At 70.1% G+C, this 230686-nt stretch carries 185 protein-coding genes, 1 tRNA gene and 6 pseudogenes; 119 read left to right on the top strand and 73 right to left on the bottom strand.

Annotation, left to right across the window (positions count from 1 at the left end; all coding sequences use genetic code 11):
- Positions 1 to 135: 135 nt before the first annotated feature.
- On the bottom strand, positions 136 to 1347 hold the full coding sequence (locus ABH926_RS15865; RefSeq protein WP_370366342.1) for an acetyl-CoA carboxylase biotin carboxylase subunit family protein: 1212 nt from the start codon (positions 1345 to 1347) through the stop codon (positions 136 to 138).
- A 215-nt stretch (positions 1348 to 1562) separates the two neighbouring features.
- On the opposite strand from ABH926_RS15865, the gene ABH926_RS15870 reads away from it, so the two are divergent.
- From ABH926_RS15870 to ABH926_RS15925, 12 genes are all read left to right on the top strand, one after another.
- A complete protein-coding gene (locus ABH926_RS15870; protein ID WP_370366343.1) occupies positions 1563 to 2039 on the top strand; it encodes a hypothetical protein in 477 nt (158 codons plus the stop codon).
- A complete protein-coding gene (locus ABH926_RS15875; protein WP_370366344.1) occupies positions 2036 to 3052 on the top strand; it encodes an aminotransferase class I/II-fold pyridoxal phosphate-dependent enzyme in 1017 nt (338 codons plus the stop codon). The genes ABH926_RS15870 and ABH926_RS15875 overlap by 4 nt, the downstream gene beginning before the upstream one ends.
- Positions 3049 to 6789 (top strand): ABC transporter ATP-binding protein, encoded by a 3741-nt coding sequence (locus tag ABH926_RS15880; RefSeq protein WP_370366345.1) that lies wholly within the window; start codon positions 3049 to 3051, stop codon positions 6787 to 6789. Before ABH926_RS15875 ends, ABH926_RS15880 begins: the two co-directional genes overlap by 4 nt.
- A gap of 38 nt (positions 6790 to 6827) precedes the next feature.
- Positions 6828 to 7715 carry a phytanoyl-CoA dioxygenase family protein gene (locus ABH926_RS15885; protein WP_370366346.1) on the top strand — a complete coding sequence of 296 codons (888 nt, stop codon included), beginning with the start codon at positions 6828 to 6830 and terminating at the stop codon, positions 7713 to 7715.
- A complete protein-coding gene (locus ABH926_RS15890) occupies positions 7712 to 8431 on the top strand; it encodes a hypothetical protein (protein ID WP_370366348.1) in 720 nt (239 codons plus the stop codon). The genes ABH926_RS15885 and ABH926_RS15890 overlap by 4 nt, the downstream gene beginning before the upstream one ends.
- Position 8432: 1 nt before the next feature.
- Positions 8433 to 9086, top strand: a complete 654-nt coding sequence (locus tag ABH926_RS15895; RefSeq protein WP_370366349.1) for a hypothetical protein — start codon at positions 8433 to 8435, stop codon at positions 9084 to 9086.
- A gap of 16 nt (positions 9087 to 9102) precedes the next feature.
- Complete coding sequence (locus tag ABH926_RS15900; RefSeq protein ID WP_370366350.1) at positions 9103 to 10080, top strand: aldo/keto reductase; 978 nt, start codon at positions 9103 to 9105, stop codon at positions 10078 to 10080.
- Between the two features lie 71 nt (positions 10081 to 10151).
- Positions 10152 to 11609 (top strand): hypothetical protein, encoded by a 1458-nt coding sequence (locus tag ABH926_RS15905; RefSeq protein WP_370366351.1) that lies wholly within the window; start codon positions 10152 to 10154, stop codon positions 11607 to 11609.
- A complete protein-coding gene (locus tag ABH926_RS15910) occupies positions 11606 to 12532 on the top strand; it encodes a class I SAM-dependent methyltransferase (RefSeq protein WP_370366352.1) in 927 nt (308 codons plus the stop codon). Before ABH926_RS15905 ends, ABH926_RS15910 begins: the two co-directional genes overlap by 4 nt.
- A gap of 51 nt (positions 12533 to 12583) precedes the next feature.
- Positions 12584 to 13852, top strand: a complete 1269-nt coding sequence (locus tag ABH926_RS15915) for an acetyl-CoA carboxylase biotin carboxylase subunit family protein (protein ID WP_370366353.1) — start codon at positions 12584 to 12586, stop codon at positions 13850 to 13852.
- 41 nt (positions 13853 to 13893) lie between these two features.
- A complete protein-coding gene (gene hutH, locus ABH926_RS15920; protein ID WP_370366354.1) occupies positions 13894 to 15453 on the top strand; it encodes a histidine ammonia-lyase in 1560 nt (519 codons plus the stop codon).
- 402 nt (positions 15454 to 15855) lie between these two features.
- On the top strand, positions 15856 to 15996 hold the full coding sequence (locus ABH926_RS15925; protein ID WP_370366355.1) for a hypothetical protein: 141 nt from the start codon (positions 15856 to 15858) through the stop codon (positions 15994 to 15996).
- 457 nt (positions 15997 to 16453) lie between these two features.
- Here the strand turns inward: ABH926_RS15925 and ABH926_RS15930 are convergent, their stop codons facing one another.
- Entirely contained in the window at positions 16454 to 16630 is a 177-nt protein-coding gene (locus ABH926_RS15930; RefSeq protein WP_370366356.1) for an integrase, read from the bottom strand.
- A gap of 143 nt (positions 16631 to 16773) precedes the next feature.
- Between ABH926_RS15930 and ABH926_RS15935 the strand changes: the two genes are divergently transcribed.
- From ABH926_RS15935 to ABH926_RS16005, 15 genes and pseudogenes are all read left to right on the top strand, one after another.
- Positions 16774 to 17919: a transposase gene (locus tag ABH926_RS15935; protein WP_370366357.1), complete on the top strand. Its 1146-nt coding sequence runs from the start codon at positions 16774 to 16776 to the stop codon at positions 17917 to 17919.
- Between the two features lie 153 nt (positions 17920 to 18072).
- A complete protein-coding gene (locus tag ABH926_RS15940) occupies positions 18073 to 18744 on the top strand; it encodes a hypothetical protein (RefSeq protein WP_370366358.1) in 672 nt (223 codons plus the stop codon).
- A 1111-nt stretch (positions 18745 to 19855) separates the two neighbouring features.
- Positions 19856 to 20032 carry a hypothetical protein gene (locus tag ABH926_RS15945; RefSeq protein ID WP_370366360.1) on the top strand — a complete coding sequence of 59 codons (177 nt, stop codon included), beginning with the start codon at positions 19856 to 19858 and terminating at the stop codon, positions 20030 to 20032.
- A gap of 834 nt (positions 20033 to 20866) precedes the next feature.
- Positions 20867 to 21610 (top strand): IPT/TIG domain-containing protein, encoded by a 744-nt coding sequence (locus tag ABH926_RS15950; RefSeq protein WP_370366361.1) that lies wholly within the window; start codon positions 20867 to 20869, stop codon positions 21608 to 21610.
- A 641-nt stretch (positions 21611 to 22251) separates the two neighbouring features.
- Positions 22252 to 23427, top strand: a complete 1176-nt coding sequence (locus tag ABH926_RS15955) for a low temperature requirement protein A (RefSeq protein WP_370366362.1) — start codon at positions 22252 to 22254, stop codon at positions 23425 to 23427.
- 24 nt (positions 23428 to 23451) lie between these two features.
- A complete protein-coding gene (locus tag ABH926_RS15960; protein ID WP_370366363.1) occupies positions 23452 to 26259 on the top strand; it encodes an AAA family ATPase in 2808 nt (935 codons plus the stop codon).
- 233 nt (positions 26260 to 26492) lie between these two features.
- Entirely contained in the window at positions 26493 to 28448 is a 1956-nt protein-coding gene (locus ABH926_RS15965; RefSeq protein WP_370366365.1) for an AMP-binding protein, read from the top strand.
- 105 nt (positions 28449 to 28553) lie between these two features.
- A complete protein-coding gene (locus ABH926_RS15970) occupies positions 28554 to 28880 on the top strand; it encodes a PadR family transcriptional regulator (protein WP_370366367.1) in 327 nt (108 codons plus the stop codon).
- A complete protein-coding gene (locus ABH926_RS15975) occupies positions 28877 to 29236 on the top strand; it encodes a DUF1048 domain-containing protein (protein WP_370366369.1) in 360 nt (119 codons plus the stop codon). The genes ABH926_RS15970 and ABH926_RS15975 overlap by 4 nt, the downstream gene beginning before the upstream one ends.
- A 1-nt stretch (position 29237) precedes the next feature.
- A complete protein-coding gene (locus ABH926_RS15980; protein WP_370366370.1) occupies positions 29238 to 29546 on the top strand; it encodes a DUF1048 domain-containing protein in 309 nt (102 codons plus the stop codon).
- Between the two features lie 224 nt (positions 29547 to 29770).
- Positions 29771 to 30646 carry an ABC transporter ATP-binding protein gene (locus ABH926_RS15985; RefSeq protein ID WP_370366371.1) on the top strand — a complete coding sequence of 292 codons (876 nt, stop codon included), beginning with the start codon at positions 29771 to 29773 and terminating at the stop codon, positions 30644 to 30646.
- The gene (locus ABH926_RS15990; RefSeq protein ID WP_370366373.1) at positions 30643 to 31407 is read left to right on the top strand and encodes an ABC transporter permease; all 765 of its coding nucleotides are present in this window, start codon (positions 30643 to 30645) and stop codon (positions 31405 to 31407) included. The genes ABH926_RS15985 and ABH926_RS15990 overlap by 4 nt, the downstream gene beginning before the upstream one ends.
- A 260-nt stretch (positions 31408 to 31667) precedes the next feature.
- Positions 31668 to 31883 carry an MbtH family protein gene (locus ABH926_RS15995; protein WP_370366374.1) on the top strand — a complete coding sequence of 72 codons (216 nt, stop codon included), beginning with the start codon at positions 31668 to 31670 and terminating at the stop codon, positions 31881 to 31883.
- A gap of 49 nt (positions 31884 to 31932) precedes the next feature.
- Positions 31933 to 33795 (top strand): amino acid adenylation domain-containing protein, encoded by a 1863-nt coding sequence (locus tag ABH926_RS16000; RefSeq protein WP_370366375.1) that lies wholly within the window; start codon positions 31933 to 31935, stop codon positions 33793 to 33795.
- Between the two features lie 9 nt (positions 33796 to 33804).
- Positions 33805 to 34203, top strand: a pseudogene (locus ABH926_RS16005) (FAD-dependent oxidoreductase); the annotation flags it as partial.
- Between the two features lie 364 nt (positions 34204 to 34567).
- Here ABH926_RS16005 and ABH926_RS16010 read toward each other — a convergent pair.
- Together ABH926_RS16010 and ABH926_RS16015 are read right to left on the bottom strand one after the other, a co-directional pair.
- Positions 34568 to 35035: a hypothetical protein gene (locus ABH926_RS16010; RefSeq protein WP_370366376.1), complete on the bottom strand. Its 468-nt coding sequence runs from the start codon at positions 35033 to 35035 to the stop codon at positions 34568 to 34570.
- Positions 35036 to 35804: 769 nt separating this feature from the next.
- Positions 35805 to 35969: a hypothetical protein gene (locus tag ABH926_RS16015; protein WP_370366377.1), complete on the bottom strand. Its 165-nt coding sequence runs from the start codon at positions 35967 to 35969 to the stop codon at positions 35805 to 35807.
- Positions 35970 to 36115: 146 nt separating this feature from the next.
- On the opposite strand from ABH926_RS16015, the gene ABH926_RS16020 reads away from it, so the two are divergent.
- Complete coding sequence (locus ABH926_RS16020; RefSeq protein WP_370366378.1) at positions 36116 to 37531, top strand: Wadjet anti-phage system protein JetD domain-containing protein; 1416 nt, start codon at positions 36116 to 36118, stop codon at positions 37529 to 37531.
- Here ABH926_RS16020 and ABH926_RS16025 read toward each other — a convergent pair.
- From ABH926_RS16025 to ABH926_RS16040, 4 genes are read right to left on the bottom strand one after another with little or no spacing between them, the layout of a single operon-like run.
- Positions 37491 to 40583 (bottom strand): hypothetical protein, encoded by a 3093-nt coding sequence (locus ABH926_RS16025; protein WP_370366380.1) that lies wholly within the window; start codon positions 40581 to 40583, stop codon positions 37491 to 37493. The two genes, ABH926_RS16020 and ABH926_RS16025, sit on opposite strands and share 41 nt — an antisense overlap.
- Positions 40580 to 41206, bottom strand: coding sequence for a hypothetical protein (locus ABH926_RS16030; RefSeq protein ID WP_370366381.1), 627 nt, complete (start codon positions 41204 to 41206; stop codon positions 40580 to 40582). The genes ABH926_RS16025 and ABH926_RS16030 overlap by 4 nt, the downstream gene beginning before the upstream one ends.
- A complete protein-coding gene (locus ABH926_RS16035; RefSeq protein WP_370366382.1) occupies positions 41203 to 41739 on the bottom strand; it encodes a hypothetical protein in 537 nt (178 codons plus the stop codon). Before ABH926_RS16035 ends, ABH926_RS16030 begins: the two co-directional genes overlap by 4 nt.
- Positions 41732 to 42955 (bottom strand): hypothetical protein, encoded by a 1224-nt coding sequence (locus ABH926_RS16040; protein ID WP_370366383.1) that lies wholly within the window; start codon positions 42953 to 42955, stop codon positions 41732 to 41734. The genes ABH926_RS16035 and ABH926_RS16040 overlap by 8 nt, the downstream gene beginning before the upstream one ends.
- 1486 nt (positions 42956 to 44441) lie before the next feature.
- Between ABH926_RS16040 and ABH926_RS16045 the strand changes: the two genes are divergently transcribed.
- From ABH926_RS16045 to ABH926_RS16070, 6 genes are all read left to right on the top strand, one after another.
- The gene (locus ABH926_RS16045; RefSeq protein WP_370366384.1) at positions 44442 to 44957 is read left to right on the top strand and encodes a flavoprotein; all 516 of its coding nucleotides are present in this window, start codon (positions 44442 to 44444) and stop codon (positions 44955 to 44957) included.
- A gap of 155 nt (positions 44958 to 45112) precedes the next feature.
- Complete coding sequence (locus tag ABH926_RS16050) at positions 45113 to 47986, top strand: DEAD/DEAH box helicase family protein (RefSeq protein ID WP_370366385.1); 2874 nt, start codon at positions 45113 to 45115, stop codon at positions 47984 to 47986.
- Positions 47983 to 49332, top strand: coding sequence for a hypothetical protein (locus ABH926_RS16055; RefSeq protein ID WP_370366386.1), 1350 nt, complete (start codon positions 47983 to 47985; stop codon positions 49330 to 49332). The genes ABH926_RS16050 and ABH926_RS16055 overlap by 4 nt, the downstream gene beginning before the upstream one ends.
- Positions 49329 to 50819: an N-6 DNA methylase gene (locus tag ABH926_RS16060; RefSeq protein ID WP_370366387.1), complete on the top strand. Its 1491-nt coding sequence runs from the start codon at positions 49329 to 49331 to the stop codon at positions 50817 to 50819. Before ABH926_RS16055 ends, ABH926_RS16060 begins: the two co-directional genes overlap by 4 nt.
- Before the next feature lie 39 nt (positions 50820 to 50858).
- Positions 50859 to 52487, top strand: coding sequence for an AAA family ATPase (locus ABH926_RS16065; RefSeq protein WP_370366388.1), 1629 nt, complete (start codon positions 50859 to 50861; stop codon positions 52485 to 52487).
- Positions 52488 to 52491: 4 nt separating this feature from the next.
- Positions 52492 to 53625 (top strand): HNH endonuclease, encoded by a 1134-nt coding sequence (locus ABH926_RS16070; RefSeq protein WP_370366389.1) that lies wholly within the window; start codon positions 52492 to 52494, stop codon positions 53623 to 53625.
- 197 nt (positions 53626 to 53822) lie between these two features.
- Here ABH926_RS16070 and ABH926_RS16075 read toward each other — a convergent pair whose 3' ends face one another.
- Complete coding sequence (locus tag ABH926_RS16075; protein ID WP_370366390.1) at positions 53823 to 54104, bottom strand: hypothetical protein; 282 nt, start codon at positions 54102 to 54104, stop codon at positions 53823 to 53825.
- A gap of 405 nt (positions 54105 to 54509) precedes the next feature.
- Here ABH926_RS16075 and ABH926_RS16080 point away from each other — a divergent pair, with 405 nt between their 5' ends.
- Entirely contained in the window at positions 54510 to 54953 is a 444-nt protein-coding gene (locus tag ABH926_RS16080; RefSeq protein WP_370366391.1) for a hypothetical protein, read from the top strand.
- 19 nt (positions 54954 to 54972) lie between these two features.
- Here the strand turns inward: ABH926_RS16080 and ABH926_RS16085 are convergent, their stop codons facing one another.
- The 5 genes from ABH926_RS16085 to ABH926_RS16105 all read right to left on the bottom strand — a co-directional run bounded on the left by ABH926_RS16085 (position 54973) and on the right by ABH926_RS16105 (position 61920).
- A complete protein-coding gene (locus ABH926_RS16085; RefSeq protein WP_370366392.1) occupies positions 54973 to 55578 on the bottom strand; it encodes a transposase in 606 nt (201 codons plus the stop codon).
- Positions 55551 to 55991: a winged helix-turn-helix domain-containing protein gene (locus ABH926_RS16090; protein WP_370366393.1), complete on the bottom strand. Its 441-nt coding sequence runs from the start codon at positions 55989 to 55991 to the stop codon at positions 55551 to 55553. Before ABH926_RS16090 ends, ABH926_RS16085 begins: the two co-directional genes overlap by 28 nt.
- A 225-nt stretch (positions 55992 to 56216) precedes the next feature.
- Positions 56217 to 58991: a GDSL-type esterase/lipase family protein gene (locus ABH926_RS16095; RefSeq protein ID WP_370366394.1), complete on the bottom strand. Its 2775-nt coding sequence runs from the start codon at positions 58989 to 58991 to the stop codon at positions 56217 to 56219.
- Positions 58991 to 61006: an FAD-dependent oxidoreductase gene (locus ABH926_RS16100; protein WP_370366395.1), complete on the bottom strand. Its 2016-nt coding sequence runs from the start codon at positions 61004 to 61006 to the stop codon at positions 58991 to 58993. The genes ABH926_RS16095 and ABH926_RS16100 overlap by 1 nt, the downstream gene beginning before the upstream one ends.
- Positions 60994 to 61920: a polyprenyl synthetase family protein gene (locus ABH926_RS16105; RefSeq protein ID WP_370366396.1), complete on the bottom strand. Its 927-nt coding sequence runs from the start codon at positions 61918 to 61920 to the stop codon at positions 60994 to 60996. The genes ABH926_RS16100 and ABH926_RS16105 overlap by 13 nt, the downstream gene beginning before the upstream one ends.
- A gap of 267 nt (positions 61921 to 62187) precedes the next feature.
- Between ABH926_RS16105 and ABH926_RS16110 the strand changes: the two genes are divergently transcribed.
- The 6 genes and pseudogenes from ABH926_RS16110 to ABH926_RS16135 form a co-directional block, all read left to right on the top strand.
- On the top strand, positions 62188 to 62805 hold the full coding sequence (locus ABH926_RS16110) for a hypothetical protein (protein WP_370366397.1): 618 nt from the start codon (positions 62188 to 62190) through the stop codon (positions 62803 to 62805).
- The gene (locus ABH926_RS16115) at positions 62802 to 64442 is read left to right on the top strand and encodes a hypothetical protein (RefSeq protein ID WP_370366398.1); all 1641 of its coding nucleotides are present in this window, start codon (positions 62802 to 62804) and stop codon (positions 64440 to 64442) included. The genes ABH926_RS16110 and ABH926_RS16115 overlap by 4 nt, the downstream gene beginning before the upstream one ends.
- A 596-nt stretch (positions 64443 to 65038) precedes the next feature.
- Complete coding sequence (locus tag ABH926_RS16120) at positions 65039 to 65314, top strand: hypothetical protein (RefSeq protein ID WP_370366399.1); 276 nt, start codon at positions 65039 to 65041, stop codon at positions 65312 to 65314.
- 247 nt (positions 65315 to 65561) lie between these two features.
- Positions 65562 to 65756 (top strand): hypothetical protein, encoded by a 195-nt coding sequence (locus ABH926_RS16125; protein ID WP_370366400.1) that lies wholly within the window; start codon positions 65562 to 65564, stop codon positions 65754 to 65756.
- A gap of 133 nt (positions 65757 to 65889) precedes the next feature.
- The gene (locus ABH926_RS16130; protein ID WP_370366401.1) at positions 65890 to 66267 is read left to right on the top strand and encodes a hypothetical protein; all 378 of its coding nucleotides are present in this window, start codon (positions 65890 to 65892) and stop codon (positions 66265 to 66267) included.
- 267 nt (positions 66268 to 66534) lie between these two features.
- Positions 66535 to 67004 (top strand): annotated as a pseudogene (locus tag ABH926_RS16135) (macro domain-containing protein); the annotation flags it as partial.
- A gap of 14 nt (positions 67005 to 67018) precedes the next feature.
- Here ABH926_RS16135 and ABH926_RS16140 read toward each other — a convergent pair.
- Positions 67019 to 67504 carry a hypothetical protein gene (locus ABH926_RS16140; RefSeq protein WP_370366402.1) on the bottom strand — a complete coding sequence of 162 codons (486 nt, stop codon included), beginning with the start codon at positions 67502 to 67504 and terminating at the stop codon, positions 67019 to 67021.
- A 43-nt stretch (positions 67505 to 67547) separates the two neighbouring features.
- Here ABH926_RS16140 and ABH926_RS16145 point away from each other — a divergent pair, with 43 nt between their 5' ends.
- The 13 genes and pseudogenes from ABH926_RS16145 (at position 67548) to ABH926_RS16205 (ending at position 78039) form a co-directional block, all read left to right on the top strand.
- On the top strand, positions 67548 to 67790 hold the full coding sequence (locus ABH926_RS16145) for a hypothetical protein (RefSeq protein WP_370366403.1): 243 nt from the start codon (positions 67548 to 67550) through the stop codon (positions 67788 to 67790).
- Positions 67791 to 68105: 315 nt separating this feature from the next.
- Positions 68106 to 69272 carry a DNA gyrase subunit B gene (locus ABH926_RS16150; RefSeq protein ID WP_370366404.1) on the top strand — a complete coding sequence of 389 codons (1167 nt, stop codon included), beginning with the start codon at positions 68106 to 68108 and terminating at the stop codon, positions 69270 to 69272.
- Positions 69273 to 69373: 101 nt separating this feature from the next.
- Positions 69374 to 69838, top strand: coding sequence for a DUF6228 family protein (locus tag ABH926_RS16155; protein ID WP_370366405.1), 465 nt, complete (start codon positions 69374 to 69376; stop codon positions 69836 to 69838).
- Positions 69831 to 69998, top strand: coding sequence for a hypothetical protein (locus ABH926_RS16160; protein ID WP_370366406.1), 168 nt, complete (start codon positions 69831 to 69833; stop codon positions 69996 to 69998). Before ABH926_RS16155 ends, ABH926_RS16160 begins: the two co-directional genes overlap by 8 nt.
- Entirely contained in the window at positions 69991 to 70533 is a 543-nt protein-coding gene (locus ABH926_RS16165; RefSeq protein ID WP_370366407.1) for a hypothetical protein, read from the top strand. The genes ABH926_RS16160 and ABH926_RS16165 overlap by 8 nt, the downstream gene beginning before the upstream one ends.
- Positions 70534 to 70809: 276 nt before the next feature.
- Positions 70810 to 71610: a hypothetical protein gene (locus ABH926_RS16170; RefSeq protein WP_370366408.1), complete on the top strand. Its 801-nt coding sequence runs from the start codon at positions 70810 to 70812 to the stop codon at positions 71608 to 71610.
- A gap of 178 nt (positions 71611 to 71788) precedes the next feature.
- Positions 71789 to 72253 carry a hypothetical protein gene (locus ABH926_RS16175; RefSeq protein WP_370366409.1) on the top strand — a complete coding sequence of 155 codons (465 nt, stop codon included), beginning with the start codon at positions 71789 to 71791 and terminating at the stop codon, positions 72251 to 72253.
- A gap of 296 nt (positions 72254 to 72549) precedes the next feature.
- Entirely contained in the window at positions 72550 to 72825 is a 276-nt protein-coding gene (locus ABH926_RS16180) for a hypothetical protein (RefSeq protein ID WP_370366410.1), read from the top strand.
- A gap of 121 nt (positions 72826 to 72946) precedes the next feature.
- Complete coding sequence (locus ABH926_RS16185) at positions 72947 to 73213, top strand: hypothetical protein (RefSeq protein ID WP_370366411.1); 267 nt, start codon at positions 72947 to 72949, stop codon at positions 73211 to 73213.
- Positions 73214 to 73703: 490 nt separating this feature from the next.
- Positions 73704 to 73937, top strand: a pseudogene (locus tag ABH926_RS16190) (transposase family protein); the annotation flags it as partial.
- A gap of 82 nt (positions 73938 to 74019) precedes the next feature.
- Entirely contained in the window at positions 74020 to 74277 is a 258-nt protein-coding gene (locus ABH926_RS16195) for a transposase family protein (protein ID WP_370366716.1), read from the top strand.
- A 723-nt stretch (positions 74278 to 75000) separates the two neighbouring features.
- Positions 75001 to 76443 (top strand): hypothetical protein, encoded by a 1443-nt coding sequence (locus ABH926_RS16200; protein WP_370366412.1) that lies wholly within the window; start codon positions 75001 to 75003, stop codon positions 76441 to 76443.
- 138 nt (positions 76444 to 76581) lie between these two features.
- Positions 76582 to 78039: a recombinase family protein gene (locus ABH926_RS16205; RefSeq protein WP_370366413.1), complete on the top strand. Its 1458-nt coding sequence runs from the start codon at positions 76582 to 76584 to the stop codon at positions 78037 to 78039.
- Positions 78040 to 78633: 594 nt separating this feature from the next.
- Here ABH926_RS16205 and ABH926_RS16210 read toward each other — a convergent pair.
- On the bottom strand, positions 78634 to 82119 hold the full coding sequence (locus ABH926_RS16210) for an AAA family ATPase (protein WP_370366414.1): 3486 nt from the start codon (positions 82117 to 82119) through the stop codon (positions 78634 to 78636).
- Positions 82120 to 82360: 241 nt separating this feature from the next.
- Here ABH926_RS16210 and ABH926_RS16215 point away from each other — a divergent pair, with 241 nt between their 5' ends.
- From ABH926_RS16215 to ABH926_RS16225, 3 genes are all read left to right on the top strand, one after another.
- Positions 82361 to 86242 carry a ricin-type beta-trefoil lectin domain protein gene (locus ABH926_RS16215; RefSeq protein WP_370366415.1) on the top strand — a complete coding sequence of 1294 codons (3882 nt, stop codon included), beginning with the start codon at positions 82361 to 82363 and terminating at the stop codon, positions 86240 to 86242.
- Positions 86243 to 86367: 125 nt separating this feature from the next.
- Positions 86368 to 86499 (top strand): hypothetical protein, encoded by a 132-nt coding sequence (locus ABH926_RS16220; protein ID WP_370366416.1) that lies wholly within the window; start codon positions 86368 to 86370, stop codon positions 86497 to 86499.
- Positions 86500 to 87325: 826 nt separating this feature from the next.
- The gene (locus ABH926_RS16225) at positions 87326 to 88687 is read left to right on the top strand and encodes a recombinase family protein (RefSeq protein WP_370366418.1); all 1362 of its coding nucleotides are present in this window, start codon (positions 87326 to 87328) and stop codon (positions 88685 to 88687) included.
- Positions 88688 to 88882: 195 nt separating this feature from the next.
- Here the strand turns inward: ABH926_RS16225 and ABH926_RS16230 are convergent.
- Positions 88883 to 88966: transfer RNA gene (locus tag ABH926_RS16230), tRNA-Leu, on the bottom strand.
- A gap of 532 nt (positions 88967 to 89498) precedes the next feature.
- Between ABH926_RS16230 and ABH926_RS16235 the strand changes: the two genes are divergently transcribed.
- Positions 89499 to 92546: a SpoIIE family protein phosphatase gene (locus ABH926_RS16235; protein WP_370366419.1), complete on the top strand. Its 3048-nt coding sequence runs from the start codon at positions 89499 to 89501 to the stop codon at positions 92544 to 92546.
- Between the two features lie 32 nt (positions 92547 to 92578).
- On the opposite strand, the gene ABH926_RS16240 is transcribed toward ABH926_RS16235, so the two are convergent.
- Both ABH926_RS16240 and ABH926_RS16245 read right to left on the bottom strand, forming a co-directional pair.
- On the bottom strand, positions 92579 to 93283 hold the full coding sequence (locus ABH926_RS16240) for a Clp protease N-terminal domain-containing protein (RefSeq protein WP_370366421.1): 705 nt from the start codon (positions 93281 to 93283) through the stop codon (positions 92579 to 92581).
- A 7-nt stretch (positions 93284 to 93290) separates the two neighbouring features.
- Complete coding sequence (locus ABH926_RS16245; protein WP_370366422.1) at positions 93291 to 93512, bottom strand: helix-turn-helix domain-containing protein; 222 nt, start codon at positions 93510 to 93512, stop codon at positions 93291 to 93293.
- Between the two features lie 241 nt (positions 93513 to 93753).
- Between ABH926_RS16245 and ABH926_RS16250 the strand changes: the two genes are divergently transcribed.
- Positions 93754 to 96963, top strand: coding sequence for a ricin-type beta-trefoil lectin domain protein (locus tag ABH926_RS16250; RefSeq protein ID WP_370366423.1), 3210 nt, complete (start codon positions 93754 to 93756; stop codon positions 96961 to 96963).
- 150 nt (positions 96964 to 97113) lie between these two features.
- Here the strand turns inward: ABH926_RS16250 and ABH926_RS16255 are convergent, their stop codons facing one another.
- Positions 97114 to 97524, bottom strand: a complete 411-nt coding sequence (locus tag ABH926_RS16255; protein ID WP_370366717.1) for a winged helix-turn-helix transcriptional regulator — start codon at positions 97522 to 97524, stop codon at positions 97114 to 97116.
- 126 nt (positions 97525 to 97650) lie between these two features.
- Here ABH926_RS16255 and ABH926_RS16260 point away from each other — a divergent pair, with 126 nt between their 5' ends.
- The 9 genes from ABH926_RS16260 (at position 97651) to ABH926_RS16300 (ending at position 108278) form a co-directional block, all read left to right on the top strand.
- Positions 97651 to 98508: an NmrA family NAD(P)-binding protein gene (locus ABH926_RS16260; RefSeq protein ID WP_370366424.1), complete on the top strand. Its 858-nt coding sequence runs from the start codon at positions 97651 to 97653 to the stop codon at positions 98506 to 98508.
- A 144-nt stretch (positions 98509 to 98652) separates the two neighbouring features.
- A complete protein-coding gene (locus tag ABH926_RS16265; RefSeq protein ID WP_370366425.1) occupies positions 98653 to 99168 on the top strand; it encodes a SigE family RNA polymerase sigma factor in 516 nt (171 codons plus the stop codon).
- Positions 99165 to 100664, top strand: coding sequence for a hypothetical protein (locus tag ABH926_RS16270; protein ID WP_370366426.1), 1500 nt, complete (start codon positions 99165 to 99167; stop codon positions 100662 to 100664). The genes ABH926_RS16265 and ABH926_RS16270 overlap by 4 nt, the downstream gene beginning before the upstream one ends.
- Positions 100665 to 100865: 201 nt before the next feature.
- Positions 100866 to 102437, top strand: coding sequence for an NAD(P)-binding domain-containing protein (locus ABH926_RS16275; RefSeq protein ID WP_370366718.1), 1572 nt, complete (start codon positions 100866 to 100868; stop codon positions 102435 to 102437).
- A 125-nt stretch (positions 102438 to 102562) separates the two neighbouring features.
- The gene (locus tag ABH926_RS16280; protein WP_370366719.1) at positions 102563 to 103603 is read left to right on the top strand and encodes an alpha-hydroxy acid oxidase; all 1041 of its coding nucleotides are present in this window, start codon (positions 102563 to 102565) and stop codon (positions 103601 to 103603) included.
- Positions 103600 to 104997, top strand: a complete 1398-nt coding sequence (locus tag ABH926_RS16285; RefSeq protein WP_370366427.1) for a cytochrome P450 — start codon at positions 103600 to 103602, stop codon at positions 104995 to 104997. Before ABH926_RS16280 ends, ABH926_RS16285 begins: the two co-directional genes overlap by 4 nt.
- The gene (locus ABH926_RS16290; RefSeq protein WP_370366428.1) at positions 104994 to 106271 is read left to right on the top strand and encodes a cation:proton antiporter; all 1278 of its coding nucleotides are present in this window, start codon (positions 104994 to 104996) and stop codon (positions 106269 to 106271) included. The genes ABH926_RS16285 and ABH926_RS16290 overlap by 4 nt, the downstream gene beginning before the upstream one ends.
- A 118-nt stretch (positions 106272 to 106389) precedes the next feature.
- Positions 106390 to 107037, top strand: coding sequence for a response regulator transcription factor (locus tag ABH926_RS16295; RefSeq protein WP_370366721.1), 648 nt, complete (start codon positions 106390 to 106392; stop codon positions 107035 to 107037).
- Positions 107037 to 108278, top strand: coding sequence for a sensor histidine kinase (locus ABH926_RS16300; protein WP_370366429.1), 1242 nt, complete (start codon positions 107037 to 107039; stop codon positions 108276 to 108278). The genes ABH926_RS16295 and ABH926_RS16300 overlap by 1 nt, the downstream gene beginning before the upstream one ends.
- Positions 108279 to 108284: 6 nt before the next feature.
- Here the strand turns inward: ABH926_RS16300 and ABH926_RS16305 are convergent, their stop codons facing one another.
- The 3 genes from ABH926_RS16305 to ABH926_RS16315 form a co-directional block, all read right to left on the bottom strand.
- A complete protein-coding gene (locus ABH926_RS16305) occupies positions 108285 to 109142 on the bottom strand; it encodes a hypothetical protein (RefSeq protein WP_370366430.1) in 858 nt (285 codons plus the stop codon).
- 118 nt (positions 109143 to 109260) lie between these two features.
- Positions 109261 to 109905, bottom strand: a complete 645-nt coding sequence (locus tag ABH926_RS16310; RefSeq protein ID WP_370366723.1) for a response regulator — start codon at positions 109903 to 109905, stop codon at positions 109261 to 109263.
- Positions 109906 to 109958: 53 nt separating this feature from the next.
- Positions 109959 to 111152 carry a sensor histidine kinase gene (locus ABH926_RS16315; RefSeq protein WP_370366431.1) on the bottom strand — a complete coding sequence of 398 codons (1194 nt, stop codon included), beginning with the start codon at positions 111150 to 111152 and terminating at the stop codon, positions 109959 to 109961.
- Between the two features lie 284 nt (positions 111153 to 111436).
- Between ABH926_RS16315 and ABH926_RS16320 the strand changes: the two genes are divergently transcribed.
- From ABH926_RS16320 to ABH926_RS16335, 4 genes are read left to right on the top strand one after another with little or no spacing between them, the layout of a single operon-like run.
- Complete coding sequence (locus tag ABH926_RS16320) at positions 111437 to 112612, top strand: HoxN/HupN/NixA family nickel/cobalt transporter (protein ID WP_370366432.1); 1176 nt, start codon at positions 111437 to 111439, stop codon at positions 112610 to 112612.
- 27 nt (positions 112613 to 112639) lie between these two features.
- Positions 112640 to 113689: a 3-oxoacyl-[acyl-carrier-protein] synthase III C-terminal domain-containing protein gene (locus tag ABH926_RS16325; protein WP_370366433.1), complete on the top strand. Its 1050-nt coding sequence runs from the start codon at positions 112640 to 112642 to the stop codon at positions 113687 to 113689.
- Positions 113689 to 114918 (top strand): MFS transporter, encoded by a 1230-nt coding sequence (locus ABH926_RS16330; RefSeq protein WP_370366434.1) that lies wholly within the window; start codon positions 113689 to 113691, stop codon positions 114916 to 114918. Before ABH926_RS16325 ends, ABH926_RS16330 begins: the two co-directional genes overlap by 1 nt.
- A complete protein-coding gene (locus ABH926_RS16335; RefSeq protein WP_370366435.1) occupies positions 114900 to 115193 on the top strand; it encodes a muconolactone Delta-isomerase family protein in 294 nt (97 codons plus the stop codon). Before ABH926_RS16330 ends, ABH926_RS16335 begins: the two co-directional genes overlap by 19 nt.
- On the opposite strand, the gene ABH926_RS16340 is transcribed toward ABH926_RS16335, so the two are convergent.
- Genes ABH926_RS16340 through ABH926_RS16355 form a run of 4 tightly spaced genes read right to left on the bottom strand, consistent with a single transcriptional unit; the run spans position 115174 to position 118342 of the window.
- Positions 115174 to 115425 (bottom strand): acyl carrier protein, encoded by a 252-nt coding sequence (locus ABH926_RS16340; RefSeq protein ID WP_370366436.1) that lies wholly within the window; start codon positions 115423 to 115425, stop codon positions 115174 to 115176. The two genes, ABH926_RS16335 and ABH926_RS16340, sit on opposite strands and share 20 nt — an antisense overlap.
- On the bottom strand, positions 115425 to 116279 hold the full coding sequence (locus tag ABH926_RS16345; RefSeq protein WP_370366437.1) for a hypothetical protein: 855 nt from the start codon (positions 116277 to 116279) through the stop codon (positions 115425 to 115427). Before ABH926_RS16345 ends, ABH926_RS16340 begins: the two co-directional genes overlap by 1 nt.
- A complete protein-coding gene (locus ABH926_RS16350; RefSeq protein WP_370366438.1) occupies positions 116276 to 117262 on the bottom strand; it encodes an FAD-dependent oxidoreductase in 987 nt (328 codons plus the stop codon). The genes ABH926_RS16345 and ABH926_RS16350 overlap by 4 nt, the downstream gene beginning before the upstream one ends.
- Positions 117263 to 117301: 39 nt before the next feature.
- Positions 117302 to 118342, bottom strand: coding sequence for a 3-oxoacyl-[acyl-carrier-protein] synthase III C-terminal domain-containing protein (locus ABH926_RS16355; RefSeq protein WP_370366439.1), 1041 nt, complete (start codon positions 118340 to 118342; stop codon positions 117302 to 117304).
- A gap of 78 nt (positions 118343 to 118420) precedes the next feature.
- Between ABH926_RS16355 and tsaA the strand changes: the two genes are divergently transcribed.
- Positions 118421 to 118924: a tRNA (N6-threonylcarbamoyladenosine(37)-N6)-methyltransferase TrmO gene (gene tsaA, locus ABH926_RS16360; RefSeq protein ID WP_370366441.1), complete on the top strand. Its 504-nt coding sequence runs from the start codon at positions 118421 to 118423 to the stop codon at positions 118922 to 118924.
- Here the strand turns inward: tsaA and ABH926_RS16365 are convergent.
- Positions 118921 to 119382, bottom strand: a complete 462-nt coding sequence (locus tag ABH926_RS16365) for a MarR family winged helix-turn-helix transcriptional regulator (protein WP_370366442.1) — start codon at positions 119380 to 119382, stop codon at positions 118921 to 118923. The genes tsaA and ABH926_RS16365 overlap by 4 nt on opposite strands.
- A 102-nt stretch (positions 119383 to 119484) precedes the next feature.
- Here ABH926_RS16365 and ABH926_RS16370 point away from each other — a divergent pair, with 102 nt between their 5' ends.
- The 10 genes and pseudogenes from ABH926_RS16370 to ABH926_RS16415 all read left to right on the top strand — a co-directional run bounded on the left by ABH926_RS16370 (position 119485) and on the right by ABH926_RS16415 (position 128552).
- A complete protein-coding gene (locus tag ABH926_RS16370; RefSeq protein ID WP_370366443.1) occupies positions 119485 to 120567 on the top strand; it encodes a phenazine biosynthesis protein in 1083 nt (360 codons plus the stop codon).
- The gene (locus tag ABH926_RS16375) at positions 120567 to 121943 is read left to right on the top strand and encodes an aldehyde dehydrogenase family protein (protein WP_370366444.1); all 1377 of its coding nucleotides are present in this window, start codon (positions 120567 to 120569) and stop codon (positions 121941 to 121943) included. The genes ABH926_RS16370 and ABH926_RS16375 overlap by 1 nt, the downstream gene beginning before the upstream one ends.
- Positions 121944 to 121980: 37 nt before the next feature.
- Complete coding sequence (locus ABH926_RS16380) at positions 121981 to 122706, top strand: SDR family NAD(P)-dependent oxidoreductase (protein WP_370366445.1); 726 nt, start codon at positions 121981 to 121983, stop codon at positions 122704 to 122706.
- Between the two features lie 136 nt (positions 122707 to 122842).
- A pseudogene (locus ABH926_RS16385) lies at positions 122843 to 123925 on the top strand (Glu/Leu/Phe/Val dehydrogenase dimerization domain-containing protein); the annotation flags it as partial.
- 231 nt (positions 123926 to 124156) lie between these two features.
- A pseudogene (locus tag ABH926_RS16390) lies at positions 124157 to 125539 on the top strand (adenylosuccinate lyase family protein); the annotation flags it as partial.
- A 92-nt stretch (positions 125540 to 125631) separates the two neighbouring features.
- On the top strand, positions 125632 to 126222 hold the full coding sequence (locus ABH926_RS16395; RefSeq protein ID WP_370366447.1) for a hypothetical protein: 591 nt from the start codon (positions 125632 to 125634) through the stop codon (positions 126220 to 126222).
- 6 nt (positions 126223 to 126228) lie between these two features.
- Positions 126229 to 126960, top strand: coding sequence for an FmdE family protein (locus ABH926_RS16400; RefSeq protein WP_370366448.1), 732 nt, complete (start codon positions 126229 to 126231; stop codon positions 126958 to 126960).
- A gap of 300 nt (positions 126961 to 127260) precedes the next feature.
- Entirely contained in the window at positions 127261 to 127452 is a 192-nt protein-coding gene (locus ABH926_RS16405) for a hypothetical protein (RefSeq protein ID WP_370366449.1), read from the top strand.
- Entirely contained in the window at positions 127449 to 127760 is a 312-nt protein-coding gene (locus tag ABH926_RS16410) for a DUF6059 family protein (protein ID WP_370366450.1), read from the top strand. Before ABH926_RS16405 ends, ABH926_RS16410 begins: the two co-directional genes overlap by 4 nt.
- A gap of 126 nt (positions 127761 to 127886) precedes the next feature.
- The gene (locus ABH926_RS16415; RefSeq protein ID WP_370366451.1) at positions 127887 to 128552 is read left to right on the top strand and encodes a hypothetical protein; all 666 of its coding nucleotides are present in this window, start codon (positions 127887 to 127889) and stop codon (positions 128550 to 128552) included.
- Positions 128553 to 128570: 18 nt separating this feature from the next.
- Here ABH926_RS16415 and ABH926_RS16420 read toward each other — a convergent pair whose 3' ends face one another.
- Positions 128571 to 130304: an MDR family MFS transporter gene (locus tag ABH926_RS16420; RefSeq protein WP_370366452.1), complete on the bottom strand. Its 1734-nt coding sequence runs from the start codon at positions 130302 to 130304 to the stop codon at positions 128571 to 128573.
- Between the two features lie 160 nt (positions 130305 to 130464).
- Between ABH926_RS16420 and ABH926_RS16425 the strand changes: the two genes are divergently transcribed.
- Positions 130465 to 131364, top strand: coding sequence for a trans-aconitate 2-methyltransferase (locus tag ABH926_RS16425; RefSeq protein ID WP_370366453.1), 900 nt, complete (start codon positions 130465 to 130467; stop codon positions 131362 to 131364).
- A complete protein-coding gene (locus ABH926_RS16430; protein WP_370366454.1) occupies positions 131361 to 131816 on the top strand; it encodes a hypothetical protein in 456 nt (151 codons plus the stop codon). Before ABH926_RS16425 ends, ABH926_RS16430 begins: the two co-directional genes overlap by 4 nt.
- Before the next feature lie 110 nt (positions 131817 to 131926).
- Here the strand turns inward: ABH926_RS16430 and ABH926_RS16435 are convergent, their stop codons facing one another.
- Together ABH926_RS16435 and ABH926_RS16440 are read right to left on the bottom strand one after the other, a co-directional pair.
- Entirely contained in the window at positions 131927 to 133111 is a 1185-nt protein-coding gene (locus ABH926_RS16435; protein ID WP_370366455.1) for a cytochrome P450, read from the bottom strand.
- 83 nt (positions 133112 to 133194) lie between these two features.
- Positions 133195 to 134490: a hypothetical protein gene (locus ABH926_RS16440; RefSeq protein WP_370366456.1), complete on the bottom strand. Its 1296-nt coding sequence runs from the start codon at positions 134488 to 134490 to the stop codon at positions 133195 to 133197.
- A 164-nt stretch (positions 134491 to 134654) separates the two neighbouring features.
- Between ABH926_RS16440 and ABH926_RS16445 the strand changes: the two genes are divergently transcribed.
- The gene (locus ABH926_RS16445; RefSeq protein ID WP_370366457.1) at positions 134655 to 135047 is read left to right on the top strand and encodes a VOC family protein; all 393 of its coding nucleotides are present in this window, start codon (positions 134655 to 134657) and stop codon (positions 135045 to 135047) included.
- A gap of 128 nt (positions 135048 to 135175) precedes the next feature.
- On the opposite strand, the gene ABH926_RS16450 is transcribed toward ABH926_RS16445, so the two are convergent.
- The 6 genes from ABH926_RS16450 to ABH926_RS16475 form a co-directional block, all read right to left on the bottom strand.
- Entirely contained in the window at positions 135176 to 135466 is a 291-nt protein-coding gene (locus ABH926_RS16450) for a MoaD/ThiS family protein (protein ID WP_370366458.1), read from the bottom strand.
- 20 nt (positions 135467 to 135486) lie between these two features.
- Positions 135487 to 136947, bottom strand: a complete 1461-nt coding sequence (locus ABH926_RS16455) for an SUMF1/EgtB/PvdO family nonheme iron enzyme (protein ID WP_370366459.1) — start codon at positions 136945 to 136947, stop codon at positions 135487 to 135489.
- Complete coding sequence (locus ABH926_RS16460) at positions 136944 to 138494, bottom strand: class I adenylate-forming enzyme family protein (RefSeq protein WP_370366460.1); 1551 nt, start codon at positions 138492 to 138494, stop codon at positions 136944 to 136946. Before ABH926_RS16460 ends, ABH926_RS16455 begins: the two co-directional genes overlap by 4 nt.
- Before the next feature lie 234 nt (positions 138495 to 138728).
- Entirely contained in the window at positions 138729 to 139874 is a 1146-nt protein-coding gene (locus tag ABH926_RS16465; protein WP_370366461.1) for a phosphotransferase, read from the bottom strand.
- The gene (locus ABH926_RS16470; protein WP_370366462.1) at positions 139871 to 141142 is read right to left on the bottom strand and encodes a cytochrome P450; all 1272 of its coding nucleotides are present in this window, start codon (positions 141140 to 141142) and stop codon (positions 139871 to 139873) included. The genes ABH926_RS16465 and ABH926_RS16470 overlap by 4 nt, the downstream gene beginning before the upstream one ends.
- A gap of 51 nt (positions 141143 to 141193) precedes the next feature.
- Entirely contained in the window at positions 141194 to 142870 is a 1677-nt protein-coding gene (locus ABH926_RS16475; RefSeq protein WP_370366463.1) for an AMP-binding protein, read from the bottom strand.
- A 136-nt stretch (positions 142871 to 143006) separates the two neighbouring features.
- On the opposite strand from ABH926_RS16475, the gene ABH926_RS16480 reads away from it, so the two are divergent.
- Complete coding sequence (locus ABH926_RS16480; RefSeq protein ID WP_370366464.1) at positions 143007 to 143291, top strand: acyl carrier protein; 285 nt, start codon at positions 143007 to 143009, stop codon at positions 143289 to 143291.
- A gap of 52 nt (positions 143292 to 143343) precedes the next feature.
- Here the strand turns inward: ABH926_RS16480 and ABH926_RS16485 are convergent, their stop codons facing one another.
- Both ABH926_RS16485 and ABH926_RS16490 read right to left on the bottom strand, forming a co-directional pair.
- The gene (locus tag ABH926_RS16485) at positions 143344 to 144621 is read right to left on the bottom strand and encodes a condensation domain-containing protein (protein WP_370366465.1); all 1278 of its coding nucleotides are present in this window, start codon (positions 144619 to 144621) and stop codon (positions 143344 to 143346) included.
- On the bottom strand, positions 144609 to 145856 hold the full coding sequence (locus ABH926_RS16490) for a cytochrome P450 (protein ID WP_370366466.1): 1248 nt from the start codon (positions 145854 to 145856) through the stop codon (positions 144609 to 144611). The genes ABH926_RS16485 and ABH926_RS16490 overlap by 13 nt, the downstream gene beginning before the upstream one ends.
- Positions 145857 to 145948: 92 nt before the next feature.
- On the opposite strand from ABH926_RS16490, the gene ABH926_RS16495 reads away from it, so the two are divergent.
- Together ABH926_RS16495 and ABH926_RS16500 are read left to right on the top strand one after the other, a co-directional pair.
- Positions 145949 to 147157, top strand: coding sequence for a pyridoxal phosphate-dependent aminotransferase (locus ABH926_RS16495; protein WP_370366467.1), 1209 nt, complete (start codon positions 145949 to 145951; stop codon positions 147155 to 147157).
- A 5-nt stretch (positions 147158 to 147162) separates the two neighbouring features.
- Positions 147163 to 147897 carry a tryptophan 2,3-dioxygenase family protein gene (locus tag ABH926_RS16500; protein ID WP_370366469.1) on the top strand — a complete coding sequence of 245 codons (735 nt, stop codon included), beginning with the start codon at positions 147163 to 147165 and terminating at the stop codon, positions 147895 to 147897.
- Between the two features lie 755 nt (positions 147898 to 148652).
- Here the strand turns inward: ABH926_RS16500 and ABH926_RS16505 are convergent.
- The 3 genes from ABH926_RS16505 to ABH926_RS16515 all read right to left on the bottom strand — a co-directional run bounded on the left by ABH926_RS16505 (position 148653) and on the right by ABH926_RS16515 (position 151877).
- Positions 148653 to 149651 carry a methyltransferase gene (locus ABH926_RS16505; protein WP_370366470.1) on the bottom strand — a complete coding sequence of 333 codons (999 nt, stop codon included), beginning with the start codon at positions 149649 to 149651 and terminating at the stop codon, positions 148653 to 148655.
- Positions 149648 to 150682, bottom strand: a complete 1035-nt coding sequence (locus tag ABH926_RS16510) for a methyltransferase (RefSeq protein WP_370366471.1) — start codon at positions 150680 to 150682, stop codon at positions 149648 to 149650. The genes ABH926_RS16505 and ABH926_RS16510 overlap by 4 nt, the downstream gene beginning before the upstream one ends.
- Before the next feature lie 61 nt (positions 150683 to 150743).
- Positions 150744 to 151877: a methyltransferase domain-containing protein gene (locus ABH926_RS16515; RefSeq protein ID WP_370366472.1), complete on the bottom strand. Its 1134-nt coding sequence runs from the start codon at positions 151875 to 151877 to the stop codon at positions 150744 to 150746.
- A 102-nt stretch (positions 151878 to 151979) separates the two neighbouring features.
- On the opposite strand from ABH926_RS16515, the gene ABH926_RS16520 reads away from it, so the two are divergent.
- On the top strand, positions 151980 to 152816 hold the full coding sequence (locus ABH926_RS16520; protein WP_370366473.1) for a thioesterase family protein: 837 nt from the start codon (positions 151980 to 151982) through the stop codon (positions 152814 to 152816).
- A gap of 15 nt (positions 152817 to 152831) precedes the next feature.
- On the opposite strand, the gene ABH926_RS16525 is transcribed toward ABH926_RS16520, so the two are convergent.
- A complete protein-coding gene (locus ABH926_RS16525; protein ID WP_370366474.1) occupies positions 152832 to 154346 on the bottom strand; it encodes a GMC family oxidoreductase in 1515 nt (504 codons plus the stop codon).
- 12 nt (positions 154347 to 154358) lie between these two features.
- Complete coding sequence (locus tag ABH926_RS16530; protein WP_370366476.1) at positions 154359 to 155777, bottom strand: aspartate aminotransferase family protein; 1419 nt, start codon at positions 155775 to 155777, stop codon at positions 154359 to 154361.
- 88 nt (positions 155778 to 155865) lie between these two features.
- Between ABH926_RS16530 and ABH926_RS16535 the strand changes: the two genes are divergently transcribed.
- Positions 155866 to 156942, top strand: coding sequence for an N-acetyltransferase family protein (locus ABH926_RS16535; RefSeq protein WP_370366477.1), 1077 nt, complete (start codon positions 155866 to 155868; stop codon positions 156940 to 156942).
- A 77-nt stretch (positions 156943 to 157019) separates the two neighbouring features.
- Here the strand turns inward: ABH926_RS16535 and ABH926_RS16540 are convergent, their stop codons facing one another.
- From ABH926_RS16540 to ABH926_RS16550, 3 genes are all read right to left on the bottom strand, one after another.
- Entirely contained in the window at positions 157020 to 157937 is a 918-nt protein-coding gene (locus ABH926_RS16540; RefSeq protein ID WP_370366478.1) for a thioesterase family protein, read from the bottom strand.
- Between the two features lie 229 nt (positions 157938 to 158166).
- On the bottom strand, positions 158167 to 159240 hold the full coding sequence (locus ABH926_RS16545; protein ID WP_370366479.1) for an LLM class flavin-dependent oxidoreductase: 1074 nt from the start codon (positions 159238 to 159240) through the stop codon (positions 158167 to 158169).
- 1 nt (position 159241) lies between these two features.
- Positions 159242 to 160066, bottom strand: coding sequence for an SDR family NAD(P)-dependent oxidoreductase (locus ABH926_RS16550; RefSeq protein ID WP_370366480.1), 825 nt, complete (start codon positions 160064 to 160066; stop codon positions 159242 to 159244).
- A gap of 82 nt (positions 160067 to 160148) precedes the next feature.
- On the opposite strand from ABH926_RS16550, the gene ABH926_RS16555 reads away from it, so the two are divergent.
- From ABH926_RS16555 to ABH926_RS16590, 8 genes are all read left to right on the top strand, one after another.
- Complete coding sequence (locus tag ABH926_RS16555; protein WP_370366481.1) at positions 160149 to 160973, top strand: hypothetical protein; 825 nt, start codon at positions 160149 to 160151, stop codon at positions 160971 to 160973.
- Between the two features lie 69 nt (positions 160974 to 161042).
- On the top strand, positions 161043 to 164654 hold the full coding sequence (locus tag ABH926_RS16560) for an amino acid adenylation domain-containing protein (protein WP_370366482.1): 3612 nt from the start codon (positions 161043 to 161045) through the stop codon (positions 164652 to 164654).
- Complete coding sequence (locus ABH926_RS16565) at positions 164651 to 169339, top strand: amino acid adenylation domain-containing protein (RefSeq protein ID WP_370366483.1); 4689 nt, start codon at positions 164651 to 164653, stop codon at positions 169337 to 169339. The genes ABH926_RS16560 and ABH926_RS16565 overlap by 4 nt, the downstream gene beginning before the upstream one ends.
- Positions 169336 to 170400 (top strand): saccharopine dehydrogenase NADP-binding domain-containing protein, encoded by a 1065-nt coding sequence (locus tag ABH926_RS16570; protein WP_370366484.1) that lies wholly within the window; start codon positions 169336 to 169338, stop codon positions 170398 to 170400. Before ABH926_RS16565 ends, ABH926_RS16570 begins: the two co-directional genes overlap by 4 nt.
- Positions 170397 to 171200: a thioesterase II family protein gene (locus ABH926_RS16575; protein ID WP_370366485.1), complete on the top strand. Its 804-nt coding sequence runs from the start codon at positions 170397 to 170399 to the stop codon at positions 171198 to 171200. Before ABH926_RS16570 ends, ABH926_RS16575 begins: the two co-directional genes overlap by 4 nt.
- Before the next feature lie 23 nt (positions 171201 to 171223).
- A complete protein-coding gene (locus ABH926_RS16580; RefSeq protein WP_370366486.1) occupies positions 171224 to 172435 on the top strand; it encodes a cytochrome P450 in 1212 nt (403 codons plus the stop codon).
- A gap of 11 nt (positions 172436 to 172446) precedes the next feature.
- Positions 172447 to 173655, top strand: coding sequence for a cytochrome P450 (locus ABH926_RS16585; protein WP_370366487.1), 1209 nt, complete (start codon positions 172447 to 172449; stop codon positions 173653 to 173655).
- Between the two features lie 33 nt (positions 173656 to 173688).
- Complete coding sequence (locus ABH926_RS16590) at positions 173689 to 175332, top strand: (2,3-dihydroxybenzoyl)adenylate synthase (protein WP_370366724.1); 1644 nt, start codon at positions 173689 to 173691, stop codon at positions 175330 to 175332.
- 91 nt (positions 175333 to 175423) lie between these two features.
- Here ABH926_RS16590 and ABH926_RS16595 read toward each other — a convergent pair whose 3' ends face one another.
- Positions 175424 to 176677, bottom strand: a complete 1254-nt coding sequence (locus ABH926_RS16595) for a ParB/RepB/Spo0J family partition protein (protein ID WP_370366488.1) — start codon at positions 176675 to 176677, stop codon at positions 175424 to 175426.
- Positions 176678 to 176978: 301 nt separating this feature from the next.
- On the opposite strand from ABH926_RS16595, the gene ABH926_RS16600 reads away from it, so the two are divergent.
- On the top strand, positions 176979 to 179336 hold the full coding sequence (locus tag ABH926_RS16600) for a lantibiotic dehydratase (protein ID WP_370366489.1): 2358 nt from the start codon (positions 176979 to 176981) through the stop codon (positions 179334 to 179336).
- Positions 179337 to 179400: 64 nt separating this feature from the next.
- Here the strand turns inward: ABH926_RS16600 and ABH926_RS16605 are convergent, their stop codons facing one another.
- Positions 179401 to 180426, bottom strand: coding sequence for a methyltransferase (locus ABH926_RS16605; protein WP_370366490.1), 1026 nt, complete (start codon positions 180424 to 180426; stop codon positions 179401 to 179403).
- A 99-nt stretch (positions 180427 to 180525) separates the two neighbouring features.
- The gene (locus ABH926_RS16610) at positions 180526 to 181581 is read right to left on the bottom strand and encodes a hypothetical protein (protein ID WP_370366491.1); all 1056 of its coding nucleotides are present in this window, start codon (positions 181579 to 181581) and stop codon (positions 180526 to 180528) included.
- A 255-nt stretch (positions 181582 to 181836) separates the two neighbouring features.
- On the opposite strand from ABH926_RS16610, the gene ABH926_RS16615 reads away from it, so the two are divergent.
- A complete protein-coding gene (locus ABH926_RS16615) occupies positions 181837 to 184302 on the top strand; it encodes a discoidin domain-containing protein (RefSeq protein WP_370366492.1) in 2466 nt (821 codons plus the stop codon).
- Positions 184303 to 184546: 244 nt separating this feature from the next.
- On the opposite strand, the gene ABH926_RS16620 is transcribed toward ABH926_RS16615, so the two are convergent.
- Positions 184547 to 185836 (bottom strand): PP2C family protein-serine/threonine phosphatase, encoded by a 1290-nt coding sequence (locus ABH926_RS16620; protein ID WP_370366493.1) that lies wholly within the window; start codon positions 185834 to 185836, stop codon positions 184547 to 184549.
- A 63-nt stretch (positions 185837 to 185899) separates the two neighbouring features.
- Between ABH926_RS16620 and ABH926_RS16625 the strand changes: the two genes are divergently transcribed.
- The 4 genes from ABH926_RS16625 to ABH926_RS16640 all read left to right on the top strand — a co-directional run bounded on the left by ABH926_RS16625 (position 185900) and on the right by ABH926_RS16640 (position 194239).
- Positions 185900 to 186391, top strand: a complete 492-nt coding sequence (locus ABH926_RS16625) for a MarR family winged helix-turn-helix transcriptional regulator (protein ID WP_370366494.1) — start codon at positions 185900 to 185902, stop codon at positions 186389 to 186391.
- 237 nt (positions 186392 to 186628) lie between these two features.
- The gene (locus ABH926_RS16630) at positions 186629 to 186964 is read left to right on the top strand and encodes an STAS domain-containing protein (protein ID WP_370366495.1); all 336 of its coding nucleotides are present in this window, start codon (positions 186629 to 186631) and stop codon (positions 186962 to 186964) included.
- A gap of 157 nt (positions 186965 to 187121) precedes the next feature.
- Entirely contained in the window at positions 187122 to 191693 is a 4572-nt protein-coding gene (locus ABH926_RS16635) for a HAMP domain-containing protein (RefSeq protein WP_370366725.1), read from the top strand.
- 92 nt (positions 191694 to 191785) lie between these two features.
- Complete coding sequence (locus ABH926_RS16640) at positions 191786 to 194239, top strand: SpoIIE family protein phosphatase (protein ID WP_370366496.1); 2454 nt, start codon at positions 191786 to 191788, stop codon at positions 194237 to 194239.
- A gap of 9 nt (positions 194240 to 194248) precedes the next feature.
- Here the strand turns inward: ABH926_RS16640 and ABH926_RS16645 are convergent, their stop codons facing one another.
- From ABH926_RS16645 to ABH926_RS16690, 10 genes are all read right to left on the bottom strand, one after another.
- Positions 194249 to 195268 (bottom strand): ABC transporter permease, encoded by a 1020-nt coding sequence (locus tag ABH926_RS16645; protein ID WP_370366497.1) that lies wholly within the window; start codon positions 195266 to 195268, stop codon positions 194249 to 194251.
- A complete protein-coding gene (locus ABH926_RS16650) occupies positions 195265 to 196185 on the bottom strand; it encodes an ABC transporter ATP-binding protein (RefSeq protein ID WP_370366726.1) in 921 nt (306 codons plus the stop codon). The genes ABH926_RS16645 and ABH926_RS16650 overlap by 4 nt, the downstream gene beginning before the upstream one ends.
- A 5-nt stretch (positions 196186 to 196190) precedes the next feature.
- Entirely contained in the window at positions 196191 to 196670 is a 480-nt protein-coding gene (locus tag ABH926_RS16655) for a GntR family transcriptional regulator (protein ID WP_370366498.1), read from the bottom strand.
- 156 nt (positions 196671 to 196826) lie between these two features.
- Positions 196827 to 199133, bottom strand: coding sequence for a phospholipase (locus ABH926_RS16660; RefSeq protein ID WP_370366499.1), 2307 nt, complete (start codon positions 199131 to 199133; stop codon positions 196827 to 196829).
- A 14-nt stretch (positions 199134 to 199147) separates the two neighbouring features.
- Positions 199148 to 200284, bottom strand: coding sequence for a Tat pathway signal protein (locus tag ABH926_RS16665; protein ID WP_370366500.1), 1137 nt, complete (start codon positions 200282 to 200284; stop codon positions 199148 to 199150).
- Positions 200285 to 200567: 283 nt separating this feature from the next.
- Positions 200568 to 201983, bottom strand: coding sequence for an MFS transporter (locus ABH926_RS16670; RefSeq protein ID WP_370366501.1), 1416 nt, complete (start codon positions 201981 to 201983; stop codon positions 200568 to 200570).
- 125 nt (positions 201984 to 202108) lie between these two features.
- Complete coding sequence (locus ABH926_RS16675) at positions 202109 to 202498, bottom strand: roadblock/LC7 domain-containing protein (protein ID WP_370366502.1); 390 nt, start codon at positions 202496 to 202498, stop codon at positions 202109 to 202111.
- 101 nt (positions 202499 to 202599) lie between these two features.
- A complete protein-coding gene (locus ABH926_RS16680) occupies positions 202600 to 202776 on the bottom strand; it encodes a hypothetical protein (RefSeq protein ID WP_370366503.1) in 177 nt (58 codons plus the stop codon).
- Positions 202773 to 203621 (bottom strand): hypothetical protein, encoded by an 849-nt coding sequence (locus ABH926_RS16685; RefSeq protein WP_370366504.1) that lies wholly within the window; start codon positions 203619 to 203621, stop codon positions 202773 to 202775. Before ABH926_RS16685 ends, ABH926_RS16680 begins: the two co-directional genes overlap by 4 nt.
- Positions 203618 to 203917 (bottom strand): hypothetical protein, encoded by a 300-nt coding sequence (locus ABH926_RS16690; RefSeq protein WP_370366505.1) that lies wholly within the window; start codon positions 203915 to 203917, stop codon positions 203618 to 203620. Before ABH926_RS16690 ends, ABH926_RS16685 begins: the two co-directional genes overlap by 4 nt.
- Positions 203918 to 204116: 199 nt before the next feature.
- Between ABH926_RS16690 and ABH926_RS16695 the strand changes: the two genes are divergently transcribed.
- A complete protein-coding gene (locus ABH926_RS16695) occupies positions 204117 to 204482 on the top strand; it encodes a hypothetical protein (protein WP_370366506.1) in 366 nt (121 codons plus the stop codon).
- Positions 204483 to 204723: 241 nt separating this feature from the next.
- Here ABH926_RS16695 and ABH926_RS16700 read toward each other — a convergent pair whose 3' ends face one another.
- On the bottom strand, positions 204724 to 206397 hold the full coding sequence (locus ABH926_RS16700) for a phosphodiester glycosidase family protein (RefSeq protein ID WP_370366507.1): 1674 nt from the start codon (positions 206395 to 206397) through the stop codon (positions 204724 to 204726).
- Between the two features lie 193 nt (positions 206398 to 206590).
- Between ABH926_RS16700 and ABH926_RS16705 the strand changes: the two genes are divergently transcribed.
- Entirely contained in the window at positions 206591 to 209485 is a 2895-nt protein-coding gene (locus ABH926_RS16705) for a BTAD domain-containing putative transcriptional regulator (protein ID WP_370366508.1), read from the top strand.
- A 30-nt stretch (positions 209486 to 209515) separates the two neighbouring features.
- A complete protein-coding gene (locus tag ABH926_RS16710; RefSeq protein WP_370366509.1) occupies positions 209516 to 210070 on the top strand; it encodes a TetR/AcrR family transcriptional regulator in 555 nt (184 codons plus the stop codon).
- Positions 210071 to 210101: 31 nt separating this feature from the next.
- Here the strand turns inward: ABH926_RS16710 and ABH926_RS16715 are convergent, their stop codons facing one another.
- Positions 210102 to 211010 carry a DapH/DapD/GlmU-related protein gene (locus tag ABH926_RS16715; RefSeq protein WP_370366510.1) on the bottom strand — a complete coding sequence of 303 codons (909 nt, stop codon included), beginning with the start codon at positions 211008 to 211010 and terminating at the stop codon, positions 210102 to 210104.
- Positions 211011 to 211093: 83 nt separating this feature from the next.
- Here ABH926_RS16715 and ABH926_RS16720 point away from each other — a divergent pair, with 83 nt between their 5' ends.
- Positions 211094 to 211963, top strand: coding sequence for an alpha/beta fold hydrolase (locus ABH926_RS16720; RefSeq protein ID WP_370366511.1), 870 nt, complete (start codon positions 211094 to 211096; stop codon positions 211961 to 211963).
- Between the two features lie 95 nt (positions 211964 to 212058).
- Positions 212059 to 212874 (top strand): alpha/beta fold hydrolase, encoded by an 816-nt coding sequence (locus ABH926_RS16725; protein WP_370366512.1) that lies wholly within the window; start codon positions 212059 to 212061, stop codon positions 212872 to 212874.
- Positions 212875 to 212886: 12 nt separating this feature from the next.
- On the opposite strand, the gene ABH926_RS16730 is transcribed toward ABH926_RS16725, so the two are convergent.
- From ABH926_RS16730 to ABH926_RS16740, 3 genes are all read right to left on the bottom strand, one after another.
- Complete coding sequence (locus tag ABH926_RS16730) at positions 212887 to 214344, bottom strand: MFS transporter (protein WP_370366513.1); 1458 nt, start codon at positions 214342 to 214344, stop codon at positions 212887 to 212889.
- A 117-nt stretch (positions 214345 to 214461) separates the two neighbouring features.
- Positions 214462 to 215181, bottom strand: a complete 720-nt coding sequence (locus ABH926_RS16735; protein WP_370366514.1) for a TetR/AcrR family transcriptional regulator — start codon at positions 215179 to 215181, stop codon at positions 214462 to 214464.
- A gap of 57 nt (positions 215182 to 215238) precedes the next feature.
- Positions 215239 to 215880, bottom strand: coding sequence for a TetR/AcrR family transcriptional regulator (locus ABH926_RS16740; RefSeq protein WP_370366515.1), 642 nt, complete (start codon positions 215878 to 215880; stop codon positions 215239 to 215241).
- 78 nt (positions 215881 to 215958) lie between these two features.
- Here ABH926_RS16740 and ABH926_RS16745 point away from each other — a divergent pair.
- Positions 215959 to 216189: pseudogene (locus tag ABH926_RS16745) on the top strand (acyl-CoA dehydrogenase family protein); the annotation flags it as partial.
- Here ABH926_RS16745 and ABH926_RS16750 read toward each other — a convergent pair.
- Both ABH926_RS16750 and ABH926_RS16755 read right to left on the bottom strand, forming a co-directional pair.
- Positions 216152 to 216637, bottom strand: a complete 486-nt coding sequence (locus ABH926_RS16750) for a hypothetical protein (RefSeq protein ID WP_370366517.1) — start codon at positions 216635 to 216637, stop codon at positions 216152 to 216154. The pseudogene ABH926_RS16745 and the gene ABH926_RS16750 overlap by 38 nt on opposite strands.
- Positions 216638 to 216643: 6 nt before the next feature.
- A complete protein-coding gene (locus ABH926_RS16755; RefSeq protein ID WP_370366518.1) occupies positions 216644 to 217072 on the bottom strand; it encodes an uL11 family ribosomal protein in 429 nt (142 codons plus the stop codon).
- 21 nt (positions 217073 to 217093) lie between these two features.
- Between ABH926_RS16755 and ABH926_RS16760 the strand changes: the two genes are divergently transcribed.
- The 5 genes from ABH926_RS16760 to ABH926_RS16780 all read left to right on the top strand — a co-directional run bounded on the left by ABH926_RS16760 (position 217094) and on the right by ABH926_RS16780 (position 222212).
- Positions 217094 to 217528 (top strand): hypothetical protein, encoded by a 435-nt coding sequence (locus ABH926_RS16760; protein WP_370366519.1) that lies wholly within the window; start codon positions 217094 to 217096, stop codon positions 217526 to 217528.
- Between the two features lie 160 nt (positions 217529 to 217688).
- Entirely contained in the window at positions 217689 to 218228 is a 540-nt protein-coding gene (locus ABH926_RS16765) for a hypothetical protein (RefSeq protein WP_370366520.1), read from the top strand.
- A gap of 56 nt (positions 218229 to 218284) precedes the next feature.
- Positions 218285 to 218674 (top strand): hypothetical protein, encoded by a 390-nt coding sequence (locus ABH926_RS16770; RefSeq protein ID WP_370366521.1) that lies wholly within the window; start codon positions 218285 to 218287, stop codon positions 218672 to 218674.
- Positions 218671 to 220788, top strand: coding sequence for an FxSxx-COOH system tetratricopeptide repeat protein (gene fxsT, locus ABH926_RS16775; protein ID WP_370366522.1), 2118 nt, complete (start codon positions 218671 to 218673; stop codon positions 220786 to 220788). Before ABH926_RS16770 ends, fxsT begins: the two co-directional genes overlap by 4 nt.
- Positions 220785 to 222212 carry a WGR domain-containing protein gene (locus ABH926_RS16780; protein WP_370366523.1) on the top strand — a complete coding sequence of 476 codons (1428 nt, stop codon included), beginning with the start codon at positions 220785 to 220787 and terminating at the stop codon, positions 222210 to 222212. Before fxsT ends, ABH926_RS16780 begins: the two co-directional genes overlap by 4 nt.
- A gap of 60 nt (positions 222213 to 222272) precedes the next feature.
- Here ABH926_RS16780 and ABH926_RS16785 read toward each other — a convergent pair whose 3' ends face one another.
- Together ABH926_RS16785 and ABH926_RS16790 are read right to left on the bottom strand one after the other, a co-directional pair.
- Entirely contained in the window at positions 222273 to 223901 is a 1629-nt protein-coding gene (locus tag ABH926_RS16785; protein WP_370366524.1) for a lectin, read from the bottom strand.
- Positions 223902 to 224178: 277 nt separating this feature from the next.
- Complete coding sequence (locus ABH926_RS16790; protein ID WP_370366525.1) at positions 224179 to 225675, bottom strand: FAD-dependent monooxygenase; 1497 nt, start codon at positions 225673 to 225675, stop codon at positions 224179 to 224181.
- 104 nt (positions 225676 to 225779) lie between these two features.
- Between ABH926_RS16790 and ABH926_RS16795 the strand changes: the two genes are divergently transcribed.
- Positions 225780 to 226412 (top strand): TetR/AcrR family transcriptional regulator C-terminal domain-containing protein, encoded by a 633-nt coding sequence (locus tag ABH926_RS16795; RefSeq protein WP_370366526.1) that lies wholly within the window; start codon positions 225780 to 225782, stop codon positions 226410 to 226412.
- Positions 226413 to 226419: 7 nt separating this feature from the next.
- On the opposite strand, the gene ABH926_RS16800 is transcribed toward ABH926_RS16795, so the two are convergent.
- A complete protein-coding gene (locus ABH926_RS16800) occupies positions 226420 to 227394 on the bottom strand; it encodes a helix-turn-helix domain-containing protein (protein WP_370366527.1) in 975 nt (324 codons plus the stop codon).
- 58 nt (positions 227395 to 227452) lie between these two features.
- On the opposite strand from ABH926_RS16800, the gene ABH926_RS16805 reads away from it, so the two are divergent.
- Positions 227453 to 228721, top strand: a complete 1269-nt coding sequence (locus ABH926_RS16805; protein WP_370366528.1) for an MFS transporter — start codon at positions 227453 to 227455, stop codon at positions 228719 to 228721.
- Here the strand turns inward: ABH926_RS16805 and ABH926_RS16810 are convergent.
- The gene (locus ABH926_RS16810; RefSeq protein WP_370366529.1) at positions 228691 to 229467 is read right to left on the bottom strand and encodes an aminotransferase class IV; all 777 of its coding nucleotides are present in this window, start codon (positions 229465 to 229467) and stop codon (positions 228691 to 228693) included. The two genes, ABH926_RS16805 and ABH926_RS16810, sit on opposite strands and share 31 nt — an antisense overlap.
- A gap of 65 nt (positions 229468 to 229532) precedes the next feature.
- Positions 229533 to 229949: a hypothetical protein gene (locus ABH926_RS16815; RefSeq protein ID WP_370366530.1), complete on the bottom strand. Its 417-nt coding sequence runs from the start codon at positions 229947 to 229949 to the stop codon at positions 229533 to 229535.
- A 110-nt stretch (positions 229950 to 230059) separates the two neighbouring features.
- Here ABH926_RS16815 and ABH926_RS16820 point away from each other — a divergent pair, with 110 nt between their 5' ends.
- A complete protein-coding gene (locus tag ABH926_RS16820; RefSeq protein WP_370366531.1) occupies positions 230060 to 230614 on the top strand; it encodes a TetR/AcrR family transcriptional regulator in 555 nt (184 codons plus the stop codon).
- Positions 230615 to 230686 lie beyond the last annotated feature (72 nt).

Consider the following 230686-nt stretch of genomic DNA (forward strand, 5'->3'; position numbering starts at 1 on the left):
GGGCTGGGGGGGGGCGGCCGCGTTGTTGTGCGGGGGGGCGGGGGGGGGGGGGGTGCTCCGGCGCGGGGGGGGGGGCCCGGGGGGGGGGGCCGCGGGGGGGGGGGGCCCCCCCCCCCGCCCGGCGCCTTTTCGGCCTCACACGTCCGCCATCGTCGCGGTGACCTGACGCCCGACGGCGTTCAGCCGGTCGATCACGGTGGCCGAGTCGGGCCCGCAGACGATCGCCACCGCCATGCCGCCCGCCGTCGTCGCCAGCTTCTCCATCACGTCCCCGACCCGTCGCAGGATCCTGACGTCCACGACCCAGTCGTCGTCCGGCGGCGCGCCGAACGCGGCGAACCGGCCGGCCGAGGGCGGGAAGAGGATCGACCACCCGGTCGCCCCGCGCTCCGCCGGCTGCACCGGCCGGCACTCGGGCACCTCCAGGCCGATCTGGGGCAGGATCGACGCGAAGGGCAGATAGACGCCGTGGCTGTGGCGCAGCGACCGGATGATCCCGCCGCCGCCGGGCCGGCCGGCTATCTCGCACAGGACGGCGTCGCCGTCGCGGTCCAGGAAGACCTCCAGGTGGGTGACGCCGCTGAACCAGCTCATGGCGGCCAGCACCCGCCGGTTGAACGCGAGCAGCGCCTCGCGCTCCGGCCCGGGGTCGACCGTGGCCGACCTGATCTGCCCGCCCCAGGCGAACTGCCGGTCGAGGTAGTGCGAGGCCACGGCGGTGACCGGGACGCCGTCGCGGACCAGGCTGTCGACGTGGAACTGGCGGCCCTCGACGAACTCCTCGGCTTCGTAGCGTCCGGGCACCGGCAGGCCGCGTGCCTGCAGCTCGTCCAGGTCGCGCGCACTGTGGACGATCTCGATGCCCTCGGAACCGGAGGCGCCGACCGGCTTCAGGACGATGGACCCGTACTTCGCCAGCAGGCCGCGGGCGTCGGCAGGCTGCCGGATCCCGATGTGGTCCGGGACCCTGATGCCCTGCGCCGCGAAGTGTTCCTTCATCAGGACTTTGTCACGCAGGATCGTCATCTGGGCCTCGGTGAAGCCGGGGACGCCGAACGTGTCGCGGATCCGGGCGGCCGGCACCATCATCCGCTCGGAGTGCGCGGCGACTGCGTCGATCCGCGGTCCGGCGGCCAGGTCGGGGATCAGCGCCAGGATCGACTCCTCGTCGCGGACGTCCGCCGCCAGCTTGCGCAGCACCTGCCCGGGCGGGATCCGCCGGAGGTGCTCGGGACCGCCGACGAAGGTGATGTCGAAACGCTCCGGATCGAAGATCAGCTCTCCGCGCTCGTCGAAGTAGCTCTCGTATCCCACGTGGCTCAACAGCACGACGTGTTTGCGCGGCAATGTCCCCAGCTCCTGTCGGTCCCGGAACGGCGAGTCGATCACACGCTACCGGCCGCCCGGAGTGAATCAGAACCCTTTACAAGCCGCCACGCCCCGGATAGCGTACCCAGGAGTTGTTGCAGGGTACTGACAACGGGACGTCATCGGTGCGCATGGCCGGCGAAGGTCCCCATCGGTCGGGTTCACGGGGAACCCAGCAGCGCGAGGAGCGACGCGTGGACGTCACGATTTCGGACTATCTTCCTGCCCACTACGTCCAGGCGGTTCGCGAGAACCTCGCCGACCGCGATCCGCACGACCTCGACATCCAGATCGAGGAGTGCCTCAAGTACCTGCTGATCATGTCCGAGCGCCCCGGCGGGTTCATCCCGCTCACCGGCCCGGGCGACGAGGTGTGGCACGAGCTCATCCTCCAGACGCCCGACTACGCCGCGCTCTGCGAGGCGCTGCCGGGCCGCAGGTTCATCCACCACCGCAGTCTGAGCTTCCGCGAGTACACGCAGATGCGGAGCCAGGAGGAGATCGTCGACGAGTTCCTGGGGTGGATCCCGGAGTACGTCGGCAGGTTCGGCCCCTTCACCGCCGAGCGCGCCCAGTACTGGTCCTTCTGCGAGTTCCTCATGACCGCGCGCGGGATCACCCTCGACCAGATCAACCACATCGGCGCCTTGGGATCCGCGAGCAGCCGATGACCCGTGCCGCCGCGATCCCTCCCGAACAGCCGCCGCCGGGAGTGGATCTCACTGAAGCACCCTTCGATCTCCCCGAGGCCTTCAAGGACGCGGTGCTGGAACGGTTGTCGGCGAGCTCTTGGCGGCGCTATCCGTCCAGGAACCAGCGGGCGATCGTCGCCAAGGCCGCCGACCGGCTCCGCGTGGCAGCCGAGGCGGTCTTCCCGACGCGGGGGTGCAGCGAAGCGCTGCGCATCGCGTTCCTGCGCGAGGCGCTCGAGGAGCGGACCCTTCTCTTCCCGAGCCCGAGCTGGTTCGGCTTCCGGGTCATCGCCGCCGGCCTGCGGATCCCGTTCTCCTACTACGACGTCGGCGACGAGCTCGCCGCCGTGAACAGTACGGCGGCTGCGGCGGCCGGCGCGCGCGGGGCGGCGACCCTCGTCATGTGCTCGCCGAACAATCCCACCGGCCACGTCGTGGAACCGGACGTGGTGAAGGCGGCCTGCGCCGACGGCGACCGGGGCTGCATTATCGACCTCACCTATGACCTGTTCGAGGACGAGCCGCTGCTGCCCCGCCTGGCCGAGCTGTCCGACGGCCCGCGGCCGACCGCCTGCCTGAGCTTGTCGAAGGTGTTCGGACTGGCCGGGGCGCGGCTGGGGCTGCTGGTCGGCGATCCGTCGCGGATGTCGGGCTTCAAGTCGCTGTCGGAGCCGTACGCGCTGGACTACTTCCAGCTCGCGGTGCTCGACGTCCTGTTCGATCAGGAGTGGGCCGCGACGCGTGGATCGATCGCGGCCTCGGTGCGTGACTGGCGTGTCGAGGTGGCGCGTCTGGCCGCCGAGCGCTTGCCCGCGGCGCGGGTGCTGGCCCCGGCCGGCAATTTCGTGACCTTCAGCCTTCCCGTGTCCGAGCGGGATGCGGAGGCGAACCGGATCATCGATGCGGCGGCGGCGAAGGTCTTCCCGGACTCGGACCTGGTCCGCCTCACCGTGAACGAGCAGACGCTGAACGCGCTGCGAGGAGAGACGTGAGCACCAGAAATGGCGATGACTGGATCCGACGGCTCGCCGGATACTGCTGGCAGTACAAACGCAGTGTCCTGATCGGCACCGCCGGCGCGCTGACGGCGGTGGCCCTGTCGCTCGTCGTCCCGCTGTTCGAACGGGCGACGGTCAACGGGCTGACGTCCGGCGGCTCGGTCGTCCCGTGGCTGGTGGCGCTGGCGCTGGCCGCCCCGATCAATTACGGTGCCTCGTTCCTGCGGGTCTACCACGGCGGCCGGTTCTCGCTGGGCGCTCAGTACTCGATGCGCACCGAGATGCACCGCAAACTCCTGCGCACCGACGGCGGCAAGCACGACGAGGTGGTCCTCGGACAGGCGTTCAGCCGCGCCACCTCCGATCTGACGCTGGTTCAGCAGCAGCTCGCGCTGATGCCCCGGACGGCGGGCTGCGTCATCCTGCTCGTCGGGACCATGGTCGCCTGTGTGCTGCTCTCGCCGCTGCTGAGCCTGGTGGTGCTGGTCGTCATCGCCGTCTTCCTGGTGGCCGGCGGCACCGCGCGCCGCAGGATCTACCCCGCGACCTGGGAGGCGCAGCAGGCCGCCGGCGAGCTCGCGGGCGTCGTCGACGAGTACGTGGCCGGCGTGCGGGTCATCAAGGGCCTGGGGCAGGACGGCCGCTCGTCGGGGCGGTTCGATTCCGCGGCCCGTCGTCTGTTCGCGACGCGGATGCGTACCGTGCGGATGAACAGCCAGGTCACCCCGGCGCTCAGCGCCCTGCCCGCCGTGGGCCAGATCGCGGTGCTGGCGGTCGGCGGATGGCTGGCTGTGCACGGCCAGATCAGCCTGGGCACGCTGCTGGCCTTCTTCACGTACCTCGCGCAGGTCTCCTCGCCGGTGTCGGTGTTGGCGCAGTTGGCGGTGAACGGGCCGCAGGCGCGTGCGGCGATGCACCGGATCTTCGATCTCCTGGATCTGCAGCCCGACGTGGTCCAGAGCCCGACTGCCTCGGAGCTTCCCGCCGTGGGGGCCGCGGAGTCCGCCGGCGCCGAGATCGAGTTCGCGGACGTCGATTTCTCCTACACCCCGGCTCGGCCGGTCCTGGACGGGTTCTCGCTCAGTGTCGCCGCCGGCGAGACCGTGGCGCTGGTCGGCAAAGTGGGGTCCGGGAAGTCGACGGCCGCTTTGCTGTTGCTGCGGTTGTTCGAGGTGCAGGGCGGCGGGGTCCGGGTCCGGGGCCGAGATGTCAGGGAGCTGACGTTCGACTCGCTCAGGGCGGCGATCGGGTTCGTCCCCGAGGAGAGCATGCTGTTCTCCGACACGGTCCGGGCCAACATCGCCTTCGGCCGTACCGACGCCACCGACGAGGAGGTGCTGGCCGCCGCGAAGGCGGCCGGCGTCGACGGTTTCGCCTCGGCGCTGCCCGAGGGGTACGACACCCTCGTCGGCGAGGGCGGCCTGGCCCTGTCCGGCGGCCAGCGCCAGCGGATCGCGATCGCCCGGGCGATCATCAAGGCGCCGGACATCCTGGTGCTGGACGACGCCACGTCGGCCGTCGACGCCGCGACCGAGGACGAGATCCACGAAGCGCTGTCGGTGGCCAGCGGCGGACGGACCACGCTGCTGATCGCGCACCGCCGCTCGACGCTGCGCCTGGCCGACCGGATCGCGGTCATCGACGAGGGCCGCGTCGTGGACGTCGGCGTCCACGAGGACCTGCTCGCCCGCTGTGCGCTCTACCGGCTGCTGATCTCCGGGCCCGGCGGCGACGCCGAGGGCATCGAGGCCGGCGAGGTGATGATGCTCGCCGGGCAGGAGGACGCCTCGCCGTGGGAGCGCGCGCCGGTCGCCGCGCCGGCCGCGAAGAAGCCCGAGCGCGCCGCTGCCCTGGCGGACATGGCCCGGCGAGTCGCCGAGTTGCCGCAGGCCCTGGACGGTCCGGCGCTCAGCGACGAGGATCCGGACGCGGCCGGTCTGACGTCGCCGTTGCGGATGCGCGGCATGCTCGCGCCGTTCCGTTGGCGGATGGCTCTGCTGGTCGGCATCATCGTCGTCGACGCCTTGGCGGCGCTGGCATTCCCGCTGCTGGTGCGCAACGGGCTCGATCACGGGGTGGCCGCCGACCGGGTCGGGACGCTGATGGTGTTCGCCGGTGTCGCGCTGGTCGCCGCGGTGCTCGGGTGGTTGACCGACATCGGCACCGCGCGGGTCGCCGGCCGTCTGGCCGAGCGGCTGCTGTTCCGTCTCAGGTGTTCGACGTTCGCGCATGTGCAGCGGCTGGGTCTGGACTTCCACGAACGTGAGGGCACCGGCCGCATCCTGACCCGGATGACGATGGACCTGGACGCGGTGGCGACCTATGCCCAGACCGGTGTCGCGCCGTCCATCGTCAGTGCCCTGACTGTGGTGGGCGTGTTCACCGCCGCGGCCGTCATCTCGCCGGTGCTGAGCATCCCGCTGTTCGTCGCTGTTCCGGTGCTGGCCGTGGCTACCCGGCTCTACCGGCGTGCGGCGGCGCGCGTCTACTCAGATGCGCGGAACAAGGCCGCGGAGGTCAACGCCGATCTGCACGAGAGTGTGCGGGGCGCGCGGGTCACGCAGGCCTTCCACCGCGTCCAGCAGCGCAGCGACCGTTTCGCAAAGCTCAGTGAGGCTTACCGCCACTCGCAGTCGACCGCGCAGTGGTTGGGTGCCCTGTACTTCCCGTTCATCGTGCTCGTGTTCGACGGTTGTGCGGTCGCGGTCCTGTGGCTCAGCCAGGGCCGGGTGCACCACGCGGGGCTGACCGTCGGCGGCGTCATCGCCTTCCTGATCTACCTCGACCTGCTCTACGCGCCGACCCAGCAGCTGGCCATCGCGATCGGCACGTACCAGAAGTCGCGGGTCGGCCTGCGCAAACTCAGTGAGCTGATCATCGCCGCCGGACCGGTCCGCCCCGCGGGCCTGCCCGCCTCGGAGCACTTCGGCGAGGTCGTCGCGGAGGGCGTCTCGTTCAGCTATCCGGGGCAGGACCGGCTGGCGCTGGCCGACATCGACCTGGCCATCGCCGACGGCGAGACGATCGCGCTGGTCGGAGCATCGGGCGCGGGCAAGTCCTCGCTGGTCAAGCTGATCGCCAGGTACTACGAGCCCTCCAGCGGGACGATCCGCGTCAACGGACGCGACGCGCGCGAGTACGACCTCGGATCCTTCCGGAGCAGGCTGGTCGCCGTGGCCCAGGAGCCGTTCCTGTTCGCCGGCACGGTGCGCGACAGCATCGCCTTCTGCCGCCCGGAGATCACGGACGAGCAGGTGCAGCAGGCCGCCGAGGCCGTCGGCGCGCACGCCATGATCTCCTCGCTGGCCGGCGGGTACCGGCACCCCGTGGCCTCCGGCGGCGGGAACCTGTCCGCCGGCCAGCGCCAGCTCGTCGCCCTGGCGCGGGCCTACGTCGCGGCCCCGGACGTGCTCCTGCTGGACGAGGCGACCGCGTCGCTGGACCTGGTCAGCGAGGCGGCGGTGGCCGCCGGTCTGGCGGCGGTGACGCGCCGTCAGACCACGGTGATCGTGGCCCACCGGCTGGCCACGGCGGCGCGTGCCGATCGGATCGTCGTCGTGGAGGCGGGCCGGATCGTGCAGGTCGGCGCGCATGAGGAGTTGATGGGGGCTGACGGCCCGTATCGCTTGATGTATGAGGCTTCCACGGGTTCGGAGGGCTCGCCCGTGCAGGGGGCTGACGATCCGTGGCTCCGGTCGCCTGAACACTCCGGGAGCATCGCGACCGCCTAGCAGTCGGGGGACTGTCGTGCTAGCAGAGGGGGACTGTTGTGTTTGAGACTGATCTGGCCGTCGCCACCGAGACCGAATTGCACGCCGCGGCGGACAGTCTGCGCCGAGACGGGTTGGTGGTGGCGCGCAATGCCGTGCCTCCGGAGTCCATCGACGAGTTCCGGCGGCAGTTGTGCGCGCGAATGGATCCGGACGCGGACGCGGGCGCGGGCGCCGCAGCCGCAGCGGCTGAGCTGACGTGGACGCGGCTTCGCGAGCAGATGTCGTCGCAGGTCCTGTTGCGGATGCGGCGGGAGGCCTATGAGTGCCCGCAGTACGCGGGCGTGTTCCGGTCGCCGCGGCTGCTGGGGTTTCTACGGATCGTCCTGGACACCGAGGAGCCGTTCCTGCATCCGCGCAGGTGGATCCGGACCAATGCGGCCGGCCGGGACGCCGGTGCGCAGCCGATGCATCAGGACTATTGGTTCGTCCACGGCGACCCCGACGTATATACAGTGTGGGTCCCGCTGCACGACTGCACCGAGGGCGGTGTCGTGCTGGTCGAGGGATCGCACCGGGACGGTACGCTCGCCGTGGACGACAAGGCCGCCGGCAAGGGCGCGGTGGCGCAGGTCGACCGGGACCGGATGGTCGAGCCCCGGCTCGCGCTGGGCGATGTGGTGGTCTTCCACAGCCTGACGGTCCACGGGACCGCTCCTGACGCACCGGCCCTGGCCCGGATCTCGATCGACGGCCGGTTCCAGAACCCGACTTCACCGATCGCGATGGACCAGCTGTTCCCGGCCATGGCGACCGAGGACGGCAAGCCGATCGCGCGCGCCGGCGCGTCGGGCGACGACGTGGGCGAGTGGTCTGGCGACCCGGATCTGCGCGTCGATCCCGCGATGCCGATCGTGACGCCGCGCGGCACGGTGGTGCGCGGATGAGCGTCTCCGAGGCGGACGTGCTGGATCCGCGGTTCCTGCAGGGCGAACGCGCGCGGCTGTTCGCGATCGCGTGGACCCGGGCCACGCGGGCGATGGCCGACATCCGTGCGCTTCCGGCGCCGGACGACCCCGAGACGGAGTGTCTGCGGGCGATGGCCGGGCACCTCGCGCCGTATTCGTCGGTCCCCGTCCCGATCCTGCGCACGCCGGAGTGGGCGTCGGAGTCGGTGATGGAGGTGCTGGCGGCGAACGCGGCGCGGATCGCCGAGCAGTCGGCCTACCAGGCGGAGCAGAAGCGGAACTCGCCGGTCAGCAAGAGGGTCGAGATGCTCCTGGACCGGCTGGGGGTCGTGGAGTATGTGGAGAAGGAGTGCGGCCTGCGCCTGGTCCGGGTCCCCGGCGAGATGCGCTACACCTCCTACATCTTCTACGACGCTCCGGGCTCGTTCCTGCAATGGCACCTGGACGCCAGGCACATCGTCGATGTCAGCCTCCTGCTGTGCATCGACCGCCTGGACGACCGGGACGCCGACGAGGCCAGCGCCACCTACGCGGTCACGCCGACAGGGGTCGAGCGGTTCCACTTCCAGCCGGGCCAGGCCCTCATCTTCGACGGCGCGTTCACCCTGCACGGCCGGTCGCCGGTCGCCGAGGGCGAGAACGTGACCATCCTGCGGATCGGGTTCCGGCTCGCCGACGCCGTCGCGGAGGTGTGACGTGCTGAATCCCGGAGTGCTCGACGGCGAGGCGGCGAGCCTGTTCGCGGACGGATGGACCCGCAGTCTGCGCAGCCTGACCGATATCAGCCTGCTTCCGGAGGACGGCACAGAGAAGGCGAACCTGCTGGCGGTGATCGCCGAACAGCTGGAACGGTACTCGCTGCTTCCGGTGCCCTCGGCGTGCCGGCCGGAGTTCGCCGATCCGGCGGTGCTGGCGGCGCTCGCGACAGAGGCCCGCGACGCCGCGGATCCGACGGATGCGGGACCTGCGGGCCAGGCGTTCCTCGATAGCAGTGCTCTGCGAGAGATGCTGGCGAAGGAATACGGCCTGGAGATCTCGTCGGAGCCGCAAGGGTACGTCAACGCGTCCTATCTCGTCTTCGACAGCGAGAGCCCAGGCTTGGAGTTCCAGCTGGTTCCGCGCAGCGAAGAGGACATCAGCATCCTGCTATGCCTGGACCGCGTGGACAGCCGCCCGCCGGAGGAGGCGAGCGCGAGCGTCGTCGCCACGCCGAGCGGACTGCGCCGTTTCCGGACGGAGCCCGGCGAGTGCCTGGTCCTGGACCCGGGATTCACCGTGCACGGCCACACCCCGGTCGTGGACGGCGAGCGCGTCGTGTGTCTGCGGGCCGGTTTCCGGATCGCGCGATAGGCCGGAGGGGATTCGTATGCGTTATCGGAAGCTGGGCTCCTCCACCTTGGAGGTGTCGGTCCTCGGGCTGGGTTGCAGCAACTTCGGCCGGTCGGTGGACGAGGAGGGGACCCGCTCTGTCGTGGCCGCCGCGCTGGAGTGCGGCGTCACCTACTTCGACACCGCGGACTGCTACGGCAAGCACTTCTCCAGCCGCCGCGACGCAGGCGACGAAGGCACCTCGGAGACACTGCTGGGCCGTACGCTGCGCGCCGAGCGCGTCGAGCGTTCCCAGGTGGTCATCGGGACCAAGTTCGGCGCGCCGCGGCACGACATGGGATTCGGGCCGGAGGCCGGGGCCAAGGGCAGCCGGGCCTACATCCGCCGGGCTGTGGAGAGCTCCCTCAGGCGCCTGCAGACCGACTACATCGACCTGTACCAGATCCACTTCCCCGACCCCGAGACGCCGATCGGCCAGACGCTGTCGGCGTTGTCCGAACTGCGGGAGGAAGGCAAGGTCAGGCACTTCGGGAACTCCAACTTCTCCGCCGGCCAGATCCGCGACGCGCAGCACGCCGCGGCCGCCGCCGGCCACGAGGGGTTCGTGTCCGCGCAGTACCCGTGGTCGCTGGTGGACCGGTCCGGCGAGCCGGATCCGATCGGCGTCGCCCACGCCGAGGGACTCTCGGTCATCGCCTATTTCCCGCTGGCCCAGGGACTGCTGACCGGGAAGATCCGGCTGGGTGAGGAACCGCCGCCGGGCAGCCGGATCGCCAAGGCCCGGCATCTGATCGATCCCTCGCGGGTGCGCGCGATGGAGGCGGTGCGCACGTGGGCCGACGCCCACGGCCGCAGCCTGCTGGAGGTCGCGCTCGGCTGGCTGGCCGCGCAGCCGGCGTGCGCGATGGTGATCCCCGGCGCGAGCTCGCCCGCCCAGCTGCGGGCGAACGCCGACGCCATCGGATACCAGCCGAGCGAGCAGGAGCAGCGGGAGATCGAGGATCTGGCGCGGTGACGGTCGATTCGGTTCCAGCCGAGCGAGCAGGAGCGGCGGGAGCGGCGGGAGATCATCGAGGACCTCACCTCGTGGCCGCCGACCCGGCCCAGGGCTGCCGCGAGGAGGCCGAGAGCCTGCGCGATCTCGCGCTCGGCGCCTGCGACGAGCCGGAGTTCCGGCGGATCGCGGACGCGGCGCGGGCCGTCGCCGCCCGGCCCGACCTCGGCTCGGTGGCCGCCGAACGCGAGTTGGACCGGTTGTCCCTCGCGCTGCGGGGCGCCCTGATCGACCGCGGCCACCGCTACGCCGACCCGCACTTCCGCTCGCCGGAGTTCGGTGCGGACCGGCCGCTGCCCTCCGGCGGCGGCGTCGGCTTCATCTACGAACGGGGCGCCACCGCGGTCGGGCTCGAGGACCGTCTCGCCGCCGCGACCCCGGCACCGCCCGGCTGGCACGCCGACCACGTGATCTTCAACAGCGGCATGGCGGCGATCTCCTGCGCGCTCCAGGGGTATCGCAGTATCGTGCGACCCTCGGCCGCGGCGCCGCTGCGCGTCGGGGTGTGGGCGAGCTACTACGAGACCGACATCCTGTTCGGCCTCACCAAAACCGAGGCGTTCCGGCTCGAACGGCTGTCCGACCCGGTCCAGGCGGTCGCGGCCGGCGGCCTGGACGTGCTGTACCTCGAGCCGGTGCGCTACGACTGGGACCTGACGCCGATGGACGTCGACGGCTTCACCCGCGCCTGGCGGACCGGCGCCGAGGACCGGCCCCGGGTCATCGTCCTGGACACGACGCTCTCGTCGTGCTCCTGGCCGACGGCCGAGTTCCTGCGGGCCGTCGGCGGCGACGGCCCGACCCTGGTCGTGGAACTGCGGTCGGCGCTCAAACTCGACCAGCAGGGCCTGGAGTTGGCGAACGCCGGCGTCGCCTCGATCTACAGCCGCGACGCGGACCCCGAGACCGGGGTCCCCGACGCCCGGCTGTACGGGCAGTTCCTCCGCGTGACCCGGTCGGTCACCGGCACGGCGCTGTCCATGGACGCCATGGCGGTGCTCGACCACGGCTTCGTGTTCGACCCGGAGTGGACCCGGCGCCACGCGGGCCGCGTCTTCGGCAACAACCGCCGCCTCGCCGCGGCGACCGCCGGTCTGGACGGGATCTTCGCCCGGGTCGGACACCCGAGCCTGGCCCCGGCCGGGGCCCTGCGCGACGCGCCGTTCGTCATGTTCCAGCTGGCCGAGGACACCAGGGACAACCACGCCTTCCTCTTGGGCCTGATCGGCGCCGAGGTCGCCGGCCGGGGGCTGCCGATGGCATGGGGGGCCAGCTTCGGGTTCCGGGCGCACCGCTGGGAGACGATCTTCCCGCAGGGCAGTCGCAAAGGCCTGTTCAAAGTGGCGATGGGCGCGCGCTCGGGACCGTCGGCCGACGCGGCCGTCGCCCTGCTCCACCGGCTGGCCGGATACCCGGACTTCGACAGGCTGCGCCGCGACCACCCGGACGTGAAACCGGTCGCGCTGACACCGGACGGACGGCCCGCGTGACCGGCCTGGCTGCGGCGGACGGCCCGGCTCCGGCGCACAACCCGGCCCCGGCGGACGACCCGGCTCGGGCGGACGGCCCCGCCCCGGGGGACAACCCAGCCGCGGCCTTCGACGCCGAGCAGCGCCGCACCTGGGCCCGGCAGGCCGAGGACTACGCCAGGACCTTCGCCCTGCTGTGCGCCGGTCCCGTCCCCGACGTCCTGGACGCGATCGGCGCCGGACCCGGCCTGCGGATCCTGGACGCCGGCACCGGCCCGGGCACCCTGGCCGCCGCGTGCCTGGCCCGCGGCGCCACGGCCACCGCCTTCGACGCCGACCCGACCATGGCCGCCCTGGCCCGGACCGCGGCCCCGGACGCCGGAGTGCTCGTCGCGGCCATCCCCGACCTGCCCTTCGGCGACAGCCGTTTCGACGCGTGCGCGGCCAACTTCCTGCTCGACCACGTCGGGGCCCCCGGCGCGGCCCTCACCGAACTCGCGCGCGTCACCAAGCCCGGCGGCCGGATCGCCGTGACCGCGTGGAGCGCCGTCCCGCCGATGGCCACCGCGCTGTTCGGACTCGCCCTGAAAGGCGCCGGGGCGGTCCGGCCCCCGGCCCGGCGCGGACGCCCGACGCGCCACGACTTCGAACACACCGAGGCCGGCCTGGCGACCCTGATGAGGGACTCCGGTCTGGACGGCGTCGAGTGCCGCGCGGTCGCCTGGACGCTGGTCGTGGAACGCGACGTGTGGTGGTCCGGGCCGGTGTCCGGGGTGGCCGGAGCGGGCTACTTCCACACCAGCCAGACGCCGGAGGTCCGGGCTGAGGCAGAGCGCCGCTTCACCCGCCTGGCAGCCGTGTTCGAACGCGAAGACGGCTTGCTCGCGCTTCCCGCCGCCGCGCTGCTCGGTGTCGGCACGGTTCCGGGGGCTGATCGGGGCTGATCGGGGCTGATCGAGGCGGCACGTCGGATTGAACCGGAGGGGAGAACTGCGATGCGGGTCGTCATGCTGGGGGTTCACGCCGAAGCCCTTGAACCGCTCGTCGCCCGCGGCCACGAGGTCACGGTGCTGTTCGAGCCGGCGGAGCGGGACCGCGTGAGCGCGGTGCGGGAGAAGTCGGCACAGGTACACCAGGTCGAGTCGTACACGGACGTCGACGGACTGCTCGCCGCCCTCGAGGAGATCGGTGCCAGAGCGCGAGGCGTCGAGGCGGTCGTCACCCTGAAGGAGTTCGCGGTCGTCCCGGCGGCGCTGCTCGGCGCCGTGCTCGGGGCCCGCGCCCTGAACCCGAAGGTCGCCCTGCGCTGCCGGGACAAGGCGCTGCAGAAGACCGCGTGGCGTCAGGCCGGGCTGGCGACGGCGAAGTGGGTCGTGGTCCCGGCCGGGGCGGCGCGTGCGGAAGAGGCCGTCGCGGTGGTGCGCGCACAGGGGTTGAGGGCTCCGTTCATCGTGAAGCCGATCGCGTCCGCGGGCACCGTCGGGGTGCGGGCCGCGGCGGACGAGGCCGGCCTGGTGACGGCGGTGCGCGAGATCGAGGGGGAGCGCCCGTCCGGCGGCCGGCTCCTGGTCGAGGAACGCAACGAGGGGGAGGAGTGGCACTTCGACGGGTTCGTCCGAGACGGCCGGGTGGACGAGGACGCCGTCCTGGTGTCCCGGTATCTCACACCGCTGATCGAGACGAGGAACGGCAGTCCCACGGCCAGCGCCTCGTTCCACCCGGCTGCGGAGCCGGACCTGTACAAGGAGGCCGCGGCGCTCGCGACCGAGGCATCCAGGGCGCTGGGTCTGGACAACGGGGCGTTTCACTTCGAGGTGTTCGGCGAACCGGGGAGCTTCGTCGCGGGGGAGCTCGCGGCCCGGCCCGGCGGCGGATGGGTGCGCAGAGCGGTCAAGGCGGGGATCGGCGTGGACCTGGCGGCCGCGGCGGTGGGGGCGGTGACCGGCGACCGCGTCGAGGTCGGCGAGGTCAGCGACGACGTGTTCGGGTGGGCGTATCTGCAGACCGTCGCGGGCTCGACGAACCACGTCCGGCCCGAGGACGTCCTGGAGGTCCCCGGGGTGGCCGCCGTGGAGATGTCCGTCGTGCCCGGCGCGCCCATGCCCGACATGCGGACGAGCTCGACGACGGGAATCGGGATCGTCCTGGCGCGGGGCGAAGACCACGCGGCCTGCGCGGCGGTCCTGCGCGCGGCGAACGACGCCGTCGTGCGCATCAACGGGGTGCCGGGCGGCGACGTCCAGCCGGATTCCGGCCGCCGTTGAACGGCGCGCCGCCGGTCATCAGAGAAACGGAGAATCCCGTCGTGAATCCCGTCGTGCCGACACCAGTCATCCTCGGCGCCGCAGGGCTGACCCCCGCGGACGTGATCGCGGTGGCGCGCGCCGGGGCGCGGGTCGAAGTGTCCCCGGACGCGCTCGTGGCGCTCGGGCGGGGCCGGGCCGTCGTGGACAAGCTGGCCGGGTCCGGCACCGCGACCTACGGGGTGTCCACCGGCTTCGGGGCGCTGGGCAGCGAGTACATCGCCCCGGAGCTTCGCGGCCGGCTGCAGCACGCGCTCGTCCGCTCGCACGCCGCCGGGATGGGCCCGCCGGTCGAGGCCGAGGTCGTCCGGGCACTGATGCTGCTGCGACTCAGGACCCTGACGACAGGCTGCACCGGGGTGCGGCCGATCGTCGCCGAGACCCTGGCCGCCCTGCTCAACGCGGGAATCGTCCCGGCCGTGCGCGAGCACGGATCGCTGGGCTGCTCGGGGGACCTGTCCCCGCTCGCCCACGTCGCCCTGGTGCTGCTGGGCGAGGGCGAGGTGATCGGCCCCGACGGGCACCTGACGGACAGCGGCCCGGTCCTTGCCGCGCACGGCATCCGTCCCCTCGACCTCGAACCGAAGGAGGGCTTGGCACTGATCAACGGCACCGACGGCATGCTGGGGATGCTGATCCTGGCCACCGCCGACTTCGGCCGGCTCCTCAAGAACGCCGACATAGCGGCCGCGATGAGCATCGAGGCACTGCGCGGCACCGGCCGCGTCTTCGACCCGCAGCTGCACGCGCTGCGGCCGCACCCCGGCCAGGCCGCGTCCGCCGCGAACCTGGCCCTGCTCCTGGCCGGCTCCGGCATCACCACGCCGCAGGCGGGAGCGGACCGCGAGCAGGTCCAGGACGCGTACTCGCTCCGCTGCGCACCCCAGGTGGCCGGCGCCGCCCGGGACACGCTGGCCCACGCCCTGACGGTCGCCGAGCGCGAACTCGCCTCCGCCATCGACAACCCGGTCGTCCTCGTGGCCCAGGACCGGATCGAGTCCAACGGCAACTTCCACGGCGCCCCACTGGCATTCGTCCTGGACTTCCTGGCCATCGCCGCCGCCGAGACAGGCTCGATCGCCGAACGCCGCACCGACCGCATACTCGACCCCGCCCGCTCCCAAGGCCTGCCCCCCTTCCTGGCCGCCGAACCCGGCCTCGACTCAGGCCTCATGATCGCCCAGTACACCCAAGCGGCCCTCCTCGCGGACACCAAGCGCCTGGCCACCCCGGCCAGCGTGGACTCGATCCCCACCTCCGCGATGCAGGAGGACCACGTGTCGATGGGCTGGTCCGCAGCCCGCAAACTGCGCACCGCACTGAACAACCTGACCGGCATCCTGAGCATCGAAATGCTGACCGCCGCCCGCGCCCTCGACCTGCGCAGCCCCCTCAAGCCCGCCCCGGCCACCGCCGCAGCCGTCACGGCCCTGAGGGCCGCCGGCGTGGGCGGCCCGGGCGCCGACCGGTACCTGTCGCCGGAGCTGCGCGCGGCGGAGGCGGCTGTGCGTTCGGGTGCTGTGCTGGATGCTGTCGAGGAGTCGGTCGGGGCTTTGCGCTGAAGGCTGACGGCACGTGGCACGTGGCAGCATCCTCAGCTTTTCCGGGTCGACCTCGGGCAGATCCGAGGCCTTGGCGACTTCACCGATTCGGCGTGCCAGGTTATAGATATAACGGCTCTGTATTCATCGGAATAGTACGGCGGGCCTGGCTCCGAGTATTGATATTACCCGGTCCGGCGACGTGTTCGAAGACGACATCTGCCCTGGTCCACGCCATCCGAAAAGGGGATTACATTACCGGCAATAGAGTGCTGAGTCAAATAGCCCCCCCACTGGGTGACGCAGTGCCTTAATGCCTCGAGAAGCCCGTGGCGTTGGCTACAGTGCCCTACGGGTGTCGGCGATCCGGTCGAAGGCCCAGGTGGATCCAATAATCACAACTGAAGAAAGGCGGCACCACCCGTGCGCGAAATCATGCCGGCTCGCGAGCACCGCGTGCGGTGGTGGCAGAACCCCGACTTCCCGAGCGAGCGGACGACGCGGATGTTCATCATCCTCGGCTCCGTCGCGACCGTCATCACCCTCCTGGTGATGATGGTCTGACTCGGCGGTCGGGTCCTCGGCCACCTGACGGCGGCCGAGGACCACCACCGGCGGCGTCCCGTTCAAGAGCTGTGAGAGGCTCGGGGCGCCGCCTTTTCGCGCCTGCGAACAGCCGCGAATCCTTGTGTTCCTCCCCTGTCTGAGGATAACCCCAGTAGCCCGATTGGGTGATGGTCGGTGCGGTACGTGTCAGAGCAAACCACGGACGAAGTCGCTTTCAGGCGAGAAACGCCAACCGGTTCCACCATATGGCTTAGTGGCAGCTGGGGTGGCTGAAGAATAGAGACGACAATTCACCCGAGCCTTCTGAGAAATTCTCATATTACCTATCGTTGGGCGGCTACGCTCAGGGCTGCCGAGGTACGTAAGGAAGCTGAAATAGCCGGCCGCGTGGCTGCCCTATGAGCAACTGCTCGCCCGGTGGTTGCGCGGGCAGCAGGCTGAGAATGCCGAAGACCTATGCGACCTGCTCGTATTCGTGGATCACGCCTCCGGCTCGATCTCGTCGCCGGACACGTAGCGTGTCGAGGTCGATCACGTTGTCCGGCAGCGGCTGCTGTGGTGCGGCATGGCGGAGTGCGCGGTGCGGGCGGTGCGTGTTGTAGTGCTGCTCGTACTCGCGGAGCAGGCGCATCAGGGCTCTTCGAGCTTGCCCGTGCTTGGGGTGTAGCGCGTCTGCTGGTCGTGAATCAGAGTTTTGCTGGAAACGAAGCGCCCGTGGCGCTCTGTGATCATTCGAGTTGCTGAGACAAGAGTGATCGCGAGGGAGCCACGGGCTTGGTCAACGATACGACACTGCTACTAGGACTGGACGGCGTGGAGGTCGCCGGTGTCGAGCTCGACCCGGAGCGCAATCCGGTGATAGCGCTGGTGACTGCCGCTGGCCAGGGGCGGTGCGACCCAGGGTGCGGGCAGCGGTCGCAGCATCCGTATTCGTGGGTGCGCACCCGGCCGAGGGATCTGCCGGTGGCCGGTCGGGCGAGCACACTAACCTGGACCAAGCGGCGCTGGCGCTGTGGCAACAGCGCCTGTCCGCGCCGGACGTTCACCGAGTCGGTCCCGCAAATCCCGCCCCGTGCACGGCTGACCGGACGGCTTCGCGCCTCGATCGGGGCGGAGGTGGCCGATCGAGGCCGCACGGTGATCCAGGCCGCCCGCGATCACGAGGTGTCCTGGCTCATCGCGAACGCGGCGGTCTCGGCGTGGCTCGAGGCGCAAAGCCCGCAATGGCGTGCAGGGGTTCAGGTCGTGGCGATCGACATGTGCACCGTGTTCAAGGCCGCGATCCGCACCAGCCTGCCGCACGCGACGCTGGTGGTCGACCGGTTCCACGTCGCGCAACTGGTGAATACGGCGCTGACGGAGGTGCGCCGCCGCGTTACCGTCCAGCAGCGCGGACGCCGGGGACGCAAGGGCAACCGCGAGTGGGAGTTGAGGAACAGGCTTACTTGTTCCGGGGCCAGGATGCACGCCGAGCACCTGGATCCGATGATCGACGACCTCCAGGCGCTGCCGGCGAAGATCGGCGCACCGATCCTGAAGGCCTGGAACGCGAAGGAAGACCTGATGGACCTGCTCACGCTGCACGGCGCGCACCGGGACCGGACGCAGATCAGCGCCCTGCTGATCCGATTCTACGAGAACGCCGCGACCAGCGGCCTGCCGGAGATGCAGCGGCTTGCGGGCACGGTCTCGACCTGGTGGCCGGAGATCCTCGCCGCGATCACCACGGGCGTGACGAACGCAGGATCCGAGGGCGCCAACCGCGTGATCAAGACCGACGCCCGTTGCGCCTTCGGCTACCGAAACCCCGTCAACCAGCGCCTACGCGCCCGCGCCGCCACCACCCGACGTGCCCCCGGACACCTCACGACCCGAACCGGTGGCCGCCATGCCCAACCCAGACGACGCTCAGAGAGCTGACAGCGAGTCAAGTTCCATGAGCCGCCATCGATCGCTGCTGCCCTGTCTTGGTAATACGCGCGACCGCTACACCCGGTTCCCTATTCGGACTGTGATATTCCTCCAAGCTATCGAGACTTCCGACCCGTGGTCGACCTGGGCATACTCCCAGCCGTGACTGATTCCGCGGATTTCGAATGGGACCCCTTCGGCACCCTGCACGCCGCACTGTGGATCGGCGGAGCGCAGTGGGCCGGCAAGTCCACCGTCTCCAACATCCTCGCCGCCCGACACGGCCTGACGGCATACCACTACGACTACCACGACGCTCGAGGCCACCTGGAGCGCCGAGCCGCGCGCCGAGCCCGCGCCGGTTCGCCCTACGGCGAATATCCCGGCCCTGATTGGGTGGGCTCGACGCCGGGCGCCCTGGCCGAGGAGTGCCTTGCCATCTTCGACGATCGAATCGAATTCGTATTCGACGACCTGCGCGCGCTCGTGAGCCCGCATCCGGTGCTGGCCGAGGGCTTCGGCCTGCGCCCCGACGTGCTCGCACCCATGCTCGACACACCCGACCGCATGATCGTCATGGTGCCGACCGAGGAGTTCCGGCAACACCAGATCCGCACTCTGCCACGCGCCAGCGCGTTGAACGTCGAGGTGGGCGACCCTACGCTCGCCCAGGCGAACCGCGTCGCGCGCGACCGGCTACTCGCCGAACACGCCGTACGCGCGGCACGGGAACACGGCGTGCATGTCCTGGAGATCGACGGCTCCCGCGACGCCGAGGCAGTAGCCGACGACGTCGCGAGACACTTCGCCGCCCATCTCACACCACGCACCTGAACGCACGGCCAAGTTCCAAGAGCCCGCATCAGGTGGGGCAGGTTCCAGATGAGGGTGCGGTCGGTGAGCTCCACGCGAAGGCTTCGGAACCACCGCTCCATAATCGAGTTCTGGCGCGGTGCCCGGACCCCAGTCCGGATGACCCCGATGCCGGCGGCGTTGAACACCGCGTCGAACAGCGCGCCGAAGGACGCGTCCCGGTCGTGGAGCAGGAACTTCGCCTGCAACCCGGCGTCCTCCAGATCCATCACCGCGTTCCGGGCTTGCTGCACCACCCAGTCGGAGGTGGGGTGCAAGGTGGCACCCAGAACGCGTATCCGCCGGGTGGCGTGCTCGATCACCGCCAGGACATATGCCTTCGACCCGTCGAGCAGGTCAACCACCACGAAGTCGCACGCCAGGATCGCCTCGGCCTGGGAACGCAGGAAGGATGCCCAGGTCGGGCCGGTATCACGAGACGGGGCCGGATCAACGCCCGCAGCCTTCAGCATCTCCCACACCGTCGACGGCGCGACGCGGATGCCGAGGCCAGCCAGCTCGCCGTGGATCCGCCGGTAGCCCCACTCGGAATTATCTCTGGCCAGCCGTAACACCAGGGCCTTGATGTTTCGGTGTGTCGGCGGACGTCCCGGCCCTCGCCGCGAACGTCGCGCCCAGCGGCGCCGCAACAGGTCCCGGTGCCAGCCCAACACCGTGCCAGGGGTAGCGATCAGCCGGATCCGCGACAGCCGGGAGGCCGGGAGCAGCCCGGCCAGCAACGCCAGCCACGCCCGGTCCGCCCAGGTGAGCTTCCGCGCAAGCCGGCGATCCCGACGCTGCGCGACCGACAGCTGATGCCGCAACATCAGGATCTCGACGTCCCTGGCCGTCGAATCACTCACGGACAGACGCATCCAGGCGAACAACCGGCTCGCGACCAGGTACACCAGCTTTTAACCCCACGAACCGACATCATCCCAGCTCAGGTTGTCGGCACCCTCAGGAGCTTTACGTACTGCCTGCTACGAGCCGTCCAAGACCCGCGCCACCCGGGAAATGGCACGGATCGCGGATTGATCACAGTGACATGGGCCGCGGACACGCAAGATGTCGCAGCTCACGAGGTTGGCGTGTGACACCGAAACGCGGAACCTACACGCCGGCGCTGCTGGCGTTGAAGGATTTCGACCCGGAGAACGATCCGATGCCGACCGAGTTCGGGCGGCACTCCACGGTCCACAGGGCGCACCCGCCGCACTACACGATCGCCAACACCGTGATCGCCGTGATGGTTGCAGGAGCGCGATAAGGAAGGCCCGGTCCCCGGGGGTAAACCTGGCCCGGACTGGACCGAGTTGCCGCTGCAGGACCGCGAGCTGATGGCGCAGGGGCAAGATCTCCGCATCCTTGTCCCGGTCGTTCGTTGGCAGCAGCCGCAGCGCCGCGAAGGCGTTGGTCACGGCCAGATAGGTCAAACGCAGCAGCGCAACCGGCCATCATGCCCGAGAGTTCGCCAGGACCACAGCACGAGCTTCGATGCCGTGTCGACAGCCTCCAAAACCAAGTCCGCACCTGCTGCTGACCTTTACAGATGAAATATTCGACAGGAGGCAGCCTCCCGCGCGACGCCAGCCCTCACGCCCAGGCGACCTCTGTCCGGACACCGCGCAGTCCGAAAATGCTGCGCACGCAACCTCAACGCCACTGTAGCGAAACCCAGCGAAACGTAGCGTTTCAGCCTCAATAGTGTTGTATCGGGTATTCGCACAGAGGAGCCATATATCAGCCGGTATTCGGAGCCGACTGCTACGAGTGACTCGCACTGCGTTTCGGGGGTGTCATGTGAACGATTCACATGCTCCCGGCTCTACGGGGTCTCCATCCTTAACGCAGAATTCGATGCCGTACCGACCATCTGACTCCCTGTCCGCGCAACAGGGGATGCAGAGCCGGCGGGACTGTCATCGCGCGATATCGCCATCACCTGAACACCCCGATCTGCGCCGCCTGCGGCACTTGACCGAGGACACGTCCAGGTACCCGGAAACCGGCAGGGCCCTGCCAGCCTCCGGCGAGCACAACCAGGGGCAGCACACATCGCCCGCACCCGATCTCAACCATCCAGAGCACCAGGAGCAATCGCATGCCCATCTCTCCGAACCAGGGACCCACGGGCGGCGGGAACACCGTCACCATCACCGGCACCAACCTCAGTGGCGCGACCGCTGTGAAGTTCGGTACCAAGTCCGGCACCATCACCGCCAACACGCCCACCTCGGTCACCGTCACCGCCCCGTCCGGGGCCGGTGAGGTGGGCGTGACCGTGACCACCGGAGGAGGGACCAGCAACCCGCTGGCGTACTTCTACGTGGGGGCACCGTTCAAGGCTTCCCTCAGCGGGGTCTCCGGGCCGACTGCCGGCGGCAACACCGTCACCCTGTCCGGCGCCGGTCTGGCCACCGCATCCAGCGTGACCTTCGGCGCCAACAGCGCGACACCGACCGTGATATCCGACAGCGAGATCAGCATCACGGTGCCCGCCGGCGCCGCGGCCGGAACTGTCGGCTTCACCGTCACCACCGCCGGCGGCGCCAGCAACGGCCTGACCTACACGTACGTCGACGCCCCCACCGTCACCTCCGCCACCCCCGGTTCTGGTCCGACCACGGGTGGCACCGCAACGACGCTCGCCGGCACCAACCTGACCACCACCACGTCGGTCACCATCGGTGGCGCCGTCGCGTCGTTCTCGGGCGTCAACGACACCGAACTGGTCGTCGTCACCCCGCCCGGGACCGCCGGGGCGGCCGACATCGTGGTCGGCACCGCAGGCGGATCCGCCACACTCACCGGCGGCTTCACCTACGTGGCCGGCCCCGGCATCTGATGTGCGCGCCGTAGTCCGGTAGTCCAACGGGTCGCGGCCCACGTACCCCTGCGGGGCGGAGGCCGAATCGCCTCCGCCCCGCAGGGCTGTTGCCGGGTAGCCCGGAGCATCGCACCTCCGGGCTCCACTGTTTACGAAGATCTTGCCAGAACCCGGTTTTGGTGTAGGACAGGCGACAGGTTCTCAGGTGCCTTCAGAGGAGCAACTATGGCAATCACCACCGAAGCTGATCCAGAGGCTGCCGGACGCGACGAGTGGCACTATTCGCCGACCGTCGGAGTCGGGCCACTACGGTTCGGCATGACACTCGATTGAGCGATCTTCATGGACCAGATTCCAGAGTGACGAGCTGCCACGTCTCTCACCTGTTTATGTGATGTCGCGCAGGCGCCGGTGCACGAAGAATCAAGGAAACTCGAAAACGTCGAGAGGTCTTAGTCAGTGGCGACACGCATCGGTGGTGGCTGCGCGGCCGAAGGAACCGGCAGTTGAGCGTTCGGGTCTCGCGCAGCAGGCAGACGGCCGGGCGGCCTCATGGCCGCAGCGGTGTGATCGGGTTGCCGCATGGTGCGCCGCTGAGCAACGTCCACAATGCGGCCGTTGCCTCGCCGTCCCGGGCATCAACCGCTCTGGTACAGCCCATGCTTCAGCGGGATCCCGACGAGGAGAACCGCACCTCCACCAACCTCGAGTTGTTCTTCGATCTGGTCTTCGTCGTCTCGATCAGCGCGGTCGCACAGCAGTGGCGCCTGGCTATTTCCGGGGGCCGGCTCGCATCCGGCCTGCTCCATTTCGTCCTGGCGATGTTCGCGGTCTGGTGGGCGTGGATGGGCTTCACCTGGTTCGCGAACTTCTTCGATGTGGATGACGTCCCGTACCGACTGACCGTCCTGGTGCAGCTGCTCGGCTCGCTGGGCCTGGCGGCCGGCGTGGCGCCCATGTTCAAGAGCTACGACATTCGCATCATCGTCGGGTCCTACGTGGTCATCCGGATCGCGATGGCGGCCCAGTGGCTGCGGGCGGCGCGGGCGAACCCGCAGCTGGCGGTGTTCTGCCGCCGCTGGGCGAGTGGAATCCTGCTTGCCGAGGCATGGTGGGTCGTCGTCGGGTTCACTTCGTTGCCCCACTTTGCAACCGTGCCGTTGTTCCTGGTCGGAGCCGCCGCGGAAGTGTTCGTACCGCTGTGGGCGACCCGGGTGCCGATCGATAGCCGGCCCACCACGCACGGAGAACACGTCCAAGAACGCTACGGCCTGTTCACGCTCATCGTGCTCGGCGAGACCGTGCTGACCGCGTCGACCGCGTTCAACACCGGACTGCGTGCGCCGGGACGGCAGAACGGCCATGTTGGAGTCCTGATCCTCGGAGCGCTGAGCGCCGCGGTGTTGGCCTTCGCGTTGTGGTGGCTCTACTTCGGGTTCCTCGGCACCTACAACCTGCAAGACCGACGGATCAGCTTCATCTGGGGGTACGGGCACTACGTAGTGTTCGGTATCCTCACCGCACTCGGAGGATCGCTCGCAGCGATGATCGCTGACCTGGCCGCCGGCCAGAGCTCGCTTCCCGAATGGGAAGAGGCGATGACGCTGTCGGTGCCGGTGGCGTTGTTCCTCACCTCGATCGCGATGCTGCGCCGGGTCAGCGCATCCGCATCCTGCAACCGCTGGTTCCAGGGCGGGGCGGCGGTGGTGACGATCGGAACGCTCGGCGGCCTTTTCGGCACGATCTGGGCGCTGGTCAGCGTCTGCATCACGACCACCGTGTTCTTGGCACTGGCCGTCGCCAGGTCCAGCAAGCAAGTCGCCTCGCAGTGGTGAGCGATTCGTCGAAGGAGGCTGCCTATGGACCGGCAAGGGTGGTGGCCTTGTGCCCTGCGTGGCCGAGCAGACGAACTTGACCTCATCAAGGACGAGCTACGGCGCGTCGCCGCCGGGAGCGGCACCGCAGTCGTTCTCACCGGCGGAGCCGGTATCGGCAAGAGCAGGCTTCTTGCGGAGACTAGGGCCGCGGCCGAGGAACTGGGAATCCGGACCGGTAGTGCGACCGCCGACCCGAACGATGCCGCGGTCGAGATGTCGACCCTTCTGTCAGCGCTGCTCGACGGACGCGAACCGCTTCTGTCCCGATCGGACCTTCCGGCGCCGCCGCAGCCGGACCAGCGGTTCTGGCTGCTGCGGGACATCGAGGCGTTGCTTGAGGCGAAGGCCCTCCAGTCGCCGCTGGCCGTGTGCGTCGACGATGCGCACTGGGCCGACGCGGGTACTGCGGCGGCGCTGCGCGAACTGCCGCTGCGGCTTCGTGACGTGCCCATCGCCTGGATCATCGCCGCGCGGCCGACCCCGGAGGCGACGCCGATCGCCAGAGCCCTGAGTTATCTGGAGAGCCGAGACCTGTCCAAGGTCGGTCTCGGACCGCTCACGAGCGACGCGGCCGTCGAGATCGCGACGGAGATCCTCAGCGCTGTGCCGGGACAAAACGTCTTGTCGCTCGTCGACCAAGCGGCTGGTAATCCCTTCCTCCTTGTGGAGACGCTTCTGGGGCTCCAGGAGGAGAAGCGGGTCGAGATCGCCGACGGGATCGCGGACGTGACCCATGCCGGCCTGCCCCGCCGTGTCGCTCATCGAATGCGCGAACGTCTGGCGTTCCTGTCCCTTCCGGCGCGCGAAACGGTGACCGTCGCGGCGTCTTTGGGCCGGCGTTTCTCGTTTACGGACATTGCGCAGATGCTGGACTGCTCGACCTCGGAATTGCTGGCGCCGGTGAGCGAACTGCTGGACGCCGACTTGTTCGTCGAGCGCGGCGCCAAGCTGGCGTTCTGGCACGACATCACGCGAGAAGCGGTAAGGGACAGCCTGCCGGCCAGTGCGCGCGCCGCCCTGGACCGCCAAGCAGCTGCCCTGCTTTTGGAGCGGGGCGCGCTGCCGATCGAGGTGGCCCACCAACTGGCCGCGACGGCCGAACCGGGCGACGAACTGGCCATCACCACCTTGCTGCGCGCCGCCAAGGCGGTCGCGGCCAGTGACGCGCATGCGGCGGCCGACTTCGGTCGCCGTGCGCTCGGTCTCGTCCCACCGAACCACGCACAACGAGGCGAGATCGTCGGCGTCACCGCCGTGGCCCTGCACGCGAGCGGGAACTGGACTGAAGCTGTCGCCTTTGCCGATGCGGCCTTGCGCAAGGCCTTGTCGGCTGAGCAGGAAGCCCAGGTACGACTCAGCATCGCCAACATGTTCGCCGTCTCGGCCGACGTCCGCGTGGCGACTGTTCGCCGAGCGCTGAGTCTCCCGGGGCTTTCGGCGCCGCTGAGGACCGCGCATCACGCGTCGCTGACCTACAACCTGTTGGTCTCCGGCCGGTATGACGAGGCACGCGAGGCGATCAGCAAGACACGTGAGGCTGTGGCAGCCACCGGTGACGCGCGTGCATCGTTCGTTCTGAGCCTTACCGAGGCTGGCATCGCCTATGCGGACGAGCGATTCCCCGAATCGTACGAGCTGTTCGAGCAGACGGCTCGCATAGGCGTGGCCGCGGGGGAGGACACCGCGGTCCGGATGATCGAGATGTATCTCGGCGAGATACTGTCCTATCGCGACCATGAGGAACAGGCCTTCACCATCGCCTCCGAAGGGCTCGCCGCCGCACGCCGCGACCGGCAGGGGTTCATCTACGAGATGTACGAGACTTGGCAGGCGCGCCTGTGCTTGCGATTCGGCCGGATCTCCGAAGCCGCCGCGATCCTCGAAGGCCGTTTCGAACTCGAAGACGGTACTCGCGCGGTCGCGGCTCTGGACGGAGCTGGACTGTGCGCTATGGCGCGGGCGGCTATGCACATGGGCGACACGCGACAGCTGCGCCGCGCCGCCGAGATAGCCAAGGTGATTCTCGAGGCCGGGCCGCCGGTGAACCGGCAGCACGCCGCCTGGATGCTGGCCCTGACCGCGCTCGGCGACGGGGACGTGGCCGCGGCCCGCGACTGGTTGGCCAGTCCCGCCGACCTGCCCGCACTGCCGCGTTTCCCGCTGGACGTCACCGACGAGATGGTGCTGGTCAGGATCGCAACGGCGACCGCGGACGACGCGCTCACACAAGTGGCGTTGGGCAACGTGCGGCGGCGGACGGAACTGAACCCGGGTTCGCGGGTGATCGCGGTGACCCGCGCCTACGTCGAGGGCCTCGTAGTGAAGGACGACAGCAAGCTACGAGCCGCCCTGAAAGGGTTCGATGACTGTCGACGCCCGCTGGAGGCCGCCATGGCCGCTGAAGACCTCGGTACCTGTCAGCTGGAGTCCGATCAGCAGGCTGGTGTGGCCACACTCGGCGATGCCTTGGCCCGCTATACGGAGATCGGCGCAGTGTGGGATGCCCGGCGCGTTCGGGGCCAGCTCCGCGACCTCGGAATCCGGCGTCGCTTGGTGGTCAAGGAACCAGCCACCACGGGGTGGGCGGCGATGACGGGTGCCGAGGAGTCGGTGGCCAAGCTCGTGGCCGAAGGACTGACCAACCGCGAAGTCGCAGAGCGGCTGTATCTGTCGCCGCATACGGTGAACAGTCACCTGCGCCACGTCTTCGCCAAGCTCGGGATCAAGTCCAGGGTCGAGCTGGCCCGCCTCGGCAGGTTCGACGACGCCGCTCCTCACCCTTTCACGTGATGGTCAGGTAAAACGCGCGGATCTCTAATGGTGGGCAGTCGTGAATCAACGGGGTCTTCAACGAGCTCTCATTCAGCGTCGGCACCGACGGCAGCCCCGGCAGCGACCTGTACTTCCGGCTCGACGCCCCGGAGGGCCTGTACTCGCGCGCCGAGCTCGGCGTCATCGGTGGTGAGCTGATCGCTGTCATCAGGGCACTGATCGCCGCCGATCCGGGGCGGCCGGTCGGTGCCGTGGACATCCTGGACGCCCTCGGCGGTGCCGAGCGGGACCGGGTGCTGACGGCGCCGAACGACACCGTCGTGCCGCTGCCGGAGCTGACCGTCCCGGAGCTGTTCGCGATCCAGGCGCAGCGCATCCCCGAGGCCGACGCGCTGGTGTCCTGGGCCTCGGCGGTCTCCTACCGGGAGCTGGACGAGCGGTCCACCCGGCTGGCCGGGGCGCTGCGGCGCCGGGGCGTCGGTGCGGAGGCAGTCGTGGCGGTGGCGCTGCCGCGGTCGGCGGACCTGGCGGTCGCGTTGCTGGCGGTGCTGAAGGCGGGCGGCGCCTACCTGCCGATCGACCCGGCGCATCCTGCGGACGCGATCAAGGCGGTGGCCGGCGACTGTGTGGTGCAGGTGCTGCTGACCGACGCGGCGACCGCGCAGGAGCTCGCTCCCGAGCTGGGAGTTCCGTCGATCGTGAGCAGTCAGGTTTCGGCGCGGGATCCCGATGAGTCCGCTGGTATCGGCGACGACGGCGGCTCACAGGTCCCGACTTCATCGCACCCGGACAACCTGATGGCTGTGATGTACGCCGGGGCCGGAGCTGTAGCCGTGACGCATCGCAATATGCTGCGTCTAACCCGGGACCATCGCTGGCGCGAAGGCGACGACACCGCTGTGCTGTGGCACTCGCCGCACACCTGCGACGGGCTCGCCCTCGAACTGTGGACCCCGTTGCTGACCGGCGGCCGGGTGGTCGTGGCGCCGCCCGGCGAGCTGGACCCCGACGACCTGGCGGAGGACCGGACACCGGATGACGTCTCCGCGCTGTGGCTGTCCGCCGGGCAGTTCTGCGTGGTCGCGGCAGACCGTCCGGAACGCCTGGCCGCGGTGCGCGAGGTGTGGACCGGCGGCGACCGCGTGCCGGCTGCCGCGCTGCGGCGGGTGCGTGCGGCCTGCCCCGACCTGACGGTCGTCGCCGGGTACGGGCCGACCGAGGCGGCCGTGCTCGCCGCGTCCCACCGCGTGCCCGCCGTCGGGCCGGCGACTGCGGGCATGATCGGCGGGCCGTTGGACAACACCGCCGCCTACGTGCTGGGCCCCGGGTTGGCGCCGGTCCCGGTCGGCGTGACCGGGGAGTTGTACGTCGCGGGGCCCGGCGTGGCGCGCGGCTACCTCGGACAGGCCGCGCACACCGCGGAGCGTTTCGTGCCCTGTCCCTTCGGTCCGGCCGGCGCGCGCATGTACCGGACCGGAGACCGGGTGCGATGGGTCGGCGAACCGGCGCGGCTGGAGTACGTCGGCAGAGTCGGATCTCCTCTGGAAGTGCGCGGGCACGCGGTCGAGGTGGCAGAGGCCGAAGAAGCGCTGTCCGCGCATCCGGCGCTGGCCCAGGCGTTGGTGGCCGCTGTCCGCGACCCCTCCGGTCGGCAGTGCCTTGCAGCCTACGTGGTCCCGGCGGCAGGCCGGAGCAACCAGATCGGCAGCGCCGCCGATGCGGCCGAGAGCGTCGGCACCGCACGCGCCGGCGCGGACCATGCCGTGCCGTCGAGCCAGGACCTGCGCCACTTCGCCGCCGAGCGGCTGCCGGAGTACCTGGTCCCGTCAGTCTTCGTCGTCCTGGACGCGCTCCCGCTGACCCCCGGCGGCCGGCTGGACCCGGCCGCGCTGCCCGAGCCGGAGTTCGGCGGCCCGGCCTACCGGGCGCCGCGCAACGACACCGAGCGGATCCTGGCCGAGGTCTTCGCCGAGGCGTTGGAAGTGGAGCGGGTGGGCATCGACGAGGACTTCTTCGACCTCGGCGGCAACTCGCTGCGGGCGATCCGGCTGGTCGGGCTGATCCGCTCGGAGCTGAACCAGGAGCTGTCCATCCGCACGCTGTTCGCGGTCCGGACCGTCACCGGCCTGGCGGAGATGTTGAGCAGCCTGGCCCAGTCCACCAGGCCCGCTCTGCGCAGGCGGACGAAGGACGGCGAAGTCCTGTAACGCGAGGTCGGCGGGAGGAGCGCGCCGCCGGCTTCCACTGCCCACTACTCCGTGATACTTTGTAGTGGTACTCAGCGCTACTCAGTACCGGGAGGAGGGCTCGCGGTGGACGATCTGACAGAGATGCTGAAGGGCACACTCGAGGGCTGTGTTCTCCAGATCATCGGCAACGAGGAGACGTACGGCTACGCCATCACTCGTCGGCTGAACGACCTCGGTTTTCCCGATGTCGTCGAGGGGACGACCTACACGATCCTGGTCCGCCTGGAGAAGAACGGGCTTGTGGACGTGACGAAACGGCCGTCGACGCAGGGCCCGCCGCGGAAGTTCTTCGCGCTTAACGAGGCCGGACGCGAAGAGCTGGCGAGGTTCTGGGCGAAGTGGGAGTACCTCTCTTCACGCATCAACGATCTGAAGGAGGGCAGCCGATGACGTTCTGGGAGAACATCACGGGCAGCGACCTGACAAAGGAATGGAAGGGTTTCGAGGCCCGGGCCGCGGTGCTGCCGGCCGAATACCGGGCGGCGTGGGAGCGGATCAGGACGGACCTGCTGCCCTCGGCGGACTTCTCGGGCCGCAACCTGATGCCAATCCTTGACGGCGTCCTGGGCCTGCTCGAGGAGTCGGCCGCGGAAGGGCTGGGCATCGCGGAGGTGCTCGGCGAGGACATCGACGGTTTCGCCGCGGCCCTGGTGGACGGCGGGGAGCAGGCCCGGAGCTACCGCGACAAGTGGCGCGAGCAGCTGAACCGGGACGTCGCCAAGAAGCTGGGCCGGCTGGGAGGCTGAGATGGGCATCCAGGACATCATCGCGGGCAAGAAGCAGTGGCGGGAGCACGTGGCCCGGGTCGAGGCACTGCCGCCGGACTACCGCTTCGTCTACAAGGAGATGCAGAAGTACCTCTTCAAGGTGGGGCCCGTCGATCTGGAGGGGGGGAACCTGCTCGCCCGGATCGTGGACTTCTTCGAGGAGGGGGTCGCCGAGGGCAAGAGAGTCCTCGAACTCACCGGCACCGACGTCGCGGCCTTCGCCGACGGCCTGATCAAGGACTCGGCGACCAACGCCGACGTCTACCGCGAGTCGCGGGGCGGCCGGTAACACCCGCCGACCAGATCTCGGGTCTGCGCGCTGCTCGTGGGAACCGGGCAGCGCGGCCTCGGCGTGCCACAGAGTTCTGCGGGACCTGGAGCCCCCTGCCAGAACACGGGTCGAACGCTCCGACGAGGAGGGGTCCACGACATGGCCACAGGACGTGGACAGAACAAACCATACCTGATGACCGGCACCGGTGAAAGCACCGGCAGCGTGGAGGGGACCGACCGATGACGACAGAGCAAGTCCTGCCGATCCGCGTCCAGGGCGTGGAGAAGTCGTACAAGAACCTGAAGGTCCTGCGCGGCGTGGACTTCGAGGTGCAGCCGGGCAGCATCTTCGCCCTGCTGGGCTCGAACGGCGCCGGCAAGACCACCCTGGTGAAGGTCCTGTCCACGCTGCTGCGGCCGGACGCCGGGACCGCCAGCGTCAACGGCTTCGACGTGGTCGGCCAGGCCGGGCAGGTACGCGAGTCCATCAGTCTCACCGGCCAGTTCACAGCCGTGGACGACGTCCTCACCGGGCGGGAGAACCTGGTCCTGGTCGCCAAGCTGCGGCACCTGCCGCACCCCGGGCGGGTCGCGGACGAGATGCTCGAGCGGTTCGCGCTGACCGAGGCCGGCGCGCGGCGCGCGATGACCTACTCCGGCGGCATGCGCCGCCGCCTCGACGTGGCCATGAGCCTGATCGGCAGCCCGGCGGTAATCTTCCTCGACGAGCCGACCACCGGGCTGGACCCCGAGGGCCGCCAGGAGGTGTGGTCGACCGTCAAGGAGCTGGCCGGGCGCGGGACCACGGTGCTGCTCACCACGCAGTACCTGGACGAGGCCGAACAGCTCGCCGACCGGATCGCCATCCTGCACGAGGGGCGCATCATCGTGAACGGCACGCTGGCCGAGCTCCAGGAACTGCTCGGACCGCCGAAGGTCGAGTACGTGGAGAAGAAGCCGACCCTGGAGGACGTCTACTTCGCCGTCGTCGGCCGGACCGGCAAGGACGGCGCGGACGGCGCGGACGGCGCCGACAGCCCGGCCGTTCCGGGCCAGGGCGCCGCGGGCCGTGCCGTGGACAACCAGACCGCCCAGACCCTGAGTAAGGAGCAGTGATGAGCCGTTTCCTGCGCGACAGCTCCGTGATGATGGGCCGCGCCATGCGCCACATCATGCGCAGCCCGGACACCATCATCACCACCGCGATCACGCCGATCGCGATGATGCTGCTGTTCCTTTACGTGCTCGGTGGCGCGGTCGACCCCGGCGGCCGGGCGGCGTACGTGAAGTACATCCTGCCCGGCATCCTGCTCATCACCATCGCCTCGGGCATCTCCTACACCAACCTGCGGTTGTTCACCGACCGGCGCAGCGGTATCTTCGAGCGCTTCCACTCCATGCCGATCGCCCGCTCCAGCGTGCTGTGGGCGCATGTGCTGACCGCGCTGGTCGCCAATGCGATCTCGCTGGTGATCGTGGTGGCCGTGGCCCTGCTCGTCGGGTTCCGCTCCGGCGCCGGGGTGGTCTCCTGGGTGGGCATCGCCGGCATCCTGGCGCTATTCACCGTGGCGCTGAGCTGGATCGCGGTGCTGGCCGCGCTGGCCGCCAAGACGGCCGAGGGCGCCGGCGCGTTCGCCTACCCGCTGATCTTCCTGCCGTTCCTGAGCTCGGCGATGGTGCCCACCAAGACCATGCCCGGGCCGCTGCAGGCCTTTGCGAACAACCAGCCGGTGACCCCGGTGGTGAACTCCATCAGGGCCCTGATCAACGAGCAGTCGGTGGGCAGCCAGGCCTGGCTCGCCGCGGCCTGGTGCGTCGGCGTCCTGGTGGTCGCCTACCTGCTGTCGATGGTCGCCTACCGCCGGCAGATCGCCTGAGCGCACTGTTCGCAGCCGCCGCCGCGACGCCGAGTCCGCACCCGGGACTCGGCGTCGCGGCTTTTCCTTGCGGCGACGACGGGCGGGATCTAGCGTTCCCCACAGTGAGGTCGGCGTTTTCGCCGAAGTGCGGATGGGCGGGTGTCCCGTCGACAAGACAAGGCCGGTCGCTGCACTTGTCTGTCCGGGCCGTCGCCAATTCCCGAGTCACTTCGTTTTCTCTTTCTCCAGTCGCTCTGTGTCTGTTAAGGACGGTGGCAGTGAGCACGAATCCCTTCGACGACGAGAACGGCAGCTTCTACGTCGTTGTCAATGACGAGGACCAGCACTCCCTGTGGCCGGTGTTCGCCGAGGTGCCGGCCGGCTGGCGGGTGGCCTTCGGCGAGGCGAACCGGGCCGACTGCCTGGGCTACGTCGAGCAGAACTGGACCGATCTGCGGCCCCGGAGCCTGCGGGAGGCCATGGCGGCGGACTGACCGAGCCGGCCGTGCCCCCTCTTGCGCCGCGACGTATCGGAGTTCTCTGATGATCCTGCGGGGAAAGCGGGTCGCCCTGCCCCCGGCCCCCGTCGTCCACCGGCGGTTCGAGGCCCACGCCCGGCAGACCCCGGATGCCGTCGCGGTCAGCTGCGCCGGGGAGCAGGTGACCTACGCCGAACTGGACGCCGCCGCCAACCGGTTCGCGCACCTGCTCATCGGGTGCGACCACGGCCGCGGCGCCAAGGTCGGCATCTGTCTGGACTACTCGGTCGACCTGCTGGTCGCACTGCTCGGCACGCTCAAGGCCGGGGCGGCTTACGTGCCCTTCGACCCGGCCTACCCGGCGGCCCGGCTCGACCTGCTCCAGCAGCAGACCCCTGATCTGGCCCTGATCGTCGCCTCCCCGGCCACCGCCCCGCGGTTGGGATCTGCGGCGGTCGAGGTGCTCGCCCCCGACCGGCTCACCGACCGCCTGCGGGACCTGCCGGCCACCGACCCGGATGTCCCGGTCGTCGGGGACGACCTGTGTTACGCGGTCTTCACCTCCGGATCCACCGGCACGCCGAAACTCACCGGAGTGCGGCACAAGGGCTGGTACAACCTGCTCAACTGGCTGCGGCTCGAATACGGCCTGGACTCCGGATCCAGCAACCTGGTGGTCAGCGTCTTCGGGTTCGACCTGTCCCAGCGCAGCCTGATGGCGCCGCTGTTCTGCGGCGCCACCCAGTACCTGACCGAGAGCAGGAGCTTCGACGCCGCGCTGGTCTACCGGCTGCTCGCCGAGCATCGGATCCGCACCGTGCACTGCGCCACCAGCACCCTGTATCTGCTGGTGGACTGGGAGAGCGCGTGCGGCGGCGAGGCGCTGGGTCGGCTCGACTACGTGCTGTTCGGCGGAGAGCCGCTGCACGTCGAGCGGCTCCAGGAGTGGGCCCGGCGAAGGGGCACCACCTGCACGCTGCCGCACCAGTACGGCGTCGCCGAGTGCACGGACGTCGCCACGTCCTACGACCTCGCCGGCTTCCGGCCCGCCGGCCACGAGAACGCCCCGGTGGGCCGGCCGGCGTACAACACCGAGATCCACATCCTCGACGAGCGCGCCGACGGCGTCGCGCCGGGGGAGTACGGCGAGATCTGCATCTCCGGGATCGGCGTCGGCGCGGGCTACCTCAACGGCGCCGGACCGGAGTCCCAGCGCTTCACGACGGTCCTGGTGGACGGCGAGCCGCGCCGCCTGTACCGCACCGGCGACCTGGGCTGCGTCACCGCCGCCGGCGACCTGGTCGTGGCCGGCCGGATCGACGCACAGGTCAAGGTGCGCGGCATGCGCGTGGACCCGACCGACGTCGAGCGCGCGCTGGTCCGGCTGCCCGGCGTCCGGCAGGCGGCCGTGGTCCCGGTGGCCGGCCGGGCCGGGCAGACCGAGCTGGTCGCGTTCGTCGTGCGGGACGACCGGGACGACAGCGGCGGGGACTCCGACACGAACCCCGGCCGCTTCCGCGCGGGCCTGCTGGCGACGCTGCCGCGCTCGATGGTGCCGGCCGGCTTCGTCGACGTCCCGTGGATCCCCTTGAGCCCGCACGGGAAAGTGGACCGCGCCGCGCTGGTCGCGGATTTCCAGAACCGCGCCGCCGATATCGCTGATCGACCATTGATGGCCTCCGGCGGGACTGCGATGATTGCCGACGGAGTCCAGGCCATTTGGTGCCGGGAGCTCGACCGCGACGACATATCGACCGAAGACGACTTCTTCGTCCTCGGCGGCCAGTCGGTCATCATGGCGAAAATCCAAAGGGCTCTCGTCGAGGAACTGGGCGCCGAAGTCCCCACGGACCAGATGTTCCTGAATCCGACGGTGGCTTCGATTTCCGCCTACATCGAATCCCAGGGTGCGGTAACTCAACAGTGAGCGAGGGCCATGTACGACGTAGTTGTCATAGGCGCCCGTTGCGCGGGTTCGCCGACGGCGATGCTGTTCGCCCGGCGGGGATATCGCGTACTGCTCCTGGAGAAGGCGCGCTTCCCGCAGGACACCCTGTCCTCGCACTACATCCACCAGCCGGGCGTGGCGCTGCTCGACCGCTGGGGGCTGCTCGACGGCCTGCGCCGGGCCGGGTGCCGGCCGATCGACCATCAGAGCTATGAGGCGCCGGGCGTCCGCCTCGACGGCTTCTCGCTGCCGGTCCAGGGCCACCGGATCACCTACGCGCCGCGGCGCTACGTCCTGGACCCGGTGCTCGCCGCCGGCGCCGTCGCGGCCGGCGTGGACTTGCAGGAGTCCTGCCTGGTCAACGATCTGATCCAGGAGGACAGTCAGCGCGCGCCGTGTCGAAGGCTTGCGGCGCGGAAGCGGCAGCAGAGCTGCCGGGTTGTGCCGGTGATCGATCCAGCCGTCCTGCTCGGCCATTCTGAACAGGGTCCGCATAGCCCGTACGGTGCGCTCGCCGGCGTACCGTCCATCCCGACTGGAAGCGCGGTGTGCGGCTCGGGAGATATCGGCTTGCTGAAGAATGCGGATGTCGAGGGTTGTGACTTGGTCCAGCAGCGTTGAACCCAGCCGTTCGCAAGCGCGACGCCAGACCGGAGCGTATGCCGACTTCTGACCTGGCGTACATGCGTTTGTTGCGCGGGCCTGGAACTGCTCGAATGTGGGCGTGGCGCGGCTATTTGTTTCGTGGGATTCAAGCATCGAGCACCTCGATCAAGCTGGCGATGTGGGCGCGAATCCAGCCCGAGGCAACGGACATGGGGTAGACGAGCCCGACGCCTCGGGCGGGATGGGCTGCGAAGACCACGCGTTCGCCGGGCTTGATTCCCAGCATCATCCGGCAGCCTGCGGGTAGGGCGATTTGGTCGCGTCCGTCGACGCGTATGCAACCCTCTCGGGCGGCGCGTAGGATCGCGACGTCTCGGATGATGCGCATGTCCAGCGTCTCCCCAGGGCCCCATGCCAGAGCTGCTAGCACAGTGCGTTCGCGCACCCGGCCTGATCCGTCGATCGCGGCAACCCCGACGATGATCGGACCGGATTCGGTATCAGAGGGCTGGGCCTGGGCAGGAAGCGCGAGTGGAGCGGCGGGGAGTCGTGCGCCGCGAGGAAGCGGCGGCAGTTCGGGAGGGATCAGTAACGGGACGGGCGCTTCGGACACGGAGGCCTCCGCTGGTGCGATAACACCGATGAGCGTGGGGACCGCGCCAACAACAACACGCTGAGAGGCCTGTTGCGGTGGGAGCTCAGAGGGGTGATACCCACTGGAAGAGTCATCCGAACCCAAAACGGCTACGCAGGGTAACCATGACGGCTACCCTGCGTCGGGATGAATAGTGCGAAAGCACCGATTCTGGTGTCCGAGGGGGGTTCAGTACCATAACCCCGCCAAATCCCTGGCTAATCTGTGACCATCTGCACCTGGCATATTCCACATCGTGACGTCCCTGGTGGGAGCGCCGTTGGCCTAGGTCACTCAGTCACCCATCGGACATTTAGAGCATCTCGCATCAGAGTCTCGTCGTCAAGCGCATTCGGCGCTTCGATGAGAGATCCTTCCGGGCGTCAGGTGCAACTCGCCGTGGTTCAGAAGGGAGGTATCTGTCGCCTCAAATGACGTACCTTGAAGTCTTATTTATGTATTTCTGATGTCTCGTGCTACCCCTGGAAATGGATCGCGTCCTTCAGCCATTTAAGTGCGTGAAGGTCTCGGGCGAGCCACTCGTAGGCGAGGTTCGTCGAGGGTCGCGCACTGCCGAGCGGGGTGATCCCGTCTTCGAGCATGGGGATGTGGTACGCGGTTCGTGATGCCGTACGCGGGCCCTGAGGCGTGTGCCAGTACGGCCCGCGACCGGGCTCGCTCGCGGCTCTCAGTTCGACGGGTGTCGGGGCGTGGGGATCGAGGGCCGGGTCTGGGATCCAGGCGAAGTTCAGGCGCGGCAGATCTTCGCCGGGGCCTCGGAGTACGTGATCGTGCCTTCGATACGCGCTGGCAGGAGGCTGTAGAGCCCGAGGGCTGGTCCGAACGCGGGGAGGTTGATCTCCACCAGGTCGCGGTAGCCCGCCACCGCTTCGGCAAGGATCCCAGCAGTCATCGAGACCGCGATGTCCAGCGAGTATCCCTCCCAGCGCTTCCGCGGCGCGCGGGACGATCTCGACGGCCGGCGCACCTCCTGTCGATAAACTTCCGCGTGTCTGTCCTCAGAGCACCGCATCGGTGCCGGATCAGCCCGGAGTCAGAGTGAATGACGAGCCCGAACCGCTTCTCATCCGCGAACGGATCAGCGTCTCGGAGCTCCCGCCCTCGCTGGAGGCGTACTCGGTGTATCCGGCCGGCAAACGGCCTGTCGACAGAAAGGGCCGTCTACGGCCCCGCGCAGTCGAAATCAACGGGCTTGGGACATTCGAACGCTTCGAGCCTCCGGTCACGATCGCCAAAGACGAACTCGCCTGGTTCCTGAAGGAGCCAGAGCGCCGGTGGAAAGGAATCGAAACGAGATGGGGGGCACGTGCCAAGCCGCTGGTCTACGCGCTGGCGGCTTGCGGCGGGTTGACGGTTTACGCTGAACTCGACGAACGTTACCTGATCAAGGCGCACAAGAAGATCCGCCTGACTCCCTACTGGGCTGAAGTTGCCCCGGGCAAGCTCGTGGAGCTCACCGGGAAGCTACGGCCCGAACAAGCGCGCGCGGAGCTGCTCCGGAGCATCGCCGGTATTCCCGAACTGGCCTGTGAGCACGCGCGACTCGCCATCCAACCTCTCGACGCGCCGCTGGTCCCGCCGCCCGGTTCCAAGGCAAAGGCAAACGCATGGTCGCCCTACGAATTCGCGCTCCGGGTGGCAGCGTGGTGGTACCAACGGCCGGATTCGTCCCGCACGCCCACCCTCGACGAGGTCGCAGCCTGCGCCCTGCCCGAACGCAAGGCATCCAAGGAGGAGTGGACGCAACCTCGGAGACAGGCGGTGGAAAACATCCTCGGCGGTCGGCTGAGTATTCTGATGAAGACCCCCGACTACGAGATCCGTGTCCGTGGTCCGTTACGGTGGCGAATCGGCTCGGTCGCAGCGGACGCGGGCGTCGCCCGCCCTTGGACCGGGCTCCCCTCGAATGGCGCGCGCCTCATCGGCGACATCGAGTTCGAGTCGGCCAAAGGCGTCTTCGTCGTGGAGAACCAAAGCACGTTCCAGGAGGCGTGCGGCATCGATGAGATCGTCGACGACTGGATCGTCCTGTGGGGCAAGGGGTATGCAACCCACGGACTCGTCGACCTCATCAAAATCCTGGCTCCACTTCCCATCGCGATCTGGGGCGATCTCGACGCGGACGGGATCGGCATCATCCTGGACATGCAGGAGCGAGTCGGCAGACCGTTCCACCCGGTTGGCATGGACGCCGACTACTGGTCTCAGGGCCCGCACCGGGGGATGACCGCCGGGCAACGGGACCGTTCGGCGGCGATGGCGACGCAGCTCGCGTTGAACGGTCCCGACCTCTACCGTGACCTGGCGACCCGGATCGCGCAGGACCCGAACCTCCAAGGTGCCAGCCGGGAGCAGCAGACGCTGCACGACACGGTACTTCCGCTGCTGCCCGGCCTCCTGTCCGCGGTGCTCGTCAGTCCCCGGTCCGCCCCTCCCGCAGCCACGAAGCCGTGAGCTCGACCCGTTCGCGCCCGGGATCGAATCCCCAGGATCTGGTCGGACGGTTGTAGGGTTCGGTCGCCGACGTGTGGGAGAACCACAGGATCTGCCCGCACACGCCGGCCGCGTCGAGGATGACGCTGTCCTGGCAGGTGCCCAGGATGGTCACCCCCTGCTGTTCGGCGACACGGTGCAGGGCCGAGAGAACGTCTTTCCGGTTGGCGTCGCCGAGGCTGTTGCCCAGTTCGTCGAGGACGAGCAGCCTGCCGGGCACGCTCTCGTCCGCCAGCAGCGCGGCCAGAACCAGTTGGATGGCGAAGACCTTCACCTGGGCCCCGTTGGCGACCTCCTTGTAGGAGACGAGACCTCCGGACGGGGACCGCCGCCACTTCGGCGTCACCCGCCACTCCCACGCGGCTTCCGGACCGACGGGACGAACGATCTCGATGTCGAGCTCGGCTCCGTAACCACCTTCCCGATCTTGGTCCAGCCGGTCGAGCCGACGGCTGATGGCACGTAACGCAGTCTCGACGGAGTTCTCCACCATGTCCTGCACCGAATTCAGCTCGCCCACCAACTTTTCGAGTTCGCCGCGTGCCTCGGTGATGTCTCGCTCGCGGACCTGTTGGCTGGTGATGATGCGGTCGTGGAGGACCGCATCGTGCTCTGCCGTCGCGTCGAGGCGATCACGCACGGGGCGAATCAGAGTCGCGAACACGGCGCGATCCGGCGGGCTCGAAGCCAGGCGGCCCTCGACTCCGTCAATGTCGTCGACGAGCTCTCCGATACCCGGCGCCAGCTGGTCGACATCGTCCGCGATGCGCCTGAGCGCATCGCGGAAAGCACTCGCGGTGCGGTTAAGCCACCAAGTCGCCGACCTTACCGACCCGCCGGCGCCCGCTGCTTGAACGAGCTGCGCGGCAAGCGTCGGCGTGTCGGCCCAGGCAACTCTCCAACCGACCAGGTTGATCCGCTCCAGCGCCTCGGTCGCCTTCTTGTGCTCCCGCTTGCGCGAACCGCGCTGCGTCTCCTTCTGTTCCAGATCACTCGCTAGACCTCTGACAACTGCCGTGTGGTTGTCGCGGGCACTCGCGGCCTGGCTGTGTACCCGGTCGGCCTCGATCCACTGCTGCTGGAGTCCGTCGCGGTGCTTGTTCTCCAAGCCGATCTTCTTCTCGAGCTCCCCTATCCGACCGCGCACCTCGTTCAGCTCCACGACGGCCGTGGCAGCGGAAAGCAGTGCCCGATGCCGCTGTAGATCAACGTTCGCAATGTGCAGAACGTCGACGAGCCGGGTGACCTCCGCCCACGCTGCGATCTTTTCGGCCAGGGCAAGGGCGATCCTCGCCGAGCGTCCGGTGAAAGGTTCCTTGAAGCCTCCGAGGATCGCCTCGCCCAGGTTTCGGTCCCGAACGCGATCAGGCACTGCCTCGAAGCCCTGGCGTTCCGCCAATGCTCCCAGAAAGCCGCTGAGTGGAGCCGTGCTGGTGACCCCGGCTGGATGCGGGGACGCCGGTGACGTCTCGAGCGCCCCGTCTGCGAGTACGACAACCGCGCCGGGCATCAAGCTCAGGGCCTGGAGAGCGGCGTCCTCGTCATCAGGTGCCACGACCACCGCGTCCTGGTAGCGCGACAGGCGCGGTTCCCACGACACGCGAACGGTCTCGTCCAAGGTGACGACGTCGACGAGGCTGACAGCGGGGACGACTTCGTCCAACAGCGCGAGGGCCTCGCCGACACGTCCACCGCGCCCTGCCTTGGCAGCCTCGTGGCGGGCCTTCGCCCGATCGTGTTCTCCGGTTGCACGCTCAAGCGCGTTCTTCGCTTCGCCTGCCGCCTCTTCGGCGCTCTCGGTTTCCTCCCGATGGATCTCCACGGGACGGCCGTCGTCGCCTTCGGCTTCGACCACCAAATCCGACCTGCGCTTAAGTGCGGTCTCAAGTTCTGCGCCGAGCCTGCCCGACTGTATTTGCGACGCCGCGATCAGGTCGGTGACCGTCTGGCGGCTTTCGCTGGCTCGATCGACGGCTTCCTGAAGATCAGTACGGCCTCGCGCCTTCTCTAGGACTATCTTGGCGGACGCGACGGCTTCTTCGGCTTCGTCCACCAGGCCCTTGATCTCGGTGACGACAGACTCCTGGGTGGCGTGCTCGGCCTCCTTCTCCAGTAGCCCTTGAGCCAGGTACAGCTCCCAGCGGCGCTGCGACTCTGCAAGTTCACCACGTGCGAGATCCCGACGTGTGAGTTCCGCCAGCCGGACCGTCTCGGTCAGCCGCTCCCGTTGGTCGTTCTGTTCGCGTTCGGCGAGTTCGTCCAGTTGGTCGGCGTGCCTACGGCGTTCCCGCGACTCGTTGGCGAGCAGGTGCTCTCGGCCGGTGAGCGCGATGAGCGCCTCGCCGATCCGCGTCGGCGACATCGCGGTCATCTGCTGCGAAAGCAGTGACGGGACCGACGGCCTGATCGACGTGTCCAGGTAGGCCAGGCAACGCGGAGCAGCCCCATACAAGGCCCGCGCCATCTGCCGCGAACCGCATTCGGACTTCGGCGGCAGGCTTTCCCAGACCGAGTCCGCCGAGTCCGCTTGCTCCTGCTCGGTCGCCCTGTGCACGACTACCAAGCCGGGGCTCCACCGCATCTGCACGAACGGCGGCGTGCGCGAGATCCGTACCCAGACCGTCACGAAGTCCTGCTCGTCAGTCAGGTCAGCTGCGGCGAACACCCCGACGACGTATCCGCGCGGCGCACGGCCCGACGCGGCGTCGAGACCCGCGGCATCCGGTTGGAAAAGCAGCCCGTTGGCATGACGGCCGTCGATGTCGAGCCGCCACTGTGGATCACACAGCAGCAGGGAAACGGCACTGAGGAACGTCGTCTTCCCTGAACCGTTCGAATCGCCCTTCGGCCCTTCTCCGGTGACCGCGACGAAGCAGCCCGGAACGATGGGAACCGGATGAGTCGTCAGCCGGGCGATCTCGAAGGTCTGGACCGCGACCAGCCTCCGCCCTCCGATCACCCCGTCGCCGCCCACGGAACCTTGGGACGATCCGATGGCGTACGGGTCGATCACTCTTGACTCCCGGTTCGTTTGAAATTCTCGCGCTGACGGCGACGTCTGATCACATCGGCCATGACGCCGTCCGGCTCGGCCAGCAACACCAGGTCCTCCCACAGCCCTGCCGCGGCGTCCGGTGTGAGCCGGGCGAGCTGTGGACCCGGACCGACCAGGCGGCGCTGACCGTGGAGGGCGACGAGCCCGCGATCCGCTAGTCGGCGCAGTGCGTCGTGCACCACGCCGTCCGGCACCTTGCTGTTGAGGATCTCAGACCGGTGGACAGGTTCGCCCGGCCACCACCCTTTGGCCACGACCCGGCCTTTCGCCTTCGGGATCGCGACACAGTGCAGCAGGACCAGAACGAGGACCGCGCGATCGTCGGCGTCGAGCAGACCGATACCCTCGTCGGCCAGAACCACGGCGACGTCGGCGGCGTAGCCCGACGTGAAACCCACGTCCGTCTTCAGCAGGACCCGGCCGGCCTCGTGGAGACAGCGCTGAACGACGGCCCGGAGCTCGGGCTCGCTCAGCCCGGGAAACTCAGCCTCGCGAACGGGGACCTCGGTGGTCTCGACCGCGACAACGGCTTCCATGACCTGGGCTTGCTGCACCGGACTCAGATCGGACAGATGTGTCACTGGTCGTCCTCGATCCTGCGGGGATCTCGCGGAAGGCGGCGGTACACCTCGCGGATCACGTCCACCTGTGAGTCGGACCATGCCGCCACGCGTGGGCCCAGCCTGATCGCCCTCGACTCCGGATCGAGCCACAGCGATTCGCGCAGGGTCGTCAAGGCACTGCGAATCCTGCCGAGCGCAGCAGCGTCGCTGTTCATACCGCGCGCAGCATCGAGTGCCGCCACGATCTCATCCTCACCGGCAACACGCCCCGGCCAGGGGTGGACGGCCCTGTCCTGCCAGCACGCACCGAGGCAGGCAGCGAGAACATGCACGGTGAGCGGCGTGGCCCGCGAGGCTGATTCCGTCTGGGCCACGGGTTCGAAGCCCGGCAGCCAACCGAGGGTCTGGGCCTCGTTGCCGCCGACGCTCGCAGACACCACGATCCGGCCGGCACGTGCTGCGGCCGCATCGATTCCGGTGACAGGCATGGCGAAGCCCTGCGCGCGCAGACGTGCCAGAGCGACCCGGGAGACCTGTAACGGGTCATTCACCAGGCGCTCCCCGCCATGGCTGCCGCCGGCGCAGGAGCACGGGGGTCAAATAGGTCACCGCCGCATCGGATTCGACGCGAAACTCGTCTCGAAACTCGACGTCGAAGTCATCCTCCGAGCCGGACGCGTGCAGCGCCGAGAGGAGAAGTCTTGCGGCACCCGGCCAGCCGGCTGCGGCCAGTTCATCGGTGAGGTCGGCCTCGTCCGTACCCGCCAACAGCACCTCGGCAAGGGCCCGTGCCAAATCCGATCGCTTGCGCTCGCGGTCGATCAGCGATTGGAACGGATCAGTATCCGGGGGTGGGTTATGAGGCCGCGGCGGTCGCGGGGTCTCGGATTCCTTGGGGCGAAGCTGCTCGACCTGGGCGACGATCGCCGCGGGGTTCGGCATCGGATCCGGCGGATCGACCACGACGCGCGCCAGCGGCTCACTCAACTGCACGACGGTGGACTCACGCGCAGCGGTGAGGTATTTCTCGTGGTGAAGAACGCCGAAGTTCTCGGCGCGCGCGCCCTCTTCCAACAGCCGCTCGACGAAATCGGCCCTGGCGGCAAGGTACCGCTGCACCTCGACGACGACCAAGTAGGCGAACCGGTCCAGCTCCGGAAAACGCAGACTGACCTGGCCGGTCACCGCACGTACATCGGTGAGCAGCGACGGATGTTCGTGTTGGTGCCGTTCGGCGATCATGATGTCGAGCGACCGAGTCCGCACCAGGGTCAGCAGATAGTCGGCTGCGACGACCAGCATGCCCCGTGCCCGCGCGAGAGCGCCACGCACCTGGTCAACCGTGGCGGTGCCGCGGTGGATCGCCGCACGGGTCCGGTCGAGAAGAGTCATCATCTCGTCGACACCGCCCTCGGTGACGACCCGGTCGAAGACGAGGATGCCGGCCGCGCCGTAGGGGTTGAACAGGTACCTGTCCTCGTGCTTCTTCGAAATGGCGGGGATGAGCAGATTCAGGGATTTGAAGACGTCGAACCTCTGGTTAAACTGCTGCTCGTCACAGATCGCGCTGCACGCGTCGAACAGGTCACGCTTGGTCAGCCCGCCGGTGGACGACTTGTTCGCGAACGCATCGAACACGGCTTCGGCGACTCTGAACAGTTCCGGGTCCTGGACTACAGCCTCGCCGCCTTTGGCGATCGGGGCGACGAAGGCTTCCCAACCTTGGAGCCTGAGCCTCTGCCACGGGGCACGGTCCGACTCGAACATGTCCGACTGCGTCAATGTTTACCCCCGACGACGAACCACGACGCGACAAGCAGCCTGGCTGGTTGCCCGCCGACGCCGACGGGCAATGTGTATCAGCTCAGAAGAATAGAGCGATACGTCCATGCACCGCAGCCCGCTGAAATCATCCCTCCCCGATGCGCCTGTTCAAAACGATACGGACGGCGAGCTGTGGGCGCTGTTCCCGCCCGCGCCTACAACACGGGCAACCACGGTGATGAACTCTAGGCGTAGCGGGCAGCGGAGAAGCAGTCCGGCCCGGAAGCCACGCGCATCCTGGGGAAGACGTGCCGCATCGCCTCATCCACACTGCTCAAGCTGGGAGCGAATCAGACGACGTGGCTTGCCGCCGGTCGCGGGATGCCGGCCGCGCACTATTCAGATGATCTGCATTGTCTGGGCCGGGCTACTCGCTCACTCGCGCACGCCATGTCGTCGCTCGGCCGCACCAAGGCCGCTCTTGATGCCCTGCTGGCGATGGCCGCGCACATGGAACCCAAGGTCGAGGCCCCGTCCGTCGAGATCGCGCCTTGTACTGGGTTGTGCTGCTGACCGCTGAGATCGCTGCCGCCGAGTAGGGCGACGCCCACACCGCACAGACGATGCACAACGAGGCGCGTGCAGTCGCCACCTGGAGGTTCGGTGACGGCAGCACAGACAGGGAAACCGCGTTCAGCTTAGTGAACGTGGACTTGCACTGGGTGTCTTCGCTGGTGCGGCTGCGCCAGGCGGGTGAAGCCATACAGTACGCCGCTGGCATTGACCGCTCCGCCTTGACACTGATGCCGCGGGAACGGCGTGGAACGCTCGGATTCGACCTGGCGCGGCCCACTTCCAGCAGGGTCGGTACTCCGACGCCGAGCAGGTGCTGCCGACGACTGGGCGGATCGCGCCAGAGGAGGCGTGGTGCCGCCCAGGCAGCAAGGCCCTCAGCGTTAACCTGATCAACGTACCGGATCGCAGGCCGAGCCCCGGACCGCGATCGCTCGCCCGCCGTGCCGGAGTGCAAGTGCAAGCGTGGCTCAAACCCTGTACGTGGTGAAGTGCGCCGCGGGCCCAGCGCCGTTCGTGGACCAGCTGGTGAAGCCGGGACACGACCGCCGCTGGGACGTTGTCGACCGTCGTGCAATTCCCCACCCAGGGTGTCTTCGTCCCCAGATCGTCTACTGACCGGCCAGGCATCATGCTCCGGGCCGCCCGACTCCGAAGTGTCCGCGCCGACCCCGGCCCTCAAGGACACCTTCTGCGCCGCTGACGCGGTGAGCTGCGCTCATCCTTGACCGCCGCGGCCGTCGCTACAGATCCGGCAGCTGTCGAGCGGCCCGGAGAAGACCGTCGTCCCCATGGTCCCGACGGACAAGCGTCGTCGTCCCCCTGGCCAGGTCCGTGACGCAACAGGCGGGGAATTGGACGACGGTTCACAGACGTGTGGCTGGCACCGACGCCGTCAGCAATAGGCTTCCCGGACATGCCCGCCCTGGAGTCGCTGACATGGCACCCAGTGCTGGCACGGTATCGGCGTCCGGGCGAGGCGGGGAAGTCGCCGTCGGCGGACGCGGTGATCGTGGCCCCGGCGACCTACATACGATCAATACACGGGCAGCGGAGATCGCGGACGCACACGCTGGGGCTGCTTGCCGAGCTGATATCATCAGGGGTTCCGATTACGGTGTCGCAGTTCGTGAATACGTCGCCGGCGGCAAGCCGGGTATTCGGCCGGCTGGTGCAGGTGCTGCGCAAGGAGAGCGTGAAATTCCTGCTCGGCGAGGGCAGATTCGTACCGCATCTGGCTGAGACGGGCGAAGGTCGGCCGGAGACGTTCCCATGGGAGTCAGCTCTCAACGCCGTCGAGTGGGAGCCTTCACCGCCAGCTTCGTCGCAGTCGATCTGTTCAACGGTACGACCATCTGAACATCCCATGCATCGGAATCCAAATCCTCGGCCGGGCCCCGAGGTACGCGTCGAGCAGGGTTCCACCGATTAGGCTCAAGACGACGCGAACCGACAGGATGAGATACCGGACCGGTACGCCCGAACGCTGATACGGGTGGCGAACGATAAAGTGATACGTCGGCTCAGCTGCGGCCGCGCTATCGCGACGCCATGGCTGGAAGCGCTAACCAGTACGGGAGGGTTTGGATGGCTCAGGGGTCGGCCGAGCTCGAGGGTCGGCTTGCAGACCTGGCCGCTGCGTCTGCCAACTTCGGGTTTCTCCTGCCTCACGAACCGTTGCTCCTGTTCTATGGCGCAGCGGCTGAAACCAGAGAGTCCATTGACCCCTCAGCCTCCTTGACGGCAGCGCACGAGTTCGGAGAAGTCTTCACAGTCACGCTTGGTCGGCTTTTCGGTGTAACCGTTTCGCAGGAGGATCCGCAGGCGTATCTACACCGCCTACACGCTTCCGGACCGGTCACCGGACGTGTGCTAGCGGCACTCGAGGAGCTCAACGCGCTTCCGTACGACCCGGTCGGATCGCAGGGCAACTCGATCGCCGCGTATTTCGTCGCACGGTGCTTCGAGCTGGCTGTGTGGCTCTTTCGGTTCCGTACCGGCGACCGTGAGCCCATTCCATACGTCCCTGCCGATTCAGCAAAGCTACACACCCTGCGGGAGCGAGTCGCGGCGGTGAAGAAAGCGTTACCGCAACTCCGGCGCGACTTCGAGTCGCGCACTCCGGGCCGGTCTCAGGCCGCGGCGGCGGTCGAGGGCCTTCTCGCAGCAGCAGGTTGGACGTTCCCGGAGTCGAACCGCGACGCGAAGGCTCACCACTCGCTCGGCACCGTTGCGAATCTGCGTTCGACCAACGAACATCGCCTCGACTACCTGCTTCTGGTCGGTGGCCAAGCTGCCGGGTTGGTTGTTTGTCTCGAGGATGGTTCCAACCCCGATGCCGCCATGCAGCAGGCTGAAGAGCGAGCCAAGAGGTTCTCCGACGCGCCATTCTTCCCAACCGGGCGCGCCCCGTTTCCGTACCGCTATATGAGCGATGGCCGGCAGCTGCACTTCCGTAACGAAAACGATCCCGAGCCGCGCTCACGGACGGTCAGCGGGTTCCATCAGCCATCCACACTGGCGCGATGGTCGCGTGAGGCTGAAGCGGATCCGAATGCGCCGACCTACTCGGCAAGGCTTGCTCACAGGCTCCCCGAGCTGGAGCAACCCGCCAAAGGATCAGCTGCGAAAGCTCTCAAAGCACCACAGGCCGCAGCGATCGGGGCGATTGAGAAAGCCATGGCTTCGGGCCGCCGCCGAGCCATGGTCCAGATGGTAATCGGCTCGGGTAAGACCTACACCGAGATCCTCACGGCCTTTCGCCAACTCGAGTACGCCAAGGCGCATCGCATCCTGTTCGTCGTCGATCGGGCTGTCCTCGCGATGCAGTTGATCGACGGACTGCACCAGTTCCACATCCCCGGCCAGGTGCGGAGCTTTACCGAGCTGTACAGCGTCCAAAGACTCACCACGCCCGCAGCCCTGTCGCCATCGGCAAGGGTTGTCGTGACGACTGTGCACACACTTCGCAGTATTCTTCGACAGTCTGAAACCTCGTCCTCCGAGGTCGACCACAACCCGGATCTTCCGCCCGACGCGTTCGATCTGATCATCGTGGACGACTGCCGCAGATCGTTCTACGACGCGGACCGCGCCCGTCTGGAGTATTTCGACGCGCGCCTGCTGGGCTTCACCAGCCTGCCGGACTCCTGGACAATCAGGTTCTTCGAGGGCCATCCGGTCAGTGAGTACACGCTGAACCAGGCGGTGGCTGACGGGTCGGCACTGGATTACTCGCTCTTCCAAGCGCGCCTCGATTCCCCTGAGCGAGCGGTACTCGTGCCGTTGGACGGCGACGCCGCACACCCTGACCGTGGAGCAGACCGGCCGGGGTCCATGGCCGGCCGCGTCGTCGAACCGCCTGCGCTCACGGCAGTTCTTCATACCTTCAGGGACAGTCTCGCCACACTCTTCCCGGGCAGGGGAGATCTTCCCGGTGCCGTCCCCAAGACGCTTGTCCTGGCACACGACGATCACCACGCCGAACAGGTCGCCAAGGCGATTCGCGCCGTTTTCGCCGCGGGTCCGGGTTTCGTTCGGCATATCGACGGCACAGCGGCCGAGCCGCTCCGGCGATTGAGAGAGTTTACGACGGCACCAGAGTTCCGGATCGCCGTCATAAGGACCTCGATGGCCACTGGATTCGACGTACCAGCGCTCGAATGCATGCTGATTCTGAGCGATGTGCGGTCAGCAGCCGAGTACGTGCAGCTCCTGGGTCGGGGAACGCGGCCGATCTCGGCCGCCGCACTGCGCGCGGTCAGCCCGGGAGCGATCGCCAAAACACACTTCGTGGTGATCGACGCAGTCGGAGCCTCGCGGCACGAACCCCGGGGTCGCGTCAATGTGGTGGATCCCCCCGGTGCGGCGAGCACGACCGCGCTGTCACACCTGCTCGACATCGCCGCGCAGGAAAGCCTGACGCAGGACGATCGTACCGAGCTCGGCCTACGGCTTGCCCGCCTCGTTCCGCTGCTGACCGATGGCGACGACGCCGCTTTTCGGAGCCTGGCCGGCATCCGGCTGGAGGATCTGGTCCAACAGCTCGTGGAGATCCCCGAGCCAGGCAATCCAACAGTTGAGCGCCGGAAAGCACCAGGTTTGGCTGATGCGCTGTCCCGACTGCCCGCCCTACGGGAAACACTGCTCGATCTCCAGGACCGCATGGCCGGGCCGGATTTACAGTCCTCTGCCCACAGCACCCCGACAGCGAGGCCCTCTGAGGCATCCGCAGATCGCCTTGCAGGCGCTCTGGAGAACCGGCTGGGCAGGCTCACCGCGGCCCAGACATGGTGGATCGGGCACATCGCCGACTCGGCGGTGGCCAGCGCCCAGTTCGATCCGACAGACCTGGAGGGTCTGCCTTTCTCCGGCCGCGGGGGCACCGACGGCTTCCTGCGGGAATTCGGGAACGAAGGCGCCCTGGACCTTCTGCGTGAGCTTGACCAGGAACTCGGGTGAGCACCGGGCTTCCGCCAGGTTGGCAGACCGTCCGACTGGCCGAGGTGCTGGCCGAGCCGTTGGCCGGCGGTCGCCCTGTGCACAGCGGCAAGGGTGGCGTCCCCGTGCTCCGGCCGACAGCTCTTCGGACAGGCGCGGTGGATTTCGACGACGTCAGGAGCACACGGTCGGCGCCCGAAGCGGACACGGACACTAGTGGGCTCATCCACCCCGGCGACCTCCTGATCAGCCGGGTGAGCGGCACGCTTTCCCAGGTCGGCGAAGGTGCGTTGGCCGCGAAGCACAGCAGGCCCGTGGCCTTTCCAGACTTCATGACGCGAGTCCGAGCACTTTCTTCCGCAGTCGATCTCCAGTACCTCGTGGGCCTGTGGAACTCACCGATCGTCCGCACGCAGCTCGAGGACCGCGCCCGGCTGATCGCCGGTCGTACGTACCAACTCACCCAAGCTGACCTGGAAGAGATCCGACTCCCCCTTCCGTCCACGGCCGAGCAACGCCGGATCCTGACTCTGCTGGCCGCGTGCCACGCCCACATCGACAAGGCCGTCATCCGCACCCGGGCCGCCGTCGGTCAGGCCACCGAGCTCAGCGGTCTGATCATGGCAAGAGCCGGAGTGATCACCGGCAGGGCTCTCCTGCCCGCAGACCTTCCTCCCGACATCGTGGACGACGGGTTCCTGCCGTCACTCCCAGAGGGCTGGCGATGGACACGGCTGGGAAGCATCGCGGATGTCGCCCGAGGTGTCGCGGTGGGGAACGCGAGGAAATCGGATGGCGCCGATGTGGAGGTTCCTTTTCTCCGCGTATCGAACGTGCAGAGAGGCAGGTTGGCACTGGATGACGTCACCACGACCCGACTGCCGCGGGAGCGGGCGTCCGCATTCCGGCTTCGACCCGCCGACGTCCTGCTGACCGCGACCGGGGACCGCACGAACCTGGGCCGGGGATGGATCTGGGAAGGGCAGCTGGCCGACTGCGTCCATCAGAATCATGTCTTCCGGATCCGGATCCGCGACCAACGGCTTCACCCGAAGCTGCTCGCCTGGCACGCCAACAGCTTCGGCCAGGGCTGGTGCGAGCGCAACGCGCGACAGAGCACCGGCCCCGCCTCCATCAGCCTTGGCACCATCCGGCTGATGCCGGTACCGGTCGGTCCTCCCGCGGAGCAGGACCGGGCGGTCCGCCTCGTCGAGGAGCGGACGGCACGGATCGACAGTGCCGTCATGTCGGCCGAGCGGGCCCTGACGATGGCTGACCAGCTGCGCCGCACTGTACAGCGCAGAGCTTTCACCGGTGGTCTGGCGAACTACGGTGGAGCGTTCGAGCACGAGGAGATGCTTCCGTGACCCCATCAACCCCGCCACCGGCTGCCCGGGATCGTGACCCCGTCAAGTCCCTCTGGTCATTCGGAAACCTCCTGCGCGACGACGGGGTCTCTGCGCTGGAGTACATCGAACAGCTGACATACCTGATCTGCGTCAAGATCGCTCATGAACAGCGTCACCGCATCCTCAATCCTCAGCGCTTGCCGGGCTCTCAGGCTTGGGATCAGCTACGCGCGACCTCTCCTTATGAACAAGGGAGCTTCTACGAGAAGATTCTGTGGGACTTCGGAAATCGCCCGGACGCCATCGGCCGGATCTTCCGGAAGGCGCAGAACCGGGTATCCGACCCGCTCAAGCTCAGTCGGCTGATCGACCTGGTCGATCAGCACTATTGGACCGGTGTTCCGGGCTTGCCGCCCGGTGCGGTGTTCGAGGCCTTGCTCGGGCGGGTCGCCGACGACGCCAAGACCGGAGCGGGGCAGTACTACACGCCGCGGCCGCTGATCGACGCCGTCGTCCGTTGTGTCCGGCCGACCGTGGACGACACGATCATCGATCCGGCCTGCGGCACCGGCGGTTTTCTGATCACGGCGTTCGACTACCTCATCGAACACTTCCCGCGAGGTGCCGACCGAGCACGGCGTGCACAGACTGACGAGGACATCGTCTCCGGGAACGAGTTGGTCGAGACAACGGCACGCCTCGCAATGGCGAATCTGTTCCTGCACGGGGTGGCTCAGCCGCGCGTCGTCGTCGGTGACGCCCTGCTGTCCAGACCGGAACGGCACGCCACACTGGTGCTGACCGCGCCGCCGTTCGGCAGAGGCTCCGTGATCGCCGACTACGGGTACAGTCGTTACGACTTGTGGGCGGCGACCGCGAACAAGCAGCTGAACTTCTTGCAGCATGTCTTCACACTGCTGGACATCGGGGGGCGGGCGGCCGTCGTGGTCACCGACAACGTCCTGTTCGAAGGCGGTGCGGGAGCGGAGATCCGGAAACGGCTGCTGCATCACTGTGACGTACATACCCTGCTACGGCTTCCCACCGGCGTCTTCTCCGCCAAAGGCGTCAGAGCCAACGTCCTGTTCTTCGACAAACCCGCGCCACGGACTGACGGAAGGCCATCCACACGGCGCCTTTGGGTGTACGACATGCGTTCTCGTCAGCCATCGGTGACGAAGACCGCCCCGTTGGCCGAAACCGATTATCTGGACTTCGTAGCCGCTTACCGGCCTGGGCGGTCACGGGAGGAACGGGACGAGACGAGCTGGTTCAGGCCGTTCGACGTCGATGAACTGCTCAGCAGGGACGGGTGCGAGCTCGATCTGCGAGTCGCACCACGCCAGACCGAGCCCGCCACTGAACCCGACGTGGACTTGTACCGCATAGCTGAGGACATCACCGGGGAACTACGCTCGGCGCTCGCAGAATTCACAGCCCTCGCCGACGCGCTTCGCGTTCTCGGCCGGCCGTCCGGACAGTCGGGTCAGGACCCGACGCGGTGAGCACCGCCATGGTGGGGAGACGATCGTGAGGGGAATCAGGTGCGGCTACTCGAACTGAGGCTGCCGGCGTACCGAGGGCTGCGAGACTTCCACCTGGATCTCACTACCGCGGTCGACCATGGCCATGCCATCGCCACCTTGATCGGGCCCAACGGGGGCGGCAAGTCCAGAATCCTGCACGCACTCGTCGAGATCTTCGGAGCGCTGTACCAACCGAAGGGCGGCGCGGCGTTCGCCTTCGAGATCAGCTATGCCATCGGAGACGACACGGTCCAGGTCAGGCAGGAGCCAGCCGAGAGCTCGCCGACGGTGACCGTGAGCGCCGTCGGCGACAAAGCCGAGTCTGTGCCCCGTTCAGAGTGGACCGACTATTTGCCCGACCATGTGTTCGGCTATCAGGCACACCTTCAGGCACCGTGGACCGCGGAGTTCGAACGCCACCGCCTTCTCGCTGCACGCTGTCTCACCGGATGGCAGCGGGAGTGGCGGGCAGGCTTCAACGAATGGCTGATCACGCACTCCCTCGAGGATTCTTGGACCGAAGAGCTCACGGTGCCCATCAGCTGTTCTCTCTACACTCGCGTCTTCCTCTGCACGCCCTCCCATCTGGCGCTGCTGTTGCTCGCGCAGATTTCGGACTGGTCTGATGCTTTCGGTACCTACCTGCACAGGCATTCCGGTATCGAGGGCGTGGCCTCTGCCGTTCTCCGAGTCAAGGCTCCTCGCTCAGTACGACGGAATTGGTACGAGCTTCCATACTGGGGACTGGGTGGTCCGGTCCGCACGTTCTTCGCGGCGGTGGCCGAGTCCGGACGTTTCGGGCTCGTCCCCGAAGCCGACCCGTTGACTGGCGTGGGCAGCCCTGTTGACGGCTTCGGGATCGAACTCGGCGGCGCCGAGGACATCATGGCCCTGCGCAATCTCTTCGATCGGGACCTGTCGATGTTCGCGCTGCTGACCACACTGCTCGACGCCGGCTACCTCACGGTCGACGTCAAGTTGGAGAGCGTGGACGGCACAACACTCAGCTTGAACGATCTGAGCTCGGGCGAGCAGCAGCGCTTGACGATCCTGGGTTTGCTCCGCCTGCAACGCGCGGAGCAGTCACTCTTCCTTCTCGACGAACCCGACTCCCACTTCCATCCCGAGTGGAGCCGGCTCTGGTACAGCTCGGTACTAGCTGTCCTCGGAGAGGATAGGGACTCACAGTTCATCGCGGCGACGCACGAACCTCTCCTAGTCGCGAACATGACGCGGGAGCAAGTGCGGGTAGTCGCCTTTGTGGAAGGAAGAGCGGCCGCGATGGTCCCGACCGCCACTCCACGGGGACAAGGCGCCGGCGGACTGCTGACAACGGACCTCTTCGGGCTGCCGAGCCAGCTCGACGAGTACACGCAGGCCCTGATCGACCGGCAGTATGACCTGCTCGCCGAGGCAGAGGACGATGCCGGCAAACAGGTCGAGCTTGGACAAGTCACTGCGGCCTTGGACTCCCTCGGCTTCTCCACCGCGAATCGGGACCCGCTGGTCTCGGCCTTCCTCGCCGAACTCCACCGTCGGCGCCGTGCGCTCATCGCGTCAGCTGAGAGCACCGATCCGCCGTCTCCGCAGGAATTGGCGGCCCTGGTATCGCAGTTGTTCGACGAACGTCTCTCCTCGGCAGTGTGAATCGATGCGGTATGTGGACACGAGCGGGTTGAGCGCTCCACCGGCGTGGATCGAGAAGGCACACAAGGTGAAAGAGAAGATTCAAGCCTGCATCGCTGATGGCACGGCCTTCGAGTTCCGTTCGTTGTGGACAGAAGACGAAATGCGCGGCCCTCTGGTCCAGCTGCTCGGGCCCAAGTGCTGGTACTGCGAGACGCTGATCCAGCGCACGGATGTCCAGATCGATCACTTCCGGCCGAAGTCGGAGGTATCCGGCGAGCCCGGCCACCCCGGCTATTGGTGGCTCGCCTACGAGGTCACGAACTACCGGGTGATCTGCAAGCACTGTAACAGCGGCGGTGCCAGGTACAACGACGTGCCAGAGGGTCTTGCCAAGAGCAGCCGGTTCCCGCTTCTCGCGGGGACGCGCGCGACAAAGCCCGGAGACGACCTCACGGTGGAGCAGCCGGTGCTCCTGGACCCGGTCCGGTCCGGTGACCCCGACCTACTCGGATTCGACGCCGCAGGATTCGCGCGCCGGCGAAGCGGCGCGTCCTACTCGCAAGCCGAGAAGGAGCGTGGCCTGTGCCGCGCCGATGAGACCATCCGGATCCTCGCACTCAACGCGACCCAGATCACGGAGCAGCGTCGCGAGCTCATGTTGGAGATCGGGCAGCTTTCGCGACTGCGGGGAACTCCCGTTGCCGCGGATCTCATCGCAAGGAAGGTCGGGCCCCAAGCACAGTGGAGCGCGGCCGCGTCCGCTGCCCTGGCGATCCACCGCGCTGGAGCCTCGACGCCGCACCGGACTGGTCCACCCGCGACCGCGGCGGCGCTCGGGCAGACGGACATCCACCCCCGATCGAACGTCGACCTGGTAGACCTTCTCATCCACCTGGACGCGGACGAACTCGCGACCGGCATCGCGCTGACCGGCCGCCGTGCTGGCCGCGAGTATCACGCGGAGCTGCGAAAGGACGGACGGATCAGCGTCGTGGGCCGCGCCTGGGGCACGCCGCAATCCGCGGCCCGCGCGGCCACCGGCCGGGACGATGTCGACGGCTGGGACTTCTGGCGGCTGACCGTGGGCGGCACAGATCTCTCGCTCGCAGAATTCCGCGCCGCGCATGCTGTTCGAGGAAGGACTACCAGTCCCTGATGGACGTCGATGGGGACAGTTAGTGCCAGATCGGTTGGTCCGACGGAGATCAAGTAGCCCGTGGAGCCCGCGGCTCGGGTTCGGCCTGGTGGCCGCGCCTCGTACTCCGGGATGGCTCCCCGACGCCATCCGGAGTACGTTGCGGGCGTCATGCGGGAGGATGGTGTGTCCTGGCCGCGCTGGCGTTCCAGTTGCGGTCACGACGTCGCGCCGTCTCCCCGCCGTAACTGGTCCAGCACCCAGGCTGGCGGCTCTTGCGGCTGGATCTGATGGATATCCGCGGTCAGGGCCCAGTCCCGGACCGAGGCCGGAATGTCTCGGCCCAGGCCGTGTCCGATGTCCACTGCCGGATCGGGCAACGGGCAGCTGCGCCCCGCGCCGTACATGCCTCGGAAACGGTCCTCGCCGTCATCGTCGCGGAATGTCTCAAAGGCGCGTAGCAGGTAGTCCGGCCGCAATATGACACCGAAATATGTCATCCCTGGCAGGGGAAGGTGGGTTCGACGACCACGCCGTCGCCGTCAACGCACCACCCCATCCGCTCGCGGGGGGATGCCGTGGCAGGCGAATCCCTCGGAATACAGTACACCGGAAATTGCCTTGTGATCGTGGGCGTTACACCGTGCGTTCGCGGGCGAGGGCTCAGGCCGCGGATAACGGTGCCCGGTGTGTCCACCCACATCGGTCGGTGCACTCGACGGACTCTGGGCGTGCGGAAGGTGACCCTACAGGTCTCATTGAGCGTCCATCGACCGGGGGATCAAACGCTGTCGGCAGTATTGCCGGGTTCGCGGACGGATGGCTCATCGGTCGCGATTTGAAGCTCCGGCGGGATTCCGGGCCCGCGATTGGGTAGCCCTGGGACCCGTTGCTACGCTCAGGCTATGGATGCCATGCGGTACCGCCGTCCGCCGGTGACAGCCTCGTTTGAGGATCTACGTCGGCGACGCCTGCCTCAGGTGCTGTTCGTGCACCCGTTTCTGCCTGAGGGCGTAACGGTGTGCGACATCAGCGGGTTCGCCGAGATGATCGAAGAGGCCTACCGGACCCCCTTCACCCTCCACATGGCCATGGAACTCGACGAAGACGGTAACGAGCGGTGCATGGGGATCGGCAACAACGGCATGTGGGAATGGATGGTCACCCGGCCGACCAAACTGCGCAACGGTGAGCGGTACACATCGGTTCTCCAGGGTATCTCGCAGATCTTGATCGCCCCGGAAATAGACGGACAGCGGCTCTGCACGGTCGAGGTGACGCCGACCGGCGAGGATCATCTGATCGCCGGTCGGCGGCCGATCATCTTCGCCATTCGGACTCGCCTCTAGAGAGTTCTCGCCGCGGGTGTTACGGGGGTAGTGGATCAAGTCCAGTCTTGGCGAGGAGTCCGGCCAGGAGTTCGGGTCGGTACTGCATGCGTCGTAGCCGGTGTTTGACGAGTCGGTGGAGCTGGTCGATCTCGCGTTTGACGAGGTTGACCAGCCCGGACTTCATGACCGCCCACACGCCTTCAACCGGGTTGAGCTCGGGGGCGGTGGTCGGCAGGTAGAACACGGTCAGCCAGGCTCGGGTGTTGATCAGTGCGCGTATGGCCGCCGACTTGTGCCGGTTCAGGTTGTCCCACACCAGCACGATCGGGGCGCGGAGCTGCTGGTGGGCGCCGTCGAGCAAGCGGATGAAGTCGTGCTCGTCGAAGCCTTTCTTCTCGTTCTTCCAACCGTGGTAGACCAGGCTGCGGTGAATCAGCCGGACATGCGGCCGCGCCGCCGGACGGAAGGCGATCAGGGCGGCGAGGTTGACCCGCTTGGTCCCCGCGTTGGAGACCTTCACCACCGGCGTCATGCCACGTCGGCGCCACGTGCGTCCGCGCGGCGGTTTGAGCCCCTGGCCAGCCTCGTCCTCGAAGCAGATGTACGCGCCGAGGGCTACGGCCGTGCTTTTATGCTCGGCCACGTCTCCTCACGCCAGGTGGCGAACGCCTGCTCGTTACGTTCGGCTGCACGCCGGGTCGGGACCTGCCAACTGGCCCCGATCCGGGTGAGCATCTCGTGCAACGCTCCGGAAGAGTGGAACCGAACCCCGAACCGGACCCGGATCAACTCGGCGATCCTGGCCAGCGTCCAGCGCTGATCGAGATAGCCGTGCGCTGCCGGGCCGACCTCGATCAGTGCCATCAGCTCCTGCTGCTGGTCGAGGGTCAGCAATGGCTTGGTCCCGGCCGCGCCCCTGGACACCAGCGCGCCGGGACCACCGGTCTGCAACGCGTGACGCCACCGGTTGACCGACATCTTCGTCACCCGGAACCGCCGCGCCACCTGCTCATCAGTCTCACCTGCGGCGATGAACTCCGCCGCGGCCATCCGCACCCGCTCGCGCCGGGCCCTGGCTGCGGTATCGAGCCCGCCACCTTGCGCATACCTCAGAATGACGACATAGCGCTCCGGCTACCGCATGTCAGCGTGGCGCACCCCGGCGAAACTTCCGAGCCGAGAACTCTCTAGCTGTTCTGCTGCCGGAGCCCAAGCTGAGACGCCCAAGCCCCGGCAGATAGGGGAGAAGCCGAGCCTCGCAGGTCTCACACCTGCTTCGGCCTAGGGGCAGCCGCTTAGAGTGTTCTGCAGAACACCCATTTCAGAGTACGGTTTTCCCGGAACAGGGACGGTGAGGATGTTCAGCCCCCACTCGTACTTCACCGTGATCCATGCCTTGACGTAATCGCACCGGGCGCCCACGTTGTCGGGCAGCCACTGGTCCGGTCGCTTGTCTCCCTTCGCGCTGTTCGTGACAGACGACACCGCCCATAGTTCGGGCCCGCCCTTGTCGTTCGCGAAATCGGAGATCGCCTTCCTGCCCGCCGGCGACGAATCCTCCTGCCACATGCCGGAATACCAGGCATCGGCCTTCGGGACGACGTGGTCGATGGCGATTCCGCTGGGACTGCTGATGTCGGCAGTGGAAGTGAAGCTGGCAGTCTGTTGAGTCGTGCCGTCGTTGTACGGCAGCTCCCAGGTGCCCGCAGTGACGGGGCACAGGGTGGACCAGGACGCTGGTAGCGGCGTCGGGGTGGGAGGTTGGAGGGTTTGGGGCCCGCTCAGTGCCTGGACCCGGAGCACACGGTTCCGGGTGTCGCATCCCTCCTCGGTCCTCCAATTCCACACCGAGTCGCCGCTCTGATACGGATCGGTCGCCGGGGTGGTATAGGTGCCGATATCGCTGAGTAGCTCCTGAGCCTTAGCTGATGAAGGAATCCCTTTCGGCGCTACAGAAGGAGTTGTCGTCCATGCTCGGGGGCTGACTCGGGCCGCCGGCGCCTGCGCGAGGTAGCTGGACAAGTCGTTTTCCATGGCTATGTGGCCGGGTCCCATGGGATGGAACCAGGCGCTGCTGTCGGTGACGCCGGTGCCGCTGGGCAGGGGGATGGGCAGTGAGATGGCCCACGGGCTGGCGTTGCACAGTTCGTGGCCTGCGAAGGCCCAGCGTTCGTCCAGTACCTCGATGCCCGCGTCGTGTGCGGCCTGGGTGATGACGTTGTCGAGGTGGAGGGTCTCGAGCATCAGCCACTGCACGTCGGTGTACGGTGCGTTGGCGATCGACGCGCAGGTTGTGAGCGGCTTGAAGATATTGGGGTACGTCACGGCGACAACGCGCGCGTTGGGGGCCGCATTCTTGATCGCCGTGTAGGTGGCGGCCAGTTTCGGCTCGAGGGCGTCGATGACTACGTCCTCGTTGTTGCTGTCGTCTTGGGTGTAGTAATCCTCACAGCTTCCGGTCAGGGGATTGAGACAGCGAGCCAGCACGCTGGAGAAGCCGGCGTCGTTACCGCCGATGGTGATGGTGGCCAGGCGGGTGTTGGGCCCGACTTGAGCGACTTGTGGAGGTTCGCCGTTCTGGCCGGTAGTGGTGATGTTGTCCGTAGTGGCGCCGCTACAGGCTGTGTGGACCGCGACACTGCCCATTTTGGCGGCGTAGAGGCGTCCGAATGCGAGGTATGAGCGATGGCATTGGTTGCTGGAAGTGTCGGTGCCGTTGTCGTAGTTGAGCATTCCTTCGCCGGAGGAGTACGAATCGCCCATGATCGCGTAGTCGGCGGGCACGCTCGATTCCGGGCTGAAAGCGCCGAGGCCGTAGGGTGTGCCGAGTCCGGTCGGGCCGTCGTATCCGATGGCGGCTTTGCACAGGTAGGTGGGTGAGCAGCCGCTCACAGCGTTGACGCCGGCCACGATGTCGTTGAGCTGGTTCGCGTGAGCGTAGAGGCCGGCGGCTGCGGGTACCGATCCGGGCGTTCCGGCCAGGGCGTAGGTCGCGGCGATGATTGGTGAAGAGGCGCTTGTTCCACCCGCCTCGCCCCATCCGTTGGATTCGGTGGGGTCGCTGTCGTAGACGGCGACGCCGGTGTAGGGGTTGGCCACCGCGGACACATCGGCGAGGGCGTGTCCCGCGCAGCCGGTATCGGGCTGCCAAGAGGGTTTGGGCTCAGTCGAACACCCGGATCCTCCGTTGGCCCACGTGATCTCCGACCAGCCGCGATTGTTGCTGGTGGTGGGAAGGAGAGAGGTGCCTCCGACGGCGACAGTGTCGGTGTCCGCCGCGGGATAGCTGACGCCGTACCCGTTGTCGCCGGTGGATGCGGTGACGACTACGCCGTCGTGGTCGTGCCACGGGTCGTTGGTGCCGGTCTGGATCGGCGTGGTGCTCCCGAAACTGTTGGAGACGAACTTGGCGCCGCTGGTCACCGCGGTTATCTCGGCCATCGTCATATCGGGGTCGTTGGTGGAGTCGGCCTCGACCACGGTGATGTCGCAGTTGGGGCAGATCGCCGAGACCATCTCCACGTCCAGGTCTTCTTCGAAGGCCCAGCCGGGGTCGCTTGTCGTGGGAATCAGGCCTTCCGGGCCGGCCTGGCCCCACTGCTGGAGGCAGCCGTTGGTCAGGGTGCACGCCGGAAGGCCCCAATGGGTGCGATACATGCCCAGGTCGTACTCTAGGTGAGGGTTGTGGTATGCATCGACGATCGCGACGGTCTGCCCCTGGCCGTTGGTGGTGGAAGGCAGGTTGTAGGCGTTCCGGAGCGCGTACGGGTCATAAGGGTCCTGGAACGCCGAGTCGGCTGCTTGTCTGACTGCCGGTAGATCAAGGTGCCGCTTGGTGGTGGAGAGCAAGGCCAAACAGGAGACGTGGCCGCGTTGGGCCGAGGCACAGGCCGTTTTCGTGTCCTTGGGCGGAGTCAGTTTGATGGTGCTCGTGGACCCGCCTTGCCCCGGGGATGGTGTCGCCGCGGCGGGGCGCGCGATCACCAGGCTTGTCAGCAGCATCAGGATCGCTGTGAATATCGCCTTGTTGGCGAGCCTACGTCGATGTCTGTCCACTACATGACCTCCATTGGGGTGTGCGATGCGGTCGCCGCGGCGTAGGCGGTCAGGATTCGGCGCGCCAACGGGCTCGGGATGTCGGCGATCGCGGTGTGAACCTGAGTCAGGGCTATGCTGCAGGCACGTTCCGAGGCGGCGAGGGCGCCGGCGGCGAACGCTGGATTCGCCAGCAGCTGCGCGACCTCGTCGGGGTGTGATTCTGTGAGGTCGGGGATGGCTGAAGACCGGTAGGCCAAGGATGCCTGGAGCGTCATGTCGAGCCGGGTTCGCCGGCCGGTCAGGGCCAGGACGTCCTCGGCATGGGTGAATGCTTCACCCAGAAGGCCGCCCACGGTGCGAAGCATCTTCACGGTGTCGGCAGAACTGCCGCTCAGCAGTGCTCCGAGCCGGGCAGGGAACTCCATGAGCGATGCCTGCAGATCGGTCGCCCGGCTCGGGCGGTCGCCAAGTCGTTCCGCGCGCGACGCAGCCAATTCCGCCAGCCAGTCGGCCAGCGCCCAGGACGCCTCGGGGGCGGACTCCGCAATGAGCAGAGATGCCCGCGACATCAAGAAGTCGCCCGCCATCACCAAGGTCGCGCCGGCCCAGTCGACGGTGCGCGCGGATGGTTGACCCGACTCGGTTCCAAGGAATGCCAGTGCGCCAAAGGTGGCCAGCTCGACAGCGGCGGCCGGGGTGGCGCGCGTGATGTCGGCGGGCCGGTCCTCGGCGAGCAGACCTGCCAGGAAGAGCAGCGCCGGGCGGATACGATGCCTGGTCGGTCCGGTGCCGGACAGCAGCAGCCTTGCCAGGAAGGGCCACTGGGTACGCAGCGATGCGACGCTTACCTCATCGCAGGAAACCAGGAATGGCCCGGTGACCACGCGGTCGGCCGACGTGATCGGCACCCGGTCGCCGGCCAGGCCCGGAATCTCCTCCGGGAGCAGGATGGCGCGGCGCGCCTTGGCGAAGATGCTGTGCTCGCTGGCGGCGGCCGCGTCCAGTGTTCGCCAGACGAGGTGGTACCGGCGCGTGGCGTGACGTGCCGTTTCGAAGTAACCGACGTATTCGCCGGCGAGCTGCCGCGCGTACTGCGTGCGCGCCGCATCTGCGTCTGCGGTTTGTGCGGCGACGGCTCGGCCCGCCAAGGTGCCGCTGAGCAACGCCGCCCCGATTCCTTCGCCGGTGAACGGATTCGCCAGCCCGGCCGCGTCTCCCACCAACAAGGCCTCGGAGGTTTCCAGCAGCACTTGCGAGAAGCCAGAGTGAACCGTTGCCTCAACGGCGGTGCCGATCGGGCGGGCGGCTGCGAATCGGCGATCGTTCTTGCTCATCGTCGCCAGCGCGTCCTGGAGGAGCCGCGTCGGCTCTGTGATCGGGGTGGATTCGGTGCTGCCCCGCCGAGTGAGCCAGACGGTGGTCTTGCGATCGGCACCCGGCAGCACGGCGAGCATGGCCGGTTGGGCGCCGGGTTCGGCAGCGGGCTGGAGCGGCGCGAGCACGATCCGGTTCGCGACGTCGATGTCCGCGAACCGCTGGGCGCACGCGAACCCTGTGGCATGCGCAGGCACCGCCGCACCCGGAGCGCCGGTGGCGAGCACGACGTGCGAGGCACGTATGGGCACGCCGTCGAGAATTGCGGTGCCTTCGTCTCCGGCTTTCGGCAGCAGCGTCACCCGGCCGGTGACCAGTTCGGCGCCCGCCGCGACGGCCGCGTCGATCAAAGCGGTGCGCAGCGCACCGCCGTCGATGACTACGGCACCGGTGCCGGTGACTTGCAGGGACCTGCCGGGGAAGCAGAGTTCGACCGAATCGGCCGGCCGGATGCCCGCCACGTTGGCGCCGAGCTCGGTCAGGCGTTGCGCGGCGATCCCGCTGATCATGGTGTCGCCGACCCACTGGGGCGCGCGGTAGTCGGCCAACAGGACACTGAGACCCGCGCGAGCGGCGGTCACGGCTGCCGCGGTACCGGCTGGGCCGGCTCCTACTATCAACACCTCGACGGTCTTGGCGGTTCCCGTCACAATGCCCACCCATGGAAGGCCAGTACGGCCAGGACGCGGCTTCTCATCGCGGCGTCCGGTACGCCGTCGAGCGCCGCGTAAGCGTGAGCGCGGTGCTGCCTCGCCAGATCGTTCGCTGCTTGAAGCCCGCCGGCTTCGGTCACCAGGGTCTTGACCGTGGGCATGTCCGCGATGGCGAAGCCGGGTGACAAGAGCAGCTCCGCCAGCTTTCCGTGTTCGTCGGATTGAAGTGCGTAGAGGGTCGGCGCACCGAACAGGCCACGTAGGTGGTCCAAGCCGAAGGGCTTGCCGGTTCCATCAGTCTGAAAGTCCAGGCAGTCGTCCAGAACCTGGAAAGCGATCCCGAAGTGAAGGCCGAACTCACCCAGTCGCTGCCCGGTAGCCGGGTCCGCCTCCCATGCCGCCGCGCCCAGCAGGCAACTCAGTCGGAACAGGTCCCCGGTCTTGCGTGCGGCCAACTCCACGTAGTCCTCGATGGCCAGCGCTGTGTCGAAAGCCCGCTCCACGTCCAGCACCTGGCCGTAGGACAGCCCCGCCGAAGCCCGTCCGGCCAGCACCTCTGCTCCGCCGCCGACACTTGCCGCCTCCATGCCGGCCAGCGCGAAACACGACAGCCCCGCCAAAGCCGCGAGCTCGGGACCGACGACTGTGTGAGCGGCCGGGGCCCCGCGCCGTGACGGTGCCTTGTCGACGACGTCGTCGTGAAGCAGGGAGGCCAGGTGGATGAGCTCGACGATCGCGCCCAAGCGGACCAGGGTCTGCCGGTCTGATCTGTCAGGTGCGGCGCAGGCCGCGATCAGCAGGGCCCGTAGAGCCTTGCCCGGCCGGTTGACGAGGCCGAGGACCGGCCCGCGCACAGGCTCGGCCAGCCCGCGGACGAGATCTTGCATCCGGGAGTTCACGTGCGCGGGGAAGGTGGCCAAGTCAGGCGGAATCGGTGGCGTCTCCTGCACAAAGTCCCCCGAATCGGCTGAAACCAAGCACCGGAGAACCACTGTATAAGGGTTCTAACTTAGTTGGCAATAAGGGTTCTTATCTACGCGCGTTCGGAACGCGTTGATGGTGTGTGTTCACGCTGCTCAGGCGACCATATGAGGGCCCAAGCAAGCCATGGACCCGTGCTTATACTCGAAGACTGATTAAGCTCCGCCCCGCTGTGGCCGTTTGTTCGTCTGCCGGAGGGAAGTTCCGTGGACACCAGATCAGAGGAGGGCGCCGCCGTGCAGCCCTCGCGAACGTCTGAGCAAGACACCGCGGGTGGCGTATCGCGCCGTCGGGCGCTCGGGGTGGTAGGTGTCGGCGCGGCCGGCGCGCTGCTGCCCACTGCACCCGCCGCGGCTGACACCGGTGCCGGGGCGCGGGCTGCCGCGCCGGACGATGTCACTACGAAGCTGACCGACGTGCAGGTCGCGGTGGTCTCCGCCGTGGCACGCAGTATGGCGTCTGTCCCGGTAATACTGCCCTACCGCGCCGGCCGTGACCTTCACCCGCTCGACCGGGTCAACGAAGCACACATCCGCACGCTGGCCGGACACCTGGCGCCTGCGCAGGCCGTCCTGACGCGCCAGGGCGTCGATGTACTCGCCGCCGCCGGAATCGGTTCCGCGACTCCTTCGGCGGTGGCGTCGACCATCGCCGCGCACACCGAATGGGACGCTCACCCCGGGGTCAACGCCGCGCTCCTGCTCGCCACCGCGACCGCGACGCCGCTCGGCTTCAGCGACGCGTTCCCCCATGCTTGGCGTGCCCTCCTACGCAGCCGAAGCTGGCCCATGGTTACCGCGGTCCCGCCGAAGGAGGCGTCATGAAGATCGATGCAGCGGTCCACGAGGAGATGAAGCTCGCAAAGACCCAGCTTTACCAGCAGCACCGCGACGACCCCAACTTCACCGGCTGCGGCATCGGGTTCCGCCGTCGCGACGGGCAGGTGACGGACGAACTCGTCGTGATCGCCATGGTCGTGGACAAGCTGCCGGCCGGCGCCGTGTCCAAGCGCCGTCTACTGCCCACCACCGTGCCGGGAAACACCGGAACCTACGGCGTCGACGTCGTGCAAGTCGGGCCGATCTACGCTGGTGCCGGACCGCGTCCGGCAGGGGCGCAGGGCAGCCTCCCCACCGGCGGTATAGGCGGCCCAATTACGCAACCCTTCGGGGTACCTCTTCAGGGGTGCAGTGTCTCCAACGAAGACCCGGCCCAATATCCGGACAACACCGCACACGGTACCTTCGGCTGCCTGGTCGAAAGTAACGTGGACGGCTCCATTTGCATGCTGTCGACGAACTCCGTCCTCAGCGCTCTCGGCGGGCTGCTGGCACTGTCAGACCCCATCGTCAACCCCGCGACAGTCGACAACGGCGAAATCAATATCCCGTTCGCGACGCTCTATTCCTCCGTGCAGCTCCTGGAGAGCCCCAGCGTTAACCAGGTCGACGTGGCGATGGCCAAACTGGACAATCAGAACTCCTACACCCAGGACGTCGCCGGCGGTCTGATGGCTCCGATCTCCTCGACTCACCAGGCGGTCGGCATCGCCTTGGCCTGGGACATGCAGGGTGATTCCTTCCTATGTCGGATGGACCTGGCGATGAACCAGTTGGCCTGTCAGCCGATGGGAGATGGAGCCAATGCCGTGGCGGTGCCCGAGGTGGGCGTGAACATCGAGAAGGTCGGCCGCACGAGCGGCTATACGTCCTCGACGATAGACGCCATCGACGTCCAGGTGCTGGTCCACTACACCGCCGATACGCAGCACTTCCCGAACGCCGTTGACCACTATGAGTTCGACGACCTGATCTGGTCGCAGTACCTGTTCGTCGACGGTGACCGCGGTTCGGTGGCCTGCGTCGGCGGCAACGGCGCGACCTTCGTGTCCTATCCGCCGGCTTCGAACTGCGCACTGCTTGCCAATACGCAGTCCTACTACGCGCTGCCGAACCTCACAAGCGACAATCAGCTCACGAACGAGATCCAGAAGACGTTCCTGTCTCAATCACAGACCGGCACCCTTTTCATCGGCGCGGTCTACCTGAATTTGAATACCTTCGTGACGCGATTGCAGCAGGACACCGGCACGGCCTACAGCCAAGCCACAGCACAGGCTGCAGCGCAGGCCTACTACAACAGCTACCGTGATCTGATAGCCACTGAGATGGCCGCCGGTCCGAACTCCACCACGACGGTGAGCTCGACCGACGCCAACGACGCCATCAACCTCGTACTCGACGTCACAGGCTACAAATACGACTCGACCACCTCCACATACAGCGTGACCGGACCTTACACGGTGCCCGAAGCCCAGAACGCCTGGGTCATCACCTACTTGCTCGGCACCGGCATGGTCAACATGACCATGCAGCAGGCCATCGCCTATATGGCCGAGGGTTCCATCTACGAGTTCGTCTACAACACGCTGCTCAAAGTACCGACCATCGAACTCCCTTGATGCAGAAGGTTTTGTGCACGTGATGGGTGTCGGCGCTCCGCAGCGGTTCAACACCCATCAACGCTGTCGAAGGGTGAAGGATTGCAGTATCTCTGAGCTCGCCCCTCTTTCCCTGACTCCTTGGTCATGACCTGGCTTTCCGGAACGAGCGTTGACAGGATGCGATTGCTACCTCGTTTAAGGGAGCTGTCGTGCCGAAGCCGTATCCGGCGGAGTTCCGCCGTCACGCTCTGGCTCTGGTCGCCTCCGAGCGGACCGTGGTCGACGTGGCCGCGTCATTGGGATCGCGCAGTCTTGTCTGTACCGGTGGGTACGACAGGACCTGGTAGATCGCGGTGAAAGAGAGCCCGTCCCGTGCGGAGTCCGCTGAGCTGCCCGCGGCCCGGGCGCGGATCCGGGATTTGGAAGAGGAAGTGAATGGACCAGCATCTTGAACCGGGCACCGATCCTTCCACGGCAGTACGGGCAGTCCTCGGCGCAAATCTTCCTCAATTGCAGCTGCCGCACCTGACTGGGTCCGATCCAGCCTGGATCGGCTACTGCCTCCGGGCGAACCTGACCGAACCTTCTGGGAGGCTGCCTGGGACGCTTTTGTGGTGCGAACCGCACTGTCCAAGGCGGTCTTCGAACTGCTGAAGGGTAACTACGCATTGGCAGTGGCGCGTGCCGATGCCGCCACGGAGGACCGGCGTTTACAGGCGCGGTCGGCGAATACCGGTATCCATCTGCTGACGTACTACTGGCACGGTCTCATCGGCCTCGATACGCCAGACGGACTGCTGCGCGGGATCTACAGACGAGTGCCTGCTACGACCTGCGACCACTTCACGTCGTTCATCAGCCGCAGTCTGCGGGACGAGACAGCAAGTTGACACAGACGTCCTTGACCGGCTGACAGCCTTCTGGGAATTCCGCACAGAAGCCGTCATCGGTGGGGCGGATCCGAAGGAACTTGCCGAGTTCGGTTGGTGGTTTGCATCTGGACTGTTCGAGGATAATTGGGCCTTCGGTCGACTCCTGAACGTTCTCAAGACAGCCGGGCATGTCGAAGCGGTCGACGGAGTCTTGGATCGGCTAGCGGCCCTGGCGACCACCCACACTCAGCTTTGCCTGGCGGTTTTGAACGAGTGGGCAGCGAGCAACCCGCTCAACCTGTACATGGTCGCGAGTCGCGAAGAAGCCATTCGCACCGTTCTGACTGCAGGCTTCAGCGGTAGCGGCGACGAAAAACAGGCGGCGTTGGATGTGGTCGGCCGACTAATCGGGATCGGAATTGACATGCGTGACGTCGACCCCGGCCGAGGCGTTGTGTGAAGCTCGGCGACGCTGGCAACTGCGCTGTGACTTCCGTCGCTAACAATCTTTAGCCGCGGGGCGCTCATTGACCACGTCGCCGAGGTGTCTATGGCCCTGGGCGGCGGTTGCGTGTACGCAGGCGTGGCTCTCGGTGCCGATAATCGTCAAGCTCGAAGGCGCCATGGTCCGGGCGATCATCGACGACCTTGACGGCTCGGCGGCCGGGCGGGTTGTGCTTGGATACCGGCTCCTGAGCTTGCACTACGAGTGGATGCTGTCGCTCAGGCTGCCTCCGGACGTGCCGGACGCGTTCGTCGACGAGCTTCGATTCCACCTCGGTCTGTCGGGCTCAGCGCCGCGGACGCCGACGTTGGACTACGGCTATCCGGTGCTTGGCGTGGACGTCGACCAGGACGAACTGCCGGGCGCGTGGATCGCAGGCTGGTACGCCAACAGCACGGCAACGGCCCCGAGGCCTGGGGAGTGCTCGTGCGCACCTTCGTCCTGGACGACGAGATGTATCAGCTGATTCAGGACGTTCCGCCGTGGCTGGCCCGTTGGTCGCTGACCGAAGGCTGGATCGGCTTCGCTCGCGAGGAACTCAGCCTTGATCCGTGGCTGAATTTCTACGCCGCCCACGGACACGCCTACGCCGCCTCACCCGGTGAGCGTCCGCAAGCGCTGTCCGAGCAGGCACCAGCCGTTCGCCGCCACCCAGACCACCGAGCCCTGGCCGCTACGGAGCTGAGGCGACAGGTCTCCGCCATTGTTGGTAGGCGGCGCTACCGCCGGCGACGTGGCTGGGGAGATCGAGTACGTGGTGGGCGACGCGACCGCGCCGAAGGGCGTCGGCCTGAGGATCATCGCGCATGTCTGCAACGATGCCGGCGGTTGAGGCAAGGGGTTCGTCGTCGCGGTCTCCCGCCGCTGGCCGGAGCCGGAGGCCGCCTACCGCTCGTGGTACCGCGAGAGGGAGACGAACGACTTTGCTCTGGGTGCTGTTCAGCTGGTGCCGCTGGGCCAGGACCTGATCGTGGCGAACATGATCGGGCAGCACGGGTATCGTCCAGGCCCCGGTGATCCTCCGGTTCGGTACGCAGCGATCGAGACGGCGCTGGCCGCCCTGGGGGAGCACGCTCTCGACCTGGGGCCTCGGTGCACATGCCGAGGATCGGCTGCGGGCTGGCCGGTGGACGGTGGGAGCTGATCGAGCCGCTCACCGATGAGTACCTCACCCGCCGCGGTATCGCCGTGACGGCCTACGACCTGCGACCCCGACCCTACGGATCTGAACGCAAGCCCACCGCCGAGTGCTGGATGACGCTGGCCGGGAGGTTCGCGCCGTCAGCAGTCCTCCGGCTCAGGGCGGTCAACTTCTCGCGGGCTTTTTGCGCCGGCTCACCGAGAACGATCGCGCTCAACACGAGCTCGAGCATGACGCAGTCGTATTCGTCATCGGCAAACCGGTAGCGTTCGGGATCGCCCTCGACTACTGCCTGAGCAATCCGGTAGCCGCCACCGTCCGCGAGGCTGAAGGTCGCCTGGTAGATTCCGCGGCCTGTCCAACTGCGGTGCAGATAGACGACGTCTTCCTCGGCGAACACGTTCCACTTCTCATCCATATCCCGAGCGCGGTACCCGGCCTGGATCCGCTCCCAGTCCTGTTCCGACCAGATCCTGGGCGGCAGGAGGGGCAGCGGCCGGGGCTTCGATATCGGCTGGAGTCGTCGGAATGACGAGCGGGACAATCGTTCGCGATCAGACACGACGCCATCCTACGAAGCGCGGCAACGCAGTAACGGAGTCATCATGTTCGACCACGTCGCGGGGCTGGCTCCCAAAGAGGCGGCGCGCTGGACCGCCATGGTCGAGCAGTGTCGCCCCGTGCTCGCGGCCGAAGGGATGGAAACCGTCCAGGTGTTGCTAGCCGAGCACGGGATGAGCGTGATCCAGGCGATCGCGATCACACGTGCGTTGCTGGGCTGGGACGAGACGCCCCTGCGCGTCGCCATCGACATCGTGGCGACGAGCGAGGTTCGCGCTACCCGTTGAAACCCCAGAACTTCTGTCAACTTCGCGGCAGTCCATGCTCGCCGCCTCGGCTGTGAGGCAGACGCGCCCGGAGCTCTGGGCCGTGTTCAGAATCCAGCAAACTCTTGGCCTCCACGGTGCGCGGAATGGCGTCATAGTCGGCCCTGGACCGACCATACGCGCGCTTACACAGACGTCCGCAGCCCCTGTTCGGCTGACTGCCGATAGGCGCTCACCGACCCGCTCCCGCCTTCGCGATTTCGGCCCTGACCTGGCCTTTTTCCAGAAATCACGTAGGATCGAGGCGGCCTGCAGAACACTGTCGGAGGGGACATCGTGAGCCAGGAACCCATCAAGTACGACGCCAGCCACCTTCAGGTATTGGAGGGCTTGGAAGCCGTGCGGAAGCGGCCGGGGATGTATGTCGGATCGACCGGTGAACGGGGTCTCCACAATGTGGTGTTCGAGGCTGCGGACCGGGCGATCGAGGAGATCCTGACCGACCGCGCCAGCCATCTCGAGATCGCCTTCATGCCCGACGGCAGCGTGCGTGTCGCCGACGACGGACCCGGAATCCCGTTCGAGATTGATTCGGATGCCGGCGGCCCCGGTCTCGAAGCCCAACTGACTCGGCTGATGATCGGCCGAAGTCCAGGCGGACCGCGATATCCGGTGCTCAGCTCTTTCGGCCTGGGACTTGCGGTCGTCAACGCCCTGTCAAGCCGGCTGGTGGCCGAGGTTCAGCGCGAAGGACGGCGCCAGGTCCAGGAGTACGCGCGCGGCGTCGCGGTCGCTCCTCCCGCAGACGCGGGACCGGCAGGGAGCAGCGGAACCATCATCTGCTTCTGGCCGGACCCCGACATCTTCGAGACCACGGAGTGCTCGTTCGACGTGCTTGCCGAGCGCTTCAGAGAGTTGGCATTCCTCAACCGCGTCTTGGACATCTCACTCACGGACGAACGACGCCTGTCCGAGCCTCGCTCAGTTCGATTCCGCTCGCCGGGCGGTGTGCGCGAGATGGTCGCCTTCCTCGACGAGCAGGCTGCGGCCCCCGTTCATCCGGAGATCATCAGCTTCGAGCGGGACGACTCGCAGATGACAGGCACGACGGAGGTCGCTCTGCGGTGGCGCAGCTCCGGACCGGAGCAGGTTCGCAGCTTCGCGAACAGCCGGCCCACCCCCGGCGGCGGAACTCACATGCTGGGCTTCCATGACGGGGTGACAGCCGCGGTCACCGCCTATGCAAGGAAGCGGGGGCTGCTGACGAAGGCCGACCCCGATCTCAGCACCGACCGGATCAGCGAAGGCTTGACAGCGATCGTGTCGGTGAAGCTGGAACATCCCGAGTTCGAGGGCTCTACACGCGACGTGCTGGGCAACGCCGCAGTGCGTGCCAATATCCGACAAGCCGTTGCGGACCACCTCGACAACTGGCTGGAGGAACACCCGCAACAGGCCGCAGCCGTTCTCGACTTGATCATCCAAAAGGCTCCCCACAACTGATTCGGCACCGCTGGCCGGCGACCACGCCGATGACCGACACCTGTCAGTCGACACCGGAATAGACGCGACGGCCCGCGGCACCGTGATCTACCGTGTCGACGGTGAACGCTCTGCACTTCGACTCCGATGCGATGACCCTGGTCATCCGCTGTCCGGACACCGAGACGGTTGTGCGTGTGTGCGACCGCTGGCAGTTCGACGCGGACAGCGTCCACTACGCCGTTGAGGCGTCCACCCTAGGAATGACCGCCCGAGTGGACGAGGCTATCGCGGCGATCTGGGAGCCGCACCCGAACCTTCCGGCGTTCCTGGACGAACTCGCTGGGGACTTCCACGGCTGGCCTGGCGAACGCAGCTGGCGGTCGCTCGAAAACGACCTCGGCGTCAGCGCGGTGTTCCGCTCCGGCGGCCACGTCGGGCTGACCTGGACGCTGCGCCCGTGGCCTGCACGACACGGAGGCTGGAGCGCGTCGGTGACGACCTGGTTGGAGGCCGGCGAGCAGATGACGGCCTTGGCCGCCGACGTCCGAGCATTCCTGCGCCTGGAGCCGGACGTCAATGTCTGAGTTCCAGCTGGGCTGGACGCTGAGCGGCACCGGCTGGGTGGACTGCACCGTCACCGGTCTCGACGTAAAAACAGTCATAGTGGCCTCCTTCGTTACCACAGCCCCCAGGGACGTCGCCGACATCGGCTATCCGCAGCAGGAGGCGGCCGTTGATGCCTGAGGCGAACCTCGTGGCGCTGGAGTTCCTCGCACGACAGGCCAGAGCGCGCGGCATCACCGATGTGCTGTGGCGTGGCACGTTGTGGACTCCGCACGGCGTCCCGGAGTACTTCACCAGCGACTTCGAAGTAGTCCTCGAGGTAGGCGACACGGACTACTTCCTCATCGAGACCGACGGCCAGAGCGACCACATGCGCATCTGGCACTATCTGACGGCTGCGGAACTCGTGGCACATCACTGGGATTACGGCGACGAGGGTGTCCAGGAGGCAGTCGGGCTGGTCCGAATGGGCTTCCCGTTCCTGGGCAGCCGACGCAACGTCCGCTGCGTTCGGGCGTATCACCGCTCATGGGAGCACGAACCTGCACGTCAGGACGTCGTGACGTGCTTCGTTCTCTCCTTCGACATCGGCGCGTCGTTGCAGATCGACGCCGAGTACGTCGACGGCATCAAACTCGACTGTCTGCCAGCAGGCTGGAGCCCGCCAGATGCGGGCTGGTTCACCGTGGATCTGGACAGCCCCAGCGCCGAGTAGCCGCGCGCACAGGGCGATGCGCGGTTCGGCTGAGGGCTCGCTCAGTTGCTTGCGTGCGCTCTCGGTGAGTTCGAGCTCCCCGAAAGCATCCGACACAGGAGGAAAGTCCTGGTGAGAAGAGTGTATCGCGGTGGTTTGAGTCCCAGAACACGGGGATTCCGATGGGCCGCGCTCCTCGTCGTCGCAGCTGTGGCGTTGCCGGCTACGGCCAGTGCCGCTACGCGTGATCCGGCGCCGAATCCGAAGGCACCGACCGCGACATCCGACGCCCTGGGCGTGACGGTCGGCGCCGACGGTTGGTTCCACTACACGAAGGTCCTGGCGAACTCGCTTCATCTGCAGGGAGCGACGACGAGGACCATCAACGGCAAGCACGCGGCAGGCGGGGGGTGCATGTTCGATGACGGCGCTTCCAAGGCGACTTCGCGTTCGGTGAACGGGTACTCGGAAGAGGTCGCGTTCAACCCGAAGACCTGTCAGGAGTCGGTCATCGAAGGCACGTTGACGGCATCCGGTCTGGCGACGCTGCGGGCCGCGTCTCCGGCCACCAGCGCTGGCGCGGTCACTGGGATGGGCCCATCTCCGCGGGGAACGAAGGGCGAAGTGATTCCGAACCTGATCAACTACTCTGCCTTCGAGAAAGTCAGCTGGGTCGACCCGGCCGACATCACCATCACTTCGCTGGCCAACAACCTCAGTTGGAACTCTGATGGTTCCAGCAACTTGTGGGCCAGTTACAACGGTGTGCCGTACGCCTTCGCCTATGACGGCTGGTCGAGCACCGGCGTCAGCGGCTCCTGGGGCGGCTGTGTGGGTGCCGGCTGTACATCCATCGAGGCGAGTGTCACGGACACGTGGCACAACACCGACTTCGAAGCCGTCCTGCTCTTCATCATGGGGCCATCGGCGTATGCGGCGTGCGGTTTTGACGACTCGCCGGCTGACTTCTATCTGAACCCTTATATCTACGGCTACTCGAACGGCACCTACAGCTGGGGCCACGGCCAGAGTGCCAACGGCGGCTGTAGCGATCTGGTGCACTTCCGAGAGAACCATGGGGGCGGTAGCAGCTCGTAAGTGAACCACGTCGGCACCGCGTCGGTGGGCGCGGAACGCCCTCGGGTGCGCCACCCGCCGGCGCGGTGCCGACGCCGCGCACGATGCAGACCTCCAAGAGCCCCGCGACGCGAAGGAAGCCGGATCGCCCATGCGATATTCCTCAATAACTATGTCCTGCGCAGTACTGACCGCTCTGATGACGATAGGTCCCATCAGCGGTTGCGCGAGTACCCGCTCCACGAATACCTCCTCGGTCACCACTACCGACGGCTCGCCCGGATCGATCGCCGTCGCGTACATGGGCGATATCTTCTCCGACCACCCGATGGACGCGGAACCGTTGGTCCTGCCAACCGGGAGGGGAAGCTTTCAAGCCCTGGCCACCATCATCGAGCAGAAGCACGTCAGCGGCCGGAACTTCGCCGCCGGAGCGACCACAGTCACAGGGGACCATGCGACAGTGACCATCACTGGAACCATGTGTCCGAACGGGGCGACTGGCGCGCAGACTGCGGGCACGACAACCGACACGGTGACCTCGTCGGCATCGCCAACGCCGGAATGCGTGACCAACTCCGATCCGAATTCGACAAACAAGGGGTTCCAGGTCGCGCTTCAGAAATCGGCAGATGGAAAGTGGTACATCGACATCCCGCGTTGAGCACACATGCCACCGCGGCCCGACCTCGGCGAAGCCCCGGCCACAGGAGATCCATGAACGCCGAAAACACCTTCTCGCATCCCGGCCCGGCCGGCCGCCCGCCACAGGCTCACACGGGTGTCCGTCTTGCCTTAGTCGCAGCCGCGGTGGGCGCCGTCATTCTCACGGCTGCCGCATTCGTTCCGGCGGTCACGGTCCAGTCCCCTCCAGTGACCTCGGTAGCGCCATCGAGTGGAACGCCCACTCCGACACCGGCGGGCGCGCCCGCGTTGACAGCTCAACCGCGAGTCACACTGGTGGCACACGACGGCATCGCGGTCCTCGGCCTCGCGGCGATCCCGCTGGTAGTAGCACTCGGAGTGGGTCTGTTGCTGTGGTTTGCGGTCCGACGTGGTTCACGGCCAGCCGCCTTGGCAGCCTGGACGCTCGCGATCGCTCTGACGGCAGTCGCGGTCGTCGGCTTCGTCACCATCCTGATCGGGGTCGTGGTGATCCCGGTGGGGGTGCTGCTGATCATCGCCTGCACGCGTGTGGCCTCGGTCAACCCCCGGGCACCTGGCCAACATTCCTGAAGATGGTTACGCAACCCCGCACAGCAGTGTGCACTCCGGCGCGCTCGCACCGGCAGGTCCTCGGGAACTTGCAGTTCCCGATGCGTTCAAGAGTGCGCTCTACGCGGGGACGGACCCGCCGATGACGGTGATCGGCCGGTCGGTGCTGCTGATCCCGGCCCGTGTCGGTGGCCTTGACGCCGAGGTGCTGCCGCCGGACTACCAGCGGATCTTGGCTATCGTGCGCGATGCGGCCGGGCCGGTGAAGGTCAAGGAGGTCGGCGCCAAGCTCGGTCTGCCGGTTCAGGTGCGCGGCAAGTTGGAGCCGCTGCGCGGGAAGTTGACCAAGCTCGCCGATCGCGGCTGGCTGCGCAAACTCGCCGACGGCCGGTTCACGTCCGCCTTCTGAGGATCCCTTACCGTCATCGGGTCGGCCATGGACAGCAAAACACACACTGACCTGGATAGAAGACGTGGATACGGGCCGCCAGACATTCATGCCCCGGGTGTCGGAAGGTGCTGGGGCTGGCGGGATGACGTCCCGCATAGCAGGGATTATGCGGCCTCTGATATCACTCCAAAGTGGGGCAGTGATTGGAGTCCCGGGTAAGGGGCGCCCCGGCACCCAATGAGTTGGTGTGAAGAACAACAAAGAGCAGGCCGGGGACGCCGTCTCCCTGGTCTATCAGTGCCGCCTGCCGCTGTCCACGACCACCGTCACCTACATCGCCGACCTGCTGCGCAAACACCTGAAAGCGATCCGGTCCCGCTGGCGGTCGCTGCCGACAGGTCGGATCGCGGTCCTGGTGCTGGCGGTGCTGCGCCACGACCAACGCGCCGCCGACCTGGCCGGCGGCAACGACATCTCGGCCACCACCATCCGCCGCTGGACTCGTGAGGTGATCGACCTGCTCGCGGCCAAGGCCCCGCGCCTGGACCGGGCCCTGGCCAAGATCGCCCGACGCGGCGGCGAGGTCGCCCTGATCGACGGCACCCTCATCCCCACCCACCGCCGCACCGGCACAGCGAACCGGCCCAACTATTCCGGCAAGCACAAACGACACGGCCTGCACTTCCTCGCCCTCACCGACGACAACGGACGGCTGATCTGGATCTCCGCCGCCAGACCCGGCCGCACACACGACATCACCGCCGCCCGCCACGACCACATCGTCGACCGCCTCAAAAGCCGCCGGCCTCGGCGCCCTGGCCGACCTGGGCTTCCTTGGCCTCGACAACGACAGCGAGGATCAGGTTGTGATCACCGGCTACGGGGCCACCAGAAAGCGCAAGCTCACCACCGGTCAAAAAACCGCCAGCAAGGTGATCTCCGCAGCCCGCGCCCTCGTCGAGCACGGCTTCGCGCATTTGAAGAACTGGCGGATCCTCACCAAGCTCCGCACCGATCCCGCCCGCGCCACGAACCTGCTGCGAGCCCTGCTCGTACTGACGAACCTCGAACTCGACCGGTGACAGACGATCAAGACCGCAGACAGCCGCCCACCACCAGCACGAGCACCGACAAACCCTGCCACACCACCACACTGAGCAGCAGATTCAGCATGGTGGATCTTCAATATCTGCACGCCGCCGCCCGCATCCTGCACGGCGACGGCGAGGTAGCAGACACCGCGGTGGCCGAATGGGCCCTGACCATCCTGAACGGCAGATCCACCGACGTCACCGACTACCTCGCCGCCGCGGCCGACGCCCGCCACGACCCCGACGACCGCAAGAAGATCAGCGAGACCGTCACCTACCTGCGAAACAAACACGACTACCTGCGCTACGACATCGCTTTGGCCAACGGCTGGCCCATCGCCACCGGCATCGTGGAAGGCGCGGCCAGGCATCTGATCGCCGACCGCCTAGACATCACCGGGGCCCGCTGGTCACTGGCCGGCGCCGAAGCCGTCCTCAAACTCCGGGCCCTGATCTCCAACGGCGATCTCGACGCCTACTGGCGCTACCACCTCCAGCAGGAACACCAACGCAGCCACATAGCCCGCTACCAGCAGCAATACCAACTCACAGCCTGACCCACGAAGTCACTCCATATCATCTGCACCCGCCAAAGATTGATCGCATCGTAGAGCGAAGCCCTGACAGCGCTGGATGCCGACACTCATGCCTTGACGGCGTGAGATGATCTCCGCAGGCTATGGCTGCTGTTCGACGTGACCACAGGGGGACGCAATGCGCCGACGCGACTTGCTGCAGGCCATCGGGGCGAACCCCTCCGCGCCGGCGGACGTCCTGCTCCGATTGCTCGCAGACGAAGCATCCGAGCCGTGGGACAGAGCCGCGTGGGTGATGTGGCGTGGGGAGTTTCCCGAAGAGGTCGTCGATGCGATCGTCGCTCACCCCGAGAGGCGGATCCGCATGGCGCTGGCCGAAAACGGCCTCGTCTCCGGCGAAACGAGGGCCCGGCTCATCGATGATCCCGGCAAGGGCGTCCGGCTCTGCCTGGCCATGGGGCCGAATCTCTTCCGGATCCAGAGCCCGTCGCTGCCTGAATGGGCCCAGCGTCGGCTCATCGACGACCCGGACGAGATGATCCGCAGCGAGGCGCTGGGGTCGTACTACACGTCCCGTGAACTGCTCGCCGGCCTCGCAGAGCATGAGGACGCGCACAAGCGGAGTGCTGCTTGCCAAGCGTGGGATCTCCTGGGCGCGGCGGCTCGGGCACGTCTGCTTGCCGATGAGAACGACGACGTTCGTGGCCGCGCAGCGCGATACGCGAGCCGCGACGACCCGGACGCCACAGACATCTACATCGACTACATCGCTCGTTCAGACTCGCCGTCATACTCCTACGAAGATGTGCTGAAGCAAGCCCTGATCCATCGTTCGACCGCAGAGCGGCTGGCTCGCGAGGGCACGTCGACCGAGCGCGCCGCGATGGCCGGCAACCCCCACGTCCCGAAGGAAATCGCGCAGAGTCTCGCGACCGATGACGAACATCGCGTTCGGCTGATGGTCGCCTCCCGCCCCGATCTGAGCGAAGACGAGCGCGCGACGATCGACTACCACGTTCGGGTCGAGGACCGACTCGATCCGCTGTTCTGGGCGTGTGAGCTCGTCAACCCGGTCGAGATCCGCCGGTTCGCGCGCTCGGCGAACATCCTGATCCGCCGCAGCCTCGCCTACAACAAGGACCTGCCACAGGACGTCATTGACCTCCTCGGCGCGGACGACGACTTCCCGGTGCGGATCCTGCTGTGCGAGAACCAGCCGACCGTGGACGGCGAGGTCGTCCTCGACGTGTTCTTGAACTGGAAGAGCGTTGTGAGCGCGGCGCTGCAGGGGCACCCGAACTTCCCCCGCGGACAGCTTGCCGCGCGGTTCGCCGACGACCCTGACGAACACAAACGCTGGCTGATCTACAACGACCCTACTGCCGCCGCCGACGTGGTCCTGAAGTTGAGTCACGATCCGAACGTCAACGTGCGCCGCAGCATCGCCGGACACCCCAACCTCTCGCCAGAACGGTTGGCAGAACTGCTCCGCGATCCCGATGATGGCATCGCCGAGCGCGCGGCGCGCAACAGCAGCCTGCCGCCTGAGGCGATGCGCCGTCTGCTTGACGAGTTGGACGTCTCCGACTTACAGGGTCGTCCATCAACTGATGCGGCCTGACCAACCGCTTCTGTGGCGCTGCCCAGCGCCATAGAAGCGGCGGCTTGTCGTCGGACATCGGATCTGAGACGTCAGAAGGAGAAGCCCGCAGAACCCCATTGCGCCGAGGGTTCCGGCACGTGACGGAAGGTGACCGCGATGAGAGCGATGGACCCCAGCTCGCCGCGGCATGGACTGGCAGGCACGCCTATGGTGGTCACCGGGAAGGCGCTGACAGCCCTGGGGTCCCGCTTCGCCTTCTACGGCCGTTGCTCCACCGAGGACCATCAGGACCCGGTGACCTCGCGTGCCTGGCAATGGGATCAGGCGAGCATGGCCACTGCGGGTCATGGGTTGATTGTCGCGGAGTACTTCGATGTCGACCATTCCCGCACGCTGCCCTGGGGTCAGCGTCCGATGGCTGCCGCGCTGCTCGCGGAGATCGCTAAGCCTGACCGTCGGTTCGACGCGATCGTGATCGGCGAGCCGCAGCGGGCGTTCTACGACGCGCAGTTCGCCACTACGTACCCGGTGTTCCGGCACTACGGCGTCGAGCTGTGGGTGCCCGAGGTCGGCGGCCTGTTTGACGCGGAGAACGAAGCACACGCGATGACCATGGCGATGTTCGGCATCCTGGCCAAAGCCGAAATCACCCGCACCCGCCGCCGGGTGCGGGTCTCGATGGGAGCCCTGACTCGGATCCAGGGTCGATACATGGGCGGCCGGCCGCCCTACGGCTACCTGCTCGCCGACGCCGGCCCACACCCACATCCGCACCAACGCAGCCTCGGGGCCCGCCTGCACCGACTCGAGGTCGACCCGGTCGCCGCACCGATTGTCCGACGCATCTTCGCACTGCGCCTGGACGGAAACAGCCTGGAACGCATCTGCACCATCCTCGACCAAGAGGGCATCGCCTGCCCGTCCGCCCACGATCAGAATCGCAACCAGCACCGCGACGCCCTGCACTGGCAGAAGACCACGGTCCTGCAGATCCTGACCAACGAGCGCTACACCGGCATCCAAGTCTGGAACAAGTCCTCCAAGACGGAAGTACTCCTGGACGTGACCAATCCCGGGCTCAGCCACCGCACTACATTCCGCCCCAACCCCACCGAGGAATGGATCTACTCCGAGACCGACGCCCACCCGCCGATCATCAGCACGGCCGACTACCTGCGCGTGCAGGCCATCAGAGGCACCCGGTCGGACGCCGTCGCCGAGTACCGGCTGCGCGGACTGATCGTCTGCGCGGCATGTGGCCATCGGATGGAAGGCAGCAGCAACAACGGCCTGCTCTACTACCGCTGCCGGCGCGCCGACGGGCACACTGCCGACGGCCTCCCACGCACCGTGTACGTCCGTGAGGCCCTCATAGCCACCCACCTCGCACAACTGATCACGGCCGCGCTCCTCGGCCCCGAGCAGACCGACAGCGAGGCGCTAACCATCCCGCCGACGCTGACAGACCAGGCGAGCCTGCTGCGAGAACTCGGGCTGCGCATCTCCTACGACGCCGCCGGTCACACTTTCTCGATCGACAGCACCTACGGCACGATTGCCGTCGCTACGGAGACGCCAAAGAAAAACGACTACAAGATCGAAGAGATCTTGTAGTCGTACGTGTCCGAGGGGGACTTGCCCCATAACCCCACCAAATATCTTCAGATTCTTTACCGAGATTAGCATCGGCGGCACTTCGAGGCGAATGCTTGGAGATGCCGTTGCGGTCCGTAAATGGGCGCGCAGCTGTGGGCTCCAAGTCGCTGATCGCGGCCGCTTGCCGGACGAAGTCATCAAAGCATGGCGGGTCGCCCAGGGCGAGTAAGGCGTAGCGCAGCCGAGACGCTCCACTTCTGAGAGTGTGCGGGCTCGTTCCGATTTCGAGGGCCGCCATGGGGCGGCCCTCGAAATACCGGATCGGTGATCTTCGTGGGTACGCTTGTGTATGGCTCGGCAGTGACGCCTGAACTGAACGGATGGACCTCTCGGCACCTTCAGCGCCAAGCGGCTCCGCTACGCGATGTGCCGGAGCCGCTCACCGATCCAGACCGGATCGCACACTTGGACATCCGGCGACACGACCGTCTCGGCGGAACCCTCCGCGAGTATCGGCACGTGGCCTGAGCTGCATGGATGGAATTATCGGCAGGGACAACGTTAAAGGGTTTTCAGCTTCGGCGGGGATTGCCGGAGCCAGGCTCTGTACTCTCATGGCGGTGTTTGCCTGGTGCTGGTTGGTGGCAGTGCCTGACCGACTGCGCTGTGGTGGCTGGCGGTCATCGCGCGCGTGCGGCGTGTCTGCTCGATCAGGGCGGTCACCTCGTGCGGGGTGAGCAGCAGGGCCTGGGCGATCTGGCGGTCGGTGTGGCCGGCGTGGGCCAGCTCCAGGATCCGGTGCTCAGTCAGGGTTAGGCTCGGGGGCGCCGGCGGTGCGGGTTTCGGGCGCACTCCCTGTGCGGTCAACGCCTGGCGTGCCTGGCTGGCCAGCCGACGGCTGCCGCAGGAGTCGGCGAGGTCGAGGGCCTGGGTATGGCAGTGCCGGGCCTGATCGGCATAGCCGTCGCGGGCCAGTGCGGCTCCGAGCTGGAAGTGGGCGCGAGCCAATTCCAGGCGGGCAGGGGAGTCTTCCAACAGTGTCACGGCCTCGCGCAGTAGGGTCTTTCCCTCGCCCCCGCCCTGGATGGTGCCTAGGGTGCGTGAGGCTACGCCGATGGCTCGGTTCGTGCCCCAGCGATGGGCAAGCTCCAGTTCCTCGCTGGCCAGGGCAAGTGCGTCGGTGCGCTGTCCAAGGGCGAGGTGCAGCATCGCCGCTTGTGACCGCCAGGGCGTTAAGGTCACGCTGGTGACCTGAGCGCGTTTCATGTGCGCGCCGTATTCCTGCAGCAGGGCCAGGGCTGCGGCGGGATTGCCCCGGGCGGCGTGCAGGCGGGCGCGCACCAGCTGTGCCATGCCCTGCCAGCCCCAGCCGACCCGGTCGGTATCGGCATCCGGGGCGAGTGCCGCAGTCGCCGAGGGCAGGTCGCCGCCCTCCAGCATGGACTCCCCGACCAGGGTCATCAGCGTCAGCCTGACCCGGGGTTCCAGGCCGTCGCATCCCGCGGCGGCGGGATGGCCGAAGTCGGGGGTGAGCGGCAGCTGCCGGCCGCGGCGGGTGTGGACGAGCAGCTGCCAGGTCATGGCCGAGGAGATGAGCGGGAAGGAGCCCAGCCGCCGTCCGGCGTCGGCGACCGCCTCGAAGCGCGCTGCGGCGTCATCGAGGCGGTCGGTGGCCAGGAAGGCCCCTCCGGCCAGGGTGTTCAGTACCTGGGAGGGGTCGATGGCGGACAGTCCGCCGCGCAGGGCCCGCTCCAGCAGGTCGTTGGTGACGGCGGCGCTGGCGCCGCCGGTGACGGCCCAGTTGGACAGTGCGGCCAGGACCGCGCACTCACCGGGTGTGTCACCGGCCAGCTGGTAGTCGAACAGCCGCCGGGCGTGGGCCCGGGCGGCCGGAAGGGTGGACAGCTGGTCGTGGCCGATCACCACCATCTGCGCCTGCAGGAACCACGAGGCCTCACGGGCGATGCCGGTGCCGCCGTCGTCGGTGTGCCGCAGATCCTGCACCGCGCGGGCCAGCGCGTCCAGGGCCCGGTCGTGCTCATGCCCGACATACAGCGAGGCGCCCAGGTGGATGGCTGCCTCGGCACGGGAGTACGGATCCGTCAACTCCGCCTGGGCCTGCGCCAGATGGTGCCAGGCCGCGCAGGCATCGACCTGCAGCTCGTCCCTGCCCAACTCCAGCACCACCGCAGCGCGCTGGTCGGCCGGCACCGGTTCGCGCAAGGCCCGACGCAGATACACCACGGCGCTCTCGGCAGAACCCTGACTGCGGCTCACCCGCGCCGCCTGCCGCAAGGCATCCACCCGCCAGGGCTGCCCGCCCGGATCTGCCAGCAGCAGGTGGGCCGCGACCACAGCCGACGGTTCGCCGTCGCGGTGCAGCAGCTCGGCGGCCCGCCCATGCCCTTCAGCCAGCTCCACCGGCCCCAGGACCGCCTCGGCAATGGCGGCGCGGATCAGGGGATGAGCGAACCGCACGGACTGTCCAGGGGCCAGCACTCCGATCCGCTGCAAGGCGAGGCCGAACTCGCGGGCCTGGGCCTCGCCAAGCCCGGCCAGCTCGGCCGCGACATGCCAGGCTGGTTCGTCGCCCAGTACCACCAGGGCCTGGGTCAGACGGCGGGCTGGCTCGCCCAGCCCGGCCAGCTGCCCGACCACGGTGCCGGCCAGGATCCGGTTCCCGAGCTGCCGCACCACCTGCGCCTGGTCGTCGGCGGGCTGGACCACGCTGCCGGCCAGGGACCGCAGCAACTCTCCCAGCAACAGCGGGTTACCCCCGCTGGCCTTCGCGCAGGCCGCGACGAACCCCGGTTGCGCTGGGCCCAAGCTCGCCTGCACCAGCTGCTGCACGCTGCCGGCCGCCAATGCCGGAAGCCCGACGGGCAGGCAGCCCGGCGCCTTGGCGATCTGCTCCAGCAGCGGGGCGACCTGCTCGCCGCTGCCCGGCCGTGCGGCCAGCACCAACAGCAGGGGCAGACCGCTCACACGCCGCGCCAGGTACTCCAGCCACCGCACCGACGGCGGATCCGCCCAGTGCACGTCATCAACCAGCAAGGCCAGCGGGCCGTCATCACAGGCGTGCACCATCAGCCAGAACAGCCCGTGCAGCAACCCGGCTAAGGCATCCGGCGCCCCATCGGCCCCAGGCAGATCGGCATCGGCCTCCACGATCCGCCTGGCCAGCTCGGCCGGGCCGCTCAACAGATGCTCGCGGCCAGCCTGGCCGGCACGGCCGATCACCGCCTCGGCGAGCTGACGCGCCACCGCGAATGCGAACCCGGACTCCATCTCGCTGCCCCCAGCCCACACCAGGCGCATGCCCTGATGCTGCTCGAGTTCTGCCCAGAGGTTCAGCAGCGAGGTCTTGCCCATACCGGCGTCGGCCTGGACCAGCACCACCCGGCCCTGCCCGAGGCGCGCCGCCGCGGCCGCGGCCTGTAGCTGCGCCAGCTGCTGGTCACGGTCAAGCAACCCACGGCCCGCCCCGGTCAAGGCAGCAGGGCACGCGGTGTCGTGCTGGGAGTCGGAGGCCACCTGCACCCGCATCCCAGCGCCGGCCCCATGTTCCCGACCATCAGGCAGGCACCGGCCGGGACGCACCAGCGACAACACAGCAGACTTCTCGGCCGCGGTGGCCTTCAGAGCCGCCAGCAGCACCTGGACCGTATGAGTCTGCGGACGGCTGGTTCGGCCCCGTTCAAGGTCGCTGATCGCCCGAATGCTCAACCCTGACAACTGCGCCAGTCGCTCCTGGCTCAACCCCGCCCGCCGGCGCAGCCCGACCAGAACCCCACCCAGCGAGCCGGAGGATGGCCCGACCGGCTCATCGCCGACCCCGCCAACCGGTGCCGCACCGTCAGCGCCGTCAACACCCGGCTTTTCCCCTGGCAGCATCCTGTTTTTCCCTCGGCACTCGGGCGGCCCGGCATCGACGGCGGGGCGCCAGCGATTCAGTGTTCTGAGTCCGGCAGACGGTGATCTTTCGCGGACGCTACCAGAGGTGCGGTTTCCCTGGAAGTTCTGCCGGTACTGCCGGTTGCCCAGCCGCTTTTCCGCCGGGTGCCTTTCGGTTTCCGCCTGGTGTCCGTCCGCCGGCACGCGCTGTGATGTACACAGCCGGGGCCGGACAGGGGAAGCGGAATCGCAGCGCCGGGACGTACCAACCGGCTTGCCTGCCGCGGTATCGACAGCAGGCCGTGCAGGAAACCCTTCGCAGCTCTGCTGTCAGGTCTCAATACGTCGGCCTGGCCGCCGTATGTCAACGCCCGCCACCACTCTCGTCTCGGCCGAACGCGGCCCGCTCACACCAGGCCGCCGGCCGACCACTCAAGGGGTTCACATGCTCAAAACCCGAAGACCGCATGCGCGCATCCGAGCCGGGCTCGATCGCGCCCTGCGCGGCCTGACCGCCATGGCGGTCATCATCGCCACCACCATCACAGTCATCACGCTGACGGCCGTGACGGCCAACGCCGTCATCGGCGGGCACCATTCACTGTCCTGGAACATGCAGGGCAGCAATGGCGACAAATGGGCAATGGTCGGCCGAGAGATGAAGGCAACGAGCCAGCTGCCAAACGGCAACTACGACGTGGTCGCGTTGCAGGAGGCCGGGAGCGAGCCGGGGGTCAGCCCCCTTCCAGTCACCAACACGTGGACGCTCAGCGGTTACACAGTGACCGAGTACTACTGGGAGATGGGAAGGTCGAGCAGTCAGAACGGCGTTTGGGTGTATTTCGTATCGCCGCAGCAGCGCAACGGGCTGGCGATCTTGTCGCGGAGCCGGGCCAGCAACGTCCAGATCCTGCCGCAGCAGCCACAGGCTAACGGCACGACGACGCCCGGGAGCAGGCCTGCCCTCGGGATCCAGCTGTCCAGTGACAACAGCTGGTGGTGGACCCTCCATGCCAGCTCGAACGGCAACAACATGTCCAACGATGCCGACAACGTGCTCGCCGCCATCGACACGCTGATGACAGGGCAGAACTACGCGGTTCTCGGCGATTTCAACCGCAACCTACAAGGCACGACCAGCGGCGGCACTGCGATATCCGTGACGCTGCCGGTCGGCACCGGCATCGTCCGCTCCCGTCAGATAACCTTCCCAAACCGGGACTCCGAGCTGGACTTCATGGTCACCAACGATGGCGCGGCCAACATGAACGCGCACATCCTGCAGACTCTGGGGGGATCAACCGTCGGGGACAACACGTTGCGAGATGCGGGCGACGGTGGCGGGGACCACTACCCCGTGCAGTTCGGCAACACTCTGCGGGGCGGGGCCGACGTGCAGTTCAGCGTGAGCAGCCAGCCTGGCCAGTGTCTGGACGTCGCGGTGCCCGCCGGCGGGGCCGTCATCAACGGCACACCATTGACGCTCAACAGCTGCGATCCGCTATCGGGCCTTCAGATATGGACGGTCAACCCGGATGGCACCATCACCAACGGCAGCATGTGCCTGGATGACAACGGCGGCCGGGCCAGGGACGGCGACGCGGTCGACCTGTGGGAGTGCGCCCCCGGCGCGGTCAATGAGCAGTGGGTGCTTCAGACCGACGGCAGCCTGTACAGCCGGGCATCGGTCGCCAACGGCTCGCAGGCGATGTGCCTGGACACCAGGCCTCCCGGTGGCCCCACCCCGCCACCGGGGGCCGCGGGGCTGAGCCTTCGGGCCTGCAGCACCAGCGCCGCGGCCACCCAGCAGTTCACCGTCCCCGGCACGCCGGCCCCGACCTACGGGCAGATCACGCAGACCACCGACTCGGGCCATTGCCTGCAGCCCGGCGGGAACGTCACGCCCGCCCCCTCGGGGGGCTGGCCGGCCGGAACCTCCAACCTGACGCTGGGGGCATGTGGGACCGACAGTGGGTACGCGGGCAAGTACTGGGTGCTGGGAGTGGACGGCACACTGCGCGACGGCCTGGGGGCGTGCCTGGACAACAACGGCGCCGGCACCACTGACGGCAATCGGGTCAGCACCTATCCGTGCTGGTCGGGGTCTAATCAGAAGTGGGCCCGGACCGTCGACGGGCGGATCGTCAACCCGGCGACCGGGATGTGTCTGGACTCCACCGCGCCCACCAGCGCCGGGGGCCAGAGCCTGTCGGCGAACTATCCGGGCATGAGCCTGAAGACCTGCACCGGAGCCCTCACCCAGCTGTGGAACATCGGCCTACCGCCCGGGTCGACCGCCGGGCAGATCACTTCGCGCAGTCAGCCCGGCCAGTGCCTGGACGCCTCCCCATCCGGGGGACCCATCGTCGCCGATACCCAGCTCCAAATGGACAGCTGCGCGCTGGGCAATGCCACGCAGGTGTTCTCCTCCAACAGTGACGGGACCATCACCGACAACGGATACTGCCTGGACAACAATCAATTCAAAAACGCTAACGGCAACCAGGTGGAACTGTGGACCTGCGGCCCCGGCAACACCAACCAGAGATGGCTGGGTCTGCCCAACGGGCAGATCCTCAACCCGGCCACGGGCAAATGTCTGGATACCACGCCACCGAGTAGTCAGCCGCAGACGCCGCCGCCCGGGAGCGGGCCCGGAATGAGCCTGCGAACCTGCAACACCACAGCTGCCACGCAGCTGTTCAACGTGCCCGGAGATCAAGTGACCCCGGCCTTCGGGCCGATCACCCAGGCCGGCGCAGAAGACCAGTGTGTGCAAGCAGGGCCCAACCCCTACTACCAGCTGACGTTCCAGTCCTGCCAATCCGGTGCCAGCACGCAGATGTGGGTGATCGGAGCCGACAGCAAGATCCGCAACAGCTCCAACGGCGCGTGCCTGGACAACAACGCCCAGACCAATGTCAGCGGCAACCGGGTAGACACCTACCTCTCGAACGGCGCCTGCCCGAACTACCCGAACGAGCAATGGTGGGTGACCTCCGCCGGGTGGATCGTCAACCCTGTCACCGGCATGTGCCTGGACTCGACGACCAACACCAGCGGCGGCTCCCCGCCGAGCATGAGCCTGGTCACCTGCACCGGCAGCCCCACACAGCTATGGCAAGTACCCCAGGGGACCACCGGCACGCTTCCCGCGTTCGGCCCGATCAGCAACCCCGCTACCGGCCAGTGCCTTGACCCGACAATGATGGCCGACGGCACGCTCCCCACGGGCGGAGCTCCGATCCTGCTCCGAGCGTGCCCGGCGGCCCCAACCCCCTACGCGAGTACCAACAAGTTCTGGTCACTGCTGCCCGACGGCACCATCAGAAACGACTTCAACACCTGCCTGACCAGCTACAACGCCAGCGCCACCCCCGGCACCTGGGCCTACCTTTTGCCCTGCACCAGCGGCGCAGCTGCCGTCCAGCGGTGGCAGCAACTACCCAACGGCACCCTCGTTAACCCCTTCAGCGGCCTGTGCCTGGCGAACAAGCCACCCACCGGGCCGTCCGGGGCAACCGGCATGAGCCTGCAGAGCTGCAACGGCGCCGACCCCACTCAGCAATGGGCCCTCCCGGTGCCCAACGGCACTATCACCTTGGCCAATGACCCGACCACCTGCCTCGACGGGGACGTGGGCACTGTCGACGGCTACGCCTGCCGGGCCGCGGAATTCACGCAGGACTGGTCACTCAACGCCAACGGCACTATCAGCTTCACCTCGGCCGGCGTGACCCAATGCCTGACGGCCGCAAGCATCACCGCCGTCAGCGAAGGCCCGTGCTGGCCCACCGTCCAGGTGTACGACCCCAGCCAGTCGTGGACGACAGCCAACGGCATGATCGTCAGCACCCTCAACGCCCAGTGCCTGACCCTCGTCAACGGGCAGCGGGCCGCCCTGGCTCCGTGCACCCGGTCAACGGCCCAGACCCTCACCTTGCCGTGGACCGAAGGCCACATCCAGCAGCAGGGCAACCAGAGCCAATGCCTCGATCAGAGCCCCGGCCTCGGCGCCAGCACGACCCTCACAACATGCGGAAGCAGCCAGTCCGAGGACTGGACCTACAACGGCAACGAAACCGTGACCACCGCCATTGCCGGACAAGGAACCGGCTGCCTCACCGCCCCAGGAACCGGCACCAACGTCACAGTGCAAACCTGCACCCCAGGCGCCGCCAACCAATACTTCTACTACAGCGTCGCCGGGTACCTGTACAACCCGCCCACGGACCAATGCCTAACCCACGCTTTGACCGGCCTCCTCATGATCCTCAGCTCCTGCACGGGGTCAGCCAACCAGATGTTCAAACTCACCAGCATGTAACGCAATCACCGACAGGGTTGGCGATTTCCGACCGGGAAGCTGATGGAAAAGGTGGCGGTCCGGTTCCATAGTGCTCCGCGTCCTGCAGCTCCAGAGCATGGAGCCGCAGGACGCGGCGTCTCACGATGCACGATCCGAAAGGGCATCACAGAGCCGACTTCCAAGACGGCCGCAACGCGAACCAGTACGCGAACCCGCTGATGCTGCTCGGCTACGCGCCGTCGGCCCACGGCGGTCATGCGGACACGGACCAGTGACCCCTGCAGTGCGAACCCAATCTGTCCGTACCCTGGTGCGCTGTTATGCTCGCCAACCCAGCCCGGCTGAGTCAGGAGTCTTATTTACATGTCATGATGGTCCCGTGGTGCGTATGCGGAGGCCGCTGGCCGAGTTGGTGATGTCTGCCGATGAACGGTCGGCGTTGGAGGTTTGGGTCAGGCGCCGGTCGACGCCGCAGGCGTGGGCGCTGCACTGCCGGATCATCCTGTCCTGCGTCCAAGGGCACGCCGAGTCAGGACGTGGCAGCCCAGCTCGGCTCGACGCCGCAGGCGGTGGCACGTTGGCGGGCCAGGTTCGCGCAGTACCGGATCGCCGGCCTGGGTGATACGCCCCGCTGCGGCGGGCCGCGCATGGTGACCGATGACAAACGGTCGGCAGAGATCGACGCCGTGTCGGCGGTTCAGCTCTTGCCCTGCCGCGCCGAACGGCATCTCCTGAAGGGTCGCGGCGTGACACGCAGAGGATCGGACCGCGCTCGGGCGGTCTTTCAGCGAAACGCCAGGTCATCGCTGGCGACTGCCACCGGGCGCCATCCTTGCCGCACGTCTGACGTGCTGAGACACCGGAAGCAGAGCGGTGCAAAGGGCCCTGACTTGCGGGCACAGGTGGTGCGATATGGCGAGGCGGAAGCAGACCGCGATACCGGCTTTGTTCCCCCTGTCCGCGGTACAGCCCCTGTGCCGCGCTCCGGTCCCCGAAGCGTGTACGCCGGTGCCTCTGGCAGTCGTCCCCGTCGACCGGCCGGATCGGGACTTGCTCGGTTCGTAGGCGTCGGGCCGGGCCCGACGGGTGACTGACACTGCGGTGGGCGGGCTGTGGTTCGCGTTCTATTGGCGGTGCTCGACCGAGGACCATCAGGACCCCGTCACATCACGGGCCTGGCAGCTGGGCCAGGCATTGGCCACCGTCGGCGGCGAGGGCCGGATCGTGGTCGAGTTCTCCGACGTGGGCAAGAGCCGTTCGATGTCGCCGCTGCTGCGCCCGGGGTCGGCGGCGCTGCTGGCGGCGCTGGCCGACCCGAATCGCGGCTTCGACGCCGTGGTGATCGGGTCGAACGAGCGGGCGTTCTCGGGCAACCAGTATTCCCTGGTCGCCCCGTTGTTGGCGTCGCACGGGGTGCAGTTGTGGATGCCGGAGCTCGGGGGCCGGGTCGATCCGTCGATCGATACCGTCGAGGAGCTGATGGACCTGCTGGGGATCCTGGCGCGTCGTGAAGTTCTGCGAGCGCGGGCCCGGGTCACCAACGCCATGACCGTCCAGGTTCGCGATCAGGGCCGCTATGAAGGCGGCCGGGTGCCGTACGGCTACCTGCTGGTCGATGCCGGCCCGCACCCCAACCGGCGGGAGGCCCGGCGTGGCGTGCGGCTGCACACTTTCGGCGTCGATGCGACCACGGCCCCCACCATCGAATGGGTCTTCGCGATGCGGTTGGAGGAGTTCAGCATCGCCAGGATCACCCGGGCCCTGAACGACGCCCAGATCCCGTGCCCGTCGGCGGCCGACCCGGACAGTAACCCGCACCGCAGCGGCGCCGCGTGGACCCTGGGCACGGTCCGGGAGATCCTTCAGAACCCCGTCTACACCGGCCGCATGGTCTGGAATCGCAGCCGGACCGATCGCGACCTGGTCGATCCGGACAACCTCGCGCTCGGGCGCCGTGACGTGCGGCGCCGCAACACCCCGGACCAGTGGGTGATCTCCGAACGGCGTACCCACCCGGCCCTGGTCAGCGAGGCCGACTTCGTCGCCGTGCAGGCCCTGCGCGCCAAGCATGCGAAAGCGAAGCACGACTACCGGCTTAAAGGGCTGCTGCGCTGCGCGAGCTGCGATCGCGCCTTCGAAGGACACTGGGTCAATCATGTGCCCGGCTACCGTTGCCGCCACGGCCACAGCAGCGCCAAAGACCCCGGAACGCGGCCGGCGGCAGCAACCTATCTGCGCGAGGACCGGGTCCTTTCCAAGCTGCCGCTGCTGCTCCACAGACTTACCGCCGCCGAACCGGCTGCGGTCATCACCGGCGCGACTGCCAGCGCCGCCCGCCCTGTCCCGCCAAGCCCCGAGGAGGTGATCGACCACCTGCGCGAACACGCCCTCGTGCTCCGCTACGACCCCAGAACTCGGACGCTGGAGACCGGCAGCGAGCACCCGGTGCGCATCACCATCTGAACGAACAGCTCATCAGAACCGACTGCCGAAAGGAGAAGCCCGGAACACGCGACCCGCCGTCACACGACGGCCGTCGTCAAGGAACGCATTTGTTGGGAGGTGATAGGAGGCACGACCAGCGCCCGGGATAAGGCGAGAAGAAGCCTGGGTGCCAAAAAGGGCTGCCCGAAAGCAGCCCGATATGGGGTAATTGTGTGTCCGAGGGGGGACTTGAACCCCCACACCCTTAACGGGCACTAGCACCTCAAGCTAGCGCGTCTGCCATTCCGCCACTCGGACGAGTGTCTTGAGCAGATCAGGGGCGTTACCGCCTTGATCCGCTCGCGTTGGGTCAACCATATCAAAAGTTGGGGGTGCTGTTTCAACACGCTTCATGTGGCGGTGTGTGGGGCGGGTGGGCTCACCCTGACGGGTGATTGTTCGGACCTTTGGGGCGGGGGTTGGGGGTGTGGGGGCTGGTGCGGGGTTAGCTTCTGGTGGGTGCCGCTTACTTTCTGTGCAGGGATGGTGCGTCATCGGGAGTGTCTGGGAGTCGGAGTGGGGGCCCGCGCGGGCCCGGGAGCGGTTCTTCGCCGGTGAGGGTTTTGGTGAGGGGGTCGCTTGTGGTGGTGTCGGTGCTGGTGGCGGTGGGTTTGGTGCCGTGGCCGGTGCTGGTGCGGCGTTGTTCGGGGCGTCCCGTGGTGCCGGTGGTGCTGGTCGTGCCGCTGGTCTTGGTGATGCGGGCGTCTTTTCGGGCACTGGTGGGCCGGTGCGCTCCGGGATTCTTGCTTCGTGGCGGCGGTGCCGGGCCGGTGGGTTGGGTCCGGAGACTGTGGATTTGCCCTACGCGCCGGATGTCGGGGCTGAGGAGTTGCTGCTCAGGGCCTCGGCGCCGGTGTTGGAGCGGTTGCATGCCATGTTGGTCGACACGCCGGTGTGCGTGGTGCTGAGTGATGCGGCGGCTCGGATTCTGATGCGGCGTGCTGGGGAGCCGGGGTTGAACCGGCATCTGGATGCTGTGCAGTTGGCTGAGGGGTTCAGCTATCACGAGACCGATGCCGGGACGAATGGGATCGGGACGGCTTTGGCCGAGGGGCGGCCGGCTGTGGTGCTCGCGGGGGAGCACTTCGCCGATCGGTTCCTGGCCTTCGTCTGTGCCGGTGTGCCGATTCGGGATCCGTTCAGCGGCCGGATCCGGGGAGTGGTGGACCTCACGTCGTGGCGGCGGGATGCGAGTCCGTTGATGGCGGCGTTGGCGGCGGAGGCCGCGGAGAACATCGAGCTGCGGTTGTTGGAGCAGTACTCGGTGAAGGAGCGCGCGTTGTTGGCGCAGGCGCGGCGGGCCGGCGGGCTCGCGGCGGGCCGGACCGACGCGGCGGCCGGCGACGGCCGGGACAGGAACGACGAGGCCGGCGGCGCGCGGCGGACCCGGGGCGAGCTGGTTCTCGCCTCCCGGACCCGGCACGGCGTCGGTGCCGACGCCGGCCACGGCGAGCGCCGCGACCGGCACCTCGTACGGGGTAAGGCGGCCGAGCTGGTCGCGGCGGCCAAACGCGACGCGGTGACCATCCCGTTGCCCGGCGGCCGCCACGCCAAGCTCACGGCCCGCACCGGTCGCACCGCGGCCGGCACGGAGGTGGTCACGGTGGAAGCGGAGATGACGAGCGGCAGGGCGGTGGCGGGCGGTGGGATGGCGGGTGTGGCAGGTGTAGCGGGTGCGCAAACGGGCGCACCGGCAAACACGCCAGCGAACACGCCGCCGAGGTTGCCGGCCGCCAGGACGCCCGAGGACGCGGCGAGGCGATTAGAAGATGAGCCGAGGCGGCAGACGAATGATGCGGCGCGGAGATTAGAAGACGAGCCGAGGCGATTGGTGGATGCGGCGGGGTCGAGGCGACTAGGGCAACAGCAAGCAGGTCAAAAGCAAGCAGCGCAGAAGCAAGCCGACCAGCCAGCCGACAGGCAACCGCCCGCCAGCGCGTCAGGCGAGACGCAAGCGGCCCCGGCGACCGCGAACCCGGTGACAGTGCCCCGGCCCGGAGGATCGCAGGTACCTTCGGCGGAGAGTCTGCCGAGAGCAGAGCGCCTGCCGGGAGCCGAAAGCCCGTCGAAGGCTTCAGCCGATCAAGCCGACCCCGCAAGCAAAACCAGCCCCCCAACCCCTCAGCACCCGCACTCCGCCCTCGTCATGGTCGGCGAGCCGACCGTCGGCCGCATCGCGGTCGCCGCGCGCCAGCGCCTGGCGCTCCTCCTCGACGCCAGTGGCCGCATCGGCACCACGCTGGACATGGAGCTCACCGGCGGGGAGCTGGCCGAGATCGCGTTGCCGGACTTCGCGCAGCATGTCGCGGTGGATCTGGCGAGCTGGGTTCTGGACGGTGAGGAGTGCCTGCCGCCGGGCAGCGAGGTGAAGTTGCGGCGGGTGGCCGTGCGGAGCATTCGGCGGGGCAAGGTGCATCGGGTGGCCGGGGCGCACGTCGCCTACAGTGCCGCCACCGCGCAGGCGCGTTGCATGATCGAGCGGCATCCGGTGTTGGACGCGCAGCTCACCGCTGCGACTGCCGGCAAGCGTTGGGTTGCCGAGGATCCGGATAGTTCTGTGATCGCGGCGCCGATCATCGTGCAGGGCATGGTTCTGGGTGTCGCCTCCTTCTACCGGCTCGGGAATGCCGACCCCTTTGACGAGGACGACATCCAGCTGGCCGGTGATCTCGCCTCGCGCGCCGCCGTGTGCCTGGACAACGCGCGGCGGTTCGAGCGGGAGCGGGCCATGGCGCTGGCTCTGCAACGCAGTCTGCTGCCGCGCGCCTTTCCGAACCAGTGCGCGGTGGAGGTGGCGCACCGCTACCAGCCTGCGCAGGAGGGCGTCGGCGGGGACTGGTACGACGTGATCCCGCTGTCCGGGGGCCGGGTGGCGCTGGTGGTCGGCGACGTGGTCGGGCACGGCATTCATGCGGCAGCCACGATGGGGCGACTGCGCACTGCCGTCCGCAACTTCTGTGCGCTGGATCTGCCGGCGGAGGATCTGCTCAGCCAGTTGGACGCGCTGGTGGAGTCGATGGACGCCGACGAGGCCGAGGACCAGCGCGGCGTCGGCATCATCGGCGCGACCTGCTTGTACGTGGTCTACGACCCGGTGACCGGGATGTGCTCGGTCGCGGCGGCCGGGCATCCCTCGCCGGCGGTGGTGGCCCGGGACGGCTCGGTGGAGTACCTGGAGCTGCCGACCGGTCCGCCGCTGGGCCTCGGGGGCTCGGCGTACGAGGCGGTCGAGCTGCCGATCGACGAGGGCAGCACCCTGGTCCTGTACACCGACGGCCTGGTGGAGAGCCGGGAACAGGACATCGGGACCGGACTGGAGCGCCTGCGCGCGGCGCTGGCCGGCCCGGGGCGCGATCCGGAGGAGCTGTGCGCCTCGGCGATCGGCGGCCTGCTGCCGGAGCGGCCCTCCGACGACGTCGCGCTGCTGGCCGCGCGGGCCCGCCGCACGCTGCCGGACCGGGTCGCCACCTGGGACGTGCCGACGACGCCGGAATCGGTGGCGTTCCTGCGCGCCGAGGTGTCCCGGCAGCTGCGCGCCTGGCGGCTGACCGAGCTGGTCTTCACCACCGAGCTCGTGGTCAGCGAACTGGTGACGAACGCCATCCGGCACGCGACCGGCCCGGTCGAGCTGCGCCTGCTGCGCGACAGGGCCCTGATCTGCGAGGTCGCGGACGGCAGCAGCGTCTCCCCGCGCCTGCGCCGCGCGCAGACCTTCGACGAGGGCGGCCGGGGCCTGTTCCTGGTGGCGCAGTTGTCCCAGCGGTGGGGGACGCGGTACACCGCGCGCGGCAAGGTGATCTGGTCCGAGCAGCAGCTGCCGGTGAACGGCGATTATTAAGCAGAGTGCTGATGCGGCCAGGCGGCGAACCGTTAAGCAGGGCGCTGATACCTGTCGGCACTATTGATCAACCCCGCCAACGCCGCGCGGTCCACGACGATCCGTCCTGTCCGCTGCTGGTAGCGCCGTAGAAGCTGCCGCTGCCGGGTTCTGGCTCCCGGGGCGAATCGACGTCCTGGACAGGGGAATTCCTCGGTCAGTCCGGCCAATAGAGCCGCCCGATCCGCGCCGGCCGTGGCCAGTGTCCAAGAGGCGCCGGGGTCGAGGCAGACCAGTGCCAGCGCCAAATGCTCAGCGCGGTGCGAGTGCTCTCGCCGGGCCAGTGCCAATCGCAACGAACTCTCGTAGGCCGCCTGCGCGTCGGCGCCGAGCGGCGGATCCAGCCGGGCCATGCGCCGCCGGGCACGTGCCGCGCCGAGCGGGAACAGCGGCGGACTCCCGACCGGTTGCTCACTCGGTGCCAGCGTCTGGGCCAGCTCGATGCCCAGCGGCGCCAGCGCCTCGCGGTCGGCTGCCATGCCGGCGCCGTGCGGTGCGGCGGCGCGTACGGCGTCGCGGATCGCCGTGGCGGTGGCGTCGTGTCGGGCCAGGACGGATGCGATCGGGCCGTCGGTCCGTGCCGACGCCAGGGCCAGCAGCAAGTGCTCGCTGCCGACGCGCGGGTGGCCGAGGCTTCGCGCCTCGGAGAACGCACGGCCGTACACGGCGCGCAGGGACGGGTCATCTCCACGGAACACGGGGCACCTAACCCTTCAAGGACCGGTGGTGCTTGCGGTGGACGGTCTGCTTGGTCACCCCGAGCCGCTCGGCGATGTCCTGCCACGACCACCCGGCCTGCCGGGCGGCGGCGACGCGGTCGGCCTCCACCTGCTCGGCCAGCCGGCGCAGGCGGGCCACGGCGCGCAGGGCGGCGTCGAGGTCGTCGCCGCGGGTGGCTTGTTCGAGGTCTGCGACGGGGTCGGGCATGCCGTCAGCATATGCTGACGGCTGGGAGGGTGTCAACATATGCTGACGGCGCCGAGCTGGACCGCGTCAGGCTCCGGCGGCCACAGCCGCCGAACACCGTCGTCCATGTCAGGGTTCGGACTCACGCGCATTGACAGCACCTCGTCACGGGTGTTTCATCCGGGTTACCGCCCTGTTTGTTGATGCCGATAACAAAACCTCCTGCACAGCTGCCCCGTTCTCGCATGCCCTGGGAGGCACCATGTCCAGTACGGCAAGACCCCGGCCCGGCCGCATCCGTGTGGCGATATCACTGGCCGCGTTGTCCGCGTCCGTGATCGCGACCTACTCGGCCACGTCAGGGGCGCAGGCCGCCCCGGCGGCGTCGGCGGCGTCCACCGCGTGTTCGTGGGTGGGCTCCAGTGCGCCGATCCCGCAACGCGTGAGTCAGTTGCTGTCGCACATGACGTTGGATCAGAAGGTCCAGCTGATGACCGGATCCAACGGTTCGAGTTACGTCGGGTTCACACCGGCCATCGGCGCGCTGTGCATTCCGGCGATGAACCTGGAGGACGGTCCGGCCGGTGTCGCCGACGGCATGAACAACGTCACCCAGCTGCCCGCGCCGGTCGACGTCGCGGCGACCTTCGACACCTCCGCCGAGCAGAGCTTCGGGCAGGTGATCGGCGGTGAGGAGGCGGCCAAGGGCGCCACGGTCGATCTGGGGCCGACCATCAACATCGTGCGCGACCCGCGCTGGGGCCGGGCCTTCGAGTCGGTCGGCGAGGACCCGTACCTCAACGGGCAGATGGGCGCCGCCGACATCCGGGGTGTGCAGTCGACCGGGACGATGGCGCAGGTCAAGCACCTGGCCGCGTACAACCAGGAGACCAACCGCAACACCCCGTCGGACGACGTGATCGCCAGTGACCAGACGCTGCAGGAGATCTACGAGCCCGCGTTCCAGACCTCGGTCCAGAAGGGCGCCGCGTCGTCGGTGATGTGCTCCTACAGCACCATCAACGGCACCTACGCGTGTCAGAACCCGACGATCCTGAACACCGTGCTGCGCCAGGAGTTCGGCTTCAACGGCTTCGTCACCTCCGACTGGGGCGCCACGCACGCCGGCGCGGCTTCGGTCAATGCGGGGCTGGACCAGGACATGCCGGGGGACAGCACCTACTTCGGCAGCGCCCTGATATCGGCCGTGAACTCCGGCCAGGTCTCCCAGGCGGCGATCAACACCTCGGTCACCCGGATCCTCACCCAGGACTTCGCCTTCGGGCTGTTCGACAAGCCGCCGACGGGCTCGCCGGCCGCCACCGCGACCGGCGCCGCCGACCAGGCGACCGGGGAGCACCTGGCGGAGCAGGGCACGGTGCTGTTGAAGAACTCTGGCAACGTGCTGCCGTTCGGGTCCGCCGACACCTCGATCGCCGTCATCGGCGCGGACGCCTCGACCAGCGTGCAGTCCGCCGGCGGCGGCAGCGCCTCGGTGAACTCCAGCGGCACGGTCACGCCGTTGCAGGGGATCACCAGCGCGGCCCCGGCCGGGACCACGGTGGCCTACGACAGCGGGTCCTCGTCCAGCTCGGCGGCGGCGCTCGCGGCGAAGTCCAGCGTCGCGGTGGTCTTCGTCAGCACCTCCGAGTCCGAGGGCAGCGACCTGTCGGGCATCGACCTGTCCAGCGCGAACAACGCGCTGATCTCCGCGGTGGCCGACGCGAACCCGAACACGATCGTGGTCCTGAACACCGGATCGGCGGTCACCATGCCCTGGCTGTCCTCGGTCAAGGGCGTGCTCGAGGCCTGGTACCCGGGCCAGAGCGACGGCACCGCGATCGCGAACATCCTGTACGGCACCACCAACCCCTCCGGCCACCTCCCGGTGACGTTCCCGACCTCGCTGTCCCAGGTCCCGGCGAGCACCAGCGCGCAGTGGCCCGGCGTCAACGGCCAGGTGCAGTACTCCGAGGGTGTGGACGTCGGCTACCGCTGGTACGACGCCAAGGGTCTGACGCCGTTGTTCCCGTTCGGATACGGCCTGTCCTACACCAGCTTCTCCTACTCGAATCTGCGCATCAGCTCCCTGCCGCTGGGCGGCGCGGCCACCGTGACCGCGACGGTGACCAACACCGGCTCCCGGGCCGGCGCCGACGTCGCACAGCTGTACGTGAGCGACCCGGCCGCCTCCGGCCAGCCGCCGCGGCAGCTGGAGGGCTTCGCGCGGGTGAACCTGCAGCCCGGCCAGAGCCAGACCGTCTCCTTCCCGCTGACTGAGCAGAACCTGCGGTACTGGAACACGAGCACTGACAACTGGGCCACCAGCACCGGCACCTACGGCATCTCCGTCGGCGACGCGGACTCTGCCAGTGCCCTGACACTGTCCGGCACCCTGGCGGTCGCCGCGAACCAGCTCGGCCAGCCGGTGAGCGTCACCAGCCCGGGCCCGCAGGAGGGCGTGGCCGGCACCGCCGTCTCGGCGCAGGTCACGGCCACCGACAGCACCGCCGGCCAGACGCCGTCGTTCACCGCGACCGGCCTGCCGGCCGGCGTGTCGATCTCGGCCTCCGGGCAGATCACCGGCACCCCGACGACCGCCGGCACGACCACCGTCGACGTGACTGCGACCGACGCCAACGGGGCGCAGGCCACGACCAGCTTCGTGTGGACCGTCGCCGCCGCCTCGGCCGGCGTCCCGACCACGCCGCTGGTGGGGTATCAGGGCCTGTGCTTGGACGTGGCGGCGGCGAACAACGCCGACGGCACCGCCGTCCAGGTCTACACCTGCAACGGCACCAACTCGCAGCAGTGGACCGAGGAGGCCGACGGCACCGTCCACTCGCTGGGCAAGTGCCTGGACATCGCCTCCGGCGGCACCGCGAACGGCACGGCCGTGGACCTGTACACCTGCAACGGAACCGGCGCGCAGCAGTGGCAGCCGCAGTCCGACGGGACGTTGCGCAACCCGGCCTCCGGGCGCTGCCTGGACGACACCGGCTCCGGCGGGTCCGGAACGAAGGTGGAGATCTACGACTGCTCGGGCGCGGCCAACCAGGTGTGGAAGTCGCCCGCGGGATCGTCTTCGAGCACTGGCACGGGCCAGATCACCGGCTACCAGGGCCTGTGCGTGGACGTGCGCAGCGCCAACAGCGCCGACGGGACGCCGGTGCAGGTCTACACCTGCAACGGGACCAACGCGCAGCAGTGGACCGTCGAGTCGGACGGGACTCTGCAGGCGCTGGGCAAGTGCCTCGACGTGACCAGCGCCGGCACCGCGAACGGCACGCTGGTGCAGCTGTACACCTGCAACGGAACCGTCGCGCAGGTCTGGCAGGCGCAGAGCAACGGCGAGTTGGTGAATCCGCACTCCGGCAGGTGCCTGGACGACACCGGTTCCGGTGGTTCGGGCACGCAGCTACAGATCTGGGACTGCACCGCCGGTGCCAACCAGAAGTGGCAGCTGCCCTGATGCGCTGAGGGAGTTCGCTGATTCTTGCCAGCCCGCGCCGGGAAGTGCGTAAACGGCGCGGGCTGGTCTGCTCGCTGTTTTGTATGAGGCGGCAACATGAGGCGGCGAGGCCGGCCATTGTCGGCCGCCGCCGCCGCCGGCCGTGCCGTGTCAGCCCGTTCGCACGGCGCGGGCGTCGTATTCCTCGCGGGCGGCCAGGACGTCCGTGGTGTGTTCCAGCGACCAGTCCGTCAGGGCTTTGAGAGGGCCTCGGAGCGTCACGCCCAGCGGAGTCAGGCTGTACTCCACGCGTACCGGCACTTCGGGGTAGACCGTCCGCACGACGAGGCCGTCGCGTTCCAGGGCGCGCAGCGTCTGGGTGAGCATCTTCTCGCTGACGCCCGCCAGCTGCTTGCGCAACTGGGTGAAACGGGACGTCCCGTGCCGGCCGAGCTCGCCGAGGACCAGGATCGACCACTTGTCGCCGATCCGGTCGAGCAGGTCCCGGGACGGGCAGCCGCGCTCGTACGGGTCCCACGACGGGGCCGATGTCGCCTCGGTCACGGTGTGGACGGACGCCACAGCGCTCACCTCATTTCTTTCCTCAGGGTGGCTACCTTACCGAAAAGTGGCTACTTCCCGTCGGTGAGCCAGCAGGTCAACCTGGGTGAGTGCCGCGGAGGGCCGCGGCGGAAACGAGGATCACCGATGTCAATCGTCGTCACCGGAGCCACGGGCCACCTGGGCCGGCTCACCGTCGAGGCGTTGCTGCGGCGCGGGGTGCCGGCCTCCGGGATCGTCGCGACCGGGCGGGACGTGGCCGCGATCAAGGACCTGGCCGACCGCGGGGTCGTGGTGCGCCGGGCCGACTTCGCCGACCCGGACAGCCTCGCGGCGGCCTTCGCGGGCGCGGACAAGCTGCTGCTGGTCTCGGCGTCGGTGCCGGTCGAGGAGCGCTCGGCCAACCACCGGCGGGCCGTCGACGCGGCGCTGGCCGCGGGGGTGTCGCTGGTGGCGTACACGAGCATGGTGCGGGCCGACACGACCGCCACGCTCATCGGCGTCACCCACCGCGAGACGGAGGAGTACCTGCGCGAGCGCGAGGTGCCCAGCGTGATGCTGCGCAACGGCTGGTACCTGGAGAACTACACCGATCAGCTGCCGGTGATGCTCCGGCACGGCGGCTTCGTCGGGGCCGCCGGCCAGGGCCGGATCAGCGCGGCCTCGCGCGCGGACTACGCCGACGCGGCCGCGGTGGTGCTGACCACCGACGGGCACGGCGGCAAGGTGTACGAGCTGGTCGGCGACACGGCGTTCACGCTGGCCGAGCTGGCCGCGGCGATCTCGGCCGCCGTCGGGCAGCCGATCGGCTACACCGACCTGTCGGCGGACGCGTTCGCTCAGGTGCTGGTGGACGCCGGCGTGCCGGCCGCGGTGGCGCCCTATCTCGCCGACGCCGACCTGGGGTTGGGCCGGGGCGAGTTGTACGGCGACGCCGACGATCTGCGGCGTCTGATCGGCCGGCCGACCGTCTCCTTGGCCGAGGCGATCGCTGCGGCGCTGTAGGTCACAGATATCAGGCCCCTGCTACCGGCTGAGATCCGTCGCGCCGGAGACGGCCGCGGAAATGATCTATCCTCCAGACAACCCAACAGAGCCCCACCCTCGTCGATACGACGGCAAACGGGTTTCCATGAAGGGCAGGGGTGGATGCGGGGACCGGATGAGGCGGAGTTCGACGAACTCGTCGCCGGGCGGGCGCACGCGTTGCGGCGGACCGCCTATCTGATGTGCGGGGACTGGCACCAGGCGGAGGACCTGGTGCAGGTCACCTTCATGAAGCTGCATGCCTCCTGGCACCGGATCCGGCGTCAGGAGGCGTTCGACGCGTACCTGCGCAAGACGCTGCTGCGGGCCTGTATCGACGAGAAGCGGCGGGCGCGGTGGCGGCGGGAGGCGCCCACGGATGTGCTGCCGGAGGTGGTCGATCCGGCGCCGGAGCCGGACGGGGTGCGTGCCGTGCTGGTCGCCGGGCTGCGGAAGTTGCCGCCCAGGCAGCGGGCGACGCTGGTGCTGCGGTACTTCGAGGACCTGAGCGTGGAGGAGACCGCCCGGGCCCTGGGCTGTTCGACCGGAACCGTGAAGAGCCAGACGTCCAAGGGCCTGACGGCCCTGCGCGCCATCGTCGACCCGGCCCATCTCGCACGGACGGAGGAACTCGCGTGAACGACCAGGACTGGATGCAGGACATGTTCGCCCGGTCGCGCCGCGAGGCCGAGCCGGGGTGGACGCCGGACAGCGCGGCGATCGCGGTGGGCGGACGGCGCCGGCGGCGGCTGCGGGCCGTCTCGGTCGGCGGGGGCGCGGTCGGGGCGCTGGCCGTGACGGCCGCCGTGGTGATCGGGCTCGGGGGGTTCGGGGGCGCCCTGTCCTCCGCGCCGCCGCCGGCGACTCCGCACTCCACCAGTGTCTTCGACTACGCCTCCTTGGCGGTCAACGGCTCCGGCAACCCGACGGCGAACGTCCTGCCGGTGTCGGCGGTGGACAAGATGTCCGGCCTGATCGACGCGCTGGACCCCACACATGCCCACCTGCGGAACCTGGAGGTCGCCGACATGCGGCGGGTGCCCACGTATCGCACCGTCGGCGACGGCAGCTCGGCGGTCAAGGGGATCGTCGCGATCACGGCCACCTCCGTCTACACGGCCGACGGCACGGTCCCGGCGCCGGACGCGGCGGGTCCGAACGGCAGCCTGGCCATCACCGTCGCGGCGAACGCCGACCAGCTGGGCAGTGTCCCGTTCCACACGCCGGACGTCAGCACCGAGAACGTCCCGTGCGGCTACATGCTGCAGAACGCCTTCCAGGACACGCCGCCGCAGCACGACGCGCACTGGTCGCGGTGCGTCTCGACCCCGCTTCCCGACGGCTCGAAGGTCGACAGCACCTCGACGCCGGACGGCCAGGGCACGGTGTCGGTGGCGGTCCGGGAGTATCCGAACGGCGGCGGCGGGATCGTCCTGGTCTGGATCGACTACGCCAACGAGCAGACCACCGTCACCGACCCGACCCGGATCGACCAGGCGCCGGATCCGTCGGTGGTGCTGAAGCCGAACCCGGTCGGCGAGAAGGAACTGGCCGCGATCCTGGCGGCCCCGCAGTTCGGCCCGACGGGAAAGCCCAAGCCCGTCGGCAGCGGTCCGAAGCAGTTCTTGAAGACCGGAGACCTCGGCGCCGACGCCGTCTACGTCCCGGACTCGTCCGGCGGCGGCACCGGCGACCTGCCGATGGACAACGGCTGCGAGTACAAGGACATCAACCCGCTGGCCAAGTCCGGCCGGATGGCCCGCTACACGGTGACCGTGCCGGACGGGAGGAACCTGACGGTCACAGAGCTCGAATACCCGCTGGTGCACGGAACCGGAGCGGCGGCCATGGCCACGGCGCGCAGCCAGGCCAAGGGCGGTTGCGACCAGAGCAGCCAGCTGTACTCCAAGGACACCGTCACCGACCTCCCGGCGGGTATCGGCGACGAGGCGTTCATCGAGAACGGCGTCGGAACCGACGCGGTCACGGTGTGGATGCGGTTCGGGGACACGATTCTGCGCGTCGATGTCACCGGGGGGCAGGCCGCCATGCCCGACCTGTCGTCTCCGGCCGACCAGGCGTGGCTGCGGAACGTCGCCAGGGCCGTCGCCGGGCACTGGACCGCGAAGGACTGACCAGGGACGGAAGCACTGGAGCGCGCCGGTCCGGACGGGGCCGGCGCGTTCTGCCGTCCGCGGGGTCTCACTGCGCAAGAAGCTCTGAAAATGCTCTGAATTTCCGTCGCCATGCTCCACCCCGTACGAGGGTGCACCCGCGCCACACGGAGCATTCGGAAGGACAGCAGCGTGACCGAGTCCGCGATGACCGACACCGCGATGATCGACCCCGAACTCTACGACCACCTCGTCATCGGAGCCGGGCCCGCCGGCCTCCAACTGGCCCGGCATCTGCACGAGTCCGGAAGCCGCTACACGGTGCTGGAGGCCGGAGATGCCCCCGGCACGTTCTTCAGCACCTTCCCGCGGCACCGGACCCTGATCTCGTCCAACAAGCCGCACACCGGGACCGACGACCCGGAGCTGAACCTGCGGATGGACTGGAACTCGCTCCTGTCCGACGACCCGCGGTTGCTGTTCACCCGCTACACCGAGCGCTACTTCCCGCCGGCCGACGTGTTCGTCCAGTACCTCGCCGACTTCGCGGCCGCGTCTAAGCTGGACGTCCACTACGGCACGCGCGTCGCGCGCATCGAGCGGCCCGAGGCCGACGGCCCCTTCACCGTCACCGCGCAGGACGGCGGCGTGCGCCGCGCGGCCGTCGTGATCGTGGCCACCGGCGTGTCAAAGCCCTACATCCCGCCGATCCCCGGCATCGAGCACGCCGAACAGTACGCGACGATGACCGTCGACCCGGCGGACTTCACCGACCAGCGGGTGCTGATCCTGGGCAAGGGGAACTCGGCGTTCGAGACCGCCGACAACCTGATCGAGAAGGCCGCGGTGATCCATGTAGCCGGCCCCGACGGGGTGCGACTGGCCTGGAAGACGCACTATGTCGGCCACCTGCGCGCGGTGAACAACAACTTCCTGGACACCTACCAGCTCAAGTCGCAGAACGCGATCCTCGACGGCGAGGTGCTGGACATCATCCCGCAGCCCGGCGGCGGGTTCGTCGTGCGGTTCTCCTTCGTCCGGGCCGACGAGGTCGTCAAGGAGCTGTACTACGACCGGATCCTGTGCTGCACCGGCTTCCGGCTGGACACCGAGCCGTTCGCGCCCGAGTGCTCGCCGGCCCTGATGTACAAGGACCGCTTCGCCGAGCTGACCTCGGCCTTCGAGTCGGTGAACGTCCCGGGCCTGTACTTCGCCGGAACGCTGATGCAGCAACGCGATTTCAAGAAGGCGACCAGCGGCTTCATCCACGGCTTCCGCTACACCGTCAGGGCCCTGAGCCGCATCCTGGACCAGCGCGGGGCGGATCGGAAGGGCTGGCCGCACCGGGAGATCGCCGCGACGCCGGAAGCGTTGGCCGAGGCGACGATCGAGCGCGTCAACCGGAGCTCGGCGCTGTGGCAGCAGTTCAGCGTCATGGCCGACGTGATCCTGATCCCGGCCGGCGGGCAGGCACGGTACTTCGAGGAGGTGCCGGTCGGCTACGCGCTCGATGGCGGGCTCGAAGCCGACGGACTGCTGATCGCGGTGACCTTGGAGTACGGGCCCGACCACGACAAGGTGGACCGGTTCGACGTGACGGTCAAGCGCACCGCGCAGGACGACCCGGAAACGGCGCACGACGCCGCGTATCTGCACCCTGTCATCCGCGTGTACCGCGACGGCAAGGTGCTGGCCGAGCACCACCTCGCCGAGAACCTGGAGAACCACTGGGACGGCGAGGCCACGCATCGCGCGCCGCTGGTCGCCTTCTTCGAAAAGGTGGCGACGCTGTGAGCGTCACCGCCACAGAAGCGCCGGCCTCTGCCTCTGCCTCTGCCTCGGCCTCCGCCTCCGCCCCGGCCATCGAGCTCGACGACCTGATCAGCGTCCGCGAGTTCGAGGCCGTGGCCGCGCTGCGCATGGACCCGGTCCACTACGACTACGTGGCCGGCGGCGCGCGCGACGAGGTCACCGTGCGCGCCAACGAGGACGGTTTCGCGCGGCTCAGCCTGCTGCCGCGCGTCCTGCGCGGCAGCGCGCAGCGCGATCTGTCCGTCACCTTGTTCGGCGCGCGCTCCTCGATGCCCGTGCTGATCTCGCCGACCGCGTTCCACCGCCTGGTCTGCGCCGAGGGCGAGATCGCCACCGCCCGGGCCGCCGCGCGCGCCGGCACGATCATGATCGCGAGCATGGCGAGCACCGTCGCGGTCGGGGAGGTGGCCGCCGCCGCGCGCGCCGCCGCCCCCGACGGCGACCCGACCCTGTGGTTCCAGCTGTATCTGCAGCCTGATCTGGACGACACCACCGCGCTGATCGCCCGCGCCACCGCCGCCGGCTGCCGGGCGCTGGTGGTCACCGTCGACTCACCGGTGCTCGGGGCCAACGAGCGCAACCAGCGCAACCGCTTCCACGACCTGCCGCCCGGCATGGCCTGCGAGAACCTGCGCAACCTGCGCGGCGACGAGCCGGGGAACGTGCGGCAGATCGCGATGTCGCCGGAGCTGTCGTGGGAGCACATCGACTGGCTGCGCGCGCACACGGACCTGCCGATCCTGCTCAAGGGGGTCCTGCACCCCGAGGACGCGCGGATCGCGGTCGCGCGCGGCGTCGATGGTCTGCTGCTGTCCAACCACGGCGGCCGGCAGCTCGACACCGTGCCGGCCACGATCGACCTGCTGCCGGAGTTCGTCGCGGCGGTGGACGGCAGCGTCCCGGTGCTGCTGGACGGCGGCGTGCGGCGCGGCACCGACGTGGTCAAGGCGCTGGCCCTGGGCGCCGCGGCGGTGGGCGTCGGTCGTCCGGTCGTCTGGGGCCTGGCCGCCGCGGGCGAGCGGGGGGCCGCGCGGGTGCTGGAGCTGCTGCGCGACGAGGTGGACCACACGGTCGCGCTGTGCGGCGCGCGCGGCCTGGCCGACCTCACACCCGACCTGGTCCGGCCCGCGGCCGGGAGCCGCCGGTGAGCCAGGCGGCCTGGAGCTGGTGGGTGGCTGCCGCGCTGGCCGTGGCGGTGCTGGCGAGCCTGCCCTACTGGCTGCCGGGCGTCGTGGTGGGTCTTCGAGTCCGGATATTCGCCCTCGTCAACGGTGATGAGGGCATTCCGGTGCCGGGCAAGGTGGTCGGCACCGATGATTTCAAGCGCGTGTACGCCGATCCGGCCGCCGACGGACGCAGCCGGGGAGCGGCCTTGTCGGACCTGTTCTGGTACTGGCTGGCGCCGGGGCCGGAGGTCCATCAGGAACACCTCGAGCCCGGGCCCCGCTATGACGATGTCGCCCGCACCACGCGTCGGACGATCGCGCGGCTGCGCAAGGACGACTGGGAAGAGCTGGTCGCCCGCTGCGCGGCGCGTGAGTTCGACCGGCTGGACGGTGCGGCCGGAGTCTCCGACAGGGCGCGCGTCGTCCGGCTGCGCGACGCGATGATGCCGCTGTGGGCCTCGGTCTACTACGAGGTCGTCTTCGACGAGCCGTGCCCGCCGCAGGCCCGCGATCTGATCGTGGCCAACGCGAACGACGTCGTCAGCGCCCTGAAATGCACGCGCCTGCGCCACATGCGACGCCGCGACCGGCTCACGCGCTACCTGCGCGGCCGGATCGCCGACGGCGCCGTGCCCCATGGCCTGCCGGCGACTCTGAGCGAGCAGGAACAGGCCTACTACCTTCAGGGCACGTACTTCAACACGGCCGTGGTGCAGATGTCCGAGGGCATGGCGCATCTGCTGCTGGCCATCGCGGCCCGGCCGGAGTTGCAGCGCCGGCTGCGGGAGAACCAGGATCCTGCGTTGCTGGACCGGGTGATCGACGAGACCCTGCGCGTCTACCCCCTGTTCGGCGTCGCGCACCGGATCACCACGGCGCAGATCGCGCTCGGCGAGACGGCGATCCCCGCCGGATCGGTGCTGCTGTTCAACTACGCCGAGTACCACCACGCCGGCGGGCCCGACGCGGCCGAGTTCGATCCGGACCGCTGGCTGCGCGAGCACCTGGCGCAGGTCAACAACATCCCCTTCGGGATCAGCGCGAACCGTCCCTGCCCGGCGCGCGGCATCGCGCCGCTCACCATGCGAGTCGCCGCGGCCGAGGTGCTGCGGCGCTATGCGCTGTCCACATCGGCGGGCCACACGCGCTCGCTGCCGAACCGCGGTCCGTGTCTGCTGACGCCGCTGGCCGCCGACCGGCCGGACGACGAGCCGCGCCGTCCGGCCGCGCGGCTGGCGCTGCTGCGTGTGCGCGACCGCTGGGAAGACGTGTGGCGCAGCCTGGTCCAGCTCGTGCTCGGCACGTACATGGTCTGGGACGCGCGCCGCCTTCGCCTGTGCCGGAACTACTTCGCCGCCCAGGAGGCCGAGCAATGAGTGTCACCGCACTGTCGCCCCGCTTCTTCATCGCCGTCGTCGTGATCCTGTTGTTCTGCCGCCTGGTTTCCTGGTCGATCGGCCGCGTCGGGCAGCCCCCGGTGGTCGGCGAGATGGTCGCCGGCGTGCTGCTGGGCCCCTCGCTGCTCGGCGCCGTCGCCCCGCGGGTCGAGCACGAGCTGTTCCCGGCGGCGCTCAAACCGGTGTTGTACGTCGCCGGCCAGATCGGGTTGGTGGCGTTCATGTTCCAGGCCGGGCACGAGTTCCGGTCGCATCTGGACCGGCACATCGCCCGGGCCGCCGCCACCGTGTCGGCGGCGGGCATCCTGGCGCCGCTGGTGCTCGGGACGCTGCTGGCGGCCGGCGCGCGCAGCCGGGTCGGCATCTTCGTGCACGGGGTCTCGCCCGGGGTGACCGAGGCGTTCGTCGGCGTCGCGCTGGCCATCACCGCCTTCCCGATGCTGGCCCGCATCATCACCGAGCGCGGGCTGTCCGGCACCCGGTACGGATCGCTGGCCCTGGCCAGCGGGGCGATCGACGACGTGGTCGCGTGGTGTCTGCTGGCCGGGGTGCTCGCGGTGGCCTCCGGACGGCCCAAGCCGATCCTGGTGGCCCTCGGCGGGATCGTGGTGTTCGCCCTGGCCGTGCTCTACGTCATCCGGCCGCTGCTCGCCAGGACCCTGAGGAACGGCGGATCGGTGAGCGACGGCCAGGTCCTGGTCGTCGCCGCGACGCTGTTCGCGGCGGCCTGGTTCACCGACGAGATCGGGCTCTACTCGGTCTTCGGCGCGTTCTGCGTGGGCATGGCGATGCCGCGCGGCGCGGCCTCGGAGCGCGCGGTCGGGACCATCAGCACCAGCAACCGGATCATCTTCCTGCCGATGTTCTTCGTCTACTCCGGCCTGAACACCCGGTTCGCGCTGCTGGGGAACCGGCCCCTGCTGCTGTTCTCGCTGCTGGCTATCATCGTCGCCGTCATCGGCAAGTTCGGCGCCTGCTGGCTGGCCGCCCGGGCCAGCGGACAGGACCAGGCCACGGCTGTCCGCCTCGGCACGCTGATGAACGCCAGGGGCCTGATGCAGCTCATCGCGCTGAACGTGGGCCTGCAGGCCGGCATCATCAACAGCGAGCTGTTCACCGCGCTGGTGCTGGTCGCCCTTGTCACGACCCTGATGGCCTCGCCGATGCTCACCCTGCTGGACCGCAGGCTGCCGATGCGGCAGACCTCGGGGAGCGCCGAACCCGAGGCCGAGCTCGCGGCGGCCGCCGGATGAAACAGGGGCCTGAGATCAATGTCTGACATAATGCGGCGTCATGGCACCCCAGGCGCCGCGGGAAAGCCCTCAGGGGAGCCCGCACGAGGGTCCGCGCGCGAGCCCGCCCAAGAGCAGACTGCTCGTCGTCGAGGACGACACCGACCTCGCCGCCCTGCTCACGGATCTGATCGAGGGCGAGGGCTACCACGTGGACACCGCCCACGACGCGCAGCGCGGCCTGCACCTGGGCCTGGCCCACGACTACCGGGTCATGGTGATCGACCGGCGGCTGCCCGGGATGGACGGTCTGGAGCTGGTGGCCGGGCTGCGCCGCCGGGCGGTCACCGCCCGGGTCCTGATCCTCACCGCGCTCGGCGCCCACGCCGAGCGGGTCCGCGGTCTCGACGGCGGTGCCGACGACTACCTGACCAAACCCTTCGACGTCGAGGAGCTGCTGGCCCGGGTGCGCGCGCTGGACCGCCGGTTCGCCGACGAGTCGGAGCTGCTGCGGCTCGGCGAGGGCTTCCTGGACCGGCAGGCGCGCGACGTCGCCCTGCCGGACGGCACCCGGGTGCCGCTCTCGCCGCGCGAGTTCGATCTGCTGGACACCCTGGCCGCGCGGCCCCGGGCCGTCCACTCCCGCTCCCAGCTGCGCTCCCAGGTGTTCCCGGACACGGCCGCCGAGTCGGTCGTCGACACCTATGTGTACTACCTGCGCCGTAAGCTCGGCCGGCAGATCGTGCGGACCGTCTACGGCCTCGGCTACCGGATAGGCATGCTGTGATGCTGCGACGGTCCGCACCGCCCGCGCCCGAGCGGCGCATGCTCGCGCGGGCCGCCGCGGTGCTGGCCTGCCGCATCGCCTCCGGCTTCCTGGTCGCCTTGGCGCTGCTCGGTTTCTGCGCGTACCGGGTGGTGCTGGACGAGCAGCGCACGCAGGCCCGGCACGAGATGGCCATGGCGCTGGACCTGGGCAGCCCGGACCAGGCGATCCCGTGCCTGTGGCTGTTCGAGGTCGACGGCGCGAGCGTGCGGCACGCGCCGCAGGTGCCGGCCGGGTTCCCGCTCCAGTCCGCGGTGGCCGGCGCGCAGGCCGGCGCGCCGCCGGCGCAGACGCACGTCACCGTGGGCAAGACCGACTTCGAGGTGCTGACCGTGCGGCGCGGCGCGGTGGTCAGGCAGGCCGTGTTCGACACCTGGTATCAGCAGGCTGATCTGGACCATCTGGCGCGCGCGCTGCTCCTGGCCGGGCTGCTCGGCGTGGTGCTGGCCACGGTCACGGGCGCCGTCCTGGGCCGCCGCTCCATCGCCCCGCTCGGCGACGCGCTGGAGCGGCAGCGGCGCTTCGTGGCCGACGCCAGCCACGAGCTCCGCACGCCGCTGACCCGGCTGCACACCCGCGCGCAGATGCTGTTGCGCTGGCAGCAGGAACAGGCGTCGGCCGACGGGCTCCCCGAGGAGCGGTCCGAACGCCTCACCTCGGAGCTGCGCGCGATGGTCCAGTCCGCGGGCGAGGTGAACGAGGTGGTCGAGGACCTGCTGATGTCGGCCGGGATGCGCACCGGCCCGAACCGCGGCGAGTACTTCGACCTGGCGACCCTGGCGGCCGAGGTGATCGAGGCCGAGCGCCCGCGCCTGGCGGGGCGGGCGCTGGTGCTCACCACGGTCGGCGACGGCCTGATCGTCAAGGGCGCGCGCTCCTCGGTCCGCCGCATGATCTCCACCCTGCTCGACAACGCCGTCAGCCACACCACCCCGACCGGCCGCATCGAGCTCTCGCTGCGCCGGGCCGGCCGCGGCATCGTCGAGCTCGACGTCACCGACGACGGCGACGGCTTCGACCCCGCCGACCGCGAGCGCATCTTCGAGCGCTTCGCGCAGAGCGGCAGCCCCGGCCCGCACCACTTCGGCCTCGGGCTGGCGCTGGCCCGCGAGATCGCCACCGACCACGGCGGGACGATCCGCGCGGTGGGACGGCCGGGGCAGGGCGCCGCGTTCACGGTGCGGCTGCCCTTGACCGATTGAGCGCGGTCACCAACCTCCCTGGAAGAACGCCAGGAGCGCGGGAGCCGGGTCGGCTGCGGTGCTGATGTTCGCGGCGGTGACGACCAGCACCGCCAGGGCTGTCATGGCTGTCAGGACGGCGCACCACAGCATGGCGCGACTGGCCCGGCGCCTCCAGGACATCACGCTGAGAGTGATGAGCACGCCTGACACGATGGCGGCGACCACGGCCAGCACGGCATGGTAGTAACCGAAGTCGTCGACCATGACCTGCACCGCGGGGGTGGCGGCACTCGTCTGGTGCGGGTACCGGACCAGATGCTGTTCGATCTGGCTGATCGCGGTGGCGAGGTCGCCGTGGTGTGGGCCGGTGGGCAGCATCGACAGCAGCGAGGAGAACGGGGCCGCCGCGCCCTGGACGTTGGCCGCCACCATCGCCGCCGCGACCAGCGCCAGGATCGCCATGAGGACGCCGAGGCCGACGGCCACCCGCCACAGCAGGACACCCAGCACGACGAACACGGCCAGCAAGGCCGCGGCGATCACGGCCTTGGCCACGTGATAGCGCAACCAGTAATCGACGATGTTCTGCATGCTCGGCGAAAAGTGCCGGTCGCCGGATTTCCAATAGTCGACGAACGCCTTGCTGAACGCGTCGCGCAACGCCTGCTGACCGGAGAAGCCGCCGTGCGGCCCCAGCGCCGCCAGCGGGGCCGGGGCCAGGACGAAGGCGACGACGAGGGCGACGGCGGCCGCGCCGAGGATCGCCAGGGCCCGGCCGGAAACGCCGGGCGATGGCGAGAGCCCTCGCGGTGCTCGCCGGCTGCGGGCCGGGATCCGGTGTTGGGGCCGGGCGGCGGCTGCGGGATCGGGTGCGGTTGTCATGCCGTCCACGCTTCCGCAGCGGCGCGGCCCGGTCAGCGGGGTACGCCGGACACTTGATGGTGTGGCAGGCCATACCTTTCCTGCCACGCAGCCGCCGCGACCTGCGGGTTGCCGTCCCTTAGGCGTTGAGGAACGCCAACACGGCGCGGACCCGCCGGTGCACCGAGTCGTCCGGCGGCAGGCCGAGCTTGGTGAAGACGTTGCCGATGTGCTTCTCGACCGTGCTCGCGGACACCACAAGGCGCTGGGCGATGGCCGTGTTGGAGTGGCCCTCGGCCATCAGGGCGAGCAGTTCCCGCTCGCGCGAGGTCAGCTCCGCCAGCGGGTCGTCGCGGCGCTGCCCGGCCAGCAGTTGCGCGACGACCTGCGGGTCGAACACCGTCCCGCCCTCGGCGACCCGGTCCAGGGCGTCCAGGAACTCGGCGACCTTGGAGACCCGGTCCTTCAGCAGGTAGCCCACCGCGCCGTGGCCGTCGGCGAGCAGTTCGGCAGCGTAGGAGGCCTCGACATACTGGCTCAGGACGAGCACCGGCGCCCCCGGGAGCAGCGACCGGACGGTGATCGCCGCGCGCAGGCCCTCGTCGGTGTGGGTCGGCGGCATCCGCACATCGACCACCGACACGTCCGGGCGGTGCCGCACGACCGCCTCGACCAGGGCCGGCGCGTCGCCGACGGATGCCACCACCTGGTGGCCCTCCTCGGCCAGCAGCCGGATCAGTCCTTCGCGCAGCAGCACGGCGTCGTCGGCCACGACGATCCGCAGCGATCGGCGGACGGCGGGATCGGCCGACGGCGCCGGCGGGCCGGCCGGCGGCGTTACCACGGCAGCTCCGCACTGATCGTCGTCGGCCCGCCTTCAGGGCTGCTCACGTGCAGCCGCCCGCCGATTGCCCGGACCCGCTCGTCGAGCCCGCGCAGCCCGTGGCCCTTGTCCAGGGCCGCGCCTCCCGCGCCGTCATCCGTCACCCAGACCCGCAGCGACTTCTCATCGCGCCGAATCCCGATCTCGCACCGGCGCGCGCCGCTGTGCTTGGCCGCGTTGGTCAGGGCCTCGGCGACGGTGAAGTACGCGGCGATCTCCACGGCCGCGTCCGGTCGCCGGTCCGCGATATCGGCATCGAGGTCGAGCTCGGCGGGGATCGTCGAGCGCGCGGCCAGCGCGGTGACCGCCGCGGGCAGACCCCGGTCGACCAGGATCGGCGGCGCGATGCCCCGGGACAGGGTCCGCAGTTCCTCCAGCGCCTCCCGCGCCTGGACGATCGCGTCGGCCAGGGCTTCGCGCACGGTCTCGGGCCGGTCGTCGAAGTGGTGCTGGGCGCGGCCGAGTTCCAGCGCCAGCCGGACCAGCCGCTGCTGCGGGCCGTCGTGGATGTCGCGTTCCAGGCGGCGCAGCGCGCTGGCCTCGGCCGACACCGCCGCGACCGTGCGGGCCTGCGCGGCGTCCCGCTCCTGTTCCAGGCCCCTGATCCGCCGGCGCAGCGCGAAGGTCTCGGACGGCAGCGCCTTCCACAGGCCGGCGTGGACCGTGACGCACGCCCGGGTCATCAGCGGCAGCGTGACCAGGAACATCAGGCCGACGACGGTCCCGAAGGCGAGCCGCTCGGCCGGCGATGTCAGTCCGAGGCTCAGGTCGATGTGGGACTGCGAGCTCCCGCCGGCACTCAAGGTCATCGGCGGCAACGGCCCGCCGGAGGAGAAGCCGCCGCGGAGCGTGGAGGTGGACGCGCCCAGAGCCACGAACCACCACACGAACGTCGCCACCGAAGTGACCACGGCGACCGGCAGCAGTACCGCCGCCGATATCGCGCCCCGCCACGGCTTCGCCTCAGAGCGCTTGCCCAGCGCTTCCACGCACAGCCCGGCGATGGTCGTGAGCAGGCCGAACAGTGCCGCCACCGGCGCCAAGAGCAGATACAGCGAGTCCACGACGGTGCGCCGGACGACGCGCGCGACGCCGCCGACGCCCGGCCGCGAACGCCCGGGGACCGTGGAAGTCGACGGGAAGGTCATGGCTCCAGGGTAATGAGCCCGCCGGGGTTGCTCTCCTGGTTCCCGATGATGGCTACTGACTGGGATGTATTCGCATATCTATTGCCAATAGCTAGATAGCAACTACATGCCAAATGGCATACCAGCCTCCCGACCCGCACCCCGCGCTCGTTTTGGCCTCCCGCCGCGCCGGCGCCGCGCGCACAAATGCGATGCACTAGTTGTTGCGAAGCACTCGCAATAACATCGCCACATCGCCCCGTATCGAGCGAACACCCGGACTGGCTTTCGAGGAGCTGTGGGCTATGGCTGTCACCGCAGAGGTCGGCGAGCGCCCGGTGGGGCGGGTCGCCAGGATCAAGGCGTCGATGACGCCCAGGGAGTGGTTCCGCTTCAGCAGCATGTTCGGCTTCATCCTGCTCCTGCACGTGGTGGGCTGGGGCATGTTGGTCCTGCTGATCGTGCCGTCGCACTACAAGGTCGACACCGGCGTGTTCGGGCTCGGGACCGGCGTCACCGCCTACACCCTCGGGATGCGGCACGCCTTCGACGCCGACCACATCGCGGCCATCGACAACACCACCCGCAAGCTGATGGCCGAGGGCAAGCGCCCGCTGTCGGTGGGGTTCTGGTTCTCCCTGGGGCACTCGACGATCGTGGTGGTGTTGACACTGGGGCTGGGACTGGGCCTCAAAGGGCTGGGGGTGCAGCTCACCGACGACAAGTCGGGGCTGCACAAGTTCGGCGGCCTCGTCGGCACCGCGGTCTCAGGGTCCTTCCTCTACCTGATCGCCATCATCAATCTCGTGGTGCTGGTCGGGATCCTGAAGGTGTTCCGGCAGATGCGCCGCGGCGAGTTCGACGAGGCCACGCTCGAGGACCACCTGAACAACCGGGGCCTGATGAACCGGTTCCTGGGCCGCCTGATGAGGACGATCACCAAGGCCTGGCAGATCTACCCGGTCGGCCTGCTGTTCGGCCTGGGCTTCGACACCGTCACCGAGATCGGGCTGCTGGTGCTGGCCGGGACGTCCGTCGCCGCGGGCCTGCCCTGGTACGCCGTGATGACCCTGCCGATCCTGTTCGCCGCCGGCATGTCCCTGCTGGACACCATCGACGGCTCGTTCATGAACTTCGCCTACGGCTGGGCCTTCTCCAAGCCGGTCCGCAAGGTCTTCTACAACATCGCGGTGACCGGCCTGTCGGTGGCGGTCGCCCTGATCATCGGCACCATCGAGCTGCTCAGCATCCTGCAGGACAAGCTGAACCTGCACGGCGCGTTCTGGAACTGGATCGCCGGCGTCGACCTGAACTCCATCGGGTTCGCGATCGTCGGGATGTTCGTGCTGGTGTGGCTCGGGGCCGTCACGGTGTGGAAATTCGGCCGCATCGAGGAGAAGTGGACGGCGGGGATGAAGTCCGAGCGGCCGGCCTTGACCGAGCGGTGGGGCGAAGACAGACTGAGTACTGACAATCCGTGATCCTGACTATCAGGAGAGGAGAGCCCTGTGCGACTCTCCCCGCCCCTGGCGGCGCCGCCGCGCATCGCGGCCGCCGCCCTGTGGCTGCCGCCGCACCGCGACACCCGCGAAGCGGCCCTGGCGGCCGGCCGGGTCGACGAGGAGACCGCGCAGCGCCTGGGCTACCGCGAGGTCACCGAGAGCCGGGATCATTCGGCCCCTGAGATGGCCGCCCTGGCCGCGGCCGAGGCGATGGAGGCGGCCGGCTGGGAGGCCGAGGACGTCGACCTGGTCGCGTACGCCTGGACCTACTACCAGGGCCACGACTTCTGGTCGCCGGCCAACTTCGTCGCCCGCCGCATCGGCGCGCTGCGCGCCCCGGCCGTGGGCGTGCAGCAGATGTGCAACGGCGGCGCGGCGGCGCTGGAGATCGCCGCGGCCCGGATGGCCGCCGATCCGGCGGTGCGGCGCTGCGTGGTCACCACCGCCGACCGCTTCGTGCCGCCGGGCTTCGACCGCTGGATCGGCGACTACGAGGTCGCCTACGGCGACTCGGGCACCGCGCTGCTGCTGGACCGCGACCAGGGCCCTTACGAACTGCTCTCCGTGGCCACCACGGCCTACTCCCGGTACGAGAACATGCACCGCGACGAGGACGCCTTCGGCCTGGCCCCGCACCTGCGCCCGCAGGTCGACGTCCGCCGTACCAAGCGCGCGTTCCTGGCCAGCGGCGCCGAGGACGGCTTCGCCGAGACGCTGATCGCCGCGGTGGTCGAAGTGGTCGGGACAGCGCTGGCCGAAGCCCAGGCGGCGCCGGACGACCCGCGCGTCAGGATCCTGGCCCTGCCGCGCCTGGGCGCCGGCACCCTGGAGAAGTTCTTCCAGCCCGCCGTCGACCGGCTCGGGCTCACCCACGCCGAGATCGCCTACCTCGGGACCGGCACCGGCCACCTGGGCGCCGGCGACTCCGCGGCCAACCTGGCCGACCTGCACGAGCGCAAACAGCTGGCGGACGGCGACATCGCCCTGCTGCTCACGTTGGGCGGCGGGTTCAGCTGGTCCTGTATCGCGGTGCGAGCACTAGGAGTGGACGCGTAGTGGCGAAGACCCCAGAAGGCCGGGACGTCTCCGACGGGCATATCGTCGCCGTCCTGGCCGTCGGCTTCTTCCTCCTGGACGTCGACCTCGTGGTGGTCAACCCGCTGCTGGTCCCCATCTCCAAGGACTTCGGGTCCAGCCTGGGCGTGGCCACCTTCGCCCTGACCGGCTACCTGCTGACCTTCGGCGCCATGCAGCTGGTGCACGGCACCGTCTCGGACTCGGTCGGCCGGGTGCGCGTCCTGCGCGCGGCGATGGCCGGCCTGGCCGTCGCCGACCTCGCGGCCGCCCTGTCGCCGGACATCTGGGTGTTCATCGCGGCGCGCGCCGTGGCCGGCGCCTCGGCGGCCGCGATCATCCCGGTGACCGTCGCCTACGTCGGCGACCGCGTCCGGCCCGAACGCTTCCAGCGCACGATGGCCACGCTGCTGTCGGCCAGCGCGGTCGGCGCGGCCTCGGCGACGCTGGCGGTCGGCGTCCTGACCGACCTGGTGAACTGGCGCGCACCGCTGGTGATGCCGGCGCTGATCGCGGCGGTGCTGTTCGGGCTGTACGCACGGCTGCCGGAGCCCGAGCGGCCCGCCCCGGACGGCCGCTCGGTCCGGGAACGCTTCGCCGTGGTCCTGGCAGACCCCTGGTTCCGCTTCTTCATCCCCTTCACGTTCGTGGAGGGGATGGCGATGGTGGGATTGTTCAACTTCTTCAACGCGGCGTTGCAGAAGCACGGCCACAGTGTCCTGATCTCCGGGGCCGTCACCAGCGCCTACGGCGTCGCGGCCATCGTCGGCCGGCTCGCCGTCGGCCGCCTGGGCGCGCGGGCCGGCGGCGCGGCGATGTTCGGGTTCGGCACGGCGGCGTTGTTCGCCGGGTACGTCGTCGCGGCGTTCAGCCAGGCGATCCCGGCGATCCTGGCCGCCAGCGCGTGCGCGGGTGTGGCCCTGGCCATCGGGCAGTCCGCCCTGCAAGCCTGGGTGCTGCAGGCGGCCGCGCCGCGGATCCGGGGCGGCGCGGTGGCGCTGGTCGCGTGCTCGGTGTTCACCGGGGCGGCGGTCAGCACGGCCGCGGTCAGCGGACTGGTCGGCGCCGACCGGTTCGGTGTGCTGTTCGGCCTGGCCGCCGCGGTCACGGTGCCGGTGTCGGTCATCGGCACGCTCATGCGGGCCCGGTTCGCCCGGGAGCAGGGATCCCAGCAACACCGTCAGGAGGAACGATGGCTCTCTTCGCCGTGATCGCAAAGCGTGCGCCGATCGGCATCGGCATCGAGGAGTTCCAGGCCAAGCTGGCCGAGGGCTTCGACTACACCCAGGAGCTTCAGGACAAGGGCATCATCAAGCACCGCTGGATCCTGGTCGGGGCCTCCGCCGGGCTGAACGTCTGGGAGGTCGACTCCCACGAGCAGCTGATGCAGCTGCTCTACAACAGCCCGGCGGGGCTCCACTTGGACTACCAGATCTGGCCCCTGATAGAGCCGCCGTCTTACGACCCTACGGCGTCGGGGCAGTAGTGAAGTAGACCTGCTCGATCCGGCTCAGCGTCCGGAAGGTGTCCACGTCCAGCGTCTCGACGTCGACGCCCCGGCCGCTGAGCCGTTCGATGAGCTGCAGGAACTCCAGGAAGCCCAGGGAATCCACCAAGCGCAGCTCGATCAGGTCGTCCTCGGGTCCGAAGTCCGGGGCTTCGGGATGGCGCTCGCGCAGCCAGGCGACGAGCTTGGCGCGGGCCGGCGTGCCGGACATCAGGCGCACCCGACCGCGGCTGCCGCGGCGACTGTGGCCGCCTCGTCGACCGCGGCGGCCGCGGCCTCCCAGTCGCCGTGCCGCTCGTGCAGCACCGACAGCCAGCGCTCCAGGCCGAACGCCGCGCAGCTGCTGAAGGCCGCGGCGCCGGCCGGTCCGTAGGTGATGCCGCAGCGCTCGCCGAAGAAGTTCCGGTGCACGTTCACCGAGGCGATGGCCAGGTCGCCGACCACGAACTCGTGCTTGACCGGGGCCAGCCGGGCCAGCAGCGCGCGCTGGCCGCCGCGGTCGTAGAAGGGGTCCGCCGCCGGTATCTTGCGCAGGTCCAAGCCCAGCGCGGCGGCGAACGGCACGATCCGCTCCTCGAAGCGGCGCAGGTGCTCGGCGACGAACTCGGCCGAGCCCAGGGCCACGACCTCCCGCATGTGGAAGCCGAGCATCCGGCGCAGCCCCTCCCAGCGGTCTTCGCGGCGGAAGCAGCGGCTCATCACGGTCACCATGGTGTCGCCGTCGAGCACGGCGCCCTCGTGGTGCAGGTACACCGCGAAGCAGGCCGCCGAGGGCAGCGCCAGGGCCAGCGGCTCGACGTCCGTGGGCGCGAACGTCTCGGGCCGACCCCCGGGCCGGTGCCGTTGCAGGTCCAGGGCCCCGGCGACCAGCGCCTGGTGCGGGAAGTTCTCGTAGACGTCCAGCCGGGCCAGCGCCGCGACCGGCAGCAGCGGCGGCATGATCATCGGTTTCGCGCCGTCCTGGACGCCCCAGCGTTCGAAGACGGAGTCCAGGACGCGCAGCAGGGCGGCGGCTTGCGGCGGCAGGGCCACCAGGCCGTGCGGGTCGGCGGCCGGCTCGGTCACGCCAGCACCCCGACGGCCAGGCCCGCCGCCTCCTGCGCGCACCCCCAGGACAGCCCGACCGCGACGCCGCCGTGCCCGTAGTTGTGCACGATCGGCGCCTCGCCGGTCTTCTCCAGCTCCACTCGCGGCTCGCGGCGGGCGGCGCGCAGCCCGACGTCGATGCGCATCACCCGGGCGCCGTGCAGCCGGGGCTCGACGGCGACGCAGCGGGCGATGATCTGCTCGGCCTGCTCGGCGTCCGGCTCCAGGCTCCAGTTCCCGCGATCGGCGGTGCTGCCCAGCAGCACCCGGTCGCCGTGGACGAAGAACCCGGTGGAGACCGGGCCGGGGTTCTGCTCGAAGAAGAACCCTTCGATGCCCGGGTTCTCCACGACCACGTGCTGGCCCCGCACCGGGAAGACCCCTTCGTCGCCGGCGAACTCCGCGGCGCCGACGCCGGTGCAGTTCACCACGACCCGGGCTTCGCGCGCCGCCTCGGCCGGGGAAGGGCAGTTCCCCGTCTCCAGGACCCCGCCCGCGGCGGCCAGGCGGCCGGTGAGGTAGTCCAGGTACACCGGCATGTCGACGATCGGCATGGTGGTCCAGAACGCCACCGGGTAGCCGGCGCTCTCGGCCTGGCTGCACGGCTCGTAGCCGGGCAGCCGCTCGGCCCAGCTCTGGCCGCCCTCGCCCTGGCGGTTCACCAGCCGGCCGCGCCGGGTGTGCACACCGGTCCCGTCCTGGCCGGCCAGCCTGCCGAACTCCGCCAGGGTGGCCTCGTGCCAGGGCGTGGTGCGCTCCAGCGGCGAGAACTTCGCCGCCGCCTCGGCGGCGTCGGCGATCGCCGGGCCGCCGAGGATGGCGCCGGCCACCGAGGAGGTGGTCAGCAGCGGCGGCCGCTCGGCGCGCACCCGGACCGACAAGCCCTGTTCGGCCAGGCACACCGCCGTGGTCAGGCCGGTCACGCCGGCCCCGATCACGAGTGCGTCTGTGTTCTGTGGCATCCCTTGCTCCCTTTATGGACTCTCGATCGACGTCGCGGGTCATTCCCGCCGGATGGCCACGCACGACCACGTGTAGCCGTTGCCGGCGCTGAGGAACAAGGTCACGGAACCGGGGCTCGGGCCGCCCTGTCCGTGCAGATCGGCGAGGTTCGCGGTGAGGTCGCCGGCGCCCAGGTGGCCGGTGTCGCGGCCCAGGTCGACGATCTCGGTGTGGGGGAGCGCGAGCTCGGCGACCACCGGGATGTAGAACTGGGTCAGCGCGCCGGTGCTCAGGCGCGGCATGACCAGCTGGCGCAGCGACGGGTCGTCCGGGGCCAGGCCGGCGTCGGCGATCGCGGCCAGCACGCAGCGCTGCACGCAGCGGCGCAGGACGCCGACGAAGCGCGGCCAGCCGCCGCTTTCGCGGAAGTACATCTTGGTGCGGCGCGCGCTGATGGTGGGGTTGAGCATCCGGGGCGCCGGCGTCCACGCGTCCTCGCCGCGGTAGAGGATCTCGTACTCCGGGGCGCTCTCCGAGGCGACGGACAGCACGCGGTAGGGGCCGCCGGAGCGGTCCAGCAGCAGCGCGGTGCCGCAGTCGCCGTAGGCCACGTCGATGTCCCCGAACCAGCGGTCGAAGCCGGGCTCGGCGAAGCGGTCGCCGGTGGTCACCGCGGCCCGCTCCAGCGTCGGGTCCAGCGCCATCCGGGCCACGCAGGCCTCCAGCGCGGCCACGCCGCCGTTCGAGGTCTGCTGGATGCCCACCGGAGTGGCCTTGTCCGCGCCGATGCCGTCGGCGACGAAGTGCGGCGGGGACCAGAAGTCGTGGCCCTGGTGGTGGATCCAGGCGTGCGCGACCATCTCGATCTCGCCGCCGCTCCAGCCGGCCTCGGCCAGCGCCTTGCGCCCGGCCAGCACGGCCATCTGCGGCGCGGCGTGCGCGGTGCTCTCGGCCAGCCCGGTGTAGCCCAGGCGGTCGCGGGTCGCCTCGTCGATCCGGCCGGCCGCGACGGCCTCGGCGGCGGTGGAGCGCCCCGGGGGAAGCCACAGGACGGCCGCGGCGATCCCCGGCGGCTCGGCCAGCGGTGGGGAAAGCCTCACAGACGCCTCCAGGTGGCACGGGGAATCAACATCGTCAGTATCATTGATCGTCAGGGCATTGTCTATCAAGGGGATCGCATGAGCCGCGAAGCAGACGCAGAACCGGCCCGCGGGTCGGATACGGGGCCGGACACCGGGCCGGACACCGAGATCGCCATGACGCCGATCGGCTACGTGCAGACCCGCTACCTGCGCGTTCAGGACGCCCCGCCGCAGGCCACGATGGCGTACGGGGAGCGGGGACGGATCGTGGTGTTCGACGACTTCGTGGCGGGCTTGGACGGCCTGCGCGCCGGGCAGTACGTCTGGCTGCTGACCTGGCTGCACGACCAGACGGATGAGGAGGCCGCACCGCTGCGCTGCGTGCCGCGCGGCTGGTCGGACAGCGGGCGGACGACCGGGGTGTACGCCACGCGCACGCCGAACCGGCACAACCGGATCGGGATGAGCCTGGTGCGGCTCGGCGGGATCGGCGAGGGGGCGCTGCTGTTCGAGGGGGTGGATCTGGTGCACGGGACGCCGGTGCTGGATATCAAGCCTTATTCGACGGAGTCCGATACGCCGCCGGAGCTGCGGGATTAGGCCACCAGCCGTCCCAGCAACTCCCGTAGTGTGTCCCGCTCGTCCGGGGCGAGCGGCGCCAGGAAATCCTCCTGCGCCAGATCCACCAGTTTCCGCAGTTGCTTCAGCTGCGCCACGCCGACCGGCGTCAGGTACAGCGCGAACGAGCGGCGGTCCTTGCCTCGGCGCCGCTCCAGTAGGCCGGCTCGCTCCAGGTCGTCGGTGACCGCGACCACCGTGGTGCGGTCTATGCCCAGGCGCGCGCCCACCACCCGCTGGTTCTGGCCCGGTTCGAGCTCCACCAGGTTCAGCACCCCGAAGTGGCGCAGGGTCAGGCCGAAGGGGCCCAGGGCCTCGTGGGCCAGGGCGGTGACGCGCTGGGCTGCCTTCCGCGCCAGGAACACGTACGACTCCCGGACCGAGGCCGGGAGCGAGACGAAGAACAGCGGGTCGTCGTCGTCCGACGCTGGTTCCTGCACTTCCGCCTCCCCTTGACGTTGTTCTCGGGCATCCTACATATTCTGATCTGTCAGTGTGGCTGACGATCAGTTTACTGTTGAACTGGCGAAGGGACGGCTTTCATGCTTCTCGATCCGCCCGCCGAAGGTGTGCCGCAGGCCGACGAGCTCCTGCGGGCCGCGATGGAATGGCACTTCTCGCCGGAGACCGGCAGCCCGTACTGGGTCGGGCGGGCCAAGGAGCTCGACTTCGATCCGCGCGCCGACGTGACCACCGTCGCCGACCTGCGCCTGTTCGCGAAGGTCGCGATCGACTGGAGCGCGGTGCCGGCCGGGCAGCTGATCCCGCGCGGCTGTCTGGAGCGCGGAGACGAGTTCGGGGTCTACGAGTCCGGCGGTGCGACCGGCGCTCCCAAGCGCATCGTGGATGCGACCTCGCGGGCCGGGGCCGTGCGCTGGCAGAGCCGGATGCTCGACGAGCAGGGGTTCCCGGCCGGGGAGGGCAGTTGGCTGCACATCGGACCGACCGGCCCGCACATCATGGCCAAGAACGTCCGGAACCTGGCCCACCGCCGCGGCTACCTGTGCAACTACGTCGACCTGGACCCACGCTGGGTCCGCCGCTGTCTGGCCGAGGGCCGCCGCGAGGACTTCCAGCGCTACGTCGACCACATCTTCGACCAGGTCCGCGACGTGGTCGCCAGCCAGCCGGTCCGGGCGATCTCCAGCACGCCGCGCATGCTGGAGCTGCTCACCGCCCGCACCGACGTCCTGCCGCGGCTGCGCGAGACGGTGCGCGGCGTCATCTGGGGCGGCACCAGCGCCGACGGCGAGACCCTGCGCCTGCTCCAGGAGGAGGTGTTCCCCGAGGCCACCGTGCGCGGCGTCTACGGCAACACCATGATGGGGATCGCGCCGCAGCGCAGCCCGCTGCCGGACGACAAGGCCGTGTGCGTCTTCCGGCCCTTCCACCCCTACAGCATCGTCGAGCTCGTCGATCCGGAGGACCCGGACCGTGCCGTGGACGTCGACGAGGAGGGACGCGTGCGGGTCACGGTGCTGTCCCGCGACTTCTTCGCGCCGCCGACGCTGGAACGCGACCTGGCGATCAGGCGGGCCACGGCGCCCGGCTGGGCCGGCTTGGAGCTGTCCCAGGTGCGTCCCTACGAACCGGCCGGGACGAAGGTCATCGAGGGCGTGTACTGATGAGCCCGGAGATACCGGTCATCCGCGCGGGCCGGCCCGCACGGTCGGCGTCGACGTCGGTGCTGGCCGGGGTGGACGGCACGCCGCTGGCCACGGTCCACCAGGCGCCACCGCTGCTCGGCCGGCTCACCGTCGCCGAGGCCCGCGACGCCGCCGAGAGCGCCGATACCCTTCCCGATCCCGCGATCTTCCGCCGCGCGGGCGAGCTGTTCGCCACCGCCGAACTGGCCGGGCTGGGTCCGAAAGAGTACTGCGACCTGCAGGCCCGCGCGGCCGGCGTCCCGATCGGCGTGGCCCGGCACTCCCTGGACGACATGGTCCACAGCTTCGCCAACGCCGCCCCGCGCGCCGCGGCCGAGCGTCCGGTCGGCGCCGCCCCCGACGCGGCAGCCTGCGCCCCCGGCCAGGTCCTGCCGCTGTGGACGCGGCGCGGCGACGTGCTAGCGGTCGTGGCGCCCAGCAACAACCCCGGCACCCACACCCAGTGGCTGGTCGCGCTGGCCTGCGGCTACCGTCTGGTGATCCGCCCCGGCAGCCGCGACCCGCTGACCCCGGCCCGCATGGTCGCCGCCCTGCTGGAAGCCGGCATCGAGCCCTCCGCCTTGTCGCTGCTGCCCGGCGGCCACGCTCTCGGCGACGCCCTCGTGGAGACCGCCGACCTGAGCATGGTGTTCGGCGGCGACCAGGCCGCGCGCCGCTACGCCGGCGACCGCCGGGTCATCCTGCGCGGGCCCGGCCGCTCCAAGGTCCTGCACAGCGGCGAGCTCACCGAGGCGGTCCTCGACACCGTCGTCGCCTCGGCGACCCACGACGCCGGCCTGCGGTGCACCTGCGCCACCGCGGTGTTCACCGACTCCGACCCGCGCGAGCTGGCCGAGGCGCTCGCCGACCGGATGGCGCCGCTCACCGCCGCGCCGCCGCAGGACGACCGGGCGCGGCTGCCGGTGCTCCCGGCGGCCGAGGCGTACGCCATGCGGGACTCGCTGGCCTCCCGCCTGGCAGGGGCCGAAGACGTCGCGGCCGCGCGATACCCCGACGGCCCGGTCGCAGAACTCGGAGACGGGTCGGCCGCGCTGCGGCCCGCGGTCCTGCTGTGCGACCGCGTGGACCACCCCGGCTCCCGGATCGAGATGCCGTTCCCGTGCCTGTGGGTCCTGCCGTGGCGGCGCTCGGACGGGCTGGCGCCGCTGGGGGAGACGCTGGCTCTGACCGTCTTGTCCGAAGACCCCGCGCTGGTCCGCGAGGCGCTGCGGCGCCCGGCGATCCGGAAGGTCCTGGCCGGACCGGTCCCGACCTGGACCGCCGGCGACACCAGCCCGCACGACGGATTCCTCAGCCACGAGCTGATGGAGGCGCGCGCGTACGGAACCACCTGAGCGACACCGGCGACACGAGCGAAACGAAGGAGTCCCCATGATACGGACCACCCTGGTGACCGGCGGCGGCAGCGGCATCGGCAAGGCGGTCGCGACGCTGTTCGCCGCCGACGGCGACCACGTCTTCATCACCGGCCGCCGCAAGGACCTGCTGGAAGCCGCGGCCGAGGAGATCGCCGGCACCGTCACCGCCATCGTCTGCGACCACACCGACCCCGACCAGCTGATCGCGCTGGCCGCCGAGCTCCCGCCGACCCTGGACGTCCTGGTCAACAACGCCGGCGGCAACCGCGACATGGAGGGCCCGCCGCCGGCCGGACTGCACGAGCTGGCCGCGCGCTGGCGGGCCAACCTGGAGGCGAACCTGCTCGCCGCCGTCCTGACCACCGCGGCCGTGGACGACCGGCTGGCCGAGGGCTCCGCCGTGGTCAACATCGGCTCGTTCGCCGCCGACCGCGGCGCCGGCTCCTACGGCGCGGCCAAGGCCGGGATGAACACCTGGAACATCTTCCTGGCCAAGCAGCTCGGCCCGCGCGGCATCACCTGCAACGTCGTCGCGCCCGGGTACATCGACGAGACAGAGTTCTTCCACGGCAGGAAAACCCCCGAATTCCACGCCGAGCGCGTCACCGAGACGCTCGTCCAGCGCGCCGGCAAGCCGGCCGACATCGCAGAAGCCGTGCGTTTCCTGGCCTCCCCGGCCGCCCGGCACATCACCTGCCAGGTGCTGCGCGTGGACGGCGGCGTCATCCACAGCCGCTGACGGCCCCCGGGCTCATTTGCCCATTGTCCGCGGCCCGGGGCGGGGGCGTACAACCGGATGCGTCGTGAACCGAACAGAGCCGAGTCCTGATTATCAGGACCACTGCTCGATGACTTCGACAGGGGGCGCCGCGACGATGGTCCGAATCCTGGAATACCGAGATCCGGTGGAGAACTGCCCGGGCTTTCTGGTCTACGACCGGACCGACTGCCGGCTGGCCGCCGGCGGCTGCCGGCTCACCCCGGGCCTGTCCGTGGACACGCTGCGCGAGCTCGCCGCGCGCATGACCCTCAAACAGCGGGTGCTCGGCGTCAACGTCGACGGGGCCAAATGCGGGCTGGCCTACGACCCGGCCGGACCGCACCGCGACGCCGTGCTCCGCAGATTCCTGGCCTTCCTGGCCGAGGAACTGCGCACCCGCTTCAGCATGGGCGCCGACATGGGTACCCGCTTCGAGAACCTCGACCGGCTGGCCGCCGCCGTCGGCGCGGGCTCGGCCAAGTCGGCCGTGCGCACCGCGCAGCACCTGACCGAGGAGGACTTCCGCGCCCGGATGGCGGTCCTGTCGGCCCCGGTCGGCCCGCTGAGCGTGGGCGACCGCCGCGCCGGGCACGCCCTGGCCTTCGCCGCGCTGACCGCCGCGGACCTGGAAGGGCTGCGCCGGGACCGCATGACCGTCTCCGTCCAGGGCTTCGGCAACCTCGGCCGGCCCGCCGCGCTCGCCCTGGCCGAGGCCGGGGTGCGGATCACCGCCATCGCCGACGAGCACGGCTGCCGGGTCGCCGGGGCCGGGCTCGACGTGCGCGCCATGCTCGCGCGGGACATCACCTGCCCGGTGCCCGAGCTGCCCGGCGGCGGCCGGGTCCTGCCCCGCGAGGCCGTCCTGGACCTGCCCGCCGACGTGCTTATCCTGGCCGGCTGCGCCGACGCCGTGCCGGCGGCGCGCGCCGGCGAGCTGTCCGCGGCCGTGGTCGCGGTCGGCGCCAACTGCGGGCTCAGCGAGCAGGCCGAGACGCTGCTGACCGAGCGCGGCGTGACCGTCGTCCCGGACTTCATCGGCGGCGTCGGCGGGTCGGCGTCGATGGAGGCGCTGTTCGGCCCGCGCGCCACGCCCGAGCCGCGCGAGGTGCTCGACGGCGTCGCCGGCATCATGCGCGAACTGGTCGGCGACGTGCTGGCCGGCGCGCGCGAACGGGGGCTGCCGACCCGCCAGGTCGCGCTGGACATGGCGCAGGCCTCGATGGTCGACCCCGACGAGCGGCCCTACGGGTCCTGTCCGTACCGCGTCACCGCGCCGGTCCCCAGCGGCCGGCGCGGCCGGACCACCAGCGCACACCCAGGGAGCGTGAGCACCATGACGACCACCAGCACCGCCGCCGGCCGCGAACCGGTGGGCGGCCCGGACCTGCCCGACTCCTCCGGCCCCTCCGGCTCTTCCGTCGTCTCCGACCTGGCCGGCGACTGCGGCCACGCGCACGGCCACATCACCGACTCGCGGTTCTACGGCCACAACTACGGGACCGAGTCGAGCCGGCGCATCTTCTGCGACCGCTGCCGCTTCCAGCGCTGGCTGGACGTGGAGGCGGCGCTCGCGCTGAGCGAGGCCGACCTCGGCGTCATCCCCAAGCCGGCGGCCGAGGCGATCGCCCGCGCGGCCCGGGTGGAGCTGCTGGACCTGGACGGGGTCCGGGCCGAGATCCGGCGCACCTCGCACTCGCTGGTGGCGTTTCTGCGGGCGTTCCAGTCGGTGTGCGAGGACGGGGCCGGCGAGTTCGTGCACTACGGCGCGACCACCCAGGACATCCAGGACACCGCGCAGTCCCTGGAGATGCGCGACGTCCTGGACCAGCTCACGGTGTCCTTGCGCCACATGCTCGACCGGCTGGCCGAGCTGGCCGAGGAGAACGCCGAGAGCGTCTGCCTGGGCCGCACCCACGCGCAGCCGGCGCTGCCGATGGGCTTCGGGCTGAAGATCAGCGGCTGGATCGACGAGCTGCTGCGGCACCTGGAGCGGGTCGAGCAGATGCGGCCGCGGGTCCTGGTGGCGCAGCTGTTCGGCGGCGTCGGGACCATGGCAGGGTTCGGCGAGCAGGCCCTGCCGCTGCTGGAGGCCTTCGCGCTGCGGCTGGGGCTGGTCGCCCCGGCCATCGGCTGGCACGTGTCCCGGGACCGGGTCGCCGAGTACGTGACCGGGCTGGCGATGGTCGCCGGCACCCTGGGCCGCATCGCCGACGAGATCCGGCTGCTGTCCCGCCCGGAGTTCGGGGAGGTGGAGCTGGGCTGGCGCTACGGCCAGGTCGGCAGCAGCACCATGCCGCACAAGCGGAACCCCGAGGCCTGCGAGCACGCGGTGGTGATGGCCCGGCTGGCGGCCTCCCAGGTGGCGAACGCCATGGCGTGCCTGGGCGGGGACAACGAGCGGGACTCGCGGACCCTGCGCATCGAATGGGCCTGCGTCCCGGACGTCTCGCACTACACGCTGTCGGCCTGCGAGCTGGTGACCCGGGTCCTGGACGGCCTGGCGGTGCGGTCCGAGCGGCTGCGCGACAACGTCGGGGACGTCGCCGAACAGGTGGCCACCGAGCGGCTGATGCTGGTGCTCGGCCAGACCATGGGCAAGCAGAGCGCGCACCACTTCGTGTACGAACTCGCCCAGACGGCCCGGCAGGAGGGCGGTTCGCTGCGCGAGTCGCTGCGCAGCAAGACCGAGCTGGCCGAGGCCGAGCTGGACCGGATCTTCGACCCGGCCGGGTACCTCGGGCAGTCCGCGGCGCTGACCGGGCGGGTGGTGGCGCGGGCCCGGGCGGTGCTGGCGCTGGCGGCGGACGGTTCGCGGGGTCCGGCAGGCCCCGCCGAGCCGGCTGGTTCGGCCGGCCCGGCTGGTTCGGCCGGCCCGGCCGATCCCGTCGTACTCGGCGGTCCGTCGTGACCGTCGTGACCGTCCAGGATCTGTCGCAGGTCGAGGAGATCGTGCTGCCCCGTTCGCTGTTCGCGTGCGTCGCCTCCCACGTCGTGCGCAAGCTCACCGGCCACTACATCGAGGGCGAGACGCCGGAGACGAAGGCCTTCGGGATGCTCGCCGGGGCGCCGGCCGGCGGGGCCCTGGCGGTGCGCGCGGTGTTCCCGCTGCTCGCGAACATGCGGCACGACCAGGCCCGCCGCCAGGAGATGGACGAGGTGGTCGACGCCTTCGCCATCCCGTCGCAGACCCCGAACGAGCAGCGCGGCTGGATCGCCGACCCGCGCGAGCTGATGGCGGTGGAGCAGGCCTGCGACGACACCGGCTGGGTGGTGTTCGGGAACTACCACACCCACCGCGTGGCCTGGGACCACGACCCGCTGCGCGACACCTGCACCGGCCTGGACCGCGCGCTGGCCGCCGAGTCCGGCCAGTGGACCTTCGTCTATTCCGCCGTCGACCTGCACCGCCCCCGGCTGCGCGCGTTCTTCGAGGGCGACAACGCCCGCGAGGTGCCCATCCGGCTGGTGCCCCGCGACAACGCATCGAGAGGATGACCCGCCATGGATCGCACGGAGTCCTACCGCCAGGTGGTCGCGTTCCACCGCCACGAATGCCCGGGCGCCGCGCTCGGCCTGCGCGTCGCCGAGGCCGCGCTGGCCCGCGTCGGCGTCGCCGCCGGCGATCCGGCCCTGCTGGTCGTCGCCGAGACCGACACCTGCGCCGTGGACGCGCTGCAGGTACTGACCGGCTGCACGGTCGGCAAACGCAACCTCGTGCTCGAGGACACCGGCCGCCGGGTGTTCACGTTCTGGGCTCCCGGCACCGACCTGGGCCTGCGCATCCGGGCCAAGGCCGGCAGCATCGCCTTCCGGGACGCGGAGGTCCAGGAGTTGGCCGAACGCATCGAGCAGGGCCAGGCCACCCCCGAGGAGCAGGCGCGCTTCGCCGGGATCCAGGCCGACCGCACCGCGCGGCTGCTGGAGCTGCCGGAGGCGGACATCCTCGTGGTGGACGAGGTGAAGGCGCCGGTCCCGACGCGCAAGCTGGTCGCGGCCGTGGAGCCGTGCGTGGAGTGCGGGGAGCCGACCAGCGTGGAGACGCTGCACGACCACCGCGGGCGCATGGTGTGCCCGGCGTGCCACCTGGCGGCGCACGGCGGCGTGCTGCCGGCCGGGCACGGCGACCACGGGCACCACCCGCTGAGCCAGGCCGGGCAGGGCCACGGCCACGAACATGAACACGGCCACGAACACCAGCATCAGCACGACCACCAGCGCGAACACCAGCACTGAGCCCGATCCGACCCGGGGGGGGGGGGGGGGGGGGGGGGGGGGGGGGGGCGGCCCGCCCCCCCCGCCCCCCCCCCCCCCCCCGCGCCGCCCCCCCCCCCCCCCGCCGCCCCCCCCCCCCCCCCCCCCGGCCGCCCCCCCCCCCCCCCGCCCCCCGCCGCGGGCCGCCCCCCCCCCCCCCCCCCCCCCCCCCCCCCCCCCCGCCGCGCTATTCGAGCACGTCGACGCCCCGCGGCCGCGCTGCCACGATGGCGGCTGCCGAGCAGGTACAACCGGTCCTTTCACGGAAAAGGAGTCGGAATCGTGGCTTATCCCTGGGTCGCCGCCCTCCACTACTTGAGCACGGCGTTCATGCCGGTCTTCGGCGCGGCCGCGGCCCTGACGGCGCTCGCCGGACTGGTGGTCTGCCTGCGGGCGGCACGGCGGCGGCCCGAGCCGCGCGTGGCGCCGATCCCGAGGCAGCGCGCGAGCCACGAGGGAGTGACGCGGCGATGAGCCCTGCGATGCGGCGCCGGCTGGAGGCGGTCGGCAAGGCGATGCTGGCCGGGATGACGGCCTACGCGTGGTACTGGTCGCCGGCCACGCGGACTCGACGGCGCGAGCCTCAGAAGACGCCTCCGAAGACGCCTGAGAAGACGCGTCAGAGCGAGCCTCAGGACCCTGCGGACAAGCCCGCTGAGCAGCCGAGCACGCTGGCCGGACCGCCGCCCGGGCACCCGGAGCGGATGCCGCGGCGGACACGGCTCAGCCGGGTCGAGCGGGCGTTGTTCAGGCAGCTGGAGCGCACCGGTAAGGACGGCTGAGGGCGGCTGCGCCTGGAGCGATCGGCGGGCGACGTGCCCACCGGCGGGTGAATCACGACTGCGGCGCGGTCGGGCTGCTGGGATGAGGTGGCTCGATATCCGAAGCTGTGCTGCCAGGAGGATTCCATGGCGTTCCGACGCTCTCCGGGGACCGCGCTCGGCGCGGTCCTGACCACGGCCTGCCTGCTGCCGTCCATGACGATCAGCTCCGCAGCAGCCGCCGACATCCCCGCCGCCGGAGCGGTGACAACCCTGTACGAGCACGCCGCGGCTGTCCTCACCTGCGGCGGTCACAAGTACGATCTCGATCTCGATGGCGTGGGCCAGTTCCTCACCGGAGACCCCAGAACATCCCATGGCGGGACCGTTACCCCCCTGATCACCACCGAAGAGGACTTGGTGGGCTACAGTCCCGCCTTCGGAAAGTTCGCCGCCCATGAGTCCGCACCGGCGACCGGGTCACTGAACGCGCCTGCGCACGGCAGCGGGGTGATCGCCGAAACCCTGGCGATGAACCTGACCCTCACCCTCGGGCACAACCCGTGCCGGCCCGCCACTCGCTCCGCAGGACCCGTCACGGCCCGCACCCTTGAGCCGGTCAAGCTGGTCGCCGACACCACGTCGTTTCCGCCGCCTCCGCAGGGGAGCAACCCCGATGGCTCGCCGACCGGTGGTGTGCTGTACAGCCTGCAGAGCCCCATCAAGATCGGGCTCCCCGGCGGTCAGCCGTCGGATCCGGGGTTCATGCAGTTGCAGGGGATGAACATCAATGTGGGACAGGTGCTCGGCTGAGGCGGGCCGACCCGGCTGTCAGCTCGAGGGCGCAGTCCGCGGGGGAGTGGCCGACGACAGCTCCGATCCCTCGGCGGCACCGTCCTGTGCACCGGGCCCACCGGGCCCACCGGACGCACTCGACGCCCCGCCTCCCGCCGCGTCAGCCTCGACCCGCGCCTGCGCCCCCGACATCGTCCGCAGCGGCAGCTCCGGCAGGAAGCAGATCACGATCATGCTGACCGCCATGATCGCCGCGACCGCCAGGAACACCACGCTCATCGCCCCGGAGAAGCCGGTCTTGTAGGGGTGCGCCAGGACCGGCGGCAGCGTGCCCACGAACGCGGTGTCGTTCAGCACCCGGACGGCCCCGCCGGCCAGCTGCTGCTGGTGCGTCGCCGCCGCGGCGGCGAAGCCGGGGGTCTGCGAGGCCGTCCGCAGGGCGCTGTTGATGTGGTCGCCGAGGGTGCTGAACAGGATCGACAGGAACACCGCGGCGCCCAGGGTGCCGCCCATCGACTGGAAGAAGGTCATCGAGGAGGTCGCCACGCCGATCTCGGCCGGGCGGGCCGAGTTCTGCACCGCGACGATCAGCGGCTGCATGCTGCCGCCCACGCCCAGGCCCATCAGGAGCATCACCAGCATGGTCTGCCAGACCGGGGTGTCCGCGCCGATCGTGGCGAACAGCAGCAGCGCCACCAGGATCAGGAACGTGCCGGCGACCGGGAAGATCCGGTAGCGGCCGGTGCGCATGATCGCCTGGCCGCAGACCACCGAGCTGACCATCAGGCCGGCCACCAGCGGCAGCATCTCCAAGCCGGCCTTGGTGGGCGAGCCGCCCTTCACGATCTGCAGGTACAACGGCACCACCAGCAGTCCGCCGTACATCGCCATGCCCAGGACGAAGGTGCTGGTCGTGGCGATCGAGTACGTGCGCGTGCCGAACAGGCGCAGCGGGATGAGCGCGTCGTCGCCGTAGCGCTTCTCGGAGTACAGGAACGCCGCCAGGCCCGCGCCGCCGACGAGGTAGCAAGCCACCGCGCTCCCGGAGCCCCAGCCCCAGGTGCGGCCGTTGGTGGCGACGATCAGCAGCGGCACCATGCCGGCGGCCAGGGCCGCGGCTCCCGGCCAGTCGATGCGGCGCCGGGTGTGGTGCGCCGGCAGGTGCAGGTTCTTGGCGACCAGGACGAACGCCGCCGCGGCGATCGGGACGTTCACGTAGAAGATCCAGCGCCAGCCCGACACGCCCAGGATGTGGTGCGCCCCGGCGAAGAACCCGCCGAGGACCGGGCCCAGGACGCTGGAGGTGGCGAACATCGCCAGCGAGTAGCCCTGGTACTTCGCGCGCTCCCGGGGCGGCACGATGTCCCCGATGATCGCCAGCGACAGCGCGAACAGCCCGCCGGCCCCCAGGCCCTGCACCGCGCGGAACACCGCGAGCTGGTACATCGACTGGGCCAGCCCGCACAGCACCGAGCCGGTGATGAACACGCCGATCGCGAACAGCATGAACGGCCGGCGCCCGTACATGTCGGACAGCTTGCCGTACAGCGGCGTGGTGATGGTCGAGGTGATCAGGAACGCGGTCGTCGCCCAGGCCTGGAGGGAGAAACCCCGAAGGTCGTCGGCCACGGTGCGCATCGCCACACTGACGATCGTCTGGTCCAGCGAGGCCAGGAAGATCGCCATCAGCAGCCCGGACAGGATCGTCAGGATCTGCCGGTGCGTGAAGACGCCGGTCTCTTCCGCCGCTGCGGGGGCTGGGTCGGTCATGGCCTCAAGGCTCGGCCCGGCGGCGGTGAGCGTCAATGTGCTGAATCGCCCTTCGGGGGCTTCTGGCGCGATCCGGCGTTCGGCGACCTTTCACCGCACTGCGGGCGGCACCCATACTTGCCGCGCGATTCACCCCAAGGCAGCACTTCGGAGGCCCGCAATGACAGAACTGGGAAGCGCCGACACGGTCTACACGAGTTCGGCCTACCGCACCATCGATGTCGGTTCGCTCATGCGGACCGGACATCCCGACATCGCCGAGGGCGACGAGCACATCGTCTCCGTGGTGCGCGGGATGCGCGCCCGGCTGGGGCGCCCGCTGCGGGTGCTGGACGTCGGCTCCGGCTCCGGCGACCTGAGCCTGCTGCTGGTCAGGGCGCTGCCGGACACCGCCGTCATCGCCAACGACATCGCCGCCAACCCGCTGGCGCAGGCCCGGGACAAGCTCGCGCCGTACCCCACCGCCTCGGTCAGCTTCGAGCGCTTCGAGGACTACTCCGGCGAGGTGGACGTGGTCGTGTCCTGGGGCACCCACCACCACCTGAGCCACGACTACCTCAAGCACGTCGCCGAGATCCTGTCCCCGGACGGCGTGCTGATCATCGGCGACGAGTTCTGCCCGGAGTACCTCAGCGACACCGACCAGAAGCGCCTGGCGCAGTCCGAGGAGATCGAGGTGGTCGACGGCTACCTGTTCGACAGCGCCGCCGACGTCGAGTCCTACCGGTCCACCGGTCGGGTCCCGGACTGGAACGAGGGCCTGGAGCAGGCGCGCCGGCTGGCGCTGTGGCACTGGTACAAGTTCGTCATCGACTTCGCCGTGGCCCACGAGGCCTGGACGGTGGTCATGGCCGAACTCGCCATCTGCCGCGACGACCTGGAGACCGGCAACGCCGACGAGCACAAGACCTCGCCGTACCTGCTGGAGCGGGAACTGGAGCTGAACGGCTTCAGCGTCGTCGAGCGCGCCGTCATCGGCGACCGCCCGGTGGAGCTGAGCAGCTTCGTGCTCTACACCTGCCGCCCGCCGGCTGTCCCGGACGTACGGACCGGGGCGTGAGCACCGGCTTCCGGCCGGGCGAGGCGGCCTGGGAGACCCCGGAGAAGATCGGGGCCGCCCTGGCCCACTTCGAGGGCCTGATCCCCGGCTGGCGCGCGCCGGCGGCCTACGGAGTGGCCTGCGTGGTGCCGCCGGGCGCGGCCCGCTTCCCGGTGGTGAACCGCGACGACCACGCGCTGCCGGCGGTGGTGCTGGGGCTGGTCGTGGGCCGCGTGGACGAGACCGGGACGTACCCGCTGAGCGTGGACCGGCTGGACCGGGCGATCGCGACCCTGGCCCCGGCCGAGGCCGCGGCCATGTATCAGCACCCGAACATCGCGGCCTGGCGGGAGCTGCGCGCCGAGCTGGCCGCCGATCCGCTGGCGCGGGCGGTCGCGGTGTTCGTCGCAGACCTCGATGACCCGTCCAGCGGACCCCACGACGACGTGCTCAGAGCGCGGCTGACGGCCTGACGGAGGCAGGCGCGACCCAAAACAGGGCGGCTCCCTTGGGGGCCGCCCTGTTGGCGTGTGCGAGTGGCGTGTGCGAGTAGCGTATGCAAGGCCTGCGAAGACCGAGAGACTCAGCCCACGGATATCGGGACGCTCGAGGGCCCGCGGCCGTTGAGGCGGCCGTTCCACTCCGGCTCGCCGGCCAGCGCCACGTCCGGGAAGCGCCGGACGAACCGCCCGAACGCCTCCTGCCCCTGCATCCGGGCCAGGGCGGCCCCGAAGCAGGTGTGGATCCCGCGCGCGAACGACAGGTGCTCGCTGGCCCGGTGCCGGCGCAGCACCAGCTCGTCGGCGTCCGGTCCCCAGTGCGCCGGGTCGTGGTTGGCCGCGGCCAGCGACATCACCACCGGCGTGCCCTTGTCGACCTTGTGGCCGTCGATCTCCAGGTCCTCCAGGGCGATCCGGCCGGTCAGCTGCAGCGGCGCCTCGTAGCGCAGCAGCTCCTCCTCCGCGGCGCCGTCCAGGCCCGGGTCGGCCCGCAGGTCGGCGAGCTGGTCCGGGTGGCGCAGCAGGGCCAGCAGGCCGTGCGCCAGGTGGTTCGCGGTCGGCTCGTGGGCCGAGACGTGCAGCAGGATGATGTGGTCGATGAGCTCGTCCGGGGCCAGCCCGGCGCCGTCGGCCTCGGCGGCGATCATGCCGCTGATGAGGTCGTCGGCCGGCCGGCGCTTCTTGTGCGCCACGACGTCCACCAGGAAGTCGCGCATCGCGTTGCGGGAGTCGGCGATCGCCTGCGTCACCTCGGGGGTCTGCACCGGCTCGGTGACGTTGACGATGTCCGAGGTCCAGCCCAGCACCGTCTGGCGGTCCTCGACCGGCATGCCGAGTATCTCCGAGATCGCCAGGTACGGCAGCGGCTCGGCCACCTCCTTGACGAAGTCGAACTCGCCCTTGTCGGCCACCTCGTCCATCAGCTCGTCCAGCAGCGCCAGCATCCGCGGCCGGAACCGTTCGACGAACGGCGGCGTGAACGCCTTGGCCAGCAGCTTGCGCAGCCGGGTGTGGTCCGGCGGGTCGCGGAAGAGGATCACCGGGATGTAGTTCGGGTCCTGCTCCTCGACGACCATCACGCTCGCGTTGCGGTGGTCCACGCTGTAGCGCTCGGTGTCGCGCAGCGCGGTGTTGATGTCGTCGTAGCGCGTGAGCATCCAGAACCCGATCGGGCTCCGGTACACCGGCTCCTCCTCCCGGAGGGCCTTGAGCTGCGGATAAGGGTTCTTCACGTAGTCCGGATCGAACGGGTTGTACATAACGGTCATGACCGGCCCCTTCCGGCGGCGGATTGGCTGGACGCGGGTTGGCTGGACGCGGGTCGGCCGGATGCCAGTCGGCCGGACCCGGACTACGCGTGCGGCAGGCCCGCGGCGTGGAGGTCGTCGGCGTAGCGCACGAACTCGTTCTTCGGCGTGATCTTCTCCAGGCCCGGGATCAGCTCCATGGCGTACTCGACGGTGATCGCCGGGTTGATGGCCAGGATCTCCGCGGTCAGCCGGCGCGCGTACTCCTTGTCGCCCTCGCGCTGGTGGAACGCGGCCAGGGCGATGCGGGCCAGGATGTTGTCCTTGTTCTCGGAGCGGACCCTCTCGACCAGTTCCATGGACTCGGCTTTGCGGCCCGCGCTGTAGTTGATGTAGGACAGCGCCATCAGCAGCCCGTGCGGCGGGTGCGGGTCCAGGCGCAGGGCGCGCTTGATCGAGCGGCTGCCCTCCAGCGGCTTGCCGCCCTGGGAAAGGGCGATGCCGCGCAGCGCGTGCGGCCAGGTGACGCTGGGCTCCAGCTCGATGGCCCGGTCCTCGTGCTTGACGGCGTTCTGCCAGTTCCCGCGGACCAGCTCCACCACGCCCAGGATGGCGTGCGAGACGCCGGAGTCCTCGTCCAGCTCCACGCCCTTGGACGCCAGCTTCTTGGCGGTGTCCAGCAGCGTCGGGTCCATGCTCCAGCCCTGCGAGTGCTCCTGGGTGTAGGTGCCGGCCAGCATCCCGTAGCCGCCGGGCAGCTCCGGCTCCAGCTCCACGGCCCGGGCGAACAGCTCCCTGGCCTTCATCAGGTCGTCGCGGGTGAGCTGGCGCAGGTGGTAGTAGCCGCGCCACAGGCACTCGATGGCGCCGGCCGAGGCCGTGGTCTCCAGCCGCCTGAGCTCGGCGGCCTCCAGCTCGAAGCCGACCGCGACCAGGATGTTCTCCACGATCTCGGCCCGCACCGCGGACAGCTCGGCCAGGTCCGGCTGGTAGTCCTTCTCCCACAGGGTCTGCTCGCTGCCGGCCTCCACGAGCTGCACGCCGACCTGGATCGCGGACCCCTCGCGCTGCACGGTGCCGCGCAGCACGTACCGGACACCCAGCTCGGTGCCGATCTGCCGCGCGGGGATGTCGGTGTCCCGATAGGTGAAGGCGGTCTCCGAGGAGATGACGAAGACGTAGCGGCTGCTGCGCGCCAGGGCGCCGGTCAGCTCCTCGGTGACACCGTCGGTCAGGTAGTCCTGCTCGGGATCCTTGCTGACGTTCACGAACGGCAGGACCACGATGGACGGGCCGTCCGGCGGCCGGGGATTCTTCGGCGGCGCGCTCACGCCCAGGGTGTCGATCACGAAACCCTTCAGGCGCGGTCGCACATCCCAGACGATTTTGGGCTTGGCCATGGCGTGTCGCTCCCTCCGCGCTCGGTGCGCGGGGCACAGCATGGGCGCGAAGGGATCGCTGGGGCAACGTGGAACAAATCATCGCCGCCAACTGGCGAGGATCCACAGTTGCGCACACCGCGACGGCGGTGAATACGCTGATGTTGACAGCAGGAGGTGGCACCGTGTACCGACCCGCCAACAGGATCTACCCCCGCCTGGCCTACGCCGACGAGGCGGCGGCGGCCGACTGGCTGGCGAAGGCCTTCGGCTTCGCCGAGAAGCACCGCAAGACGAACGACGACGGCTCGGCGCTGATCTGGCTGGAGCTCGACGGCTCGGCCCTGATGGTCTGCCGCAGCGGCCTGGGACTGAGCGCCCCGGGGGAGCTCAGCGGCGTGACAGAGAAGACCATCTGTTATGTGGACGACGTCACCGCGCACCACGCCACGGCGGTGGCCGCCGGCGCGGAGGTCGACCGGGAGTTGCAGGACACGCCCTGGGGCGACCGGCGGTATGAGGCGGTCGACCCCGAGGGGCATCGGTGGCACTTCGCGGAGCTGGTGGGGGAGGGGTGACAGAGGGCTGAGAGAGTTCGGCCGGTCGCCGGTCGCCGGTCGCCGGTCGCCTGCGAGAGTGCGGGCGGCCGGCGCCGGCCCGGAATCTCGCTCCCGCGAGGGTGTGGGCGACCGTCAGCGGTCTGAAATCAGCCGCCTGCCACCGCCGCCAGCAGGTACACCTCGTCCCCGGGCTGCAACTCCAACGTCGCGCCGGGGCGCCGCGTCACCATGTCGTTCAGCACCACCACGAAGCTCGGGTTCACGTCGCAGCCGCCGTTCAGCACCCGCTGCGCCAGCACCGGGAAGCGGTCGCGGAGCTGGTCGGTCAGTTCGGCCCAGGTGGTGGCTTCGACCTGCACCGTGCGGCGGGCCGGGCGGGACGGGTCCCCGCCGGGCAGCAGCACCCCCAGCGGCGCGGCCAGCGTGAGGTTCACCATGGCTCAGTCTCCTTTCGGGCTCATTCCATCGGCGGGCGGCCCCGGGCCAGCCGGAAGCCCAGGTCGCCGGCGTGGAAGCCGGCCGGTTCGGGGGATCGGTAGGCGTTGCGGCACATGTCGCTGTGGGCGAACACGCTGCCGCCGCGGGCGACGCGGTCCCCGGATACGCCGAAAGTGTTGGCGCTCCCCGTCCCGTCGCACACCGGATCGACCAGGTGCGAGCGGGCATAGAACCCGGCGTCGTAGGCGTCGTGGCACCACTCCCACACGTTCCCGTGCATGTCGTGAAGCCCCAGCCGGTTCGGGTCGCGGGTGCCCACCGGCTGGAGTGCGTCGCCGGAGTTCTTCGTGTACCAGGCGTACCGCGCGAGCTCGTCCTCGGTCGGACAGCACCATGGTCCCGCCGAGCCCGCCCCGCAGGCGAACTCCCATTCCGCCTCGGTCGGCAGCCGGGCGCCCATCCACAGCGCGAAGACGGCGGCGTCGGTCCAGGACACGTGTGTCACCGGCGTGTGGCGGCCGGTGCCGGTGACGGAGCGGTCGGGATCGAAGAGCTCGTATATCTCGGCCGTGACCTGGTGCCGCCCGAGAAGGTACGGCGAGAGCTCCACAGTGTGCCGCGGCGACTCGTTGTGGGTGTGGCTCGGGCCGGTCAGGTCGGTGCCCATCAGGAAGCCGCCGCCGGGGATCTCGGCCATGTCGTCGGCCAGGTAGTGCTCGAACCGCTCGGGCGCGCCGGCGAGCAGGCCGCGGGTCAGGAAGCGGTCGGCGACCTCGGCATCGCCCAGGGACCGCACCGCCCGCACCGCGGCCCACACCGCCGCGGTGTCCCGGCAGCGCGGACGGCCGTCGCGGCCGACGCCCAGCACCTCGCCGGCTTGGAGCACGACCTGGTCGCGGCTGAGCGTGTCCTCGTCGTCGGCCGCGGCGGCCGCGCCGATGTCGTCCAGGCCGCTCCCGCCGTCCGCGCCATCCACGCCGTCCACCCGCACCGGCAGCTCCCGGATCCCGCCGGGCGCCACCTCGTAGGCCCGCAGCACCGGCAGGTCCGGATTGCGCACCGACACCAGCAGGTGCCACAGCGAATCAAAGCACTGATTGTGCAGCTCGAAGTCGATCCGGGAGAAGTTCGCCGGGTGCCGGTTGTGGCTGTGGAACACCCCGACCTCGACCATGCCCCGCTCCCGGATCAGCTTCTGCAGCCGCCAGGCCTCCTCCGGCGGCGCCACGAAGCCGGCGTCGTCGTGGTTCCGGTAGTAGTCGCCGTACGCCTCGAACCGGGGCCGCCACTGGGTGCTGTTGCGCTCGTTGTCCTCGAACAGCACGAAGTCCGTCGGCGTCATGGTGTCCAGGTCCGAGATGAAGTACCCGAACGCCTTCGCCGGATGCCGGCGGCGCACCTCCTCCACCAGGGCCGCGTACAGGTCCTTGGAGATGCGGATGTGGTCCGGGCCCACCCCGGGCAGTGTCAGCGCCCTCATCGGGCCTCCCCTCCGCCGCGGGCGCCCTCGCGCAGCGCGCGCCGCAGGACCTTGCCGGAGCCGGTCTTGGGCAGCGCCGCCGTGAACGCGACGCTGCGCGGCAGCTTGTACCCGGCCAGGCGGGTCCGGGCGAAGCCGAGGACCGCGGCGGCGGTGACGTCCGGCCCGGCCGGGACCACGACCGCGTGCACCCGCTCGCCCCAGTGCTCGTCCGGCACGCCGACGACCGCGGCCTCGCTGACGTCCGGCGAGGCCTCCAGCGCGGCCTCCACCTCGGCCGGGTAGACGTTCATCCCGCCGCTGATGATCACGTCCTTCTTGCGGTCGACGATGTAGAGGTAGCCCTCGTCGTCCCGGTAGGCGATGTCGCCGACCGAGTGGTGCTCGCCGCGCCGGTCGGCCTCGTAGGCCTCGGGGGCGTTGCGATAGGCGACGAACATGCTCCGTGAGCGCACGAACACCTCGCCGTTGGTATGGGGCTGCCGCACGGCGGCGCCGGCATCGTCGTAGAGCACGACCTCCACGCCGGGCACCGGACGGCCGCACGATCCGGGCTTGCGCAGCTGGTCGCCCGGCGCGAGCGCGGTCGCCACCCCGGTCTCGGCCGAGCCGTAGACCTCCCACAGCGAGTCGGCGGGGAAGTCGGCGAGATAGGCGTGCTTCAAGGTCTGGCTCCACGGCGCGGCGTTGGCGACGAAGCGCTTCATGCTGGAGCGGTCGTAGCCGGCTTTGACCCCGGCCGGCAGCGCGCAGACCATCCGCATCGGCGTCGGCGCGCTGAACGAGGTGGTGACCCGGTGGGTGTCGACCAGGCGCAGCCAGTCGCGCGGGTCGAACCTGTACTGGACGACCAGCGTGTTGCCCAGGGCCTGCGCCATGGTCGCGAAGCGGGCCGGGCCGGAGTGGTAGAGCGGACCGGTGATCAGGTGGACGTCGTCGGGCTCGAAGCCCATCAGGGTGACCAGGGGCGTGCTCGCCGGGTCGGCCGGGCGGGGGCGGACGACGCCTTTGGGACGGCCGGTCGTGCCGGAGGTGTAGAAGATGTCTGAGTCCGGGGTGGCATCGGCGCCCGCCGGCGTTTCTGGGCCGGGCTGCCGGATCAGGCCGCTGGTGAGCGGGTTCTGATCGGCGCCGAAGCGCAGTATCTGCCGCAGGCCCGGGACCTCGGCCGGCAGCCGCTCGGCGAGCTCGCGCACCCGCTCGTCCTCGGCATCGACGCAGAGCACCTCGGCGCCGCTGTCCCGCAGGATGTGGGCGGCCTCGGGCACCGTCAGCGCCGGGTTCAGCGGCACCGCCACGGCCCGCAGCCGGCGGATCGCGCCGATCACGGTCAGCACGCCAGCCGAGTTCCGGCCGCACCAGGCGACGGTCGTGGCCGGCCGGACCGCGGCCGCGGCCAGCGTCCGGGCCGCGGCGCCGACGCGCGCGTCGAGTTCGGCGTACGTGTACCGGACAGCCTCCCGGTCCGGGCGGTCGTCGACGACGGCGATCCGGTCCGGCCGGGTCGCCGCCTGACGTGCGATGAGGTCCTGTCCCTCGGCGGACATCACGGCTGGATGTCGTCGCCGGCGGGGATGTCCGCGATGGGGTTCAGCACGCTGTTTTTGTATGCGGGGGCCCGGTGCGGGGTCAATGAAGCGGATCGCGCTTCCGGCCGGCGCGCGCGGGCGATCTCCGGCAGCTCCGGCCTCGGGCGAAGGCGGTTCCGGCCTCGGGCGCGGGCGGGCAGCAGGGCGCCGGCGGGCCTCAGAGCCGGGCGGGCAGCAGGGTGCCGGCGGGGCTCAGAGCCGGGCGGGCAGCAGTGCGCGGGCGTCGAGGTCCAGCGCGTGCCGGCCGTGCCGGTTGGCCATGGCCGCGAACATGCCGTCGCCGCGCTCGGTGCGCACCACGAGCGCCGAGGCGACGATCGCCATCAGCAGGCCGCCGAGGGCGTAGCGCCGGTAGTCGGTCCAGCAGGCCCCGTCCGTCACGGCGATCCCCGAGCCGCGCAGCACCTCGGCGTACAGGCGCACCATGTCGTCCTCGAGCTCGCGCCGGAGTTCACTGCGCACGCTGCCGCCCAGCAGATAGGCCAGATCCGTGACCCCCGGCTCGTGCGCGACGGTCTGCCAGTCGACCACGGTGATCCGGCCGTCCCGGACCATCAGGTTGTCGGCCCGGAAATCGCCGTGCACGACGGTGCGCGGCCCGGGCCGGTGCAGCAGATACCCGGCGACGTCCGGCGGAAACCGCTCGGCGAGCTCGGCGACGTCCGGATCGAGGCGGTCGCCGTAGCGGCGCAGGAAACGGCGGCAGGAGGCGGTCGCGAGCCCGGCCATGCCGGTCGCGCCGGCCCGGTCTGTGTGCGGCATCCAGGGCAGGCCCGCGACACCCGGATCGGCCCAGTGCGCGCCGTGCAGCCGCGCGAGTTCGACGACGGCGCCGGCGAGCTGGTCCGCATCGCAGCCCACGAGCTGATCGACCGGCCGGGCCGGCGCCAGGTCCTCCAGCAGCACGGCGTAGGCGCCGGTGGCGGCGTCGAAGGCGCTGTGATGGCAGGCGGGCAGGCTGACCGGCAGCGTCGGGGCCAGGTCGCGGTAGAACCCTGATTCGATCTCGTAGGAGCGGGTGACGGCCGCGGCCACGCGCGAGGACCGGTCGCCGGAGGGCACCTTGGCGACGCAGGACGGCGGGCCCGCCCCGGGGCGGTCGTAGACGAGGTGGAGGCGGTAGGTGTCGGCGACCTGGCCGGTGCCGATCGGGCACGCGGTGCAGGATACGACGCGCGCCGGACCGATGAGCGGGGCCAGCGCGCGGGTGCACCAGGCCGGGGTGATGTCCTTGATGGAGCTCGGGGCTGCCGGCGCGCCCTGATCGTGTTCGCCGAGCCGACCGACAAGTACGCCGCGCCGACCACCCTGTTCGCCGAGCCGCTCGCCGCCGCTCACCGGCCCGTTGTGATCGGCAGCTCGTACAGCCCCCGCAGCCCCATCGCCGGCTTCCACTTCAGCGCCGCGCCGTCCCCGCTGAAGTCCGGGAACCGCTCCAGCAGCCGCCGCAGCGCCACACCGCCCTCGATGCGGGCCAGGTTCGGGCCGGCGCAGAAGTGCGAGCCGAGAGCGAAGCCCAGGTGTTTGTTGTCGGCGCGTCCGACATCCAGCCGGTGCGGGTCGGGGAAGCGTTCGGGGTCGTGGTTCGCCGCGCCGATCAGCACGGTCACCGCGCGGCCCGCCGGTACCCGGACGCCGCCGACCTCGATCTCCTCCGGGGCGATGCGCCAGGCGGACTGGATCGGGGACTCGTAGCGGATGAACTCCTCGATCGCGGTGTTCATCAGGGCCGGGTCCTTCTGCAGCCGCTCGCGTTCGTCCGGGAAGCGGAGCAGGCAGGCGATCGCGTTGCCGATCAGGTTGGTGATGACCTCGTGGCCGGCCACCACCAGCATCAGTGTCAGGGTACGGACTTGCAGCTCGGTCAGCTCGCCGGCCTTCTGGCGCTCCAGCAGGCGGCTGATCAGGTCATCGCCCGGGTCGGCGGTCTTCCGGCGCAGCGTCTGGCCGATGTAGGCGTCGAACTCGTGGAACGCCTTGCGCATCCGGCCCAGGCCCGCGCCCTCGATCAGCGGGTCGACGAGCACGATGTAGCTGTCCGACCACTCCTGGAGCTTGTCGGCGTCCTCCGGCGGGAAACCCAGGAGCTCGGCGGCGATGAAGATCGGCAGCGGCCCGGCGAAGTCGGCGATCAGGTCGAAGCTGCCGCGCTCCTGCGCGCGGTCCAGCAGCCGGTCGACCCAGAACTCCATACGCGGCCGCAGTTTCTCGACCCGTATCCGACTCAGGTCGTAGGTGATCGCCGAGCGCATCCGCAGGTGGTCCTCGGCCGAGGCGGCGGTCAGCGTCGCGTCGAACGCCGCAGCCTCCTTCGGCGTGAAGTTCGCCATCTTGTACGTCATCCGGTTGCGGAACGAGGTGTCCAGCTTCCGGTCGGAGACGAAGCGCTGGTCGCGCAGTACCGCTTGGACCCCGGCGTAGGAGCTGACCATGTACGACCCGATGGGGCGGCTGTAGTAGACGGGAGCTTGAGCCCGCAGCCGGTCCAGCTGGGTATACGGGTCGCGGCGATAGGACAGTTCCATCGGGCGGTACTTCCCCGAGATCGGCCGCAGCGCCACCATCGGCCACTGCCAGTCGATCGCCTTACGGACTGCGCCGAGCATCTTCTGGTCTCCTCCGTTGTCTCCGCGCTGAGAGCCTTCCTGCCGAGCCGGTCAGGACGAAGCGGCAGCCGGCACCACCACGCCCGGCAGCTCCCCGTCGACATAGGCCCGCCACATCACCCGCCGCCGCGGCTTGCCGCTGGTGGTCCGCTGGATGGTCCGGCGCGGCACGTCGAGCACGACCCCGGCCGAGCCCTCGGCCACCCGCCGCACCACCTTGCGGGCCCCGGCCAGCCATTCCGGCTCGCCCTGCTCGATGACGACCACCGCCGTCGCCCCCTGCGCGGAGGCTCCCAGCAGCACTGCGAGCCGCGTCCGGGGGATGCCCTCGGCGACCAGCGCGGCCTCCACGTCCTCGGCGAAGACCGTCCGGCCGCGCACCTTCACGCTGTCGCCGAGCCTGCCGATCACGTACAGCTGGCCGCCGCGCAGGAACCCGGCGTCGCCGGTGTACAGCGCCTCGTCCTCGAACCGCGTCGGGGAACCGGTGCCGGCGGCGGCGACGTAGCCGGCGGTCAGCGAGGTGCCGCGCACCACGATCTCGCCGAGGCGGTCCTCCGGCAGCGGGACGCCTTCGTCGTCGACGACCGCCACCTCGACCCCGGTCAGCGGACGTCCGCATCCGACCACCTGCTGAAGCGAGTCCTCGTCGTCATCAGGGGACGGATCCACGGGGCTGCCCACCGCCAACGTCCGGGCGTCCACGGCGGCCGTGCTGAACTCCACATCCAGCGCCAAGCCGGTCACCGCCAGCGTCGCCTCGGCGATCCCGTAGGCCGGAAGCAGGGCCCTGCGATCGAACCCGCACGGCTCCAGCAGCGCCGTGAACCGGTCCAGCACCGCGGCGTCGACCCGCTCGGCGCCGACGATGACCGCCCGCCACTCTGACAGGTCCAGCCCGGCCAGCGCCTCCGGCTTCACGCGCCGCGTGATGTGCTCCAGCCCGAAGTTGGGCAGCGCGGTCAGCCGCGCGCCCGGGGCCGAGGGGCCACGGTCGAAGCAGCGTAGATACCGCGCCGGGTCGCGGACGAACCACTCCGGCCCCAGCAGATACAGGTCGCTCTGGTTCACCACCGGGGTCAGCAGGCAGCCGATCAACCCCATGTCATGGTGGATCGGCAGCCAGGAGGCGGTCGGGTCCTCCGGCGTCATCGCCAGCCACGCGCGGATCGCCGCGACGTTGGCCTCCAGCGAGGCGAACGGGACCGCGACCCCGCGCACCGTGCCGCTGGATCCGGACGTGAACTGCACCAGTGCCGTCTCGGCCCGCTTCACCGCCGGGATCCCGGCCGTGTCTTCGATCCCTGAGATCAGGTCGTCCACGGTGGTGACCTGGATCCCGGAATCGGCGAGCAGCGCCAGGAGCGGCTCGCGCAGCTCCGGCAGGGTCACCGCGGCGACCGGCCGGGCCGCGGCCGCGACCGCCTGCACGTGCGCGGCATAGCGCTGCGCGTCGTGGAACAGCAGCGGCGGCGCCACCGGGCACGGCACCGCCCCGGCGGCCATGACGCCGAACAACGTGGCGGCGAACTCCGGTCCGGAGCGGTGCACGATCAGCACCCGGTCCCCGGGCCCGACCCGGGCGCGCTGCAGGCCGTGCGCGACCCGGCCGGCGAAGGCCGCCAGGCCGGGGTAGGACCACGTGTCCCAGCCGTCGTCGGCGGCGAAGCGGACGCCGTGGCCGGGATGCGGTTCGTCGAGCCATGCGAGCAGCGGGATGGTGGCCATTGACCCAGACTCCTCGGTCGGTGAGACCCTAGGGCCGCCGCTGCACCGGATGCAGCGCTCCGCCCAGGGCGAGGATGACGCAGTGCGCTCGTGAGGGGCAATCACCGCATTGGAACACCAGGAGCGGGAGTTACGTGTGAGCACCGAAACAGAACTCGTCGACCAGGACACCCGGGCCCGGATCCGCTCGATCATCGTGGAGCTGGCACCGGAGCCCGATGGCGCACGCACCGACGGTGCCACGCGGCTCGTGGAGGACCTCGCCTACCACTCGCTGGCCCTGCTCGAACTCGGATTCACCTTGGAGGACGAGTTCGACCTGCCGCCCATCGACCAGGAGCAGGTGCAGCACATCACCACGGTCGAGGAGATCGTGGAGCTGGTGCTGGGCCTGCTCCCGTCGGACTCGGACAGCGAATAGCGCGACCGGCACGATCAGCTGCGATTGCTGCGGTCAGTTGCGATCAGCGCCATCAGTTCCCTGACAGCACGTCCCGGCCGGCTGCGGCCCGCGCGGCCAGCGCGACGTAGTCGGCCAGCAGATCGGCGGCCCATCGGCGCTCCAGCCGGGCGGCGTTGAAGAAGAACACCGCCCGGATGGCGCCGAATCGCTGGTAGAGCTGGAACTCCGCTTCGAAGCGGGTACCGAGGTTGTCCACCACGACCGCCTCGGCCGCCGCCCCGGCCACCGTGCGCGGCACGTCCTGCTGCGGGATCATCTGGAACATCACGTCGTCGGCGCGGCGGTCCGCCTCCTGGAACGCCGCGGCCGGCAGCAGCTGGTAGGGCAGCCCCTGGTGCACGTAGGCGGCCATCACCGTGTCATGGGCCCGCCGTACCAGGTCATCGAACCCTGATTCCCGCCCCAGCCGGGTCCGCAGCACCAACATGTTGGCCAGCAACCCGACCGTCTCCTGAGCCCGGGCATCGCCGCGGTTGGCCATGAACGAGGCGACGGCCAAGTCGTCCTCGCCGGTGGCCCGGTGCAGCACCGCGTAGTAGAGCGCGAGCATGACCGTGGGCAGCGTGGTGCGCCGGGCGCGCGCCACACGCTGAAGGGCGGCCACCGTCTGCGCGGAGATGTCGGCGCTCACGCTGCCGTCCACGCGCGGGGTGCCGGCCGGCGTCGGCCGCAGCGGGACACCGGGTGATTCGGCCCCGGTGAGCTGCCGCTCCCAGTACTCGTGGGCCGCCTTGGCCCGCTCGCCCCGCAGCCAGTCGTCCTGCCAGGCGCAGAAATCCGAGTACTGCCATCCCAGCTCCGGCAGCGGCGGCCGGCCAGCGTCCGTCAGCAGGCTGAGATCGCGCAGCACCAGGCCGCAGGACCAGCCGTCGGTGGCGGCGTGGTGCATGTTGAAGCACAGGACGTGGTCCTGGTCGTCCAGCCGCCACAGCGTGGTGCGCGTCGGCCATTTCTGCACGTCGATGGGTTCGCCGATCTCGGCCAGCACGGCGTGTTCGACCGTGGTGGTGAGGTCCACGACCGGCATCGGCGCGGCCTCCGGCGCCGGATGGACGTGCTGCGCCAGGCGCCGGCCGCGGCCGGACACCGTCGTGCGCAGGCTCTCGTGCCGCGCGGTCAGGGCACTGAGTCCCTCGGCGAGCAGGCCGTGATCCAGCGGCCCGCGCAGCCGCAGCACGATCGGCACGTTGGCCGCGCCCTGCTCGCCCCGGAATCGTTCCAGGACCCACAACAGCCGCTGGCCGACCGACGCCGGGAGGTCTCCGGCCGGCCCGGCTACCGCGGCCACACCGACACCGGCTGACTGCTGAAGCCACGCAGGACCAGGCTGTCCCGGCGCACCGCCGAGCCCCGGCGCGCGATCCCGCCGGTGGCCTCGACCAGCGCCCGCACCGCAGCTGTAAGTTCGAGCCTGGCCAGCTGCGCGCCGAGGCAGTAATGGTGTCCGAAGCCGAAGGCCAGATGCGCGTTGGAGGGGCGGTCCAGGCGGAACTCGTCGGGCTCGGCGAACACCTCGCCGTCCCGGTTCGCCGCGCCGAACAACACCAGCAGCCGGCTGCCCGCCGGCAGCGCGACGCCGCCGAGCTCGACCGGCTCCGTGGTGGCCCGCCACAGGCCCTGCACCGAGGTGTCGAAGCGCAGGGCCTCCTCCACCACGGCCGGCGCCAGGCCCGGGTCGTCCCACAGGCGCTTGGCCGCCTCGGGGAACGTGAGCAGCGCGTCGACCAGGTTCGTCAGCAGGTTGGTGGTGGTCTCGATGCCCGCCACGAGCAGGAAGACGCAGAACGCCAGCACCTCGTGGTCGGACAGGACCTCGCGGTCGGCGGCGGCCAGCCGGCCGAGCAGGTCAGTGCTGGGCTCGCTGCGACGCCGGGCGATCTCGCGCCGGAAGTAGCGCAGCATGTCATAGCCGCGGCCCAGCGCCGCGCGGGAGTCCTCATCGCCGCCCGGGGTGCTCAGGTCGTCGGTGACGGCCGAGGCCCATTCGCGGAACGTCGCGCGCATCTCGGTGGGCACCCCGAACAGCTCGGCCAGCACCAGCACCGGTAGCGGAGCGGCCAGGTCGTGGCAGACGTCGAACCCGCCCTCGCGGTGCTGGCGCTCCAGCGCGTCGGCCACGACCGACCGGGCCGCCTGCTCCACCAGCGGCGCCAGCCGGGCCAGGCCGGGCCCGCGGAACGGCGCCCCGACGATCGCGCGGAACGCGGTGTGCGCGGGAGGATCGGTGGCGATGAGCACCCGGACGCCCGGCGCGCCGATGCGGTAGTCGACGGTGCGGGTGCCATGCCGGCCGGGCAGCGCCGCCATGCCCAGGCGCGAGGAGTACCGGCGCGGATCGCTGAGCACGGTGACGATGTCGGCGTGCCGGGTGACCGCCCACAGATCGTGCTGCGGGATGTACTGCACCGGCGAGTCAGAGCGCAGATGTTGATACCGGGGATAGGGATCGGCGATGGTTGCGGCGTCGTCGGGATCGAACGGACACGACGCCGGCGTTTCGGACGCCCCGCGGGTTGGGTCCATAGCGCGACATTGCACGACAGTGCTTTGTTTAGTCGAGCTCGTCGAAGCCGTGCTTGCCAGCGCCTTCTCAGGGCCTTCTCAGGGAGTTGCCGATGAATCAGCCCGACGTCCTGGACCGGCGACTCGCCCGGCTCCCCAGGTCAGTCCTGCACGCCGTGCACCGCCAGGTCGAACAGGCCACGCGGGCCGGCCGGGACGTGCTCCAGCTCCACGTCGGCGAGCCGGCCTTCGGCGCGCCGGCGGCGGCGCGCGCCGCGCTCGTCGCGGCCGTGGCCGACGGCCGGACCGGATACACCAACGCCGAAGGGCTGCCGGAGCTGCGCGAGCGGCTGGTCCGGCGGCTGGCCGAGGCCGACGGCGTGGCCACCGTCGCCGACCGGGTCATAGTCACCCCGGGCTCCTCCTACGCCCTGGCCGCGATCGCCATGGCGGTCTGCGAGCCCGGGGACGAGATCCTGCTGCCGGAGGTCTTCTGGCCGATCTACATGCAGGGCGCGGTGGTGGCCCGGGCCACGGTGCGCACCTACTCCCTCGGCGCGGGCTACCGCATCGAGGCCGACCGCATCCGCGCCGCGGTGAGCCCGGCCACCCGCCTGGTCGTGGTGAACTCCCCGGCCAACCCCACCGGCGCCCTGGCCGACCCGGCCGAGCTGGCCGAGATCGCGCGCTGGGCCCGGCAGCAGGACGTCTGGCTGATCGGGGACGAGGCGTACGAGCAGTTCGTGTACGACGGCCACCACACCGCCCTGGCCTCCTACGAGCGCGACGTCCCCGACCGGGAGCGCCGCGTGTTCTCGGTGCACACGTTCTCCAAGGGCTACGGCATGACCGGCTACCGCATGGGCTACGCCGCGGCCCCCAACGACGTCACCGCCGCCACCCTGCGCCGGGTCTGCGAGGGCACGGTGATCGCCCCCTCCACCCCGGTCCAGCACGCGGCCCTGGCAGCCCTCGACGACGAGGAGATGCCCAAGGAAGCACACGCCCACGTCCGCGCCGTCCGCGACGCCGCCCTGACCGCCGCGGTGGACGAAGGCCTGCTGGAGCACCTGCCCCCGGCCGGCTGGTACGCCATGGTCGACGTCTCCGGCACCGGCCTGACCTCGGCGGCCTTCGCCGACCGGCTGCTGGCCGAGCACGCGGTCGCGGTAGCCCCCGGCGCCACCTTCGTGGCCCCCGAAGCCCCCGACCCGGGCCGCGTGCGCGTCGCGTTCTGCGGCGACCTGGACGCCACCGTCGAGGGCATGCGCAGGCTCCGGCAGCTGACCGCCGAGCTGCGCACCGAGCGGAACGGCGCCTGAGGACGATGGCCGGATACAGCGAGTACCTGAAACTCGACGAACTGCTGACCCTCCAGCAGCCCCGCAGCCGCAGCGGCCGCACCGAACTGGCCTTCATCCTGGTGCACCAGGTCTGCGAACTCTGGTTCAAACTCATGATCACCGACCTCGGCCTGGCCATCGGCGCCCTCGACGAGGACGACCCGGCCACCGCCCTGCGCTGCCTGAGGCGCGTCCACGAAGTGGAGCGGCTGCTGATCGAGCAGCTGATCCTGATCGACCACCTGGAACCCGGCGGCTTCGCCGACATGCGCCCCGCCCTGGGCACCGCCTCGGCGGCGGAGTCGCAGCAGTTCGCGACGATCGTGGCCCTGTCGACCTCGACCCGCCGCACACCCCAGGCCCCGAAGCGCGTCAGGGACCTGTGGAGCGCCTTCTGCGACCACCTGGAGCGCGCCGGCTTCGACATGCCGGCCGAGACCTCCGAGGCGGCGGGACAGCACCGTATGAGCACGGTGGTGCGGGTCTATCGCGAGGAGCGCGGGCTGCTGGCAGAGCTCTGCGAGGCGCTGCTGGACCACGACCACGCGCTGGTGACGTGGCGGCACCGGCATGTGCTGGCGGCGGCACGGCACATTGGGGAGAACCCGGGGACCGGCGGGACGGACGGGGTCGCGTACTTGCAGCGCAGCCTGAGCCGGCGGCTGTATCCGGAGCTGTGGAGTGCTCGGACGAGTTTTGAGGCGACGGTTCCGGTCTGAGCTAGGGCATGAAGGCATGAAGGCATGAAGGCATGAAGGCATGAAGGCATGAAGGCATGAGGGAATGGCCGGCGCTGGTGGGCGCCGGCCATTTTCATGTGCGGCTGAGCTGTGGGGGAAAGGCTTTTTTGACGGCTTCGCGCGGGTTGAAGACGGATCCGTTGGTGGCGCGGTTCGGTGGCGCGTCGGGTCGGGTGTCGGCGGCGGTGGTGTGGTCAGGTGGTCAGGTCTACTGCCACAGTCAAGAGCAAGAGCGAAAGGCAAGGTCAAAGGCTAAAGGCGCCTCCGGCGGCGCCTGCGCGGCGAGCGGCCTCGCTCCGGGGAGGGGGGTTGCGCTGCCCGCCGGCGGTCGTTGCTTGTGGTCGCCTCTGTCCCGGATTCCCCGTCGCATCGTCGCCTAAAGGAAGCAGACCGGCCCGGTCTACTTGGCTGCGCCCGCCGACGCGACGGGGAATCCGGGACAAACCCACCTGTGGGAAGGGTCCCCGCACCTCACGCACAACACGTCACCGCCGCGTGTGCGTTGCGTAGTGGACCCCGTCCACTAAGCTCTTGACCTTGCCTTTCGCTCTTGCCCTTGACTGTGGCTTTTGACTGTGGCGGTAAACCCGACCACCTGCCCACACCACCGCCGCCCCCACTCGACCCGACCCACCACCGAACCGCGCCACCAACGGATCCCGTAAACCATGCGCGAAGCCGTCAAAAAAGGCCTGTCGCCTGTAAACCCACAGGCGAACCGCACCCCGACGCGCCTACTTCACCGCGACGATCAGCGAGTCCGGATCCGCCAGCGGCTCCACCCGGCACTCCGAGAACCCCGCATCGCTCAGCCAGCCCAGACAGTCCGCGGCGCTGAAGTTGAAGCCGCCAGGTGTGTCGACGAGCATGTTCAGGCTCATCAGGAGGCTGAACTGGTTCGCGGCCCGCTCGTCGTCGATGAGCGCCTCATATATAAGGAGTGTCCCGCCGGGCGGAAGCGCCTCGTAGGCCGAGGCGATCAGCCGCTTCTTCTCGGCCAGGTCCCAGTCGTGCAGGATGTGGCCCATGATCAGCACGTCCGCCGTCGGCAGCGGGTCGGCGAAGAAGTCCCCGCCCTCGAAGCGCACGCGCTCCGCCAAGCCAGCCTTCGCGATCGCCGCCTCGAAGGGCTCGCGGACCGGGGGCAGGTCGAACCCGATGCCCTGAAGGTGCTTGTGGGCCTTGGCGATGTGGATCGGGACCACGCCGGAGGCCGTCCCGACGTCCGCAAAGCTCTGATAGTCCTTCCACGGGAACCCGCGGGACAGCGCCATGGCGACCCCTGCGCTCGCCCCGGCCATCGACTGCAGGAACGTGTCCCGAACATCCTGCTTGCTGTAGATGGCGTTGAAGACGTCGGCGCCCTCGGCGGCCCCGTCGTACTGCGGCTCGCCGGTACGCAGCGCCTCGGTGAGGTGGCTCCAGGCCCCCCACAGTCGCGGCGCGGCCATGGCGAACGAGGAGCCCACGAACAGCGGCTTGGTGCGGTCCAGGAACATCCTGGACTCGCGGGTGTTCGCATACCGGTCGTCGGCGTCGCGCGTCAGGAATCCCATGGCGACCAGTGCGTCCAGGAAGTTGCGTGCCCCGCGCGGATGCAGCTCCAGCTGTTCGGCCAGGCTCTTGTAGTCGCGCGCGCCGCCGGCCAGAACCGTGAAGACATCGAGCTCGATCGCGCTCATCAAGGTGCGCGAGGCCCAGTAGCCGGTCGCGACGTCCAGAATGCGGCTCACTGCTCGGCCACCGCCTCGATCACCGCGATCATCGGTGTCGGCACGATCCTGCGCAGCCGCAAACCGGCCCCGGCGAACAGCGCCTGCAACTCGTGCCGCCCGCGCACCCGGCCCGTCCCGAGGACCAGCATCTTCAGGTCCATCAGCCGGCCCATCTCGAACGCCGCCCCCCGCCGCCGCACCGGCTCCAGCAGGAGCACGCGGTCATCAGCGCCCATCCCGGCCCGCACCGTACGCAGGATCCGCGTCGCCGCCTCGTCCTCGTAGTTGTAGATGATCCGCTTGAGCAGATACGCCCCGCCGCGTCCCGGCGGGACCTTGTCGTAGAAGCTGCCGCCGACCACTTCGCAGCGCTCTGCGACGCCCGCCGCGGCCAGCACCGGCGCCGCCGCCCCGACCACCTCCGGCAGGTCGTAGAGAACGCCGTGCAGGTTCGTGTGGCGTGCCAGCAACCCGGCCAGCAGCGCCCCGTTCCCGCCCCCGACGTCGATGACCGTGCCGAGCGACTCCCAGTCGTAGACCGGCAGCACAGCCCGCAGCTCCAACTCCGTGAACGCGGCCATCAACTCGTCGAAGATGCGGGCGTCGGATGGGCGTGCGGCCAGGTAGCTCCAGAACTCCTCGCCATGCACCAGGTCGAAGGCCGGTCCGCCGGTGCGGACGCTGTCGCCCAGGTGGGCGAAGGCCAGCACGTCCGCGTCGACCGTGTGGAACAGCTTCCGGAACGACAACGGATGCCCGCTGCGCAGCAGCTCGCTCATCGGCGTCAGCCCGAAGACCCCCGGGGCGGTCTCGGCGAAGATGTCCTTGCCGGCCAGCGCCCGCAGCATCCGGTGCAGCGCGTCGGGATCGGCGCCGGCCCGCCGCGCCAGCTCGGCCGCCGGCAGCGGTCCGTCGGCCAACAGGTCGGCCAGCCGCAGATCGGCGGCCACGCTGATGGCGAACGGGACGATGATGTCGGCCAGCTCGAACAGCCTCAGCATGGTCGCCTGGTCGGTCTGCCCGATCAGGTCGGACTGGGTAGCGGTCATCGGCTCGCCTCACTCACCTTGTCGGAGATCGTCGGCGCGCCGCCGGCGCGTCAGGGGCGCGTCAGCGGCGCAGTGCGTGGAAACGGTGCAGCATCGACGGCGGCGGGAAGGTGATCGCCAGGACCTCGTACGAACCCAGGCCCGCCTTGTCGGCCCAGGCGCGCACGTTCGCCTCCGTCAGGATCGTCCCGGATCCGTCGCCGGCGGCGGCCATCGCCACCGGCAGGTTGAACAGCGGGCTCACCGAGGCGAACATCTCCGCCGGCGTGCCGCGGTTGGTCATCGGGTCGTCCGAGGCCGAGGACTCCACACACAGCAGCAGCCCGTCGGCCTTCAGCGCCCGGCCCATCGCCGTGAGCGCGGGTACCGGCTCAGGGATGTCGTGCAGGGTGTGGAACAGGTAGACGAAGTCGTAGCGGTCCTGCTCGTGGATCTCATCGGCGAGCTGCACCCGGAAGGCGACGTTGCTCAGCCCGCGCGAGGCGGCCAGGGCGCGCGCCGCCTCGATGCTCGCGGCGTCCGCGTCGATCCCGACGACCTCGGCCTTCGGGAACAGCCGGGCCAGTGTCGCCGTCGAACGTCCCCGGCCACAGCCGACGTCGGCGATCGCCGCGCCGGGTGCGGAGAGCTTTTCCGTAAGCCCGGGAATGCTTTGCAGCCATCCTTCGAGGAAGTACTCGTGGATCGGCGCCCACAGGCGCTCGACTCCCACGGTCACCTCTTCGCCGCTGTCGGCGTACCCGATGCCCTCGCCGGAGGCGAAGCACTCCATGAGGCGCGGGACGTTGCGGGTCACGCCGTAGGCCAGCTGGTAGGCGCCGACGCTGAAACCGGGGCTCTCGGGATCGCCGAAGAAGAAGATGCCTTCCTTGGTCAGCCGGTAGCGCCGAGCCTCGCTCCCATCGGCGGTATCGGCGGCATCCGCGGCATCCGCATCGACCGTCTCAACCTCGACGTACCCGGTCGCCACCAGCGCGTCGGCCCACTCCCGGACATACCGCTCGTGCAGCGACGTCACGGCGGCCAGCTGCGCGCCGGTCGCCGGTCCGTGGTCGGCCAGTGCCTCGAAGAGCCCCAGCCGGTCCCCGATGACCACCAGGGCCGCGACCTGGGCTCCGGTGACATGGGAATAGATCCGGTTTCCGATGGCGATCATCTGCTCGAAGTCGAGCTCTGAGATATCGACACGGGCCATGGACCCTCCTTGGTCGGTGGTTTCGAATGCTCGCACCGCCCTGCTCAAGGGGTCAACGAGCCATACGCGCCGCCCTCTCGCGCGCCGTGCTATGAACCCCGCATGGGAGATCTGCAGCACGACACAGCGGTCGAACCCCTGGAGCCGGGCCGCCTCACGGGCCGTTTCCGCGCCGAGGTGAGCCCGGACTGGGATCTGTGGGGCCCGGTCGGCGGCTACCTGGCGGCGATCGCGGTGCGGGCCGCCGGCGCCTCGACCGAGCTGGCCCGGCCGGCCAGCGCCGCCTGCCACTATCTGGCCCCGGCGCGCTTCGGCCCGGTCGAGCTGACGGTGGTTACCGGACGGCGCTCGCGCCGTGCCGAGTCGCTCAGGGTCCTGATGACGCAGCGCGACTCGCCGGTCCTCGAAGTCCTCGTCTGGGCAGTCGCCGACGACCTACCGGGCCCGAGTGCCGGCTGGGTCCCGGCGCCGGCCGCGCCGCCGCCGTACGAGCTCTCGGTGTTCGACCCGGCCCAGGACCTCGGCGGCGATCCGACGGCGCTGACCCCGTTCTGGAAGAACGTGGAGATCCGGCAGGTCTTCCTGCCCGGCGAGAGCCGCGAGCCCGGCGGCGAGCCGATGCTGCGCTCCTGGGAGCGCTATCTGCCGCAGTCCGCGTGCGGCGACCCCTGGGCCGATGCCGCCCGACTGCTCATCAGCGCGGACGTGTCGATCTATCCGGCGATCGCCAAGGGCTTCGAGGCGCCCGCGTTCATCGCCCCGAACCTGGATCTGTATGTGGCCTTCCATGCCCCGCCGCCCACCGACGACCACCTGCTCATCGAGACCCGGGGCAGCGCGGCCGGCGGGGGACTGGTCAGCGGCCGCACCCGGATCTGGTCTCCGGCCGGCGATCTGGTCGCCAGCGGGACCTCCCAGCTGCTGTGCCGCATGTTCTAGGCCTTGTCCGAGAAGCTAGGCAGAAACCAGACCGCTGAGACGCTCGGCCACCATCACGGTGGTCAGGTGCGTGGGAGCCCGCACGGTCCGCGGCATGACCGAGGCGTCGGCGACGATCACGCCCTCCACCCCGCGCACCGCACCGTCCGGATCGAGTACCGCCGCGTCGTCCGATCCCATCCGGCAGCCGCCGGTCGCGTGGTGATAGGGGACCAGGGCGCGGCGGAGCAGCCGCGGCAGATCCGGGTCCGCCAACGCGTCCTCGACCGGCGTCGTGGCCAGCCGCGCGGGCCCGGCCATCACCGCCTTGAACTCCGGATGCTCAAGAATCCGCGCCGCCTCCCGCAGTCCGGCCGTCATCCGGTCGACGTCGGCCGAAGCGGCCAGCATTCGGAACGCCACCTCCGGCTCCGCCGCAGGATCTGCGGACCGCAGTCGGATGCGTCCGGTGGAACGCGGATCCAGCAACGCCGCCATGACACCGGCCGCCGAACCCGACGGATCGCTGACGTAGAGCTGGAGATCGTTGTCTGGCGCACCGCAGGCATGGGAGGAGAAACGCAGAGCACAGTGCCCCGGAGACGACTGCGCGGCCGACGACACTTCTTCAGCAGCCGGGAACCTCAGCCACACCGTCGGATGGTCCTGCAGATGCAGCCCGACCCCGGGAACATCAGCGACGACCGGCACACCCAGCGACCGCAGATCACACGCCGGCCCGATCCCCGAGCGCAGCAGCAGCGCCGGCGAGTGCACGGCGCCGAGACAGACCACAGCGCGGTCCGCGCGCACCAGGGTGACTCCGTCGGCGTCCGCCAGATCGACCCCGACGAAGCGGTCCCGATGGAACCGCAGCCGCACCGCCAGCGTGTCGGGCCTGATGCACAGGTTCGGGCGGCCCCGGGCCGGCTCGATGTAAGCGTCCTTCATCGACACCCGCATCCCGTCCCGCCGGTTCCACGTCACCGGTGAGACCCCGGTGCTGCCCGGGGCGTTGATGTCAGGGTACTGAGCGTGGCCCAGTCCGGCGGCCGCCACCGCGAGCGCGTGGCTGGCCGTGCCCCAGTTCCGCCGCGGCGACCGGGACACCGGTACCGGGCCGCCGACGCCGTGGCCGGGCTGGTCGCCGAAGTCGGCGTCGTCCTCCAGGCGCTGGAACACCGGCGCGACCTCGGCCCAGGACCAGCCGGGCACGTCCCACCGGTCGAAGTCGTCCGGCAGCCCGCGGATCGCGGACTGCCCGTTGATCACCGAGCTGCCGCCGATCCCGCGCCCGCACAGGTACGGCCGCTCCGGCCCCGCCTCGGTCAGCAGGGCCCTGATGTTCGGCCAGCGCAGCTGCCGCAGCGTCGCGGCCCGCAGGAAATCCGAGCCGCGCACCGCTTCCGGCGTCTCGGCCGCCGGGTAGTCCGGCCCGGCCTCCACCAGCAGCACCCGGCGTCCCGGGTCCTCCGACAGCCGCGCCGCCACGACCGCGCCGGCCGTGCCGCCGCCCAGGACGACGACGTCGAACCCCTGCCGCGCGGCCATGAGGATCCCCTCCTACCTGTGACCGCGCAGCGTCGCCGGACGCAGCGTGGATTCGTCGACGTCTGATTCGCGGAACGCCAGGACCACCTCGGCCAGGGTCGCGGCGAGGAAGCCGACGTCCTGCGGGGGAGTGGTCAGCGGCGGGATGAGCATGACGGTGTCGGGCGTGTAGTCGATCAGCACTCCGGCCCGGCGGCAGCGCGCCTCCAGGTGGCGCTTCATCGGCATCCCGGCCGGACGCCCTTCGTCGTCGAGCAGATCCAGGCCCACATAAGCGCCGAGCTGCCGGACGGCGCCAAGCCGCGGCGAGCCGGACAGCGCCTCGGACAGCGCGTGCGCCAAGCGCACTCCCATCGCGCGCCCCTGCGCCACCACGTCCTCCTCCTGGTAGGCGCGCAGCGCGGCCAGAGCGGCGGCGCAGGCCACCGGATGGGCGTCGGTGCTGGAGGCATGGGAGAAGGCTGATGTGGAGGAGATGTCGAACGCGCCGTAGACCTCGTCGGTCACCGCCACCGCGCCGAGAGCCGCGTAGCCGGCGGTGATCGCCTTGGCGAAACACATCACGTCGGGCGTCACACCGGACAGCTCGGCGGCGAACATCGCGCCGGTCCGGCCGAAGCCGGTGAAGACCTCGTCGAAGACCAGCAGGATCCCGTGCGCAGTGCAGAACTCGCGCAGCTCCCGCAGGAAGTGGTCCGGCAGCGGCACGCCGCTGACGCCCTTCACCGGCTCGACGAACACCGCCGCCAGCTGGTCGGGCCCCAGCTCCCGCAGTGCTGCCAGCACGCCAGAGCCGCACGTCGCCTCGGCGGTGCTCGCGCCGTCGCGGCAGCGCGGGCAGGAGGCCATGGCCGGCAGCGGCACGTGCGCGAAGCCCTCGGGCATCGGGCCGAAGAACCGGTGCAGGATCCGCTGCCCGCCGGTGGCCATCGCGGTCAGGGTGCTGCCGTGGAAGCTGCCGTCCAACGCGACGACGGTGCGCTTCTTGCGCCGGCCGACGTTGCGCTGGTACCCGCGGGCCATCAGCACGGCCGACTCCACCGCGGCGCTGCCGGTGTGGGTGAATCGGACCCGGGTGATGCCCGCCGGCGCGGCGTCGACCAGCGCGCGGGCGTAGTCCACCGCGACCGGGACCGCCTGCTCCCAGCGCATCGTGCACACGAACGGCAGTTCCCGGGCCTGCTGGTACATGGCCTGCGCGATGTCCTCGCGGCTGTAGCCGAGGTTCATGTTGCCGATGCCGGAGCGCGCGTCCAGGCAACGGTTCCCTTGGGCGTCGACGAGCCAGGAGCCCTCGCCGCGCACCCACATGTCGTCCGGGCCGGCCTGGCCGAGCACGAAGCCCATCGGGGCGAAGCCGTGCCAGAAGGGGTGGGTCGCCGGGTCGAAGGTCGTTCTGCTGTCCGTAGTCGTTCTGCTGTCCGCAGTCACAGGGTCCCTTATGTCCGCCGGGGCCGCCGACCGTCAAGGGAGCGGCCCGCCATTGCGGCTCATCCGTTGCCCGCCCGACGATCGGCCGGTGACCGTCACCGTCGAGCAGCCCCGAACCCGGCGTGAGCTGACCGCCTTCCTGCGCTTCGCCGACGAGGCGAACGCCGAGCGCACGGCCTCCTGGCCGGTGCTGACCCCGATGCAACTGCCCTTCGTCTCGGGACAGGGCCCTGATGCGCACGAGCGCGAGGTACGGCCGCTGGTGGCCCGCCAGGACGGCCGGACCGTGGCCCGGGTCGTCGCCGTCGACGACGGCGCCCACCGGCGGCGCTGGGCCGACGGCGTGGGGCACCTGAGCCTGTTCGAGGCGCTGCCCGGGCGGGTCGAGGCGGTCAGGACCCTGATGGACGACGCCTGCGACTGGCTGCGCTCGCGCGGGGCCACGGCGGCGCGCGCCGGCTTGGGGGCCGGACCGGATCTGCCGTTCGTCGTCGACGACTACCTCTCGCTGCCGCCGCTGCCGGTGCGGCACAACCCGCCCGGCTACCACACGCTGCTGCACGAGGCCGGGTTCGGCGTGGAGAAGTCCTGTCTGGACTACGTCGCCGAGGCGACGCCGGAGCTGGTGGCGCGGTGGGAGCGGCTCGTCGAGGACGCGGCGGCCCGCGGATTCCGGATGGTGCCGCTGGGCGAGGTCGCCCCGGAGCGGCGGATCGAGGACTTCGGCGGGACGTGGAACGAGGCGTTCGCCGACAGCTGGGGCATGACGCCGACCCCGGCCGAGGAGTTCGAGCAGACCTTCGCCTTCGCCGGGCCCCGCGGCATGGACGACTTCTCGGTGGTGGCCTACCTCGGCGGCCGGCCGATGGGGGTGGCCTCGTGCGGGCCGACGCTGTCCGGTCTGGCCAGGCTGGCGCCCGGCCGGGTGCTGGCGCCGTGGGAGGGGCTGCGCTTCTTCGGCGTCGGGGTCCGCGCACAGATGCGCGGCCAAGGCCTGGGTCTGGCCTTGACCGCGCAGTCCTTTCTGGCTCAGTACCGGATGGGGGCCACGCACCTGGGGTACACGATGGTGCTGGCGGACAACTGGGCTTCGCGGCGTACCGCCGAGCGGCTCGGGGCGCGGATCCGGGCGACGTACCTGATCTACCGGCGGGATTTCCGCTGACAGAAACGGTTCAGGCGCGCGCCCGGGATCCGGGTGCTTGGTGCTTGGTGCTCGGGCTCAGGGGCTCGGTGCTCAGCTCACTCCGAGGCCGTGGCCTCGAACCAGGTCTTGGTCTCGGCCGGCGAGGCCGGGGCCGACAGGTCCAGGAACGTCATGTGCGACTTCGCGGTGGCCACGATCTCGCCCTCGCGGGTCCACAGCGTCGCGTGCGCCCCGATCAGGCCGTCGGCGGCGGCGCTGCCCACGCCCTCGATCAGCAGCCACTCCGAGTCCGGCGCGAAGTTGTGGAACTCCACCGTCAGGTCCAGCGTCGGCGCCACGAACGGCAGCGGCGGGGTGAAGGGGGTGGCCACGGTCGGGAACTGCGACACGTCGGAGATGATCAGGTAGCGGCAGGCCTCCATCCACGGGTCGGGGTACGTGGCGCCGTTCATGAACCGGTCCCAGGCCCGGATCCGGGCGTGCCGCTTGGGCGCGAGCTTGAGCTCCTCCTTGCTCAGGCCCTCGGGCACCTCGACCGTGTGCCCGAGCCGGACCGGCCGGATCTCGAAGTTCTTCCAGAACGGCTCGTCGCCCATCATGGCGATCACGTCGTCGTCCAGCACGATGTTGGGCAGGTCGTCCGGCGGCGGCACCTCCGGCGGCGCGAGCCAGCTGACGTGCGGCCCGTACCCGCCGGTGGGCACGGCCCAGATGAGCGCGGCCAGGATGGTCTTGCCCTCCTGGATCATCCGCACCTCGAACGACTCGGACTGCTCGGTGTCGCGCAGCTTGGCGACTTCGATGTCGACCGGGCCGAACTGGGCCTCGGCCAGGTAGTGACAGGTCAGGCTGGCGGGCCGGGCCAGGTTGCTCTCCGCCCGGGCGGCCTGGAGCGCGATCGACGCGAGGTAGCCTCCGACGGGCACCCACATCTTCCACTCCGTGGACACCTCGCCGCGGTACTTCCCGTCTCCGACGCGTTGAACTGCTGTCTGTTCTTCGAGTGTGGGCATGCGACGTTTGTACTGAGACGGGGCTCGAGTGTGGAAGCTCCACAGTTGCTCGGCACTCAAGCGGGCGGGGGGCAGCCGCGCAGCGCGAAATCAGCCAAGCGGCGGCGGCGACCGGCGACCGGCGAATGGCGAGCGGCGAGCGGCGAGCAGCGAATGACGATCAGCAGACAGCAGGACGCGGCCCGGAACCTGCTCGCCGATCGGGCCGGGCCGGCTGCGTGCACAGTCGCTACGTGGCCGCCGTCGCCCCCCGCAGCTGCGGCAGCACCTCCGTGGCCAGCAGCCCCATGCTCTCCTCGGCCAAGGCGGCCGGCATGCCGCCGTGGTCGAACATCGTCAGGTAGCCGTCCAGGCCGAGCATCTCCGAGATCTGCCCCATCTTGTCCGCGACCTCCGCCGGGCTGCCACAGATCGAAGGCCCGGCGATCAGGTCCTCGAAGGCCGGGATGCCGAACTCCGAGCGTCCCCGGCCGACGTTCATGCCGCCCCAGGGCATCAGGGTGCCCATCAGCCAGGAGAAGTAGTTCATGTGGTACGGCCGCCAGCGCTCCCGGGCCTGCTGGGAGGTGGCGGCGACGTGGACGTGGCTGCACAGGCCGAGCCGGGAGGCCGCCGCGCCGTACCCGGAGGCCTCGGCGCGTTCCCGGTAGCGGGAGGCCAGGGGGCGGAACACCGACGGCGGCGGGACCAGCGCGGGCAGGATGAGGCCGAAGCCGCCGTCCGCGGCGGTGTCCACGGATCCGAACGAGGATCCGCCGGCGATCCACAGCGGCGGCCGCGGCCCCTGCGGCGGCGTGGGCCGCAGCACCACGTCCTGCAGGGCACTGCGGTACTCACCCTTCCACGTGACCGGCCGCCCCGACCAGAGCTCGACCAGCAGCCCCAGCTTCTCCTCGAAGATCTCCCGGGAGGCGTCCGGGTCCAGGCCGAAGTCCGTGTACGTGCGGCGCAGCAGTCCGCGGCCGACGACCAGCTCCAGCCGGCCGCCGGAGAGCACGTCGAGCGTCGCGTAGTCCTCGGCGGTGCGGACCGGGTCGTGGTTCGGCAGCAGCGCGACGCCGGTGCCCAGCCGGATCCGTTCCGTGCGGGCGGCGATCATGGCCAGCAGCACCGCCGGGGAGGCCACCGTGTAGTCGCAGAAGTGGTGTTCGCCCACGTAGAAGCCGTCGAAGCCGAGCTCCTCGGCCCGCACCGCGAGCCCGACGATCTCCCGGTAGCGCTGCTCGACCGGGAGCGTGGCGCCGGTGTGGGGATCGGCCAGGTTGTCGCCCAGGGTGAGCACGCCGTACGTCACAGGTCGCATGTCAGCAAGACCGCCCGCCGTCTATGACCAGGAGACTCCCGGTCACCCATGCCCCTGCCCGGCTGAGCAGGAGCTCGATCCAGGGGACGACGTCCTGCGGCGTCCCCATCCGGCCCAGCGGCGTGGTCCGGATCATCTCCGCGCGCAGGGCTTCGGTCTCCTCGGGCCCGAACCCGAGATCGTCGTAGATCTCGGTGTCCAGCGCTCCGGGGGCCACCGTGTTCACCCGCACCCGGGGCGCGAGCTCGCGCGCCAGCGACCGGGTCAGGTGGTGCAGCGCGGCCTTGCTCGCGCCGTACGTCGCGCGCCCCGGCAGCGCCAGCATCCCGCCGATCGAGCCGACGTTGACGACGCATCCCTGACGGCGTGACAGTTCCGGGGCGGCGGCACGGATCAGGGCCAGCGGCCCCAGGAAGTTGGTCCGCACCATCGCCTCGACGTCCGCCTCGGAGACGCGGTCCAGCGTGCCGAAGCGCGCCAGACCGGCGTTGTTCACGAGTGCGTCGATGCGCCCGAACCGTTGCAGCGCCTCGGAAACGATCCGCTGCGCGCTGTCCGGGGCGCCGACGTCGGCGGCGACCAGATGCACCGCCTCGGGCGGTATCGCGGCCGCAGGCTGGGCCAATTCCGCAGGCTGGGCCAATAACGCAGTCTGGGCCAACCGCTCGGCCCGCCGCCCGACCAGCACCAGCCGCCAGCCGGTCTTGGCCAACGCCAGCGCCAGCTCCCGGCCGACCCCGGAGCCGGCGCCGGTGACGACGGCCACCGGCGCCGGGTCCGCGGTGTCAGCGCTCGAACCACCGCTCGAACCACCCTCGATCGCCACGGCCACCAAGGATGGCTCGGCCCCGCCGCCGCGCGACACCGGCGGCGTTGACCCGTTCCCGGACGGCCCGCACCGTTGGCGCGTGCGTATCGAGCAGGCACAGCCGTTGTGGTCGCGGTCCTGGTACTTCGACTTCGTCAGCCGGGACGGCTCGGCTGGCGGTTTCGTCCGGGTCGGCGAGTACCCGCATCTCGGGCAGACCTGGTGGTGGGCCCACGTGGTGGGCCGGGACGTGGCCGGGGCCACCGTCGAGCTCCCCGGCTCGCTCGCCTACGAGCCCCCCTTCCATCTCGATGACAGCGCCCTGCGCATGAGCGTCGGCCCAGGTCAGGGCGAGGATTGGCAGCTGACCGCCGCCGGGGCCGGCTTCGCCCTGAACCTCCGCTGGTCCCCGACCGCCCCGCCGCACGAGTACGGCCGCGGCAACCGCTACGAGCAGCCCGGATGGGCGCGCGGCGCGGTCACCGTCGGCGGCGACACGTTCGCGGTCGACGGCCCCGGGCAGCGCGATCACTCTTGGGGCGTGCGCGACTGGTGGCGGCTCGGCTGGCACTGGTGTGCGGGTTGGCTCGCCGACGGCGAACGCTTCCAGGCGACCTGGCTGGAGGCGCGCGGCCGGATCGCACCCGACGGGTACCTGCTGCCCGCCGGCGGAAAGGCACGACCGGTTCTCCGCACCGAGGTAGAACCAGGCGCTGAAACCCAAGCAGGCACACGAATCACCCTCGACGACCGCCTGTTCGTCTTCGAAGACCTGGCCGCCGTCCCGCTCACCCTGACCGCCCCCGACGGCCGTCGCAGCATCCTGACCCGCACGATGTCCGCGGTCCGCGGTCCGGACGGCCGGACCGGCTTCGGCTGGCGCGAGCACAACGTCCCGGACCCGAGGAACCGCCCGCCGAAGTGAGCGCGACTGTGGAGGATCCACAGTTGGCGCCGTTGCCGCTGCCCGCTGCGAAGTGAGAGATATGACGCGATGAGTACACACCCGTCCGAGCGCATCGAGACCGCGGCCCTGCTGACCCCCGCGGGTCTGCGGGACGCGGTCGTCGCGTTGCTCGGGAACGACTGCGCGGACCTGGACGACGCCGAGGACCTGATCGGCGCGGGCCTGGACTCGATCGGCATCATGCGCCTGGCCAACCGGCTGATCGGGGCCGGCGCCGAGGTCACGGCCGCCGAGCTGATGGACGAGCCGACCCTGGGCGCCTGGCTCCAACTGGTGGGGGCCGGCGGCCCGGCCGACGAGGCCTGCCGGGAAGCCCTCGAAGAGCTCGCGGACATCGCCGACCCAGAAAAGCTCGCGGACAACGCCGACCCCGAAGATCTCGCGGACATCGCAGCCCTCGAAGCTGTCGCAGCCCCCGAAGTCTCCTTCAAAGCCGGCGAGCCGTTCCCGCTGGCGACGATGCAGCACGCGTACTGGGTCGGCCGCATGGGCGGCCACCCGCTGTCCGTCGCCAGCCACTTCTACTGCGAGTTCGACAGCGCCCACCTGGACGCCGACCGTCTGGAGCACGCCGCCCGCACCCTCACTCGCCGCCACCCGATGCTGCGCGCGCAGTTCCTGGAGGACGGCCGTCAGCAGATTCTGCCCAGCAGCCCGTGGCCCGGCGTCACCCGGCACGACCTCAGCGGCGCCGGTGCCGAGGACGCCGCACGCACCCTGCGGGCGGTCCGCGACCGCGAGTCCCACCGGCGCATGGCCGTGGACTCCGGCGAGGTCTTCGACATCCAGCTCTCCTGCCTGCCGGACGGCCGCTGCCGGCTGCACGTGAACGTCGACATGCTCGTCGCCGACGCCTGGAGCTTCCGCATCCTGCTCGGGGACCTGGCCCGGCTCTACGCCGATCCCGCCGCGGAACTGCCGCCGCTGGCCTATGACACCGCGCGCTACCAGCGCGACACCGCCGCCGAGGGTGAGCAGGCCGCCGAGCAGGCGTCGGCCTACTGGCGGGACCGCCTGGACACCCTGCCCGCGGCGCCGCAGCTGCCGCTGGCCGTCGATCCCGCCGCGCTCAAGGCCCCCCGGGTGGGCCGGCGTGAGCACTGGCTGCCGCAGGACCAGTACACGCGGCTGCGCGAGCTGTGCCGCGAGCACCGGGTGACGGTCGCGATGGCGCTGGCGGCCGCGTTCGCCGACGTCGTCGGCCGCTGGTCGGTGGACCAGCGGTTCCTGCTGAACCTGCCGCTGTTCGACCGGCGTCCGGTGCACCCCGACGTGACCGGCCTGATCGGCGACTTCACCGGCCTGCTGCTGCTGGCCGTGGACGGCACCGACCAGGCCGGCTTCGCCGACCAGGCCCGCCGGGTCCAGGAGGGCTTCCGCGCGGACGTCCGGCACGCCGCCTACCCGGGCGTCGCGGTGCTGCGCGACCTGGCCCGCCGCCGCCCCGGCACCATGCCCTCGGCCCCGGTGGTGTTCACCAGCGCGCTCGGGCTCGGCGACCTGTTCGGCCCCGACGTGCGCGCGCAATTCGGCTCCTTGACATGGATGATCTCGCAGACCGCGCAGGTCTGGCTGGACCACCAGGCGACCGAGGACGACGGCCGGCTGCTGCTGAACTGGGACGCGGTGGAGCCGCTGTTCCCGGCCGGCTGCCTGGACGCCATGTTCGAGGCCTACGTCGCGGCGATCCGGTGGCTGCTGGACCCGGCCTCCGACTGGGGCGACCCGCTGCCGGCCGCGTTGCCCGCGGCCCAGGCGCGGACCCGGGCCCGGGTCAACGACACCGCGACCCCCGTGCCGCCGGTGGCGCTGTTCGAGCCGTTCCTGGCCTGCGCGGAGGCCGCGCCGGAGCGTCTGGCCCTGGCCTGGTGCGACGACAGCACCATGACCTACGGCGAGCTCGCCGGCTGCGCCCGCGGCCTGGCCCTGCAACTGCTGGAATCCGGCGTCCGGCCGGGCGAGCCGATCGCCGTCACGCTGCCCAAGGGCCCGGCCCAGGTGATCGCGGTGCTCGGGGTGCTGATGGCGGGCTGCTGCTACGTCCCGGTCGGCGTCGACCAGCCGGCCGCCCGCCGCGACCACGTGTACGCCGCCGCCGGGGTGCGCCTGGTCATCAGCGACGACGACCTGCCCGATCCGCCCGAGGGCATCGAGCAGGTGGTCATCGGCGCCCCCGCCGCGCCCGGCGAGGGGGAGCTGCCGAAGGTCTCCGGCGACCAGCCGGCCTACCTGCTGTTCACCTCCGGCTCCACCGGCGCCCCGAAGGGCGTGCTGATCCCGCACGCGGCCGCGGTGAACACCGTCACCGATCTCAACACCCGCTGCGGGATCGGTCCGCAGGACAGGGTCCTGGCGGTCTCGGCCCTCGACTTCGACCTGTCCGTCTACGACCTGTTCGGAGTGCTCTCGGTCGGCGGCGCGGCGGTGCTGATCAACGAGGAGGAGCGGCGGGACGCCCGGCGCTGGCTGGACCTGGTCCGGTGGTGGGACGTCACGCTGTGGCAGTCCGTGCCGGCGCTGTTCGACATGCTGCTGATGGCCGCCGAGGCCGACGACGAGTCCGCCGGCGGCCTGGGCGCGGTGCGCTGGGCGCTGGTCGGCGGCGACTGGCCCGGCCTGGACCTGGCCGGCCGGCTGGCGGTCCAGGCCCCCGGCAGCCGGCTCGCGGCGCTCGGCGGGACCACCGAGACGGCGATCCACTCCACCTGGTACCAGGTGGACCGGGTGCCGCCGGACTGGGTTTCAGTGCCCTGGGGCACGCCGCTGGGCAACGTCCGCTGCCGGGTCGTGGACGGCCTGGGCCGGGACCGCCCCGATTGGGTGCCCGGCGAACTGTGGATCGGCGGCGCCTCGGTCGCGCTGGGCTACCACGGCGACGCCGAACGGACGCGGCGCCAGTTCGTCGAGCACGACGGCACGCGCTGGTACCGCACCGGCGACATCGCCCGCTACCGGCCCGACGGACTGCTGGAGTTCCTCGGCCGCGACGACCACCAGGTGAAGATCCGCGGCCACCGCATCGAGCTGGGCGAGGTGGAGGCCGCATGCCACGCGTGCCCCGGCGTCGAGCGCGCGGTCGCGGTGGGCATCGGGGAGCGGGGCCGCCGGCAGCTGGCCGTCGCGGTCGCGGTCGCGGCAGGCGACGGCGGCCCTGACGGTATGAGTACGAACGGCGCGACCGGCGCCACCGGCACCGACATCCGGCTGCTGGTCGCCCGCCTGCGCGGCGTGCTCGCCGGACGTCTGCCCTCGTACATGATCCCCGAGCACGTCGCCGTGCTCGCGGAGCTGCCGCTGAGCCCCAACGGCAAGATCGACCGCGCCGCGATCGCCCGGCTGCTCGCCGAGCGCCGGCCGGTCGGGACCGGCGCCGCCGCACCGCCGGCCGGGCCGGTCGAGCAGGCCCTGTCGGAGATCTGGAGCCGGTTGCTGGACGTCGCCGACGTCGGCCGCGACCAGAGCTTCTTCACCCTGGGCGGGGACAGCCTGCTCGCCACCCGTTTCATCCAGGAGACGCGCCGCGCCACCGGCTGGGACATCTCACTGCGCCAGCTGTTCGACGCGCCCACCATCGGCGAGTTGGCGGCCGTGGTCGCCGACCGGCCCGACGGGGTGCCGATGGAGGAGGGGGTCCTGTGACGACCGAGACCGACACCGAGACCGACACCGTGATCGAGACCGACATGGGCATAGAAACAGATGCAGATCTGGCGGCGCTCGTCGCACGCCTGGAATCGACCGGCGTCCAGCTGTGGGAGGACGGCGGCCAGATCCGCTTCCGAGCCCCGGTCGGCGCCCTGACCGACCAGGACCGCACCACGCTGCGCGCCCACCGCACCGCACTGGCCGAGTTCCTCCGGGACGACGTCTCGGGTGAGCAGCTGGTGCCCGATCCGGCAAACGCGCACGCGCCCTTTCCGCTGACCGATGTCCAGGCCGCGTACCTGCTCGGGCGCAGCAGTGCCCTGGACTACGGCGACGTCGGCTGCCAGGTCTACCTCGAAGCGGAGTTCGCAGGGCTCGACGCCCCGCGGATCGCCGCCGCCTGGCAGACACTGATCGACCGGCATCCCATGCTGCGCGCGGTCGTCGACGAGCGGGGCCACCAGCAGGTCCTGTCCGAGGTGCCGCGCTACGACATGCCGGTTCTGGACCTGCGCTCCGAAGCCCCCGACGCCGCCGCCGAGGCCGTGCTGGAAGTCCGCGATCAGCTGTGCCGCCGGGACTACCAGCCCGACCACTGGCCGCTGTTCGACGTGCGGGCCAGCCTGACCGGGACCGGCGCGGTCCTGCACCTGTCCTTCGACCTGCTGATCGCGGACTTCATGAGCATCCAGCTGCTGCTGGACGAGTTGTACGAGCTCTACCACACCCCCGAGCAGCCCTTGGCAGAGCTCGAAATCAGCTACCGCGACTACGCTGTGGCCGAGCGCCGGCGCCGCGACCGGCGCGGCTATCTGCGGGCCCGCGACTACTGGCGCGAGCGTATCGACACCCTGCCCACCGCTCCGGCGCTCCCGACTCTGGACCGGCCGCAGACCCGCGGATCGGCGGCCTTCCGCCGCTGGCAGACCGAGCTGGCCCCGGATCAGTGGTCTGCCTTGCGAGCGCACTGCGCCGCGCGCGGCCTGACCCCGTCCGGCGCGGTCCTGGCCGCCTACGCCGAGACCCTGGGTCGCTGGACCCGGCAGGACCGGTTCTGCCTCAGCGTCACGCTGCTCAACCGGCTCCCGCTGCACCCGCAGGTCGAGGCGCTGGTCGGCGACTTCACCACGGTCGACGTGCTCGAAGTCGCCCAGGACCCGGACGCCGCCTTCACCGCGCGGGCCCGCCAGACGCAGGCGCAGCTGTGGGCCGACATGGACCACCTGTCCTACTCCGGCGTCGAGGTGCTGCGCGAGGTCGGCCGGCGCCGCGGCCGCGCCGCCGCGCTGATGCCGGTGGTCTTCACCAGTGCCATCGCCCTGAACGACGAGGGCCGCGAACCGCGCTTCTGGCGCGACGCGACCCTGGCCGCCGGGCTCACCCAGACCCCGCAGGTGTGGATCGACTGCCAGGTCATGGTCCGCGGCGGGGCGCTGGCGGTGAACTGGGACGTGCGCGACGGCGTGTTCCCGCCCGGCCTCGTCGAGGACATGTTCGAGGCCTTCGAAGCCCTGCTGCTCCGCCTGGCCGCCGAGGAGCCGGCGTGGGACGCACCGGCCGAAGTGCCGCTGCCGGCTGCACAGGCCGCCCGGCGCCGCACGGCGAACGACACCGGCGACCCCGAGATCGAAGCTCGGACCCAGAACGCCTTGCTGCACCACGCAATCCTGGCCCAAGCCCGGAGCCGGCCGGACCAGCCCGCAGTGGTCAGCGCATCGGGCACCGTTACATACGGCGAGTTGCTAGGACGGGCCGCGGCAGTGGCGCGAGAGCTGGCCGGCGAATCGGACGCCCCGGTCGCGGTCGTGATGGACCGAGGGCCCGAACAAGTGATCGGCGTGCTCGGCGCTCTTCTGGCAGGCCGCGCCTATCTGCCCATCGACAGCACCCAACCCGCCACTCGCAGAAACCTGATGCTCGCCGACGCCGGCGTGCGCGACGTCCTCACCCAAAGCTGGCTGCTCGACGACCCCGACTGGCCCGAGCAGATCCGCCGCCACGCGATCGACGAAGCCGCGGCGCTCGTCGACCCGGAATCCCAGGTGGCCTCCGCCGCGACCAGGCCGCCCGCCACGCCCGACTCGATCGCCTACGTGATCTACACGTCCGGCTCGACCGGCGCGCCGAAGGGCGTCCAGATCACCCATCGCAGTGCCCTGAACACCATCGAGGACATGAACGCCCGCTTCGGAATCGGCCGTAGCGATGCCGTCCTGGGCCTGGCGAACCTGGGCTTCGACCTGTCGGTCTACGACATCTTCGGCGTCCTCGGCGCCGGCGGCCGACTGGTGCTGCCCGACCACGAGCGGCGCGGCGACCCGACCCATTGGGCGCAGGTCGTCGCCGAGAACGGCGTCACCGTCTGGAACTCGGTGCCCGCCCAGATGCAGATGCTCACGGACTACCTGGAGTCCGACGCCGAATCCGCTGCCGCAGTCGGATCCCTGCGCCTGGCACTGCTCAGCGGCGACTGGATCCCGGTGACGCTGCCCGACCGGATCCGCCGGCAGATCCCCGGCATCACGGTGATCAGCCTCGGCGGCGCCACCGAGGCCGCGATCTGGTCCATCTGGCATCCGGTCGGCGAGGTGCCCGACGGCGCGCGCAGCGTCTCGTACGGCAAGCCGCTGGCGAACCAGACCTTCCATGTCCTCGACCCCTGGCTGCGGGACTGCCCGGACGGCGTCACCGGCGAGCTGTACATCGGCGGCGTGGGACTGGCCGCCGGATATCTCGGCGACCCCGAGCGCACCGCCGCCCGGTTCATCGTCCATCCGCGCACCGGCGAACGCCTCTACCGCACCGGGGACCTCGGCCGGTACCTGCCCGACGGCGAGATCGAGTTCCTGGGCCGCGAGGACACCCAGGTGAAGATCCGCGGCCACCGCATCGAGCTGGCCGAGATCGAGGCCGCACTGCTGGCCCAGCCCGGTGTGGCCGAGGCCGCGGTGGTGACCGACGGCACCGGGCCCTTCGACCGCAAGCTCGTCGGCTTCGTCGCCGGCGGTCCCCGGCCGGCCGAGGCCCTCACCGCCGACGCCGCACCCCGCGCCGAGCTCGCCCGGGTCGCTGAACGCGCCGGCGAGGAGGTCGTGGCGGGCGTCGACCGCGAGGGCTACGTCGCCTACCTGCGGCACCTGGACGTCCTGGCGTTGCAGTCCATGCTGGCCGCGTTCCGTGAAGGCGGCCTGTTCGGGCCCGGCGAGGCGCACACCTCGCAGGAGGTCCAGGAACGGATGCAGACCGCGCCGCGCAACCGGCGCGTGGTCCGCCGCTGGCTGCGCGCCCTGGCGGACAACGGCCTGCTCAGCTACGACCCGGCCACCGAGACCTACAGCAGCCTGATCTCCGACTCCACGGATGCCGCCACGGCCGTAGCAGCCATCGCCGCCGGCTGGGACCGGGCCGATGCCCTGCAAGCCCGCTTCGACCCGGCCTCGGCCAAGGTCCACGACTACTTCAAGGCCAGTACCGGACGGCTGCCCGAAGTGCTGCGCAGCGACGGCGCCGATGCCGTGCAGCTGCTGTTCCCGCAGGGCCGGACCGACGTCACAGAGTCCTTGTACAACGTGACCCTGTTCAACCGCTGGGCCAACCAGGTCCTCACCGCCGCGATCTGCCACCTCGCCGCCGACACCGCCGGCGATCGGACCGGACCGCTGCGCATCCTGGAAGTCGGCGCCGGCGTCGGCGGGACCAGCCGGGACGTCATCCCCGCGCTCGCCGGGTACGAGGTCGACTACCTGTTCACCGACCTGTCCCAGTTCTTCCTCGGCGCGGCGCGCACCACCTTCCAGGCCTACCCCTGGGTCCGGTACGCCACGTTCGACGTCGACACCGACTACCGGGCGCAGGGGATGGCGGCGAACTCCTTCGACGTGATCCTGCTCGGCGACGTCATGCACGCCACCCACCACGTCGGCCGGACGCTGGCCACGCTGCGCGAACTGCTGGCGCCCGGCGGCTGGCTGCTGTTCGCGGAGATGACCCGCGACCACTACCAGATCATGACCTCGATGGAGCTGCTGCTGATCGACGAGGGCAGCGCCGGCGACTTCGCCGACCTGCGGCGCGGCCGGGACCAGACCTTCGTCGGCCACGAGGACTGGCTGCGCCTGCTCGCCCGCTCCGGCGACGAGCTGGCCTTCGCCCTGCCCCGCGACCAGGACGCGCTGTCCGGGACCGGGCTTCGTGTCTACGCCGAGCAGGTCAAGACCGACCGCGTCCGCCTTGATCCGCACCGGATCCTGGACGACGCCGCCAGCCGGCTGCCCGCGGCGATGGTGCCGGGAGCGGTGCACGTCCTGGACCGGCTCCCGCTGACCGCCAACGGCAAGACCGACCGCGAGCGGCTCAGCACCCTGATCCCGAAGACGGCCCAGGACCCGGCCGGCGGCGGCCCCGGCGACGGCCTCGGCGACGGCGCCGACGAACTCGCCGACGAGCTCGAACGCCGGATCGCCCGCCAGTGGGAAGAGGTCCTGGCCCTGCCCCGGGTCGGCCGCACCCTGGGCTTCTTCGAGGCCGGCGGCGACTCGCTGCTGGCCACCCGGCTCACCACCGCCCTGCTCGACCACGTCCCGGAGGCCAAACCGGTGGACTTCGCCGTGCTGCTGCGCCTGATCCTGGAAGGGCCCTCGGTGCTGACCCTCGCCGCCCAGCTGCGGCCGGCGCCGTGAAGGCGGCCGTCGGCCTCGTCGGCGGCTACGGCGCGGTCGGCCGCGCCGCCGCCGCGCAGCTCGCCGCCTGGGGCCGCGGGCCGGTGCTGATCGCCGGGCGGGACGCGGCGCGCGCCGACGTGCTGCTGGACCTGGACGACGCCGACGCCCTGGCAGCGTTCTGCGACCGGGTGGAGGTGACGGTCAACTGCGCCGGGCCCTCTTACCGGGTCCTGGACCGGGTCGCACGCGCGGCGCTGGCCGCCGGCTCGCACTACGTCGATCCCGGCGGTGACGATCCCGTCCAGGATCTCCTGACCGAGGTGGACACGGCCGCGAAAACCGTTGTCCTGTCAGCCGGAATGCTTCCCGGCCTGACCGGACTGCTGCCCCGGGCCCTGGCGGTCGGCACGAGCGCCGAGCCGGCGTCCCTCACCGGCTATGTCGGCGGACGCGATCGCTTCACCGCCGTCGCCGCTGCCGACTACCTCGCCTCCCTCCACAACGGATTCGGCCGCCCCAACCAGGCATGGCGCGCCGGCCGCCGCAGCGAGCAGGCGCTGTCCCCGCTGTTCGACGTCGATCTGCCGCACTTCCCCGACGCGGCGGCCGCCCACCCCTACCTCAGCACCGAGATGGAGCGGCTGGCGCGGCGCCTCCGGATCAGTGACCTGACTTTCTACAACGTCTTCCTCGGCAAGCACCTGCTCGCCGCGCTCGCCGAACCGGCCGCGGGCCCGGACGGCGTCGATCGCCTTACCGCCGCCGCCGACCTGGACCTGCTCGGCCGCGATCCGCACCAACGCCTGGTGTTCCACCTCGACGCCGGCGACGGCACCCGGGCGGTGCTGGTGCTCTCCGGCCACGGCGCCAGCGAGCTCACCGGCGCCACCGTCGCGCTGACGACCTGCGCGGTCCTCGACGGCGCCGTGCCGCCCGGCGTGCACTTCGCCGCCGACGTGCTCGATCCGCTCTGGACCGTGGAGCGGCTGCGGACCGCCGCGGCCGTCCAGGCGATCGAGATCTACGAGACGGTGACGGCGGCCGAGGACGGATCAGGCTTCGAGGAGGGCGAGCTGTGAGCGCGCGGCGCCCCGACCGCTACGCCAGCGGCCGCTGGCTGCGCATCGCCCACCCCCGGCCCGAGGCGCGGACCGTCCTGGTCGCCTTCCCGCACGCCGGCGGCTCGGCCACCTTCTTCCGGGCCTGGGGCTCCCTGCTGCCGCCGCACGTCGAACTGGTCGCAGTGCAGTATCCCGGCCGGCTGGACCGGCTGCGCGAACCCTGCATCGACGACGTGCACCAGCTGGCCGACGCCGTCCTGAAAGCCCTCGACGGCCGCCTGGACCGGGACCTCGCCCTGTTCGGCCACAGCCTGGGCGCCCTGGTCGCCTTCGAGACGGCGCTGCGCATGGAGAGTCAGGGATTGGAAATCAAAGCCCTGTTCCAGTCCAGTCCGCCCGCGCGCGAACAGCAGGCCCGGCGCCGTCCCCACCTGTCCGACGAGAGCCTGCTCGCCGAACTGCGGCGGCTCGGCGCCACCCCCACCGACATCATCGAAGATCCGCGCGCCTGCGAGGCGATCCTGGTCGGTCTGCGCGGCGACTACCGCGCCGCGGCCCACTACCGCCCCGATCCCGACCGGCGCCTGCGCTGCCCGGTGGACGCGCTGATCGGCGACGGCGACCCCGACGTCAGCCCGACGGCCACCAAAGCCTGGGCCGAGGCCACCACCGGACCGTGGACCCTGAACGAGTTCCCGGGCGACCACTTCTATCTCGTTCCGCAGCGCGATGCCGTACTGCGCCTCGTCGCGGACCGGCTCGGCGCGCCAGGGCCCGGCCCGCTGCCGGGCGGGAGGGCAGACCTGTGCCGCCACTAGAAGCCGTGCCGCCCCTGGGATCCGTGCTGCCGCCCAAATTCGACCTCTACGACCCGGCCGTCGTCGCCGATCCCTACCCGGTGTACGCCGAACTGCGCGCCGCCGGCCCGCTCGGCCGCGGTGGCCCCGGCCAGTGGGTCGTGCCCCGCTTCGCCGACGTGGCCCGGTTCATGGCCGACAAGCGGCTGTCCGGCAACTTCTCCGAGGACCACCACCGCCCGACCATCGGCGCGGGCCCGGCCAGCGACTTCTTCCAGCGCGTCATCCTCAACCAGGACCCGCCTGACCACACCCGGCTGCGCCGCCTGATGGGCCGCGCGATCTCCCCGGGACTGGCCCGCGACCTGACCCCGGCGATCGTCCGCATCGTCGACGAGCTGCTGGCCCCGGCGATGGACGGCGCCCCCTTCGACGCCGTCACCGACCTCGCGCACCCGCTTCCGCTGCGGGTCCTGGGCGAGCTGGTCGGCATCGACGCCGGCGACCTGACCGAGGTCGGCCGGCGCGCCATCGACGTCGCCAAGGCCTTCGCCGCGGTCCTGGGCCCGGACGAACGCCAGGCCGCGCACGACTCGGTCCTGTGGCTGCGCGACTATCTCAGCACCCTGCTGAACGAGCGCCGTGCCGCGCCCGGCGGCCGCGACATGCTCTCCCGGCTGGCGGCGGCCCGCGACGGCACCGCCTTTGCTGACGGTACCGACCGCCTCACCGACGACGAGATCATCGAGAACGTCCTGTTCACCTTGTTCGCCGGCTACGAGACCACCATGAGCACCGTCGCCACCGGCTGCCAGGTGCTCTCCGAACTCCCCGACCAGCTGGCCAGGCTGCGCGAGGCTCCGGCGCTGGTGCCCTCGGCCGTCGAGGAGTTCCTCCGTTTCGACGCGCCGATCCAGGTCAAACTCCGGCACGCGCTGGTCCCGATTCCGTTCGGCGGCCGCGTCCTGCGGCCCGGGCGGATCGTCGTCCTGCTCCTGGGCTCGGCCAACCACGACGAGCGCCAGTTCGACGACCCGGCGCGCATCGACGTCGGCCGCCACCCGAACCCGCACCAGAGCTTCGGCGGCGGACACCACCGCTGCATCGGGGCCGCCCTGGCGCGCGCCGAGCTGTGCGCGGTCTTCGACCGGATCGGCCGGCTGGCCGCCTTGGAACCGGCCGGGCCGGCGGTGCGGCAGCTGCGGCCGGGCTTCCGGGCCTTCGCCAACGTGCCCCTGACCGTGGTGCCGGCGTAGGGAGACGCGTCATGAGCCAGATCCTCGCCCCGCGCTTCGATCCGCTCGATCCAGAAGTACAGCAGGATCCGTATCCGACCTACGCACGGCTGCGTGAGAGCGGCGCGCTGTGCCGTGGCGGTCCGGCGCAGTGGGTCGTCACGCGGTACGCCGACGTCATGGAGCTGGTCCGCGATCCCCGGCTGGGCAGCGAATACGACGCCGACTACCACCGCATCGCGCTGGGACCGGGGCCGCTGGCCGACTTCTTCGGACGGATCGTCCTCAACCGCGACCCGCCGGGCCACACAGTCCTGCGCCGGCTCATCGGACAGGCGTTCACGCCGCTGGCGGTGCGCGAACGCGGCGCGACGATCGCGGAGATCGTGGAGCGCGCGCTGGCCCCGGCTCGGGACGGTGCGCGGCTGGACGGCGTCGCGGATCTGGCGCACGTGCTGCCGATCCGGGTGCTGGCCGACTTCGTGGGCCTGGAACCCGGTTGCCTCGACGAGGTCCGGCCGCGGGCTCTGGCGCTGTCCCGGGCCTTCGCGACGTTCCTGCCCGAGGCCGACCGGCCCGCCGCACATGATGCGGTCAGCTGGCTGCGCACGCTGGTCGTCGACCTCTTCGAACGCCGCCGCCGCGCCCCGCGCGACGACCTCGTCTCGCGGCTGGTGTCGAGCCGGGTTTGCGGGCCCGGCGCGCCGGATTTCGACGATCTCGTCGACAACGTGGTCTTCCTGCTGTTCGCCGGCTTCGCCACTACCACCGACCTGCTGGCCACCGGCTGCGCGGCGCTGCTGGCGCACCCCGGGGAGCTGGTGCGGCTGCGTGCCGATCCGGCGCTGGTGCCCTCCGCGGTCGAGGAGTTCCTTCGTTATGACGCTCCCGTGCAGGTCAAGAGCCGTTTGACGCGGGAGCCGGTCGAGGTGGCCGGCCGCACGATCCGGGCCGGCCGCATCCTGGTCCTGCTGATCGGCTCGGCCAACCGGGACCCGGCCAGGTTCCCGGATCCGGACCGGCTCGATGTGGGGCGCGACCCCAATCCGCACTTGAGTTTCGGCGGCGGCGGTATCCACCATTGCGTGGGCGCGGCGCTGGCCCGGGCCGAGGCGGTCGCGGTGTTCGGGCGCCTGGTGCGCGGGTTCGCCGACGTGCGGCCCGACGGGCCGGCGATCCGCCGTCCCAGCCCCAGTTTTCGCGGCTACGCCAGCGTGCCGATGCTTCTGACCCCCGCGTAGCAGACTTCTTCCATTCCGCCAGGAGGCTTGACGATGCTGACCGGATGCGTACCCTGGCCGGCCGAGGATGCCGAGCGCTATCGCCGGCTCGGCTACTGGCGCGGGCAGGCGCTGGGCGACGTGCTGCGCGGCGCGGTGCCCGGCAACGAGGACCGGATCGCGCTGGTGTCCGGCCGCGAGGAGTGGACGTTCGCCGCCGTGGACACCGTGGCCGACCGGATGGCCGCCGGGCTGCGCGACCTCGGGCTGCGCCCGGGGGACCGGGTCGTGGTGCAGCTGCCGAACATCCCGGAGTTCCTGACGCTGTCGCTGGCGCTGTTCCGGCTGGGCGTGCTCCCGGTCTACGCGCTGCCGGCGCACCGGGCCAGCGAGATCGAGTACCTGTGTCAGATGTCTGACGCCGTCGCCTATGTCGTCCCGGGCCGGTATCGCGGCTTCGACTTCCGGAAGCTGGCCCGCGAGGTGCGCGAGCGGGTGCGCCTGGAGCACGTGATCGTGGCCGGCGAGCCCGAGGAGTTCCTCGCGCTGAGCGCCATCGAGGCGCCGGCCCGGGAACTGCCCGCGCCCGACTCCGGCGACGTGGCTTTCTTCCTGCTCTCCGGCGGCACGACCGGGCTGCCCAAGCTGATCCCGCGGACCCACGACGACTACGCCTACCAGCTGCGGGCCACCGCGCGGGGCCTTGGCGTGGGCTCTGAGAGCGCCTACCTGGCCGCGCTGCCGGTGGCGCACAACGCCGCGCTGGGCTGCCCGGGCGTGCTGGGCACCTACCTGGCCGGCGGCTTGACCGTGCTGGCCGGCGGGGCCGCGCCGGACGAGGCGTTCGGGCTGATCGCCCGGCACCGCGTGACTCTCACGACCCTGATGCCGCCGCTGGTGAAGCTGTGGCTGGACGCGGCGCCGCTGTTCGACGTGGACGTCTCCGGGGTGCTGCTGCAGATCGGCTCGGCGAAGCTGCCGCTGGAGGTGGCCCGCCGGATCCGCCCCGAGCTGGGCTGCGAGGTCACCCACTGGTTCGGCATGGCCGAGGGGCTGCTCACCTTCACCCGGCCCGGCGAACCCGACGACGTCGTCTTCCCCAGCACCGGCCGCCCGATGTGCGAGCACGACGAGGTGAAGGTGGTCGGCTCCGACGGGGCACCGGTCGCGCCGGGGGAGATCGGCGAGTTGGTGACCCGCGGCCCGTACACCATCCGCGGCTACTACCGCGCCGAGGACCACAACGCCCGCACCTTCACCCCCGAGGGCTGGTTCCACACCGGCGACCTGGTCCGCCTCACCCCGGCCGGCGACATGGTGGTCGAGGGACGCATCAAGGACGTGATCAACCGCGGCGGCGAGAAGGTCTCCCCGGCCGAGGTCGAGGACCACCTGCTGGCGCACCCAGGGGTGCGGGACGTGTCCGTGGTCGGCGTCGCGGACGAGGTGCTGGGGGAGAAGAGCTGCGCCTGGGTCATCGCCGCCGCCGCCGACGATGCCGACGCTGACGCCTCCCAAGCCGCGCCGACGCTGGCCGAGCTTCGCAGGTTCCTGCTGGCGCGCGGGGTGGCCGCGTTCAAGCTGCCGGACCAGGTGGCGTTCACCAAGGAGTTCCCGCACACGCGGGTGGGCAAGGTGAACAAGGCCGAGCTGGCGCGGCTCGCGGCCGAGCAGACGTCGGGCGTCGCAGCTTCCTGAATCGGAGACCTGAATCGGAGACCTGAATAAGCATCCTGAGCAAGAAACAGGGCCGGTCCTTTCAGGACCGGCCCTGCTCGCTACCGATCTCCTACTCCGGATCGCTCCGCAGCTGCTCGGCGACCTCGAGCCACTCCATCGCTATCGCGCACGCCAGATCCGCGACCATGAAGGCGCAGTGCGGCGGCAGCAGGTACACCACCGACTCCCAGCCGCCGGCGCCGCCGGCCCGGGTGTCGAGCCAGCGCAGCACCTCGCGGCCGGAGTCGGTGAAGCGGACCGAGGGGTCGCGGCGCAGGCTGCGCAGGACCGTGCCGCGGTCGCGGACCTGGCTCACGCGGCTGGAGGTCCAGCGGCGCAGGTGGCGCTCCAGGGTCATGGACTGCGGCCGCACCTCGACGTTGCGCTGTCCCGGGGGCAGCGGGTCCTCGCCGCGGCGCATGCGGTCGCGGACGTCGCGGGCGGTGCCGGGGGAGATGCCGGCCTCGGTGGCCACGTCGCGGACCGAGGCGTCGGGGCGGGCGGCGAACAGTTCGCTGGCGCGGCGGCGGCGGTCCGCGCCGTTCACCGGACGGGCCCGTCCGTCGCGGCCGATGCGGGCGGTCGGGGCCTCCGGCAGGTCGCCCTCGCGGCGCCGGATGCCGCTGACCGTCTTGGGCGACAGGCCGGTGACGTTCGCGATGGCCCGGTCCGACCACTGCGGGTGGGAGAGCAGGATGCGGGCCGCGGCGGCCTCGCGGTCGGCCAGGGACAGCGGCAGGCCGTGCGAGACGTTGGCCTCGACGGCCATCACGAACGCCGCGTCCGCCTCGGCGTCGCACATCCGGGCCTTGATCGTCTGCTCGCCGCGCAGCATCGCCGCGCGCAGCCGGTGCATCCCGTCGATCACGCGCAGGGTCCGCCGGTGCACCAGGATCGGGGGCAGTTCGGTGTAGGCCTCCACCAGGATCTGCACGTGCTGCGTGTCCTCGCCGGCCAGGCGGGGGGAGTCGGCCGGCAACAGGTCCTCGATCAGCAGCTCGACGAGGTCCTCGGAGCCCGCCGGCGCTGCCGGAGCCTGCGGGGTGGCCGGGATCGGAGCCGGGAGGTTGGCTGGCAGATTGGCCGGGAGATTGGCCGGGAGGTTGGCCGGATTGGGAGCCGGCTTCGTGTCGGGAGCCGCCGCCGCTGCCGTGGCCGCCTTCGCCACCGCGTTCGGGCACGGCACCGGGGGTGCGGGCTGCCAGCCGGTGAACGCCGATAAGTCGCCCGGACGATCTCCAGGGGGTTTGGGGGAATCCAGGACGTCGCCGTCGAACCAGTGCACGGTGTCGCTCAGGATCGCGATTTCACTGAGTCGTGCCATGGGCGGCGGGTTCCTTTCTCGACGACGGCGTGGAGATCGGCACACATATGCGAGGTCTGACCCGGCCAGCATCATCGGCCCGCCTGGTCACGGTCAAGATGAGTTAATCGTGGTTGAGACGGATATGGTACATATCCCGTCCGGCACCGGATAATCCTCGGCGGAAGCCGGCCGCACCGCCGCTGGTGAGCGCGTCGCCCAGCCGCAGGCCGGAAGCGCATCCGTATGAGGACTGAAGGGGAAACCCTGATACCGCTACCCGGGACGTTCACCGTCCCGATGAGGAGGCGACACGAATCCGATGGCCGATATTTCGTCAATCTCTGACGAACTCCTGCCACTGCCCGGCGGCCCGCTGCGAGTCTGGCCCGCCGCCGTCCTGCGCGGCGCCGGCTTCCCGGTCGGCGCCCTGGTGGCGCTCGGGGACCCGGACCACGCCGCGGCCGTCGACGCCGGGACCGCCGACGGCGCCGCGACCGCGGCGGCCCAGGCCCGTCAGCACGCACTGCTGGTCGCCGCCGCCGCGCGGCCCGATCTGCAGACCGCGATCGCGTGGCAGAACCCTGATACCCTGCGCGACTCGGTCCGGCCGCTGTCCGCCGCGGCCGGCCGGCCGCTGAACCAGTCGGTCCGGCGCAAGGAGCGGATCACGGCGCGGTACCTGGCCCGATACTGTGCGAAGAATGACACGATCGGATTCTTCGGCCCGGTGTGCTGGGTCCGGCTGCGCCCGACCGGACCGCTGGTCCGGGTCGAGCTCGGCAAGGGGTTGACCGGCGCGCGCGCCGTGCATCTGGAGTCCTGGGCGGCGGACGCGCTCGCGGCGGCGTTCTGCGCCGATCCGGCCGTGCGCCGCTGGGTCCCGCCCAGACCGAATCCGTCCACGTATCTGGCCGACCGCCATCTCTACATCACGCAGGGACCCCCGATTCCGTTGGCCGAGCCGCAGTGGCTGCTGCTGCGCGGCTGCGACGGCCTCCGGCCGGCCCACGAGGTGGCCGCGAACCTGGTCGGCGCGGGCGTGTTCGGCTCCGAGCCGGCGGTGTACGGTGCGATTCAGGACGCTGTCACGGCCGGCTGGCTGCTCTGGGACCTGGAGCCGCCGACCGCGCTGCGGGCCGAGCGGGTGCTGCGCTCGGCCGTGGCCGCCATCGGCGAGGAACCGGTCCGCAGCCGGCTGACCGCGCAGCTGGACGGCATCGACCAGCGGCTGTCGGCGGTCGCGCGGGCCGAGGGCGTGGCGGCCCTGGACGGCGCGCTCGACGCCCTGGACGAGGCCTTCACCGCGATCACGGCGAAGTCGCCGCGCCGCCGCCCGGGCCAGGACTACGCGGGACGCCGCCTGGTCTTCCTGGACACCAGCCGGGACGCCGCGATCACCTTCGGACCGGCGCTCCTGGACCGCCTCGGCCCGCCGCTGTCCCTGTTGATGTGGAGCATGCGCTGGCTGACCTCGCAGGTGGCGGCCCGCTATGAGACGGCGTTCCGCCAGACCTTCGAGGCGATGGGCGGACCGGCACAACCGGACGGGATACAGCTCTCCTTCGTGGTGTGGCAGCAGTTCGCCGCCGGACAGCAACCGTTCAAACCGGCGCTGGACGCCTTCGTCCAGGGATGGGAATCGCTGCTGGGCATCGACGAGGCCTTGACGGAAGTGGTGCGCAGCAGCGCGGAGCTGTGGCCGGCCGCCCGCGCGCTGTTCCCTGCGACCGGGCCCGGCTGGATCCAGGCCGGCCAGCATGGCGCCGACATCCAGATCGCGTCCCGCGACGCCGAGGCGCTGGCGCGCGGCGAGGCGCGGTTCGTATTGGGGGAGCTGCACCCGGCGTGGAACACCCTGGAATCGGCGGTTATGGTCGACCGGCATCCAGACCCCGCGCAACTGTCCCGGCTGCTGGCCCTCGCGCTGCCTCCGGGCCGGGTGATGCTGGTGCCGGTCAAGGGCTACCCGCGAATCAGTGCCCGTACTGTCACGGCGATCCCCGACGAGCGCCAGTGGTGGCTGTCCCTGGGACACCACCCGGGCGGCGACCCGGAGCGCCGGACCAGCATGGCCGAACTGCGGGTCGTCGACTCGGCCGACTCCGCCGACTCCGCCGACTCCGCCGACTCCGCCGACTCCGCCGACTCGGCCGACGCGCCGGAGGGCCTGTGGTGCCGGACCCCCGACGGCCGCGGGCGGTTCCGCGTCGTCGACGCCCTCGGCATGGTGCTCGCCGAGCAGATCGTCGACGCCTGCAAGCTGATCGGGGCGCGGCACCGGCACGTCCCGCGGGTCCTGCTGGACGAGCTCGTCGTGGTCCGGGAGTCCTGGAGCCTGCCGTTGGCGGAGCTGGGGACGCTCGTCCAGTTGGGCAGCGAGGCCGAGGTCTTCGCCCGGGTCCGGGCCCTGGCCGGCCGGCTGGGACTGCCGCGGTTCGTGTTCGTGTCGGTGCCGGGGGAGCTCAAGCCGTTCTATGTGGACCTGACGAGCCCGGTGCTCTCGGCGGTGCTGGCCACCACGGTGCGCCGGGCGTTGCAGGACGGGGATCCGGACCGGTGGATCCGCTTCGTGGAGATGCTGCCCTCGCCGCAGGAGTCCTGGCTGCCCGGTCCGGCCGGGGAGCGGTATACCAGTGAACTGCGATTGCAGATAGCCGATCTCGGTACGCCCTGGTAGGTCGGCCGGCGTGGCCGCAGCGGCTGCCACCGCCGCTGCCGTCCGCCGCTAGCTGAAACTATGTTCAGAGCGGCCGGGTCTCGATCACGCTCATCATCGTCGGCGTGTCGATCGGGACGATGCGCTCGATCCGCAGCCCGGCGTCGGTGAGCAGCGCCTCGTACTGCGAGCGGCTGCGCTCCTGGCCGCCGGTCGCGACCATCATGTTCAGGTCGGCCCACACCATCCGCCGGTGCTCGGCGGCCTGGTCGAGCCGGTCCGGCACCACGACTTCGATCAGCAGCAGCCGCGAGTCCGCGCGCATCGCCAGCCGGCAGGCCCGCAGAATGGCCAGGGCGCGCGCGTCGTCCCAGTCGTGGATGACACTCTTGAGCAAGTAGGCGTCCGCGCCCTCCGGCACCGGATCGGTGAAGAAGTCGCCGCCGGCGAAGCGATAGCGGTCGGTCAGCTTCTCCTGCTCGATGATCCGCTGCGCGCCCTCCGCGGACCCGGGCCGGTCGAAGACCACGCCGGTCCGCTCCGCCGAGGCGTGCAGGATCGGCAGGAGCAGGGTCCCGTAGCCGCCCCCGACGTCCACGAGGGACGTGATGCCCTCGAAGTCGTAGGCGCGCTCCACGGCGCCGGCGATCTGCCGCGTCCCCTCGGCCATGGCCGCGTCGAAGCGGGCCCGCGCCTCGCCGTCGAAGGAGGCGAACGGATCGTCCACTCCGTCGAGGATCTTCGCGGCGGTGTCCCCGGTCCGCACACAAGCGGCGAACTGCCCCCACCCCCGCAGCGACCCCTCACCCCCGGTGAGCAACACCTGATCACGCAGCCGCACCGGCGAGTCGGCGGACAGCAACGCCCCCATGGACGTCACCCGGAACCGCTCCCCGTCCTGCTCGACGAGCCCGATCGTGGTGAGCGCCCGCAACAGCCGCCGCAACGTGTCCGGCTCGGCCCCGACAGCCTCGGCGACCTCCGCCACCTCCATAGGCTGCCCGGCCATGACATCGGCGAGCCCCAACACCGCCGCCGCATGGATCGCGGGCCCGATCCACCGACTGGCGAGCAGGTCCCGGAACGCGACCACGTCAGAGAGTTCCGTCATTGTGATCGAACGCCCCTTAGATGCCGGATGTTCACATTGCCCCTGCCACATTAGCGGGCTGATATAGGTCGGTCCAGGACGCGACGCACCGGGCGCCCGCTAACCCAGCCGCGCGGTGACGATGGTCACGACCACACTCGGCGGGATCGCGAGCAGCACGCCCAGCACGACCATCTTGACGTCCCACTTGCGGCTGTCGGCCTCACGCTCCGCGGCGCGCGCGTCCAGCAGGGCGTCGATGGCCTTCGCGCTGTCCTCGGTGATCGCGGCCCGCGCGCGAGCCTGGTCCGCCCGCTGCTCAGCGGCCTGCGCCTCGGCCGCGAGCGCTTCGAGGGCCGCGGTGCGGGCTCTCAGCTCCTGGTGCAGTGATTCGACGACTTCGGTGACCTCGCTGGCGGTCACCCTGATCGCCGTGCCCATCTCGGTGATTTTCTGTTGCGCGGCGGAAACACGGTCGGCGAGCGTCGCGGCCCGCGGGGCCAGCCGTTCGGCGGACAGTTCTGCCCACCGCCGCCGGGTCACCAGGGAGAAGGCCCAAACCGCCAGGGCGACATAAACGGTCGCCAAGGCGAACGAGATAAGCAAGGGCGTGGTGGTATCCGATGGGAGCTGCCCGGAATTGTCAGGGAACCCCAGGACGAAGACCCCGAAAGTGATGGTGACCGCGGCGGACAGCACCAGGTAGATCAGGCACGCGACCGTCGCCCGCTTCAGGACCCTGATGACCACTTCCCGATCCGTGACGGCCGGCACTTCCTGAACCCTGGCCGCCTCGAAGCGGGCCGATTCCTGCTCGTACTCACTCCATGAGCCGGCGCGCCTCAGAGCACTCAAATAGGTGGCCCACCTGGCTTCCCATATCCGCCCGGTCTTGCGGCTGTAGTTGATGAACTCCCAGAGTGACGAGATGGTAAAGGCTTCCAGGATTGACAGGACTATGTAATAGGCAATCGTTGCACTGGCGCTGGCTTCGTTGTCCGAGGGACTGATCGCCATGTCGGCGGCGCCGAACAAGGTGAGAAGGCTTGTGATGAGCACTGCGAAACCACCTGCGGTGATCGTTCCGGCGCGGATGAGCAGGATAATGCGCGGATCGGTCGACCGGATGCGGGGCGGCGTGGGCCGGGGATCCGTCGAAGAGGTCTGAGAACTCACGACAATAAGTCAACCGTCTGCCTTACTCGGAATCCATGTTTCTCCGCTTCCGCCACGGCCGTTCGAGGCCGAGCGCGCCACCTGCCCCCGCCCCTGAACCGGTTCCGAAACCAGTTCCGGAACCGGTTGCGTCTTGACCCGTCCCTAACCCGGCCGCAACATTCAAGCCTAGAGAGCGCTCTCACAGGGTTCGCCACCCTCGCTCCACCCTCGCCCGATCCGGCGCAGCCATGCCCCGCGCCGGAAACCGAGTAAGTGCTCTTCACGCTGGAGGACATCGCCATGCTCGTCACCGCGCGCGCCGGCCGGGAGGCCCGGCGCTCATCCGGACCACCGCGGTTCCGTTCGCTGCTCGCGGCGGTCGCCCTGATCGCCGGGAGTCTGACCGGCGCTCTGGCGGTCTCCGTGGCCTCGGCGCCGTCGGCCTCGGCCGATACCGCGCCTCCGCCGCCGAGTGGGTGGAACACCGTGTTCAGCGACGACTTCGCCGGGCCCGCCGGGTCCGCGCCGTCGGCGGCGAACTGGTTCTACGACATCGGCACCGGGTACGGCACCGGCGAGAAGGAGCAGACCACCAGTTCCACCGACAACGTCTACCTCGACGGCAACGGGCACCTCGTGCTCAAGGCCCTGGACAACGGCGGGACCTGGACGTCCGGCCGGATCGAGAGCACGCGCGAGGACTTCCAGGCGCCGGCCGGCGGCGAGTTGGAGATGAGCGCCTCGATCGAGCAGCCGAATCCGTCCGGCGGGCTCGGCTACTGGCCGGCGTTCTGGGCTCTGGGCTTGTCGATGCGGGCCGGCGGCGGGTGGCCGCAGTCCGGTGAGATCGACATGATGGAGGACGTCAACGGCCTGAACGAGGCCTCGCAGACGCTGCACGACTCGGCCAACAGTCCCGGGCACGCGCTCATCGCCTGTCCCGGCGCCGGATCCGGCTGCCAGACCGGTTATCACACCTACTCGGTCATCATCGACCGCACCAACACCAGCGCCGAGCAGATGCAGTTCCTGATGGACGGCGTCGTGGAGAGCACCATCACCGAGGCCTCCGTCGGCACCGCGGCCTGGCAGGCGGCCATCGACCACGGGTTCTTCATCATCTGGGACCTGGCGATGGGCGGCAACTACCCCGACGGCGTCTCCGGCACCACCACGCCGACCGCCGCCACCACCCCCGGCGCGTCCCTGAGCGCGGCGTGGGTCGCGGTCTACGAGAAGGGCGGCAACTCCACGCCGACCGGCACGCCCACCGCGACCGGCGCCGTCAAGGACGCCGCCGGCCTGTGCCTGGCGAACCAGAACTCGCTGAACACCGAGGGCAACCCGCTGTTCGCCGCGAACTGCGACGGCAGCGCGGGGCAGTCGTGGTCCCCGTACACGGATAACACCGTCCGCGTCCAGGGCGGCTGCCTCGACGTGGTCTCGGCCGGCACGACCAGCGGCACGAACGTCGACTGGTACCCGTGCAACGGCACCAACGCGCAGAACTGGACCCACCAGGCCAACGGGGAACTGCTGAACCCGAACTCCGGCCTGTGCCTGACCGACCCGGGCGGCAACAGCGGCACCCGGCTGGACCTCGAGGCCTGCACCGGCTCCGCGCAGCAGACCTGGACGTTCCCGACCGGCAGCGGCGGCGGCCACACGGTGACCGTCACCAACCCCGGAAACCAGACCGGCACCGTCGGCAGCGCGGCGAGCGTACAGGTCAACGCCAGTGACTCGGCGTCCGGCCAGGCCCTGACCTACAGCGCCTCGGGTCTTCCGGCGGGCCTGTCGATCAACGCCGCCACCGGCCTGATCTCCGGCACCCTGACCGCCGCCGGCACCTCCACGGTGACGGTCACCGCCACCGACGGGACCGGCGCCTCCGGATCCACCTCCTTCAGCTGGACGGTCGGCTCCGGCGGCGGCACCTGCGGCACGACCAACCTGGCGCTGAACCAACCGGCCACCGCCTCCTCGGTCGAGAACGCGGGCACGCCGGCCGCCGACGCCGTGGACGGCAACGCCGGCACCCGCTGGTCCTCGCAGTTCTCCGATCCGCAATGGCTGCAAATCGACCTCGGGTCGTCGGCGACGATCTGCAAGGTGGTCCTGCAATGGGAGACCGCTTCCGGCAAGGCGTATCAGATCCAGACCTCCCCTGACGGGACGAACTGGACCACGATCTACTCCACCACCACCGGACCCGGCGGCACCGAGACCCTGAACGTCTCCGGCACCGGTCGCTACATCCGGATGTACGGCACCGCCCGCAACACGCAGTACGGCTATAGCCTCTGGGAGTTCCAGGTCTACGGTTCCACCAACGGCGGCGGCACGTGCGGCACGGCCAACCTGGCGCTGAACCAGCCGGCCACCGCCTCCTCGGTCGAGAACGCCGGCACCCCGGCCGCCGACGCCTTCGACGGCAACACCGGTACCCGCTGGTCCTCCCAGTTCTCCGACCCGCAGTGGATCCAGGTCGACCTCGGTGCCACGCACACGCTGTGCAAGGTGGCGCTGAACTGGGAGACGGCCTACGCGACCGCGTTCCAGATCCAGACCTCGAACGACGGCACCACCTGGACGCCGGTCTACTCCACGACGGCCGGGACCGGCGGGACGCAGAACCTCACGGTCTCCGGCAGCGGACGCTATGTACGCATGTATGGGACCGCACGCGCCACGCAATACGGATACAGCCTGTGGGAGTTCCAGGTCTTCGGCAGCTGATCGGAGCCGATGCTTCGGCAACTGATCGGAGCTGGAGCTGGAGCTGGAGACGGAGCCGGAGACGGAGCCGGAGACGGAGCCGGAACTGAAACCGGGGGGGGGGGGGGGGGGGGGGGTGCGCCGCGCCCCCCCCCCGCCCCGCCCGCAGGGGGGCGCTGGGGCCCCGTAAACATACGGGGGGGGGGGGGGGGGGGGTCTCCCCCCCCCCCCCCCCCCCCCGGCAAGCAGATGGGGCAGCCGATCCCTACCCGCCCGACCGCCCGTACCAGTCCACGCACACCACCACGACATCGTCATCGGCATCAGCCGACCGGTGACTGGCCACCTCGCGCAGGATCGCGGTCGGCACATCCTCGGCCGGCAGCAGCCCCGAGGAGGCGATCCCGCGCTGGAGCCCCGCGTCCCCGTAGAGCTCGCCGGCGGGGGAGCGCGCGGCGTGCGCGCCGTCGCTGACGATGACCAGCCGGTCGCCGGGCAGCACCTGGAAGGTCTGCGGCCGGTACGCGGTCTCCTCGAACATGCCCAGCGGCAGCTGCGGATCGACGCTCACCCGCTCGACCGAGCGGCCGCGGCGCAGCCAGATCTGCGGCGAGCCGGCGTCGACCACGGTCACCAGGCCGGTGTCATAGGCGAAGCACAGCAGCAGGGCGCTGACGTACATGTCGCCGCGGTGCTGCGTGTACACCGCCTGGTCGGCCAGCACCGCCTGGTCGGCCAGGGCCAGGCCCGCGCGGCGGGCGTTGCGCAGGGCGTTCACCGCCAGGGAGGTCAGCAGGGCGGCGGCGGTGCCCTCGCCCATGCCGTTGACCACGGCCAGGGTCAGGTCGGTGCCGGTGGCGGACCAGTCATAGCTGTCGCCGCGGATCGCGTAGGCCGGTTCGAGCTGGGCACCCAGCGCGTATTCGCGGCGGCGGCTGGAGCGGCCGGGCAGCAGCTGCCACTGCGTCTCGGCGGCCAGGGTGAGCCGGCTGGCCCGGCGTGCCTGCTGGTAGCGGTCGGTGTTGCGTTCGGCGACGACGATCTCGTGGCCGAGCAGCCGGGCGACCGCCTGCAGGGTCTCGACCTCGGTGGCCGCGCTGTCCGCGCTGTCCGAGATGCCCGCGCCGTCCGTGCTGCGCGCGCTGTCCGCGATGCTGCCGGGGCCGTCGCCGGCGAGGTCGTCACCGTCGAGGCCGTCGCTGTCGGAGTCGTGCCCGTCGGGCTCGCCGCCGGCCGGAAGACACGCGGTGAGCGTCCCGTGCCGGTCGCCGCGGACCGTCACCGGCACCGTCACCAGCGTGCTGCCGTCGGCCTGGCGGCGGAGCTGCGGCTGCTGGCTGGCGAACGCCTTGCCCTCGACGCTGGCGTGGATCGGCAGCGTCCCGGCCTGCTGCCGGGTGTCGGTCAGGGGCGTGAGCACCCGCAGCGCGTAGTCGGCCAGGTGCACCTCGACGTCGCCGACGCCCATGGTCAGCAGAACAGCGCGCACGGCCTCCGGCAACGCCTCGGGATCGGCGGCGCGCACCGCGCGTTCGACGGTCGGGTAATCGATCACTTCAGTTCCTGATCCTAGGGGAGCGCGCTGGTCGCGCGGGCTCGTCAGTGGCACAGTGGTGGCGTGCACGAGGATCCGCCCCCGCCCGAGACGGTCGCCGAGACGGCGGCAGCGGTCGTGGAGTTGCTGGACGCCCTGCACGGACGGGGCCTGGAATCGCTGCCCGGCGGCCCGGTCCCGCCGTCCCAGCTGCGCGCGCTGCGCGCCATCGAGCGGTGCGAGGGGATCAACCTGCGGGCCCTGGCCGAGGCGCTGGGCACCAGGCCGCCGGCCACCAGCCGGCTGTGCGACCGCATGGAGGCCGACGGGCTCGTCCGGCGCACGCCGAGCGCCAGCAGCCGCCGGGAGGTGGAGCTGTGGCTGAGCCCGCGGGCGCGCCGGGTGCTCGCCGAGGTCCGGTCGGCCCGGGTGCGGGAGTTGCAGGAGATCGTGCAGACGCTGCCGCCCGATTCGCTGATCGGCCTGTCAACCCATATGGGCCGGTTGCGCGCGGCGATCGAGCAGCGGCTCGGGTCCGGGCAACCGGTCGGCGAGCAGGAGAACAGCGCGGCCTGACTGTTCACTTGTCTCCCATCGCTGCTCGTCGCCTCCGCCGGACGCGACGCGCCGGCCCAGGCGACCGCGATGCGCAGGCGCCGCGTCAAATGTTGCCACATGTAAACGATTAATTCTAAAGTCGGTGCGGGCGCCCCTCCGGGCAGCCCGGGACAGCGCGGTCCGCACCGTCGGGCCGTACCGTTCCTCCGTCGTCCGCCGGGCTGTCATCCCGGCCGTATACCGTGGGATCCTGACATGAACCCCTTCGGCCACACGGTCGCCGACCACGGCGACCACGTGCGCCTGGTGCTGGTCGGCGATGTGGACTTCGCCGCGCATCCCGTCCTGGTCGCGCAGTTGGTGGGCCTGGCCGGATCCGGCCGCGCCGTGGTCGTGGACTGCGCCGGGGTGACGTTCCTGGACTCGATGGGCCTGCGGGCCCTGGTCGAGGGCCGCGCCGCGGCGCTCGACGCGGGCCAGACCTTCGAGCTGGCCGACCCCTCCGTGCCGGTGCGGCGGGTGATCGAGCTGTCCGGTACGGCCGAGTTGTTCCCGCTCTGGGCCCCGCTGGCCGAGGAATCAGAGCCCTGATCGGCGGTCGGGCCGGCCGGCAGCGGGGTGTCGAGCGGACCGGCGGGGGAGGAAGATATCTGGCGTCAGCACGGTGGACACGGTTGGACCCGATGTTCCGGAAGAGACAGGACAACTGATGGACGACAGGGCTGAGCGTGCGGGCACCACCGTGCGGATGAGCATGGCCAACGGCACGGAGGACCCCGAAGCGCCGGGGCTGAGCCAGCTGCTGGCCGGGCTGACCGCGGTCCGCGACGGCGATTTCGGCACCCGGCTGCCCGAGGACGGCGACGGGCTGCTGGTGGAGATCGCGACCGTGTTCAACGGCATGGTCGACCAGTTGTCCCTGTTCACCTCCGAGGTGACCCGGGTGGCCCGCGAGGTCGGCACCGACGGCCGGCTCGGCGGCCAGGCCGAGGTCCCCGGGGTGTCCGGGACCTGGAAGGACCTGACCGACTCGGTCAACGCCATGGCCGGCAACCTGACGACCCAGGTCCGCGACATCGCCCAGGTGGCGACCGCGGTGGCCAAGGGCGACCTGTCGCAGAAGATCGACGTGGACGCCCGGGGCGAGATCCTGGAGCTGAAGAACACCCTCAACACGATGGTGGACCAGCTGTCCTCCTTCGCCGCCGAGGTGACCCGGGTGGCGCGCGAGGTCGGCACCGAGGGGCGCCTGGGCGGCCAGGCCGACGTCAAGGGGGTCTCGGGGACCTGGAAAGACCTCACCGAGTCGGTGAACTTCATGGCGAACAACCTCACCGACCAGGTGCGCTCGATCGCCGAGGTGACCACCGCGGTGGCCAAGGGCGACCTGTCGCAGAAGATCACGGTCGACGCCCGCGGCGAGATCCTGCAACTGAAGAGCACCATCAACACGATGGTCGACCAGCTGTCAGCGTTCGCCGACGAGGTGACCCGGGTCGCGCGCGAGGTCGGCACCGAGGGCATGCTCGGCGGCCAGGCGCAGGTGCCCGGAGTCGCCGGCACCTGGCGCGACCTCACCGACTCGGTGAACTTCATGGCCGGCAACCTGACCGCGCAGGTGCGCTCCATCGCCCAGGTCGCGACCGCGGTGGCCAAGGGCGACCTGACCCGCACCATCGACGTGGACGCCCGGGGCGAGATCCTGGAGCTGAAGAACACCCTCAACACCATGGTCGACCAGCTCTCGTCCTTCGCCGACGAGGTCACCCGGGTCGCGCGCGAGGTCGGCACCGACGGCCGCCTCGGCGGCCAGGCCGACGTCAAGGGCGTCTCAGGGACCTGGAAGGACCTCACCGAGTCGGTCAACGTCATGGCCGACAACCTCACCGCGCAGGTGCGCTCGATCGCCGAGGTCACCACCGCGGTCGCCAAGGGCGACCTGTCGCAGAAGATCCGCGTCGACGCCCGCGGGGAGATCCTGGAGCTGAAGGAGACCATCAACACGATGGTCGACCAGCTCTCGGCCTTCGCCGACGAGGTCACGCGGGTGGCCCGCGAGGTCGGCACCGAGGGCAACCTCGGCGGCCAGGCCACGGTGCGCGGCGTGTCCGGGACCTGGAAGGACCTGACCGACAACGTCAACGTCATGGCCTCCAACCTGACCGGCCAGGTGCGCTCCATCGCCCAGGTCGCCTCCGCGGTGGCCAAGGGCGACCTGTCGCAGAAGATCACCGTCGAGGCCAAGGGCGAGGTCGCGGCGCTGGCCGAGGTCATCAACACCATGGTCGACACGCTGTCGGCGTTCGCCGACGAGGTGACCCGGGTGGCCCGCGAGGTCGGTACCGAGGGCACCCTGGGCGGCCAGGCGCGGGTGCCGAACGTCGCCGGGACCTGGAAGGACCTGACCGACAACGTCAACTTCATGGCGAACAACCTGACCAACCAGGTGCGCAACATCGCGCAGGTCACCACCGCGGTGGCGCAGGGCGACCTGACGCGCAAGATCGACGTCGACGCGCGCGGGGAGATCCTGGAGCTCAAGACCACCATCAACACCATGGTCGACCAGCTCTCCTCCTTCGCCGCCGAGGTCACGCGGGTGGCGCGCGAGGTCGGCAGCGAGGGCCGCCTGGGCGGCCAGGCCGAGGTCGAGGGCGTGTCCGGGACCTGGAAGCGGCTCACCGAGAACGTCAACGAGCTGGCCGGGAACCTGACCCGGCAGGTCCGCGCGATCGCCGGGGTGACCAGCGCGGTCGCCGAGGGCGACCTGACCCGCTCGATCACCGTCGACGCCTCCGGCGAGGTCGCCGAGCTCAAGGACAACATCAACTCCATGGTGGAGTCGCTGCGCGAGACCACCCGGGCCAACCGCGACCAGGACTGGCTGAAGTCCAACCTGGCCCGGATCTCCGGCCTGATGCAGGGCCGCCGCGACCTGGCGGTGGTCGCCGAGCTGGTGATGGACGAGCTCACCCCGCTGGTCGGCGCCCAGTACGGCGCGTTCTTCCTGGCCGAGGAGGCCGGCGACGGCGGCGGGACCGAGCTGCGCCTGATCAGCTCCTACGGCGACCCCGGCGATGAGCGGCCGACCCGCTTCCGCCTCGGCCAGTCGCTGGTCGGCCAGGCCGCGCGCAGCAAGCGCGTCATCGCCATCGACGACGTCCCCGACGGCTACGTCGAGCTCGGCTCGGCCCTGGGCCGCACCGCCGCGGCCAGCCTGGTCGTCCTGCCGATCGTGGCCGAGGACCAGGTGCTCGGCGTCATCGAGCTGGCCTCGATGCACCGGTTCACCGACGTGCACCGGGCGTTCCTGGAACAGCTGATGGAGACCATCGGCGTCAACGTCAACACCATCATCGCCAACGCCCGCACCGATGAGCTGCTCGGGGAGTCCCAGCGCCTGGCCGCCGAACTGCAGGCCCGCTCCGGCGAGCTCCAGATCCGCCAGGAGCAGTTGCAGACCTCCAACGCCGAGCTGGAGGAGAAGGCCGCGCTGCTGGCCAGCCAGAACCGCGACATCGAGACCAAGAACCTGGAGATCGAGCAGGCCCGGCAGGAACTGGAGACCCGGGCCCAGCAGCTGGCGCTGGCCTCCAAGTACAAGTCGGAGTTCCTGGCCAACATGAGCCACGAGCTGCGCACCCCGCTGAACAGCCTGCTGATCCTGGCCCAGCTGCTGGCCCAGAACTCCAACCGCAACCTGACCCCCAAGCAGGTCGAGTACGCCGGCGTGATCCACTCCGCCGGCTCGGACCTGCTCCAGCTGATCGACGACATCCTGGACCTGTCCAAGGTCGAGGCCGGCAAGATGAACGTGGACCCCGAGCGGGTCTCGCTGCAGCGGCTGCTGGACTACGTCGAGGCCACGTTCCACCCGCTGACCACGCAGAAGGGCCTGGAGTTCCGGGTCCGCACCGCGGCCGGGATGCCCGGGGAGATGCTCACTGACGACTCCCGGCTGCGCCAGGTGCTGCGCAACCTGCTGTCCAACGCCGTGAAGTTCACCGAGTCCGGCGCCGTCGAGCTCAGCATCGAACCGGCCGCCCCCGGGGAACTCCCGGTCGGGGCCCGCGACAACGGCCCGGCCCTGGCCTTCCGCGTCAAGGACACCGGCATCGGGATCCCCGAGCAGCAGCTGGAGACCATCTTCGGCGCCTTCCAGCAGGCCGACGGCACCACCAGCCGCAAGTACGGCGGCACGGGCCTGGGCCTGTCGATCAGCCGGGAGATCGCCCAGCTCCTCGGCGGCGCCATCACCGCCGAGAGCGTGCTCGGCGAAGGCAGCACCTTCACTCTCTACCTGCCGATCGCCCACCCCGAGTGGGAGGATCTGGTGGTCTTCGACAGCGGCCAGGGCGGCGTCCTGGGCGGCGATTTCGTCCCGTCCGCCGGCCAGACCGACACCCTCGCCGTCACCGGCACCCGCCGTCCCGGCACTGACCGCGCGATCGAGGGCACCGCGCCCCGGCGCCTCCTGGTGGTCGAGGACCGGGCCCGCGGCCTGCTCTCGCTGGTCGCCGAGAGCGCGGCCGACGACCTGCTGGCCGGCCGGGAGCGGCTGGGCCCGCAGGCCCGCGTGCAGATAAGGACCGCGGTCGGCCCGCAGGAGGGGGCCGCGATGCTCGCGGCCGAACCCCACCACTGCGTGGTCCTGGAACTGGACATGGCCCAGGACGGCGCGGCGCTGTTCCTCCAGGCGCGCGCCGCCGACCCCGCACTGCGCTCGATCCCGGTCCTGGCGCACCACAACCGGACGCTGCGCCCCGAGCAGGAGCAGATGCTGCGCGCGCACGCCGAGCTCTACCCGCTGGAGCTGCTGCCGAGCCTGGACGAACTGCGCGAGCGCATCGTCCTGCACCTGGGCGCCGAGCACCCCGACGACGTGGTCCCGCTGGCCCAGCCCGGCCGGGAGCGGCCCGCCGAACTCCCCGACAGCGGCGGCCGCCTGGCCGGACGCAGCGTCCTGGTGATCGACGACGACGCCCGCAACCTGTTCGCCCTGACCGGCATGCTGGAGATGCACGGCATGCGCGTGGTCGACGCCGAGGACGGCGTCAAGGGCATCCAGGCGCTGCAGAACGACCCGAGCATCGAGGTGATCCTGATGGACGTGATGATGCCGGAGATGGACGGCTACGAGGCCACGGCCCGCATCCGCACCATGCCCGAGCACGCGGACCTGCCGATCATCGCGGTCACCGCCAAGGCCATGCACGGCGACCGGGAGAAGAGCCTGGCGGCCGGCGCCAACGACTACGTCACCAAGCCGGTGGACGCCGCGGTGCTCATCGAGAGCATCCAGCGGGTCCTGGGCCTGTGAGCGGCGGGAGCGGCTTGAGCGGCCAGGGCAGCCGGAGCGGCCAGAGCGGCCGGGGTGGCCAGGGCGGACCGTCGGCGGAAGGAGCATCGCCCGTGCAGGAGAACCGGCTGTCATCGGACGGGCCCGGAGGCGATGACACCGTGCCCGGAACGCCGGCCGGGTCCATCGCGCCGACCGCTCCCGTCCCCCAAGTCCCCCAAGTCTTCGTCCCCGCCGGCGCCGGCATCGGCCGCCTGGCCGCGACCGTCGACCGCCTGCAGGCCGCGCTCCACGACGCCGAGGCCGGCGCCGACGTCAGGGTCCTGACCGCCCTGGCGCGCGGCATCCTCATGGAGCGTCTGCGCATCGCGCCCGCGGCCGCGGCGCGCCAGCTGGAGGAACTGGCCGAGCGCAGCGCGCTGCCGGTGCTCGAACTCGCCGCCGACATCGTCAACGAGATCGCCGGCGATCCGGCCGGGCAGATCGCGCGCGTCGGGAAGACATCTCAGCGTCCGGACACCTCCGGGACCTCCGGCGCGCTGTCGCTGAACGTGCGGCTGCGGGCCGCCGAGGCCGGTGTGCTCACCGCCTCCGACGTGCACGCCGCGGCCGGGTCGCTGCACCACCAGGCGCTGGAGCCGCTGGGCGCGGCCGCCGTGGCCATCTGGGCGCTGGCCGCCGACGGCTCGCTGCTGCTGGCCGGCCACTCCGGCTTCAACGCCGCCGAGGCCCGCAGCTGGCACCACACCCCGCCGGGCGTCGAGACCCAGGCCCGGCACGCCATCCGCACCCGCACCACGCTGTGGAGCACAGACCCCGGCGCCCGGCGCGCGCCGAGTATCGGCGAGCGGACCCTGGGCCCGGACGCCACGCGCGTGGCGATCCCGGCGCAGCTCGGCGGGCGGCTGCTCGGGGTGCTGGAGATCTGCTGGCCCGGTCCGGTCGGCGAGCTGCCGCAGTCGGTGCACCGCCAGCTGGAGTCGCTGGCCGAGCTGTGCGCGCACACCCTGGACGTGATCCCCGCCGCCGACGAGGACACCGCGCGCGGCGGCGCGGTCGACCCCGGTCTGGTGGACCTGCTCGACAGCCTGCTGGAGCCGGCGCTGATCCTGCAGCCGCAGCACGACGAGGCCGGCCGGCTGACCGACTTCCGCATCGCGCACGCCAACACGCGGTTCGTCGATCCGGTCGGCCGGCCCTCCGCGGCGATCCTCGGGCTGCCGTTCTTGCAGGCCTACCCGATGGCCGCCGAGGACGGCGGGCTCTCGGAGCGGATCGAGCACGTCCACGCCACCGGTGAGCCGGTCCACCACGACCGCGTCGTGCTCCGCTCGCTGATCGCGGACATCACGGTCTCCACCTCGCTCACGGTCGGTATCAGCCGGCTGGGCACCGACGTGGTGCTCACCTGGCATCCCGAGGACGAGGAGGCCCGGCTGGCCCGGCTGCTCCAGCACGCCCAGCGCCTGGGCCGGATGGGCGGCTTCGAGGAGAACCTGCTCACCGGCGAGGTCACCTGGAGCGCCGAGCTCCTGGAGCTGTTCGCGCTGCCGGCCACCGCGCAGCCGGTGCCGCTGCGCGACCTCGCGACCCACGTGCACACCGACGACGTCGAGGCGATCTTCCGCTTCGTGCGCACCCTCCTGCACCACCGGGCCCCGGCTTCCACCGCCTTCCGTCTCCTGCGCAGCGACGGCGTCCAGCGCTACATCCGCATAGTCGCCGAGCCGGTGCTCGAGGACGGCACCATGACCGCCGTCCGCGGCGCCTGCCAGGACGTCTCGGCCCAGCACTGGACTGAGATCGCGCTGGCCGCCACCCGCGACCGCCTGGAGCACACCGAGCGCGAGGTCGAGGAGGGCAACCGCCTGACCCTGCGGCTCCAGCGCGCGATCATGCCGGTGGCGCCCACCATGATCGACAACCGGGGCCTGCAGATCGCCACCCGGTACCGGCCCGCGGAGAAGGGACACCTGGTCGGCGGCGACTGGTACGACGCCGTCGTCCTGCCGAACCAGCGCGTCCTGCTCGTGGTCGGCGACGTCGCCGGCCACGGCATCGACGCCGCCACCGAGATGGTCGCCCTGCGCAACGCGCTGCGCGGCCTGGCGGCCACCGGCGCCACCTCGGCCCAGATGCTCAACTGGCTGGGCACGGTCGCGCACCACATGTCGGGCAGCGTGGTCACCGCGACCGTCTTCTGCGGCATCTACGACCCCGAAGACCGCACCCTGCGCTGGTCCCGGGCCGGCCACCCGCCGCCCCTGCTGGTCCGCGACGGCAAGACGACGGTCCCCCCGATGCCCGAGGGGGTGCTGCTCGGAGCCCTGGGCGATGCCCGGTACGAGGAACAGACGCTGCAATTGCAGTCCGGCGACACGCTGCTGCTGTACACCGACGGCCTGATCGAACGCCGCGACCGCGACATAGAGGAGTCGCTGCAGGATCTGCTCGCCATCGTCCAGCCGGCCGTCGGCTCGCTGGAGGAGCAACTGGAGCACCTGCTCCTGCACAGCAACGCGGACACCGACGACGACACCTGTCTGATCGGTGTCAGGGTGCGCTGACACCGGCGCCTATGCGGCGCGCCGCCGGACGAGCCAGACTGTCGCGGTGAGCAGCATGAGGGACAGGACGACCAGGCCGCTGGTCTCGATGGTCTGGAAGGTCCAGAACCGGCTCTCCGGGAAATAGGCCGCCCGGTAGCTGTAGCCCTGCTGCGCGAGGTAGGTACGCAGGTCCTGCGTATGACCGGCAGCGGCGCTCTTGCTTTGCAAGGTGAAGGCTTCCGCGTGGCTGAGCACTCTTCCGCCCGGCGCGGTCCACTGCTCGGCGATGACCCACGGGTTGTTGCCGGGGGCCATCGTGTCGACGGCGGTGAGAGGTGTCAGGAAGTGTGATCGAAGGCTGACGAAGGTCACCAAGAAGACCGCGATCCAGCCCGTGAGCGTCACCGCGATCGCCGGGACCACCCGGCGGACCAGTGCCCCGGCGAAGATGCCGAGGGCGAGCGCGAACAGGGCGCGGCCGACGAAGACAGTCCCGTATATCTCATAGGTCAGGCTGCTCGCCGCCAGTCGTCCGCGAGGTGCGACGAGCGGCCCGTACCACCAGATGACGACCGCCGCGAAGCCGCAGGCCGACACGAGCGTGAAAGCCACGACGAGGCTGATCTTCGTGGCCAGCCAGCGTGTCCGGCCCACGCCTTGGGTGAAGGCGAACCGGTACGTCCCCGACTCGAACTCACGGGCTGTCAGCGGCGCGCCGAGGAACATGCCGAACAGGACGGGGAGCGTGAAGAAGGCGGCGGTCAGCCGGGTGACGAGGTCTTGATCGTGGTGGAACGCGTCGATGCCGGCGGGGCAGGCAGGGTCTTGGTGACCGGGCAGGCAGTCGGCCAGGCCCAGCCGGCGGAAGTCCGTGTGCATCTTGAGCCCGTTCTGCAGCAGCAGCAGACCACAGAAGACGAACACCGCGGTCAGCCCGATGAAGGCTGTGCGGTGCTGGCGCCAGGTCACCCAGGCCAGTGCCCGCAGGGTCGGGCCGGCTGCCCGCACGCTCGGTGCGGTGGTGGATTCGGTCATCGCTGTCGTCACGGCCTGACACCTCTTCCGGTCAGTTCACGGGGTCCGGGCAGCGCGGAGGCGCCGGGGTCGCGCAAGTAGGCCAGCACCAGTTCCTCCAAGCCGACGTGGTGTGCTTCCCAGCCCGCCGGCGGTTCGCTGCGTTGCCCGCCGGTCCGGACCAGCAGGTGGGCCTGCGCCTCGGCGCGCCGGTCGCGCACGACGGGCAGCGCCGCCGCGATCCGTTCGGCCTGCGCCGCGGGACCCGTATACAGCTGGTGAGAGGCGAGCAGGTCGTCGACCTCGCCGGCGACCTGCACCCGGCCGGAGGCGAGGACGACCAGGTAGTCGCAGACCCGTTCCAGCTCGGTGACCACGTGGGAGGAGAAGACGATCGAGATGCCGTCCTCGGCGACGGCGGCCATGAGCGCTGCCAGGAAGTCATGCCGGGCCAGCGGGTCGAGGCTGGCCAGCGGTTCGTCGAGGATCAGCAGCCGGGGACGTTTGGCCAGGGCGATGGTCAGGGCGACTTGGGCGCGCTGCCCGCCGGAGAGCTTGCCGACCTTGCGCGGGTACGGGATGTCGAGTTCTGCGATGCGGGCTTTCGCGCGGGCGGAGTCGAAGCCGCGGTTGAGATTGCGAGCCAGATGCAGGGTGTCGGCGACCGACAGGTTCGGGTAGAGCGCGGTGTCCTGGGCGACGAACGCGACGGTTCCCAGCGCCTCGACTCCTCCGGCGGGCAGGCCGTCTTGGACGAAGACCCGTCCGGTCGTCGGCGTGGCCAGCCCGACAGCGAGATGCAGCAGCGTGGTCTTGCCCGATCCGTTGGGACCGACCAGGGCGACGACGTGTCCCTCCGGGATGGCCAGGCCGCAGTCGCGCAGCGCCCAGGCCGACCGGTAGCGCTTGCCGAGCCCGCTCGCCTCCAGCGCGAGTCCGCGCTGCGCCATCCCGCTCACGACGCGACCGCCTTCGAGGTGCCCGTCGTCCTCGTCTGCCCTGTCTGCCCAGTCTTCCCGGCACGGAAGTCGTGCAGGGCGCTCGTGAACAGGGCCACCATGCCGTCTTCGTCGAGTCCCGCCTGGTCGGCAGAGCGCATCCAGGCTGTCAGGGCCCGGTGCAGTGCCTGCTGCTCCCGCAACGGCGTGGTGCCGAGCGTCCCCTCGATGAAGGTGCCCTGGCCGGGGCGGCCGACGGCCAGCCCCTTGTGCTCGAGGTCCCGGTAGGCCTTGAGTACCGTGTTCGGATTGATCGCCAGTCCGGCGACGACATCCTTGACCTTCGGCAGCCGGTCGCCGGGCTCGAGGTACCCCAGCCGAAGCGCGTGTTCGACCTGGTGGACCAGTTGCAGGTAGACCGGCACCCCCGAACCCGGGTCCAACCGGAACTCGATCGGCGATCCCTGGTCTTCGCTTACCTGTTTATCTATCCCCATAGTTAAAGGGTTATGCGACAGTGCTCTGCTGTCAAGGCGTCGGCGAAGGCTGTTTTCCCCGTACTGCACGGCTCCGGGCGCCGCGGTCGCATGCGCGGCGCCCGGACCAGCGCGAATCAGGTCACTGACGAATCGGACCAGTGGCGAATCAGACCTCTACTGCACCACGATCCCGATCGCCGCCAAGCACTGCGCCGTGTTGTTGTCGGCCGCCGCGACGGCCCCGAACAAGCCCGTCGCCTCCTGGCTCTGCGGACTCGGTGCCTGCAGCGTGAACGACTGCGTGTCCGACGTGCCCGTCCCGCTGCCGAACACCTGGCTCACCGCGCCGCTGCGCTGGTGGAACCGGATCTTCGTGATGTACCTCCCGCCGTACCAGGTGCCCCACTCGCCGGACACCCCGACCAGGGGATCGGTCTGGCTGAAGGTGACCGTCGTCTTCGTCGCGCTGCCCGGCGGCACCCCGTTGCCGCCACGCAGCGGATCGATCTTGCCGTCCGCGTGCGTGGCGCGGATGCCGTCGACGATCTCGCCGGAGTACACGTCGATGCTGGAGATCCGCTGCGTCGAGGACGTGTCGTCGAACGGGGTGCCGGCGGCTCCGGCCGGTCCCAGACGGAACACCGGCGCCGGCGGGTCGTTGTCCGCCGTCCGCGCGTGCGGCCCGGCGTACTTCCACAGCGGCTCCCAGTAAACCTTCAGCAGTTCGGCCACCGCGTCCGGTCCCTCGACGAGGTAGTCGAACTCGGCCAGCGAACCCGGGTAGAGGTTGTCCGAGCCGACGACGTACGCCTCGTCGTCGATGATCATCACCTTGGCGTGGTTGCCCGGTGCGGACGGCACCTTGTTGTAGATGTAGCCGCTGGCGTTGAGCACCGACATCGCCGCGCTGCCGATCACCCCGTGGCTCGGCGGCTCCTCGCTGAGCGGCGGCTGCTTGAGGGTGGCGGTGTACCCCTCCTTGGGGAGGTTGGGCCACTTGTAGGTGTCGCCCTCGATGGTGTTCGCCGCCGGCACCTGGTCGGTGTAGTAGAACGGCGCCACGAACAGCCGCTTCAGGGCCTTGGCACGCAGGCCCCCGGGGTCGGGCAGCGGGTTGTCGGTCGCGACGTCGTGCGTCATGTAGTACTTCATCAGGTCGAAGGTGCGGACCGCTCCGGACCCGAACGAGTACTGGTCGCCCTCGGCGCCCGCGCCGGCGTCCAGCGGCGAGACGACCACCTGCACCGTCAGATCCTTGTTCGCCAGCAGAGCCTGGAGCACCCACTGGCAGACATGGTGGTCCGACCAGTTCTTCTTCCACGCGCTGACCAGGTCCATCTGCGACATCTTGATCGACCGCTTGGCATTCAGGATCAGCTCCTTCTTCATGATGTCGGAGGCGCCCTGGAAGTCCGAGGTGGTGCGCCAGTACTTGCCCAGCGCCAGCATCCCGGTGGCCGCCTTGTACTCCGTGAGGCCGGCGTACGGCGGATGCACGACCCGCAGCGGGAAGCAGTCCTGAACCAGCTCGGGGAGCTGCTGCAGGTCCCGAGTGTGGAAGTCGCTCGGCGGCGGAGGCGGAGGCGGCGGGGTCGGCGGGGGAGTGGGGTTGGACTCGTGCCAGCGCACGATCGCCGCCTGCTGGGCGGCCACCCAGGCCGCCGCGTCCTTGCCGGTGAGCGGGTTGCTCGGGCGGGACTTGGCGGGATCGCGGCTGTTCCACACCAGCTTCGAGGTGTCCAGCTGCTCCTGCGAGAGCAGGTCGCCGCCGGCCGCCCACAGCTGGTCCAGCAGGCCCTGCGCGCCGGCCGCCGCCGGACCGTGGACGACCGCGGAGACGTCGTGGACCGGCGGGTAGCTGCGGAACAGGTCCATGTTCAGGTTGTGGCCGCCGGCCAGGGTCGTGATGCTGTCGCAGACCACGATCTTGGAGTGGTTCCAGGTCATCTTCGACCCGTCGCCGCTGAACATGCTGTCGTTGCCGAAGACCTTCAGCTGCAAGGCGTCCAGGAACCCCTCGCGCAGCGAGTAGAACCGCCCCAGCCAGATGTCGGGCATCCGCTCCCAGGCCTGGCCGCGGTCCCGCACCAGGCGGATGAGCGCCTGCTTGAACAGCGTGTAGTACGGCGTCTCGGTGACCGGATACAGCGGTGTCTGGCCGAACAGGAACCGGAACTGCGTCGGCGCGGTCCGGCCCATCCGGGTGCTCAGCGCGGTGTCCATAGCGCCCAGGACGATGCCGGCCCAGGCCGGGTCCGGCGTGTTCAGCGACGAGATGTCGCACCGGTACCGGGCGTTCTGGACGACCTCCTCCAGCGCCGTCTCGAAGTCGGCCTGCCGGTTCCACGCCTGGGGGATGATGGCCTGCCCGAACGGCAGCCCCCACACCCGCGGCGTGTCCATGAGGCGCAGGTAGTTGGCTCCGGTGCGCTGATGGTAGTAGTTCCGGATCTGCGCTTCGACGTTGTCGATCTCACTCATGGCTTCTCCCCCTCCTACAGAAAGGTCCAGTCGACCCAGCCGGCGCCCTTGCGCGCCGCCGTCACGGGATACGTCTGCCGATACGGCGGGTCGCCCACCACGTCTTCGAGGTAGTACGTGTTCAGCGGGTTCAGTCCGGAGATCGAGGAGACCTGGCGCACGTAGGGACGCCCGGGCCGCACGCTGTCCCGCAGCGGCCCGCCGCCCATGTTGTCGAACACCGCCTGGTCGAGGTTGATCTCCTGCCGCAGCGGCAGCGAGTAGGTGTCGACCGCCGACGCCACGCGGAAGTCGGACCCCCACTTCGTGAGGTAGGCCCGGGCCAGCCGGTAGACCAGCTCCGGCACCCGCGCGGCGCTCGCGTTGACGTCGGCCGGGTCGTACTCCCCGTTGCCGGTCATGTTGCCGGCGACCGTCGCGTGCCGGCCCCGGCAGGCGAACAGCTGGTAGTTCGTGGGCTGACGCATGCCGTTCTTGGCCGCCGCCAGCGGATCGGTGAGCTGGTAGTTGTCGGCCAGGTCCTGCCAGCCGCTGCCCAGCTTCAGCGTCTGCGACGTCCCGGCCATCTTGGCGTTCGGCCGCGGCACCAGCCCGTTGAATCCGGTGTCGAGCATGTCCCACGCCGTGACGCCGACGTAGTCGGCGACATTCGGGGGCAGCTGGGTGATGATCCCGTACCAGTTGCCCGGCCCCGGGACCGCGTCGATCGCGATGATCCGCACCGGGATCTTCTGCACTTCCGCCGAGCCGTACGCCTGCAGGAACCAGGCGGCCATGACGCACTCCATGGCGCCGCGGCTGTGCCCGATGAAGTTGAACGCCTTCGCGCCGCTGCGTGCGGCGAGGTTCGCCGCGTGCAGCGCGAGCGCGGGGGCGTCCTTGCCGGACAGCGCCGTCACCGTCGAGTGCTGATCGCCGCCGGAGTACTTCTGCGTGGCCTTGAGCAGATCGGAGGGAACATTGAGCGGACCGGTCAGGACCAGAGGCTCGCTGTTGTTGCGCGGCACCGCCCAGTCGTTCTCGCCGCAGCCCCGTACGGTGATACTGGGGCTGGTCGCCGTCAGGCTGCCGGCGAGCTCCAGATGGATGCGGACCGGTATGTAGCCCGTATCAGGACTGTAGATCGCCTTGTCGCTGCCTGGGCGCGACACTTCCCCTTCGTCCCGTGTGCATGAGGTGCCGCTGAAGCACACGGTGAACACATCGGCCATGGATTCCCTCCCGTTCCCCTGGCAGACCCGTCGCCTGCCACGAACGTGCTTTACCCGGCATATGCACCTATAGCGGGCATCAATTCACAGTTCACCGGGACGGGTGACAGGACTTCGGGCATCCCCGGGACGCGGGGGGAAGCAGGCTGCTGTTTCCTCCGGCGTCGCGATCACGGCCGAGCGAGCCGAGCCGCGCCGAGCTGATCCGCTCGGCGTGGCGGGGTCAAGGGCGCGCGACAGCCGCGCGCACACTCCGTACGCGTGCGCCGGCATCGCGATGCATTCTCAGGGCAATGACCGTCACGCCCAAGGAGACCACCGCGAGGATCAGAAACGCGACGGTGTAAGCGGTTCCCGCGCTCGGGGTCCCCGGCAGCAGGTGTCCCAGCGGTCCTCCGGCGCGCAGCGCGACGGTGCTCACCGCGATCGCCAGCCCGGCGCTGATCTGGTTCGCGGTGGCGCTGATGGCGTTGGCGTCGGGCATCTCCGGCGGTGCCACGTCGCTGAAGGAGACGGTGCTGAAGGCGGTGAGCGCCACCGAGCGTGCGATCCCGCTGAGCAGTACCAGCGCGCAGGTCAGCACGATCGGCGTGCCGGCCGTGAGCAGGCCGGCCGCGGCCATCGCCGCGGCCATCACCAGCGTGGAGACCACGAGCACCGGCCGGAAGCCGAAGTGGTTGAGCAGCGGCGTGGTGGCCGGTTTGATGCCGATGTTGCCCACGAAGATGAACAGCACCACCGAGCCGGACTTCACGGCGCTCCAGCCGAAGACGTTCTGGAACAACAGCGGCAGCAGGAAAGGGCCCGCGCCGACGACGATCCAGAACAGCGAACCGCCGCTGACCGCGGCCCGCAGTGTGGCGATTCGCAGGACCCGGAGATTCACCAGCGGGGCCTCGGTCCGCAGCAGGTGCCGGGTGGCCGCGGCGAGCAGGCCGGCGGACGCCGCCGCGGCGGCGATGGCCGGGCCCCAGGAGATCTCCGTGTCGGAGAACAGGTGCGCGGCGTAGGTGAGGCCGCCGAGGCCCGCGGCTGTGAGCACGACGCCGATCCGGTCCAGGCGCGGCGGCCGCTGCGTCGGCGTCGCCTCGACCAGCCGCCAGCCGACGGCGAAGGCGACGACGCCGAGCGGGATGTTGATGCCGAACAGCCACGGCCAGGACGCGTAGGTGGTGATGAGCCCGCCGGCCAGCGGTGCCACGACCGGCGCCATCAGCCCGGGCCACACGACGTACGCCATGAGCCGCATCAGATCGGACTTCTCGGCGCCGGCCAGCACGATCAGCCGGCCGACCGGCACCATCATCGCCCCGCCGAAGCCCTGCAGCACCCGCATGGCGATCAGCACCGGCAGGGTGGTGCTCAGCGCGCACCCCAGCGAGGCCGCGGTGAACACCGCGATCGCGGCGAGGAACACCGGCCGCGTGCCCCAGCGCCGGGTGAGCCAGCCGCTCAGCGGTATCAGCGCGGCGAAGGTGAGCAGGAAGGATGTGATGACCAGGCCGATGGCGGCGGAGCTGACGTGCAGCGATCGCGCCATCCGCGGGGCGGCGGTGGTGACGATGGTGCCGTCGAGCATCTCCATGAAGAAACACCCGGCGACCAGCAGGGCTTTGCTGCGGTGCGACTTGTCGATCATGCGCGGTGCCTTCTGTGCGGGGCCAGGCGGGAACCCGGGCGTTGGCTTTAGAGTAGACGCAACGTTGCGTCTACTCAAGCCCGCCCGCACCGCCGGCCGCCGGCGTCCGGCGGCCGGCGCCCCTCTCAGCCCGCGGCCGGCCCCGCCAGCAGCTTCCCGAGCACGTCGACGGCCCCCGGCAGCTCACGCCGCAGGCCCGCCAGATCCAGCCCCTCGTCGCCGACGACGGCCAGCAGCGTGTGCTCCCCGATCGCGGCGAACACCACGTGCCCGCCGGCCGCGCGCACGACTGATTCCCGCAGGCCCCCGAGCCCGAGGTGCGCGGCGGTGCGCGAGCCCAGCGCCATGCCGGCCGCGCACAGCGCCGCCAGCGATTCCTGCTCGCCGGAGTCACTGTCGGAGGCGACGAGCAGGCCGTCGGAGGTGGAGATGATGCTGTCGGTGATGCCCACGACCTTCTCGCGCAGTGCTTGGAGTTCGCTGATGAGGGCGGTGGACGATGACGGTGGCTTCACAGCATGCTCCTCAGCATGTGCAGCCGTGCGGCTGAACGTCGCGCGGCCGATGTGGCGGTCGGCGGGTGAGCGGTCCGAGAAGGTGAGGGGGTGTCAGGGAGTCAGGGAAGGCGTTTGAGGACGTCCAGGAGGTGGCGCACCGTCTGGTCGGTCGGCGGTGTCACGCTGTTCATGCCCAGGCCGGGTTTCTCAGCCGTGCGCGGTACGCGGCGTGGCAGGAGGGGATTCCTCGTCTCGGGCGCGTCTGCGTCGTCGGTCTCGTGCTCCGTGTCACTCATGAACTGCCCTTCCCTTCTGTGGATTCACTTCCTGCTCCGTCTTCGCCGTGCCGGTCGCGGCGCTGCCGGCGCGGTAGTACGTGCGTCCCGCCCGCCGGGGCCTGCGCCTGGGCCGGCGCAGGGGCCGGCGTCGCATGGCGCGCGGTGATCGGCAGTGCGGCGGTGCGGGGCGCCTCCCATTCCACGAGGCGCCGCGCCCGCAGGCGGGCGATGGCGAGCATGGCCGGGAACACCCCGCAGCCCAGGAAGAACGCGATGTCCCGGGGCGTCCGCCGGCCGTTGGCGGCCAGCAGGACGGCCTGCTGCCGCGCGCTGAGCGTTCCCGGATCGATCCGCGCGGCCGGCCGGCACCGGACCGCGGCCAGCTCGGCCGGCGAGGCTCCCCAGCTGTGCGACAGGGCATTGATACGCCGGGTGGTCTCCTCCGCGAGCGTGCGCGGCGACTCCCCGGGGCAGGCCGCCAACTCCGGCGGCACCGCGGCCTCGTGCACCGTCCAGCCCCCGGCCGGGTTCAGCGCCATGGCGAAGGCGGCGTCGTAGACGGCCGCGATGCAGACGGCCTCGAGTTCCCCTTGGCCGATCAGGCCGAGTCCGGTGAGGACGGCGTTCAGGTCGCCCTCGCGCCCCTCCGCCGCCGCGTGCCGGGTGACCGCGGCGGCCCAGCCGGCCTCGTCGATCCGGCCCGAGCGGATGAGAAGCGTCTCGACGGACGGGGCGTTCGGCGTGTCCACCGCGATGACCAGCCCGTGCCGCAGATGGATCGTCCCGCCCGGGACCCCGGACACCTCGACCGCCCCGGTGAAGTTCTCGGCCAGGAGCTTCGCGAACAACGCCGGGACGCTCATGTCAGGATGCTCCCCGCGAGGTCGGCGGCCTCCCGGACCGCCAGGGCGAGGTTCGAGCGCTCGCGGTCCAGTGCCAGCACGACCACGGCGGTGTTCAGCGGTGCGCGGCCCGGCACCGTGTGGACCACCTCGTGCAGCCGGCTGCCGGTGACCACGACGCTCTCCAGCTCGCCGGGCGCCCCGGCCGCGTGCAGCCCCTCGGTGACCAGGGTGAGGAGTTCGGCGATCTCGTGGGCGTCTCCGAGCCCTGAGAAATCGCCCGCCGCGCCGTATGCCAGACCCGTGACCTCATCCACCAATGCGGCCCCGATCACTCCAGGAGATTCACACGCTGCGGAGAGCGACATTTCGAGTCTGGGCACCTGAACCCCTTCACTTCGCGATAAGTGCCACGTTACTTTAGTCGTCCGCCGGTGCGCCGGGCGAGCTAGGATCCTTATGCATGCGAGATCGTGATCAACGGCCTTGAACTGAATTCCGGAGTGAGGAAGTCCCATGAACATCGAAGGCGCACTGAAAGAAGCGATGACGGTCGACGGCGCCCTCGGCGTGGCCCTCGTCGATTACGAGAGCGGCATGGCGCTCGGCTTCCTCGGCGGCGGCCCGTCCCTGGACCTGGAGGTCGCCGCGGCGGGGAACACCGAGGTCGTGCGGGCCAAGATGCGCACCCTGGCCCGGCTCGGGCTCAACGAGGCCGTCGAGGACATCCTCATCACCCTCACCGGCCAGTATCACGTGATACGCCTGCTCCAGAGCAGCGGCGGCGCGCTGTTCCTCTACCTGGCGCTGGACCGCTCCCGGGCGAACCTGGCCCTGGCCCGGCACGAGCTCAAGCGCATCGGGTCGCTGCTCGAGGCCTGAAATACCGGACAGGGATATCCGGCCATGAATGACGCGAACTAAATCCGCGCCGACTATTGGACGGCGAGGGTGATTGTCGGCGGTGCCGGGGCGGCGTGGAAAATGGCGCGGAACCCCGGCGCCCGGACTTTTTCGCATGGTCCTGACATAACGCCGCCGCCGCGACTGCCGGTGAGACCGTCGCGGCGGCGTGTAATAGCAGGACACTGATTTATCGGCGTCCCGCCCGCTCCCGGGAGTGTTACGGAAGCACCTGAACCGTGTCCCCGACAGGCCGCTCGCCGGTCGCGTCCGAGGTGTTGTTCACCAGCTGCCCGTCGACGGCCATCGCGGTGGAACCGCCGCCGTCCAGGTTCAGCGCCTGCACCGCGCCCAGCGAGCGCATGAACTCCGCCTCCTCGTACAGCGTGAAGCCCTCGCTGCCGGCGGTCAGCCGGCCGTCGACGGTCACCAGGATCAGCTCGCCCCTGGCGTCCACGCCCGCGATCGTGCGCGGCTGGCGCGCGTCGGCCCACTGGTAGTTGTACGACAGGTCCCGCGGATCGACGACGCCCTCGGTGGCCGCGTCGATGTCGATCCGGCCGTCGCGCACCAGCACCGGCGCGGCGCTCACGACGCTGTCCCCGGCCCCCAGGTGCAGCCGCCGCCCGGTCGGGGCGTCGGTCACGGATTCGTCGACGGTGAGCCGGTGCCCGACCGCCGCGTGCGCGCTCAGCCAGTCGGCCGAGGTGCCGATGCCCTGCAGCACACTGCCGCCGGCCGGGACCGAGCCGCCGCGCGCGCCGACGGAGACGACCTTGCCGGAACCGTCGAGCGCGACCTGGGTGCCGGCCCCGCCGGGCAGCGCGGCCGCGAACTCCGGCGTGAACAGCACCAGGTCGTCGGCCTCGGTGCAGGTGATGTCCTGCACGGGGTGCGTGGTGGGCACGGAGCCGGTACGGCCGCAGTCGCGCAGCAGTCCCGGAACCCGGTTCACACCCTGGATCTGGAGGGTCGAGGCCCCGGAGCGGACCGTCGCGGTGCTGCCAAGGTTGGCCACTTGGAAGCGCTCGCCGCCGTCCTGGATCACCAGCGCGCCGCGGGCGCCGGAGGACAGGGACTCGAGCTTGCCGTCGTAGACGCCGAGCCCGGATTGCGTGCCCTGCACGCCGTCGGCGTTGGAGGTGATGAAGAACCCGCCGTTCACCCCGACCAGCGACCCCAGCTGCGCCGCGACCGAGGACGTGGTCAGGCGCTGCGCGACGTTCCCGTCGTGGGTGGCCTCGACGGTGCCGCCGAACGTGCGCGGGTTGATCACGGCGACGTGGATGTTCTCCACGTCCGCGGGGGTCTGGACGTCGTACCCGGTCCACTCGCTGATGGCGGTGAACCCGGCCGCCTTCACCGCGGCCAGCTCGGTCCCGGCGGCGGCCTGCGTCGGGAACTGCCCGACCCGCACCCGGTACCCCATCAGGCCGTGCTGGGTGTCCGCGTAGCCGGGCCAGCGCACCGCCTCGACCCGCGCCTGGATGCCGTGGGTCTGCAACTGCGCCGCGGCGGCCTGGGCCCAGGACTGCGACTCGACCTCGGCGTTGGCCGGGTTGCCGGTGATCGCGCTGGTGGTCGGCTGCTCGACGGTCACGGTCCAGAACGGCGTCACGCCGGCGTTCTTGATGGTCACGGTGCTCACCCGCACACCCGGAGCGACGCTCTTGGTCGTCCACTGCTCCTGTCCCAGACCCCTGACGAACGCCGAGCCGGCCGCGCCGGCCAGGGCGGAGTCGGCAGTCGGGGCGGTGTGCGCCTGGGCCGCGGTGGCGCTGTACGCGCCGAGCGGACCGGCCAGGACGAGTACGGCCGCCGCCGTGAGCGCGCCGCGCCGGCGCGTCCGGGCCGATAGGGCCGATAGGGACGAGTGGTCTTGCTGCTTGGACATGGAACTCCCTGACTCGGTGATCGGAGAAATCAGAGTCGAACAGGCTTAACGGGTTGTTGAGCTCGCGCGACGGGGCGGGGAATGACCGGCGACTGAACGAATGAGCAAACAGCGAAGGCAGCCACGGCGTAACCTGTGTGCCGCTGTCAAGACTGTGGGCAGGCGGCTTGTTCGCACAACGGGAGGCACAGTCGTGCGTTTCGCCATACTGGGACCGACAACGGTGGACGACGGGGCCGGGGTCACGGCGCTGCCGCCGGGCATCCCGGAGGCGGTGCTGGTGGCGTTGCTGCTGCACAGCCCGCGCGCGGTCCAGCTCGACGTCCTCATCGACGCGGTGTGGCCCGAGCGCCCGCCGATGGCGGCGGTGGACTCGTTGAGGAACCACCTGAGCAGGCTGCGGCGGTTCCTGGGGCCGGTGGCCGCCGAGCGCCTGACGACGCGGCCGTCGGGCTACCGGATCGATCTGGACGGCGCGGAGTTCGACGTCGCAGAGTTCTTGGATCTGTCGCGGCAGGGCCGGCGGCTGGCCGAGGCCGGGCAGTGGGCCGAGTCGTCGTCGGTCCTGACCGCCGCGCAGGAGCTGTGGCGCGGCGAGCCGCTGGCCGGCCGGATGGTCGGCCTGGACCTCGCGAGCCGGCTGCACACGCTGCGCGAGGAGCGGTTGTTGGGGCAGACGGTCCGCATCGACGCGGACCTGCACCTGGGACGGCACCGCGAACTGGTCGGGGAGCTGCTGGACCTGACGGCGACGCAACCGCTGCACGAGCCGGTGTGGCGGCAGCTGAGCCTGGCGTTGTATCGCGCGGGACGGCAGGCGGACGCGCTGGAGGCGTTCCGGCGTCTGCGGTCCCTGCTGGACGAGCAACTGGGCGTCGAGCCCTCGGCCGAGCTGCGGGAGCTGTATCAGCGGATGCTGCAACAGGATCCTGCGTTGCACTTGGACCATGCGGATACTGATTCAGGGAGCAACGAGGTGGCGGTGCCTGCCTCGCCGGCTGCCGAAAAGGCTCCCGTCACTGTCGCCGTGGCCCAGCTCCCGGCGCTCATCGGCGACTTCACCGGCCGCGACGAGCAGATCCGGCTGCTGCACGAGGCGCTCACCGTCCGGTCGGGCCGGGCCGGCCAGGTCCCCGTCGCGGTGATCACCGGCGGCGGCGGTCTGGGCAAGACGTCGCTGGCGATCGCCGCGGCCCACACCATGTCCGGCCTGTTCCCCGACGGAAGCCTGTTCGTGGACTTGCACGGGATGGACGCCGCGACCCGCGATCCCGCCGAGGTGCTGCGGCAGTGGCTGGTGGATCTGGGGACCCCGTCGGAGTCGGTACCGGTGGACGCCGAGGCCCGCCAAGCGCGTTTCCGCAGTCTGACGCACGCCAAACGGCTCCTGGTCGTCGTCGACAACGCGCGCAACGCCGCGCAGGTGCTTGCGCTGCTGCCGGCCTCGCCCGGCTGTGCCGTCCTGGTCACCAGCCGCTCCCGGCTGGCCGATCTGCCGGCCACGGCGCGCCTGGACCTGCAGCCCTTGTCGGCCTCCGAGGCGCTGAGCATGCTGGAGGAACTGGTCGGCGCCGAGCGTCTGCGGGCCGAGCCTCAGGCGACCGGCGACATCCTGCGGGTGTGCGCCGGCCTGCCGCTGGCGCTGCGCATCGTCGGGGCCCGGCTGCAGGCTCGCCGTTCCTGGCAGGTGCACACGCTCGCGACCCGGCTGGAGGACGAGCACCGGCGGCTGGACGAGCTGAGCATCGGCGATCTGGCGGCCCGGGCCAGTTTCGAGGTGAGCTTCCACGGTCTGCCGTCCGGCACCAGCCCGGAAACGTCACCGGCCCGGGTGTTCACCCTCCTCGGTCTGGTGGCCGGCCCGGACATCACCGGCGCCGCGGTCGCCGCGCTGGCCGGCGTTCCGCTGGACGACGTGGAGGACGCCTTGGAAGTCCTCCTGGACTCGCACCTGGTGGACAGCGTCAGTCCCGGCCGCTACTACCTGCACGACCTGTTGCGGGACTTCGCCCGCGAACTCGCGACGCCCGCCGCGAACGAGAGCCCTGAGCACGCCTCGGACCGTCTGTCGGCACTCGGCCGGCTGCTGCACTGGTACTGCCACACGGCCTCGGCGGCCGCCGACCAGCTGGCGCCCCGGACGGCCAAGTGGGGGCTGCTGTCCCGGATCCCGGCGGCCGAGGCGGTGCCGAGCTTCGCCGGCCGCGACGTGGCCTGGCAGTGGTTCGTGGACGAACTCGCCAACCTGCAGGCCGCCGTGGCCTCCGCCGAGGCGCACCTGCCCGGCCCGGAGGCCTGGGTGCTCGCCTCGCAGCTGGTCCTGTTCTTCACCCAGGGCAGCCGCTGGGCCGAGGCGGCGGCGACCTTCGGCGTCGCGCTGAAGTCGGCGCAGCGGGACGGGGATCCGCTGGCGCGGGCCCGGATGCTCAGCATCCACGCGTACGCCCTGGGCCACCTCGAACGGCACGAGGAGGCGCTGGAGTCGGCCCGCCTCGGCGTCGAGGCCGCCGAGCTGATCGGCGAGCCGAAGCTGCTGATCATCGCGTACAACGCCCACGGCTGGGTGCTGCTGAAGGCCGGGGACGCGCGGGCGGCGGTGGGCGTCCAGCAGAAGATGGTCGACGTCCTGCGCACCACCGACCAGCCCGAGCGCCTGGCCGCGGGCCTGGCCGACCTGGCCGAGGCGCTGGCCGCCGACGGCGAGCACAGCGCGGCCGCCGCGTGCCTGGAGGAGGCGCTGCCGCTGGCGCGCATGGCGTCCACGCGGTTCATCGAGGCGTACGTGCTCAACGCCATGGGAGTCGCGCACGACGCCAACGGCAACGCGGCCCAGGCGGTGTCCCTGCTGACCGACGCCGCGCAGCTGCGGGCCTCGATCGACGACCGCCCCGGGCAGGCCGAGAGCCTGCTGCGGCTGAGCAGGGCCCTGGCCCACCTCGGCCGGACGGAGGACGCCGCGGCGATCTGGAACGAGGCCTCGGCGCTGGTCGACGAGATCGGGAGCATCCGGCTCATCGAGCTGCGTGCCACGCTGGAGAAGGAGGAGAAGGAGGGCGCCGGCGCGGAGGACACGGCCTACAATAGGTGACACTCATCATCTATCCGGACGGAGGCCCCGATGGGTCGCGTGTCACAGGCCCAGGCCCAGGAGAACCGTGCCAAGGTGGTGGCCGCCGCCGCCCGCCTGCTGCGCGAACGCGGCACCGACGTCAGCGTCGCGGACATGATGAAGGCGGCCGGCCTGACCCACGGCGGCTTCTACAAGCAGTTCGAGTCCAAGGAGGCGCTGGTCGCCGAGGCCACGGCGCTGGCCTTCGCGAACCAGGAACAACTGCGCGCCCGCACCGAGACCGCGCACGACGGCGACCACGACGAAGCCCGCCGATCCCTGACCGACTGGTACCTGTCGACCGAGCACCGCGACACCCCCGGCGAAGGCTGCCCCACCGCGGCCCTGGCCGTCGACATGGCCCGCGGCGAGGACGACTCCGCGGCGCGCCGGGTGTACGCCGATGGCGTGCGCGACTTCGCCGCGTGGATAGCCGTCGAGGGGGAGGACGACGGCCTGGTGCGGCTCTCGACGATGGTCGGGGCGCTGCTGCTCGCGCGCTCGACCGAGGGGACCGAGTTGTCGGAGCGGTTTCTCGACGCGGCGCGCGAGGCCATCGGTTGAGTGTTGATCAGCTTTCGCTTCGGCGGCGCTCCTAGGCGTGCAGGTCCGCGTTGAGCCCGGTGAACGAGTTCGACTTCCAGGCCACGGCCTCCACGTTCCCCTTCACACTGTGCCGCCGGAACAGGATCCCCGGCTTGCCGCTGAGCTCGATCGCCTTGACGACCGCCCCGTCCGGCAGCGTCACCAGCGTGCCGCGCGTGATGTAGAGCCCTGCCTCCACCGCGCAGTCGTCGCCCAGCGAGATGCCCGTCCCGGAGTTCGCCCCCAGCAGGCAACGGCGACCGATGCGCGAGACGTTCGCTCCGCCGCCGGACAGCGTCCCCATGATCGAGGAGCCCGCGCCGATGTCGGTGTCGGCGTCCACGACGCTGCCGGCCGTGATGCGTCCTTCGACCATGCACGGCCCCAGCGTGCCGGCGTTGAAGTTGACCAGGCCCTCGTGCATGACCACCGTGCCCTCGGCCAGGTGCGCCCCGAGTCGGACGCGGCCGGCGTCGGCGACGCGGATTCCGGGCGGGGAGACGAAATCGGTCATGCGGGGGAACTTGTCGACGGCGTGGACGGTCAACGGGGTTCCGGACAGGCGACAGGCCATCCGCACATCGGCGAGGTCGTCTGGGTGGACGGACCCGCGGTCGGTCCAGGCCACCGTGGTGAGCTGGCCGAAGATGCCGTCGACGTTCAGTCCGTGTGGCTGGACCAGCCGTGAAGACAACAGGTGCAGGCGCAGGTAGGCGTCCGCGGCGCCGTTCGGTGGCGCGTCCAAGTCGATCGTCGTCTCGACGGCCTCGAACCGGACGTGGCGGAAGTCGTCGTCGAAGGCTTTGAGAGGCGGCAGCTCGGCACCGAGCCCTTCGAGCGAGGGCTCGGGATACCAGACCTCGAGCATGGCGTCGTGCCGGGTGGAGATCGTGGCGATACCGCGTCCGTATCCGTACATGGCCGCCAACGATAACGCGCAGAGATCGTCCGCACCGGCGTGTCCGCTTGACCATGATAGATGTCAGTCATAATCTAAATCCCATGGACACCTACTCCGGGACCCCGACCCAGGTCGTGCACGCGGTTAACGCCAATGCCAATGCCAATGCCAATGCCAATGCCATCGAATACGCCTACCGCCGCACCGGCACCGGCACGCCGCTGCTCCTCCTCCAGCACTTCCGCGGCAACCTCGACAACTGGGACCCGGCGCTGATCGACGCGCTGGCGCGGCACCGCGAGGTGATCACGTTCGACAACACCGGCGTCGGCGCCACCACCGGCCGCACCCCGGACACCGTCGCGGCGATGGCCGACGACGCCATCGCCTTCCTCGACGCGCTGGGCCTGGAGCGTGTGGACCTGCTCGGCTTCTCCCTCGGCAGCTTCGTCGCCCAGGAGATCGCCCTGACCCGCCCGGACGCGGTCGGCCGCATCGTGCTCGCCGCCTCCGCCCCGCAAGGCGCGTCGGGCATGCACGGCTGGCACCCGGACGTCATCGCCGCGGTCGGCGGCCGCGAGCCCTCACCGGAGGGTTACGTGAGCGTCTTCTTCACCGGCACCCCGACCGGATCGGCCGCCGCCCAGGACGCGACCGCGCGCATCTTCGGCTCCCGGGCCGAGGGGCACGACGCCCCGACGACCTGGCAGACCCGCCAGGCCCAGTACGACGCCGTCACCCGCTGGGGCATCCCCGACCACGCGAAGCTCGAGCGACTCCAAGGCATCACGCACCCGGTGTTCGTCGCCAACGGCGACAGCGACCCGATGATCCTGCCGCGCTACTCGCACCTGCTCGCGGGCCTGCTGCCCGACGCCCGGATCAAGATCTACTCCGACGCGGCACACGGCTTCCTCTTCCAGCACCACCAGGAGTTCGCCGCCGACGTCGAGGCCTTCCTGGCCGGCTGAGCTGGCCGCACCGCCCCCCGCCCCGCCACACACTCCGCCACACACTCCGCATCCTCATCAGAGAACGAAGAAACAAAGAAAGCAAGTAAGCGACCATGAGCGAGATCAAAACCGCCTTCCGCACCATCGACGGACTGTCCATCCGCTACGCGCAGAGCACCGAACCCCGCGACGCCGAGGCGCTGCTCCTGGCCCCCTGGCCGGAGAACCTCTTCGCCTACGACGCGACCTGGTCCCGCCTGGCCGAGCACGCCCACCTCACCGCCGTGGACCTGCCCGGCTTCGGCCACTCCGAGCGCAGGGCGGACCTGATGTCCCCCAAGGCGATGGGCGAGTTCGTCGCCGAGATCGCCGACTCCTTCGGCTTGAGGCGGCCCCATCTGGTCGGACCGGACATCGGCACCAGCGCGGCCCTGTTCGCGGCCTCCGCCCACCCCGGCCGCTTCCGCAGCCTGGCCGTCGGCGGCGGCGGCGCGGCGGTCCCGATCGAGCTCGGCGATCCGCTGCGCGCCTGGGTCTACGCCGAGGACCTGGCCCCGTACCGGGCGATGGGCCCGAAGGACGTGGTGACCATCGCCCTGAGCACCATCGCCGGCTACGACCTGCCCGACGACGTCCGCGAGGACTACCTCGCGGCCTACGCCGGCGAACGCTTCGCCGACCAGATCCCCTACGTCCAGGCCTACCGCACCGAGCTGCCGCTGCTGGCCGACCTGCTGCCCGCGATCCAGACCCCGGTCCAGATCTTCTCCAGCACGTCCGACGCGGTGGTGCCGCCCGCCAACGGCGAGTACCTGCACCGGCACCTGCCCGACAGCCGGCTGGACGTGGTCGACAAGGGGCACTTCGTGTGGGAGGAGGACGCGGACTGGTTCGCCGGGATCCTCACCGACTGGTGGGCGAAGAACTGAGCCCCGCCCGGCTCAAACGGCCGCGGTCACCGCACTGTCGTCGACCCCCAGTTCGTCCCCTGGCGCCGCCGGCCGTGCCTTGGCCGCCGGGATGATCAGCGCGGCGAGCGCGGCCAGGACCGCGGCCCCGGCGAGGAGCCAGAACACGTGCGTGTACCCGGCGTCCTTCGGGATCGGGTTCGCGGCGGTGACCCCGGTGGCCAGGACGCTGGCGCCCACGCTGCTGCCGATCGCGCCGCCGATGGTGCGGATGTTGGCGTTCATCCCGTTGGCCACGCCGACCTGCGAGGCCGGCACCGACTGCACCACGATCGCGGACATGGAGGAGAACGCCAGGCCGATACCGACGCCGAGCAGGCCGGAGGCTAGGTAGACCTGCCAGCCCTGCGAATGCCCGAGGGCCAGGGCGCCGAAAGCCGGGACGCTGACCGCGCAGCCGAGCACCAGCACGACCTTGAGCCCGATGCGCTTGGCCAGCGGCGCGGCGGCGATGCCGAGCAGGAACATGCCGATCGTCATGGGCAGCAGGTAGACGCCGGACTGCGTGATGCTGGCGCTCAGGCCGTATCCGGCGATCGCCCTCGGCGTCTGCACCAGCTGCGGCAGGAAGGTCATCACCGTGTACATGCCGACGCCGAACAGCATCGCCACGACGTTGGTGGTCCACACCGCGGGCAGCCGCATCATGCGCATGTCGATCAGCGGCGCGCTCGACTTCAGCTCGGTCCAGATCCACAGCGGCAGGCACACCGCGGCGCCGGCGAACAGCCCGATCACCTTCGACGAACCCCAGCCCCACGTCGGGCCCTCACTGGCGGCGAGCAGCAGCAGCACCAGCCACGCCGACAGCAGGACCGCCGCACCCCAGCTGATCTTCCCGGGGGTGCGCACCGGCGACTCGGGCACGAACATCCAGCACGCGACGGTGGCGACGGCCGTCAGGATCATCGGTATCCAGAACAGCCAGTGGTAGTTCAGATGGGTCACGATGGGCCCCGCGATCAGCAGCCCGAGCCCACTGCCCACAGCCAGCGTGGCCGACCCGAGCCCGATCGCCGCGTTCACCTTCCCGGCGGGGAACTCGTCCCGGATGATGCCGAACGACAACGGCAGCAATCCGCCGCCCAGCCCCTGGATCACCCGGGCGATGATCATCAACCCGACCGAGTGCGCCAACGCCGCGAGCCCCGACCCGAGGGTCAGGGCGAGCAGCGTGATGACCAGCATCCGCTCCTTGCCGATCTTGTCCCCGATCCGCCCCAGGATGGGAGTGGCCACCGAGGCGGACAGCAGATAGGCGGTCATCAGCCACGTGGCGGTGTCCTGCGTCGTATGCAGGGCCGTGATGAACGTCGCCAGAACCGGCGCGACCAGCGACTGCAGAACCGCGTACGCGGAGATGCCTATGAGAAGGACCGCGAAGATGACGTTGTAATGGGGGCGCGAAGTATCCGCCGGACGTCTGGGCATGGTGCGACCGCTCCAGATCGGGAGAAGGAATCAGGCGCCGCGGCAGGGGTGCCCGGCGGCTCGATCACTGTAGCGATAAGTGGCGCGGTGCGACAATTAATCGGGGAGTGGCGGCCGTCACTCCCCGGCGGGGCCCGCCGCGTCCACATCCGGATCCACATCCACAGCCACATCCACAGCCACATCCACAGCCTCCGCCGCCGCCAACCCGATCCGCGCCGAAGCCCGGATGGTGTCCTCCAGCGACGGCCCGTACTCGCCCGGCGCGCGGCAGACGTAGTGCCGCAGCCCCTGGTGCATCGAGGCCAGCAGCATCGCCGCCTTCACCCGCACCCGCAGGTCGTCCGCGGGGTGCCCGAGGCGCTCGCCGAGGACCACGGCCAGGGGCGCCACCGCCTCGGAGTAGCAGCGGCTCCACACCGCGTCGAGCAGCGGCTCGGTGTGCGTCAGCCGGAGCAGGTCGATGACCAGCAGCAGCCGGGTCGGCGAGGCGTCGCTGAACCAGCGGGTGTCGTCGGCGGCCTCGGCCAGGGGGCGGTCGGCCGGCCAGTCGCGGACGTAGGTCGTGAACCGGTCCAGGCCGAAGGACAGCAGGGGTGCCGCGCAGGCCTCCTTGCTGGGGAAGTAGCGCCACAGCGTCCGGGTCGCGATGCCCGCGGCGTCCGCGATCTGCGCGACCGAGGTGCCGTCCAGGCCCTGCTCGGTGAACAGGCGGACCGCTGCCGTGGCGATCTCCAGGCGGATCTCGTCCTTGCGCGATTCGCTCAGCGGCGGCCTTCCGCTGCGCCGCGTCGGTTCGGTCGCGGTGTGCGTGTCGGCCATGGCGGTGCCCTCCATGATGCGATGTTAATGGCGCGTTGCGACGAATATACGGGCAGGTGCCGGCGGCCGCCCTCAGGGCCGGGCCCGGGCCGGCTCGCGGGCGGGCAGTCCCCGCAGCAGGGCGTCGAGGAAGAGGTCGAAGCGGGGGGCGGCCCGGCCCAGGTCGAGGGAGTTCTCCGTACCCGCCAGCCAGCTCACGATCGAGGTCGCGAAGATGTACCAGCTCTGCTCGGCCATCTCCGGCGGGGCGCCGGCGACCGTGAACGCCTCGATCACCTGCTCCCGCAGCCGGGCGAACGAGGCGGGGTTGTGCTGGTGCGGCCGGGCGATGCGCGAGGCGTAGCCGGGGACGGCCAGGAACTCGTCGTGCATCGACCACGCCAGCCGCCGCAGCCAGTCCCGCCACTGCCTGGCCCGCGGTGGGTCGCCGGGCAGCACGCGCTCGACGATGGCCTCGCTGACCAGGTCCGCGATCGCCTGATGGCTCGGTACCCAGCGGTACAGCGCGCCATGGCTCACGCCGAGCCGGCCGGCCAGTTCCCGCACGGTGAGCGTGTCCAGATTCGACTCCAGCGCCGCCGCGACGATCAGGTCGCGGCTCAGCTGGGCGGGGCGGCCGCGCTTGGGGCGCGACGGTTCCGGACCCCGGACTGGTTCCGGACCCTCGGCTGGTTCTCGACCCCGCGCTGTGGCCGGGCCGCTGGTGGCGGGCATGGTCCGATTCTACGGACGGCGCCGGGGCGCGGTCGGCGGGCACGGACGCACGGCGGCGCGGCAGCCGTCACCAGCTTTAGTGTTCACTTCCAGCTGGCCGACATGGTGACCACCGCGCGCGTCGGACGTGCGTACATCGATGACCTGCTGGTGGACATCGTCGGGCGTTGTCTGCAACTGCACGGGGCCTACGGCTACATGCTCGAACACCGCATCGCGCATGACTGTCTGGACTCGCGGATCTCCACGATCTACGGCGGCACCACGGAGATCATGAAGGAGATCGTGGGGCGCGAACTGGGCCTGTAGGACTGGCAGTACGCGCGGGGTGCAGCCGGCAGCCGACGCGCTGTGCCCCGCTGGTCCAGTCCACGAAGACGTTGCCGCAGCCTTGGACGCGGCAGAGCTTGAGCCGGTGCGGGCCGCCGACGTCCAGGACGGCGGCCAGTGCTGTGGACACCGCCGCCTCGTGCCCGGTCCCGCCTATCGCTATCAGGGTCCAGACACCCTGGTGCGAGGCGAGGTCCAACCGCAGGTCCTGCGCCGCGAGCATGGCCCGTACCGCGTCCAGCACGGCCCGGTCGTCGCCGACCGCGTCCCGGATCGCGCGCCAGTGGCGCGGTGCCCTGCTCGGGGTGGTCTCGTTGAGCAGGGCTTCGGCGTCGAGGAGGAAGGCGCGGAACTGCCGGAACGGCACTCGGGCGCAGAGCCATGCGCGCAGCGGGACGTCCGACCCGGGCGCCTGACGCTCATCCATTCGTCGTCATCCAACGATCTGGATTCCCATGGACCGCGCAGTGCCGGCGATTATCTTCTGCGCCGCCTCCGGCGATTCAGCGTCCAGATCCGGCATTTTCACGGCGGCGATCTCCGCGAGCTGTCGCTGCGAGATCGACCCGCTCATTTGCGAATTCGGCCGCCCCGATCCCTTCGCGATGCCGGCGGCACGCAGGATCAGGCTGGCCGTGGCAGGGGTCTTGACCCGCACCTGGAACGACCTGTCCTCGAAGACGGTCACGTCGGCGGCCACCCGCAGCCCGCGATGCGCGGCCGTGGCCTCGTTGAACTCCTTCGACAACGCGACGATGTTGATGCCGTATACGCCGATCGTCTGACCGAGCTTGGCCATATTGACGCTGCCGCCCTCGTGCTCGATCCGGACGACGGCGAGGGTTTTGGGCTTCGATGCCATGGCGGATGTCCTTTCTTCCGTATGGCTTTCGACGCTACAAATTGCCGCGACGTCAATGTCAAACGGTCCGCCGGCGACGCGATGTCGAGCCACAAGAACTGGGTCAACGAGGGCGGCCTGCCCAACGCGCAACTGGCCATCGCCCTGAACCAGGACGGCCGGCTGGAGCTGTTCGCGGTGAACGGCACCGAGCTGGACCACATCTGGCAGACCGCGCCGAACGCCGCCTGGTCCGCCTGGGCCAAACTCGGCGGCGGCGGGTGCCGGATCGCGGCCGGCGCCAACGCCGACGGCCGCATCGAGCTCTTCGCCTCCAGCGACGCAGGGGTCTTCCACTGCTGGCAGGAGGTGTTCGCCTTCAGCAGCTCAGGGGTCTTCCACAAGTGGCAGACGGGATTCAACAGCTGGTCGGACTGGGGGTGGCTGAACTCGACGGCGGGGCCTTCGCCGGCGTGAGGTGCGGCCGGAGCTGAAGGCCGCTCGGTCCGTTGACGGCGGCGTCGCGATCCTTCTGGCGGGATCGCGACGCCGCTTGAAACCTTTAGGCGGGCATTCAGGGGTCGGCCGGGAACCTTAAGGAGTAGAGAGACGAGCCAGCCCAGTACAGGATGCTCGCATGTGCACGCTTTGGTGGGATGAACTAGTCGGATACCTTGAGACCGCGGTCTTCGAGGGTCTGCTGTTCGAAGGCTCGTTTCTTGACGACGCTGCCGGGTTCCGGCGGTTCTGCCCAATGTCGACGCCGGTCTATCTTGAATCGGGCGACGGGCTGCTCAAGCTCTCGACCGGTGTCAACGGCGGCGACATCAACTTCGCGGTGGTCCGCGCTCCTGTCTGGGAGGCGTACGGTGAGGACTGGGGGGACATGGACAAAGTCGGCGTCCTCGATGTCACCTATACCTATTTCGGAGAGCAGCAAAAGGTGCGGTGCTCCCAGTTGCGCTGTGCGATCGACAACCAGCCCGGCGCGCAACGCGGAGTCGTCCGTCTGGTGGAAATGACCTTCGGTGCCGACCAGAAGGTGCTGTTCGACCCCGGCTGGCCCGCGGGCATCCGTGTCGAGGCGAACAAGCGCCTCGAAGAGGGGCTGGCGTTCGACGGACGCCTCCCCACGGATCTCAATATCCGCACCTGGACCAGACTCCAGTCCGAGTAGGAAGCCGCTTTTCGTTCTCGGTTGAGCAAGCCGTCCCGAGGCCATAGCGTTGCCGTGTGGATGACAGTGTGATCAACGGCGTCGTCAGTACCCTGACGGGCGCGCTGGCCGCGTACGGCACGAACGTCCTGACGACCTCCGAGACGGCCGCGGCCGATGCCTCGGTGGGGCTGGCGCGCAGGGTGTGGGCGCGTATTCGGCATCATTCTGATGTCGCCGAGGCGGTGGAGGCTGTCGCGGCGCATCCGGGTGACGAGGACTACGAGGCCGTCCTGAGGACGAAGCTGGCGAAGTCGATGCAGCGCGAGCCCGAGTTGGCGCGGGATCTCGGGGCGCTGCTGGGGATCGCGGTGACCGCCTCCGGCGACCACTCGATCGCGGTGCAGACCAACCACGGCATCCTGTCGACCGGGGACAACGCCACGAACGTCCAGTTCGGGGCATGACCGGTTCGGCCTGGGCCGGCACCAACTTCGGCATCCTGTCCAGCGGCGACAACGCGACCAACGTCGCCGTGCGCTTCGACGGCGCGCCGCCGCGCCCCGAGGAGGTGGCGTACGTCCCGCCCTCGCCGGTCCACCTGCACGGCCTGTTCGTCGGCCGCGAGCGCGAACTCGCCGCCGTGCACACGGCGCTGACCAGCGGCAACGGGGTCATCACGCAGGCGATCACCGGGCTCGGCGGCATCGGCAAGACGACGCTGGCCAAGCACTACGCGGTCGCGTACCGCGAGCAGTACACGATGGTCCACTGGCTGGTGGCCGAGAGCGCGGAGCAGATCGAGTCCGAGCTGGCCCGGCTGGCAGCCAGGATCGACGCCCGCTTCGCGCTCGCGCCGGTCGCCTTCGCGGCGGCGTGGGCCAGGGCCTGGCTCGTCGCGCATCCGGGCTGGCTGCTGGTCCTGGACAACGTCGTCGACCGCGAGGACGTCGTGCCGCTGATGCAGGACCTGGCCGGCGGCCGGTTCCTGGTGACGACCCGCGTGGCCACCGGCTGGCGGGGTATCAGCCCCCTGCGGCTCGGGACGCTGCCGCCGGACGCCGCGATCGCGCTGCTCGGCGAGCTGGCCGGATCCCCGATCGACGCGGAGGCGGCGCGCGGCATCTGCGAAGAGCTGGGCTGGCTGCCGCTGGCGATCGAGCAGGCCGGATCCTTCCTCGAACAGACCCGCATCGGCGCCGCGGACTATCTGGAGCTGGTGCGGAACAGCCACGGCGTGGACGCGATCGCGAGGGTCTGGAACGTGACCATGGACCGGATCGCGGCGCAGGACCTGCTGGCGGTGGAGCTGCTGGGGGTCCTGGCATGGTTCGCCCCGGTCGCGGTGCCCCGCCGGCTGCTCGATCCGATGGGGACGACCGCCACCGTCGCGGCGGCTTTGGGCCTGCTCCACCGGTACAGCATGATCGAGCTGTCGGAAGCCGAGATCACGGTCCACCGGCTGGTGCAGAGCGGTGCCCGGAACGGTATGGGGTCCTCGGGCCCCGCCTATTGCCAGCGCGCGACGGCCCTCATCGACAGGTCGATCAGTGCGGGATCGGTCCCCGTGCCCCAGCTGTTGGGCCACCTGGACGCGTTGTGTGGTCACATCACCGACGGGTTCGACGAGGTGTACCAGCACCTGATCTCGATCTGCGTCGGCCTTGATGCGCTGGGAATGAGTCACCGCGTTGTCGCCCACCTGCAACGGATCACCTCGCATCTGGACTCCACACTCGGCCCCGAAGCCGCTGAGACCTTGAGATGCCGCGGCTTGCTCGCATCGGCATACTTGGCTCGCGGAGAAGTCCGCAGCGGCCATACCGAACTTGCCGACGTGCTCGCCATCACCGAACGCAGTCACGGGCCGAGGACGATCGAGACGATCAGGGCGCAAGCCAACCTCGGCCAGGCTTTCTACGAGGCCCGTGACTACAAGCGGTCGATAGAGATCTACCAGGCGGTGCTGACCGCTCTGGAAGAGGTCGCCGATCCCGACGGCGAAGTGACCCTCGCGACCCGATACAACCTGGCCAGCGCCTATCGGGTGACCGGCCGGATTCCGGCGGCGATCTCGCTTTTGGAAGCCACGCTCCCGGATTGCGAGCGGCTCCTCGGAAGAGACGACATCAGTACCTTCAACGTCCGTACGGTCCTGGCCCACTGCTACGGTGCACAGGGTGATATGGAACGCAGCATGGCGAACTTCGGGGAGATCTTGACCGACAGCGAGCGTGCCCTCGGCCCCCATCATCGGAATACGCTGATCGTCCGGTCGCAGCTCGCCCACGCGCACAAAGCCGCAGGCCACCTCGACCTCGCGGTCACCATGGGCAAAGCCGTCGCCAGGGACACCGCCGCGATCCTCGGCCCCGACGATCCGGACGCGCTGACCGCGCGCTTCGACCTCGCCGTGGCGCTGGCCGACGCTGGCGAGACCGAGCAAGCCACCATCATGCTGACCGCCCTCGTGAAACGCACCCGCCGCGTCTACGGTCCGACCCACGAACGCACCGTCTCCGCGGAGAACGAGCTCGCCGAACTTGCCTGTCGGTCAAGCACTGTACGTTCTTCGCCATGACTCAGGGGACGACCTATCTGGAGCTGTCCGAAGACAGCGGCAGCGCTCATAAGTTCTACGAGGTGACGGTCACCGGCACCACCGTCGACATCCGCTACGGCCGCATAGGCACCGACGGCTCCCGGCAGACCTCGACGTTCCCGACGGTCGAGAAGGCCGAGGCGGCGGCGGCCAAGAAGATCGGCGAGAAGGTGCGCAAGGGCTACGCCCCCTCCGTGATGGGTGCCCGCGCGGCGCGCAGCATCACCCGGCGCGCGGTGTCCTCGGCGCCTTCCACGGCGCGGTCGAAGGCGCCGGTGCTGTGGCGGTTCCGGACCGCTTCCAGCGCGTTCGGCATCCACATCGACGGCGATCGCTGCTGGGTGGGCAACCAGTCCGGCGACGTCTACAGCCTCGGGCACGACGGGCAGGTGCTGTCCCGGTTCCAGCTGCCGGACGGGGTCAAGTGCCTGGTGGCCGACGATTTCTGGATCTACGCGGGCTGCGACGACGGCTCCGTCTACGACCTGTCCGGCAAGATCCCGCACGCCGCCTACCGAATCGACCAGGACGTCGACATCTACTGGCTGGACATCCACGAGGGTGTGCTGGCGGTCTCCGATGCCGGCGGGCGCCTGGTCGTCATCGACCACGAGGAGGAGCACCAGTGGTCGCGCAACAGCTCGGGCACCGGCGCCTGGATGGTGCGCTCTGACGCCGAGGCGGTCTACCACGGGCACAGCGCCGGCGTCACCGCCTACGCCGCCGACGGCGGGCGGGAGCTGTGGAACACCAAGACACCGGGCAATGTGCTGTTCGGGTGGCAGGAATCAGACCACGTCTACGCGGGTACCGGGCGCCATGTCGTGCACAAGATCGCCAAGGCGGACGGCCGGCTGGTCGCCGAGTACCGCTGCGACACCGCCGTCTACTCCTGCGCGACCGCCCCTGACGGCCGCTATGTCTTCGCCGGCGACAGCGCGTCCTCCGTGTACTGCTTCGCCGTCGACGGCACGCGCCTGTGGAAGCTCGGCACCGGCTGCGGCTCGGCGCTGTCGATGCAGTACCGCGACGGCCGCCTCTACATCGTCACCACGGATGGTTCGCTGGCGTGTATCGACGCCACCGAGTCGGCGATCACGGCGGCGCAGGGCGGCGTCGTGCCGACCGTCCTCGATGTGAAGGCGAGCGCGGCCCTGCCGGTCGCCACGCCGGCGACGGCGGTCGCCACGACCACCGTCGCCGGCTCCGGCACGATCGTGGAATGCGTCGACGACCACGGCCGCGTCCGGGTGCGCGTCGTCGGCGGCGGCTTCCAGAGCGGCTGGAACGTGCAGTTCCCGCGCGACATGCGGGTCGTCGGCGCGCGCTACGTCGTCGAGGAGATCCACGAGGCCAGCCGCGGGTTCTACCGGGTCCGCGGGGAGATCAAGCGGCTGGTGTGAGGGCCTATGAAGGCCTGTGAGGGCCTGTGAGGCCTATGAGAGCGTGTGCGGCGGTGGGAATCAGTGCCCGCCGGTCCCGGTGCTCCACAGCGCGGTACCGGCGGCACTGAAGATGACGGTGTTGCCGTCGTTCTGCACCGTGAGATAGGCGCCGTTGTTCCCGGCGGTGTTGCTGGCCCACAGCGGCTTGCCGCTGCCGTCGTAGATCACGAAGTTGCCGTCGCCTTGCATGATGGCGTTGGCGGCGGCCTTGCCGACCGTGTTCGACGCCCACAGCGGCGTGCTGCCCTGATAGAGGACCAGATTGCCGTCGCCTTGCAGGATCAGCTTGAACCGGCCGTCGCAGGACACTGTCGATTGGTTCACGGTGAGCTGCTGGTTCGCCGCCATCTGCCCGCAGCCGGTTCCACCGCCACCGCCGCCGCTGAGCACCGGTGCGGTGGGACGCGTCGCGGTGAGCGCGATCTGGCCCTTGAGCATCCTGCCGCCGTCGTTGGTGAGACGCAGATAGTAGTCCGCGCTGCACGCCGTACCGTCCTCGTCCAGGGAGAGCAGTCCGGAGTTGGTCGGGACCGTGGCCTGGGTCGGGGCGGCGTTGAGGATCTGGTTGCCCTCGCCGTACTCGTCGAACATGGAGATGTAGATCCCCTGGGCGCCGACGCGCACCATGTTGTAGAACTGCGTCCACATGAAGTCGCCGTGCGCGCGCTGGCGGGCCGACAGGTCGCCGGGCAGGACGCAGGGCTGGTAGTCGATGTTGTTGGAGTTGCAGTAGGACTGGTCGCCGACGTTGACGTTGGTGTAGAAGCTGTTCGAGTCCGCGGCAGAACCGATGCGGCCGACCATCCACGGCGAGATCATGTTGAAGGCGGAGTAGACGCCGAGGTACCCGGAACGCGAGTCGTTGACGCCGGTGCGCCAGTAGGTGGGGACGCCTCCCATGACGTAGCAGCCCTGGCTCTGGAACCACTGCACGACCGACAGGCAGTCGGCGGCCGACCAGGGGTGGTTCGCGTCGTTGAAGCCGAAGCCCCAGATGCCGACCACCGGCTTGCCGTTCTGGTGCGCGTACGCCGGCGACGACGCGTACTGCGACATCACGTTCGTCCAGTCGGCCGGCATCTCGGTCTTCATGTTCGTCCAGCCGGAGGCGTCGTACATGATGTAGAACTTCCGGCCGTACTGCTGCGCGGCGGTGTTGACCTTCGTGGTCACGGCGTTGCGGGTCGGGCCCTCGCTGCCGTTCGGGTCGAAGCGCTGGAGCGCGGCGGTGTCGCAGCCGTTCTGCCGCATCAGCGAGAAGTGCGCGTTGACGGTGGACTGGTCGTAGGACGAGAACAGCGTCGGCGCGGAACCGTTGCCCAGATTGGCGAATCCGGTCTTGTATCCGGCGCTGTAGATGCTCATGTCGGGCCAGGCCTTGAGGTTCTCGTTGCTCGGCGAGGGCGCCTGCGCCTCGTTCTGGCTCCAGTGCCACCACGCGTTGATCGGCGCCCCGTCCCCGATACAGGCGAACCAGCCCTGGTAGCCGACGGTGATCTTGCCGACCACGTCCCCGGCCGCCGAGGCGGCCGGATCCGCCCGGGTCGGCGACGTGGCGAACGCCGAGGACAGTTCGGAGCCGGCCGCGGCGGCCAGCGCCGTGCCGGCCAGGGCTGAGGACAGCAGGGTGCGTCGGGAGAGCGTCATCTTGGCCTCACTCGAATCAGGGGGTTGAGTGTGGGGTACCCGGAGGCCAAAATACAGCGGGATTGTGCGGGAATCGGTCAAGGATTCATAAAGACAGGGCCCGGATATGCTATTCCCGGTCCAGGGCTCCGTCTCATTAAGTTCCGGAAGTCGGGTTCTGTCAACAAAGACGTTTGACGCGCTTCGAATCCGACCGACGCGAGAGATACCCCGGCGAAAGCGAAACGGGAAGCGGTACAGCCGGACCACTGCCGCGCCGATCGTCATAAGCGCCATCCTATTCCGCGGGACCGAACCAGAGCCCGAGCGCGTCCTCCAACGACACCTCCGATTCCGCGGTCCAAGCGGTGAATCCGTCCGGGCGGACCAGCACGGCGCGCGACGGCGCGTCGGCGCACGTTCCGACCGTCACCTCGACACGGTCGCCCCACTGGGACGCGGTCTTGATCCACTGCGCAGCGTCCTGCGATTCCTCCGACTCCAGGACGAGCAGCTGTCCGCGGCCGGAGCGTTGCAGCTCGGCCAGCCGTGCCGTGTCGCTGCCTCCGGTGCCCAGCACGAGGTCCGGGCAGAACCGGCCGATCGCGTCGACCTCGGACCCGAGCTCGTACCGCACGTCGTCGCCGCCCATCAGATCGGTCAGCCAGCGGTTGGCGTCGTCGTGCTCGAGCAGCCGGGTGAAGATGCCGCGCAGCGCGTCGGTGTGCGGGCCGGGGCGCATGAGCGCGACCTGGGCGCGGGTGTTGTCCAGCACCTGCGCGGCGACCGGGTGGCGCTCGGCGGTGTAGGTGTCGAGCAGGCTCAGCGGGGCGCGGCCGCCCGCCACCAGGGCCAGCTTCCAGCCCAGGTTCACCGCGTCGCCCAGGCCCAGGTTCAGGCCCTGGCCGCCGAAGGGGGAGTGCACGTGCGCGGCGTCGCCGGCCAGCAGGACGCGGCCGTCGCGGTAGGTGTCGGCCTGGCGGGCGTTGTCGGTGAAGCGGGTCACGGTGCTGATCGAGCGGATGCCGACCTCGGTGCCGCTGATGTGGCGCAGCGCGCTTTGCAGCTCCTCGAGGGTGACCGGGGCGTCGCGGTCGGCGGGCGGGCCGTCGAAGCCGATGACGAGGATCCGGCCCGGCGTCGGGCCGTTCACCACCATGCCGTTCGGGCGGCGGTTCCAGCCCAGCGGCAGGAAGTCGGGGTCGTCGAGGTCGACGACGGCCTGGTAGCCGGTGATGACGCCGTCGGTGCCGGGGAAGGCGAACGCGCCGCCCTTGCGCACCGCCGAGCGGCCGCCGTCGGCGCCGATCAGCCAGTCGGCGCGCAGTTCGTAGGATTCGCCGTCGGGATCGGCCGCGTCGCAGACGGTCAGGGTGACGCCGTCAGGGTCCTGACTCCAGTGGCGCACCGCCTGTCCGCGCCGCACCTCGACGCCCGACTCCAGCGCGCGCTCGTTCAGCACCGCCTCCAACGCCTGCTGTCGCACCGGCAGCATCCGCTCATCGCCATAGGCGCTGTGGTTCAGGACGAACAGCCCGGAGAAGTGGCCGCGTATGCCGTGCTGCTGCATCAGCGACACCATGTTGCGCATCCAGTCGCCGCCCTCCTTGCGCACGCGCTCGGCCAGCCCGCGCCGGTCCAGCGCCGCCACGCCCCGCGCCTGGATCCCGCCGGCCTTGATGGTGGGGTCGATGTCCTCCCGGCGCTCCAGCACCACGGTCTCGATCCCGTACAGCCGCAGCTCGCACGCGGCCATCAGGCCCACCGGCCCGCCCCCGACGATGACGATTCGCATCCCACGCCTCCTTAACAGCGTTAAATTTAACAGTGTTAAGCGTGCCCTGAACGCTGTTAAGCTGTCAACACCGCAGGTCGCGGCGACAAGGGAACGGAGCCCGGGTGAAGCTGGAACGCGAAGCGATCATCGAGGCCGCGATCGCGCTGCTGGACGAGGTCGGCCTCGACGGGCTGTCCATGCGCCGGCTGGCCAAGGACCTCGACGTCCAGGCCCCGGCGCTCTACTGGCACTTCAAGAACAAGCAGGAACTGCTGGACCACATGCTCGTCGCGATGGGCACCGAGGAACTTCGCGTCCCGCGCGCCGGCCAGGCCTGGGACGACTGGCTCGTCGAACGCACGCGGATCCTGTACCAGGGCCTCAACAAGCACCGCGACGGCGCGCGCCTGGCCGCCCGGACCCGCCCCACCGAAGACCTCTACCCGAGGCTGGAAGCCATGCTGGACGTCCTGGCCGGCGCCGGCTTCACCCCGCAGGAGGCACTGCGCGGCCTGCTGGCCATCAGCAGCTACGTCACCGGATCAGCCCTGGAACGAGAAGGCGCGCGAGGCCGGGTCGCCGACGCCGAACTCGCCGAGCTCGCACCGGGCGGGATGCCGGACCTGTCGCAGTACCCGAATCTGACCGCGGCGGCCGAGGCAGCCCCGGATCCCGACGCCATCTTCGAATACGGCCTGCGGGCCATCGTCGCCGGCCTGCGTGCCGAGCTGGAACAGCGTCAGCGCCAGCGATAGCCGCAGTTCAGCCGGCGAGCCGATCCCCGTCGTCAGTACGCCGATAGACCACGCGCCGCCCGACCCGCGTCCCCTCGATCAGCCCCGCATCGCGCAGTACCGCGATGTGCCCGCCGGCCGTCCCCAGCGACACGTCGAGCAGCGTCGCGAGCTCGGTCGTGGTCGCCGGACGGGCCAGCTCCAGCAGGATGCGCGCCCGCACCGCGCCGACCAGCCGCTCCAGCGCCCGGACCCGATCCGGCGACGGCCCGCCGCCTGCCTCCGCGGCCCCGCGCGCCGGATAGACCAGCGCGTAGGTGTCAGGCGGCACCTCGCACAGCCAGGTGCCGCGCGTGAGTGTCACGGGCACGAACAGCATCCCCTCGGACCCGACGATCCGGTCCGCCTGCGGCCGGTTGCTGAACCGGATCGCGTCCTCGCCGACCCACGAGCTGCGCCGGCTCATCGAGCCCAAAGCGTTGGACCATCCGTAGACCGCCACCAGTCCGGCCCGGTAGGTCACCTCGCGCTCCAGCAGGGCCCTGCGACGCGGCCAGTCCGGCAGGACGTGGTCGTGCCAGATCGCTCCCATCAGCTCCGCACCGCGGTCGGCCCAGTTCGCCCCGTCCAGCCAATCCAGGCCGGTGGGCGTCTCGGAATGCCGGTCGCTCTCCTGGAGCTGTGTGCGGACCTCGGCGTCGGAGAAGCGCCGCGCGGGGGCGAGTTCCTGCGCCATCGTCGTCCGCAGACCGCCGATCGGCGGCAGGGCGACGATGTCGGGCAGCCACCCGGTGGTGGTCAGCAGCCGTACCAGCCCGGCCGTGAACCGGTCCGCGGCCACCCGCGCCCGGAACGGCCCCGCGTGCCGCTCATGCCAGGACGCGAGCCACGGGTCGCGGCACGGATTCGCCAACACCCGCATCGCCCCCAGCGTCTCGGCCATCGGCGAGAGCGCGAAACGCGACCGGGACAAGGCGCGGGGCGACAAGCGCAGGAGAGTCATCTTTCGCCTCCATCCGAAGGGTTAGCATCCCACAGCCCGGGCCCGGACACTGCCGCCCATGCCCGAGACCCGTGCCAAACTGCTCCTGCTCCGCCGCGACTTCCGCTGGTTCTTCACCGGCCAGACCGTCTCCCTGCTCGGCACCTCGATGGCGCCGGTGGCACTGGCCTTCGCCGTGCTCAACGCCTCCCACGACAAGACCACCGACCTCGGCGTGGTCCTCACCGCGCGCATGATCCCGATGCTGGTGTTCCTGCTCGTCGGCGGCGCGACGGCCGACCGCTTCGCCCGGCGCACCGTGCTGGTCTGGGCGAACCTGGGCTCGGGCCTGACTCAGGGCGCGGTCGCGGTGTTGTTGCTGACCGGACACTTCTCGCTTGTGCTGGTAGCGCTGCTCGAACTGCTCAACGGCATCCTGTCCGCCTTCACCACCCCGGCGCTGCGCGGGTTCCTGCCCGAACTCGTCGAGCCGCACCAGATCCAGCAGGCCAACGCGCTGCTCGGTTCGACGCGCAACGCCACGCGGATCTTCGGGCCGAGCCTGTCCGGCGTGCTGGTCGTCGCCGTCGGCGCCGGCCCGGCCATCGCCTTCGACGCGGCGACGTACCTGTTCGCGGCGGTCTGCCTGCGGATGCTGTCCTCGACCAGCCATCCGAAGAGGACCGAGCGGACCGGGATCGTCGCCGACATCCGCGAGGGCTGGGGCCAGTTCGTCGGGCTCCGCTGGGTCTGGACGGTGTCGGCGACGTTCTGCCTGATGAACCTGGTGCAGACCGGGACGTGGCAGATCCTGGGCCCGGAGCTGACCAGGAAGACGAGCGGCGTGGCCGCGTGGGGCTTCGTCCTCAGTGCCCGCGGCGCCGGGCTCCTGGTCATGAGCACGCTGCTCACCCGCCTGACGATCCGGCGCTTCCTGGCCGCCGGGCAGGTCGCGAGCGCGCTGGTCGCGGTGCCGCTGCTGGTCCTGGGCGCGGGTCTGCACGCGCCGTTCCTGGTCGCCGCCGCCTTCGTCGCCGGACTGGGCTCGGCGGTCGCGAGCGTCAGCTGGGACACCTCGCTCCAGGAACACGTGCCGGCGCACGCGTTGTCCCGCGTGTGCTCGTTCGACGACCTGCTCTCCTACGGGGCGATCCCGATCGGGCAGCTGAGCGTGGGGCCGCTGGCGGCGGCGTTCGGCGGCTTCCGGGTCGCTGAGATCGCGGGCGTCATCTATGTCGGCGCGGCCTTCTTCCCGCTGGCGTTCAAGTCGGTGCGGAGCCTGCCGCACGCGGTGAGTCCCGCGGTGGAGGAAACGCCTCAGATGGTGTCCCAGGGTGCTGATTCGTAGAGGTCGTAGAGGGCTGCCATGAGCTCGTCGTCGACCGGCAGCTGCGTGTCGTCGATCGCCGAGACCGGCGCGATGCCTTGCGAGTTCGCGACGAACGCGGCGCGGTGGGCCGGCACGTCGTCGAGCGTGACCGGACCGGTTTTCGAGGCCAGGCCGGCGCCGGGGCCGTGGTGCTGTACCAGTTGCTTCGTGATGCCCTCCAGCGCCGGGGCGTCCGGCCAGGTGATCGCGGAGCCGTCGAAGAAGCCGATGTTGGCGATGGAGGTCTCGCTGATGGTGCCGTCGGCGGCGGTCAGCAGCGCGTCGTCGAAGCCCGCGGCCCGGGCGGCGCGGCCGTGGTAGCTCTGGCCGAAGCTGCCGCCGACCTGCTTGATGTGGGCCAGTGGCCGCTGGTGGCGCACGCTGCGCAGCCGCTGTGGGGCGCGGGGCATGTCGACCGGCGGCCGCAGCAGCACCACGATCGCCGGGTCCGCGGCCGGGTCCAGGTGGAGGACCTGGATGCGGACGGCGCTGTCGGCGTACTCATCGGTGAGCGCGCCGCGCAGATGGCCCCGTACGGCGTCGGTGTCCAGACCGGTCCCGAACACCTCCGCCGTCGCGGCCCTGAGCCGCGCCAGATGCAGGTCGAGGCCGCGGACCCTGCGGCCCCGAACCTGCATCGCCGTGAAATGGCCGTACTGGTTGAGCAGCGCGGTCGCCAGGAGGTCCGGGTCCGGGGTCCGGCCGTCGATCTCGATGCGGGGCATCTGCTCAGAGTAGCCAGCGTGGCGCGGACGTTCCGCGATGTTCCGCGACCCGGTCGCCGGGTCCCCTACGCGGCGGCGATCGCGGCGATCAGCGCCTCGTTGGTGTAGGCCTTGCCGCCCAGGCCCCAGGCGCCGTCCGGGGCGTTCAGGATGTTGACCCAGATGTCCTCGCGCCGGTGGTCCGGGTTGGCCAGGTCGGCGACGATATCGGTGGCGGCGGCGATGAACGCGGCGCGCGCCGGCTGGTCGGCCAGGCCGATGTCCGGCAGCTTCAGCTCGACCATGACGACCGGCCGGCTGACCCCGCCGGCGTAGACGTTCTCCGGGTCCAGGATGTGCACGGTGCCGCCGACGACGGCGCTGAAGAAGCTGTTGCCGGCCAGGCCGGAGACCTCGATCAGGGCCTCGGTCAGGCGCGGCAGGATCTCGCGCTCGCCGGCCGGCGTCAGGACGCCGCGCGGTGCGGTCACGGTGATGGGCATGGTTGTTCCCCTCTCGAACTAGCTAGTACGTGCGTACTAGCTCCTGATCGCCAGTCTCGACTAGGATGTACGTACTAGTCAAGCGCGTACGAGGAACAGGAAGGCGGACCATGGCCCCGGACACCCGCGACCGCATGATCGACGCGACCGTCGACGCCCTGAGCCGGCACGGCGTGGCCGGCATGTCGTTCACCGAGATCCTGCAGGCCAGCGGGGCCGCGCGCGGGGCGATCTACCACCACTTCCCGCAGGGCAAGGGCCAGCTCGTCGCCGAGGCGACGGCCCGTTTCGGCGAGCGCGTCCGCGGCACGCTCGGCGGCCTGGACGGCGCCGACCCGGGGACAGTCCTCGACGCCTTCGTGGCGGCGGTCCGGCCCGTGGTGCAGGCGTCCATCGGCGGCTACAGCTGCGCGGTCGCGGCGGCCAGCGTCGGCTCCACCGATGACGAGGAACTGGGCCGCACCGCCGGGGGAGCCTTCACCGCGTGGCTGCGGGAACTGTCGGCCAGGCTCGCCGAGGCGGGCCTGGCCGAGAAGAAGGCGGCGGACACCGCGGCCCTGCTGATCAGCATGCTGGAAGGCGCGCAGGTGGTCTGCCGCGCCGTCGGCGACATTGAGCCCTTCGACGCCGCGGCGCGGGCGGCGCGGGCTCTGGTGGCGTCCTGAGGCTGCGCGAGACCGGTGTGCCTGCGCGAGACCGGTGTGCCTGCGCGAGACCGGTGTGCTTGCGTGCGGCCG

Origin of the sequence: Catenulispora sp. GP43 (genome assembly GCF_041260665.1) — a bacterium.
Taxonomy (GTDB): Bacteria; Actinomycetota; Actinomycetes; order Streptomycetales; family Catenulisporaceae; genus Catenulispora.

What these genes read in the sequence shown, in the direction of transcription:
- ABH926_RS15875 (WP_370366344.1), top strand. Translation starts at nt 2,036, where the DNA reads ATGACCCGTGCCGCCGCGATCCCTCCCGAACAGCCGCCGCCGGGAGTG.
- ABH926_RS15890 (WP_370366348.1), top strand. Translation starts at nt 7,712, where the DNA reads ATGAGCGTCTCCGAGGCGGACGTGCTGGATCCGCGGTTCCTGCAGGGC.
- ABH926_RS15900 (WP_370366350.1), top strand. Translation starts at nt 9,103, where the DNA reads ATGCGTTATCGGAAGCTGGGCTCCTCCACCTTGGAGGTGTCGGTCCTC.
- ABH926_RS15915 (WP_370366353.1), top strand. Translation starts at nt 12,584, where the DNA reads ATGCGGGTCGTCATGCTGGGGGTTCACGCCGAAGCCCTTGAACCGCTC.
- ABH926_RS15930 (WP_370366356.1), bottom strand. Translation starts at nt 16,630, where the DNA reads ATGCGCCTGCTCCGCGAGTACGAGCAGCACTACAACACGCACCGCCCG.
- ABH926_RS15950 (WP_370366361.1), top strand. Translation starts at nt 20,867, where the DNA reads ATGCCCATCTCTCCGAACCAGGGACCCACGGGCGGCGGGAACACCGTC.
- ABH926_RS15955 (WP_370366362.1), top strand. Translation starts at nt 22,252, where the DNA reads ATGCTTCAGCGGGATCCCGACGAGGAGAACCGCACCTCCACCAACCTC.
- ABH926_RS15960 (WP_370366363.1), top strand. Translation starts at nt 23,452, where the DNA reads ATGGACCGGCAAGGGTGGTGGCCTTGTGCCCTGCGTGGCCGAGCAGAC.
- ABH926_RS15975 (WP_370366369.1), top strand. Translation starts at nt 28,877, where the DNA reads ATGACGTTCTGGGAGAACATCACGGGCAGCGACCTGACAAAGGAATGG.
- ABH926_RS15980 (WP_370366370.1), top strand. Translation starts at nt 29,238, where the DNA reads ATGGGCATCCAGGACATCATCGCGGGCAAGAAGCAGTGGCGGGAGCAC.
- ABH926_RS15985 (WP_370366371.1), top strand. Translation starts at nt 29,771, where the DNA reads ATGACGACAGAGCAAGTCCTGCCGATCCGCGTCCAGGGCGTGGAGAAG.
- ABH926_RS16000 (WP_370366375.1), top strand. Translation starts at nt 31,933, where the DNA reads ATGATCCTGCGGGGAAAGCGGGTCGCCCTGCCCCCGGCCCCCGTCGTC.
- ABH926_RS16015 (WP_370366377.1), bottom strand. Translation starts at nt 35,969, where the DNA reads ATGACTGCTGGGATCCTTGCCGAAGCGGTGGCGGGCTACCGCGACCTG.
- ABH926_RS16040 (WP_370366383.1), bottom strand. Translation starts at nt 42,955, where the DNA reads ATGTTCGAGTCGGACCGTGCCCCGTGGCAGAGGCTCAGGCTCCAAGGT.
- ABH926_RS16045 (WP_370366384.1), top strand. Translation starts at nt 44,442, where the DNA reads ATGCCCGCCCTGGAGTCGCTGACATGGCACCCAGTGCTGGCACGGTAT.
- ABH926_RS16050 (WP_370366385.1), top strand. Translation starts at nt 45,113, where the DNA reads ATGGCTCAGGGGTCGGCCGAGCTCGAGGGTCGGCTTGCAGACCTGGCC.
- ABH926_RS16070 (WP_370366389.1), top strand. Translation starts at nt 52,492, where the DNA reads ATGCGGTATGTGGACACGAGCGGGTTGAGCGCTCCACCGGCGTGGATC.
- ABH926_RS16075 (WP_370366390.1), bottom strand. Translation starts at nt 54,104, where the DNA reads ATGACATATTTCGGTGTCATATTGCGGCCGGACTACCTGCTACGCGCC.
- ABH926_RS16080 (WP_370366391.1), top strand. Translation starts at nt 54,510, where the DNA reads ATGGATGCCATGCGGTACCGCCGTCCGCCGGTGACAGCCTCGTTTGAG.
- ABH926_RS16115 (WP_370366398.1), top strand. Translation starts at nt 62,802, where the DNA reads ATGAAGATCGATGCAGCGGTCCACGAGGAGATGAAGCTCGCAAAGACC.
- ABH926_RS16145 (WP_370366403.1), top strand. Translation starts at nt 67,548, where the DNA reads ATGTTCGACCACGTCGCGGGGCTGGCTCCCAAAGAGGCGGCGCGCTGG.
- ABH926_RS16160 (WP_370366406.1), top strand. Translation starts at nt 69,831, where the DNA reads ATGTCTGAGTTCCAGCTGGGCTGGACGCTGAGCGGCACCGGCTGGGTG.
- ABH926_RS16165 (WP_370366407.1), top strand. Translation starts at nt 69,991, where the DNA reads ATGCCTGAGGCGAACCTCGTGGCGCTGGAGTTCCTCGCACGACAGGCC.
- ABH926_RS16175 (WP_370366409.1), top strand. Translation starts at nt 71,789, where the DNA reads ATGACGATAGGTCCCATCAGCGGTTGCGCGAGTACCCGCTCCACGAAT.
- ABH926_RS16185 (WP_370366411.1), top strand. Translation starts at nt 72,947, where the DNA reads ATGACGGTGATCGGCCGGTCGGTGCTGCTGATCCCGGCCCGTGTCGGT.
- ABH926_RS16200 (WP_370366412.1), top strand. Translation starts at nt 75,001, where the DNA reads ATGCGCCGACGCGACTTGCTGCAGGCCATCGGGGCGAACCCCTCCGCG.
- ABH926_RS16205 (WP_370366413.1), top strand. Translation starts at nt 76,582, where the DNA reads ATGAGAGCGATGGACCCCAGCTCGCCGCGGCATGGACTGGCAGGCACG.
- ABH926_RS16215 (WP_370366415.1), top strand. Translation starts at nt 82,361, where the DNA reads ATGCTCAAAACCCGAAGACCGCATGCGCGCATCCGAGCCGGGCTCGAT.
- ABH926_RS16220 (WP_370366416.1), top strand. Translation starts at nt 86,368, where the DNA reads ATGCACGATCCGAAAGGGCATCACAGAGCCGACTTCCAAGACGGCCGC.
- ABH926_RS16245 (WP_370366422.1), bottom strand. Translation starts at nt 93,512, where the DNA reads ATGCCCGACCCCGTCGCAGACCTCGAACAAGCCACCCGCGGCGACGAC.
- ABH926_RS16250 (WP_370366423.1), top strand. Translation starts at nt 93,754, where the DNA reads ATGTCCAGTACGGCAAGACCCCGGCCCGGCCGCATCCGTGTGGCGATA.
- ABH926_RS16260 (WP_370366424.1), top strand. Translation starts at nt 97,651, where the DNA reads ATGTCAATCGTCGTCACCGGAGCCACGGGCCACCTGGGCCGGCTCACC.
- ABH926_RS16265 (WP_370366425.1), top strand. Translation starts at nt 98,653, where the DNA reads ATGCGGGGACCGGATGAGGCGGAGTTCGACGAACTCGTCGCCGGGCGG.
- ABH926_RS16275 (WP_370366718.1), top strand. Translation starts at nt 100,866, where the DNA reads ATGATCGACCCCGAACTCTACGACCACCTCGTCATCGGAGCCGGGCCC.
- ABH926_RS16280 (WP_370366719.1), top strand. Translation starts at nt 102,563, where the DNA reads ATGGACCCGGTCCACTACGACTACGTGGCCGGCGGCGCGCGCGACGAG.
- ABH926_RS16290 (WP_370366428.1), top strand. Translation starts at nt 104,994, where the DNA reads ATGAGTGTCACCGCACTGTCGCCCCGCTTCTTCATCGCCGTCGTCGTG.
- ABH926_RS16300 (WP_370366429.1), top strand. Translation starts at nt 107,037, where the DNA reads ATGCTGCGACGGTCCGCACCGCCCGCGCCCGAGCGGCGCATGCTCGCG.
- ABH926_RS16305 (WP_370366430.1), bottom strand. Translation starts at nt 109,142, where the DNA reads ATGACAACCGCACCCGATCCCGCAGCCGCCGCCCGGCCCCAACACCGG.
- ABH926_RS16315 (WP_370366431.1), bottom strand. Translation starts at nt 111,152, where the DNA reads ATGACCTTCCCGTCGACTTCCACGGTCCCCGGGCGTTCGCGGCCGGGC.
- ABH926_RS16320 (WP_370366432.1), top strand. Translation starts at nt 111,437, where the DNA reads ATGGCTGTCACCGCAGAGGTCGGCGAGCGCCCGGTGGGGCGGGTCGCC.
- ABH926_RS16335 (WP_370366435.1), top strand. Translation starts at nt 114,900, where the DNA reads ATGGCTCTCTTCGCCGTGATCGCAAAGCGTGCGCCGATCGGCATCGGC.
- ABH926_RS16340 (WP_370366436.1), bottom strand. Translation starts at nt 115,425, where the DNA reads ATGTCCGGCACGCCGGCCCGCGCCAAGCTCGTCGCCTGGCTGCGCGAG.
- ABH926_RS16350 (WP_370366438.1), bottom strand. Translation starts at nt 117,262, where the DNA reads ATGCCACAGAACACAGACGCACTCGTGATCGGGGCCGGCGTGACCGGC.
- tsaA (WP_370366441.1), top strand. Translation starts at nt 118,421, where the DNA reads ATGAGCCGCGAAGCAGACGCAGAACCGGCCCGCGGGTCGGATACGGGG.
- ABH926_RS16370 (WP_370366443.1), top strand. Translation starts at nt 119,485, where the DNA reads ATGCTTCTCGATCCGCCCGCCGAAGGTGTGCCGCAGGCCGACGAGCTC.
- ABH926_RS16375 (WP_370366444.1), top strand. Translation starts at nt 120,567, where the DNA reads ATGAGCCCGGAGATACCGGTCATCCGCGCGGGCCGGCCCGCACGGTCG.
- ABH926_RS16380 (WP_370366445.1), top strand. Translation starts at nt 121,981, where the DNA reads ATGATACGGACCACCCTGGTGACCGGCGGCGGCAGCGGCATCGGCAAG.
- ABH926_RS16400 (WP_370366448.1), top strand. Translation starts at nt 126,229, where the DNA reads ATGGATCGCACGGAGTCCTACCGCCAGGTGGTCGCGTTCCACCGCCAC.
- ABH926_RS16410 (WP_370366450.1), top strand. Translation starts at nt 127,449, where the DNA reads ATGAGCCCTGCGATGCGGCGCCGGCTGGAGGCGGTCGGCAAGGCGATG.
- ABH926_RS16415 (WP_370366451.1), top strand. Translation starts at nt 127,887, where the DNA reads ATGGCGTTCCGACGCTCTCCGGGGACCGCGCTCGGCGCGGTCCTGACC.
- ABH926_RS16420 (WP_370366452.1), bottom strand. Translation starts at nt 130,304, where the DNA reads ATGACCGACCCAGCCCCCGCAGCGGCGGAAGAGACCGGCGTCTTCACG.
- ABH926_RS16425 (WP_370366453.1), top strand. Translation starts at nt 130,465, where the DNA reads ATGACAGAACTGGGAAGCGCCGACACGGTCTACACGAGTTCGGCCTAC.
- ABH926_RS16435 (WP_370366455.1), bottom strand. Translation starts at nt 133,111, where the DNA reads ATGACCGTTATGTACAACCCGTTCGATCCGGACTACGTGAAGAACCCT.
- ABH926_RS16440 (WP_370366456.1), bottom strand. Translation starts at nt 134,490, where the DNA reads ATGGCCAAGCCCAAAATCGTCTGGGATGTGCGACCGCGCCTGAAGGGT.
- ABH926_RS16450 (WP_370366458.1), bottom strand. Translation starts at nt 135,466, where the DNA reads ATGGTGAACCTCACGCTGGCCGCGCCGCTGGGGGTGCTGCTGCCCGGC.
- ABH926_RS16455 (WP_370366459.1), bottom strand. Translation starts at nt 136,947, where the DNA reads ATGAGGGCGCTGACACTGCCCGGGGTGGGCCCGGACCACATCCGCATC.
- ABH926_RS16460 (WP_370366460.1), bottom strand. Translation starts at nt 138,494, where the DNA reads ATGTCCGCCGAGGGACAGGACCTCATCGCACGTCAGGCGGCGACCCGG.
- ABH926_RS16470 (WP_370366462.1), bottom strand. Translation starts at nt 141,142, where the DNA reads ATGCTCGGCGCAGTCCGTAAGGCGATCGACTGGCAGTGGCCGATGGTG.
- ABH926_RS16475 (WP_370366463.1), bottom strand. Translation starts at nt 142,870, where the DNA reads ATGGCCACCATCCCGCTGCTCGCATGGCTCGACGAACCGCATCCCGGC.
- ABH926_RS16490 (WP_370366466.1), bottom strand. Translation starts at nt 145,856, where the DNA reads ATGGACCCAACCCGCGGGGCGTCCGAAACGCCGGCGTCGTGTCCGTTC.
- ABH926_RS16495 (WP_370366467.1), top strand. Translation starts at nt 145,949, where the DNA reads ATGAATCAGCCCGACGTCCTGGACCGGCGACTCGCCCGGCTCCCCAGG.
- ABH926_RS16500 (WP_370366469.1), top strand. Translation starts at nt 147,163, where the DNA reads ATGGCCGGATACAGCGAGTACCTGAAACTCGACGAACTGCTGACCCTC.
- ABH926_RS16510 (WP_370366471.1), bottom strand. Translation starts at nt 150,682, where the DNA reads ATGACCGCTACCCAGTCCGACCTGATCGGGCAGACCGACCAGGCGACC.
- ABH926_RS16515 (WP_370366472.1), bottom strand. Translation starts at nt 151,877, where the DNA reads ATGGCCCGTGTCGATATCTCAGAGCTCGACTTCGAGCAGATGATCGCC.
- ABH926_RS16520 (WP_370366473.1), top strand. Translation starts at nt 151,980, where the DNA reads ATGGGAGATCTGCAGCACGACACAGCGGTCGAACCCCTGGAGCCGGGC.
- ABH926_RS16525 (WP_370366474.1), bottom strand. Translation starts at nt 154,346, where the DNA reads ATGGCCGCGCGGCAGGGGTTCGACGTCGTCGTCCTGGGCGGCGGCACG.
- ABH926_RS16540 (WP_370366478.1), bottom strand. Translation starts at nt 157,937, where the DNA reads ATGCCCACACTCGAAGAACAGACAGCAGTTCAACGCGTCGGAGACGGG.
- ABH926_RS16545 (WP_370366479.1), bottom strand. Translation starts at nt 159,240, where the DNA reads ATGCGACCTGTGACGTACGGCGTGCTCACCCTGGGCGACAACCTGGCC.
- ABH926_RS16560 (WP_370366482.1), top strand. Translation starts at nt 161,043, where the DNA reads ATGAGTACACACCCGTCCGAGCGCATCGAGACCGCGGCCCTGCTGACC.
- ABH926_RS16585 (WP_370366487.1), top strand. Translation starts at nt 172,447, where the DNA reads ATGAGCCAGATCCTCGCCCCGCGCTTCGATCCGCTCGATCCAGAAGTA.
- ABH926_RS16590 (WP_370366724.1), top strand. Translation starts at nt 173,689, where the DNA reads ATGCTGACCGGATGCGTACCCTGGCCGGCCGAGGATGCCGAGCGCTAT.
- ABH926_RS16595 (WP_370366488.1), bottom strand. Translation starts at nt 176,677, where the DNA reads ATGGCACGACTCAGTGAAATCGCGATCCTGAGCGACACCGTGCACTGG.
- ABH926_RS16600 (WP_370366489.1), top strand. Translation starts at nt 176,979, where the DNA reads ATGGCCGATATTTCGTCAATCTCTGACGAACTCCTGCCACTGCCCGGC.
- ABH926_RS16605 (WP_370366490.1), bottom strand. Translation starts at nt 180,426, where the DNA reads ATGACGGAACTCTCTGACGTGGTCGCGTTCCGGGACCTGCTCGCCAGT.
- ABH926_RS16630 (WP_370366495.1), top strand. Translation starts at nt 186,629, where the DNA reads ATGAACCCCTTCGGCCACACGGTCGCCGACCACGGCGACCACGTGCGC.
- ABH926_RS16635 (WP_370366725.1), top strand. Translation starts at nt 187,122, where the DNA reads ATGAGCATGGCCAACGGCACGGAGGACCCCGAAGCGCCGGGGCTGAGC.
- ABH926_RS16650 (WP_370366726.1), bottom strand. Translation starts at nt 196,185, where the DNA reads ATGGCGCAGCGCGGACTCGCGCTGGAGGCGAGCGGGCTCGGCAAGCGC.
- ABH926_RS16655 (WP_370366498.1), bottom strand. Translation starts at nt 196,670, where the DNA reads ATGGGGATAGATAAACAGGTAAGCGAAGACCAGGGATCGCCGATCGAG.
- ABH926_RS16660 (WP_370366499.1), bottom strand. Translation starts at nt 199,133, where the DNA reads ATGAGTGAGATCGACAACGTCGAAGCGCAGATCCGGAACTACTACCAT.
- ABH926_RS16670 (WP_370366501.1), bottom strand. Translation starts at nt 201,983, where the DNA reads ATGATCGACAAGTCGCACCGCAGCAAAGCCCTGCTGGTCGCCGGGTGT.
- ABH926_RS16680 (WP_370366503.1), bottom strand. Translation starts at nt 202,776, where the DNA reads ATGAGTGACACGGAGCACGAGACCGACGACGCAGACGCGCCCGAGACG.
- ABH926_RS16685 (WP_370366504.1), bottom strand. Translation starts at nt 203,621, where the DNA reads ATGAGCGTCCCGGCGTTGTTCGCGAAGCTCCTGGCCGAGAACTTCACC.
- ABH926_RS16695 (WP_370366506.1), top strand. Translation starts at nt 204,117, where the DNA reads ATGAACATCGAAGGCGCACTGAAAGAAGCGATGACGGTCGACGGCGCC.
- ABH926_RS16700 (WP_370366507.1), bottom strand. Translation starts at nt 206,397, where the DNA reads ATGTCCAAGCAGCAAGACCACTCGTCCCTATCGGCCCTATCGGCCCGG.
- ABH926_RS16710 (WP_370366509.1), top strand. Translation starts at nt 209,516, where the DNA reads ATGGGTCGCGTGTCACAGGCCCAGGCCCAGGAGAACCGTGCCAAGGTG.
- ABH926_RS16715 (WP_370366510.1), bottom strand. Translation starts at nt 211,010, where the DNA reads ATGTACGGATACGGACGCGGTATCGCCACGATCTCCACCCGGCACGAC.
- ABH926_RS16720 (WP_370366511.1), top strand. Translation starts at nt 211,094, where the DNA reads ATGGACACCTACTCCGGGACCCCGACCCAGGTCGTGCACGCGGTTAAC.
- ABH926_RS16725 (WP_370366512.1), top strand. Translation starts at nt 212,059, where the DNA reads ATGAGCGAGATCAAAACCGCCTTCCGCACCATCGACGGACTGTCCATC.
- ABH926_RS16730 (WP_370366513.1), bottom strand. Translation starts at nt 214,344, where the DNA reads ATGCCCAGACGTCCGGCGGATACTTCGCGCCCCCATTACAACGTCATC.
- ABH926_RS16735 (WP_370366514.1), bottom strand. Translation starts at nt 215,181, where the DNA reads ATGGAGGGCACCGCCATGGCCGACACGCACACCGCGACCGAACCGACG.
- ABH926_RS16740 (WP_370366515.1), bottom strand. Translation starts at nt 215,880, where the DNA reads ATGCCCGCCACCAGCGGCCCGGCCACAGCGCGGGGTCGAGAACCAGCC.
- ABH926_RS16750 (WP_370366517.1), bottom strand. Translation starts at nt 216,637, where the DNA reads ATGGATGAGCGTCAGGCGCCCGGGTCGGACGTCCCGCTGCGCGCATGG.
- ABH926_RS16755 (WP_370366518.1), bottom strand. Translation starts at nt 217,072, where the DNA reads ATGGCATCGAAGCCCAAAACCCTCGCCGTCGTCCGGATCGAGCACGAG.
- ABH926_RS16760 (WP_370366519.1), top strand. Translation starts at nt 217,094, where the DNA reads ATGGCTTTCGACGCTACAAATTGCCGCGACGTCAATGTCAAACGGTCC.
- ABH926_RS16765 (WP_370366520.1), top strand. Translation starts at nt 217,689, where the DNA reads ATGTGCACGCTTTGGTGGGATGAACTAGTCGGATACCTTGAGACCGCG.
- fxsT (WP_370366522.1), top strand. Translation starts at nt 218,671, where the DNA reads ATGACCGGTTCGGCCTGGGCCGGCACCAACTTCGGCATCCTGTCCAGC.
- ABH926_RS16780 (WP_370366523.1), top strand. Translation starts at nt 220,785, where the DNA reads ATGACTCAGGGGACGACCTATCTGGAGCTGTCCGAAGACAGCGGCAGC.
- ABH926_RS16785 (WP_370366524.1), bottom strand. Translation starts at nt 223,901, where the DNA reads ATGACGCTCTCCCGACGCACCCTGCTGTCCTCAGCCCTGGCCGGCACG.
- ABH926_RS16790 (WP_370366525.1), bottom strand. Translation starts at nt 225,675, where the DNA reads ATGCGAATCGTCATCGTCGGGGGCGGGCCGGTGGGCCTGATGGCCGCG.
- ABH926_RS16800 (WP_370366527.1), bottom strand. Translation starts at nt 227,394, where the DNA reads ATGACTCTCCTGCGCTTGTCGCCCCGCGCCTTGTCCCGGTCGCGTTTC.
- ABH926_RS16805 (WP_370366528.1), top strand. Translation starts at nt 227,453, where the DNA reads ATGCCCGAGACCCGTGCCAAACTGCTCCTGCTCCGCCGCGACTTCCGC.
- ABH926_RS16810 (WP_370366529.1), bottom strand. Translation starts at nt 229,467, where the DNA reads ATGCCCCGCATCGAGATCGACGGCCGGACCCCGGACCCGGACCTCCTG.
- ABH926_RS16815 (WP_370366530.1), bottom strand. Translation starts at nt 229,949, where the DNA reads ATGCCCATCACCGTGACCGCACCGCGCGGCGTCCTGACGCCGGCCGGC.
- ABH926_RS16820 (WP_370366531.1), top strand. Translation starts at nt 230,060, where the DNA reads ATGGCCCCGGACACCCGCGACCGCATGATCGACGCGACCGTCGACGCC.